Here is a 228,114-nt window from a genome sequence, read left to right as displayed (position 1 = left end):
GTCACCACCGAGGTCACGTTCAGCGCCACATGCCGCAGCGCCTCCAGCCAATGCAGCTGGGTGGTCCACCAGTACCAGGTGCCAAGCACCAGCCAGGTCACCAGTAACATACCGAGCAAGCCTTGAACCTGCTGATCCTTGATCAATGCCCTGCGGTTACCGCGCAAGGTCGCTACATACAGGGTGAACGGCAGGCTGCCGAGGATCATGATGACGATCGCCACCCAGTGCACCGCGGGTTGCGTCCACTTGGCCAGAGACTGGTCGGACGTTGAGAAACCGCCGGTGGAAATCGCCGACATCGCGTGGTTGATCGCATCGAACGGGCTCATCCCGGCCCACCAGAACGCCAGGCTGCCGATAATGGTGATGCCGACGTAGGCCGCAACGATCAAACGCGCCACCATGTGCGAACGGGGCATGACTTTTTCGGAACGGTCCGACGACTCGGTCTGAAACAGCCGCATGCCACCGATGCGCAGTAGTGGAAGAATCGCTACCGCCATGCCGATAAAGCCAATGCCGCCGAGCCAGTGCAGCAACGAGCGCCACATCAGGATGCCGGGGGACATGGTGTCCAGGCCGCTGAGCACCGTCGAGCCGGTGGCGGTGATGCCGGACATGCTTTCGAAGAACGAATCGGTGTAGCTGATGCGCTGGGTCAGCAGGAACGGCAGCGCGGCGAAGATGCACACCACCACCCAGCTGCTGACTGTCAGCAGGTACATGTCTCGCGGACGCAGGTGTACGTGTTCGGGGCGACCGGGGATGATCAGCGCGAGGCCGGCGACAAAGGTAATCATGCTGGCCCAGAGGAACGACGGCAGGTCGCTGGTGCGGTCGAAAATCACCAGCGTGGCCATGGGCACGACCATGGAGATGGCCAGTGTGATCAGGAAGATGCCGATGATGAAACCAATAGTCCGTAAGGTCGGCAACGCCATGAAGTCCGCTCGGGCTGAAATAGGGAAGGGCGCCATTCTACCTGTGGGGCCTGCTATGTAAACCGGCACTCCCGAGGTGGTTGCAGGGCCTGCCAACAATTATTGCCTGTGCGGCGCAGGCAATAATTGATGGCAGGCCCTAGAATGGCTTCACATTTTTTTCAGGAGGTGGCCGATGCAGGCTCTCGACGCTTTGCTCAACCGTGTTTCCGTTCCACGACTGCTCGAACCGGCACCGACCGCAGAACAACGCGAAGTGTTGTTTGGCGCTGCGATGCGTGCGCCAGACCATGGCCACTTGCAGCCTTGGCGCTTCCTGACAGTCGAAGGCGCGGCGCGCGAGCAAATGGGCGAGTTGCTGGCCGAAGCGGCGAAGCTGCAGGACAGTGAAGTGTCCGAGGCGGCGCTGGACAAGGCGCGTAACGGCCCGCTGCGTGCGCCGCTGGTGGTTGTGGTGATCGCGCGGTTGCAGGATCACGTCAAATATCCGAAGTCCGAACAACTGCTGGCGGCGGGCTGTACGGCTCACGGGATTTTGCTGGCGGCTTATGCGCAAGGGATTGGCGCGGTGTGGCGCACGGGTGAACTGGCGTATTCGACGCATGTGGCCAAGGGATTGGGTTTGGCGGAAGGGGAAGAGGTGATTGCGTTTCTTTATCTGGGGACGCCGCAGAAAGAGCCGCGCGTGGCGGAGAAAGTCGATCTGGCTGAATTCGTCAGCGCCTGGCCTGGCGAGATCTGAAGATCAAGAGATCGCAGCCTCGTTTCACTCGACAGCTCCTACAGGTGTACGCATAACCCTTGTAGGAGCTGTCGAGTGAAACGAGGCTGCGATCTTTTCGCATCACCACTGCACTACGGCTGAACAACAGCCCCCGGCACCAGAGGCAATTCCAGGCTGGCGATAAACCCGCCATCGGGATGATTGGCCAGCACCAGACTCCCGCCATGCCGTTCCGCCGCACGGCGCGCAATGGCCAATCCCAAACCATGTCCAGCCGCCGTCTGCCCCGGCGCCCGATAGAACGGCTCACCCAACTGGCTCAAATGCGTGGCCTCTACGCCTGGCCCGTGGTCACGCACACTGACCACAATCCGCTCACCCTGACGCACCGCCTGCATTTCAATCGCTTGCCCCACCGGGTTGAACCGCTGAGCGTTGCGCAGCAGGTTGTCGACGGCGCGCTCGATCATCGTCGGCCAGCCTTTAAGGTTCAGCTGCGGCTCGGCCTCAAGGTGCACGTTCTGCTCCGGCGAACCCAATTGAGCATCCTTTTGCAGGGTGTTGAGCAGCGCATTGAGATCAACCTCTTCAGCGCTGGCGTTGTCGGCATCGACCCGGGCCAGTACCAGGATTTCGCTGATCAGCGCTTCCAGCCGGTCGCACTCCCGAGTGAGGCGCGGCCAGAGTTTTTCCCGTTCTTCAGGGTTGGCTCGCTCGGCCAGTGCCAGCGCAATGCGCAGCCGGGCAAGCGGTGAACGCAGCTCATGGGACACATCCCGCAGCAACTGCCGTTGGCTGCCGATCAAACTTTGCAGGCGCGCGCCCATGCGGTTGAAGTCGTTGGCCAGCACGCCGAACTCATCGCGCCGGTTGGCCAGTTTTACCAGGCTGTTTTGTTGGTAGGTGGTTTGCCCCAGATCATGCACCGCGCCGCGCAAGCGGTTGAGTGGGCGAGTAATGGACATCGTCACGAACAGGCTGAACAAGGTCAGCACCACCAGCGCAATGCCCAGCGCACTCAACGGCCAGAGCAGGCTTTCGCGGTGCCAGGAGTCCAGTTCCGGGTGCGGAATGCGATAGATCAGCAGGTAGGTGTCGCCGGTTTTTTCGCTGGTGTACTCCGCGGTCAGACGTCGCCATGGCAGGCGGCGATCATCGTTGTTCTGCCGCGCTTCGAAGGCAGCCGCCCTGCGTGGGAAGGTGCCGCGCACCACCGGATCGCCGCTCTCGTTGAGCACTTGAACGTCAATGTGATATTGGCGTTTGCGCTGTTCCAGAATGTCCTGGGCCGCGTCTTCACCCTGTGACTCGTAGGTTTGCGTCCACTGTTCGGCCAAGGTATTGAGGCCCGGATGGCGGCTGAGAATCCACGCGTCCTGGTTGAGCATGTGCCCCAGCAGAATGGAGAGCCCTGCAACCAGAGCGATGGCCAACCAGAAGCTGGCCAGAATACGCCAGAACAATGAGCGCACAGAAAATCCTCAAACAAACACAAATCCAATGTGGGAGCGGGCTTGCTCGCGAAGGCGGTGTATCAGTAAACATCTCTGTATCTGACACACCGCCTTCGCGAGCAAGCCCGCTCCCACATTAAACTGAGTGGCATCAGACCCGACGGTGTTAGCCGTCGGGTCCGGGGGTTAGCGCATTATTGCGCCTTTTGCGGCTGTTGCGCTTTCCAGGCCTTGAACTCGGCCCATTCGGCGCGACGCTCAGCCTGTTTTTTCTGGATCTCGTCGAATTGCTTCTGTTGATCCGGTTTCAGCAGGGCACGCACGTCGGCTTCGGCTTTCTTGTGGTTGGCCGCCATTTCATCTTTCATGGCTTTCTGGTCGGCTGGCGAGAGTTTTTCCAGGTACTTGTCGACCACTTGCTTACGCTCATGCATCTGCTCGCCCATGATTTTGCGGATCTGTTCGCGCTGTTCGCGGCTCAGGTCCAGCTGGCTGTACGGGCCTTTGCCGTGCATGCCGTGCATCTGACCGCCATAGCGTGAGCCGTCCATCGGGCCACCCATCGGGCCGGCACCTTCAGGCATGGCCATGGCAACGGTTGGCAGGGCGGCAGCGAACATCAGAGCGATAAGAGTCTTGCGCATGGTGAATCTCCTTGTCTCGTTCCCGGTACGTTCCGGATGAGTACAGATTACGGAGATCAAGGTCAGCGGCGGTCAGCGGAGCGTAAAGCTTGGGTAAAGACGATTTCAGATTGACCTGACAAATCCAACACTTTGCCTACTTCTCTCTGAAAGAACTGACCTATGTAGCAGCTGCCGAGCCTGCGAGGCTGCGTTCGGCTGCGCAGCAGTCGTAAATCCTGCGCGCTCGGTTCACCTGAAAGTCCGCGGCGTCTGGCTTCGCAGCCGAACGCAGCCTCGCGGGCTCGGCAGCTGCTACAAAAAACGGATCGCATGGTTTCAGAGGCTGTAGTAATAGCCGCGGCTGCGCAGGGCCACGATGCGCGGGCGGCCGTCGGGGTGCGGGCCGATCTTTTTGCGCAGGTTGCTGACGTGCATGTCCAGGCTACGGTCGTACAGCGTCAGCTTGCGGCCGAGGGCGATTTGCGCCAGTTCCTGTTTATCCAGCGGCTCGCCGGGTTGCTTGAGCAGGGCTTCGAGCAAACGGCTTTCGGAGACGGTGAGGGTGAATTCCTGTTCATCGATGCTGACCACGCCGCGCACCGGACTGAAACACAGATCGCCCAGTTCCAGCTGGCTGGACACCGCCGCCGGATGACTGCGGCGCAACACGGCACGCAGCCGGGCTGTCAGTTCCCGTGGGTCGCATGGTTTGGCCAGGTAATCGTCGGCGCCGAGTTCCAGGCCGAGGATACGGTCCAGCGGCTCGCCGCGGGCCGAGAGCATCAGCACCGGCAAGTCCGGGTGATCGCTGCGCAATTGCTTGAGCAATTCCAGGCCGCTGCCGTCAGGCAGCATCACGTCGAGCACGACGGCAGCCGGGGAGGTTTCGGCCAGTGCGCGACGGGCGCTCTGACCATCGTGGCAGGCGCGGACCTGGAAGCCTTCCTGGCTCAACCAACTGCTCAGGAGCTCACACAGCTCCTGGTCATCATCAATTAATAACAGCTCGCTCATGACTCACTCAATTTAGCCATTGCCTACGTTTTCTGGTGGCACCACTGGCGAAGATACCGCAGAGCAGCGCCAATAGCGCTACTGCGGCGCCGATGACGAACCACTGTTGCTGATCGGTCAATAGACGCGGCAGCGGGCTGCTGGCCTGGGCTTCCTTGAGTTGCAGCTTGAGGCGCTGATTCTCTTGACGCAACCGGCTCAGCTGAGCGCTTTCGCGTTCGGCATCGGTATTTTTCAGTTGTTTGCTCAGTACTTCTCGTTGCTGTTCGCTTACCTTCAAGCGCTGTTGCAACTCGGTGATCTGGCTGCCGGCGCTTAGGGACAATGGCGTGGAATTACCGCCCTCGGCGCTTTCTTCACCGTGGGCGGGGGCCACGATCGACAACGTCACCAACATCAGACACAACGGACCCTTGCGCATCGCGACTCCTGATTCCAATCGAGTTATTGGGCAAGTTGTCGGCAGGCAAACGAGAATAATGAGCGATTGAGAGCACGATGAACCGACAAGGTTCATCGTGCGGGGGCATTTGTAGGGGAAAGTTACGGCAGGACTTGCTTGAACGGCTTGACCGAAACGTTGGCGTAGACGCCTGCGGCGATATACGGATCAGCGTCGGCCCAAGCCTGGGCGGCGCTCAGGGAATCGAATTCGGCGACGATCAGGCTGCCGGTGAAACCCGCAGCGCCCGGATCATTGCTGTCGACAGCCGGGTGTGGGCCGGCCAAAACGATGCGACCTTCACCTTTGAGCACTTGCAGGCGCTCAAGGTGTGCAGGCCGTGCGGCCAGGCGGGCTTCCAGGGAGTTGGCGACGTCTGTGGCAATGATTGCGTAAAGCATGTCAGTCCTCGGTTTTTGGCGTTGTGGTATCGGCGTCGTGCAGGTGGCGGGACAAATAAATGCCCTGGGCGACCAGGAACAGCAGCGTCATGCCCAGGCTGCCGAAGACTTTGAAGTCGACCCAGTAGTCCTGAAAGGTGAACGCGACGAACAGGTTGGCGGCACCGCAAAACAGGAAAAACCCGATCCAGGCAATGTTCAGGCGGGTCCAGACCGGCTCCGGCAGGGTCAGCGCGTGGCCCATGATGCGTTTGATCAGCAGTTGCTCACCGACGAAGTGGCTGCCAATGAACGCCAGGGCGAACAGCCAGTTCACCACCGGGGCTTTCCATTTCAGGAAGGTTTCGCTGTGGAACGCAAGGGTCAGGCTACCGAAGACCAGGCAGGCGATGAGGGTCAGCCACTGGCTCTTCTCGAGCTTGCGCTGCTTGATGAACAGCGTGCCGTAAACCACCAGGGAGCTGATGATCAGCATGGCGGTGGCGCTGTAGATACCGCCTACAGTTACCTCGTGGCCGGCAATGTCGACGACCCGGGGATCGAGTTTGAAGACGATGAAGAACAGCAGAAGCGGGATGAAATCGATGAATTGTTTCACAGTGGCAGCCAGAAGCAGGATGTGGCGGCATAATAACAAACATATGGGCGCGCGATAGCGCCAGCTGATTTGAGGTAAAAAAGTCCTGTGAATGTTGATTTGCACTGCCATAGCACGGCCTCCGATGGCGCTCTCGCGCCTGCAGTACTGGTTGCGCGTGCATTCGAGAAAGGCGTGCGAGTCCTGGCCTTGACCGATCACGACACCCTCGAGGGCCTCGACGAGGCTCGCAGTGCGGCGACTGCGCTGGGGATGCAACTGGTCAACGGCGTCGAATTGTCCTGCACCTGGGGCGGCGCGACCATTCACGTGCTGGGCTATGGTTTCGACGTCAACGCTGCACCGTTGGTCGAGGCCATCGCAAAATTGCACGATGGCCGCTGGTTACGGTCCGAAGAAATTAGCCGCAAGTTGGCGCTTAAAGGCATGCCGGGTGCGCTGGAAGGGGCTCGGGCCGTCCAGCAGGAACTGGGCGACAGTGGCAACGCGCCGGCCCGCCCGCATTTCGCCGACTGGATGGTGCGTGAAGGTTTCGTCAAGGACCGCGCCGAAGCGTTCCGCAAATGGCTGGGCGCCGGCAAGCTGGGGGACGTCAAGCAACATTGGCCGACCCTGGAAGACACGGTCGAAACCCTGCGCGCCGCCAAGGCCTGGATCAGCCTGGCGCATCCGTGGCACTACGATTTCACTCGCAGCAAACGTCGCCGGCTGATTGCCGACTATATTCAAGCAGGGGGCCACGCTATCGAAGTGGTCAATGGCCATCAGCCCGCCGAGCAAGTGGGCAGCCTGGCGATTCTCGCCCGAGAATTCGGTCTGCTGGTCAGCGCCGGCAGTGATTTTCATGGCCCTGGAGGCTGGTCCGAGATCGGTGAGTACCGCCCGCTCCCGGAGGATCTGCCACCACTGTGGTGTCGATTCAAACATGACCCAATTATTGCCGCCGTCTGAACAGGTAGAGAATGTGAGTCAATTTTTCCAGATTCATCCGGAAAACCCACAAGCGCGCCTGATCAAACAGGCTGTCGAGATCATCCGCAGCGGCGGGGTGGTGATTTATCCCACAGACTCGTCCTACGCCATTGGTTGCCAGATCGGCGACAAGAATGCCGTGGAGCGCGTGCGCCGGTTGAGACAGCTGGACGAAAAGCATAACTTCGCGCTGATTTGCAGCGACCTGTCGCAACTGGGGCTGTTTGCAAAGATCGATACCGGCACCTTCCGCCTGCTTAAAGCTCATCTGCCGGGACCTTACACCTTCATTCTGAACGCCACCCGCGAAGTCCCGCGGCTGTTGTTGCACCCGAAAAAACGCACCATCGGCCTGCGCGTGCCGAGCCATCCGATTGCCCTGGCGCTGTTGGAGGAACTCGGCGAACCGCTGATGAGCGTGACCCTGATCATGCCCGGCGACACCGACCCGATGACCGATCCTTACGAAATGCGCCAGTTGCTCGAGCATCAGGTCGACCTGATCATCGACGGCGGTTTTGGGGGGATCAAGGCGTCCACCGTGATCAACCTCGCCGACGGCGAGCCGGAAGTGATCCGCGTTGGTTGCGGCGACCCGACGCCGTTCATGGCCGAGGCGTAGATGTCTGCAGTAGAACCCGTTGTCGACAGTCAGGCCGGAGCGCAGCAAGAGCTGCCCTTCGCGATGGTCTATGGCCAGGCGGTCATGGAAATGCCGCTGGACTTGTACATTCCGCCGGACGCGTTGGAAGTCTTCCTTGAAGCCTTCGAAGGTCCCCTCGACCTGCTGCTGTACCTGATCCGCAAACAGAACATCAATATCCTCGACATCCCGGTGGCGGAAATCACCCGGCAATACATGGGCTATGTCGAGTTGATGCAATCGGTGCGTCTGGAACTGGCCGCCGAGTACCTGGTCATGGCCGCGATGCTGGCCGAGATCAAATCGCGGATGCTGCTGCCGCGTGCCGAAACGATCGAAGCCGAAGAAGACGACCCTCGCGCCGAACTGATCCGCCGCTTGCAAGAGTACGAACGCTTCAAGGCCGCCGCCGAAGGCATCGATGGCCTGAGCCGTGTGGGTCGTGACGTGGTCGTCCCCAAGCTCGACGCCCCGGAAGCCCGGGCACGCAAGCTGTTGCCAGACGTGCGTCTTTCAGAGCTGTTGTTGTCCATGGCAGAAGTGTTGCGCCGTGGTGACATGTTCGAAAGTCACCAGGTCAGCCGCGAGGCACTGTCCACCCGCGAACGCATGAGCGATGTGCTGGAGCGCCTCAAGGGCGGCGGTTTCGTGCCCTTTGCCGAGCTGTTCACCGCTGAGGAAGGACGTCTGGGGGTGGTGGTAACCTTTATGGCGATTCTCGAACTGGTCAAGGAATCCTTGGTCGAGCTGGTGCAGAATGAGCCGTTCGCAGCGATCCACGTGCGGGCCCGAGCCGAATAACGAGTTGAATCATGAACCTGACTGAACCCCGCGAGCTGGCGCCATTGCTTGAAGCCTTTCTGTTGGCCTCGGGAAAACCGCAATCGCTTGAACGCCTGTTCGAACTCTTCGAAGAGGGCGAGCGACCGGAGCCGCCGGTCTTCAAGAAAGCCCTGACGATTCTCGCCAAGTCCTGCGACGGTCGGGCCTTCGAGCTGAAGGAAGTGGCTTCCGGTTATCGTCTGCAGATCCGCGAAAAGTTCTCGCCGTGGGTAGGACGTTTGTGGGAAGAGCGGCCGCAGCGCTATTCCCGCGCCATGCTCGAAACCATTGCGCTGATCGCTTATCGCCAGCCAATCACCCGGGGCGAGATCGAAGATGTGCGTGGCGTGGCGGTCAACAGTCACATCGTCAAAACCTTGCTGGAGCGCGAGTGGATCCGCATCGTCGGCTACCGCGACGTGCCGGGTAAGCCGGCGATGTTTGCGACCACCAAGGCGTTTCTCGATCACTTCAACTTGAAAAACCTCGACGATTTGCCACCGCTGGCCGAATTGCGCGAGCTTGAGCCTGATCCGGTGCTCGATTTCGACGACGCGCCGGTGCCTGCCGGACTGCAAGAGTTGGCCGACGCCAGCGCCGAGCCGGAAGAGCCGAAGGAAGAAACCAGTTTCCACACGTTGTTGCTGGAGCTGGACACCATGGAGGAGGGGCTCAAGACCGACTTTGATGATCTGTTGCGTGATGACGCGGTGACTGAGACCGAGGAGATTCTGGATCAGCCCGAGCTTGAGCCTGAAATCGAAGTTGAACTTCAGGTCGAGCCCGAAGCTACAGTCGAAGAAGAGCAGGAACAAGAAGATGATGTGCTGGGTGTTGCCGAAGCTCGCGAAAAACTCCTGGCCGCTGTCGCCGCCCTTGAACAACACAAGCCCGAGCCCGAGTTGACCGACGAAGAAGCCGAAGCCCGGGCCCTCGCCGAAGCGATCGAGGCCGAACGCCGCGCATTCGAAGACGATTAACCTGACTTCAAAAACTGTAGGAGCCGAGCTTGCTCGCGATAGCAGTCTTCCAGTCACTTTGATGTTGTATGTGCCGACGTCATCGCGAGCAAGCTCGGCTCCTACACAAAGCCGGTCGGCGGAAAAACAAGTAAGTCTCCATTGATCAGCTAGTCTCTGATGCGCGAACGCTCCCATGAGCGTATGATTCGCGACCCTTCGGCGATCCCTTCGCCCAAGTACCAGCTTTTAACTCTTCAGGCCAGGCCTGAACAGACCACACCGGGAGGTGCCCAGATGAGTATCAACGACCAGAAAGACGACCAGGAAATCGGCCCAGCAGGCGAGAAACTGCAGAAAGTCCTCGCCCGTATCGGCGTCGGCTCGCGCCGTGACGTAGAAGCCTGGATCAGTCACGGCCGCATCAAGGTCAATGGCAAAGACGCCACCCTCGGGCAGCGCGTCGACATGCACGACGCCATCACCATTGATGGCAAGGTGATCAAGCGCGAAGAAGCCGCCGAGTCGGTACGCCGCGTGATCATGTACAACAAGCCGGATGGCGAAATCTGCACCCGCCTTGATCCGGAAGGCCGTCCGACCGTTTTCGACAAGATGCCGCGCCCGAAAGAAGGTCGCTGGATCAACATCGGTCGTCTGGACATCAACACCACCGGCCTGCTGATGTTCACCACCGACGGTGAGCTGGCCAACCGCCTGATGCACCCTTCCTACGAAATGGACCGTGAGTACGCGGTACGTGTGCGTGGTGAAGTCGATGACGAGATGATCGAGCGTCTGAAAGCTGGCGTCGTCCTCGAAGACGGCCCGGCCAAGTTCACCGATATCAAGCAAGCGCCGGGTGGCGAAGGTTTTAACCACTGGTATCACTGCGTGGTGATGGAAGGTCGCAACCGCGAAGTCCGTCGTCTGTGGGAATCCCAGGGCCTGGTGGTCAGCCGTCTGAAGCGCGTGCGTTTCGGCCCGGTGTTCCTCAACTCTGACCTGCCGATGGGTCGCTGGCGCGAAATGAGCCAGTACGAAGTCGACATTCTGAGTGCTGAAGTTGGCCTGACGCCTGTGGCCATGCCGCAGATGAACGCCAAGAGCAAAGACAAGCTCGACCGCATGCAGCGTAAATCGTCGCGTCCAATGGGCAAGACCGAGCGCGTGCGTACGTTGCGTCCAGCGGTCGGCAACCAGACAGCGGCTACTCCACGTGATACTCGTGAACCGCATATCGAAGGCGAGCGTCCAGCCCGCAAACCAGCAGCACCTCGTGCTGACGGCGAGCGCGGTCCACGCACGCCACGTCCGGCCAATGGTCGCACCGAGCGCGGCGAAGGCCGTGGAGCACCAAGCGGTGGTCGTAGTGATCGCGGTGCTCCAGCCGGTCGTGGCGAGTCTCGTGGTGAGTCGGGTCGCGGTACGCCGGTGGCAGACCGTCCTTCCGACACCAAGCGCCCGGCCAAGGCACCGGCGAAGAAGCGTCCAGGCATCGTTCTGGTCGACAAGGACGCTCCATCGGGCAAACGCCGTGGTGCGCCAGCCGGTTCGGGCCAGCGTCCAGGCTTCGGTCGTCGCAAGCCTGAGTAATTGGTAAGCGCCACATGAAAACGCCAACCTTCGGGTTGGCGTTTTTTTTCGTCTGGCTAATCAGAAGACAAACCGCCCATCAAACACAGGCTCATCATCCAGCGCCAACACGCCACTGGAGAAGATCAGGTCCAGATGATGGCTACCCTTCGCGCCACCCCCCAATCCCAGATGCAGCCCGCAATGGCGCTCCTCAAACCCTGCATTGCGTGCATACAGCGTCTTCACGCCTTCGTTGGTGCCGATCCCCAACTCCTCAATGCGCCGATTGGATGGATTGGCCTCCAGGTACTTGTTGAAGTCATGTTCCAGTCCCGGCACCTCGGTGGCGATTTTGCTGATGGTCGAGTTTTCGATCCACAACTCTAGCGGCGACTCCAGCACCCCGTATTTGCGGGCAAATGGAATGGTGCTGAGAAAAGTCCCCATGAATTTGACCCGGCCGTTAATGGCCTCGCTGTGCGTGGCAATTTCACCAGGCGCCAGATCGAAGTTGCCGACACCGTTGATGTCGGTCCACTTCTTGATACTACTCAACGGTGTTTCGAACCACGAGCCGTGATCATCTTTGAAACTTAACGTGGTGGCATGGGACATGCGCTGGATCAAGTGGCTGTTCAACCCGGCAATGCGCTGCGGGGTGACACTGAACGTGTCGTAGAAGTAATCGCCGTAATCCTTGAACAGCAGCGACTTCTTCCAGTTTTCGGCCATGACGCCTTGCAGCGCGCGGACAAATTCCGGGCCGTCGGGGCGTGGGTTGGGCAGGGTGGAAGAATCGTAGAAAAAAATGTACAGATCGCTGTCGGCAATCGCCTGGGCCAGCAATTCCGTGGGTTCCAGATCCAGTCGCATCGCGCTGAAACTGAAGCGTGGGCTGGCACCGGCCTGTTCGGCGATGGCGCTCGTCAGTGCCTGGTAATCAGCCGTGTGGCCGAGCAAGACCTTCGCCGGGTTGATGCCGGCAACGGCAGGGTGATGTTCGAGGTAGTAAAGGAAATGCGAAATGGCGCGTTGCTTATCCATGTAGTCCTCCCTGACAAACCGAGAAAAAGTGGCAGGCACAACCGGCCGGATCGTGCCTGCCGGGATGTCTTACAGAGGCCACATCGCTGTGCCGAACGGAACAACCGCATCGGCTTGCATCATTTCAACGGCGGCGTCATGGGTCGGTGCTTCAAACCAATCGTCCAGTTGCAGTTCAGTTTCCAAGTCTTTTTCAAGTGCTTGCATTGTGAATCTCCTAGATGACTTTTTCGGTAAGTGCTGCGGCGCGTTTTCAGTCATTGAATAACCCGCCAACTTGCTGATGGATGCGTCTCGGCAAGTCGCTGAAAACCTAGTTCACAGGTTTTTAAAATGCAAAAAAATAATCAAATAAGATTTGTTTGAACTTTTTATTCTGTTTTTTATTGAGCAATTTGTTAATAAAAAACAAAAAACTAACTCGACCTTTCCCTAAGGATACGTCCTACCGTCAATTTGCAGTCAACCTACAGCCAGATCTGATTCGGCAAATTTACGTTACGGCATGTAAAGAAATACTGACGAAATCAAGCCTCAAAGCCCTTGGTTTCACGCTTGCGGAAGGGATGTAAGGAAAACCTTCCGCCTAACAGCCAATTGACCCTTCCGCAGGGCTCTGGCCCGCTTGTTTCAGGCGCGGTTGAAGGGTGAGATGCGCCCCATGCCTGTCGTGCAGGTGCATAACAAGAAGGAGGCGCAATGTACGCCGTGACTGATCTCCATCTCCCCCCGTGGAGCGATTTTTCCGTCGCTCCCGTCGATGACCCGCAAAGGTCTGACTCTAATTTTGCAGCCGCCCGAGACCCTCGAGGCGGACACAGGCAATCCCGGCAAATGACACGCTGATCCAGCAGTGTCTGGCAGCAGGGGGTTACAGGTGTACAATGCGCCGCGTTTTAACTGTGACCTCCTGCGCATCTGCGCAAACCTCAAGGCTATCCGCCTTGTTCACTCCGCCGCGCCACAAGCGTGTCGGGTTCGATTTCGTCACAGATAAAAACAAACAGGTGACGCATGACCGTTGCAAAAACGCTGAACTCCTTTTGCCTTCGCTGGGGTTTGATCGGCGCTGCTTGAAATCGCAACCGAGCAGCAACGTCTAACGAACATCATCAAACCTTGCGTGAGACCCTTTTCATGAGTGGACAAAACTCGCATTCAGGCGAGCTGAAACGCGGCCTGAAAAATCGCCACATTCAACTGATCGCCCTCGGTGGCGCGATCGGTACCGGGCTGTTCCTCGGCTCGGCCGGCGTACTGAAATCCGCCGGCCCGTCGATGATTCTCGGCTACGCCATCTGCGGCTTCATTGCTTTCATGATCATGCGCCAGCTCGGCGAAATGATCGTCGAAGAGCCAGTCGCCGGTTCCTTCAGCCACTTCGCCCATAAATACTGGGGCGGTTTCGCCGGCTTCCTGTCGGGCTGGAACTGCTGGATTCTGTACATTCTGGTGGGCATGTCGGAGCTGACCGCGGTCGGTAAATACATCCACTACTGGGCGCCACACATCCCGACGTGGGTCTCGGCAGCCGGCTTCTTCGTCCTGATCAATCTGATCAACCTGGCCAACGTCAAAGTCTTTGGTGAGGCCGAGTTCTGGTTCGCGATCATCAAGGTCGTGGCCATCGTCGGCATGATTGCGCTCGGCAGCTACCTGCTGGTCAGCGGCGACGGCGGCCCGCAAGCGTCGGTGACCAACCTGTGGGTCCACGGCGGTTTCTTCCCGAATGGTGTCAGCGGCCTGGTGATGGCCATGGCGATCATCATGTTCTCCTTCGGCGGCCTGGAAATGCTCGGTTTCACCGCAGCTGAAGCCGACAAGCCGAAAACCGTGATCCCGAAAGCCATCAACCAGGTGATCTACCGGATCCTGATTTTCTACATCGGTGCGTTGGTTATCCTGCTTTCGCTGACGCCATGGGACAGCCTGTTGGCGACCCTGAACGCGTCGGGTGATTCCTACAGCGGCAGCCCGTTCGTTCAAGTGTTCTCGATGCTCGGCAGTGACACCGCTGCGCACATCCTCAATTTCGTGGTCCTGACCGCGGCGCTGTCGGTGTACAACAGCGGCACCTACTGCAACAGCCGCATGCTGCTGGGCATGGCCGAGCAGGGCGATGCGCCGAAAGCCTTGTCGAAGATCGACAAGCGCGGCGTGCCAGTGCGTTCGATCCTTGCTTCGGCGGCGGTGACATTGATTGCCGTATTGCTGAACTACCTGATCCCGCAAAACGCGCTGGAACTGTTGATGTCGCTGGTGGTTGCCACCCTGGTGATCAACTGGGCGATGATAAGCTTCTCGCACTTCAAGTTCCGCCAGCACATGAACAAAACCAAGCAGACGCCGCTGTTCAAGGCCTTGTGGTACCCGTACGGGAACTACATCTGCCTGGCGTTCGTGGTGTTCATTCTGGGCGTAATGCTGCTGATTCCGGGGATTCAGATCTCGGTGTATGCGATTCCAGTGTGGGTCGCGTTCATGTGGATTTGCTACGGCATCAAGAATAAGCGTCGTGACCGGCATGCGTTGCACGCGGCAAACGCGAAGTAAGCGCAGTCTGCAGAAACAACAAACCCGGCCAATGTGCCGGGTTTTTTGTGCGCGCTGCAAAACCTGTGAACTTGCGCTGATCCCTGTGGGAGCGGGCTTGCTCGCGAAAGCGGTGGATCAGTCAGCATAAATATTGCCTGTCCCACCGCTTTCGCGAGCAAGCCCGCTCCCACAAGGGACGCGTTACGCCGATCCAATCGCGGTATCCTGCGTGTTCTGAATACGGACGCTTTTCCATGCTGGTGATTTCCAACAACGTGCATCTGCCGGATGCCGAGATCGAGTTGACCGCCATCCGTGCCCAGGGCGCTGGTGGGCAGAACGTCAACAAGGTCTCCAGCGCGGTGCACCTGCGTTTCGACATTCCGGCCTCGTCCTTGCCCGAGTTCTACAAGGAACGGCTGCTGGCGCTGCGCGACAGTCGCATCACCAGCGAAGGGGTGTTGATCATCAAGGCCCAGCAATACCGCACGCAGGAAGCCAATCGTGCGGATGCGCTGGAACGGCTGACCGAGTTGATCCTCAGTGCCACCAAGGTCGAAAAGAAACGTCGTCCGACCAAGCCGACCCTCGGTTCGAAGAAGCGTCGGCTCGAATCCAAGACCAAGCGCGGCAGCATCAAGGCTGGACGCGGTAAGGTCGACTTCTAACGCGCGTCTCTTTTTTCGCGATACTTTGGCGCTTGCCGGTACAGATAAACGCTAAGCATCAACCCGCTTAAAGCGGCAAGGGCGGCGAACAGGAAGATCGAGGCAAAGCCAAAGCCTGCTGCAACGGCACCCGCCACTGGCCCGGTGATCCCCAGCGACAAATCGATAAACAACGAATAAGCCCCGACTGCCGCACCACGACTTGAGGCCGGCACCAGGTTGACCGCTTCCACGCCCAGTGCCGGGAACACCAGCGAGAAGCCGAACCCGCTCAATGCCGCACCCGCCAGTGCCCAATGGGCGTCCGGTGCCAGCCATAGCAGCAACAACCCAAGCGTTTCCACCGACAGGCAGGCAATCGCTACGCGAAAGCCGCCGAGGCGGTTGATCAGGTTGCCGAACAGCAGCCGCGCACCAATAAAACTGGCACCGAACAAGCTCAAGCACAGCACCGCATTGGACCAATGCTGAGTCGCGTAATAGAGGGTGATGAAGGTGGCGATGGTGCCGAAGCCGATCGAGCCCAGCGCCAGACCGCACCCATGTGGCAGCACTCGCCCCAGCACATGCATGAACGGCAAGCGTTCACCGACAACGATTGGCGCGGCGGTTTTCGGCCAGGCCAGCACGAGGCCGAGGACGGCCAGCAGCACGATGCTCACGCCCATGCTCCACAAACCCAATTCACCGACCAGCCACACCCCCAGCGGGGCGCCAATGGCGATGGCGCCATAGCTGGCGATGCCGTTCCAAGAGATGACTTTGGCGGTGTTGGCCGCACCGACCCGGCCAATGCCCCAGCCGATCGAACCCGAACCCACCAGGCTTTCCGCGCTGCCAAGCACTAATCGGCCGATCAACAGGCTGATCAGGCTGAGCATCGGCAGGCTCTGGGTCCAGGCCGAAATCAGCATGAACACTCCACTCAAACCGCAGCCGGCGAGGCCGTACATTACGGCGAGTTTGCTGCCCTTGTTGTCGATGATTTTCCCGGCATAAGGACGGCTGAGCAGGGTGGCCAGGTATTGCACGCTGATCACCAGGCCGGCGATTACGGCGCCGAAGCCCAGATCGCTGTGGACGTAGCCCGGCAACACGGCCAGGGGAATGCCGATATTCAGGTAGCCGATGAAGGTGAACAGGACGATGGAAACGACTTGCAGCGTGACCGCCAGGGGGCGCTGGTTTTCAGACATGGGTAAAGATCCACGGGGAAGCAGGATAGATAGGCTGCTTATGATAGCGGTGCGAGCGGCTGCGGGTCGTGGAAAAAGTAAAACTATTTGTCGGGCGGGGATGAATCAGGGCTTTGCGGGGGCAACCAGTTGTGTCGTGACCAGGGCGGCCAGGGCGTTTTCTTCGCTACCGAAACGGGCGAGCAGCGCGGCTTGTTTCTCGGGGGAAAGGCGATTCCAGATCTCGATCATCTTCTCGGCGGTGCCGATCAGGACGCTGGCTTGGGTTTCGCTAAAGTCATCGGTCATGGTGGGGCTCAAGGGTTCAGGCGGTGTGGAAAGCGCATGTTAGCGCTTTCCACACGGTCTGGCATTGCAGGTGAATCAGTCTTCGCTGTCGGCCTTGCGGCGTTCAGTGGCTTCTTTTGGCTCGGGCTGTTGGGCACCGGCTTGTTGCGTGGGCGTCTGCTCAGTTTCGTGCAGGCTTGGGAAGGGGAGATTAGGGATCTCGTGCATATCGCGCTCCTCGCAAAGTCTGTTGATAGATCTGGTAGATCCGCGCTTTAAAAAAAAAGCCTGGGAAGGATACAGCAGGAGAAATGACAAATAGACTTTTATATCCAATTGTTGCGACGGATGGGATTGTCTAGACAGGTCTGGAAGAGGGGGCAGCACAAAGCATTGTGGGAGCGAGCTTGCTCGCGATGGGGTCGTGTCAGTCGACATTAACATTGAAGGACACACCGCTATCGCGAGCAAGCTCGCTCCCACAGGGATTGCAGGTGCTTGATGGTTATTTGCAGACTTCGGCGATTGCCTCGGCCAGCAAATTAAGGCGTGTGGCATCGATTCCGGCGACGTTCGCCCGGCCAGTGCCCACCATGTAAACGCTGTGGTGATCACGCAGTTGTTTGACCTGGTCCGGCGTCAAACCGGTGTAGGAAAACATCCCGCGCTGCACGCCGATGTGCGCAAAGCGTTCGCGCAAACCATGAGGTTCAAGCGCTTCAACCAAACCGCTACGCAGTTGGGCGATACGCAAACGCATGGCTTCCACTTCGTCGGCCCAGAGGCTTTTCAGCTCTGGATCACTGAGGATGGTCGCTACCACAGCAGCGCCATGATCCGGTGGTGTCGACCACAGATTGCGAGCGATGTTGGCCAGTTGGCTGCGGATATCCATCAGCTTGTCAGCGGTTTTCGCGCAGACAATCAGCGCGCCGGTGCGGTCGCGGTACAGGCCGAAGTTCTTCGAGCAGGAACTGGTGATCAGCACTTCCGGCAACGCGGCAGCGAACAACCGCGTCGACCAGGCATCCTGTTCCAGGCCATCGCCGAAGCCCTGGTAGGCGAAGTCGATCAGTGGCACCAAATCGCGACTGCGCACCACGTCCAGCACCCGGCGCCAATCGTCATGGGACAGATCGAACCCGGTCGGGTTGTGGCAGCAGGCGTGCAGCAGTACCACATCGCCCTTCGGCGCTTCATTGAGTACCGCGAGCATCGCCTCGACGTCGAGGCGGTTATCGCTGCCGACGTACGGGTAATGACTGACCTTGACCCCGGCTGCCGCGAAGATGGTTTCGTGAATCGGCCAGGTCGGGTTGCTCAGCCACACGCCACGGCCCGGCAGGCACTGGGCGATGAAGTCGGCACTCAAGCGCAGCGCGCCGGTGCCGCCCGGCGTTTGCGTTGCGCCGGCCCGTTGTTCGGCGATTAGCGGGGAATCGGCACCTAGCACCAATTCAACGATGGCCTTGCCGAACGCCGGTTCACCGTGGCCACCGATGTAGGTTTTGGTGGTCTGACGATCCACCAGGCGTTGCTCGGCGAGCTTCACGGACTGGGGAATCGGTGTCAGGCCCTGGGCGTCTTTATAGACACCCACGCCGAGGTCGAATTTGCGCGGGTTGGGGTCCTGCGCATAGGCCTCCATCAGGCCGAGAATCGGGTCGCCGGGTACTCGACCGATGGCGTCGAAATGCATTATTTGCGGCCCTCGGCGTCCTTGGCCACTTCGTCAGTGCGCGCGGCCATGATGAAATCGTTGCGATGCAGGCCCTTGATGGAGTGGCTCCACCAGGTCACGGTGACTTTGCCCCACTCGGTCAGCAGGCCCGGGTGGTGACCTTCAGCCTCGGAGATTTCACCGACGGCGTTGGTGAACGCCAGTGCGTGCTTGAAGTTCTTGAACAGGAAAACTTTTTCCAGCTGCATTACGCTGTCGCGCACTTCAATGTTCCAGTCAGGAATCTGCTTGATCAGTACCGGCAGTTCTTCGTCGCTGACCTGAGGAGCGCCGGCTTGGCAGGCTTCGCAGTGGGCTTGGTTCAATGTGGACATGATGGGTTCCTGAAATCGAATTATTGGAAATCGGCCGTCAGTGTCACCACGCTAAACCAAAGCGTCGGTTACTGACAGGCTCACTTGATTCTAAAAGCAGCGGATCACGCAGCCTTTGGCGGAAATTTTGGTGTGTGCAATCCCAGCTGCATGCCTTGCTTGACCATGCCCATGATGTCTTCGTGGGCCAAGTCGAACAGGCGCTTGAGGTTCGGCAGGACAAAGTACAGCGGTTGCAGGATGTCGATGCGGTACGGCGTGCGCATGCATTCCAGCGGATCGAAGGCCTGATGCTCAGGTTCGTTCGACAGGCAGTAAACGGTTTCTTTTGGCGAGGAGAGAATGCCGCCGCCGTAGATGCGCTGGCCTTCTGGCGTATCGACCAGGCCAAACTCGATGGTCATCCAGTACAAACGCGCCAGGTACACGCGTTCTTCCTTGGAAGCCTGTAGGCCAAGTTTGCCGTAGGTGTGGGTAAATTCGGCGAACCAAGGGTTGGTCAGCAGCGGGCAGTGGCCAAAAATCTCGTGGAAAATGTCCGGCTCTTGCAGGTAATCCAGTTCTTCGCGGGTACGAATAAACGTCGCTACCGGGAACTGCTTGTTGGCGAGCAATTCGAAAAAGGTCTGGAATGGGATCAGTGCGGGAACCCGGGCAACCTGCCACCCGGTGGTTTCACCGAGGACCTTGTTGATCTCACCGAGTTGCGGAATGCGGTCGTGGGGCAGACCGAGTTTTTCGATACCGTCCAGGTATTCCTGGCACGCACGACCCTCGATCACTTTCAGTTGGCGAGTAATCAGCGTGTTCCACACCGCGTGTTCTTCGGCGGGGTAGTCGATAAAACCTTGCGCATCGGGCTCGCGAGCCACGTATTGCGTCTGCTTCATGCTGCTCTCCTGCTAGGGGATTTCGTTCTTGTTATGTCCTGCTATGGACCTAGAAATACCTCAAGAAATGCAGCGTTGCAGCACGTGAGTCGCGCTGTGCGTAGGAAAATTCGTCGATTTTTGTAAAGTATTCGTTACGGATCGGCCGCTATGGCGTAGGGATTGAGATTTGCGGGTTTGAAATGGCGTGCAGGTGTCACATAATCTTGACGACTAATTGAGCCACTCAGTAAAAAAAATATGTCCGAGGCACTGCGAATACCCCTGAGGGAGCGGGCTTGCTCGCGAAAGCGTCGGCACATCCGACATTGATGTATCAGACAGTCCGCTTTCGCGAGCAAGCCCGCTCCCACAGGTTATGCGCTCGGCATTAACCTCACTCACCGCTTTTTCGGGCCTTTATATGCGTATCAAAGTCCATTGCCAGAACCGTATCGGCATTCTGCGCGACATTCTCAACCTGTTGGTGGAGTACGGGATCAACGTCGCTCGCGGCGAGGTCGGCGGTGAGCATGGCAATGCGATCTACCTGCATTGCCCAAACCTGATCAACATTCAATTTCAGGCGTTGCGTCCCAAGTTCGAATCGATAGCCGGGGTTTTTGGCGTCAAGCGTGTAGGGCTGATGCCCAGCGAACGTCGGCACATGGAGCTCAATGCGTTGCTCGGCGCCCTGGAGTTTCCGGTGCTGTCGATCGACATGGGCGGTTCGATCGTCGCGGCCAACCGCGCGGCGGCGCAGTTGCTCGGCGTGCGGGTGGATGAGGTGCCGGGGATTCCGCTGTCGCGTTACGCCGAGGATTTTGACTTGCCAGAACTGGTGCGCGCCAACAAGTCGCGGATCAACGGCTTGCGGGTGAAGGTCAAGGGCGACGTGTTTCTCGCCGACATTGCGCCACTGCAATCAGAGCATGACGACAGCGAAGCCATGGCCGGCGCGGTACTCACGCTGCACCGCGCCGACCGGGTCGGTGAACGTATCTATAACGTGCGCAAGCAGGAGCTGCGCGGTTTCGACAGCATTTTCCAAAGCTCGAAGGTGATGGCCGCGGTGGTGCGCGAAGCTCGACGCATGGCTCCGCTGGATGCGCCGCTATTAATAGAAGGTGAAACCGGTACGGGTAAAGAGTTGTTGGCGCGAGCCTGCCACCTGGCGAGTCCGCGGGGGCAGTCACCGTTAATGGCGCTTAACTGCGCGGGTCTGCCGGAATCCATGGCTGAGACGGAGCTGTTCGGCTACGGCCCCGGCGCTTTCGAAGGGGCGCGGGCCGAAGGCAAGCTCGGACTGCTGGAACTGACGGCGGGCGGTACGCTGTTTCTCGATGGCGTCGGGGAAATGAGCCCGCGTTTACAGGTGAAATTGCTGCGTTTCCTACAGGACGGTTGCTTCCGTCGTGTGGGCAGCGATGAAGAGGTTTATCTGGATGTGCGGGTGATCTGCGCGACGCAGGTCGACCTGTCCGAGTTGTGTGCACGCGGCGAGTTTCGCCAGGATTTGTATCACCGCTTGAACGTGCTTTCACTGCACATCCCGCCACTGCGCGAATGCCTCGATGGTTTGACGCCGCTGGTGGAACACTTCCTCGATCAGGCCAGTCGGCAGATCGGTTGCCCACTGCCGAAACTGGCGCCGGCGGCGATGGAGCGGCTCAGTCACTACCATTGGCCGGGCAATGTTCGGCAATTGGAGAACGTGTTGTTCCAGGCGGTTTCCTTGTGCGAGGGCGGGACCGTCAAGGCCGAACATATTCGCCTGCCGGACTACGGCGTGCGTCAGCCACTTGGCGATTTCTCGCTCGAGGGCGGGCTGGACGAGATCGTCGGGCGCTTCGAGAAAGCGGTGCTTGAGCGCTTGTACTCCGAGCACCCGAGCAGTCGGCAGTTGGGCAAGCGTCTGGGGGTTTCCCATACCACCATTGCCAACAAGTTGCGTGAGTATGAGGTTGGCAAGACTGAGTCTTAGCCGATAGCTGTTTTGCCTGTGATGGCCCCTTCGCGAGCAAGCCCGCTCCCACACTTGACCGCATTTTTTCTGGAGGAACTCGATCAAGTGTGGGAGCGGGCTTGCTCGCGAAGGCGGTAGCGGCCGTTGCCCAAGGTCAAGCCTTGCCGCGAAGCGGCATAACACCGCCGGTTTTTCGTCTTTGACACAATCCCCCGTTTCCCCTCTGAACCCCTCAAGTCCTTTGTTTGCCGGGCCCTGCGCCGCCAGAAAAAAGTTGGTCTGCAAATTGCTTATGGCTCAGCAGTACAGCAGTGGGCGGCAAACGTCCGGCATGCAGAGGAAAGAGTGTGGACAAGTACCTTTATGTGGCAATGACCGGCGCCAGCCAGAATGCACTGGCGCAGAAGGCTCATGCGAACAACCTGGCGAACATCTCCACCAACGGTTTCCAGAAAGACCTGGAGCAGGCTCGTTCGATGCCGGTGTTCGGTGACAGCTTTCCGGCGCGTGCGTTTGCCCTGTCCGAACGTCCCGCCACTGATTTCTCCCCGGGCGCATTGGTGGAAACCGGTCGTGACCTCGATGTCGCCGTGCAAGGCAATGGCTGGATCGCCGTGCAAAACCCTGACGGTGGCGAAAGCTACGTGCGCACCGGCAGCCTGAACGTCGACGCCCTGGGCGTGCTGCGGGCCGGCAACGGTATGCCGGTGATGGGCAATGGCGGGCCGATTGCCGTGCCGCCCGAGCAGCAAATCGAAGTGGGCGAGGACGGCACCATCAGCATTCGTGCGATGGGCGAAGGTCCTCGCGTGATGGCGGAAGTCGACCGCATCAAGCTGGTTAATCCTGACTTCAAGAACATGACCAAAGGCCTGGACGGTTCGATCCACACCAAGGACGGCAAGCCGGCGCAAGCCGATGCTGGCGTCAAACTGGTGTCCGGTTTCCTTGAGTCGAGCAACGTCAATGCCGTGGAAGAGATGACCTCGGTGCTGGCGCTGGCCAAGCAGTTCGAGCTGCACATCAAGATGATGAACACCGCCAAAGACGATGACCAGGCCATGGCTCGGGTCTTGCAGATCAGCTAATTATCAGAACGTCGCGCCGTAAAACAGGCGCACGAGGAGAATCGAATGCTTCCGGCTCTATGGGTTGCCAAAACAGGTCTGTCCGCCCAGGACACCAACCTGACGACCATTTCCAACAACCTGGCCAACGTGTCGACCACGGGTTTCAAACGTGACCGCGCCGAGTTCCAGGACTTGCTCTACCAGATCAAACGCCAGCCAGGCGCCCAGTCGACCCAGGACAGTGAGCTGCCGTCGGGTCTGCAAGTGGGTACCGGTGTGCGCATTGTCGGCACCCAGAAAAACTTCACCGCCGGCAGCTTGCAAACCACCGAGCAGCCGTTGGACATGGCCATCGACGGTCGCGGTTTCTTCCAGATTCTGCAGCCGGACGGCACGACTTCCTACACCCGTGACGGTACGTTCCACCTGGACTCCAACGGTCAGATCGTGAACTCCAGCGGCTTCGCCCTGGAGCCGGCCATTGTCATCCCCAACGATGCCCAAACCTTCACGGTCGGTCGCGACGGCACCGTGTCCATCACCGTTGCCGGCAACCCGGCCTCCCAAGTGATCGGCAACCTGCAAACCGCCGACTTCATCAACCCGGCCGGTCTGCAGGCAGTGGGCAACAACCTGTTCCTGGAAACCGCGGCCAGCGGCGCGCCGCAAGTCGGTACCCCGGGCCTGGCCGGTTTCGGCACCACGCTGCAGAACACCCTGGAAACGTCCAACGTCAGCACCGTTGAAGAGATGGTCAACATGATCACCACTCAGCGCGCTTACGAGATGAACTCCAAGGTGATCTCCACCGCCGACCAGATGCTCTCGTTCGTAACGCAGAATCTGTAATCAAGTCTATGAGGCGGCCATCAGGTCGCCTGCAATACCGTGAGGTAGGGTCATGAATCGCTTTGTATCTGTTCTGGCACTGAGTGCGGTCGCCGCGCTGGCGGGTTGCGTCGGTCCGACGCCCAAGCCCAATGACCCTTACTACGCCCCGGTGTTGCCGCGCACACCGCTGCCGGCTGCCGCCAATAATGGCTCGATCTACCAGGCCGGTTTCGAACAGAACCTGTACAGCGACCGCAAGGCGTTCCGGGTCGGTGACATCATCACCATCACCTTGAACGAGAAGACCCAGGCCAGCAAAAACGCCAATTCCCAGGTCGGCAAGAACAGCAAGACCAGCATTGGCCTGTCCTCATTGTTCGGCAGTACGCCCAACACGAATAACCCGCTCGGCAGCGGCGACCTGAGTCTGGATGCCAGCTACAGCGGCGACCGCGCGACCAAGGGTGACAGCAAGGCCGGGCAGGGCAACAGCCTCACTGGCTCGATCACCGTGACCGTCGCCGACGTGTTGCCCAACGGCATCATCGCCGTGCGCGGCGAGAAGTGGATGACCCTCAATACCGGTGATGAACTGGTGCGGATTGCCGGGCTCGTTCGCGCCGATGACATCGCCACCGACAACACCGTTTCGTCGACCCGTATCGCCGATGCACGCATCACCTATTCGGGCACCGGTTCGTTTGCCGATGCGAGTCAGCCAGGCTGGTTCGACCGTTTCTTCCTCAGCCCGCTGTTCCCTTTCTAGGTGGCTACGTTGAATTTCAAACACCTCATGGTGGCCGCCCTGATGCTGTCCGCAGCGTTCAACGCTCAAGCCGAACGGCTGAAGGATATCGCCAGTATTTCCGGCGTGCGTTCCAACCAATTGATCGGCTACGGCCTGGTGGTCGGGCTTAACGGCACCGGTGACCAGACGACGCAAACCCCGTTCACCCTGCAGACCTTCAACAACATGCTCTCGCAATTCGGCATCAAGGTGCCGCCGGGTTCGGGCAACGTGCAATTGAAGAACGTCGCAGCGGTGTCGATCAGTGCTGATTTGCCAGCGTTCGCCAAGCCGGGTCAGCAGGTCGACATCACCGTATCGTCCATCGGTAACTCCAAGAGCCTGCGCGGCGGCACCTTGCTGCTGACGCCGCTGAAGGGTATCGACGGTAACGTCTATGCGATCGCCCAGGGTAACCTGGTGGTCGGCGGTTTTGACGCCGAAGGTCGTGACGGTTCGAAGATCACCGTCAACGTTCCGTCGGCCGGTCGTATCCCGGGCGGTGCGTCGGTTGAGCGTTCGGTGCCGAGCGGTTTCAATCAGGGCAACAGCCTGACGCTGAACCTCAATCGTTCGGACTTCACCACGGCCAAGCGCATCGTCGACAAGATCAACAATATGCTCGGCCCTGGCGTTGCCCAGGCCATCGACGGCGGTTCGATTCGTGTCAGTGCGCCACTCGATCCGAGTCAGCGCGTCGACTACTTGTCGATCATCGAGAACCTTGAAGTCGACCCGGGTCAGGCGGTGGCGAAAGTCATCATCAACTCGCGGACCGGCACCATCGTGATCGGCCAGAACGTCAAGGTTTCCCCGGCCGCCGTGACCCACGGCAGCCTGACCGTGACCATCACCGAAGACCCGATCGTCAGCCAGCCCGGCCCTCTGTCCAATGGCCAGACCGCCGTCGTGCCGCGCTCGCGGGTCAACGCCCAGCAGGAAGCCAAACCGATGTTCAAGTTCGGTCCGGGCACCACCCTCGACGAAATCGTGCGTGCGGTGAACCAGGTCGGCGCGGCACCGGGTGACTTGATGGCGATCCTCGAAGCACTGAAACAGGCCGGCGCGTTGCAAGCCGACCTGATCGTGATCTGAGGACGGCGACCATGGATATGCGCAAGGGCGGATTGGGGGTCAGCAGCAACGATTCGGGTTCCTACTCGGACCTGAATCGCTTGAACCAGCTCAAGGTCGGCGACAAGGACAGTGACGCGAACATGCGCAAGGTTGCGCAGGAATTCGAGTCGCTGTTTCTCGGTGAAATGCTCAAGTCCATGCGCTCGGCCACTGAAACGCTGGGCCAGGACAATCCGCTCAACACGCCGGCAGCCAAGCAATACCAGGAAATGTACGACCAGCAGTTGGCCGTTTCCATGTCCCGTGAGGGCGGCGGTATCGGTCTGGCTGACGTGCTGATGCGTCAGATGTCGAAGAACAAGCCGCTGGCCCCGGGCGAGGCTGCTGCAGCGTCAGCCGCCAAGCAAGCTGCCGCGAAAGCCGCCGTGGAAACCCCGATTGGCGCCGGTACGGTCGCCACCAACGGGCCGTTGTCGCGCCTCAATGGCGAGCGTCCGTTGTGGGCTTCGCGCTCGGTGAAGTCGGCAAGTGCGGGCGAGGGTACTCATCGCAATGACATGGCGCTGATCAATCAGCGACGTCTGGCGCTGCCGCCGAAACTGGCCGACCGCTTGCTCGCAGGGCTGGTGCCGTCGGCATCGACCGCTGCCGCGACCGTCACGACGGCGCAGAACAACATCCAAATGCCGCAGAGTACCAAGACCGGTTCCGGCCCCCTGTACAACGGCGATTGGCTGGCTTCGCAAGCGGATACGACATCCAGTGGGCGCCTGCAGGTTTATGGTCGTGCCATGGCGCAAATACCGCTGGCACCGGCGAAGAAAGCGTTCAGTTCCGCCGACGAATTCGTCAACACCATGCTGCCGATGGCCAAAGAGGCCGCCGAACGCATTGGTGTCGATCCGCGTTACCTGGTGGCGCAGGCTGCCCTGGAAACCGGTTGGGGCAAATCGGTCATGCGTGCCCAGGATGGCAGCAGTAGTCACAACCTTTTCGGCATCAAGGCTGGCAGCAGTTGGAAGGGCGAATCGGCGCGGGCAATCACCAGCGAATTTAGGAATGGCGAGATGGTCAAGGAGACGGCTCAGTTCCGTTCCTATGACTCTTACAAGGACAGCTTCCATGACCTTGTGACGCTGCTGCAAACCAACAATCGCTATCAAGATGTTGTGAAGTCGGCCGATAACCCAGAACAGTTTGTACGCGAGTTGCAAAAGGCCGGTTACGCAACCGACCCGGACTACGCAAGCAAGATTTCGCAGATAGCCAAGCAGATGACGAGTTACCAGAACTACGCTGCGGCGGGCGCTACCACCACGCCTCTATAGGCATAAGCTATAAGGTCTGAACCATGAGTTTGCTCAACATCGGGATGTCGGGGCTGTCAGCCAGCCAATCGTCGTTGATGACGACGGGTAACAACATCGCCAACGTCGACACCGCGGGTTACTCGCGTCAGCAGACCGTGCAGGGCACCAAAGCCTCGCAGCAGTTCGGCAATGTCTACATCGGTACCGGCACGACCCTGGCCGATGTTCGTCGGGTGTACAACAGCTACCTTGATGCCCAACTGCAGACCACCACCTCGCTCAACAGTGATTCGGCCGCGTACCTGGGCCAGGTCACGCCGCTGGACAAACTGCTGTCGGACAGCGGCACCGGCCTGAACGGCGCACTGACCAAGTTCTTCGCCTCGGTGCAGAACGTCAACGCCAAACCGGGTGACGACGCTTCACGCCAGTTGCTGCTCAGCGATGCCCAGGCCTTGAGCAATCGTTTCAATTCGGTGTCCAGCCAGTTGAACGCGCAGAACGCGAACATCAATGGCAACCTGACGAACATGGCCGATCAGGTCAACAAACTGGCCGCCACCGTGGCGCAGTTGAACCAGAAGATTACCGAGATTTCCAGCTCCGGCGGCATGCCGAACGAGCTGCTCGACGCCCGTAACGAGACCGTACGCCAGCTCTCGACCTTTACCGGCGCGCAGATCGTCGAACGCGAAGGCAACGTCGATATTTACTTGGGCAGCGGCCAGCCGTTGGTCATGGGCAACACCGTCAACAAACTCGAAGTTGTGCCGGGCAAAGACGACCCGAACCGCTTGGCGCTGCAACTCAATCGTGGTTCGAGCACCATCGATATCACGTCGATCATGACCGGTGGCGAAATCGGCGGTTTGCTGCGCTATCGCAGCACTGTGCTCGACCCGGCCATGAATGAACTGGGCCGTGTGGCGCTGGTCGTCGCCGATCAGATGAACAGTATTCAGGCCCAGGGCATCGACAAGAACGGTGACTTCGGTTCGAACTTGTTCAACAGCATCAACAGTGCCGCGCAGATGGCTCAGCGCAGCATCGCCTCCGGCAATAACAGCGTGGGCTCGGGCAACTTCGATGTCAGCATTGAAGACACCGGCAAGCTGACCATCAACGATTACAAGGTGACGTTCACCAGCGCCACCGACTACACCGTGCAGCGCCTGCCAGACAATACGTCTATGGGCAGCTTCAACACGGCGACCACACCTGCGCCGGTGATCGACGGTTTTTCCTTGAAGCTAACCGGTGGCACCGCGGCTGCAGGCGATACCTTCAAGATCACCCCGACCCGTAACGCGGCCGCCAACATCAAGACCGAGATGACCGACTCCAAACGTCTGGCCATCGCGGCACCGTTGGGTGCGGCAATTGCAGCGAGCGGCAGTGGCAGCGGCACCCTGACGATCCCGGCCAGCGGTCAACCGACCCTGACCACTAAGTTCGATATCTACGACGCGGCGACCACCACCGCGATGCAGAACGGCCTGAAAAACTCCACGCCGACCAAGGTTGTATTTGGTGCGGTGTCCGCCGACGGCACCAGCCAGATCTACCAGTTCCTGGATGCCAAGGGCGGATTGATCAGCAGCGGCACCATCAAGCCAGGTGAGAGCAACACCCTGAACCTGAGCATTCCGCTCAAGGATGCCACGGGCGCGCCAATCCCGCCTGCGCCTGCCACTCAGTACACCGCGACCTTCAGCATGACCTTCGCCGGTGCCCCGAGCAACGGCGCAGCAATTAACGTCTCGCTCAGTCAGCCGGGCAGCCTGGACAACCGTAACGGCACCACACTGGCCGGCTTGCAGACCGCGCAGACCGTGGATACCGGCTCCGCCAGCAAAGGTATTTCCCTGAACGACGCCTACGGCAAACTGGTCGAAGGCGTTGGCTCCAAGGCCGCCCAGGGCAAGCTCGACAGCGCCGCGACCTCAGCCATCCTGGCGAACGCCAAAGGTGCGCGCGACTCGCTTTCGGGTGTCGACCTCGATGAGGAAACCGGCAACCTGGTCAAGTATCAGCAGTACTACACCGCCTCTTCGCAGATCATCAAGGCTGCGCAGGAAATCTTCAGCACACTGATCAACAGTATTTAAGGAGTCGTAGCCCATGCGCATTTCTACCGCCCAGTTTTACGAGTCCTCGGCTGCGAACTATCAGAAGAACTTCGCGAATGTGGTCAAGAGCAGCGAAGAGGCCAGCAGCCTGGTTCGCGTGAACACTGCTGCTGATGATCCGGTTGGCGCTTCGCGCTTGCTGCAGTTGGGGCAGCAGGCTTCGATGCTTGATCAGTTCTCGAACAACATGACAACGATCAAAGCCACGCTTGGCCAGACTGAAGCGGTCATGACCAGCATCGGCAACGTGCTGCAACGTGCCAAGGAACTGGCCCTGGGTGCCGGCAACGCCGGTTATACCGATTCCGACCGTCAGGCCAATGCTTCGGAGCTCAGCCAGATCGAAGAGCAGCTGTTGAGCCTGATGAACACCAAGGACGAAAACGGCAAATACATTTTCGCCGGTTCCAAGGGCGATACCGTTCCGTTCTCGCGCAATACCGACGGCACCTACAGCTATAACGGTGATCAGGTCACGCTGGACCTGCCGATTGGCGATACCCAGTCGATGGCCACCAACAGCACCGGTTGGGCTGTGTTCCAGCAAGCCATCAACACCAGTCGCACGCAGACCACAATGACTTCGCCCTCGGCGCTGGTCGATGGCGGTCGCGTGGTGCTTTCCAATGGTCAGGTAGGTTCCGACGTGACCTACAACGCCAAATTCCGCAGTGGCGAGCCTTACACCGTGAATTTCCTCAGCCCCACACAGCTGGAAATCAGAGACTCGTCGGGTACCGACGTCACGTCCGAAGTCAGCGGGAACGGCGTGTTCAGCTCTACCGGCGGTGCGGCTACCCAGACGATCAGTTTCCGTGGCGTTGATCTGAAGTTGAACATCAACATGCAGCCTGGCGACGTTCCGGCGACCGTGTTCGGCAACGCCTACAGTTTCACCCTGGCGGCCAAGCCGGACAGCTTCAACGCGTCGCGCAGTCCAGGCAACCCGTCTACCGAAGTAGTCACCAATACGAGCATCACCAACAGTGCCGCCTACCACGCCAGCTTTCCGGAAGGCGGGGCGATTCTCAAGTTCACCAGTCCCACGGCTTTCGACTTGTACGCCGCGCCTCTGACCGCGAACAGCAAGCCGGTTTCCAGCGGCGTTCTGGCGGGCAACGTCGCCACCGCATCGGGTGTCGCCTTCACGCTGAGCGGCGTGCCGGCGCCGTCGATGCTTGCCGGTGACCAGTTCTCTGTCACGGTCAATACTCACCAGACGCAGAACGTTCTGGACACCGTCAACCAGCTGAAAACCGCGCTGTCGACGCCGACCAACAACGATCCGCTGGCCATTCAAAAAATCAACGCAGCCATTGGTTCGGGCATCGGCAACCTGGCCAGCGGCATTGACCAGTTGACCTCCGGCATCAGTTCCGTGGGTGGTCGCGGTGCGTCGCTGACGACTCAGACTGATATCAACCAGAGCCTGACGCTGGCCAACACGCAGACCCAGGGGGCGATCCGTGATTCGGACCCGGCCACGGTGATGACCCGCCTGACCTTGCAGCAAACCATGCTGCAGGCCTCGCAACTGGCATTCAGCAAAATCGCTCAGTTGGGGCTGTTCAACAAAGTCTGAGTCGAGGCCTTCGCGCTGTTGGCGCGAAGGTTAAGGCACCGAGTGCAAACCGTCTTTTTTCAGCGGTTCAGGGCTGCTCCACTCGTTCCAGAGTGAGCGCCCGCCGCTCGCGAGTTCCCCTGTCGTGAAACCAACTCCTCTTGTCAGCATCGCCATTCCCGCCTACAACCCGCTGTACTTTCAGGCAGCGCTGCAAAGCGCTCTGAATCAGACCTATGCGTCGCTTGAAGTGATCGTGTGTGACGACAGCGACAGCGACGAAATCCATGAGCTGGTCCAGGCCTGCACGGTGCCGCAAACCGTGACATTGCGTTATGTGCGCAATGAACAACGCCTGGGGTTCAAGGGGAATCTGATGGCCTGCGCCGAGCAGGCAACCGGGGAGTACCTCAAGCTTCTCTGTGATGACGATCAGTTGCTGCCTGAGAGCATTGCCCGTCAGGTGCAGGGTTTCATTGACCATGACGACGTGAATCTGGTGATTGCTCAGCGTCAGTATTGCGACGGCGATTACCTTCTGCTTCCCGAGCGTCTGGAGAACTCCAGCTTTGCCTCGGGAGATACGCTGTTCAAGGGTGAAGACTTGCTGGATGTGCTGGAAAGCACGGCCATGAACTTCCTCAGCAATTTGAGTGGCGCGCTGATGCGTACTCATCAGGTGCTGGAGTATCTGCCCGCATTGACCCAGGTCGGCGAAGGGTTTGTCGCCCGTCTCGATTTCGCCTTGTTTGTCTGCCTGTTGCGTCGTGGCAATCTGGCGGTCATGGGACAGGTGCTCAGCTTCGAACGCTTGCACCCGGCGCGCATGAGCAATCAATTGGAGGTCCAACAGGCCGTGGCGGTCGAGCTCGGTTGGCTGACCCAAATGCTGGCGGTGCGCAGTGGCGAACCGGCGCCAGCGCCGGGGCATGTTCGCTACATCGATCTGGCCAGCGCCGCCCTCGGTGAACCGTATGACTGGGAGGAAATGGCGCTGAGTCGTTCTCTGGGCTTTTCCGCGACCTTGATACGTTCGCGGGTGGGTGAAAACTGTGACAGCTTCGCTGATGTGTACCAGCAATGGCTGGCCTGTCGCACCCTGAATCCGGCCCAGCAGCGCCTGTTGCCCACGCGCCTTGCGTCGTGGGCATGGCAGCCGCGAATTGTGCTGGTGGTGATTGATGCCGACGCGGATGAAGCGGCACTCGGCGTCACCCTGGACAGCATCGATCGGCAGGTTTATGCCGCCGAAACGGTGTTGGTGCTCTCCGGTGAGAATCGTGCCAGCGCCCTCGCTGGCAACGTGATTCGTGTGACCTTGCAAGGCGACGGATTTGAGCAACTCAATGGCCTGCTGATGCAGACGGACAGTGCAGACTGGTTCTATCTTCTGCGGGCCGGTGATCGCCTGAATGAACTGGCCTTGCTGCTTTTGGCCGAGCGGATGGTCGAGAGTGCCGACGCGCTGTGTATCTACAGCGATGAAGGCGGCTTGCGCAACGACGTGTCGGTCGAGCCGATCTTCAAGTCCGATTTCAATCTGGACCTGTTGCGCAGTTATCCCTATATCGGGTGGACACTGGCCATTCAGCGCCAGCGCTTTGTGGCCGCCGGTGGGTTCAACCCGGAATTCACCGAGCTCAGTCCTCATGACCTGGTCTGGCGCCTCGTCGAAAACCACGGCGCGCATGTCGTGGAGCATGTCGCCCAAGTGCTGGTCGAGTCCTCGTTCGGCCTGTCGCAATGGCTCGCTCTGCCGCAGGTTATCGAACAAAACGCTCGCGTGCTGACTGCGCACCTTGATCGCATCGGCGCTGCACACGAGGTCCGCGAAGGCAGCGTGCCGCTGATCAATCGAATTGACTACCACCATGGCGTTCAGCCGCTGGTGTCCATTGTTGTGGTGATGCGTGACCGGCTCGGCCCGCTTCAGCGCTGCATCGAAAGTGTGCTGGAGCACACGGCGTATGCTCACTACGAATTGTTGATCGTGGACAACGCAAGCACCTCGCCCGAGGCGCAGGACTGGCTGGCCGCCATGTCGCAAATGGGCGGCGAAAAACTGCGCGTGCTGCACTGTGATTACGCTGATAACCCGGCCGCGGCGCAGAACTTCGCTGTTACTCAGGTTCGTGGCGAGTATGTGCTGTTGCTCAGCCCTGACAGCCTGATCGTCAACCGCGACTGGCTTGGCGAACTGCTGAATCACGGCTTGCGTCCGGAAGTGGGCATCGTTGGTGGTCGAATGGTCAGCCCTCAGGGGCGTATTGAAGGTTCGGCCTTGGTGCTGGGGGTGCGCGGCCCTGTCGGCGTGCCTTGGCGCGGGGAAGTGATGACTGCCTCGGGGTATATGCAGCGCCAGCAGGCGGTGCAGAATTTGAGCGCTGTGAGCACCGAGTGCCTGCTGGTCCGCAAGCAGGTGTTCGATGAGCTTCAGGGGTTTGACGAGCAGGCTTTTTCCCAAAGGCTCGGCGGCCCTGACTTCTGTCTACGTGTCAGGCAGAAGGGGTATCTGGTGGTCTGGACGCCGTATGCCGAATCGGTCCACGTGGCTGCCGAGACGGAGAGCGGGCCGGTGGTGTCAACGCTGGTGGCTGAGCACAAGCTGTTTTATCAGCGCTGGCTGCCGATCATCGCCAGAGATCCGGCGTACAACGTCAACCTGAGCCTCAACACCAATAATTTCAGTCTTGAACCTGGTTTCAAGAACGATTGGAATCCGTTCGCCCGTCACATGCTGCCACGGGTTCTGGCGATCCCGATCAACGAGACCGCAGTAGGGCATTACCGTGTCACCCAGCCATTTCTCGAGCTGGAGGCTGCGGGGCAAGTGCTCGGTAATCTTTCGTTCCATACGCCTTCGGACATTGAGCTGGAACGCCAGTCGCCCGACGTCATCATTCTGCAAGGGCGCTACAGTGAGGGCGCGGTGAATGAAGTGGAGCGGGTCAAAAACAGCTCCCGGGCGTTCCGGATCTTTGAGCTCGATGACTATGTCATCGACGTTCCGAAGAAAAACGCTCACGTGCGCAAGGCCATCGTTGGCGTTGAGCAAATCGTGCGGCGTGCAATAGGGCTGTGTGACCGGGTGGTGGTGTCGACCCAGCCGCTGGCCGATGCTCTCAACGGCATGCATGACGATATTCGCGTGGTGCCGAACATGCTCGCTCCGCATCTGTGGACCGGTCTGAGCAGCCAGCGACGTACGTCACGCAAGCCGAGAGTAGGTTGGGGTGGGGGGACCAGTCATGATGGGGATCTGGCGATCATTGCCGATATCGTTCGCCTGCTGGCGGATGAAGTGGAATGGGTGTTCTTCGGTATGTGCCCACCGGCACTCAAGCCTTTCGTACATGAATTCCATCCCGCCGTTGGCCTGCAGGCTTACCCCGCCAAACTGGCGAGCCTGAACCTTGATCTGGCTTTGGCGCCGTTGGAGTTTCACATCTTCAACGACTGCAAGAGCAACTTGCGCCTGTTGGAATATGGCGCATGCGGTTACCCGGTGATCTGCACCGACACCGAGGCCTATCGCGGTTACTTGCCGTGTACCAAGGTGGTGAGCAACAGTACCGAAGAATGGCTTGAGGCAATCCGTATGCACCTGGCTGACCCGGACGCGAGTTACCGCATGGGTGACGCGCTGCGCGAGGAAGTGCTGCGCGACTATATGCTGCGGGGTAATAACCTGAATTATTGGGCTGAGGCTTGGTTGCCGGGCTGATCCAGGGATATGACCTGTATTTTGTGATTGGGGGCGTATCCGTTTTTTCGGTTGTGGCCGCAGAAACGGATATGTACCCCAACCTCGAACCGCCAGCCAGGTGAACAACATCAGGCCTTCAATACCTGGTTCTTTCGTCTCAGCGCTCGCCCACCGTACTGAAAGAGCTGGCGCGTTTCCTGCAAGTCCCCCCGATATCGCCATAAAACGAGCACTTCCGGTGAATCCAGAAGCGCCCTGAGCGGCATTGAAGGTTTTATCCAGAAGGCCTGCAAAAGCTTGATACAGCTTGGCTGAGCCCTGTGACGAACAAGAGGGGAGACGATGAAGGCAGTTATTTTGGCGGGCGGCCTGGGCACGCGCATCAGTGAGGAGTCGCACCTCAAACCCAAGCCGATGATTGAAATCGGCGGCAAGCCAATTCTCTGGCACATCATGAAGCAGTACTCCGCTCACGGGATTCATGACTTCGTGATTTGCCTGGGTTACAAGGGCTATGCAATCAAGGACTTCTTCGCCAACTACTTCCTGCACACCTCTGACGTCACCTTCGACATGTGCAACAACCGCATGGACGTCCACCAGAACTACAGCGAGCCGTGGCGCGTCACGCTCATCGATACTGGTGAGGAAACCATGACCGGTGGCCGTTTGCGTCGCGCCAGCCGCTATCTGGAAAACGAAGAAGCGTTCTGCTTCACCTACGGCGACGGGGTGTCCGATTTGAACATCGGCGCTCTGGTGGATTTTCACCTGACTCATGGCAAGCAGGCCACGGTCACGGCGGTGCAGCCACCCGGCCGCTACGGTGCGCTGGATCGTGAGGGCGATCGGGTGTTGGGGTTCACTGAAAAACCGCGCGGTGATGGTGGCTGGATCAACGGAGGCTTCTTTGTTTTGTCACCCAAGGTTCTGTCACTGATTAATGGCGATGAAACCTCGTGGGAGTCAGGCCCTCTCGACGTCCTTGCCGAGCGGGGTGAGTTGATGGCCTTCCAGCACGATGGCTTCTGGCAGCCGATGGATACTCTGCGCGACAAAAACCATCTCGAGGCGTTGTGGCAGACAGGGGAGGCCCCATGGAAGCAATGGGACTGAGCCCGGAATTTTGGCGCGGCAAGCGAGTTTTGTTGACCGGTCATACCGGTTTCAAAGGCAGTTGGCTGACGTTGTGGCTGCAAAGTCTGGGCGCGAAGGTCAGCGGGTTTTCGCTTGATCCATCCACCGAGCCGAATCTGTTCGGCCTGGCAAAGGTGGCCGAAGGCATAAATGATCAGCGCGGCGACCTGCGTGACTTGGGCGCCCTGCTGGAACTGATCGCCGATACCCAACCAGAAATCGTCCTGCACCTGGCGGCTCAGCCCTTGGTACGCGAAGGTTATCGAGACCCGCTGGGGACGTACTCCAGCAACGTCATGGGTACCCTCAATCTGCTCGAAGCGATCCGTCAGGTCGGCGGCGTGCGTGCGTGCGTGCTGGTGACCACCGACAAGGTTTACGCGAACAAAGAATGGCTGTGGCCGTACCGCGAAGACGAAGCCCTCGGCGGACACGATCCTTACAGCAGCAGCAAGGCCTGCTGCGAGTTGCTGGCGCAGTCTTACGCCGCTTCGTTCTTCCCGGCCGAAAAGTATGCCGAGCACGGTTTGGCCCTGGCCACAGCCCGGGCCGGCAACGTATTGGGTGGTGGCGACTTCGCGCCGGAACGGTTGATTCCCGACGTACTCAAGGCTTGGTCCGCAAACGAGCCCGTGACCCTGCGCTACCCGCAAGCCGTGCGCCCCTGGCAGCACGCGCTGGAACCACTGGCGGGTTACTTGCAACTGGCCGCCGGCCTCTATGAAAAAGGTCCCGAGTTTGCTGGCGCCTGGAACTTCGGCCCGAGCGAAGCGGACATGTGCAGCGTCGGCGAAGTCGTCGAACTGCTCGCCAACCGCTGGCCACAAGCGCGCGGATTGCGCATCGAACCGAGTGATTTGCACGAAGCAGGCTTGTTGCGCCTGGACAGCAGCCGCGCCCGTCAACTGTTGGGCTGGCAACCGCGCTGGTCGTTGCAGCAATGCCTGACCCAGACCCTCGATTGGCACCTGGCGTGGCAAAACGGCGATGACATGCGCACTATCACGCTGGGCCAGTTGAACCTGTACCGAGGCGCGCTGTGAGCGAGTTTCTGTTGAAGTCATTGCCGCTGGCCGGACTTTTCAGCGTGCAGCACAAACGCTTCGAAGACGATCGCGGGCACTTCGCCCGGTTGTTCTGCGAGGGCAGCCTGAGTGCCTTCGGCCAAGCGTTTTCCATTCGCCAGATCAACCATTCCTGCACCCGCGCACGCGGGAGTGTGCGTGGCTTGCATTACCAGAGTGCCAACGCACCGGAAGCCAAGCTGATCACCTGCCTGCGCGGTGAAGTCTGGGATGTGGCGGTGGACTTGCGGCCCGACTCCGCAACGTTCCTGCACTGGCACGCCGAACACCTGCGCGCCGGCGACGGTCGCAGCCTGCTCATTCCTGCCGGATTTGCCCACGGCTTCCAGACCCTGACCGACGACGCCGAATTGCTTTATCTGCACAGCGCCGACTATGCGCCGGAGCACGAAGGCGGTTTGTCGGTGAACGATCCACGGCTGGCGATTGCCTGGCCGTTGCCTGTCAATAATCTGTCAGCCAGGGACGCCAGCCATCCCTTGCTCGATGAACGCTTCGCTGGAGTGCGTCTATGAACTGTCGTGGTTGCGGTACTCCTTTGGCCTTGCCGCTGATCGACCTCGGCACGTCGCCGCCGTCGAACGCCTACGTACGTGCCGATCAGCTGGAACAGGCCGAACAATGGGTGCCACTGAAGGTTGCGGTGTGTCAGCAGTGCTGGTTGGTGCAAACCGAGGATTACACCAGTGCCGACAGCCTGTTCGACGCTGAGTATGCTTATTTCAGTTCGTTTTCCAGCACCTGGCTGGTGCATGCCGATCGCTACGTTGCCGAGATGGTCGAGCGCTTCGGCCTGACCGCCGACAGCCGTGTGGTGGAAATCGCTGCCAACGACGGTTACCTGTTGCAGTACGTCGCCGGTCGCGGCATCCCTTGCCTTGGCGTTGAACCGACCCGCAGCACCGCGCAAGCGGCGCGCGAAAAGGGCCTGGAAATCCGCGAGTTGTTCTTCGGACGTCACACCGCTGCGCAATTGATCGGCGAAGGCTGGTCTGCGGACCTGATGGCTGCCAACAACGTGTTGGCCCACGTGCCGGACATCAATGATTTCCTCGGCGGCTTTGCGACCTTGCTCAAGCCGACTGGCGTGGCGACGTTCGAGTTTCCGCAACTGCTGACGCTGATGGCCGGGCAACAGTTCGACACGCTGTATCACGAGCACTATTCCTACCTGTCCCTGACCGCCGTGCATGCATTGTGCGAACGTAGCGGTCTGGAAGTGTTCGACGTCAGTCAGCTGTCGACCCATGGCGGTTCGTTGCGGGTATTCGTGCAGCGTGCTGACGGGCTTCGTCGCGAAGTGCAGCCCGCGGTTGCGCTTCAATTGCAGGCCGAAATCGTCGCCGGCGTGAAAACCCCCGAGTACTACGCGACCCTTGCGCCAGCCGCCGAGGGCATCAAGCACCAATTGCTGCGCTTTCTGTTGCAGGCGAAAGCCGATGGCAAACGAGTGGTCGGTTACGGCGCCGCCGCCAAGGGCAACACGTTGCTCAACTACGCCGGGGTCAAGCCTGATCTGTTGGCCTGGGTCGCCGACGCCAATCCGCATAAACAGGGCAAATTTTTGCCTGGTAGCCGGATTCCGGTGGTTTCACCCGAGCGTATTGCCCTCGAACAACCCGACTACATCCTGGTTCTGCCATGGAACCTGTTGACGGAAATCACCCAGCAATTCGCCTCGGTCAAAGAGTGGGGCGCACAGTTTGTTGTTGCCGTTCCGGAGTTGAGCATTCAATGAGCAGAATTCACTACACCAAACCGAGTGTCGGCGAACTGGAAGCCCGGTATGCCCTGGATGCCGTGCAGAATGGTTGGGGCGCGCGTTGCTACGAATACCTGACGCGTTTCGAGCACGGGTTTGCCGAGCACCTTGGTGCGACCTACGCCATCGCGACTTCAAGCTGCACCGGCGCGCTGCACATGGGCATGGCGGCGCTGGGCATCGGCGCGGGTGATGAAGTGATCCTGGCCAACACCAACTGGATCGCTTCGGCGGCACCGATCACGTATCTGGGCGCTACGCCGGTGTTTGTCGATGTTCTGCCAGATAGCTGGTGCCTGGATCCGCAACTCGTCAGGCGTGCAATTACCCCGAAGACCAAAGCCATTCTCGCGGTTCACCTTTACGGCAACCTGTGTGACATGGATGCATTGTTGGCGATTGGTCGCGAACACGGTATTGCGGTCATCGAAGACGCTGCCGAAGCCATCGGTTCGCAGTGGCGCGGCAAGGCTGCCGGTTCGATGGGGGCGTTCGGTGCGTTTTCATTCCATGGCACCAAAACCATGACCACCGGCGAAGGCGGCATTTTCGTCACGTCGGATAAAGCCTTGTACGAGCGTGTCCTGACCTTGTCCAACCATGGTCGTGTCGCGGGCAGCACCAAACAATTCTGGCCGGAGTTCATTGGCTTCAAATACAAGATGAGCAACTTACAGGCTGCCGTCGGCTGCGCCCAGGTCGAGCGAATCGAGGAGCTGATCGAACGCAAGCGGACGATTTTTGCCAACTACGCCCGTGCGCTGGCCTCGCTGCCGGGTGTTTCACTGAACCCCGAACCTGCACACGCCCGTAACGGTTACTGGATGCCGACCGTGGTGTTCGATGCCGAGACCAGGATTCATCGCGACGAAATGATCGCCGCCTTCCAGGCCGCCGATATCGACGCCCGTGTGTTCTTCTGGCCACTGTCGTCGTTGCCCATGTTCAGCGAGCACGTGGTCGACACACCGGTTTCATTTGCCTTGCCGGAGCGTGCGTTCAACCTGCCGAGCTATCACGACATGACCGACGCCGATCAGGCTCGGGTGGTGGATGTTGTGCGCGGCTTGCTCGCCCAAAGGCAATCGCTATGAAGATGTACTTGCTGGGCGCGGCCAACCCGGAAGCGGTGCGCATGCTGCACGCGGTGAAACGCAGCACACCGAACGTCCAGTTCGCGTTTCTGGACAATGACCCGAACAAACACGGCACACCGTTTTTTGGTGTGCCGGTCATTGGCGGTTCGGCGCTGGTCAGTGAACTCAAAGGGCCGGACGCACGTTTCGTCAACCTGATCACCGGCAGCACTCGACTGCGCTACGAGACCACCCGCCAATTGGTCGAGGCCGGTGCCACGCTGGGCCAGTTCGTCCACCCCGGCATTGACCTGACCATGATTCGCATGGGGCAGGGCAGTTATCTGCAGGAAGGCGTACTCATGCAGGCCGAAGTGACGCTGGGCGACAACACGAGCATCAGCGCCGGCAGTGTGGTGGGGCATGAAGGCCAGATCGGCCACTCGGTGTTCATGGCGCCCGGCGTGTGCATCGCCGGTTGCGTGGAGATCGGCGACGGAACATTTGTCGGCACCAACGCCACCATTCTTCCGCGGTTGCGCATCGGTCGCTGGGTGACCATCGGCGCCGGCGCCGTCGTCACCAAAGATGTCCCGGATTATTCAGTCGTGGCGGGCAATCCCGCCAGGATTATCAAGACCAACGTGGTGCCTTACCCCGACGGTAGGGTTTTCAAGTAACCCGTTTCCCTATTTTTTTGGAGCGTTGCAATGAATCCCCATGAGCAGTTTCGCGAAGAAGTAAAAGACAACATCGAAGGCCTGAAAAAGGACAAGGCGTTGCAAGCCGAGTCGCTGGACTGGGTCGGCACAACGGCCCGGCACAAGTACACTTACAACTTCAGCTGGATGGGGCGGCCGATCATTCAGTTCCCGCAGGACATGGTCGCCATGCAGGAAATCATCTGGAACCTGCGTCCGGACGTGATCGTTGAAACCGGCATCGCCCACGGCGGGTCGTTGGTGTTTTACGCCTCGATCCTGGAACTGATGGGCCATGGCGAAGTGCTGGGTGTCGACATCGATATCCGCCAGCACAACCGCGAAGCGATCGAAGCTCACCCGATGAGCAAACGCATCCGGATGATTCAGGGTTCGAGCATCGATACTGCCATTGTCGACCAGGTGCGCGAGCGCATCCAGGGCAAGAAAGTGCTGGTGGTACTCGACTCCAATCACACCCACGAACACGTGCTCGAAGAGCTGCGCCTGTATGCACCGATGGTCTCGGTGGGCAGCTATTGCGTGGTCATGGACACCGTGGTCGAAGACATGCCGGAAGATGCGTTTCCGGACCGTCCGTGGGGCAAGGGTGACAACCCGAAAACCGCGGTCTGGGCCTACCTGGAAGAGAACCGTGATTTCGAGATCGACCAGGCAATTCACAGCAAGCTGCTGATCACTGTCGCGCCAGATGGCTACCTGCGCCGAGTGCGCTAAGCGGCAACTTCATTCGAGTTTTCATCAGGCAATCAGTCAGTGGTGGGGAAGGTTATGCAAGGCATTTACGGTTCAGAAAACACGTCGTCCCTGAGTGAGCTGTTCACTCTGGTGCTGATTACGCACAATCGTCCGGCGTTCTTGCGCCGGGCATTGCAGTTCTACAGCACGCTGCCTTGCAAGATCCTGGTCCTCGATTCATCGGCCATCGCGCTGGAAGGCGCGGCTACGGTTGCGGACACCATCGACTATCGGCACTTGCCGCAATTTGGCTACTGGGGAATCCAGGCCAAACTGGCGTACGGCGTGGAGCAGGTCACCACGCCATACATGGTCTTCGCCTCCGACGATGATTTTCTGTTGCACGGTGCCCTCACCGAGTCGGTGAGCTTCCTTGAAGCCAACCCCGACTACGGTCTGTGCCATGGCTATTGCCTGATGTACCTGACCCACTCCAACTATGTGCAGTACTACCGTCGTGACAAGAAAGTACACGAGGACTACAACGCCGAGCGCGGTCAGGATCGTGTCCTGGATTTCATGAGTCAGTACATTCCGCCGTTCTACGCGGTCCACCGCACCTCGCTGCTGCGTGACTGGTATGAAGCGATGCCTGAAGGCACGATCTTCCAATGGCAGGAAATCGGTCATGCCTACTACATGCTGGCACGGGCCAAGGCGCGGATTCTCCCGACGCCGTACGTTGTGCGAGAGGTCAACTACGGTCGCTCGGATCACAACACCGAAATCATGACGACCTTGAGCTTCAAGGACGCCCGCTCTGTCGCCGACCGCGAGCGCTTTGCCGGGTTTCTGGCGTCGCTACCGACTGGCATCAGCGGTCTGGACGAAAAGCAGACCGCTGAGGTTGCCCTGCAAAGCTTTGCCACCCTGGCCGAGAGCCTGACAACCCGTAACGGGTTGACCATAGAGCCGATTTTCGAGTCCTACTGGACAGATCCGACGGTGGGGCCGAAGCGGGTCTTTGGCGCTGAGCAATACGTCGAAATGCCGTTCTACAACAGCGCTTTCTTCGAACAACTCACGCAGTGCGAATTTTTGCTGCATGCGATGCCGGCCGGGCGCTTGCAACTCGAAGAAATGGAAGGCGCATTGCTCAAGCAAGAGGCCTTGCAGCGCACCTACTCCAATGACAGTTCGGCGACGATCCAGAACCGTCTGCTTGAAGCCGTTCGGCTGGGGGCCTTCAACCGTCGGGTGCTGCAAAAGCTTGCGCAGCAGCTCCAGCAGATGGATGAGCCCGCTGATGCCCAGGTGCTGACCGACTGGGTTCAGCGTCTGGACAGCGTGCCGATCTTCGACAGTCGCCAGTTACTCGACACGATGCCATCGGGACGTCTGCGCAACTGGCTGCAAGCCCGGCAGCCGAACGACACCGTGGTGAGGAAAATCAACCAGCACCTGGCGGCCAACGAAGGGGGGCCTCAGTTCGGTATTCTGCTGCTCGATCTGGACGCAAACATGGACAAACTCCAGGTCACTCTGGATAGCCTCATGGAGAGTGCGTTCCGGGCGTTCAAAGTGGTGGTCTTCACCACGGGCGACTTGCCGGCGGTCACCACGGCACAAAACACGCTGCATTTCGTCAAGGTTACGGCGGCCAATTACGTCGACAAGCTGAACCAGATCGCTCGCCAGTCGACGTCGGACTGGTTGCTGCTGGCCGAGGCGGGCGACGAGTTCACCGCTGCCGGTTTCTTGCGTGCCAGTCTCGAGTTGCAGAACGCCGAGGGTTGCCGTGCGGTGGCGATGGACGAAATTCATCGCCAGGCCAATGGCACGCTGGTCGATGTGTTCCGGCCAGCCTTCAACCTCGACCTGTTGCAGAGCCTGCCGGCACTTGTCGCGCGGCACTGGTTGATCCGCCGCGAAGCGCTGGTGGAGGTCGGCGGTTTTGCCCGCGAACTCACCTCGGCACTCGAGTTCGACCTACTGCTGCGCTTGATCGAAACCGGTGGCCTGGCCGGTCTTGCCCATTTGGCCGAGCCGTTGCTGATCACCGCCGCACCCGAGCTGGCAGGCAATGACCACGAGCGTCAGACGTTGGTTCGTCATATGGCGACGCGCGGTTATCAGGCCCAGGTCAGCACCGAAGTGTCGGGTGGTTACCGTATCGACTACCGTCATGCCGGTCGCCCGAAGGTGTCGATCATCATCCATAGCCAGGACAACCTCGAGCACTTGCAGCGCTGCCTGGTCAGCGTTTTGCAGCGCACACGCTATCAACATAATGAAATCGTCATTGCCGATAACCACAGCCAGTCCACCGAGCTGCTCGCCTGGCTCGACAGCCTGGAGAAAAACGGCGCAGGCCGGATTCGTCTGGTCAAGACAACGCAACGCCTGAGCACGTCGGCCCTGATCAACCTGGCCGCCGAGCAGGCGCAGGGTGAATACCTGGTGCTGCTGGCGGCGGACGCCGAAGTGGTCAACGCGAACTGGATCGAGGCGTTACTCAATCAGGCCCAGCGTCCCGAAGTCGGGGTGGTCGGCGCCAAACTGCTGGACCGCGAAGGCAGTGTCACCGGTGCCGGCCTGATTCTGGGGCTCAACGGCGAGATCGCTTCGCCCTTCATCGGCGAGAAAAAGGAGGCGCCGGGCTACATGCGCCGACTGCTCGTCGAACAGAATTACTCGGCCGTCTCCGGTGCGTGCCTGATGATTCGCAAGGAGGTTTTCGTTGCCCTCGGCGGACTGGATCGTGAGCATTTCGATGAGGTGTACGCCGATGTCGATCTCTGCCTGAAAGTTGCCGATGCCGGTTTGCTCACGGTGTGGACGCCGCAGGTTCAGATTGCCCATCCGGGCGTTTTGCCGAACGAACCTCAGGCACTGGCAGCCTTGCGCGACAAGTGGCAGGCGCGCTTTGCGCACGACGAGGCTTACAACAACAATCTGGCCTTGACCGGCAAGGGCTTTGCCCTGGGTGAACCCGCCCCGGTGAACTGGGCGCAGTTGCTCGCATAAGCCTGACTGACAGGTACAAGGACTCAAGGCATGTTCAACGGTAAATCAATTTTCATCTCTGGCGGCACCGGCTCGTTCGGGCGCAATTTCATCCGCCGGTTGCTGGAGCAATATCAGCCCAAGCGTGTGGTGGTGTTCTCCCGCGATGAGCTCAAACAGTACGAGATGCAGCAGACGTTCAACGCGCCGTGCATGCGTTATTTCCTCGGTGATGTGCGCGACGCTGACCGTTTGCGTCAGGCCATGCGCGGTATCGATTACGTGGTGCATGCCGCGGCGCTGAAGCAAGTGCCGGCGGCGGAATACAACCCCACTGAATGCATTCGCACCAACGTCAACGGTGCGGAAAACATCATTGCCGCGGCCATCGATAACGGCGTGAAAAAGGTCGTCGCGCTGTCCACCGACAAGGCTGCCAGCCCGATCAACCTGTACGGCGCGACCAAGCTACTGTCGGACAAATTGTTCGTCGCCGCGAACAACATTGCCGGGGATCAGAACACACGTTTTTCAGTGGTCCGCTACGGTAACGTGGCCGGCTCGCGGGGGTCGGTGGTGCCGTTTTTCAGCAAGCTGATTGCCGAGGGCGCGGCAGAGTTACCGATCACCGATGAGCGCATGACACGCTTCTGGATCACCCTCGATCACGGCGTGCAGTTTGTGCTCGACAGCTTTGCCCGCATGCACGGCGGTGAAGTGTTCGTGCCGAAGATCCCGTCGATCCGCATCGTCGATCTGGCGTTGGGGATGGCTGAACATTTGCCGCACAAGAACGTCGGCATTCGTCCGGGGGAAAAATTGCATGAGCTGATGGTCCCGCTGGACGACGCGCGCATGACCCTGGAGTTCGATGATCACTACACGATTCAACCGTCGATCCGCTTCACCAGCGTCGACGTGGATTTTGCCGTCGACAAACTGGGTGAGCAGGGCAAGCCTGTGAGCGAGGATTTCGAGTACCGCTCCGACACCAATCCGCACTTCCTGTCGGTAGGCCAGATCGCAGATCTGCACGCGGAGCTGTCGGCATGATTCCCTACGGTCGGCAAAGTCTCGATCAGGCGGACATCGATGCGGTGGTCGCCGTGTTGCAGTCCGACTGGCTGACACAAGGGCCGACCATTGAACGCTTCGAACAGGCCATGGCCGAGCGTTGTCAGGCCGATTTCGCGGTGGCGGTATGCAATGCCACGGCGGCGCTGCACATTGCCTGCCTGGCGGCAGGGCTCGGTCCGGGTGATCGCTTGTGGACGACGCCGAACACTTTTCTGGCCTCGGCCAACTGCGGCCGTTACTGCGGCGCTGACGTCGACTTCGTGGATATCGATCCGCTGACCTGGAACCTCGACGCCTACACCCTGGCGGCGAAGCTCGAAGCTGCCGAGCGCGACGGCACGCTGCCGAAGGTTCTGGTGGCCGTGGCGTTTTCCGGTCAAAGCTGCGACATGCGCATGATCGCCGAATTGGCTGAACGTTATGGCTTCACGGTGATCGAGGATGCATCCCACGCGGTCGGTGCGTCCTATGCCGGGCGTCCGGTGGGCTGCGGCGAATTTGCGGCGATGACGGTGTTCAGTTTTCACCCGGTGAAGATCATCACCAGTGCCGAGGGCGGCATGGTCCTGACCAATCGCCCGGAATTGGCCGAGCGCCTGCGACGTCTGCGCAGCCACGGCATGACCCGCGATCCCCAGCAGATGACCGAATCCAGTCACGGTCCCTGGTACTACCAGCAAGTGGAATTGGGCTTCAATTACCGGATCACCGATCTGCAAGCGGCCCTCGGTCTGTCACAGCTGAATAAGCTCGACGGCTTCATCGAGCGTCGTCGTGAGCTGGCGGCGCGTTATGACCGATTGTTGGCATACCTGCCGCTGACCTTGCCCAGCGCGCAACCTGATGCCGAGTCGGCGTGGCATCTGTACGTGGTGCGGTTGCAACCTGATCGGATCAGCCTCAGCCATCGGCAGGTGTTCGAAGGGTTGCGGGCCGCCGGGATCGGGGTGAACCTGCACTATATTCCGCTGCATTTGCAGCCGTACTATCGTGATCTGGGGTTTGCCGAGGGAGACTTTCCGCAGGCCGAGCGTTATTACGCCGAAGCCATCAGCCTGCCGCTGTTCCCTCTGCTGAGCGATGAACAACAGGACTTCGTAGTCGAGCAACTGCGTCGGTTGGTTCTTGAGGAGTAGTGACACTTGAGCTGCGTTGCAATCATTCCGGCCCGCGGTGGCAGCAAGCGAATCCCGCGCAAGAACCTCAAGCCGTTCGACGGTGTACCGATGATCGTCCGTTCGATCCGTACGGCACTCGATTGCGGGTTGTTCGATCAAGTCGTCGTCAGTACGGATGACGAAGAAATTGCCGACGTCGCCCGGGCTCATGGCGCGCTGGTGCCGTTCGTGCGGCCTGTCGAACTGGCTGATGATTTCACTGGGACAGCTGCGGTGATCGTGCATGCCTTGAGCCAATTGCCGACCTTCGACTACGTCTGCTGCATCTACGCTACCGCGCCGCTGTTGCAGGCACGCTATCTGCGTCAGGGGCATGAATTACTGGTGCAGCATCCGGACAAGTCCTTCGCTTTTTCCGTGGCCGGTTTCGGCTTCCCGGTGCAACGTGCCTTGACCCTCGACGAGCAGGGTGCCTTGACCTCGCTCTATCCGGAGTTTCGCAACACCCGCTCCCAGGATTTGCCTGAAGCCTATCAGGATGCCGGCCAGTTCTATTGGGGGCGCAGAGAGGCCTGGTTGCGCGGCGATGCGCTGTTTTCGCCGGTGAGCCTGCCGGTGATTCTGCCTCGGCATCTAGTGCAGGACATCGACACCCTTGAAGACTGGAAGCGTGCCGAATACCTCTATGCCGCATTGAAAGCTGGCGGAGAGCTGCAATGAGAGTGCTGATCCGCGCCGACGCGTCGCCGACCATTGGCAGCGGTCACATCGCTCGTTGCCTGACCCTGGCCAGAGTTCTGCGCAAGCAGGGCGCGCAGGTGGCTTTCGCTTGTCGCCTGTTGTCGGGTCATCGACTGGATGCACTGCAAGCCGAGGGCTTTGAAGTCTTCGCCCTGGCGGCTCGTTACCCTGATGAAGACCCGCAGCAGGCGATCGAATCCTTGCTGCCTTGGCAGGCGGACATCGCCGCGCTTGGGCAAGCGCTGAGCAATCATCCGGCCTTCGATTGGGTCATCGTCGACCACTACGGCCTCGACCATCATTGGCAGACCGCGGCCCGCCGCTGGGCGCCCAGGATTGCCGCTGTGGACGATCTCGCCACTCGAACCTACAACGTCGATCTGCTGCTCAACCAGAATTTATCGGGTACGCCACAAGCCTATGCCTCGCTGCTGGCGCCTGGTTGCCAGACCTTGCTCGGCCCACGTTTTGCCTTGCTGCGCGATGAATTCTGCTGCCCGGCGATTCCGGTCAAGCCCCAGGCCAGGCGAGTGCTGGTGAATTTCGGTGGCTTCGATGCGGCGATGCAAACCCATCACGCGATGCTGGCAATGGCGGATTTGCATGAGCTCGAAGTCGATTTCGTCGCCGGTGCCGACAACCCGGCCTGGGCACAGATGCAGGCGCTTGCAGCCAGTCGTCCGAACTGGCGCTTGCACAGTTTTGTCAGCGACTTCTATCGTTTGATGACCGAGGCCGACCTGTTTGTCGGTGCCGGTGGCGGCACCAGTTGGGAGCGGGCGGCCATGGGGTTGCCGACGATCTGCATTGCGGTTTCGAACAATCAGCAAGCCAACGGCGAAATAATGGCGACCTCAGGTTCCCATGTGTATCTGGGCCCCCGCGAGAACGTCAGCGTCGAGCAATTGCGTCAGGCCATCGCTTTTCTTGCGGGCAATCAGGGCTTACGCCAAAGTCTGGCCGAACACTCGCGTCAGCTGGTCGATGGACGGGGTGCGCAGCGGGTTGCGGCAGCGCTCGCCGGTGCGGTACTGCAGGTTCGCAAGGCGTCCCTGGACGATGCGCAGCTGCTGTTCGAGGGGCGCAATGCCGAGTCGGTGCGGCGCTGGTCGCTGGATACGCAAGTCATCGATTGGCAACGGCATCAAGGCTGGCTGGCTGCGAGCCTGAGCAACCCCGGGCGATTGCTGTTGATTGCCGAGGCGGACGATGGCCCGGTCGGGGTACTGCGTTATGACCTGGACGGACTGGCAGCCGAAGTCTCGATTTACCTGCTTGAAGGCCGCCTCGGTCTGGGGTGGGGCAGGGCGCTGCTGGCGCGGGGCGAAGCCTTCGTGACCACCCATTGGCCGCAACTGCAGGCCATCACCGCTCAAGTGTTGCCGGAGAATCAGTCGTCGCTGAAGCTGTTTCGCGGGGCAGGATTCACCCAGCGTGCTTGCGCGTTCACGCGCATATTGAAGGATCACCGCAATGACTAGTTTCAAGATCGGCAACCGCTTAATCGGTGCTGACGCGCCGCCGTTCATCATTGCCGAAATGAGTGGCAACCATAACCAGTCGCTGGAGGTGGGGCTGCAGATCGTCGAAGCCGCGGCCAAGGCCGGTGCCCATGCCTTGAAGCTGCAAACCTACACCGCCGAGACCATGACCCTGGACCTGTCCGAAGGTGAGTTTTTCATCAAGGACCCGAACAGCCTCTGGGCCGGTTCTTCGCTGTACGCGTTGTACGAGAAGGCTCATACACCTTGGGAATGGCACGCGCCGATTTTCGCCCGGGCCAAAGAGCTGGGCATGCTCGCGTTCTCCACACCGTTCGATGACACCGCGGTTGACTTCCTCGAAAGCCTCGATGTACCGGCCTACAAGATCGCCAGTTTCGAGAATACCGACCTGCCACTGATTCGGCGGGTCGCCGCCACCGGCAAGCCGCTGATCATTTCGACCGGCATGGCCAGCATCGCTGAACTCGACGAAACCGTGCGTGCCGCCCGTGAGGCCGGTTGCAAGGATCTGGTGTTGCTCAAATGCACCAGCACTTACCCTGCGACGCCCGCCAACAGCAACGTGCGGACGATTCCTCATTTGCGCGAATTGTTTGGCTGTGAAGTTGGCCTGTCCGATCACTCCATGGGTGTTGGAGTGTCTGTCGCCGCGGTGGCACTGGGTGCGACAGTGGTGGAAAAACATTTCACCCTCGACCGTGCCGCGGGTGGCGTGGATGCCAGTTTCTCTCTGGAGCCTGACGAGCTGGCCAGTCTGGTGATCGAAACCGAACGCGCCTGGCAGGCCATGGGCCATGTGCATTACGGCGTGACTGAAGCCGAGCGCAAGTCCGTGGTGTATCGCCGCTCGCTCTATGTGACTCAGGACATGGCTGCCGGCGAACCCTTTACCGTCGCTAATCTGCGGGCCATCCGTCCTGGCCTGGGGCTGGCACCCAAGCACGCTGAATCCCTTCTGGGCCGCCGTGCCCGCCAGGCCATCAAGCGCGGAACGCCGCTGGATTGGTCATTGGTCGAATAACGCCTTATCGGCCCGATTCGGCAAAATAGAGTGACCTGCGAGTCATAACGCGCATCTTCACTGTATTGTATTAATCGGGAAGGTGGCGCCTGGCCTGTTTTTGGCCCAGTGATAGTCTTTTATTCTTCCCGTCCGTCGCTCCCTCGGGGCGACATTTTTCTCTGTTTGTCGGCGCCCCTCGAATCATTACGAGCGGTGGTATTGGGCTGTTTATTATTGGGAAGCCGTAATGATTGGCATAAAAAGCATTGCGAGCTACGTTCCTGTAGCCGGCGTGGACAATTACGCACAAGGTGCAAAATTCGAAAAGGATGAAGAGTTCATCCTGGGCAAGATCGGTTCGGCCTTCCTGCCGCGCAAAGACGCCGGGCAGGAAACCTCGGACCTGTGTGTCGAAGCAGCCAATGCGCTGTTCGCCAACAATCCCGACTTGAAACGTGAAGACATCGACGTGCTGATCGTTGTCACCCAGAACGGCGACGAAGAAGGCCTGCCGCACACCGCAGCTATCGTTCAGGACAAACTGGGCCTGCCGACTACCGTGGCCGCGTTCGATATTTCCCTGGGCTGCTCCGGCTACGTCTACGGCATCTACGCCATCAAGGGTTTCATGGAAGCTGCTGGCTTGAAGAATGGCCTGCTGATCACCGCTGATCCGTACTCGAAGATCGTCGACCCGGAAGACCGCAACACCACCATGCTGTTTGGAGATGCCGCCACCGCGACCTGGATGGGTGAAAACGCGCCATGGCAATTGGGCAAGGCCAAGTTCGGCACCGACGGTTCCGGTGCGCCGCACCTGAAGGTGACCGACGGGGTGTTCTTCATGAACGGCCGTCAGGTGTTCAATTTTGCGCTGCTTAAAGTCCCGGCGCATTTGCACGAGTTGCTGGCCGATTCGCAACTGACCGCTGACGATATCGATGCCTTTTGCATCCATCAGGGCAGTGCAGCGATTGTCGATGCTGTGGCGCGACGCTTCGAAGGCGAGCCGGAGAAGTTCATCAAGGACATGGTCGAGACCGGCAACACGGTGTCATCGAGCATTCCGTTGCTGTTGGAAAAACATGTCCTGGACTCCGGTTGGAAACGCGTTGCGTTGAGCGGTTTCGGCGTTGGTCTGTCGTGGGGTTCGGCGATTATCTATCGCCCTTGATCTTTCAAAAGCCAGGCACAAAAAAAGCGTTCAAGGTGTAACCTTGAGCGCTATTTTTTTGCCCGAATGAGAAGCGAGGCTTCATGAGCGAGTTCTTTGAGCGCAACGGCGAGTTGATACAGCGACGCTGGCCCAACGTCTGGCATCGACTGACGGTGGAGAACAGCGCCGCCTTGCAAACTGATCTGGTGGAAGGCCTGGGCTCGACGTTGAGCATCAATGGCATTCAGTTGACCAGTCGCCATGACCGCACTCGCGAAGCGTTGCTTCAGGCCGACAGCCTGCCCGTCGACAGTCCGGTGGTGCATGTCTATGGCACCGGGCTGGGTGATTTGCAGTTGCAATTGCTGGAGCGTGCCGGGCTTGAACGGTTGTACGTGCACATTCTGAACGGTGCGGTGTTTGCCTTGGTGCTGCAACTGCTCGATCAACAGCCGTGGCTCGGTGATTCGCGAGTGGTGCTGCTGTACGCCGGCGATCTGTCGGAAATCCAGTTGCCGTACTTCGCGCTGCCTTCGGAGCTGGTGCTGGCGGACGACTTCAATGCCAAAATCCGCGACCGGCTGATCAGCGAAACCCACCTGACCTTCAACAATCGCGAATTCGATGCCGACAATCCGGAAATTGCCGAGCGTTTGCAGGCGTGTGTAGAGCGCGTTCGCGCCGATGCCGATGTTGCCGAGCTGTTTGCCACCTGTTCCGGCAGGGAAGTGTTTGTCATTGCCACCGGGCCGAGCCTGGAACAGCACTTCGACACGCTGCGTACGGTACGCGAACAGGCGCAGCGGCCGCTGTTCATTTGCGTCGATACAGCCTACCGACCGCTTGTCGAGCATGGGATCAAACCGGATGTGGTGGTCACGATTGATCAGCGCATCTCGACGCGACATTTGCCGTCCGATGCCGCGAGCGATATTACGCTGGTCTATATGCCTATGGTCGATCCAGCGGTTTTGGGGGGCTGGCAGGGCAAGCGTTACGTGGCCTATTCCGCCAGTCCTGTCTATAAGGACATGCGCCAGCAATTACCCAAGGCCCAACTCTTTGTCGGTGGCAGTGTGATTCACCCGGCGGTGGACCTGGCGGTACACATGGGGGGCAGCCAGATCACTCTGTTCGGCGCCGACTTTGCTTTCCCGAACAACAAGACCCACGCCGGCTGGAATGACGGTGATCTTGGACCGCAAGTGAGCGCTGCCCGGCACTGGGTCCTCGATGGCCACGGTCAGCGAGTCAAGACGCAGCTCAATTTCCGCAGTTACCTGTGCGAGCTGGAGCGGTACATCGCCGGGCATCCTCAGGTGGCTTTCTATAACAGCAGTCGGGCAGGGGCGATGATCGTCGGCACGACGTTTCACCCGGAGCTCACGCGATGACTGAATCCTCCCTGGTTGCCGAGGCGCGGCAGTGTTCCGTTTTGTTCCGTCTGGGACGAGATGTCGAAGCTGCGCTGCTGATGGTCCAGATCTGCAGTGACGTGCAATCCGTGATGGGTCGTGAGAATGTCGAGGTCCAATCCCGCTGGACGGCGTTGCTCACCGACATGCTTGCCTGTCAGGAGGCACAGGATTGGTTGGCCTTGGCTGATTATCTCGATCATGAGTTGCCCCAATTGCTGGAAGCCGCCGCTGCCGGTTAAGGCTTTTTGACAATGGCCGGTACAGGCGAGTCCTCGCTGTCCCGTTACTGGCATTTCCCTGACGTCACTTTTTTGGGTTGGATTGCCGCCAGGCCCTTGTTTCATTGAGGGTGGCAGTGTGATGGCAAATTTTTTTCAAAATCCCCTAAAGCAACCTGCGTTCGCGACGATAACTATTACGAAGGTTCTCTAGGCCATACCCGGCGGTTGCCAGGGCCGGAAGCCGCAGTACCCAACCAACGAGGAATTCGTCATGGCTTTGACAGTAAACACCAACACTACTTCGCTGAACGTTCAGAAGAACCTGAACCGGGCTTCCGACGCTCTGTCGACTTCGATGACTCGCCTGTCTTCCGGCCTGAAAATCAACAGCGCCAAAGACGACGCCGCCGGCCTGCAAATCGCTAGCCGTATGACCTCGCAGATCCGTGGTCAGACCATGGCTATCAAAAACGCCAACGACGGTGTTTCGATCGCTCAGACCGCTGAAGGCGCTCTGCAAGAGTCGAGCAACATTCTGCAGCGTATGCGTGAAATCGCACTGCAATCGCGAAACGATTCCAACGGCACTGCTGACCGTACCGCTCTGGACAAAGAATACCAACAGTCGATCGCTGAGCTGACCCGTATCGCTCAGTCGACCAACCTGAACGGTAAGGCGCTGATCAACGGTACTGCTGGCTCGATGGAATTCCAGGTCGGTGCGGGTACTACTTCCGACAACCAGATCACCCTGACCCTGTCGACCAGCTTCGACGCCAGCGCCCTGGGCATGACCGGTACTACCATCTCCGGTGTTTCCAACGCAGCCAACCACTCGGCAGTACTGTCGGCTATCTCGGCCATCGACCTTGCAATGGCGAACATCAACTCCACTCGTGCTGACCTCGGTGCTGCTCAAAACCGTTTCTCCACCACCATCTCCAACCTGCAGAACATCAACGAAAACGCCAGTGCTGCACTGAGCCGCGTACAAGATACCGACTTCGCTGCTGAAACTGCACAGCTGACCAAGCAACAAACTCTGCAACAAGCCTCCACCGCAGTTCTGGCTCAGGCCAACCAACTGCCATCCGCTGTACTGAAACTGCTTCAGTAATAGCTGGATGAGTTTTGGCGGGGGAGTGCGCACGCGCGCTCTCTCGCTTTTTTAGTTTAAGAGGTGATGGACATGGATATGAGCGTGAAGCTGAACTTGTCTTATCCAGCTGCGAAGCCGGCGACGACTGTTGCTGACAAGCCGGCGGAAAAGCCTCGAGCCGATGCTGCCACAGTGGCAACGGTCAAGGATGAGCCAAAAGACGCGGTAACCGAGCAGGACAAACTGAAGATGGCCGTTCAGGAAATTGAAAAGTTCGTTCAGTCGGTCAAGCGCAACCTGGAGTTCTCGATCGATGAGCCTTCAGGCAAAGTAATTGTCAGAGTGATTGCCAGCGACTCGGGTGAAGTGGTTCGCCAAATCCCCAATGAAGAAGTGCTCAAGCTGGCCAATAGTTTGAATGATGCAAGCAGTCTGTTGTTCAGCGCTAAGGCCTGACAGCTGGCACGAATTTTGTTGCTATGTTCTTTTGGGCGTTTAATGGTCAAAAGGCCGGCGACACACTGAAGGGAGTCCCACATGGCAAGTCCAATTCTACCGGGTCTGGGGTTAGGCTCCGGCCTTGACACCACTGCTATCGTCAAAGCCTTGGTTGATGCTGACAAAGCGGCCAAGCAGAGTCAGATCAACCGACAGACGACCAGCAATACCTCGCAGATTTCCGGTGTCGGGACCCTCAAGAGTGTCCTGGCGAATTTCCAGACCGCGATCAAAAACCTCGGTGATACGAAGACCCAGCAGTTCCTGGGTTACAGCGCCACGAGTTCCGATCCCAAAGTGCTGACTTCTGTCGCCAGCAACTCGGCGGTCAACGGCACTTATGTCATCAAGGTCAACAATCTCGCGACCTCGTCGAAAGTGGCGACTGCCGCGTTTGCCGGCGGCCCTAGCAGTGCCATTCCGAGTGGTACGCTCAATATCACTCAAAATGGCATTTCCCGTCCTGTCGACATTCCCGCCGGCGCAACGCTGCAATCGGTACGGGATGCGATCAACACCCAGCAAGGCGCCAATGGCTTCAGTGCCAACATTGTCACTGACTCCTTCGGCTCTCGTTTGGTGATGGGGTCCACTGCTACTGGTGCAGGTTCCGATATCACGCTCAGTGGTATTGCCGGCCTGGAAATCACCGCGGGCCAGAAAATGGGTGTCACGCCTACAGCGACCTCGGCCGGTGCGATCGGCGAACTCGCTGTGGACGCCAGCTTCACGGTTGACGGATTGGCGATCACCAGCAAATCCAACACTGTGGATAGCGCCATTTCCGGCCTGACACTGAATCTGGTGGCGGGTGGTGGGGTAACATCCACTGTGACGGTCGGGCCGAACAATGACGGTTTGAAAAAATCGATCCAAGCCTTCGTCGACGCTTACAACCAGGTTGTCACCAGCGTCAATACGCTGACCAAGCCCTCCCTGGATAAAGATGGCAAGCCAACCATTGCCGCGGCGTTGACCGGTGACCCGCTGGCTCGGGGCATCCTGGCGTCGATCCGTGAACCGTTGGCCAGTACTGGTGCAGGCGACAAGCTGACCGTACTTTCACAGTTGGGTATTACCACCAACCAGAAAACCGGTGCGCTCGATTTTGACAGCACCAAGTTCTCTGCAGCTATGGATACGCAGAAGCTGGGTGGTGAGGTTCAGAAGCTGTTCCTGGGTGATCCAACGGCGACCGGTGATGCGGCCATGGGGCTGCTGGAACGAATGAATACGGTGATTACGCCTTATACCGTCACTGGCAGCGAAGGCATCCTTGATGCGCGTTCGACCAACCTGGCGAAGGTCAAAACCAACCTGGCCAGCCAGCAGGAGGCACTGGATCGTCGGATCGCGACGCTGACCGACGTGCTGACCAAGAAGTACAACGCTATGGACACCCTGGTCGGTAAGCTAAAGGCTACTGCCAGCAACATTACCTCGATGTTCGAGGCAATGAACGCACAGAAAAACGCCTCATAGCGCGTAAGCGCCAAAAGCCCGGCAGCGGATTCCGCTTGTCGGGCTTTTTTTGTTTCGATCTAAAGATTTTTGACGCCGTGTCGATACACTGGCTATACGAATCACAAAGTTTTAATGAGGTAGAACATGAACCCGATGTTAGCCCTTCGGCAGTACCAGAAGATTGGCGCTCAGGCCCAGACTTCCGAAGCCAGCCCCCATCGCCTGGTGCAAATGCTCATGGAGGGTGGTCTGGATCGCATCGCTCAGGCCAAGGGTGCCATGGAGCGCAAGGATATCCCCAACAAAGGCATTTTCATCGGCAAGGCGATCGGGATCATCGGCGGCTTGCGTGAGGGCCTGGACCTGGAAAACTCTGTTGAGTCTGTGGGTGAGCTGGACAAGCTATACACCTACATGATGAAGCGTCTGACAGAAGCCAACGTCAAAACCGATCCAAAGATTCTCGACGAAGTCGCTGATTTGCTTCGCACTGTCAAAGACGGCTGGGATGCTATCGCCGCGCCGGGTCCGCAGTTTTAAGGAGATCACCATGAGTCTTGTATTGCAGCGAATCGAACAAACCCGTGAAGGCCTGGTCGGTGCTTTGGCTGAGCGTAACTGGGAAGCCATTGGTGAATTGGACCTGGCTTGCCGTTCCTGCATGGAAGACGTCTTGAGTGAAGCTTCGGTGGACGAGGCCGCGTTACGCGATAATCTTGAGGAGTTGCTGGGGGTGTATAAACAGCTTCTGGAGGCGGCGACAGGGGAGAGGCAAGCGATAGTGGATGAGATGTCGCAGATCCACCAAGCACAGAGCGCGGCAAAGGTTTACCATCTGTTTGGTTGATTAACCGTCAGTTAATACAAACATAGTGCGCCATAAATTTGACTGTGCACGGTTTTTTGACTTAACTAGTGGCTGGTTGAACATTTCAGGCGTCTACAGGCATCAACGTGTCTGCAAGCGTCTAGCTTGCCCCCTCATTTCGGGCATTGAGTTGACTAGGGAAGTTGCTATTGCATGTGGCGTGAAACCAAAATTCTGCTGATTGATGACGATAGCGTCCGCCGCCGCGACTTGGCGGTGATATTAAATTTTCTTGGCGAAGAAAATTTACCCTGCGGTAGCCATGACTGGCAGCAGGCTGTCGGCTCATTGTCGTCAAGTCGTGAAGTGATCTGTGTCCTCATCGGGACAGTCAATGCTCCTGGCGCACTTACGGGCTTGTTAAAGACACTCTCCACCTGGGATGAGTTCCTTCCGGTTTTGTTAATGGGCGATAATTCTTCCGTTGACTTGCCAGAAGACCAGCGTCGCCGAGTGCTTTCGACCCTCGAAATGCCACCCAGCTACAGCAAGTTGCTCGACTCCCTGCACCGTGCCCAGGTCTATCGCGAGATGTACGACCAGGCCCGCGAGCGCGGTCGTCATCGCGAACCCAATCTTTTCCGTAGTCTTGTCGGCACCAGCCGGGCGATTCAACACGTCCGTCAGATGATGCAGCAAGTCGCCGACACCGACGCCAGCGTACTGATTCTCGGCGAGTCCGGGACTGGCAAGGAAGTGGTTGCGCGCAACCTGCACTATCACTCCAAGCGTCGTGACGCGCCGTTCGTACCGGTCAACTGCGGGGCGATCCCGGCCGAGTTGCTGGAAAGCGAACTGTTTGGCCACGAGAAGGGCGCCTTCACCGGGGCAATCACCAGCCGCGCCGGGCGTTTCGAACTGGCCAATGGTGGCACGCTGTTCCTCGATGAAATCGGCGACATGCCGCTGCCGATGCAGGTCAAGCTGCTGCGCGTGCTGCAGGAACGCACCTTCGAGCGCGTGGGCAGCAACAAGACCCAAAGCGTCGATGTGCGGATCATCGCGGCGACCCACAAGAACCTCGAAAGCATGATCGAGGTCGGCACCTTCCGCGAAGACTTGTACTACCGCCTGAACGTATTCCCGATCGAGATGGCGCCGCTGCGCGAACGTGTCGAAGACATCCCGTTGCTGATGAACGAGTTGATCTCGCGCATGGAGCACGAGAAGCGTGGTTCGATCCGTTTCAACTCGGCGGCGATCATGTCGCTGTGCCGCCACGGCTGGCCGGGCAACGTCCGCGAGCTCGCCAACCTGGTGGAACGCATGGCGATCATGCATCCGTACGGGGTGATCGGCGTGGTCGAGCTGCCGAAGAAATTCCGTTACGTCGACGATGAGGACGAGCAACTGGTCGACAGCCTGCGCAGCGATCTTGAAGAGCGGGTGGCCATCAACGGTCATACTCCGGACTTCTCGGCCGGCGCCATGCTGCCACCGGAAGGTCTGGACCTGAAGGACTACCTCGGTGGTCTGGAACAAGGGCTGATTCAGCAGGCGCTGGATGATGCCAATGGCATCGTTGCGCGCGCCGCCGAACGCCTGCGCATTCGTCGCACCACACTGGTAGAAAAGATGCGCAAGTACGGCATGAGCCGTCGTGACGGTGATGAACAGGCGGATGATTGACGCCTGTTTTTCAAGTCCTTCATTTGTAGGCGGTTTTTTTTAGGCACGGGTATTGCTACATCCCTCGCAACGTTCCGTTTAACTGACGGTCAGCCAAGCGAGAGAGCACAATGCCCCAAGCCGCCCAGATGTCTCCTGTCCCTGACGCTTCGGGACAACCGTCGTCCGTAGAGCAGGCGAGCCGGCTTGGCCTTGAGCAGGCGTTTGCACTGTTCAACCAGATGTCGAGCCAATTGACCGATTCCTACAGTATGCTCGAAGCCCGAGTCACCGAGCTCAAGGGTGAGCTGGCGGTGGTCAGCGCTCAGCGCATGCAGGAGTTGGCGGAAAAAGAACGCTTGGCCAACCGGCTGCAAAACCTCCTCGATCTGTTGCCCGGCGGCGTCATCGTCATCGACGCCCAAGGCATCGTGCGCGAAGCCAACCCCGCTGCCTGCGAGCTGCTCGGTCTGCCCCTTGAAGGCGAGCTGTGGCGTCATGTCATTGCCCGCTGCTTTGCGCCCCGTGAAGACGACGGTCACGAAATCTCGCTCAAGGACGGTCGGCGTTTGTCGATCTCTACTCGCTCGCTGGATGCCGAGCCCGGTCAGTTGGTGTTGCTCAACGACCTGACTGAAACCCGTCATCTGCAAGATCAGTTGGCCCGCCACGAACGTCTGTCGTCCCTCGGCCGAATGGTCGCTTCGCTGGCTCATCAGATTCGTACCCCCTTGTCCGCCGCCTTGCTCTATGCCAGTCATTTGACTGAGCAAGCGTTGCCGGTCGAGACCCAGCAGCGTTTTGCCGGGCGCCTGAAAGAGCGTCTGCATGAGTTGGAGCATCAGGTTCGCGACATGCTGGTGTTTGCGCGCGGCGAGCTGCCGCTGACCGATCGCGTCACGCCAAAAATGTTGATGCAGTCGCTGCAGGCGGCAGCACTGACCCATGTGCAGGACCTGCCGATTCGCTGGCAGTGCGACAGTCATTCGGGCGAGTTGTTGTGCAATCGCGACACGCTGGTCGGGGCGATCCTGAACCTGATCGAGAACGCCATCCAGGCCGGCGCCGGCGATGTGCGTTTGAAAGTTCATTTCTATACCCGTGACAACAACCTGCGTGTAGCGGTCAGCGACAGCGGTAGCGGCATCGATACGAAAGTACTGGCGCGTCTGGGTGAACCCTTCTTTACCACTAAAACCACCGGAACCGGCCTCGGCCTGACCGTGGTCAAGGCGGTGACGCGTGCTCATCAAGGAGAATTGCAGCTGCGCTCGCGGCTCGGTCGCGGCACGTGTGCGCAGGTGATCCTGCCACTTTTTTCTGGTGAAAAACCCAGCGCTCAGGGAGCGGAGTGAAGGACATGGCAATCAAGGTTTTACTGGTCGAGGACGACCGCGCGCTACGCGAAGCACTGGCGGATACGCTGCTGCTCGCGGGGCACGACTACACGGCAGTAGGTTCGGCAGAAGAAGCGCTGGCGGCGGTCGGTAATGAGGCGTTCAACCTGGTGCTGAGTGACGTCAACATGCCTGGCATGGACGGTCATCAACTGCTCGGATTGCTGCGCACTCGTCAGCCGCAGCTGCCGGTGTTGCTGATGACGGCTCACGGCGCCGTGGAGCGGGCAGTCGACGCGATGCGCCAGGGCGCGGCGGATTACCTGGTCAAACCGTTCGAGCCCAAGGCATTGCTCGATCTGGTGGCACGTCATGCGCTGGGCAGTCTCGGTGCGACCGAGGGCGAGGGGCCTGTAGCGTTCGAGCCGGCCAGTGCGCAATTGCTGGAATTGGCTGCACGGGTAGCGCGCAGTGATTCCACGGTATTGATTTCCGGCGAGTCCGGGACCGGTAAAGAAGTGCTGGCGCGTTACATCCATCAGCACTCTCACCGCGCCAGTCAGCCGTTCATTGCGATCAACTGCGCAGCCATTCCCGACAACATGCTCGAAGCTACGTTATTCGGTCACGAAAAGGGCTCGTTCACCGGCGCCATCGCGGCGCAGGCCGGCAAGTTCGAACAGGCTGATGGCGGGACCATCCTGCTCGACGAAATTTCCGAAATGCCCCTCGGGCTCCAGGCCAAGTTGCTGCGAGTTTTGCAGGAGCGCGAAGTTGAGCGAGTCGGCGCACGCAAGCCGATCACGCTGGACATTCGAGTGGTCGCCACCACCAACCGTGACCTGGCCGGTGAAGTGGCGGCGGGGCGTTTTCGCGAAGACCTTTACTATCGCCTGTCGGTGTTTCCGCTGGCCTGGCGTCCGTTGCGCGAACGTACCGCCGACATCCTGCCATTGGCCGAGCGTCTTCTGGCCAAGTACGTCAATAAAATGAAGCATGCCGCAGCGAGGCTGTCGCCCGAGGCGCAGGCGTGCCTGATTGGTTATCCGTGGCCGGGCAACGTGCGTGAACTGGATAACGCGATTCAGCGGGCGCTGATCCTGCAGCAGGGCGGATTGATACAGCCTGAGGATTTCTGTCTGGCCGGGCCGGTCGCCTGTGCGCCGTTGCCGGCACTGGCTGCGACGCCAGTGCGGGCGGTTGAGATCGAATCCGAGTCGGCCGGGGCGCTGGGCGATGACCTGCGTCGCCGTGAATTCCAGATGATCATCGACACCTTGCGCTCCGAACGCGGCCGTCGCAAAGAGGCCGCCGAGCGTTTGGGCATCAGCCCGCGCACCCTGCGTTACAAGCTGGCGCAGATGCGTGATGCCGGAATGGACGTGGAAGCTTATTTGTTCGCCACCTGAAAGTTGACGCAAGCAACACCGATCTAAATGTGGGAGCGGCGGTGCGACGATTCGACTTGCTCGCGAAAGCTGTAGACCAGCCAGCATCTCTGTTGAATGGAAAACCGTATTCGCGAGCAAGTCGAATCGTCGCACCGCCGCTCCCACATTTGTTTTGCGGTGGTTCACGGTTGAGCAAAGCCCGGAATTGGCTTTTGTTTGGAGCGGCCACGGAGCTGGCACCCTTGTTGCTAACACCTCACTACCCGCCGAGTGAGTGTCAAAAAATTGCGGGTCGCCAAAGACGTAGCTCGTCAAAGAGAGAGACCATGAGCCAAGGTATTGAATTCAATCGATTGATGCTGGACATGCGTTCCATGCAAATGGATGCCATGTCTGCGTCGAAATCGACTGCCGCTGTTCCTGAAGTGGGTGGCAGCAGCTTTTCCGACATGCTCGGTCAGGCCGTCAATAAAGTGAACGAGACGCAGCAGGCGTCCAGTCAGTTGGCCAGTGCCTTCGAGATCGGCAAGAGTGGCGTCGACCTGACGGACGTGATGATTTCCTCGCAGAAGGCCAGCGTGTCTTTTCAAGCGTTGACCCAAGTACGCAACAAGCTGGTTCAGGCATACCAAGACATCATGCAGATGCCGGTTTAAGGACGAATTGAGTCATGGCAGAAGCAGTCGCCGATAATGTTCCGGCCAAGGCCACTCCAATAGACGGCAAGCCGCCGCTGTTCGGGTTGTCCTTCCTGGAAAACCTCTCCGAGATGACCATGTTGCGTCAGGTAGGCCTGTTGGTCGGCCTGGCTGCGAGCGTGGCGATTGGCTTTGCCGTGGTGTTGTGGTCCCAGCAGCCGGACTACCGGCCTCTGTACGGCAGCCTTGCCGGTATGGACGCCAAACAGGTCATGGATACCCTGGCCGCAGCCGACATTCCCTATACCGTTGAACCGAACTCCGGTGCCTTGCTGGTCAAGGCCGATGACCTGTCCCGTGCGCGAATCAAACTCGCGGGCGCTGGTGTCACTCCCAGCGATGGCAACATCGGTTTTGAAATTCTCGACAAGGACCAGGGCCTGGGCACCAGCCAGTTCATGGAAGCGACCCGTTATCGTCGCGGTCTCGAAGGCGAACTGGCCCGCACCATTTCCAGCCTGAACAACGTCAAGGGTGCCCGCGTGCACCTGGCGATTCCGAAAAGTTCGGTGTTCGTGCGCGACGAGCGCAAGCCGAGCGCTTCGATTCTGGTGGAGCTGTACTCCGGCCGCTCGCTGGAGCCTGGTCAAGTGCTGGCGATCATCAACCTGGTGGCCACCAGCGTTCCCGAACTCAGCAAATCCCAGATCACTGTCGTCGACCAGAAGGGCAACCTGCTGTCGGATCAGGCGGAAAATTCCGAACTGACCATGGCCGGCAAGCAATTCGATTACAGCCGTCGCATGGAAAGCATGCTGACTCAGCGCGTGCACAACATTCTGCAACCGGTGCTGGGCAACGATCGCTATAAAGCCGAAGTCTCGGCCGATGTGGATTTCAGTGCCGTCGAGTCGACCTCCGAGCAGTTCAATCCGGACCAGCCGGCGTTGCGCAGCGAGCAGTCGGTCAACGAACAACGTACCGCCAGCAATGGTCCGCAAGGTGTGCCGGGTGCTTTGAGCAACCAGCCGCCGTCGCCTGCCTCCGCACCGCAAACCACCGGTGGCGCTACCGCGTCGGCCGGCATGGTGCAGCCAGGCCAGCCACTGCTGGATGCCAACGGTCAGCAAATCATGGACCCGGCCACCGGCCAGCCTATGCTTGCACCGTACCCGGCGGACAAGCGTCAACAATCCACCAAGAACTTCGAGCTTGACCGTTCCATCAGCCACACCAAACAACAGCAGGGCCGTTTGAATCGCCTCTCGGTGTCGGTGGTGGTGGACGACCAGGTCAAGATCAACGCGGCCAACGGTGAAACCACTCGTGCGCCGTGGACGGCCGATGAATTGGCGCGCTTCACTCGCCTCGTACAGGACGCCGTCGGCTTCGACGCCAGCCGTGGCGACAGTGTCAGCGTGATCAACATGCCGTTCTCCGCCGAGCGCGGTGAAGTGATTGCCGATATTCCGTTCTACTCCCAGCCGTGGTTCTGGGACATCGTCAAGCAAGTGCTGGGTGTCTTGTTCATCCTGGTGCTGGTGTTCGGTGTGCTGCGTCCGGTGCTCAACAACATCACCGGTGGCGGCAAAGGCAAGCAGTTTGCAGGCTTGGGTAGTGACGTCGAGTTGGGTGGCATGGGTGGCCTGGACGGCGAACTTGCCAACGACCGCGTCAGTCTCGGTGGCCCGACCAGCATTCTGTTGCCGAGCCCGAGCGAAGGTTATGACGCACAGTTGAATGCAATCAAGAGTCTGGTGGCAGAAGATCCGGGTCGCGTGGCCCAGGTCGTGAAAGAGTGGATTAACGCAGATGAGTGATAACCGAGCCGTTGCCGCCAAACTGACCAAGGTCGACAAAGCCGCGATTCTGCTGCTGTCCTTGGGTTCTACCGACGCCGCCCAAGTGCTGCGCCACATGGGGCCCAAAGAGGTCCAGCGTGTGGGTGTGGCCATGGCCCAAATGGGTAACGTGCACCGCGAGCAGGTCGAGCAGGTGATGAGTGAGTTCGTCGATATCGTCGGCGACCAGACCAGCCTCGGCGTCGGCTCCGATGACTACGTGCGCAAAATGCTCACGCAGGCCCTGGGCGAAGACAAGGCCAACGGCCTGATCGACCGCATCCTGCTGGGCGGCAACACCAGTGGCCTCGACAGCCTGAAGTGGATGGAGCCGCGCGCCGTCGCCGACGTGATCCGTTACGAGCACCCGCAGATCCAGGCGATCGTGGTGGCGTATCTCGATCCGGACCAGGCGGGTGAAGTGCTCGGCAACTTCGACCACAAGGTGCGTCTGGACATTATTCTGCGGGTCTCCTCGCTGAATACCGTGCAGCCTGCGGCCCTGAAAGAACTCAACCAGATTCTCGAGAAGCAGTTCTCCGGCAACTCGAATGCCTCGCGCACCACCCTGGGTGGCATCAAGCGTGCGGCGGATATCATGAACTTCCTCGACAGCTCGATCGAAGGTCAGTTGATGGACTCGATCCGCGAAGTCGACGAAGACCTGTCCGGTCAGATCGAAGACCTCATGTTCGTGTTCAACAACCTGTCCGATGTCGATGATCGCGGCATTCAGGCGCTGCTGCGCGAAGTGTCCTCCGACGTGTTGGTGCTGGCCCTCAAGGGTTCGGACGAAGGCGTCAAAGAGAAAATCTTCAAGAACATGTCCAAACGGGCGGCCGAACTGTTGCGCGACGACCTCGAGGCCAAAGGCCCGGTGCGCGTCAGCGACGTGGAAACCGCGCAGAAAGAAATCCTCACCATTGCCCGCCGTATGGCCGAAGCCGGAGAAATCGTTCTCGGCGGGAAGGGCGGCGAAGAGATGATCTAAGGTCACTATGTCGTCCAAACATGATGAGTCCAACACCGACCTGATCCGTGGCAAGGACGTCAGTGGTTTCGACGTCTGGTCGCTGCCCAGTTTCGATCCGTTCGTGCCGGAACCCGAGCCTGCGCCGGAACCCGAGCCGCCGGAAATGGAAGAAGTGCCGCTGGATGAAGTCCAGCCACTGACCCTCGAAGAACTCGAAAGCATTCGCCAGGAGGCCTACAACGAAGGCTTCGCCACGGGCGAAAAAGAAGGTTTCCACAGCACCACGCTCAAGGTCCGTCAGGAAGCCGAGGTGGCCCTGGCCGCCAAGATTGCCGCTCTGGAGCAACTGATGGGCCATCTGTTCGAGCCTATCGCCGAGCAGGACACCTTGATCGAAAAGTCCCTGGTCGACCTGGTGCAGCACATCACCAAACAGGTGATTCAGCGCGAACTCGCCATCGACTCGACGCAGATCGAACACGTCATGCGCGAGGCCCTCAAGCTCTTGCCGCTGGGCGTGGGCAATGTGCGGCTGTACATCAATCCGCAAGATTTCGAACAGGTCAAAGCCCTGCGCGAGCGCCATGAAGAAACCTGGCGCATCGTCGAGGACGAGGCGTTGTTGCCCGGCGGTTGCCGGGTCGAGACTGAACACAGTCGCATCGATGCCACGGTCGAAACCCGCGTTGCGCGGGTCATGGACAAGCTCTTCGATCAGTTGCACGAACAGGCCTTGCACCCGGCCGAACCGGATCTGAGCCTGGAGCTGCCGATCAGCGACAAGCCAGCGGTCTCGCCGGTCGAACCCGAACTGGACGTTCCCGATGCGCCTTGATCGCACCAGCTTCGCCAAGCGCCTCGGCAGCTACGCCGAGGCCACGGAGTTGGAAGGCGCGCCGATCCTTGAAGGCCGCTTGCTGCGCATGGTCGGCCTGACCCTCGAGGCTGAGGGCTTGCGCGCCGCCATGGGCAGCCGCTGCATGGTCATCAATGACGATAGTTATCACCCGGTGCAGGTCGAAGCCGAAGTCATGGGCTTCTCCGGCAGCAAGGTGTTTCTCATGCCCGTCGGCAGCGTTGCCGGCATCGCTCCCGGTGCCCGTGTGGTTCCTCTGGCTGATACCGGCCGCTTGCCGATGGGCATGAGCATGCTCGGGCGGGTACTTGATGGCGCCGGTCGCGCGCTGGACGGCAAGGGTGGGATGAAGGCCGAAGATTGGGTGCCGATGGACGGCCCGACCATCAACCCGCTCAAGCGCGAACCGATCAGCGAGCCGCTGGACGTGGGCATTCGCAGCATCAACGGTTTGTTGACGGTCGGTCGCGGCCAGCGTCTGGGCCTGTTCGCCGGTACTGGTGTGGGCAAGAGTGTGCTGCTGGGCATGATGACCCGCTTCACCGAGGCCGACATCATCGTCGTCGGGCTGATCGGTGAGCGGGGTCGTGAAGTTAAAGAATTCATCGAGCACATCCTCGGTGAAGAAGGCCTCAAGCGTTCGGTCGTCGTGGCGTCCCCGGCGGACGATGCTCCGTTGATGCGTCTGCGCGCGGCGATGTACTGCACGCGAATCGCCGAGTATTTCCGCGACAAGGGCAAGAACGTCCTGTTGCTCATGGACTCCCTGACCCGTTTCGCCCAGGCCCAGCGGGAAATCGCCCTGGCCATCGGCGAACCGCCAGCGACCAAGGGTTATCCGCCATCGGTGTTCGCCAAACTGCCGAAACTGGTGGAGCGGGCCGGTAACGCGGAGAAGGGCGGCGGTTCGATCACCGCGTTCTACACCGTACTCTCCGAAGGCGATGATCAGCAGGATCCGATTGCCGACGCCGCACGAGGCGTGCTCGACGGGCACATCGTGCTGTCCCGGCGCCTCGCCGAGGAAGGTCATTACCCGGCCATCGATATCGAAGCGTCCATCAGCCGGGTCATGCCGTCAGTGGTTACGCCGGAACACATGATGCGCGCCCAGTATTTCAAGCAACTGTGGTCGCGGTATCAGCAGAGTCGCGACTTGATCAGCGTTGGCGCCTATGTCGCGGGTGGTGATCGGGAAACCGACCTGGCGATCTCCCTGCAACCGCAGCTGGTGAAATACCTGCGCCAGGGCCTGAACGACAGCATCAGCCTGGGCGAAAGCGAAGCCTATCTCGGCACAATTTTCGCTCCCGCGGCCGGCGGCTAACCGGCCATGGCCCAGAGCCGAGCCTCGCGCCTGGCCCCCGTGGTCGAAATGGCCGAAAAGGCCGAGAAAACCGCGGTCCTGCGTCTGGGGCATTTTCAGGGGCAAGTCCGTCTGGCCGAAAGCAAGCTCGCCGACCTCGAAGCCTTTCGTCTCGATTATCAAGAGCAATGGATCGTGCGCGGCAGCAGTGGCGTGTCTGGCCAATGGCTGCTGGGTTATCAAGGCTTCCTGGCGCAACTGGGGACCGCCATCGACCAGCAGCGACAAAGCCTGGTATGGCATCAAAACAACCTGAACAAGGCGCGGGAATCCTGGCAGCAGGCGTTTGCCCGGGTCGAAGGCTTGCGCAAACTGGTGTTGCGCTACATGGATGAGGCACGGCGACTGGAAGACCGGCGCGAGCAAAAGCTGCTGGATGAGTTGTCCCAGCGGTTGCCGCGTCAGGATCCGTATTGAGCGGTGGTTTCGAAAAGATCGCAGCCTTCGGCAGCTCCTACATTGACTGCGTGCAAACCCGGTTCTGTAGGCGCTGCCGCAGGCTGCGATCTTTTGATCTTGCTCCAGCCCCAGCCAAGTGCTAAACCTTGTACACGTACGTTCACCAATGACAAGGAAGCCGTTAAATGCCAGTTGTTACAGAAGTCTCCCAAGATGGGCAAAAGCTGACGATATCGGTCAAGGGACGATTCGATTTCGCCAAGCATCAGGAATTTCGCGAGTCCTACGAAAATCTTCAGCCAAAACCCGAGTCCTTTGAGGTGGATCTGAAAGACGCCACCTACCTCGACAGCTCAGCGCTCGGCATGCTGTTGCTATTGCGTGATCACGCCGGCGGCGAGAATGCCGAGATCACGTTGACCAACGCTAATGCAGATGTGCGCAAGATCCTCGCCATCTCCAACTTCGAACAAATCTTCGACGTGGCGTGACCGCCATGCAGTCCTTGTTCGAACCGCTGACGATCCTGATCGCCGAAGACAGTGCGGCCGATCGCATGCTGCTGTCGACCATCGTTCGTCGCCAGGGGCATGAGGTGCTGACAGCCGCCAACGGTGCCGAAGCCGTTAAAGCGTTTCGCCAGCAACGACCGCAACTGGTGCTCATGGACGCGATGATGCCGGTGATGGACGGTTTCGAGGCGGCGCGGCAGATCAAGGTGTTGGCAGGGGAAACCCTGGTGCCGATCATCTTCCTCACCTCGCTGACCGAAAGCGAAGCGCTGGCCCGCTGTCTGGAGGCCGGGGGCGACGACTTTCTGGCAAAACCCTACAACCAGGTGATCCTCGCCGCCAAGATCAAGGCGATGGACCGCTTGCGGCGGTTGCAGGCCACGGTGTTGCAGCAGCGCGACCAGATCGCCAGGCACCACGAGTACCTGCTCAACGAGCAGCGGGTGGCCAAAGCCGTGTTCGACAAGGTGGCCCACTCCGGCTGCCTGAGTGCACCGAATATTCGCTACCTGCAATCGCCCTATGCGTTGTTCAACGGCGATCTGCTGCTGGCCGCGTTTACCCCGGCCGGCGACATGCACGTGCTGCTTGGCGACTTTACCGGTCATGGTTTGCCGGCCGCGGTCGGTGCCATGCCCCTGGCCGAAGTTTTCTATGGGATGACCGCCAAGGGTTACGGCCTGTCCGAAACCCTGCGCGAGATGAATGCCAAGCTCAAGCGCATCCTGCCGGTGGACATGTTCTGTTGTGCAACGCTGCTGTGCCTGAGTTTTCAGCGACGCTCGGTGGAGGTCTGGAACGGCGGAATGCCGGACGGTTACCTGCACAGCATCGCCAGCGGTGAGCGCACGCCGTTGACGGCTCGGCATTTGCCGCTTGGCGTGCTGAGCCCGCAATCCTTTGATGACCGCACCGAGGTGTTTCCGATGGCGGTCGGGGATCGGGTCTTCCTGTTGTCCGACGGGGTGATCGATACCTGCGATGCCAACGAACAGTTATTTGGCGTGGAGCGATTGCAGCAGGTGTTTGCGGCCAATCGTCAGCCTGATGAGTTGTTCGAAGAGATCGAGCAGGCGTTGCGGGACTTTCGCGGCGAGGCCCGTGATGACGTGAGCATGGTCGAGGTCAGTCTGCTGGAGGCCGCACAACTGAGCCCGCCGGCGCTGGTGTATTCCGACAGTGGTCAGTCCTGCCCGCTGGACTGGTCAGTGAGTTTCGAATTTCGCGCCGCCACGCTCAAACGCTTCAATCCGCTGCCGTATCTTCTGCAATTGCTGCTTGAGGTCCACGGTCTGCGGGCCCAGAGCGGGGCGCTCTACAGTGTTTTGGCTGAACTGTATTCCAATGCCCTGGAGCATGGAGTGCTGGGGCTGGATTCGAGTCTCAAGCGCGATGCCTCGGGTTTCACCCGCTATTATCAACAGCGCAATACACGCCTGGACGCGTTGCAGGACGGCTTCGTGCGGGTGCATTTGCAGGTGACACCCAAGGGCGAGGGCGGGTGCCTGACTGTTCGGGTTGAAGACAGCGGCAAGGGTTTCGATGTAGCGCGGGTGATGGAGCGGCCCGTCGATGGTGTCCGTCTGTCGGGACGTGGCGTCAGTCTGATCCGTCAACTGGGCCACAATGCGAGTTGGTCCGACAATGGTCGAAGTGCCCGCGTGGAGTTTTTCTGGGAGGCTCTGGCATAATCCACGCATTCTTGATCAAGGAGTGAGCAAGTGGCTGACACACACCTGGACCGCGACGTGCTGAACGCGTTGCAAGAGGTCATGGAGGATGAGTATCCGACGTTGCTGGATACCTTTCTCGCCGATTCCGAAGAGCGTTTACGCATCTTGCGAGAGGCTGAAGATGCTGCGCAACTCATGAATGCAGCCCATAGTTTCAAGGGCAGCAGCAGCAACATGGGCGCCATTCGCCTGGCTGAGTTGTGCCATGAGCTGGAGCAGCGCGCCAAGCAAAAAAACCTCGCTGGCATCGAAAAGCTGATCGGGGAAATTGATGACGAATTTGCCATCGTCCGGCCTCTCTATGAGGCGGAGCGTCAGCGTTCTCTCTCTGCCAATGAGACCGTCCGGCGCTTTTAGCGCCTGTCACTCAAACCTGGCGCGACCTTTGCAATAATCTCCGTCAACTGTACCTACGATCCCAGTGCAGCGGAGACCGTTCCATGCCCGTTACCCCCAATATGCTTCTTCAGGCCGCCGCGCAGGCCAAGACTCAAGCCGCTTGCGCCAATACACCGGCGCTGGCCGCTGAGCCTGGGGACAAGGCATCCAGCTTCGCTCAGGTCTACGCCGATCAAGCCCGGAACAAACCCTCTGCGGTGGGTGATGGATCGGCCAAGCCGATACGCGATAAAGCGTCGGACAGCCCCGACAAAAAGGACGTCAGCAACGACACGTCTGCCGCCCCGGAACCTGCGGTTGCCGATAGCGGCAAATCCTTGCCCGCCGATAAGCCGGCGCAGGCTGACGACGAGGCCGCCAGCGATGACGGGTCGGATACTGCGCAGACGCCGGTTGCCGATGCCGCGCCCGTTGACCCGACGCTGGATCCTGCGTTGATGCAGGCAGTACAACCTGCGGTGCCAGCGCCGGTACCGGCAGCTCCGCCCGTTGTAGTCGCCCCACAACCGCAGGTCGAGGTGGCTGTGACGGCGGCAACGACTCCGGTTGTTGCAAGCACTGACACCGATTTCGATCCCGAAGCCGATCCCCTCGACGCACTGCCCGCCGTGCGCATGGCCATGGAGCAGAGCGGGCACGTTTCCGCTTCCAGTCAGGCCCAGCCCAAAGCGGCACCGACCTCGGCCCAGGCCGACGGCGAGTCAACCTCGGCGCAGACCTTCGCCGCCGGCATGGCGAGCATGCTCGATGTGCAAGCCGACAAGGACAGTACCGGCCAGGGCGGCGACAAGGCCTTTGGTGGTCTTATCGATGACGGTCTCAAGGACCTGAAGTCCGCGAGTAGCGATACCCGGGTCGACGATTTCGCCAACCGTCTGGCGGCACTGACCCAGGCGGCCACGCCGAAAACCGCGAACGCATTGCCGGTGAATCAACCGATCGCCATGCATCAGAGCGGCTGGACCGAAGAAGTCGTGAACCGGGTCATGTACCTGTCCAGTACCAATCTCAAGGCCGCCGACATCCAGTTGCAACCGGCCGAACTGGGGCGCCTGGACATTCGGGTGAACATGGTTCCGGATCAGCAGACCCAAGTGACGTTCATGAGCGCCCATCCAAGTGTTCGCGAAGCGCTGGACGGGCAGATGCATCGCTTGCGTGACATGTTTGCGCAGCAGGGCATGGGCCAGGTCGACGTCAACGTGTTCGACCAGTCCCGTGGCTGGCAAGGTCAGGGGCAGGAACAGGCTCAACAGGGTCAAAGCCAGGGTGGACGCACCAACGCCAGCGGTGGTCGCCTCGATTCGATGGACGATGAGCTTCCGGCCAGCATTGCCGAAGTAGCGGCCAGCGCGACCAGCGTGATTGGCTCCAGCGCCGTCGATTATTACGCCTGATAATTTGCGGCGCCCCCTAAAAGATCGCAGCCTTCGGCAGCTCCTACAGGATGTACACATTCCAATGTAGGAGCTGCCGTGGCTGCGATCTTTTGATTTTCGGCCTCAACCAGCCACAGCCCATTTTCCTTCAGACACTTCTGGCATAACACTTGCTCTTGCCTTGCCGTGCGACTGTGAAAACCCGAATAGTGACGGATTATTGGCATGGCGAAGAGCGAAGCAGCAGTAAAAGACCCCGCAACCAAAGGCAAACTCAAGCTGATCATTGTGATCGTGGTGGCCCTGCTGCTGGCGATCGGTTTGTCCGTGGGAGCGACCTGGTTCTTCATGCACAGCGCCCAGAGCAAGCCTGCCGCCGCGGCTGAAACCGCCCCGGTCGGCAAGCAGCCAGCGATTTTCGAGCCCATGGCTCCGGCCTTCGTGGCCAATTACAACCAGAACGGTCGTCAGCGCTACATGCAGGTGAGCATCACCATGCAGGGTCGCGATCAGGCCGATCTGGAAGCGCTCAAAGTCCACATGCCCGTCATCCGCAATAACCTGGTCATGCTGTTCTCCGGGCAGGACTTCGCTACCTTGGCGTCGCCGGTCGGCCAGGAAATGTTGCGTCAGAAAGCCACGGCCAGCGTCCAGGAAGTGGCGCAGAAAGAACTCGGCAAAGTGGTCATCGAACAGTTGCTTTTCACTAATTTCGTACTGCAGTAGGAACACGACATGGCCGTGCAGGACCTGCTGTCCCAGGATGAGATCGATGCGCTGTTGCATGGCGTCGACGATGGTCTGGTACAGACCGATACCGCTGCTGAACCCGGCAGTGTCAAAAGCTACGACCTGACCAGTCAGGATCGCATCGTCCGTGGACGCATGCCGACCCTGGAGATGATCAACGAGCGTTTCGCCCGATACACCCGCATCAGCATGTTCAACATGCTGCGCCGCTCGGCGGACGTTGCCGTCGGTGGCGTGCAGGTGATGAAGTTCGGCGAATACGTGCACTCGCTGTACGTGCCGACCAGCCTCAACCTGGTCAAGATCAAGCCGTTGCGCGGCACCGCGTTGTTCATCCTCGACGCCAAACTGGTGTTCAAACTGGTGGACAACTTCTTCGGCGGCGACGGCCGTCACGCGAAGATCGAAGGGCGTGAATTCACCCCCACTGAACTGCGTGTAGTGCGCATGGTGCTGGAGCAGGCCTTCGTCGATTTGAAGGAAGCCTGGCAGGCGATCATGGAAGTGAACTTCGAGTACATCAACTCGGAAGTGAACCCGGCCATGGCCAATATCGTCGGCCCGAGCGAAGCGATTGTGGTGTCGACCTTCCACATCGAACTCGATGGCGGTGGCGGCGACCTGCACGTGACCATGCCGTACTCGATGATCGAACCTGTACGCGAAATGCTCGACGCCGGCTTCCAGTCGGACCTCGACGATCAGGACGAACGCTGGGTCAACGCCTTGCGTCAGGACGTGCTGGACGTTGACGTACCGATCGGTGCCACGGTTGCCCGTCGCCAGTTGCGCCTGCGGGACATTCTGCACATGCAGCCGGGGGACATTATCCCGGTCGAGATGCCTGAAGAGATGATCATGCGCGCCAACGGCGTGCCTGCGTTCAAGGTCAAGATGGGGTCGCACAAAGGCAACCTCGCGTTGCAAGTGATCGAGCCGATCGAGCGCCGCTGACCGGCGCTCCAAACCCCCTGTGCTTTTAACTGACGGCTCCTGATTGAATGGATGCCCGCCGAGGAAAAATTGATGGCTAACGATATGAACACCCAGGACGACCAGGCGCTGGCCGATGAATGGGCTGCGGCCCTGGAAGAAACCGGCGACGCCGGGCAGGACGATATCGACGCCTTACTGGCCGCCGACGCCGCCAGTTCGCCGTCCAACCGTCTGCCGATGGAAGAGTTCGGCAGCGTGCCGAAAAACAACGAACCGGTCACCCTCGACGGTCCGAACCTGGACGTGATTCTCGATATCCCGGTGTCGATTTCCATGGAAGTCGGCAGCACTGATATCAACATCCGTAACCTGCTGCAGCTTAACCAGGGTTCGGTGATCGAGCTCGATCGTCTGGCCGGTGAGCCGCTGGACGTGCTGGTCAACGGCACGCTCATCGCTCACGGTGAAGTAGTGGTGGTCAACGAGAAGTTCGGCATCCGCCTGACTGACGTGATCAGCCCAAGCGAACGCATCAAGAAGTTGCGCTGAGTGAAAAAGGTTCTGGGTTCTTTGCTGGGGTTGGCGCTGGCCTTGCCGTTCAGCGTTCTGGCTGCCGAGCCGGTGGCGACTGCTGCCACTGCTGCTGCACCCGCAGTCAGCAGCGGTGTGGCGGGGCAATTAACGCAGTTGGTGTTCGGTTTGCTGCTGGTGCTGGGGTTGATCTTCTTCCTCGCCTGGTTACTGCGTCGGGTGCAACAGGCCGGACCAGCCGGCAAGGGGCAGGTGATCGAGCTGATCGGTTCCCGCGCGCTTGGCCCTCGCGACCGATTGATGCTGGTGCAGGTCGGCAACGAGCAGATTCTGCTTGGCTTGAGCCCCGGCACCATCACCGCGTTGCACGTGCTCAAGGAGCCGGTGCAAGTGCCCAGCGGTACTGAAAAAGCGACCCCCGAGTTTGCCCAGCGCCTGATGGAGCTGATGGGCAAGGATCAGAAGGATAAGAAGTAATGGGTGCGCTACGCATCATCTTGACGCTGGCCCTGATGCTGGCCGCGCCACTGGCGTTCGCCGCCGATCCGTTATCGATCCCGGCAATCACCCTGGGCACCAATGCCGCCGGCGCTCAGGAATACTCAGTCAGTCTGCAAATCCTGCTGATCATGACGGCGCTGAGTTTTATCCCGGCGTTCGTCATGCTGATGACCAGTTTCACCCGGATCATCATCGTCTTTTCGATCCTGCGTCAGGCCCTCGGCCTGCAGCAGACACCGTCTAACCAGATCCTCACGGGCATGGCGCTGTTTTTGACCTTGTTCATCATGGCGCCGGTATTCGACCGCGTTAATCAGGATGCCTTGCAGCCGTATCTGGCGGAAAAACTCACCGCTCAAGATGCCGTGGCCAAGGCGCAGGTGCCGATCAAGGATTTCATGCTCGCCCAGACTCGCAGCAGCGATCTGGAGTTGTTCATGCGCTTGTCCAAACGCACTGATATCGCGTCGCCGGATCAGGCGCCGCTGACGATTCTTGTTCCCGCGTTCGTCACCTCCGAGCTGAAAACCGCGTTCCAGATTGGCTTCATGATCTTCATTCCGTTCCTGATCATCGACCTGGTCGTGGCCAGTGTGCTGATGGCCATGGGTATGATGATGCTCTCGCCGCTGATCATTTCCCTGCCATTCAAGATCATGCTGTTCGTGCTGGTGGATGGCTGGGCGTTGATCATCGGTACGCTGGCGAGCAGCTTCGGCGGTGTATCGCCATGACGCCAGAAGTTGCGGTAGACATCTTCCGGGAAGCGCTGTGGCTGACCACCATGATGGTTGCGGTGCTGGTGATTCCGAGTTTGCTCGTGGGCCTGTTGGTGGCGATGTTCCAGGCCGCTACGCAGATCAACGAACAGACGCTGAGCTTCCTGCCGCGCTTGCTGGTGATGCTGGTGACGTTGATCGTCGCCGGTCCGTGGCTGGTGCAGACCTTTATGGAATACATCCTGCAGTTGTACGGCAGTATTCCTCAGGTCATCGGCTAAACCATGTCGCTGCTCCAGCTGACCGATACCCAGATCAGTACCTGGGTGGCGACGTTCATGCTGCCGCTGTTTCGCGTCGGTTCGATGCTGATGGTCATGCCGGTTTTCGGTACGACGCTGGTGCCCAAGCGAGTGCGCCTTTATTTCGCTCTCGCGATCACGGTAGTGATTGCCCCCGGGTTGCCGCCGATGCCGCCGGTCAACGCGCTGGACTTGAGCGGGCTGCTGCTGATTGCCGAGCAGATCCTCGTCGGTGCAGTGCTCGGTTTCTCTTTGCAGCTATTCTTCCAGGCCTTCGTGGTCGCCGGGCAGATCGTCTCCATTCAGATGGGCATGGGCTTCGCTTCGATGGTCGACCCCACCAACGGCGTTTCGGTGGCGGTGATCGGGCAGTTCTTCACCATGCTGGTGACGCTGTTGTTCCTGTCGATGAATGGCCATCTTGTGGTGTTCGAAATCCTCACCGAAAGCTTCACTACGCTGCCGGTCGGTAGCGGGTTGATGGTCAATCATTTCTGGGAGCTGGCCGGCAAGCTCGGCTGGGTCCTTGGTGCCGCGCTGTTGCTGGTGTTGCCGGCGATCACTGCGTTGCTGGTGGTCAACATTGCGTTTGGCATCATGACCCGGGCGGCGCCACAGCTGAACATCTTCTCCATCGGCTTCCCGCTGACCCTGGTGCTCGGGCTGTTCATTGTCTGGGTCGGGCTGGCGGACATCATCAATCAGTATCAACCGCTGGCCTCCGAGGCCTTGCAGTTGTTACGCGAACTGGCACGGGCGCGCTGAGCCATGGCTGAGAGCGAAAGCGGTCAGGACAAAACAGAAGACCCCACGGAGAAGCGCAAAAGGGAATCTCGCGAGAAAGGCGAAATTGCGCGATCCAAAGAGCTCAACACGCTGGCGATCATGTTGGCGGGTTCCGGTGCGCTGTTGATTTTCGGCGGGGCGCTGGCGCAAGACTTGATGGAATTGATGCGGCAGAGTTTCTCCCTGTCGCGTGAAGTCATTCTCGATCAGCGCTCCATGAGCACTTACCTGTTGAGTTCAGGGTTGACAGCCTTGCTGGCGATTCAGCCGATCATGATCACCCTGGTGCTGGCAGCGTTGATCGGGCCGATCTCCCTGGGTGGATGGCTATTCGCGGCGGGTTCCCTGGCACCGAAATTCAGTCGGATGAACCCTGCCGCCGGCCTCAAGCGAATGTTTTCGTTCAAGGCGGTGGCAGAGCTGCTTAAGGCGTTTGCGAAGTTTTTGATCATCCTGGCTGTGGCCCTGATGGTGTTATCGTCAGACATCGATGACCTGATACGCATCGCCCACGAACCGTTGGAGCTGGCCGTCATTCACTGCCTGCAGGTAGTGGGCTGGAGTACGTTATGGATGTCCTGTGGGCTAATCATCATCGCTGCGGTGGACGTGCCGGTGCAGCTCTGGGAAAGCCACAAGAAACTGCTGATGACCAAGCAGGAAATTCGTGACGAGCATAAGGATCAGGAAGGACGACCGGAGGTTAAACAACGGATTCGCCAGCTGCAGCGCGAAATGTCCCAGCGCCGGATGATGGCGGCAATCCCCGACGCCGATGTGGTGATCACCAACCCGACTCACTACGCCGTAGCGCTCAAGTACGATCCGGACAAGGGTGGGGCGCCGATGCTGATCGCCAAGGGCAGCGACTTCCTGGCCTTGAAGATCCGTGAAATCGCTGTGGCCAACGAAGTGCTGCTGCTTGAGTCGCCGGCACTGGCGCGTTCGATTTACTACTCCACCGAGCTTGACCAGGAAATCCCTGGCGGGCTCTACCTTGCCGTCGCCCAGGTGCTCGCTTACGTCTACCAGATCCGCCAGCACCGCGCCGGCAAGGGCAAACGCCCGGATCCGCTCAAAGACGACCTGCCGATTCCGCCGGATTTGCGGCGCGATTCCTGAGAGATTCACTAGCGGGGCCGGCCTCATCGCGAGCAAGCTCGCTCCCACATTTAACCGCGTGCTCAAGTAAACGCCGATCAATGTGGGAGCGAGCTTGCTCGCGATGAGGCCGAACCAGGCACCGCAAATCCCCCGGATAAAACCCTCTGTTTCAATCCCCCGCAAAAGTTGGAAGGCTTCTTGCAGTACCCGCCCTGCGCCTGCTTTCGGCGTCAAAAGTTTGCTTCAAGGGACGGGGAATACCGGTGGATCGCTCTCAGTTACTCAACAGTGCTCGCACAAACGTTGCCGACTTAAGTCGAGGCAATCTGGGTGTGCCATTGTTGCTGCTGGTCATGCTGGCGATGATGATGTTGCCGGTGCCGCCGTTCCTGCTGGACGTGTTCTTCACGTTCAACATCGCGTTGTCGATTGTCGTCTTGCTGGTCTGTGTTTACGCGTTGCGGCCACTGGACTTTGCGGTGTTCCCGACCATTCTGCTGGTGGCGACCCTGTTGCGACTGGCGCTGAACGTGGCCTCCACGCGGGTGGTGATGCTCCACGGCCAGGACGGTCATGCCGCCGCCGGTAAGGTGATCCAGGCCTTCGGCGAGGTGGTGATCGGCGGTAACTACGTGGTCGGTATCGTCGTCTTCGCGATTTTGATGATCATCAACTTTGTCGTGGTGACCAAGGGTGCCGGGCGGATTTCCGAGGTGAGCGCGCGTTTCACCCTCGATGCGATGCCCGGTAAACAAATGGCCATCGACGCTGACTTGAACGCCGGCCTGATCGATCAGAACCAGGCCAAGCTGCGCCGGATGGAAGTGGCACAGGAAGCCGAGTTCTACGGTTCCATGGACGGTGCCAGCAAGTTCGTTCGCGGTGACGCCATTGCCGGTCTGCTGATTCTGTTCATCAACCTGATCGGCGGCATGGCGGTCGGTATCTTCCAGCACGGCATGACCTTCGGCGATGCCGGTCGGGTGTACGCCTTGTTGACCATCGGTGACGGTTTGGTGGCGCAATTGCCATCACTGCTTTTATCTACAGCTGCAGCGATTATGGTGACCCGTGCTTCCGGTTCGGAAGACATGGGCAAGCAGATCAATCGTCAGATGTTCGCCTCGCCCAAAGCATTGGCCGTGGCGGCGGGTTTGATGGCAGTGATGGGCCTCGTGCCGGGCATGCCGCACTTTTCCTTTCTCAGCATGGCAGCCCTGGCGGCCGGCGGCGCGTACCTGTTCTGGAAGAAGCAGAACGTGGTCAAGGTTCAGGCCCTGCAAGAGGTCAAGCGTCAACAGGAGCTGCTGCCATCGCCGGCCCGCGCTCAGGAAACCAAGGAGCTTGGCTGGGATGACGTCACTCCGATCGACATGATCGGCCTGGAAGTCGGCTACCGGCTGATTCCGCTGGTGGACCGCAATCAGGGTGGTCAGTTGCTGGCGCGGATCAAAGGTGTGCGCAAGAAGTTGTCCCAGGACCTGGGCTTCCTGATGCCGACCGTGCATATCCGTGACAACCTCGACCTGGCGCCGAGTGCCTATCGCCTGACCCTGATGGGGGTGATCCTCGCTGAGGCGGAGATTTACCCGGACCGCGAACTGGCGATCAACCCGGGGCAGGTCTACGGTACGCTCAATGGCATTACCGCCAAAGATCCGGCTTTCGGTCTGGAGGCGGTCTGGATCGAAATCAGCCAGCGTGCCCAGGCACAATCCCTCGGTTACACCGTGGTCGATGCCAGTACGGTAGTGGCAACCCACTTGAACCAGATTTTGTACAAGCACTCGAGCGAGTTGATCGGTCACGAAGAAGTGCAGCAACTCATGCAATTGTTGGCCAAAAGCTCACCAAAACTGGCCGAAGAGCTGGTGCCTGGTGTGGTGTCTCTGTCTCAGTTGCTCAAAGTATTGCAGGCATTGCTAGCCGAACAGGTGCCAGTACGGGACATTCGCAGCATTGCCGAAGCCATCGCAAACAATGCCAGCAAGAGTCAAGATACTGCCGCGCTGGTGGCCGCGGTGCGCGTCGGCGTATCCCGCGCAATCGTCCAAAGCATTGTAGGGACTGACTCCGAGCTACCAGTGATCACCCTGGAGCCAAGGTTGGAACAAATATTGCTCAATAGTCTTCAGAAGGCAGGACAAGGCTCGGAAGAGGGTGTTCTGCTGGAGCCAAGCATGGCTGAGAAACTGCAACGCTCGTTGATCGATGCGGCGCAGCGTCAGGAAATGCAAGGTCAACCGGTGATTCTGCTGGTAGCCGGTCCGGTTCGCGCGATGCTGTCGCGATTCGGCCGATTGGCAGTCCCGGGTTTGCATGTGTTGGCTTACCAGGAAATTCCTGACAACAAGCAAGTGACCATCGTTGCGACAGTAGGGCCCAACGGCTGAGGTAGTGGTTTATGCAAGTTAAGCGTTTTTTCGCCGCCGATATGCGTCAGGCCATGAAGCTGGTTCGTGATGAGCTGGGCGCTGATGCCGCTATCATTGGCAACCGCCGGATCGCCGGTGGTGTCGAGCTGACGGCTGCCCTGGATTACAAGTTGTCGGCGCTAGCTCCGCGCGTTCCGAACATGGAACTCGAAGACGAGCTGCGCAAGACCCAGTCGCGGATCGTCACCGCCCAGGCCGAACTGAGCCTGCGCAGCGATGGCGAGAGCGAAAAGTCCACCAATCGCCAATTGTTCGCCGGCCTGCCACTGACCGCCGCCGAGCCGCTGATCGAGCCGACCTACACCGAACCCCGTCGTCCTGCGCCGGCTGCGGCACCTGCCTCCGGTGGCGTCGACCCACGGGCGTTCGACTCGATGCGTTTTGAACTCAACAGCCTGCGCGAACTGATGGAAGTGCAACTCGGCTCCCTGGCCTGGAATCAGTTGCAAGGCAGCCGTCCGGCCCAGGCCAATCTTTGGCGTCGCCTGCAACGCATTGGCCTGTCCGGCCCGTTGTCGCGCGATTTGCTGGCGCTGATTACCGATATTGAAGAACCTCGTCAGGCCTGGCGCATGTTGCTGGCACACTTGGCGCGGATGATCGCCACACCGGAAGTCGAGCCTCTGGAAGAGGGCGGCGTGATTGCCATGGTCGGCCCTGCCGGCATGGGCAAGACCACCACCCTGGCCAAGCTCGCGGCCCGTTACGTGCTCAAGTACGGCGCGCAGAATATCGCGCTGGTCAGCATGGACAGCTACCGTATTGGTGCTCAGGAACAACTCAAGACGTTGGGCCGGATCCTCAATGTGTCGGTGACGCATGTCGATCCGGGCCAATCGCTGGTGCAGGCTCTGGAGCCTTTGCTGCGCAAACGCGTGGTGCTGATCGATACCGCGGGCCTACAGGCCAGCGATCCGGCACTGCGCATGCAGCTCGAAAGCCTGGCCGGTCGTGGCATCAAATCGAAAAATTATCTGGTCCTGGCAACCACCAGCCAGAAACAGGTTCTAACGGCCGCTTATCACAGTTACAAGCGTTGTGGGCTCGCTGGCTGCATCCTGACTAAACTGGATGAAACGGCAAGTCTGGGCGAGGTGTTGAGCCTGGCCATCAGTCATGAATTGCCGGTGGCTTACCTCACCGATGGCCCGCGGATTCCGGATGATTTGCATCTACCGCGTCGTCATCAGTTGGTCAGTCGCGCCGTCAGCGTGCAAATGCAAGAAGAACCCAGCGAAGAAGCCATGGCTGACATGTTCGCTGATATTTACCACAGCCCGACCAAGCAGGTCGGCTGAGGTATTAATGAACAGTTTTTGTACCTACATCGATGGTCTGCCATGCATTGTTCAGTTAGTGAACGCGCAGCCAGTAATGTGGCCTCCGTCTAAGTAAGACAAGGTAAAGAAAATTCATGGGCAGCATGCATCCCGTACAGGTGATCGCGGTGACCGGCGGCAAAGGTGGCGTCGGGAAGACTAACGTGTCAGTGAACTTGTCCCTGGCTCTAGCTGAGCTCGGTCGGCGCGTCATGCTGTTGGACGCCGATCTGGGGCTGGCGAACGTCGACGTCCTGCTGGGACTGACACCCAAACGTACTTTGGCCGACGTGATCGAAGGCCGCTGCGAGCTGCGCGACGTACTGTTGCAGGGCCCTGGCGGCATTCGCATCGTCCCGGCCGCGTCCGGCACACAGAGCATGGTTCATTTGAGCCCGGCCCAACACGCCGGCCTGATCCAGGCGTTCAGCGATATCGGCGACAACCTCGACGTGCTGGTGATCGACACCGCGGCGGGCATTGGTGACTCGGTAGTCAGTTTCGTTCGCGCAGCGCAAGAAGTCTTGCTGGTGGTCTGCGACGAACCGACCTCGATCACAGATGCCTACGCACTGATCAAACTGCTGAACCGCGATTACGGCATGAACCGCTTCCGCGTCCTGGCCAACATGGCCCAGAGCCCGCAGGAAGGTCGCAACCTGTTCGCCAAGTTGACCAAGGTCACGGATCGCTTCCTTGACGTCGCCTTACAATACGTCGGCGCGGTGCCTTACGACGAAAGTGTGCGCAAGGCTGTGCAGAAGCAGCGCGCCGTCTACGAAGCCTTCCCACGGTCCAAGTGCTCACTGGCGTTCAAGGCCATTGCACAGAAGGTCGATACCTGGCCGCTACCTGCCAACCCGCGTGGGCACCTGGAGTTTTTCGTCGAGCGCCTCGTGCAACAAACCGCAGGACCGGTGCTATGACATCCAGTGGCTACAACCTCTACAAGAAGTCGGCACGTGACGCGCAGTACGAGCTGATCGAGCGTTACGCGCCACTGGTTAAACGCATTGCCTACCACTTGCTGGCGCGTCTGCCAGCCAGTGTTCAGGTGGAAGACCTGATCCAGGCCGGGATGATCGGCCTGCTTGAAGTGTCGACCAAATACGACGCCAGTAAAGGCGCGAGTTTCGAGACGTACGCGGGCATTCGAATCCGTGGCGCGATGCTCGATGAAGTACGCAAGGGGGACTGGGCGCCACGTTCGGTCCACCGCAATACCCGGATGGTCAGCGACGCCATTCGCTCGATTGAAGCTAAAACTGGCCGTGACGCTAAAGATCACGAGGTTGCGGCCGAACTCCAATTGAGTCTCGACGATTATTACGGGATTTTGAACGACACCCTGGGCAGCCGGCTATTCAGTTTCGACGATCTGTTGCAGGACGGCGAACACGAAGGGCTGCACGAGGATGGCGCGAGTGCTCATCTCGAGCCGTCACGCGATCTGGAAGATGAACGCTTCCAGGCAGCGCTGGCGGACGCGATTGCCAATTTGCCGGAGCGTGAGCGACTGGTGTTGGCGCTGTACTACGACGAAGAGTTGAATCTCAAGGAAATCGGTGAGGTCCTGGGGGTCAGCGAATCTCGGGTCAGCCAGTTACACAGCCAGTGCGCGGCCCGTTTGCGGGGGCGTTTGGGGGAGTGGCGAGCGCGCTGAAGGCAGTGTGGGGGCACTGCGAACGCGGCGGGTGGGGTGTTGAACCTTACCGGTCCCGATCTGTTGTGCTCCAGACAGTCATTGAGTGCTTTGCCGGATTGATTGAAATGGCGCGTCCAGGTGCTGGGCGCGTTTAAGACTGCTTGGAGGTCGAATTGGACAAGAACATGAAAATCCTCATCGTTGATGACTTCTCAACGATGCGGCGGATCATTAAAAACCTGTTGCGTGACCTTGGGTTCACCAACACGGTCGAGGCCGACGATGGCACCACTGCCATTCCGGTTCTCAACAGCGGCAGCATCGACTTTCTGGTAACAGACTGGAACATGCCTGGCATGACCGGTATCGAGCTGCTGCGCCATGTGCGCGCCGATGAAAAGCTCAAGAGCCTGCCAGTGCTGATGGTGACCGCTGAAGCCAAGCGCGAGCAGATCATCGAAGCGGCCCAGGCCGGTGTTAACGGCTATGTGGTCAAGCCCTTCACGGCCCAGGCGTTGAAAGACAAGATTGAAAAGATCTTCGAACGCATCGGTTGATGTGCGAAGCCACTGCGCCACGGGGGAGCTATGGAGCATAACGAGTCTTCACAGGGCGATTTCGAATCGACTCTGAAAAAACACGCGGTCGAACTGGTCGAAAGCCTTGAAAAAGGCAGGTTCGGCGACGCTGTGCAACTGATCCATGAGCTCAATCAGACCCGTGACCGTGGCCTGTATCAAGAAGTGGGCAAGCTCACTCGCGAGCTGCATAGCGCGATCGTCAATTTCCAGATTGACCCGCACATGCCGCAAGCCGAGGAAGTCTCGCAGATCACGGATGCCACCGAGCGTCTGGGTTATGTGGTCAAGCTGACCGAGGCCGCTGCCAACCGCACCATGGACCTGGTGGAAAACGCCACGCCACTGGTCAACGGCCTGAGCAACGAAGCCCAGGCCCTGAGCACCGACTGGGGACGGTTCATGCGTCGCGAAGTCGGGGCTGAAGAGTTCCGTGAGCTGGCCCGGCGAGTCGACGGTTTCCTGACACGCAGCAGCGAAGACAATCGCGTTGTGTCGAGCAACCTCAACGACATTCTGCTCGCTCAGGATTACCAGGACCTCACCGGTCAGGTGATCAAGCGCGTGACCCAATTGGTCACCGAAGTTGAAAGCAACCTGCTCAAGCTCGTGCTTATGGCCAGTCAGGTGGACCGCTTTGCGGGCATCGAACATGACCGTGAAGCGATGCTGGCAGAAAAAGATCCGCAAAAACATCTCTCTCAGGGTGAAGGTCCGCAGATTCATGCCGATAAAAGAGAAGACGTTGTGTCCGGTCAGGACGATGTGGACGATTTGCTATCCAGTCTTGGATTTTAGGTTTTTAGGTTTTTAGACCTTTAGGAGCACCCCCTTAATGAGCTTCGGCGCCGATGAAGAGATCCTTCAGGATTTCCTGGTTGAGGCCGGCGAGATTCTAGAGCAACTGTCCGAACAGCTGGTCGAGCTTGAAAGCCGACCCGATGATGCGGACTTGCTCAATGCAATTTTTCGCGGTTTTCACACTGTAAAAGGAGGCGCCGGCTTCCTCCAGCTCAACGAGCTGGTGGAGTGCTGTCACATCGCCGAGAACGTGTTCGACATCCTGCGCAAGGGTGAACGTCGCGTCGACTCGGAACTGATGGACGTGGTTCTCGAGGCGCTGGATGCGGTGAACGGCATGTTTACCGAAGTCCGCGAGCGCAGCCCGATCACGGCTGCCACGCCTGAATTGCTGGCAGCGCTGGCCCGTCTGGCCGAGCCGCAAACCGCCGATGAAACGGCTCCGGTCGCCGAAGTGGTGGAAGAACCTGCCACCGAGAACGAATCGGGTGACATCACCGATAACGAATTCGAACAACTGCTGGACTCGCTGAACGCCGTCAAGGCTCAGGCAGAAGCCCCGGCAGCTGTGCCAGCGCCGAGCAGCAATGCGGCGGGCAGCGACGAAATCACCGATGCCGAGTTCGAGTCGTTGCTCGATCAACTGCACGGTAAAGGCCAGTTCGCCGTCGATGCGGTAGCCCCGGCGCCAGCCGCACCGGCTGCCCCGAAAGCGGCAGGCGACAGCTCCGATATCACCGACGACGAGTTCGAAGCATTGCTCGATCAGCTGCACGGCAAGGGCAACTTTGCTGTCGACGCGCTGGAATCGGCCATTGCTGCGGTCCCGGCCCCGGCTGCACCCACCGCTAAAGCGGCTGGCGGCGATCTGATCTCCGATCACGAGTTCGAATCACTGCTCGACGAATTGCACGGCAAAGGCAAGTTCACTGAAGTCGGTACCGCGTCGGGCGCCAGCGCTTCGGTTGTGGCGCCAATTGCCAAGGCTGTTGCACCGAAACCCGTTGCCAAAGCGCCCGAGCCTAAAGCCGAAGCGCCGAAGCCTGCCGCTGCTGCTGCCCCGGCTCCGGCCCGTGCCCCGGCCGCGCCGCCACCGGAAAAACCGGCCAGCGAAGCCGAGACTACCGTGCGGGTCGATACCGCGCGTCTCGACGAAATCATGAACATGGTCGGCGAGTTGGTACTGGTGCGTAACCGCTTGGTCCGTCTGGGCCTCAACAGCGGCGACGAAGCCATGTCCAAGGCCGTGTCGAACCTCGACGTGGTCACGGCCGATCTGCAAACCGCGGTCATGAAGACCCGGATGCAACCGATCAAGAAGGTCTTCGGGCGTTTCCCGCGCCTGGTTCGCGACCTGGCTCGCCAGCTCAAGAAAGAGATCAACCTGGAATTGGTCGGCGAAGAAACCGACCTCGACAAGAACCTCGTCGAGGCCCTGGCCGACCCGCTGGTCCACTTGGTTCGCAACTCGGTCGACCACGGTATTGAAGAGCCGGCCGAGCGTGAAGCGATGGGCAAGCCTCGCAGCGGCAAGGTGATCCTGTCCGCTGAACAGGAAGGCGACCACATCCTGCTGTCGATCTCCGATGACGGCAAGGGCATGGACGCCGATGTTCTGCGCGGCATTGCCGTGAAGAAAGGCTTGATGGACAAGGATGCAGCGGATCGCCTCAGCGAATCCGATTGCTTCAACCTGATCTTCGCGCCGGGTTTCTCGACCAAGACCGAAATTTCCGATGTCTCCGGACGCGGCGTGGGCATGGACGTGGTGAAAACCAAGATCGCCCAGCTCAACGGCACCATCAACATCTACTCGACCAAGGGCAAGGGCTCGAAGATCGTCATCAAGGTCCCGTTGACCCTGGCGATCATGCCGACGCTGATGGTCATGCTCGGCAACCAGGCGTTTGCGTTCCCGCTGGTGAACGTCAACGAGATCTTCCACCTCGACCTGTCGCGCACCAACGTGGTGGACGGCCAGGAAGTGGTGATCGTGCGGGACAAGGCACTGCCATTGTTCTACCTCAAACGCTGGCTCGTCGCTTCCGCCGCTCACGAAGAGCAGCGCGAGGGCCATGTGGTGATCCTTTCGGTGGGCACTCAGCGGATCGGCTTCGTCGTCGATCAACTGGTGGGCCAGGAAGAAGTGGTCATCAAGCCATTGGGCAAAATGCTCCAGGGAACCCCGGGCATGTCCGGCGCCACCATCACCGGTGACGGCCGCATTGCGCTGATTCTCGATGTTCCGAGCATGCTCAAGCGTTACGCCGCACGGCGTATTTGATTCTGGTGGGGCGGGGCGACTGAGCCTCGCTCCGTCTAACGGAGTGTTTATGGCAGTTAAAGTCCTGGTGGTGGACGATTCGGGGTTTTTCCGCCGCCGCGTCTCGGAAATTCTTTCAGCGGATCCGAATATCCAGGTCGTCGGCACGGCGACCAACGGAAAAGAGGCGATCGATCAGGCGCTGGCCCTCAAGCCAGACGTGATCACCATGGATTACGAGATGCCGATGATGGATGGCATCACGGCGGTGCGGCACATCATGCAGCGCTGCCCGACCCCGGTATTGATGTTCTCCTCGCTGACCCACGAAGGCGCTCGGGTAACCCTCGACGCGCTGGACGCCGGCGCGGTGGATTTCCTGCCGAAGAATTTCGAAGACATCTCCCGCAATCCGGAGAAGGTCAAGCAACTGCTGTGCGAGAAGATTCTCAGCATCTCGCGCAGTAACCGTCGCGCCAACACCTACAGCGCTCCGGCACCTGTCGCCGCACCCGCCCCGACGCCTGCACCTTCGAGCGTCAGCAGCTACGGCAGCAGCGCGCCTGCGCGTCCGGCACCGGCTCCGATTGCGCCGCGTACCCACGCGCCAGCCTCGTCGTCGCCAACGCCGAAACGCAAAGCCTACAAACTGGTCGCCATCGGTACATCCACTGGCGGCCCTGTTGCCCTGCAGCGGGTGCTGACCCAATTGCCGGCGAACTTCCCTGCACCGATCGTATTGATTCAGCACATGCCGGCCGCCTTTACCAAGGCCTTTGCCGAGCGTCTGGACAAGCTCTGCCGCATCAGCGTCAAGGAAGCCGAGGATGGCGACATACTGCGTCCGGGCCTGGCGTTGCTGGCGCCGGGTGGCAAGCAAATGATGATCGACGGCCGTGGCGCGGTGAAGATCCTCCCGGGCGACGAACGTCTGAACTACAAGCCGTGCGTGGACATCACCTTTGGTTCCGCGGCCAAGTCTTACGGTGACAAAGTTCTGGCGGTCGTGTTGACCGGCATGGGCGCCGATGGTCGCGAAGGCGCGCGTCTGCTCAAGCAGGGCGGCAGTGCAATCTGGGCTCAGGATGAAGCCAGCTGCGTGATCTACGGCATGCCGATGGCCATTGTCAAAGCCGAACTCGCCGATGCGGTGTACGGCCTGGACGATATTGGCAAGCATCTGGTCGAGGCTTGTATCTGATGGATGTTTTAAGCCTCATCGGGATCATCATGGCGTTCGTCGCCATCATTGGCGGCAACTACCTTGAAGGCGGCCACCTCGGCGCTCTGGCCAACGGCCCGGCGGCGTTGATCGTACTCGGTGGGACCATCGGTGCGGCGCTGTTGCAAGCACCGATGAGCGCTTTCAAGCGTGCCATGCAGATCCTGGCCTGGATCCTGTTTCCTCCACGCATCGACCTCGTCGGTGGCGTCGATCGCGTCGTCAACTGGAGCCTGACCGCACGCAAGGAAGGCTTGCTCGGTCTGGAAGGGGTGGCCGACGCCGAACCTGACAACTACGCGCGCAAAGGCCTGCAACTGCTGGTGGACGGCGCCGAGCCGGAAGCGATTCGCAGCATTCTGGAAGTGGATTTCTACACTCAGGAAAGCCGCGACATCGAAGCCGCCAAAGTCTTCGAAAGCATGGGCGGCTACGCGCCGACCATCGGCATCATCGGTGCGGTGATGGGCCTGATCCACGTGATGGGCAACCTGGCCGATCCGTCGCAACTGGGTAGCGGCATTGCCGTGGCCTTCGTCGCGACCATCTACGGCGTGGCCAGTGCCAACCTGGTGCTGCTGCCGATTGCCGCCAAACTCAAGTCCGTCGCTTTGCGGCAGTCGCGTTATCGCGAAATGTTGTTGGAAGGCATTCTGTCGATCGCCGAAGGTGAAAACCCTCGCTCTATTGAGTTGAAGCTTCAGGGCTTCATGGATTGATGGGGGTAATGGATTATGGCTCGTCGTCGGCAACCTGAAGAACATGTAAACCATGAACGTTGGCTGGTTTCGTACGCCGACTTCATTACGTTGCTGTTTGCTTTCTTCGTGGTGATGTACTCGATCTCTTCGATCAACGAAGGCAAGTACAAGGTTATTTCCGAAGCGTTGATCGGGGTCTTTACCGACTCCGACCGCGCCCTCAAGCCGATCCCGATCGGCGACGAGCGACCGAAGACCGTGACCCCGGCCAAGCCGCTGGTTAAAGACGCCGAGCAGGTCGACGCCGGTATCGCGGGTGCCAGCGATCCGCTCAAAAGCATCGCCGACGACATCAGCGCCGCGTTCGGCGACTTGATCAGCTCCAACCAGATGACCATTCGCGGCAACGAGCTTTGGGTCGAGATCGAACTCAATTCCAGCCTGTTGTTCGGCAGCGGCGACGCCATGCCCAGCGACATCGCGTTCAACATCATCGACAAGGTTGCCGCGATTCTGAAACCGTTCGACAACCCGATTCACGTTGAAGGCTTCACTGACGATCAACCTATTCGCACCTCGCAATACCCGACCAACTGGGAGCTGTCCTCGGCCCGGTCGGCGAGCATCGTGCGCATGCTGGCGATGCAGGGTGTGAACCCCGGTCGCCTGGCGTCGGTGGGTTACGGCGAGTTCCAGCCAGTGGCCAACAACGCGACGGCCGAGGGTCGGGCGCGTAACCGTCGCGTGGTGCTGGTGGTGTCACGAAATCTCGATGTACGCCGCAGCCTCACGGGTACCGGAACCGCCAATGCGAAACCGGATGCCGCGTTGAAGCGTGCTGGCACACAAACTGCACCGACCCCGGTCAAGTCGCCGGGACGAGAGAGTGCCGTCAATTCTCCGTCACCCGCATTAATACGTTGAGCTTTTCCTCGGTCGACCATTTCGACCGGGAGGAACAATCCGAATGAGAGTCTGGGCAGTCGCCAATCAAAAGGGTGGTGTCGGTAAAACCACTTCCTCTATCGCTTTAGCCGGTTTACTGGCCGAGGCGGGCAAGCGCGTGGTCGTGGTCGATCTCGACCCCCACGGCTCCATGACCAGCTACTTCGGTTACGACCCCGACAGCCTGGAACACAGCAGCTACGACCTGTTCCTGCACAAGGGCAGTGTGCCGCAAGGCTTGCCCGGTCAGTTGCTGTTGCCCACCAGCCACGAGAGTATTTCCCTGCTGCCATCAAGCACCGCACTCGCGACCCTCGAGCGCCAGTCGCCGGGGCAGAGTGGTTTGGGCCTGGTGATTGCCAAGAGCCTGGCGCAACTTTGGCAGGACTTCGATTATGCCGTGATCGACAGCCCGCCGTTGCTCGGCGTGCTGATGGTCAATGCCTTGGCGGCGAGCCAGCAATTGGTGATTCCGGTGCAGACCGAACACCTGGCGGTCAAAGGCCTGGAGCGCATGGTCAACACCCTGGCGATGATCAACCGTTCGCGTAAACAGGCGCTGCCGTTCAGCATCGTTCCGACCCTGTTCGACCGCCGCACGCAGGCTTCCCTCGGAACGCTGCGGGTGTTGCGCGACAAGTACCCGGAAGAAATCTGGCAGGGCTACATCCCGGTCGATACTCGCTTGCGTGACGCCAGCCGTGCCGGCGTGACGCCTTCGCAGTTCGACGGCAAGAGCCGTGGAGTGCTGGCTTATCGCGCGTTGCTCAAGCATCTGCTGGCAGCACAACTTGTTCCGCAGGTGGCGTGAGATGAACCCAATTCCTGTAGGAGCTGCCGCAGGCTGCGATCTTTTGATCTTGCTTTGTGACGTCCTTGAAATCGCCAAAAGATCGCAGCCTGCGGCAGCTCCTACGGTGGTGCGCGCATGAACCGGCCGGTGAAGGTTACCTCGCGTCCGCAACTGGCGCTGCAGTCTTATCTGGACAGCTTGCTGATGGAGGCGACCGAAGAGTTGCCGTTGGAAGTCGAAGCGCTGGTTGAAGTCGTCGAGGTTGTTGAAGCGCTCGAGGTTGAAGCCGCGCTGGACGAGTTCCAGGCTGCTGTGCTCGAAGAGCAGGCCCGTGATGCGCAGAAACCTGCCGTCGCTGCCGCGCCAGTAGTAGCGGCAGTCGTTGAGAAAGCACCGGTAGCCGTGATCGAAGCACTAGCGCCGGTTCTCGCACCGGTCTCGACCATCGCCCCGCTGCTGCAGGCCTTGGTACCACCGGTGGTCGAAGTCCACCTGCCACCGAGCAACACGCCACCACCCGTGGAAACCGATGGTCGCCCGTCCTGGGCCGCCGAGCCATTCGAATGCCTGTTGTTCGATGTCGCCGGACTGACCCTGGCCGTGCCGCTGGTGTGTCTGGGCTCGATTTATTCTTTGGCCGGTCACGAGCTGACACCGCTGTTCGGTCAGCCGGAATGGTTCCTCGGGATCCTGCCGAGCCAGGCCGGCAACCTGAAAGTATTGGACACCGCGCGTTGGGTCATGCCCGACCGCTACCGCGACGATTTCCGCCAGGGCCTGCAATACGTTATTTCGGTTCAGGGCTACGAATGGGGGCTGGCGGTGCATCATGTCAGCCGCTCGTTGCGCCTGGACCCGAACGAAATCAAATGGAGAAGTCATCGAGGTCAGCGGCCATGGCTAGCCGGCACGGTGATTGAGCACATGTGTGCGCTGCTGGACGTTTCCGCCCTGGCCGAGTTGATCGCCAGCGGTGGGGCAAAGCACATGAGCGGCAGCAAGCCGCTACACAAACCGACATAGCTGCCGACATAACAAGTATGCGACGGCATTGTTGAATGCCGCCAACAGAACACACACCGCCAGAAGCGGTTTTTCGAGGGGTCAGGGTATGAGTAGTCAAGCGACGAATGCAAAAGGTTCTGAAGATCCGATCCTGCAATGGGTGACCTTCAAACTGGACAACGAAACCTACGGCATCAACGTGATGCGCGTTCAGGAAGTCCTGCGCTACACCGAAATCGCCCCGGTCCCGGGTGCCCCGAGCTACGTGCTGGGCATCATCAACCTGCGCGGTAACGTGGTCACCGTGATCGACACCCGTCAGCGCTTCGGCCTGATGAATGCCGAGATCAGCGATAACACCCGTATTGTCATCATTGAAGCCGACAAGCAAGTCGTCGGGATCATGGTCGACAGCGTGGCCGAAGTGGTTTACCTGCGTCAGTCGGAAATCGAGACCGCGCCGAACGTCGGTAACGAAGAATCCGCCAAGTTCATTCAAGGCGTGTGCAACAAGAACAACGAACTGCTGATCCTGGTCGAGCTGGACAAGATGATGAGCGAAGAAGAATGGTCGGACCTGGAGAACATCTGATTGATTCTTGAGGTAGCGGTCATTGTCCTGTTCCTCTTCTGGGCAGGCACGCTGGCGATGTTTCTGGCGTACATACGAGGCCAACGACTGATCGCCGCGCAACAGGCCCAGGGCGATGCGCTGCGCGATCAGCGCATCAAGGACCTGGGCAAGCGCGTTGACGACTACCAGAGCGGCAACGTGCGCATGGGTGAAGACCTGCACGAACTGCGCGCGGTGGTGGGCCCGTTACCGGACAAACTGGCTCAGCTGGAACAGCGCGATCCGTCGAGCCTGTCGTTTGCCCAGGCGGCAAAACTGGTCGGTATGGGCGCGAGCGTCGATGAACTGACTCAATCCTGCGGCTTGACCCAGGCTGAGGCGGAGTTGATGAGTAAGTTGCACAAGAACTGACAGATCAAAAGATCGCAGCCTCGTTTCACTCGACAGCTCCTACATTGGGATGGCGTACCCCGTGTAGGAGCTGTCGAGTGAAATGAGGCTGCGATCTTTTTGCATTCAACACAGAATCAATAGTCATCCCCACGCTCGGTAATGTCCTTCTCGACCATCGGCGCATCCGGATCTTGCCCCTTGGGGAACTTGCCCTTCAAATTCCACGCAAACGCAATAATCTCGGCAATCGTGCGATACAACTCCTCCGGAATACTCTCCCCCAATTCCATCCGCGCCAGCAGTTTCACCAGCTCGGCGTTTTCGTAGATGGGCACTTCATAATCGCGGGCAATCTTCAGAATGGCTTCGGCCAGTGCTTCGTCACCTTTGGCCGTGAGGGTAGGGGCGTGGGTGCCGTCGTACTTGAGCGCGATGGCCTGGCGCGGGGTGTTGGGGTTTTTCATGCGGTTTCGTCGACCCAGCGTTGTTCGAGACGGGTTTGAGGGCCTTGTGGCGGTGTGCCAAGGTGGCAATCGAGATCGCCGACATTCAGGCCGGAGGCCAGCAGGCGCTGACGCAGTTCGGCCAGGTTACTTTCGATCAGGCTGGCGGTGTACGGGCGTTCGGCCCACAGCTGGCTGGACAGGCTGCCTTTGATCAGTTGTGCCTGAATCTGCAGCGGGCCCAAAGGCTCCATGTCGAATGCCAGGTCCACTCGCCACAATTGTTGTTTGGGTTCGCGCTCGTCGCGGCGTTCGTTTTGTTGTTCTTTTTCGGGCGCGTCTTCGCGCTGGAACTTGACCTGCAACGGCACGATGTCCTGCAGATTGCGCATCGGGATTTCCAGTTGCCAGGTGCTCATCAACCGTCCGTCGTCAGTAACGCCGGTCTGTTCCAGGCTCGACAGTTGATGGCTTTGCAGGCGCGAAACAGCCGCTGCGGCCAAACGCAGCAAGTGCTCGAGATCGCCTTCGCCGTCCATGCTTTGTAACAGGCGCTCGGGCAGCGGGAAGCGGGTTGGCTGCGGTTTGGCGCTGACCTGACCGAGCATGCCGAGAGCGCTGCGCACGAAGTTCGGCATGGCCTGGGCCAAAGTGTTGGCGGCAATGATCGCGTTGAGATTGGTGTTGGCCGGCAGGCCTGGCGTCAATTGTGCGATCAACTTGAGCAGATCACCTTTCATGTCCGGGGCCAGCGTCGGGTTCTGACCGCTGAGCAGTTTGGCTTCAAGGAACAGCCCGCTATTGGCCAGTGCCTGGGCCAGCCCCTTTGGCGTGCTGAGTTGTTGAACATCCGGCAGGCCGGCGAGCAACTTGTCGACGGCGGCACGCAGATCACTGGAGGTCTGATTCGAAGACGGCAGGTTTTGCAGGAGCTTGAGCAGGCCATCCAACGAACCCTGGCGACTCTGTTGACTGACCAGTTGTTGGGTCACCGCCAATTGCTCCTGACGACTGCTCAATGGCACGAACTTCAGCGTCTGGGTGTCCTGCACCAGCGCGCTCAGCAAGGTACCGATGCGCAGCGGCGTCGGGCTGTCGATGCTCAGGGTGCTGCCGCTCAACGCGGTGTTGAGCAAGCTCACCATCGAGCGAAACACCGTCGGCTGGCCCGGCACCTGCGGCAACACCTGAGAGGACAGCACTTTGCCTTGCAGCAGGGTGCCGACGGGCAGTTGCGCCGTGTCGATACGGGTGAGGGTGGCGATGCTGGAGGCGATGGCCTGTTGCACGGTGACGGCCAGATTACCCGCCGACGGCTGGGTGATCGCCAGGCTGGTGCCCTGAGGCAACGGTTGGGTGCTGGTGGCCTGGACCGTGGTCTGACGGCCGCTGTCGAGGGTGACCTTGAGCAACAGTTGAAAGGTCTGATCCGCCTGCTTGAGTGACAGCACTTCGGCCTTGGCGGTCTGGCCCGCAGTGATCAGGCCCTCCATCGGCGTCAGTAACTTCAGCAGGTCGCCACTTACCACCAGCGGCCGCGAAGTCGCGGGCGTGGTCTGCGGTAGCGGGAGGATGTTCATTTCGCCTGTCATACGCGGTCACAACCTGAGGAAATTGCCCTCTTGAACAGGGCGTGTTGACGTTAAATGATGGATCGCGTTGGTGTTGTGAGCGTGCCAGGCAAGGCGCAAGACGCCGGTAAGGGTCGTTTCCTTACCAAGTCTTGCAACGCTGCATGGCTCGCTCACAACGCCAACCCGAAGGGCCGCTACCCCGGAAGGCGCAATACGTCGTTATTCGTTACTCATTTGGAATACCAAACTTCGCTCCTCATGCCTAGTCTTGTGCCTTCCGGGGTGGCGGCGCGACCATCATTTAACGTCAACACGCCCTGTTGGGGCATGGCATGTATAATGCCGCCCCGTTGTATCCGGGGCGCTGAAAACATTTCAAATACTTGATCCAGCTCCTTAGAACGGGCCGCCAATGCATTTATCCTGCATATCTTTAACGGCCGCTCCACTGCCGACTTGAACCCAAAAGGCCCGTGATCTCTTGACCAGTCCTGTCCTGCAAACCGTTGCCCTCGCCTGTGAGCGAGACCTTCGGCTGCTCTTCGAAAATCTCGAATTGAGACTGGCCAGTGGCGAAATGTTGCAAATCAGCGGCCCCAACGGCAGTGGTAAAACCAGCCTTTTACGTCTGCTTTGCGGTCTGATGCAGCCGACTGCCGGTCAGGTGCTGCTCAACGGCCAGCCATTGAACGAGCAACGCTTTGAGCTGGCGCGCAACCTGCTGTGGATCGGTCATGCCGCCGGGATCAAGGATCTGCTGACGCCGGAAGAGAATTTGAGCTGGCTCTGCGCCTTGCATCAACCGGCCTCCCATGAGGCGATCTGGCAAGCGCTGACGGCCGTCGGACTGCGCGGTTTCGAGGATGTTCCTTGCCACACGTTGTCTGCCGGGCAGCAACGCCGGGTCGCGTTAGCGCGGCTGTACCTGGAAAGTCCGCCGCTATGGATCCTCGATGAGCCATTCACCGCGCTCGACAAACAAGGCGTGGCGCAACTCGAAGAACACCTGGCCGCACACTGCGAGCGCGGTGGCATGGTGGTCTTGACCACTCACCACACGCTGACCCGGATGCCGGCCGGCTATCGCGACATTGATCTGGGGAACTGGGCCGTATGAGTGTTTTCGGCTTGTTGGTCGCCCGTGAAGCCCGATTGTTGTTCCGCCGTCCTGCGGAACTGGCCAATCCGCTCGTATTCTTCGCGATCGTCGTTTCCCTGTTCCCGTTGGCGGTCGGACCCGAGTCTCAATTGTTGCAAACCTTGTCTCCGGGACTGGTCTGGGTAGCGGCCCTTTTATCGGTCTTGCTCTCGCTGGACGGGCTTTTCCGCAGTGATTTCGAAGACGGATCGCTTGAACAGTGGGTCCTTTCGTCGCACCCCCTGCCTCTTCTGGTTTTGGCCAAGGTACTGGCACACTGGTCCTTCTCTGGCCTGGCACTGGTTTTGCTCGCTCCATTACTGGCATTGATGCTCGGTTTGCCAACCGCCTGTCTGCCGGTGTTGCTGCTTTCTTTGTTGCTGGGTACACCGGTGCTGAGCCTGCTCGGTGCGGTGGGCGCAGCCCTGACGGTGGGATTGAAGCGCGGTGGCCTGTTGCTGGCGCTGCTGATTCTGCCGTTGTACATCCCGGTGTTGATTCTTGGTAGTGGCGCCTTGCAGGCGGCATTGCAGGGAATGCCGGCGACCGGTTATCTCTTGTGGCTTGGTAGCCTGACCGCCCTGGCGATAACCCTGACACCTTTTGCAATAGCTGCTGGCCTGAAGATCAGCGTCGGCGAATAATGAGGTCTGGTCAAAATTTGATCAGCAAAGACCCTGGCTCTTCATAGCGAAGAGCAACCGTGATGGAAACAGTAATGAACTGGACTTGGTTTCATAAGCTCGGCTCGCCCAAATGGTTTTACGGCATCAGTGGCAAACTGCTGCCGTGGCTGAGCGTCGCGGCGTTGCTGCTGATCAGCGTTGGTGTAGTGTGGGGCCTGGCCTTCGCGCCGCCGGACTACCAGCAAGGCAACAGCTTTCGCATCATTTATATCCACGTTCCGGCCGCCATGCTGGCCCAGTCCATCTACGTGATGCTGGCGGTGTGCGGCATCGTCGGGCTGGTGTGGAAGATGAAGCTGGCCGACGTCGCCCTGCAATGCGCGGCGCCCATCGGCGCGTGGATGACCGCCGTGGCGCTGGTCACCGGCGCGATCTGGGGCAAACCGACCTGGGGCTCGTGGTGGGTCTGGGATGCACGACTTACGTCCATGCTTATTCTGCTGTTTCTGTACTTCGGTCTTATTGCGCTGGGCAATGCGATCAGCAATCGTGACAGTGCCGCCAAGGCCTGCGCGGTCTTGGCGATTGTCGGCGTGATCAACATCCCGATCATCAAATACTCGGTGGAGTGGTGGAACACCCTGCACCAGGGCGCAACGTTCACCCTCACTGAAAAACCGGCGATGCCCGCCGAGATGTGGCTGCCACTGCTGCTGACGGTGCTGGGTTTCTACTGTTTCTTCGGCGCGGTGTTGCTGCTGCGCATGCGCCTTGAAGTGCTCAAGCGCGAAGCCCGCGCCAGTTGGGTCAAGGCCGAAGTGCAGAACAGTCTGGAGGCCGCTCGATGAGTTTTGCTTCATTCGGCGACTTCCTCGCCATGGGCCATCATGCCCTGTATGTCTGGTCAGCCTATGGCATCTGCCTGGCGGTGCTGGCCCTCAACGTGGCGGCGCCGATCCTGGCCCGCAAGCGGTATCTGCAACAAGAGGCGCGTCGTCTGCGCCGGGAGAACGGCAAGTGAATCCGCTGCGCAAAAAGCGTCTTATCATCATTCTCGCGATTCTGGTCGGTGTCGGCGCTGCTGTCGGCCTGGCCCTGAGCGCCCTGCAGCAGAACATCAATCTGTTTTACACCCCGACCCAGATCGCCAACGGCGAAGCCCCGCAAGACACGCGCATCCGCGCTGGCGGCATGGTCGAGAAGGGTTCGCTGCAACGTTCCGGTGATTCGCTGGACGTGAAATTCATCGTCACCGACTTCAATAAATCCGTGACCATCACTTATCGCGGCATTCTTCCGGACCTGTTCCGCGAAGGGCAGGGCATCGTTGCCCTGGGCAAGATCAACGCCGACGGCGTGGTGGTGGCCGACGAAGTGCTGGCCAAGCACGACGAGAAGTACATGCCGCCGGAAGTGACCAAGGCTTTGAAAGACAGCGGTCAATCTGCTCCAACGCCCGCGAAGGAGGGTTGATCGATGACGTCCGGACTCTTTATTCCTGAACTCGGCCATTTGGCCATGATTCTGGCGCTGTGTTTCGCGCTGGTCCAGGCCGTGGTGCCGTTGCTCGGTGCCTGGCGCGGTGACCGCTTGTGGATGAGCCTCGCCCAACCGGCCGCCTGGGGGCAATTTGCGTTTCTGCTGTTCGCCTTCGGTTGCCTGACTTACGCCTTCATGGCCGACGATTTCTCTGTCGCCTACGTCGCCAGCAACTCCAACAGCGCATTGCCGTGGTACTACAAGTTCAGCGCGGTATGGGGCGCTCACGAAGGGTCGTTGCTGCTCTGGGCGTTGATCCTCGGCGGCTGGACCTTCGCGGTTTCGGTGTTCTCCCGACAATTGCCGCAAGTGATGCTGGCTCGCGTTCTGGCAGTGATGGGCATGATCAGCACGGGTTTCCTGCTGTTCCTGATCCTCACCTCGAACCCTTTCGCCCGGATCCTGCCGCAGATTCCTGCGGACGGTCGTGATCTCAACCCACTGCTGCAAGACATCGGCCTGATCGTTCATCCGCCGATGCTGTACATGGGCTATGTCGGTTTCTCCGTGGCCTTCGCTTTCGCCATCGCTGCACTGCTGGGCGGTCGTCTTGATGCGGCGTGGGCTCGCTGGTCCCGTCCGTGGACCATCGTCGCCTGGGCCTTCCTCGGTATCGGCATCACCCTCGGTTCATGGTGGGCGTACTACGAACTCGGCTGGGGCGGCTGGTGGTTCTGGGATCCGGTGGAAAACGCCTCCTTCATGCCATGGCTGGTGGGTACGGCGCTGATTCACTCCTTGGCGGTCACGGAAAAACGTGGCGTGTTCAAGAGCTGGACCGTGTTGCTGGCCATCGCTGCCTTCTCGTTGAGCTTGCTGGGGACCTTCCTCGTACGTTCCGGCGTGCTGACCTCGGTGCACGCCTTTGCGTCCGACCCTGAACGCGGCGTGTTCATCCTGATCTTCTTGCTGTTCGTGGTCGGTGGTTCGCTGACGCTGTTTGCCCTGCGCGCTCCCGTGGTGAAAAGCCACGTCGGCTTCAACCTCTGGTCCCGGGAAACCCTGCTACTGGGTAACAACCTGGTGCTGGTGGTGGCGGCGTCGATGATTCTGCTCGGCACGTTGTATCCGCTGATTCTCGATGCGATGACCGGCGCCAAGCTGTCGGTCGGCCCGCCGTACTTCAACGCACTGTTCATCCCGTTGATGGCCTTGCTGATGATGGTGATGGCGGTCGGCATGCTGGTGCGCTGGAAAGACACCCCGGTCAAATGGCTGTTGAGCATGCTGACCCCGGTGTTGCTCGGCAGCGCCGCGCTGGCGGTGGTGGCTGGCGTCGCTTACGGCGATTTCAACTGGGCGGTGATTGCGACGTTCATGCTCGCGGCCTGGGTGTTGCTGGCCGGTGTGCGTGACATCTTCGACAAGACTCGCCACAAAGGCCTGATCAAAGGTCTGCCGACCCTCACCCGCAGTTATTGGGGCATGCAGGTCGCTCACCTCGGCATCGCCGTGTGTGCCCTCGGCGTCGTGCTGTCGAGCCAGAACAGTGCCGAGCGCGATTTGCGTCTGGCGCCGGGCGAGTCCATGGACCTGGCCGGTTACCACTTCGTGTTCGAAGGCGCCAAGCACTTCGAAGGTCCGAACTTTACGTCCGACAAGGGCACCGTACGGGTGATCCGCAACGGCAAGGAAGTCAGCGTGCTGCACCCGGAAAAACGCCTCTACACCGTGCAGAACTCGGTGATGACCGAAGCCGGGATCGACGCCGGTTTCACCCGTGACCTCTATGTTGCACTCGGCGAACCGTTGGGCGACGGCGCTTGGGCCGTTCGCGTCCACGTCAAACCGTTCGTGCGCTGGATCTGGTTCGGTGGGCTGCTCACTGGTTTGGGCGGGTTGCTGGCGGCGCTGGATCGCCGTTACCGGGTCAAAGTGAACAGCCGTGTGCGTGAAGCACTGGGCATGACAGGAGCCACGGCATGAGACGTTGGTTGATGCTGTTGCCGTTGGTGATTTTTCTGGTGGTGGCTGTTTTCCTTTACCGCGGGCTCTATCTGGACCCGGCCGAGCTGCCTTCGGCGATGATCAACAAGCCGTTCCCGGAGTTTTCCCTGCCGGCAGTGCAGGGCGACAAGACCCTGACCAAGGCCGACATTCTGGGTAAACCGGCACTGGTCAACGTCTGGGGCACCTGGTGCATTTCCTGCCGGGTCGAGCACCCGGTGCTGAATAAACTGGCCGAGAAGGGCGTGGTGATCTACGGCATCAACTACAAGGACGTCAACGCTGACGCCTTGAAGTGGCTGGTGGAATTCCACAATCCGTACCAGTTGGACATCCGTGACGACGCAGGCACATTGGGTCTGAACCTGGGTGTGTATGGCGCTCCGGAAACCTTCTTCATCGACGCCAAGGGCATCATCCGCGACAAGTTCGTTGGTGTGATCGATGAACAGGTCTGGCGCGAAAAACTGGCGGCCAAATATCAGGCGCTGGTCGATGAGGCCAAGCCATGAAGCGCTGGATAGCTGCCGCAGTATTGGGTTTGAGCATGGCCGGCGTGGCGCACGCGGCCATCGACACGTATGAGTTCGCCAAAGAAGGCGACCGTGAGCGTTTCCGCGAGCTGACCAAAGAGCTGCGCTGCCCCAAGTGCCAGAATCAGGACATTGCCGATTCCAACGCACCGATCGCCGCCGACCTGCGCAAAGAGATTTTCCGCATGCTCGGCGAGGGCAAGGACAACCAGCAGATCATCGACTTCATGGTCGACCGCTACGGTGATTTCGTCCGCTACAAACCCGCTCTGAACGCCAAGACTGCTTTGCTCTGGTTCGGCCCGGCCGGCCTGCTGCTGGGCGGTTTTGTGATCATCGCCGTGATCGTCCGCCGTCGTCGCGTGCAACGCGCTGACACCAAGGATGAGCTCTCTGCCGAGGAGCGTGAGCGCCTCGACCACCTGTTGGATAAAACCAAGAATGATTGATTTCTGGCTCGCTGCAGGTCTGCTACTTCTGGTTGCCCTGAGTTTTCTGTTGATTCCCGTTCTGCGTGGTCGTCGCGCCCAGCTTGAAGAGGATCGTACGGCCCTGAACGTCGCGCTGTATCAGGAGCGTGTGGCCGAGTTGCAGACTCAGCAGGAAGAGGGCGTTCTCGACGCCGCGCAAATGGACACCGGTCGCGCCGAAGCCGCCCGTGAGTTGCTCGCCGACACCGAAGGCGTCGAGGTGCCGCGTGTGTCCCGCCTGGGCAAACCGTGGCCCTTGCTGGCGGCGATTCTGGTGCCGGTGTTGGGTCTTGGCTTGTACCTGCATTTCGGGGCGAGCGACAAGGTCGAACTGACCCTTGAATTCTCCCAGGCGCCGCAGTCGATGGAAGAGATGACCCGTCGCCTGGAGCGTGCAGTCGCGGCTCAGCCGGATTCGGCCGAAGGTTTGTACTTCCTTGGTCGCACGTACATGGCTCAGGATCGCCCTGGCGATGCGGCGAAGATCTTCGAACGCACGGTGAACCTGGCTGGGCGTCAGCCGGAACTGTTGGGTCAATGGGCGCAGGCCCAGTACTTCGCCGACGGCAAGAAGTGGTCGGACAAGGTTCAGGCCCTGACCGACGAAGCACTCAAAGCCGATCCGAAAGAAGTCACCAGCCTTGGGTTGCTCGGTATTGCTGCCTTTGAAAGCCAGCGTTATCAGGACGCCATCGACTACTGGAATCGCCTGCTGGTGCAACTGCCACCGGAGGACAGTTCCCGCGCCGCGCTGCAAGGCGGCATCACTCGGGCCACCGAGAAACTCGAAGCCAGCGGCGGCAAGGTGGCCCAGGCGCCCGCCGCCAAGGTGGCGGCACTGCTCAAGGTGCGCGTGGATCTGGCACCAGAGCTCAAAGCCAAGGTTCAGCCGGGCGACAGCGTATTCATCTTCGCCCGCGCCACCGCAGGGCCTCCTGCGCCATTGGCCGCCAAGCGCCTGACCGTGGCCGACTTGCCGGCGACCGTCGAGCTGGGCGATGCCGACGCAATGATGCCGCAGTTGAAACTGTCGAACTTCCCTGAAGTCCAACTGGTTGCGCGCATCTCCCGCGCCGGCAAACCGACTGCCGGCGAATGGATCGGTCGCAGCCAGCCTCTGGCCAGCAGCACCATTGCGCAGCAAACACTGACCATCGACAGCCCGGACAAATGACAGGAAACACCACTATGACCGCCATCGCTCGTATCACCCTGCTCAGTATGGTTTTGGGGTTAAGTGCTTGTGTGGTCCAACCGCAGCAGCCTGAACGGCTGCCACCGATCCCGCCGTCGCAGCCGCGTCCGACGCCGTCCCCGACACCGACACCGGGCAAGCCGAGCATTCCGGCCAAGCCCGCCAAACCGCTGCCACGCACCTCCGCGAGCTTCGCGCCGCCACCGGGTGGCAACAGCCATTGGGATGCCAAGCTCGGCGTGTACGTACTCGATGATCAGACCAACACCTTCTACCGCCAGCGCACGTACTATCGCTGGGACAACGGCTGGAGCCGGTCGATCAGTCCGAACGGGCCATGGGAAGAGACAGACATCCATGGTGTGCCGGGCGGGTTGGGGCGGCAATTCGGGCAGTAAACAGAAACGGCGATACTTGGATCGCCGTTTTGCTTTTTGGCGTCTGAGAAAGTCGTTTAGAGAATGGCGCGGTATTCGGTCAATGCCTTGCTCGACCGAACCAGACCTTGGCGTAATAGAAGATCAAGATAGCTGCTGACATTCATCGGTGGCATTTTCAGTTGCCTGCGTTGGCGTTGCGCCGCCGCGACCACTGCCGTCGGATCGAGGTTGAAGAGGTTGTCGACGAACTCGTCAGGATGCTGAGCCTCGATACCGAAAGGGCCCAATGCTTCACCGGGGAAGTCTTTCTGATTGAACGTGACGATGACGCTGGCGTTGCAGCGAATGGCGGCTGCCAGCACATGTCGATCATCGATATCTGGCAGTGTCAGCCCTTCGACCAAGTCTTCGTATCCTGTGACACACGCGTCGGGTAAGGCCTGATCCATCAGCTCGGACGTGCGATCCAGTTGCTCGGCGGTTAGATCCGGGCGGTTTTTGAGCAGGTTGCGTTTCCATTCGTTGTGTATCTCCAAGGACCATTTCGCTCTGAAACGCCCGGAGAGCGCGAGCCACATCAGAAAATCTCTCAAGGGCGCGGGGTGCAGAACACATGCGTCATATACAGCGGTAAAAGAGGATTGCCTCACTCGTATCCTGTCCTTAACGCTTGTGCCTGCTCGGCGAGAAGCGTCATTGCTTGCTCGCTGGCAGAGTCGCGCCGGTTTTTATAGTCCATCAAATCGGCAAAGCGCACACGTCGGTGCTTGCCGGTTTTGTGGTAGGACAACTCGCCGGATTCCAGCAGCTTGATCATGTGAGGGCGTGAGACGTTAAGCAGGTCGGCGGCTTCCTGAGTGGTCAACTCAGCGTGAACCGGGACCACTTTGACGGCGTTGCCCGCAGCAAGCTCTGCCAGGATGTCAACTAGAAGTCGGAGGGCCGAAGTGGGCAATTCGACGCAATGAGCTTCATTCTGTTCGTCGAAAATCTGGATGTGCTGAGTTTCGAATTGAGTGGCGAGATAGGCAGCCAGAGCGCGTTGGCCTTCGATAGCAGCCAGAACTTCGCGCTCCATGGGTAGATTGATCGGTGGATGGATGACTGGCGACATGCTGGTTTCCGACATTCTGAAAAAACAATGCTGGAAGGCTATTCGAATCAAACGAAAATCGCAATAAACTAGACGAGTGGGTTTCAGGCCCCCTTTGCCAACACCTCCTGAACATAATCCACAAACGCTCGGGCCTTCGCACTGGCCATCCTGCCCGTAGGAAACACCGCCCAAAGATCCTGATTCGGCAGCGCCCACTCCGTCATAACCTCCCTCACCAAACCACTGGCCAGCTCTGGCGCAAACATCCATTGCGATGCCATGGTCAACCCTTGGTGAGCGAGTACCGCCTCACGTAAACCTTCGGCGGCGTTGACGCGGATTCGGCCGTTGATGATCACTGCCTGTTCTTCCGACGCCTTGCGGAACTGCCAATTGGCACCCCCACCCAAGGTGTAGACGACTGCTTGATGTTTGCTCAGATCGGCAGGGCAGGTGGGGTCGCCATGTTTTTCGAAATAGGCGGGCGTGCCCAACACCACGCGCCGACACTCGGCGATCTTGCGGGCGGTGAGGCCGGAGTCGCTCAAGGCGCCCATGCGCAGGGCGATGTCAACGCCTTCTTCCACCAGATTGACGTTGCGATCGTCCAGCATCAAATCGATGTTCAGGTCCGGGTTCTGATCGAGGAAAGGCCCGAGGTGCGGAACGATGTGCAGCCGGCCGAAGGTCACGGCGGCACAGATGCGCAGGTTGCCGCTCAGGCCGCTGGCGGCACCGCGAGCGGCATTGTCAGCCTCATCGGCTTCTTCGATGGCGCGCTTGGAGCGCTCGAAAAACGCCAGGCCCGCCTCGGTCGGCGTCAGACCTCGGGTCGAACGCAACAGCAGCCTGACCGCAAGGCGCGCTTCCAATTGCGCGATGGCTTTCGAGACGGCGGGCTGGCCGATGTTCAGGCGCCGGGCGGCGGCGGAAAACGAACCGGTTTCCACCACGTAGACGAAGGTTTCCATTGCGCCGAGGCGGTCCATCTCAGGTCCTTGTGCAAGTCTGAATAATGTTGAGATCCCCTCGCGAAAGCGGACTGTCAGCCACAACAGTGTTGGATGTGCCGCCCCTTTCGCGAGCAAGCTCGCTCCCTTAGGGGTTGGTGTTGTTGGTTAAAACGCGGCTTTACCTATCGAGGACCCGCCGTCGACAAACAGAGTTTGCCCGGTGATAAACCCGCTCTGCTCGGACAACAAAAACGCAATCGCCGCAGCGATCTCCTGCGGTTGCCCCAGCCGACCCATCGGCACGCCGGCCAGATACCGCGCCTCACCTTCGCTGCCCGGCGGATTGTTGGCGCGAAACAGTTCGGTTTCAGTCGGCCCCGGGGCCACGGCGTTCACTGTTACGCCGGTTTGCGCCAGTTCCAGCGCCCAGGATCGTGTGAAGCTGATCAGCGCCGCTTTGGCCGCCGCATAGGCGGTGCGCTGCGTAATACCCAGCACAGTCAGGCTGGAAATGTTCACCACCCGACCCCAGGCCTTGGCGCGCATGTTCGGCAGCAGTGCCTGAGTAGCCTGCAACGCCGAATGCAGGTTGACCCGCATTACGTCGTCGAAAGTATCGAGGTCGATTTCGCCCAGCACCTGCGGGCGCACCAGACCGACGTTATTCACCAGCCCGTCGAACTCATAAGTCCTGGCCAGATCCGCCAGCACTTCCTGAGTCAGTGCCCTGTCGCTCAGATCCAGCGGAAACAGGATGCCGGGAAAGCTCAGGTCGGGCGATCGGGCGATTCCGACCACCCGATGACCCGCGCGGTCCAGGTGCTCGGCGACCGCACGGCCGATGCCTTTGCTGGCACCGGTGATGAGAAAGGTACGTCGGGTCATTGCACACTCCTTGAAAGAACATGCCGCGGGTCAGGCGGCATTTGATCGGTTCAGCCGCGAATCGCATCCAGCATCGCGTCAGGCTCAGGACGCTGAGTGTAATCCGGGTTGACCTCGGCGTAACGAACCAGGCTGAGCCAAAGTATTCATTCCTGGGAAGAATGCCGCCGCCCGCAATCACACTCTGTAAAACAACCGAGCGTCGCGTTCCGGATTTTTGTGCTTGAGTAAAGATAACTCTAGGGTTACTTTTGTTTGGGCCTGAGCAAGGAGGCGAGTGGTGCAGAGCAGGCTATTGATCAAGGAGTTGGAGGAGGCCGGCTGGATACTGGATCGGATTGCCGGCAGTCATCACCTCTTCAAACACCGATACAACCCGTACACGATACCCGTCCCTCATCCGAAAAAGGATTTGCCGATCGGGACGGTCAAAAGCATCAGGAGGCGAGCCGGGTTGTATTGCCCGGGAGCCAGTTACGCAGGAGATCCATAATGCAATATCCAATCTGTATCGAGTGGGGCGACGAGAACACCGCCATCGGTATTCAGATCCCCGATATTCCAGGCGCCGTAACGGCCGGGGATACGTTTGAAGACGCCTACAACGCGGCGGTCGAGATTGCCCACATCATGCTTCAGGAGATTGCGGCTGATGGGGAGTCGATTCCCATGCCTACATCTGCTGCCGCCCACCGTGGCAATCCGGACTTTGCCGACATGGGCTGGGGAATGCTGGAGCTGGACATCGCGCCGTACATGGGCAAAACCGAGAAGGTCAATGTGACGCTGCCCGGCTATGTGATCCAGCGTATCGATCGTTATGTGCGTGAGCACAATGTCAAAAGCCGCTCTTCATTTCTGGCAGATGCGGCGATGGAGAAGTTGGTTCGGCACTGAATGGTGTCAGTCACACAGCAATTGCAGATCAACCTCGCTCCCGTAGGAGCGAGCGGTGCGGCGGTCCGACTTGCCCGCGATGCTTTTAAAGCTTTACGCGGTCGCCAACGAACGCTTCTCCGAAACACTCAAAAACCGTAATAACGCCAACAGCGGAAACGCGCTACCCACCATCACGATCCACAACCAGCCGCCGTGTTCATACACAGCACTGGCCACCGAAGAACCAAATGCGCCGCCGATGAAGATGCTGGTCATGTACAGCGCATTCAGGCGACTGCGGCTTTTGGCGTCGAGGGCGTAGACCGCGCGTTGGCCGAGGACCATGTTCATCTGCACGCAGAAGTCGAGCACCACGCCGGTGACGGCGAGGCCGATAACGCTGTAGACCGGATGGATGAACGCGGGCAGGAAGCTCAGGCTGGCGAACAGCAGGGCCAGCAGTGAAGCAATGCGAGTGTGGCCGGCATCGGCCAGTCGACCGGCAATGGGGGCGGCGATGGCGCCAATGGCCCCGACCAGGGCGAAGATCGCGATCTGGGTTTGCGACAAGCCATGATTGCGCACCAGTTCCAGTGGCACGGCGGTCCAGAACAGGCTGAAGGTGGCGAACATGCACCCCTGGTAAAACGCGCGCTGACGCAACACCGGTTGTTGGCGCAACAGGGTCCACAGAGAGCCCAGCAACTGACCATAAGAAGCGCTGTGATCAGGCTGACGCTTGGGAATGGTCAGCGCCAGCACGATGCTGATCGCCGCCATTAACACTGCCGCAATCACAAACATCGCGCGCCAGCCGAAGTGGTCAGCCACCACGCTGGACACCGGTCGCGCCAACAGAATCCCCAGCAGCAAACCGCCCATGATCCCGCCGACCACACGCCCGCGAGACTCTTCCGGTGCCAGATGCGCGGCCAGCGGAATCAGGATTTGCACCGACACCGAACTGAACCCCACCAGCAACGAGATCAGCAAAAACACGTTTGGCTGATCGGTGAACGCAGCGCCTAACAGACTGGCAATTGCCACCACCGTGGTAATGATCATCAAGCGGCGGTTTTCCAGCAGATCGCCCAGCGGCACCAGGAAGAACAGGCCCAACGCGTAACCGATCTGGGTCAGTGAAACGATCAGGCTGGCCATGGTGCTGGTCAGGCCAATGTCCGGCGCGATCAGGCCGATGATCGGTTGGGCGTAGTAAATGTTGGCAACGATGGCGCCGCAGCAGAAGGCAAACAGCAGCACCATGCCTCGGGTCATTGTTGCGGTGCCGTGGGGCACCTGGGTCGCTGGGTTCATAACGGGTCTCGCTGAGCAAAAGAGAATGCGCGCAGGCTAAAGGGCTATCGGAATGGGCAGAAGAGGGTTTGGAGTGATAGCAATCATTCCGTTGCGGAATGAGTGACGGACGTGTGTGATGTCCATCGAGGAGCCTTGCGTCAAAATATCGAGGTCCGATGATACATTCACTTACATCCTGTTCGATAGCGTGCTTATGTTCTCTCCTCACGTTTCATAACCGGAAGGCACTTCCATGAATGCGATGTTTCGTCACTTGGTTCGCGGCGCTTCAGTTGTTACTTTGATCGGCTTGTTCACGGCAGGTCTCGCCCAGGCTGCTGACGCGCCAGGCATGCGCATCGGGGTTCGCGGCGAGATCACCGGGGTCAGCCCCGACGTGCTGAAAGTGCACGTCAATAGTGGTGAAAACGTAGTGATCAACCTGACCAAGGACACCAAAGTCCGCGCCGTCACCCTGGCCAACATCGAAGACATCAAACCCGGAAGTTACATCGGTTCGGCGGCCGTGCCTCAGGAAGACGGCACGCTCAAGGCGCTGGAAGTCCATGTCTTCCCACCGGAACTGGCCGGCAGCGGCGACGGTCATCGGCCGTTTGATTTGGCGAAGGGCAGTAGCATGACAAATGGCAGCGTGGGCGATCTCGTTGTCAGCAATGGCCGGGTTTTGACCGTCAATTACAAGGGCGGGCAACAGAAGATTCTGGTGCCGGAGGATGTGCCGATCGTCAATCTGATGCCGGGGGATCGCAGCCTGCTGAAGGTGGGGGTGAAGATCGTGACGTTTGTGACCCAGAGTGCAGACGGGACGCTCACCGCCCAATCCATCTCGGCCGGCAAGGATGGTGTTACACCGCCGATGTAATGGCTGGTGATAACCCCTGTGGGAGCGGGCTTGCTCGCGAAGGCGGTGTGACAGTCAACATCCATGCTGAAGGTTATGACCTCTTCGCGAGCAAGCTCGCTCCCACAGGGGATCTTCATTGGATACAAGTCTTGTGTCTAACCGCGGCCACAAAAAAGGCGACCTTCTCAGGTCGCCTTTTTCATTGGACTCAGGAATTACTGACCGCTGTAGATCTGATCAAAGATCCCGCCATCATTGAAGTGGGTCTTCTGCACAGTTCGCCAGTCACCAAAGGTCTTCTCCACTGACAGGAAATCCACTTTCGGGAAACGATCGGTGTACTTGGCCAACACCGCCGGATCACGCGGACGCAGGTAGTTCGCCGCCGCAATTTCCTGACCTTCCGGCGACCACAGGTACTTCAGGTATTCCTCGGCCGCAGCGCGGGTGCCTTTCTTGTCGACGGTTTTGTCGACCACCGACACTGGCGGCTCGGCTTCGGCGGAAACACTTGGGTAGATCACTTCGAACTGATCACGACCAAACTCACGGGCAATCATTTCCGCTTCGTTTTCGAAGGTCACCAGCACATCACCAATCTGGTTGGTCATGAAGGTCGTAGTGGCGGCGCGGCCACCGGTATCCAGCACCGGCGCTTGTTTGAACAGCTTGCCGACGAAGTCTTTGGCTTTACTTTCGTCGCCACCGTTTTTCAGCACATAACCCCAGGCCGAGAGGTAGGTGTAGCGGCCGTTACCCGACGTTTTCGGGTTTGGCACGATCACCTGCACGCCGTCCTTGAGCAGGTCGGGCCAGTCTTTCAGGGCTTTCGGGTTGCCTTTGCGGACGATGAACACGGTGGCCGAGGTGAACGGCGCGCTGTTGTTCGGCAGGCGGGTGACCCAGTTGTCCGGGACCAGTTTGCCGTTGTCCGCCAGGGCGTTGATGTCGGTAGCCATGTTCATGGTGATGACGTCAGCCGGCAGGCCATCGATCACCGAACGCGCCTGTTTGCTGGAGCCACCAAAGGACATCTGCAGGGTGATGTTTTCGTTGTGCTCGGCTTGCCAGTGTTTCTGGAAGGCAGTGTTGTAGTCCTTGTAGAAATCGCGCATCACGTCGTAGGAAACGTTAAGCAGGGTCGGTGCAGCCTGAGCCATGCTGGTCAGTGCCAGGCCAGCGGCCAGAAGTGAGGCGCCAAAGAGTTTTTTCACTGCGCAGTCCTTGTTCTTTGTAGGAGCTGCCGCAGGCTGCGATCTTTTGATGTTGATTCTTCAAGATCAAAAGATCGCAGCCTGCGGCAACTCCTACGGGTTAGTTGTCAGTTATCTAAGAGATGTTGCCACCGTTTTGCCAGCGACTATAACGGGGCTCGCATAGTCCTTTAAAGATTAAAAAGTACTTTGCTTATTCCATTTTCTTAAACAACGCATTCCCGCATCGGGAGCAGAACGCCGCCCCATGTTCGTGGTTGTTTTTCTTGCACACAGGGCAGTCATGTTCCAGTTGTTCGCCGCGCATCGCGCTGGCCAGTTCGGCGGTAAAAATCCCCGTAGGTACGGCGATGATCGAGTAACCGGTGATCATCACCAGCGACGAAATCACCTGACCCAGCGGCGTTTTAGGCACGATGTCGCCGAAGCCCACGGTGGTCAGCGTGACGATAGCCCAATAGATGCCTTTGGGAATGCTGGTGAAGCCGTGCTCCGGGCCTTCGATCACGTACATCAGCGTACCGAACACCGTCACCAAGGTGCAGACGCTGACCAGAAACACCACGATCTTCTGCTTGCTGCCGCGCAATGCGGACATCAGATAGTTGGCTTGCTTCAGATACGGGCTGAGCTTGAGCACGCGGAAAATCCGCAGCATCCGAATGATCCGGATGATCAGCAGGTACTGCGCATCGGCGTAGTACAACGCAAGAACGCCGGGCACGATCGCCAGCAAATCCACCAGCCCATAAAAGCTGAACGCATAGCGCAACGGCTTGGGCGAGCAGTACAGCCGCAGGCCGTATTCGATGGCGAAGATGACGGTGAAGCCCCACTCGATGTACGCCAGCACGTTGGCGTAGTTCTGGTGAATCGCATCGATGCTGTCGAGCATCACGATCACAATGCTGGCGAGGATGATCAACAGCAGGGTGCCGTCGAAGCGCCGCCCAGCCACGGTGTCGCTCTGGAAAATCATGACGTAGAGGCGTTGGCGCCAGTTGTTGTTGCATTCCATAAGGTCTTGCCCAAGCCGAAAATGAGAGAAGCCTGGGGGATTGGCCGGGATTGCGCAAGCTGGACGCCAGGTGCGCCGTGTTCAGCCGGTTTTAGTCGTTCATGGCTTAAGAAATTGATTATCTCGTCGATATATCGACTTCCCACAGAACAAGAACCTTTGTTTCGATGTGCTGCCCAGATTTCAGGCGATGGGTTTCAAAACCACACGGAAGCGATATGGATAGTCAGTTTTTCAAGAAAAGCCTGCTGGCAATGGTTGTCAGCACTTCGACCGCTCAGGTATTTGCCAGCGAGTACGACCTGAGCCAGGGTTACGGGCTCACTCATTAACCGGGGCGACTTCACTTTCGACGCACAAGGCGCGACGGTGACCGGGATCGGACTGGATGTCAGTTTCCGCAACTCCAGCGGCAGCAACATTCAGGGTGACTTCATCAATGCCGGCAAGCTTTCTCTTTCCAACGTGAATAGCGCTGAGGGAATCGAGATCGCCAATACCACTATCACCGGTAATGTCATCAACGCCGGGACTGTCTCCATCACCCAGGCATCGGGAGCCAATTTCTATGGCTCGCCTGAGGGTATCTACCTGCACGGGACCACTATTGGCGGCGATCTGATCAACAGCGGTGTTGTCGATGTGCAAGGCAACTCTGCCACGGGGCTGATTCTGGACTCCCATGCCACGGACCCCGTGAGCATCGCCGGCAGGCTTCTCAACTCAGGGACGATTCGTGCCACGGGTCCGCGTGCGTCCGCTTTTCACGTCGAGACCCAAACCAGCGCATTGAGGATCGAGAACAGCGGCTCGATCATAAGCGTTGGCAAGAACTCCGAGGCTATCTGGTTTTTGGAGGGTTCAGTCGATTATTTGCTCAACACCGGGACTATTGAGGCATCGGGTGAAGACGCCGTGGGCATCAAGCTCGGCGGTGCCACTTTCACGCAGAATGCTGTGTCTGGCGCTCGGGGCATTATCAACTCCGGCAATATCACTGCAGACGGTGTTGCGATCCAGGTCGATGCAGGCCAGACATCAGCGTTCGAGATCAACCAGCAAGGTGGCGAAATTCGCAGCAATCATGCGGCGGCCATCGATGGCGCAGGGTTGGCGCAACTGAACTGGACCGGCGGTGCGATCAAGGGAGATCTGCTCAACCTCAATGGGGTGAATGTCGCTGGTCAGGCCAATTACACCGGTAGCAAAATCGACAGCAGGGTTTCCATCGTTTCGGGCTCTCTGAATCTACAAAATCAGGGGGTCGTGATTACCGGTGACCTGAACGTCGGTGCCAACAGTGGCATCGATATGTTGCTTTCGGATCGCGTCACACCCGATACGCCTTATTTGACGGTGGACGGCAAGGCCACCTTCGCCCAGTCCTCCAAAGTGACATTGAGTGCCAAACCAGGTGATTTCACACCGACCGCTGCCGGCACTCAATACACCCTGGTCAAGGCCAGCAGCCTGCAGAACAACGGGTGAGCGTCACCAGTTCGTCCTCGTTGTTGAACGTCGCCAGCTATACAACCGATGCTCAGACCGTCAACGCACTGGTCACACTGAAAAGTGACAGTCAGGTGGATGAAGAGCAGGGGAGCATCGGCACCTCCAGCGGCACCCGCGAGATCCTCAATCGCTTCAAGAATGGCCCGCTGGGACAATTGAACAGTGATGATGCGGTCTTCAAAGCCTTTGCCAACGCCTCCTCTCAAAAGGAACTGGCAAAGCTCGGTGAGCAACTGGCTCCGGAAGTCAGCGGTGGGGCGGTCAATGCGGCTGTGTCGGGTCAGGCGATGATGAATGGAGCGATCAGCAACCGCGTGTCCGGTCTGCGCTCGGGGCTCTCATCAGGGGATTCGCTGGCAGATACTGGCGTATGGATTCAAGGTTTGAGCAGCAATCAGGATCAGGACAGCCGTGATGCGGTCGCCGGTTTTTCGGCCAACAGCAGTGGTGTTGCTGTCGGGGCGGATGGCAAGCTGAATGCCAATTCCACCGTGGGCTTGGCCTATTCGTATCTGAACACCAACGTCACCTCCGATACCGGAAATAAAACCGATGTACAGGGCAACGCGTTGACGCTGTACGGTAGCTGGGATCTGCGCAACTGGTTTGTCGATGGCAGCCTCAGTTACGGGCGCAATGACAATGACAGCAAACGTTATGTCGCCGACAGCGTGGCCAAGGCCAGCTACAACAGTGACGCATGGGCACTAAGCGTCTTGAGCGGTTATACCTTCAAACTCACTGACCAACTGATTGTCGAACCGCGCGTCGCCGCACGTTACACCAATATTCAGCTGGACAGCTTTAATGAGCATGGCTCTTCGGCCGCGCTGCACTCCAATGCCCAGCGCTTCGAAATTGGCGAGCTGGGTGCCGGGTTGCGAATGGCCGCTGACGTGCCATTGCTCAATGGCACCCTTACACCTGAAGCGAGCATGATGGCTTACCATGACTTCATCGGTGACCAGATCAATCAGACCTCCAGTTTCACCTTGGGGGGCTCGCCTTTCATTGTCGCGGGAGCCAGTCCGGTGCGTGATAGTTATGAAGGTCGCGTAGGGGCGAAGTATCAAATTGATGCTCTAACTTTGGGGACCCATTACAGCTATCAAGCGAAGACCGGTTTTAACGCCGACACCTTTACCCTTGAAGCGCGCTACGCTTTTTGATCGACTGGATTGCAACGGTTCGCGCTGGCGGACCGTTGCGTCTGATCAACAGATTAAAACCATGTTTAAAGCACTGGCCGCCATCGGCTTCGCGCTCCTCGGGCTCAGCGGATGCGCGGGTAAAGTCGATTTGCAGGCGGTCAGCCAAGGCTCTTCGCTTACTCCTGGCACGCTCGATAGTTCACCTTACACACTCATGGCCTTGCTACCGCCACCAGGGGGCTACAAGCATCTACGTGTTTACATCGAAGGCGATGGTCGGGCGTGGGCGACACGGTCTCAACCGAGTATCGATCCGACCCCTCGCGTGTCCTTGATGGCGAGATTGGCCGCTGGAGATCGGGGCCCCAGCGCCTATCTGGCGCGCCCTTGTCAGTTCGTGAGATCACCGGGTTGCAACACTGATTTGTGGACTTCCGGTCGTTTCAATTCATTGGTCATAGAGACCATGAACGCGGCCCTTGATCGTCTGAAAAGTCGCTTTGCAGTGGAGCAGTTCGAACTGGTCGGATACTCGGGCGGCGCGGCGATTGCCTTGATCCTTGGGGGTTCTCGTAACGACGTGACTCAGGTGCAAACGATTGCCGGGAATCTCGACCCTGTAGAGTGGGCGAAGCTGATGCAGCTCGCGCCATTCTCGAAGCCGGTGACACCTCTGGAGTTTCGCGACAAGTTGCGTGCGCTCCCGCAACGTCATTTCATCGGTTTGAATGACAAGGTCGTGCCGCCTCAAATGCTCCAGGTCTACACCACGCAGCTACAGGGCAAATGCCTGGAAGTCGTCGAAACCCTCGCCACCCACGATCAGGGATACGATGAAAGTTGGGGTTCGCGGTCGGATCTGCCATTGGCTTGCGAGACTGACCCATTGCGCTGAATGCAGACTCAGCCCTTTCAGGCGCCACCCTTGGTTTGGCGCTCAATAGCGCAAGGCGCACTGTCGACAGCGGTCTGGCGCAGCACCCGAATGCCGGCACGGATCAGCCAGCAAGCGAGGATAAACGGAGCGGTCAGCGTAGGCAGACCGATGGCGGTAAACACCGGCGTCAGCAACAGCGCTGATGCAATACCGACCAGTGGCAGCCAAGGCTTCTGGCGCTGCGAGCTGAAGGCGAGGGCGGCGAGTACGGCGTTATAGCCACCGAGGCCGATCAATGCGGTATAGAAGTCGTGATGCAGCATGCTCCAGCCCATGCCCGCGACAGACGCCAACAACGCCCAGCAGAATGCGCGGCGATCAGCGATCAGCAAACCCAGGGCAATCATCGCTCCGGCCAGCGGATGAGCGAGGAACATCACCTGGCCGAGGCCTTTCAGTGGTGCGGCGAGCATGTTCAGCGTATTCATTTCGATCAAGTGCGCATTTGTCGAAGGCGTGGCGAAGCACAGCAGCAACCAGCCCAGCCCCACGAAGGGCGCCGTATAGGCAGGCAGGTATTGGCTGACTCGAACGCGTTTGAGCCACTGTTGAGTGAACATCGCGCTCAGGCCGCCCGCGGCAATGATCAGCGGCGGCAACATCGCTGACCACGGGAAGTAGAGGCTCAGCAGCAAACCGAGCAAGACACCGTTGTAACTGAACAGCCCGGCTTGACGATCGGCCTTGGCATAACCGCGTCGTTGCGCGGTGAGCAGCCCGGCGACACCGCCCAGCAGTGCACCGCCGAGCAGGGTGGGCGCGGTGAAAAGAATGGCCAGCAGGCACAGCAGACCGCACAGCGGGTTGCGCTGGAGGAAGATCTGGCTGAATCCGTTGAGCAGGGCAGTCGCCCAGTCGGGGCAGTGGGTGTTGAAGTGGTTGGCAGGCATGATGGGATCTGTGGTGTTTCAGGTGAATCGTGGCGCCCGCATCGCGAGCAAGCTCGCTCCCACAATGAATCTCTGTTCAGTCGATGGATTTGTGAACACCACAAATCCACTGTGGGAGCGAGCTTGCTCGCGATGAGGCCGGTGCAGGCGCTAAATCAATGTTTCTATACGCAGTGAGTTAGTCGACCCAGGCTGCCCAAACGGCACACCCGCCGTGATCAACAACGTGTCGCCACGCTTGGCCATTCCCTGCGCCTGGGCAATCTCCAGCGCCGTCGAGCACACTTCATCCACCTGCCGCAGCCGATCATTGACCACCGAATGCACGCCCCACGCCACCGTCAACCGGCGCGCAGTCTGCAGGTTCGGCGTCAGGTTGAGGATCGGCACCGTCGGCCGTTCCCGCGCCGCACGCAAACTCGACGTGCCGGACTCGCTGTAATTCACCAGTACCGCCACCGGCAGCACATTGCTGATACGGCGAATCGCGCAGCTGATGGCATCGGAAACAGTCGCCTCAGCCTTAGGCCGGCTCACGTCCAGTTGCGCCTGATAGTCCGGACCATTTTCCACCTGGCGGATGATTTTGCTCATCATCTGCACGGCTTCCAGCGGGTACTCGCCAGAGGCAGTTTCTGCCGACAACATCACCGCATCCGCACCTTCGGCCACGGCGTTGGCAACGTCGGTCACCTCGGCACGGGTCGGGGCAGGGGAGAAGCGCATCGACTCGAGCATCTGCGTCGCCACCACCACCGGTTTGCCGAGCTGACGGCAGATGCTGATGATGTTTTTCTGAATCTGCGGCACGCTTTCGGCCGGCACTTCCACGCCCAGGTCACCGCGAGCAACCATGATCGCATCGCTCAACTCAGCGATCTCGCGCAGTTGCGTCACCGCCGATGGCTTCTCGATCTTGGCCATCAAAAACGCTTTGTCGCCGATCAGTTCACGCGCCTCGCGAATGTCTTCCGGACGCTGCACAAACGACAGCGCGACCCAGTCCACACCCAGCTCCAGACCGAAGCTCAAATCGCGACGATCCTTGGCGGTCAGCGGGCTCAGTTCCAGCACCGCTTGTGGCACGTTTACGCCTTTGCGATCCGAGAGTTCGCCGCCATTGAGCACCGTGGTGTCGATGGCGTCGGAGTACTTTGTCACCACGCGAAGACGCAGCTTGCCGTCGTCCAGCAGCAGGTCCATGCCCGGTTCGAGCGCCTCGATGATTTCCGGGTGAGGCAAGTTGACCCGGCGTTCATCGCCCGGCGTCGGATCAAGATCCAGACGCAGCGCCTGACCGCGATGCAGTTGCACCTTGCCCTCGGCGAACTTGCCGACCCGCAGTTTCGGGCCTTGCAGGTCCATCAGAATGCCCAGCGGATAATTCAGCTGGCGCTCGACTTCACGAATCCACTGATAGCGCTGAGCGTGGTCGGCGTGATCGCCGTGGCTGAAGTTCAGGCGAAAGATGTTGACCCCGGCTTGCACCAGCTCACGGATGTCGTCGATCCCGTTGGTGGCAGGGCCGAGGGTGGCGAGGATTTTGACCTTTTTATCAGGCGTCATTTTTTGTGCTCTCGAGAATCAGGATGGCGCGGAAGTCGTTGACGTTGGTGCGGGTCGGCTCGGTGACGATCAGTGCGTCCAGCGCCTCGAAATAGCCGTAGCCATTGTTGTTGTCCAACTCGTCGCTGGCGCTCAGGCCGAGGGCGGCGGCGCGGGCGTAGCTGTCCGGGGTCATGATCGCGCCGGCGTTGTCTTCGGAGCCATCGATGCCATCGGTGTCGCCGGCCAGCGCGTAGACGCCGGGCAGGCCTTTGAGGCTGTCGGTCAGGCTCAGCAGGAATTCGGCGTTGCGTCCGCCACGGCCATTGCCGCGTACGGTGACCGTGGTTTCACCGCCCGAGAGGATCACGCAGGGCGCTGCCAACGGCTGACCGTGCAGCACGACCTGACGGGCGATGCCGGCGTGAACCTTGGCCACTTCGCGGGACTCGCCTTCCAGGTCGCCGAGGATCAGCGGGCTGAAACCGGCCTGACGTGCTTTCACCGCAGCAGCTTCAAGCGACTGTTGTGGACGAGCGATCAGCTGGAAGTGACTGCGCTCAAGGCTCGGGTCGCCGGGTTTGACCGTCTCTGATTCCGGGCTCTGTAGCCAGTTGCGCACCGAGGCCGGGACTTCGATGTTGTAGCGCTTGAGGATCGCCAGGGCTTCGGCGGAGGTGCTCGGGTCGGCCACGGTGGGGCCGGAGGCGATGACCGTTGCGAGGTCGCCCGGTACATCGGAAATCGCGTAGGTATAAACAGTGGCAGGCCAGCAGGCTTTGCCGAGTCGGCCGCCCTTGATCGCCGAGAGGTGCTTGCGTACGCAATTCATCTCGCCAATTGTGGCGCCGGATTTGAGCAGGGCTTTGTTGATCGACTGCTTGTCGGCCAGGGTGATGCCGGCCGCGGGCAACGCCAGCAGGGCAGAGCCACCGCCCGAGAGCAGGAAGATCACGCGGTCGTCTTCAGTCAGATTGCTGACCAGTTCCAACACGCGTTTGGCGACCGCCAGACCGGCAGCGTCAGGCACCGGGTGAGCGGCTTCGACCACTTCGATTTTTTCACACGGGGCGCCGTGCCCGTAACGCGTCACCACTAAACCTGATACTTCACCCTGCCAGCAACGCTCCACCACTTGGGCCATGGCCGCGGCGGCTTTGCCGGCGCCGATGACGATCACCCGACCACTGCGGTCTTTGGGCAAATGGGCTTCGAGGACTTGCTGCGGATGGGCCGCGTCGATGGCTGTGGCAAACAGCTCGCGCAGGAATTGTTGCGGATTGACCGACATGGCGGGCTCCCGGGAATTTCTTGTTATTGGAGAACGACTCGGTTCCCTGTGGGAGCGGGCTTGCTCGCGAAGGCGGTATGTCAGTCAACATCTCTGTTGAATATGAAATCGCCTTCGCGAGCAAGCCCGCTCCCACAGGGTTTTGGTGCAGGGCTTACTAATCGCGAATCGAGAAATTCGCCATGTGTTCCAGGCCCTTGATCAGCGCCGAGTGGTCCCAGTTGCTGCCACCGATCGCTGCGCAGGTGCTGAACACTTGCTGGGTGTTGGCGGTGTTCGGCAGGTTGATGCCCAACTCGCGCGCGCCGGCCAGGGCCAGGTTCAGGTCCTTCTGGTGCAGGCTGATGCGGAAGCCTGGGTCGAAGGTGCCTTTGATCATGCGCTCGCCGTGCACTTCGAGGATCTTCGAGGATGCGAAACCGCCCATCAGTGCTTCACGGACCTTGGCGGGATCGGCACCGTTTTTCGAAGCAAACAGCAGGGCTTCGGCCACAGCCTGGATGTTCAGCGCCACGATGATCTGGTTCGCCACTTTGGCGGTTTGACCGTCGCCGTTGCCGCCCACCAACGTGATGTTCTTGCCCATTGCCTGGAACAGCGGCAGAGCGCGTTCGAAGGCATCGGCATCGCCGCCGACCATGATGCTCAGGGTCGCGGCCTTGGCGCCGACTTCACCGCCGGACACTGGCGCATCGAGGTACTGAGCGCCTTTTTCGTTGATTTTGGCAGCGAAGGCTTTGGTGGCGGTTGGCGAGATCGAGCTCATGTCGATCACGACTTTGCCTTTGCCTACACCGGCCGCAACACCGTCGGCGCGGAACAGCACGTCATCGACCTGCGGGGTATCCGGCACCATGACGATGATGAATTCGGCTTCTTGCGCGACTTCTTTCGGGTTCGCCAGGGCGACGGCGCCACCGGCAATCAGGTCGGCAGGCGCGGGGTCGTGGTGCGCCGACAGGAACAGGCTGTGACCGGCTTTCTGCAGGTTCAACGCCATTGGGTGGCCCATGATGCCGGTGCCGATAAATCCGATTTTAGCCATGAGAAATTCCTCTTTTTTTATGTGGCCCCCTGTAGGAGCTGCCGAAGGCTGCGATCTTTTGATCTTGATCTTGATCTTGATCTTGATCTTGATCTTGATCTTGATCTTGATCTTGATCTTGATCTTGATCTTGATCTTGATCTTGATCTTGATCTTGATCTTGATCTTGAAAGGCAAAGTCAAAAGATCGCAGCCTTCGGCAGCTCCTACAGGGATGTCATGTTCGGTTAGATTGCGTTATGGGTTTTCAACCAACCCAGGCCTGCTTCAGTAGTGGTCAGCGGCTTGTATTCACAGCCAACCCAACCCTGATAACCAATGCGGTCCAGGTGTTCGAACAGGAAGCGGTAGTTGATTTCACCGGTGCCCGGTTCGTTGCGCCCAGGGTTATCGGCCAACTGGATGTGGTTGATCTCGCCCAGGTGCGCGGCCATGGTGCGGGCCAGGTCGCCCTCCATGATTTGCATGTGGTAGATGTCGTATTGCAGGAACAGGTTGGCGCTGCCGACCTGTTCGCGAATCGACAGGGCTTGCGCCGTGTTGTTCAGGTAGAAACCCGGGATGTCGCGGGTGTTGATCGCTTCCATCACCAGTTTGATGCCCGCCGCTTGCAGCTTGTCGGCGGCGTACTTGAGGTTGCTGACGAAGGTTTTTTCCACGGTGGCATCGTCGATGCCTTGTGGACGAATACCGGCCAGGCAGTTGACTTGGGTGTTGCCCAGCACTTTCGCGTAGGCAATCGCCAGGTTGACACCGGCGCGGAATTCTTCGACCCGATCCGGCAGGCACGCGATACCGCGTTCGCCCTTGGCCCAGTCACCGGCCGGCAGGTTGAACAGCACCTGGGTCAGGCCGTTGGCGTCGAGCTTGGCTTTGATGTCGGCGGAGCTGAAGTCGTAAGGGAACAGGTATTCGACACCACTGAAGCCGGCCTTGGCGGCAGCTTCAAAACGGGCAAGAAAATCCTGCTCGGTGAACAGCATGGACAGGTTGGCTGCGAAACGCGGCATGGTGGTCTCCCGTATGAATGTGGTGGGCGTTCCCGGATCTCTGTGGGAGCGAGCTTGCTCGCGATAGCGGAGTGCCATTCAGCATCCATGTTGACTGACACACCGCTATCGCGAGCAAGCTCGCTCCCACAGGATGTGGGAACGATCCTACAAGTTAATCGAGCAACGAAATTGCGGTTGGCGCATCGTTGCCGACCAGCGCCAGGTCTTCGAACTCGTTGACGGCGTTGATCTCGGTGCCCATGGAAATGTTGGTCACGCGCTCCAGAATAATCTCGACGATGACCGGCACCCTGAACTCTTCAATCATTTCCTGAGCCTTGCGCAGGGCAGGCTGGATCTGACCCGGTTCGAACACACGCAGCGCCTTGCAGCCGAGGCCTTCAGCAACCGCGACGTGGTCGACACCGTAACCGTTGAGTTCCGGGGCGTTCAGGTTGTCGAAGGCCAGCTGTACGCAGTAATCCATGTCGAAACCGCGCTGAGCCTGACGAATCAGCCCCAAATACGAGTTGTTGACCACCACGTGGATGTACGGCAGCTTGAACTGCGCGCCCACCGCCAACTCTTCGATCATGAACTGGAAGTCATAGTCGCCCGACAGCGCCACGACCTTGCGGGTCGGATCAGCCTTGACCACGCCCAGCGCTGCCGGAATGGTCCAGCCCAGAGGACCTGCCTGACCGCAGTTGATCCAGTGACGCGGTTTGTAGACGTGCAGGAACTGCGCGCCGGCAATCTGCGACAGACCGATGGTGCTGACGTAGCACGTGTCTTTGCCGAACACCTGGTTCATCTCTTCGTAAACGCGCTGCGGCTTGACCGGCACATTGTCGAAGTGAGTCTTGCGTTGCAGGCTGGACTTGCGCTGCTGGCAGTCTTGCAGCCAGGCACTGCGGTTTTTCAGCTTGCCGGCGGCTTGCCATTCGCGAGCGACTTCGATGAACACGGTCAGCGCGGCAGCGGCGTCGGAAACGATGCCCAGGTCCGGGGTGAACACGCGGCCGATCTGGGTCGGTTCGATGTCAACGTGAATGAACTTGCGGCCTTCGGTGTAAACGTCGATCGAACCGGTGTGACGGTTAGCCCAGCGGTTACCGACACCGAGCACCAGGTCGGATTTGAGCATCGTGGCGTTGCCGTAACGGTGCGAGGTTTGCAGACCGACCATGCCGACCATCAACGGGTGATCGTCCGGAATGGTGCCCCAGCCCATCAGGGTCGGGACCACCGGAATACCGGTCAACTCGGCGAATTCCACCAGCAACTCGCTGGCGTCGGCATTGATGATGCCGCCACCGGCTACCAGCAACGGACGCTCGGCCTGATCGAGCATGGCCAGGGCCTTCTCGATTTGCACGCGGTTAGCGGTTGGCTTGGCCAGCGGCAGTGGTTCGTAGGCGTCGATGTCGAATTCGATTTCAGCCATCTGCACGTCGAACGGCAGATCGATCAGCACCGGGCCTGGACGGCCGGAGCGCATTTCGTAGAAGGCTTTCTGGAAAGCGTAAGGCACCTGGCCCGGTTCCATGACGGTGGTTGCCCACTTGGTCACTGGCTTGACGATCGAGGTGATGTCGACAGCCTGGAAGTCTTCCTTGTGCATACGGGCGCGGGGGGCCTGGCCGGTAATGCAAAGAATCGGGATCGAGTCGGCCGAGGCACTGTAGAGCCCGGTGACCATGTCGGTACCGGCAGGTCCCGAAGTGCCGATGCACACGCCGATGTTGCCGGCCTTAGTGCGGGTGTAACCCTCGGCCATGTGCGAGGCGCCTTCAACGTGGCGAGCGAGGACGTGATCGATGCCACCGACCTTCTGCAAGGCGGAGTACAGCGGGTTGATCGCGGCGCCCGGGATGCCAAAAGCGGTATCAACCCCTTCACGGCGCATCACCAGAACGGCGGCTTCGATTGCTCTCATTTTGCTCATGGTTTTGGTGCCTCTTACGTTTTGTAATTGTATACAAGTGGCTTTGCGCAGAGTGTATTCACGGCGGACGGCGCAGGTCAATCCATTTTCTCAAGCGGCCGTTTCATTCGTCGGAAGCCAGATCTACTGTGGCTTTTCGTCGCGTGTGGCGCTTTTCGAAAATTATTGTATACAAAAAAATAACTCATTGTGTTCTATTTGTTGCATCGGACTTCTGAACAAAAAGCAGTCCAGCAGCTTTCCCTATAACAAAATGAGGACGGCACCATGAGCGCTTTAACCTTGAAAGTCGCAGTCAACCTGGCCAATCAGGCTATCTCCGCAGGGCGTGCAATCTCGGCGGCTCCATTGACCATCGCCGTACTGGATGCGGGTGGACACTTGGTCACCCTGCAGCGTGAAGACGGTGCCAGCCTGCTGCGCCCGCAGATCGCCATCGGCAAAGCCTGGGGCGCCATCGCCTTGGGCAAAGGCTCACGCCTGCTGGCGCTGGACGCACAACAACGACCGGCGTTTATCGCCGCTTTGAATAGTCTGGGGCAGGGCAGCGTCGTCCCGGCACCGGGCGGTGTATTGATTCGGGATCAGGACGGGAACGTGCTGGGGGCTGTTGGTATCAGCGGCGATCTTTCTGATGTTGATGAGCAATGTGCGATCAACGCGATTGAGGCGTTGGGGTTGCGGGCGGATGCGGGGGTGACGGCTTGATTATGTGGTGACTGATCTACTGCTTTCGCGAGCAAGCCCGCTCCCACACTGGTTCGTCGGTGGACACAAATTGTGTGAACACTGTAGATCAACTGTGGGAGCGGGCTTGCTCGCGAAGGCGGCCTCCCAGACACATCCAGCTAAAAGTCTGCCGCACCCTCAAGCATTCGCAGGTCTAGCCTTCTCATGAATTCATCATGAGAGAAGGCAAAGGAATGCCTGAACTGTCAGCTTCACATCGCCTGCGAATCGGCCGCTATGCCGAGCAAAACAGGGTCTATCTCCTGACTGCTAATACCCTGACGCGGGAGCCGGTTTTCATGGATTTCAGCTTGGGAAGATTGGTCGTACACCAATTCAAACAAGCACAGGACCAAGGGTTTGCCGACTCTTTGGCCTTTGTCGTCATGCCTGATCATTTTCATTGGCTTGTCCAGTTGCAAAAAGGGTCGCTGGGCCAGTTGATGTGCCAGACCAAATCGTTAAGTACTCGCACAATCAATGCCGCCACAGGCAGAACAGGCAGCCTGTGGCAGCCTGTGGCAGCAGAGTTTTCATGATCATGCGGTGCGACGAGAGGAGGATTTGGTGAAGCTTGCTCGATATGTTGTAGCCAACCCATTGCGGGCGGGGCTGGTTGAGAAGCTTGGCGACTATCCGTTGTGGGATGCGATATGGGTTTGACGGGATACCGAGTTGCCTTCTTCGCGAGCAAGCCCGCTCCCACAGGGGATCTTCGGTGTGGTGGAGATCGAGTGTGGGAGCGGGCTTGCTCGCGAATGGCCGCACCACAGTTTAACGGTCAGGCTCACACCCCTTCAGCACCAACCGGATAATCGTCTGCGCCGCCGCTTCATAGTCGGCCTCATCGAGCTTGACCTTTCCGGTCACCGCGGAAATCTGCCAGTCGAAGTCGGCATAGGTCTGGGTCGCGGCCCAGATGCTGAACATCAGGTGGTTGGGGTCGATCGGGGCGATCTGGCCGCGGTCGATCCAGGTCTGGATGCAGTCGATGTTGTGCTTGGCCTGGCCGTTGAGCCGTTCAACCAGATCAGCGCTCAGGTGCGGCGCGCCATGCATGATTTCGCTGGCGAATACCTTGGAGGCGAAGGGCAGGTCGCGGGAGATGCGGATTTTCGAGCGAATGTAGCCGCTCAGCACTTCACTGGGCACGCCGTCGGCATTGAACGGTGTCGAGGCCTGCAGAATCGGTTCGATGATGCTTTCCAGGACCTCGCGGTAGAGGTTTTCCTTGGATTTGAAATAGTAATAGACGTTGGGCTTGGGCAATCCCGCCTTGGCTGCGATGTCACTGGTTTTGGTCGCAGCGAAGCCCTTGTCGGCAAATTCTTCACTGGCGGCACGCAGGATCAGTTCTTTGTTGCGCTCGCGGATGGTGCTCATAAACCAGGGGGTTCCTTGCCTGTTCTGGCGGTTGCGCATGGTAGCACCGGCCTCGCGCGGCGCTCAAGAATGCCCCGTGCGGCACCCGGCCGCGCTATGCTGCGCGGCATTCATTCAAGAAGGAAACCTGATTCATGGCAGGAAGCAGTTTGCTGGTGCTGATCGATGACATCGCCGCGGTACTCGACGATGTGGCGTTGATGACCAAAATGGCCGCCAAGAAAACCGCTGGCGTGCTCGGCGACGATCTGGCACTCAATGCCCAGCAGGTTTCCGGTGTGCGTGCCGAGCGGGAAATCCCGGTGGTGTGGGCGGTGGCCAAGGGGTCGTTTCTCAACAAGCTGATCCTGGTGCCCTCGGCGTTGGCTATCAGCGCGTTCATTCCCTGGCTGGTCACACCGTTGTTGATGATCGGCGGCGCGTACCTGTGTTTCGAAGGTTTCGAAAAGCTGGCCCATAAATTCCTGCACAGCAAGGCTGAAGACCAGGCCGAGCATGCAGAGCTGGTCGAGGCCGTGGCTGATCCGGCGGTCGATCTGGTGGCGTTCGAGCAGGACAAGATCAAAGGCGCCATCCGCACCGACTTCATTCTCTCTGCAGAAATCATCGCAATCACCCTGGGCATCGTGGCGGATGCCTCGCTGACTCAACAAGTCATCGTGCTTTCGGGCATTGCCATCGTCATGACCATCGGCGTGTATGGCCTGGTGGCCGGCATCGTCAAACTCGACGACCTCGGCTTGTGGCTGACTCAGAAGCCAGGACAGATGGCCAAAAGCATTGGCGGCGGGATCCTGCGTGCGGCGCCGTACATGATGAAAAGCCTGTCGGTGATCGGCACGGCGGCGATGTTTCTGGTGGGTGGCGGAATTCTCACCCATGGCGTGCCGGTGGTTCATCACTGGATTGAAAGCGTCAGCGCAGGGGCGGGCGGTGCCGGGTTTGTCGTGCCAACGTTGCTGAATGCGGTGGCGGGGATTGTGGCGGGTGCCATTGTGTTGGCCTGTGTCATGGTCGTCAGCAAAATCTACAAGGCGCTGAAAGGCTAAAACCTGGCACTGACCAAAAATGTGGGAGCGGGCTTGCTCCGGGCGGCGTTCCGACGAAAGCGGCGGAACATTCAACATCGATGTGACTGACAGACCGCTTTCGTCGGAACGCCGCCCGGAGCAAGCCCGCACACAGTTGATTTGTGGTGTTTGAGATTCCGCGCATGAAAAAGGCCATTCGATTCGCATCGAATGGCCTTTTTTTGTTGCCGATGAATTACTCGGCGATCTGCAACTTGCGCGACTCGGTGTACACGTAGCGCACTTTCTCGTACTCGAATGGCGAGTTCAGCTGGCCATAGCGGAAGCTGTTCTGGTAGCGCTTGTCGATACCACGCAGGACCCAGATTTCCGGATGGTTTTCGCTGACTTCGGAGACGTTCAGGAAGTTGATCGCCGACTCTGCGGTGAAATCGACCGCCAGGCCCCCGGTGTCGCGGATGTTGGAAGGTCCGAGGATCGGCAACACGAAGTAGGCGCCGCCCGGTACACCGTAGAAGCCCAGCGTCTGGCCGAAATCTTCGCTCTGGCGCGGCAGGCCCATGGCGGTGGCCGGGTCCCACAGGCCGGCGATGCCGACGGTGGTATTGAGCAGCAGGCGCGCGGTGGTTTCCATCGAGCGCTGCCCCTTGAACTGCAGCAGGCTGTTCAACAGGTTCGGCACGTCACCGAGGTTGTTGAAGAAGTTGCTGACACCGGTGCGCAGGAAACTCGGCGTGATGTAGCGATAGCCATCGACCACTGGCAGGAACACCCATTGGTCGAAGCGGTAGTTGAAGTGGTAGACGCGGCGGTTCCACTCTTCCAGCGGGTCGTAGACGGCCAGCGCGCTAAGCGTCGAGCGTTCGAACTCGCGCTGATCCAGCCCAGGGTTGAATTTGAGTTTGCTCAGCGGCTCCTTGAAGCCGTCATTGTCAATCACAACCGGTGCGTTGGCTTTGCTGTTATCGGCATTGGCGACGCCTGCACAGAGTAACGCTGCGATAAGCAGGAGATATTTAGCCACGGAAGAACTCCAGCATGGCGTCGCTGTTGACGCGGTAATTAAGGTTGCCGCAATGGCCGCCCAGTGGATAAACGGTCAAACGATCGCCAAAGGTCTTGCGCAGGAAACCAAGGTCGCCAGGGCCGAGGATCACGTCGTCGGCGTTGTGCATGACGGCGATTTTCGGGCTGTCGTGCAGGTAATCCTTGAGTGCATACAAGCTGACCTGGTCGATCAGTTGCAGCAGGCTGCCGCCGTCGGTGCGGGCGCGCCACATAGGGATGAGCTGTTCGGTGATGTAACAGTCGAAGTCGCACTGCAGCGCACGCTTGAGGTACGGCGTGAGGCTGGTGCCTTCGGTAATCGGGTACTTCGGCGGGGTGATGAGGCCGCGGCGGTTGATCAGGTCCGAGGTGAAGGCAATGTCGGCGGCCGAGAAGCGGAATGAGGTGCCGATCAGCATGGCCATCTGTTCGTTGCTCAGGTGCTGCTTGGACTGCTGGAAGTCGTAGAGCAGGGCATCGTTGAGGTCGATGTAGCCCTTCTGCTGGAAGTAGCGGGTCAGTTTGTTCAGCACCAGCTCATAGAAGGTGGTGGTGTTGTTAATGCCCTTGACCTCGGTCTGGACCAACTTGTCCAGGTTGGTGATCGAGGTGTAGAGGTTGACCGGCGGGTTGAGCAGCAAGACTTTCTTGAAGTTGAAGCTGCGACGGGTTTCGTCCAGGTGCGCGACAAATGCCGCGTCCAGGGCACCCAGGCTGTAGCCGGTCAAGTAGTAATCGGTGACGGGGACTTTCGGGTTTTGTGCCCGCACGGCCTGCATTACCCGGTACATGTCTTCGGCATCGTCCTCGGTGATACCCGGGGTGGCGAAGCGTGAGGCGGCGCTCATGAAGTCGAAGCTGGTAGGCGACGACAGTTGCACCACATGGTAGCCGGCCTTGTAGTACAGCTTTTTCAGGTATTCGTTAAGGCTGCTGTCGTAGCGCGCGCCGGTGCCGGAGATCAGGAAAATCAGCGGTGCGGCTTTATCCTGAGTGGCGATGCGATAGGTGAGCTTCTTCACCGGCCAGAAGTTGTCCGGCAGGTCGAACTCACGCTCCGGGCGCAAGGTAACGCTGCGTGTCTGCTGATCGATGTCGTCGTCCAGCGGCAACTCCGGACGCAGGTTCGGCGGTGTCGTGGCAATGGTCGCCTCGAACGGGTTGGTCAAGGGGTAGCCATAGCTGGCAGCGTCGATATCGACGGCCAGTGCGGACGCACTCAAAATAAGGCCGCCAAACAGGGCGGCGAAGCGCAAGGAACGGAGCATGACTAGATCCCTTAGAGAAAGGTGCCGAATGAAGTTCGCAGGCTATGACCACGGGGTTTGCGCCAAAGTGCCATGGATCGGCACCAATCAGGCCTAATTTCGGAGTAATGGTAGCTGGACGATACACTCTGCAGCGATTTCGTGACCAATTATCTCTTGCACGCGTTTGCTTACCGCTGGCGGGGGATTAAGCTGGCCGCCGTTTTCGTTTATTGGAGTGCTTCATGTCCCGCCGTCTGCCTGTGATTCTGCTGCTCGTTCTCCTGCCATTATGGCTGGCCGCCAGTTATGGCGCGCGTTATGGCTTCATGGAGGATGCTCAATGGGTCGGCATCTGCGTGGACGAAGCGAGTCGCTGGGAATGCCAGGTTCGTTCAAGCCTGGGCTTGATGATTCACTTCAATGTCTTGGGCTTCGCGGCATTGGCGGCAGCCGTTATCGGTTTTGTGCTGCCGGGCCGGGCCGGGTGGTGGTTGGCGGTGCTGGCGCTGGTGTTCGGGTTTCCGGCGTTGGCGTTGTACAACACAACTTTGGCTGTTTTTGCGGTGGTGATTGCTGGGTTGCGTCTGGTCAGGGCTTCCCGCAGCGCCTGACAGTCAGTCTTCGCGAGCAAGCCTGCTCCCACATTCGAACGCATCTATCATGAGAACGCGGTCAAATGTGGGAGCGGGCTTGCTCGCGAAGGGGCCAGCAGATGCACCGAAGATTTACCCCTTGCGAACCCGCAAACTGCGCCACAACGCTGCAACCATCAACACACTCACCAGCGCCCAACCCCAGGCCTGCTGATTCTGCAACCCTTCACGGTAAAGCTGCGGCGCAATGCCAGCACCGATGAAGGTCAGCAGGGCAATCTCCCGACGCGGCACGCTCACCGGGCGGCACAGATAGACCAGCGCCGGCAGGATGAATGCAACACTCGGGAAGCTGCGATAACGCGGATCGAACACCAGCTCCAGCATCGTCACCGCAGCGGCAAAACCGGCCGCGGCGAGCAACCAGCCCGCCCGACGTTCCAGCGCATTGAACGCCCGTCCGCGCCAGCCAGTGCGAGCGCTCAGAGTCAGTGCCGCATGGGCCAGCACCAACACGTTCAGCGCCGTCAGCAAAGCGACCCACAACCACTCACTGCCAAACCGCGTAGTGACACGGGCCAGGTCGCCCCAGGCGCCAATCGAGCAGGCGGCCAGCGCACCGAGCAGCGGTAGAACCAGCGCTGCGCGAGTGCTGCGTACACGTCCACCGAGGATGAGTGTGCCGAGGAAGATCAAACCACCCACCACCAGCCACTGCGTCCAGTAAGGCACGTTCGACACCGGACCGGCGAGCACGCCCTTGTCCTGGCGATCGGCATCGAACAGCCCCCAGTAACCACCGACCGCACCTTCGCTGGCGCGTTTCCACGGCTGGTCGAAGGCTTCGATCAGGTTGTAATGCCAGCCTTGCTGCTCCGCCATGATGACAAAACCACGAATGAACTTGGCTTCATTGACCCGGCTCGGCAGGGCGGTTTCACGCTGACGGCCTTCGCTGGGCCAGCCGGTTTCGCCAATCATCACGTCCTTGGGTGCGAACTTGTTGCCGAACACCTGACGTACTTCGGCCACATGCTGCAGGGCGGCGTCGATGTTCGACGGGTCATCTTCCCAGTACGGCAACAAATGGATGGTCAGGAAATCCACCGCCGGGGCGATTTCCGGGTGCTTGAGCCAGAACTCCCAGACGTCGGCGTAAGTGACAGGTTGTTTGACCTGGCTTTTGACTTTATTAATGAGCTTGGCCAGCTGCGCGCCAGTGACTTCCTTGCGCAACAGGGTTTCATTGCCGACGATCACTGAGGTCACCACGTCCGCGTTGGCGTTGGCCGAGGCGATCAGCAGGTCGACTTCCTTGGCGGTGTCCACCGGGTTGCTGTTGACCCAGGCGCCGATCATCAGTTTCAGCCCGTGCTTGCGCGCCAGGTCGGGCAGGGCCTCGAGGCCGGTCATGGAATAGGTGCGGATGCATTCGAAGCTTTTGGCCAGCAGCGCGAGGTCGGCGTCCATGCGCTCGGGGCGCAGCTTGAACGGCTGATCGAACGGCGATTGGTCCTTGTCGAACGGGGTGTAGGAGGCGCATTGCAACTTGTGCGTCGCGCTGGCCACGTCCGGCAGCACCACCGGTTTACCGAGGCCGTACCAGAAGCCACCAAGGGCAAAAAGCCCCAGCAGGCAGGCGAATAGGTAAGCAAAGAAAGGAAAGCGGGATGTCGCGGGCATGGTCAGGCCGTCTGGGAGCAAAGCCGCGCATGTTACCTTCATTTGCCGCGTGCTTGGTGGCCTGCATACTTTTGACATGCAAAGTTTGGGCGGATTGGCCGGCGGACTTCCGGTGGTCTAGATTAATGGCGTTCTGATGTCGTTTCTCGATGCCTTGAGGTCGCTGGCAGAGCAGGTCGCCATTGTCTTGAGGTTGATTATCGACGCATCAGTGCTCTCATAGATAAATCGCGCTGATGTTCGGACGAGTTTGCGGTGGGCGTGATGGGGGCGCTGTGCACCATAACAATACGTTGACGCGACTCGGCATCCGTCGAGCGCAGCACTTTCGGGGAAGTAACGATGAAGATGCGACGACTCTTGGGCGCCGGTGCCGCTTTGGTGCTGGCGATCAGTTCTACTGTAGCCAGCGCCGAAGGCAAGGCAGTGACTATCGGTTATGTCGACGGCTGGTCGGACAGTGTTGCCACGACCAACGTGGCCGCTGAAGTGATCAGGCAGAAACTCGGTTATGACGTGAAACTGCAAGCAGTCGCCACCGGGATCATGTGGCAGGGTGTGGCTACTGGCAAACTCGATGCCATGATGTCTGCGTGGCTGCCTGTGACTCATGGTGAATACTGGACCAAGAACAAGGATCAAGTCGTCGATTACGGTCCGAACTTCAAGGACGCGAGAATTGGCCTGATCGTGCCGGAGTACGTCAAAGCTAAAAGTATTGCCGATCTGAAAACCGACGACAGCTTCAAAGGTCGCATCGTCGGCATCGACGCCGGTTCGGGCGTGATGCTCAAGTCCGAGCAGGCAATCAAGGACTACGATCTGACCGGCTATCAACTCAAGGCCAGTTCCGGCGCCGGCATGATTGCCGAGCTGACCCGTGCCGAGAAGAAAAACGAATCCATTGCCGTCACCGGTTGGGTGCCGCACTGGATGTTCGCCAAGTGGAAACTTCGCTTCCTGGACGACCCGAAAGGCGTTTATGGCGCGGCTGAAACTGTAAACAACATCGGCAGCAAAGAACTGGCAACCAAGGCTCCGGAAGTTGCCAAGTTCATGAAGAACTTCCAGTGGGCGTCGAAAGACGAAATCGGCGAAGTCATGTTGGCCATTCAGGATGGTGCCAAACCTGAAGTCGCCGCGAAGGATTGGGTGGCTAAACACCCGGAACGCGTTGCAGACTGGACCAAATGATTTGAGCTGACGCGTCTGGTCAGCACTTCTCAAGGCCCCTTGGCAGTCATGCCAAGGGGCCTTTTGCTTTTCCCCTGTGGGAGCGGGCTTGCTCCGGGCGGCGTTCCGACGAAGGCGTCGTGTCAGTCAACATAGATATCGACTGACACGACGCCTTCGTCGGAACGCCGCCCGGAGCAAGCCCGCTCCCACATTGTTTAGTGGATGCTGGGAAATGGCGATTCTGTCATGTCGTTCTAATACTAAGGTCGTCTGGAACCAGTTCCGTAGCCGCATAGAGTGGATAACGTTCCAACTTCATCTGTGCTGCGAGGATAAAAACAATGAACGACAGCATTTACCTCTCGATTCAAAACAGCCCGCGCTTCAAGGAGCTGGTTAGTAAGCGAGAAAAGTTCGCCTGGATTCTTTCGGCGATCATGCTTGGGCTTTACTCCGGATTCATCCTTTTGATTGCTTACGGGCCGCATATTCTGGGGGCGAAAATCAGCCCCGAGTCTTCGATTACCTGGGGGATACCGATTGGTGTCGGGCTGATTCTCTCGGCCTTTATCCTGACTGCAATCTACGTACGACGCGCCAATGGCGAATTCGACGACCTGAACAATGCGATTCTCAAGGAGGCTCAGCAATGATCCGGCGTCTAATGGCTCTATTGAGCATCGCAGCCTTTGCACCTGGCGCCTGGGCAGGTGAAGCCCTGACCGGCGAAGTGCACAAACAACCGCTCAACGTTTCCGCGATCCTGATGTTCGTCGCGTTCGTGGGTCTGACCCTGTGCATCACCTACTGGGCCTCCAAGCGCAACAATTCGGCGGCTGACTACTATGCGGCGGGTGGCAAAATCACCGGCTTCCAGAACGGTCTGGCAATTGCTGGCGACTACATGTCGGCGGCGTCCTTTCTGGGTATTTCCGCCCTGGTGTTCACCTCTGGCTACGACGGCCTGATCTACTCGATCGGCTTCCTGGTGGGCTGGCCGATCATTCTGTTCCTGATCGCCGAGCGCTTGCGTAACCTGGGTAAATACACCTTTGCCGACGTGGCGTCCTATCGCCTTGGGCAAACCCAGATCCGCACGCTGTCCGCTTGCGGCTCGCTGGTGGTGGTGGCGTTCTACCTGATCGCGCAAATGGTCGGTGCCGGCAAGCTGATTCAGCTGCTGTTCGGTCTCGACTACTACGTCGCGGTGATCCTGGTCGGTATCCTGATGTGCATGTACGTATTGTTCGGCGGCATGCTGGCGACCACTTGGGTGCAGATCATCAAGGCCGTGTTGCTGCTGTCGGGTGCTACGTTCATGGCACTGATGGTCATGAAGCACGTCAACTTCGACTTCAGCTTGCTGTTTTCCGAGGCGATCAAGGTTCACCCTAAAGGTGAAGCGATCATGAGCCCGGGCGGCCTGGTGAAAGATCCGGTCTCGGCATTCTCCCTTGGCCTGGCACTGATGTTCGGTACCGCTGGCCTGCCGCACATTCTGATGCGCTTCTTCACCGTGAGTGACGCGAAAGAAGCTCGCAAGAGCGTGCTGTATGCAACCGGCTTCATTGGCTACTTCTACATCCTGACGTTCATCATCGGCTTTGGCGCGATCCTGCTGGTCAGCACCAACCCTGCCTTTAAAGATGCGGCTGGCGCGCTGTTGGGCGGCAACAACATGGCGGCGGTGCACCTGGCTAATGCGGTCGGTGGCAGCATCTTCCTGGGCTTCATCTCGGCGGTGGCGTTCGCGACCATTCTGGCTGTAGTGGCTGGTTTGACGCTGGCCGGCGCTACGGCGGTATCTCACGACCTTTATGCCAGTGTGATCAAGAAGGGCAAAGCCAACGACAAGGATGAGATCCGCGTCTCGAAAATCACCACCATCTGTCTGGGTGTGTTGGCGATCGGTCTGGGCATTCTGTTCGAAAGCCAGAACATCGCGTTCATGGTGGGCCTGGCGTTCTCCATCGCGGCGAGCTGTAACTTCCCGGTGCTGCTGCTTTCCATGTACTGGAAGAAGCTGACCACACGTGGTGCGATGATCGGCGGCTGGTTGGGTCTGATCAGTGCGGTTGGTTTGATGGTCCTTGGGCCAACCATTTGGGTGCAGATTCTGCATCACGAGAAGGCTATCTTCCCGTATGAGTACCCGGCGCTGTTCTCCATGGCCATTGCGTTTATCGGGATCTGGTTCTTCTCGATCACTGACAAGTCGACTGCGGCTGACAATGAGCGGGCGCTGTTCTTCCCTCAGTTTGTTCGTTCGCAGACTGGTTTGGGGGCGAGTGGGGCGGTTGCTCACTAAGGCTTCAGGCTTGTATATATAAGCTGCGTTAAACAAAAATGCCCCGGTCGAGAGATTGGGGCATTTTTTGTTGGGCGGTTTGGCGGGCGGTTTGATTGTGTACATATCCGTTACTGCGGTAACGGCTGATTATGGTTTCGCTCTTACAGCCAGCCCCTTCAAGGTCTTTTGACTTTCGCGGCTTTGAGCACCCGATCCGTCGACACGTGGGCATTCACTGCCTTACCCTCCAGCCACTCTTTGGACTTGAGCTTCGGACCTCGTTTGCTTTTGGCGACCGCTTTGGGCTGGACGTTTCGGGCTAGCGTCAGCAGGTACTGAGCCAGCCCTCCTGCGGGGATGGGGAGGGATAAGTGCTCTGGCGGCAAGGCTATTTGCATACCCTCATAACCGCTGCGAACCTGTACCGTCAGGTGAAAGATCGACGCTTCCCAGCCCTCGGGTTGGGTCTGGCAATGAGCCTGTTCGACACTGCGTTTAAGCACGGACAAAACGTTGTAAGCCAACACGGCGGACGCGAACCCCAGCAGGGCGGCTTTGGGGTTGCCCAAGGTTTCGATTTCACTGTCCAGCACCGATTCCAGACGCTGGAACATCCCTTCAATACTCCAGCGACGTCGGTACAAATCGGCGATCTGCTCTGCGCTGATGGTGTCGGGCAAGTTGCTCCAGAAGGACAGCGTGGTGTCGCCGGATTCGGTGGGGTTTTGCAGGTTCAGTTCGACACGCCGCCACTGGCGTCCGCCTTTTACTTCGATGGTTTGCTCGCGCACGCTGCCGGTTGCGACCGGGACAGGCTCCTGCCAGTCGCTTTCTTTAAGCAGGCGTGGATGCTTGCTTTGTTCGCGAATGATGAATGAAGCGCCGGCATCTTCGCAGGCCTCCATGACCGGGAGCGTGCAGTAGAGCCGATCAGCCATCCATAGCTGGCCCGCCGTGGCCTTTTCCAGCAACGGCAGCACGCTGACGCGCTCGCTGGCATAGGCATCTTCACAGGGCTGAAGGTCGACGACTTGGTCGAGATCAGGGTCGTAAACCACGACCGAAAAACCAGGGCGGGCGGCACCTCGTTCGCGGCGCAAAGCGCCCAGACGTTTTTCGCTGGAAGGCAGATGGTTGCCGTCGACGACGCGTAATTGCCAGCCAGGCAAAATGGCCGAGCAACCCAATTCTTGAATCGTCGGAGCCAGGCGCTGCGCGCTACCAGTTACCAACGCGCGCAACAGCGCAGGTTCGGTTCGGCTGACCTTGTCATAAAGCGCCGCCAGGCTGACGGGAAGATCCTCCATCTGCCGCGCGGCGGCGTGTAGGGAGGGCCGCAAACCCAGAGAAACAAGGGACATCAGCTCAATAATGGTCGAAAACAAAAGCTCGCGCGGGTACTGGCGCTGACGATGTTCTTCGAACACCTGATCAACCCACTCTGCCGCAACGGCCTGCTCCAAAACCAATTTGGCCATGACACTGGCCGGTGCTTTTTTCTCGAACCGCGCTAAAACTTCTGCCCACATCGTCTCGCCGTCCTGACTGGAGTTTTGAGGATTTTATCAAAGACCTTGAAAGGGCTGGCTCTTACAGCGAGTCCCTTTTTCAGACGCCAAAAAGGAACCAAAAGGCTTCGCCCCGGCGTACGGCACTTCGCTAAAGCTCAGTGTTCCCTCGCTCCGGTGTCCATCAGGGGACATCGCCTACGGTCTGCTTCGCGACGACCTCCTCTCGATGTGTTCGGCTTCGCCGAACGGCGCTACGCGCCTAACCCCCTGATGAACACCTCCACTCGGCCTGCCGAAGGGGCGAAAGATCAAAAGCAGGATCAACATCAAAAGCCAAAGCCAAAGCCAAAGCCAGATCAACAGCCCGCCGCTCACTGATCGTTCCCACGCGTGGAACGATCAGGTTCATCGCACAAACAAAAACGGCCTCTATCTACATAGAGGCCGTTCCCGGTGCAACTCAAGACGTTATCGCAAGACAGGTCTTATTTGCGGTCTTCCAACTTGGTGATGTCACGCGACTCGTAGCCGGTGTACAGCTGGCGCGGACGGCCAATCTTGTACGGGCTGGAGAGCATTTCTTTCCAGTGGGAGATCCAGCCGACAGTCCGCGCCAGGGCGAAGATCACGGTGAACATGCTGGTTGGAATGCCGATCGCCTTGAGGATGATCCCCGAGTAGAAGTCGACGTTCGGGTACAGCGAGCGTTCGATGAAGTACGGGTCGGTCAGGGCGATCTCTTCCAGGCGCATGGCCAGTTCGAGTTGCGGATCGTTGGTAATGCCCAGTTCCTTCAGCACTTCGTCGCAGGTCTGCTTCATGACTGTTGCGCGTGGGTCGCGGTTTTTGTAAACCCGGTGACCGAAGCCCATCAGCTTGAACGGATCGTTCTTGTCCTTGGCCTTGGCAATGTACTTGTCGATGTTCGACACATCGCCAATTTCATCGAGCATGGTCAGAACAGCTTCGTTCGCGCCGCCGTGGGCAGGGCCCCACAGTGCAGCGATGCCGGCGGCGATACAGGCGAACGGGTTGGCACCCGAAGAGCCGGCCAGGCGTACGGTGGAAGTCGATGCGTTCTGCTCGTGGTCGGCATGGAGGATGAAGATCTTGTCCATGGCGTTGGCGAGCACCGGGCTGATCGGTTTGATCTCGCACGGGGTGTTGAACATCATGTGCAGGAAGTTTTCCGCGTACGTCAGGTCGTTGCGCGGGTACATCATGGGTTGCCCCATCGAGTACTTGTAAACCATCGCTGCCAGGGTCGGCATCTTGGCAACCAGGCGGATCGCGGAGATTTCGCGATGCTGCGGGTTATTGATGTCCAGGGAGTCGTGGTAGAAGGCCGAGAGGGCGCCGACTACGCCGCACATGACGGCCATCGGGTGGGCGTCGCGACGGAAACCGTTGAAGAACGTCTTCAGCTGCTCGTGAACCATGGTGTGGTTCTTCACGGTGCTGACGAACTGGGCCTTCTGTTCTGCGGTCGGCAATTCGCCGTTGAGCAGCAGATAGCAGGTTTCCAGGTAGTCCGACTTTTCAGCCAGCTGTTCGATCGGGTAGCCGCGGTGCAGCAGGATGCCGTTGTCGCCGTCGATATAGGTGATCTTCGACTCGCAGGAAGCTGTCGACATGAAACCAGGGTCAAAGGTGAAACGGCCCGTGGCCGTCAGGCCCCGAACATCGATAACATCGGGACCAACGGTGCCGGTTAAAATGGGCAGCTCGACGGGGGCTGCGCCCTCGATGATCAACTGCGCTTTTTTGTCAGCCATGTGGCCTCCTATTTATGCTTGAAATCATCAGACAGACCCCCCACGCAGGGCCCGCACCACTATAGTGAGATAAATTCGAATGTCAATTTGCCTAAAGTCTTGCTCCAGAAGGCTTTAACCGGACTTTTTCCTCGAAATTGACTGCCATTTACGCCTTTTATACGACTTGTGCAATGAGCTATTAGGGGAAGGCGATTGCGTTGTCATTAGTAGCCTAACTGTCTATACTCGGCCTCCGACCGCCAGGGGCTTTTGGGCCTGCTTTACTGGGGGTCGCACTCCCTGGGTGGTGGGTACCTGACCAGTGCACTCCCCAACAACTTTGCCCTGATTGTTAGGGGCTCTTCAGTGTGAAAAAAAGCCGTGAATAGCCAACGACCTGTAAACCTAGACCTAAGGACCATCAAACTCCCAGTCACTGCTTACACGTCCATTCTTCACCGAATCTCCGGAATCATCCTCTTTGTCAGCCTGGCCATCATGCTTTATGCATTGGACAAGTCGCTCGACTCGGAAGAAGGCTTCGGTCAGGTGAAAGCGTGTCTGACTAGTCCGCTAGCCAAGCTAGTGACATGGGGCATCCTGTCCGCCTTGCTGTATCACTTGGTTGCCGGTGTGCGCCACTTGATGATGGACATGGGCATCGGCGAGTCGCTTGAGGGCGGCAAACTGGGCTCGAAAATCGTTATCGCCGTTTCCGTGGTGGTAATCGTTCTGGCAGGAGTTTGGATATGGTAACTAACGTCACGAACCTGTCGCGTTCGGGCCTCTATGACTGGATGGCACAGCGTGTGTCTGCGGTCGTTCTCGCGGCTTATTTCATATTCCTGATCGGATACGTCATTGCCCATCCTGGCATCGGCTACGCCCAATGGCATGAACTGTTCGCAAGCAACTGGATGCGTATTTTCAGTCTCCTGGCCCTCGTTGCCCTCGGCGCTCACGCCTGGGTCGGCATGTGGACCATCGCGACCGACTACCTGACGCCAATGGCGTTCGGCAAGTCCGCGACTGCAATACGTTTCCTCTTCCAGGCAGTATGCGGCGTCGCGATGTTCGCGTACTTCGTCTGGGGTGTGCAGATTCTTTGGGGTATCTGATTCATGTCTACTACAGTTAATACGCTTTCGTTCGACGCCATCATTATTGGCGGCGGCGGTGCCGGCATGCGCGCTGCGCTGCAGCTGGCACAAGGTGGTCACAAGACTGCCGTAGTTACCAAGGTTTTCCCGACTCGTTCGCACACTGTATCCGCCCAGGGCGGCATCACCTGCGCCATCGCCTCGGCAGATCCGAACGATGACTGGCGCTGGCACATGTACGATACCGTCAAGGGTTCCGACTATATCGGTGACCAGGACGCTATCGAATACATGTGTTCCGTAGGTCCGGAAGCGGTCTTCGAACTCGAGCACATGGGTTTGCCGTTCTCCCGTACCGAACAAGGCCGCATCTATCAGCGTCCGTTCGGCGGTCAGTCGAAAGACTTCGGTAAAGGTGGCCAGGCTGCACGTACTTGCGCCGCTGCCGACCGTACCGGTCACGCACTGCTGCACACCCTGTACCAGGCCAACCTGAAGGCCGGCACCGTATTCCTCAACGAATACTACGGCGTCGACCTGGTGAAGAACGAAGACGGTGCCTTTGTCGGCATGATCGTCATCTGCATCGAAACCGGCGAAACTTCCTACGTCCGTGCTAACGCCACCGTATTGGCGACCGGCGGTGCAGGTCGTATCTACTCGTCCACCACCAACGCCCTGATCAACACCGGTGACGGCGTCGGCATGGCTCTGCGTGCTGGCGTGCCGGTACAAGACATTGAAATGTGGCAGTTCCACCCAACCGGCATCGCCGGCGCCGGTGTACTGGTGACTGAAGGCTGCCGCGGTGAAGGCGGTTACCTGATCAACAAGCACGGCGAGCGTTTCATGGAGCGTTATGCTCCGAACGCCAAAGACCTGGCTGGTCGTGACGTGGTTGCTCGCTCGATGGTTAAAGAAATCATCGCCGGCAACGGTTGTGGTCCGGATGGCGACCACGTAATGCTGAAACTCGATCACCTCGGTGAAGAAGTTCTGCACAGCCGTCTGCCAGGCATCATGGAACTGTCCAAGACCTTCGCTCACGTCGATCCAGCCGTGGCGCCGATTCCGGTCGTTCCAACCTGCCACTATATGATGGGCGGCGTGCCGACCAACATTCACGGTCAGGCAATCACTCAGGACGCCGACGGCGTTGACCAGATCATCCCGGGCTTGTTCGCAGTAGGCGAAGTGGCCTGCGTATCGGTCCACGGTGCCAACCGTCTGGGCGGCAACTCGTTGCTCGACCTGGTGGTATTCGGTCGTGCAGCCGGCCTGTTCCTGGAACAGACCCTCAAAGAAGGCGTCGACTACACCCGCGCTCGCCAGTCCGACATCGACGCTGCCCTGGCACGTCTCGATGGCCTGAACTCGCGTACCGAAGGCGAAGACGTCGCCACCCTGCGTAAAGAACTGCAAAGCTGCATGCAGAACTACTTCGGTGTATTCCGTACCGGCGAATACATGCAGAAGGGTATTGCCCAGCTGGCTGATCTGCGTGGCCGTATCGCCAACGTCAAGATCAACGACAAGAGCCAGGCGTTCAACACTGCTCGTATCGAAGCGCTGGAATTGCAGAACCTGCTGGAAGTGGCCGAAGCTACCGCCATCGCCGCAGAGATCCGCAAAGAGTCCCGCGGCGCTCACGCCCGTGAAGACTACGAAGATCGCGACGACGAAAACTGGCTGTGCCACACCCTGTACTTCCCGGGTGACAAGCGCGTAACCAAGCGTGCTGTGAACTTCTCGCCGAAGACTGTTCCGACTTTTGAACCTAAGATTCGGACTTATTAAGGGTGGCCGCCATGTTGCAAGTCAGTGTTTATCGCTACAACCCTGATCAGGACGCTGCGCCGTTCATGCAGGAATTTTCGGTCGATACCGGTGGTAAAGACCTGATGGTGCTGGACGTGCTGGCCCTGATCAAAGAGCAGGACGAAGGTTTCTCCTATCGTCGCTCTTGCCGTGAAGGTGTTTGCGGTTCCGACGGCATGAACATCAACGGCAAAAACGGTCTGGCGTGCGTCACGCCGCTGTCCGCTGTCGTAAAAGGTAACAAGCTGATCGTTCGTCCTCTGCCAGGTTTGCCGGTAATCCGTGACCTGGTCGTCGATATGAGCATCTTCTACAAGCAATACGAAAAGGTTAAGCCATACCTGCAGAACGACACGCCGGCTCCGGCCATCGAACGTCTGCAGACCCCTGAAGAGCGGGAAAAGCTCGACGGTCTGTACGAGTGCATCCTGTGCGCTTGCTGCTCGACCTCTTGCCCGTCCTTCTGGTGGAACCCGGACAAGTTCCTGGGTCCAGCTGCTCTGCTGCAAGCGTATCGCTTCCTGGCAGACAGCCGCGACACCAAGACTGCCGAGCGTCTGGCTTCGCTGGATGACCCGTTCAGCGTATTCCGCTGCCGCGGGATCATGAACTGCGTCAACGTCTGCCCGAAAGGCCTGAACCCGACTAAGGCCATCGGTCACGTACGTAACATGCTGCTGCAAAGCGGCGTGTGATTCAGCTGCTGTAACCGGCTGTTGTAAATGTAGTACCGCTGTACCCGTAGATGCTACGGCGCAGGCTTCAACCGGCGCCGTAGTCTTAACCTGAGCAGCAGCTTATAAGGCTGCGGCTCTTATTTTGAAGAAATGAGACAAGCAGGGGCATCCGGGCTGGTACCCGGACTATCAGCGTGATCCTAAGTGGCTTGTTTTAGTCGCTGCATTCGGACTTCTGCAAGCGTGCTCGGTGTCGACGCCGGTGGTGTTCCCCTAACCGAGGGTGACCAAGCATGCAAGAAAGCGTGATGCAGCGCATGTGGAACAGCGCCTACCTATCCGGTAGTAACGCTGCCTATGTGGAAGAGCTCTATGAGCTCTACCTGCACGACCCTAACGCTGTGCCAGAAGAGTGGCGCACCTACTTTCAGAAGTTGCCTGCTGACGGCAACACTGCCACCGATGTTTCGCACTCCACAATTCGCGATCATTTCGTCTTGCTGGCAAAGAACCAGCGCCGCGCCCAACCGGTTTCCGCCGGCAGCGTGAGCAGTGAGCACGAGAAGAAGCAAGTTGAAGTGCTGCGATTGATCCAGGCCTACCGTATGCGTGGCCACCAGGCAGCCCAGCTTGACCCGCTGGGGCTGTGGCAGCGTCCTGCACCTGCAGACCTGTCGATCAATCATTACGGCTTGACCAATGCCGATCTTGATACGACCTTCCGTGCCGGCGACCTGTTCATCGGCAAAGAGGAGGCGAGCCTACGCGAAATTCACGAAGCGTTGCAGCAGACATATTGCCGCACCATCGGCGCTGAATTTACGCATATCACCGATTCCGAGCAGCGCCAGTGGTTCCAGCAGCGTCTGGAAAGCGTGCGCGGCCGTCCGACGTACTCCGCCGACATCAAGAGCCACCTGCTCGAGCGCGTCACGGCCGGCGAGGGTCTGGAAAAATACCTGGGTACCAAATACCCGGGTACCAAGCGTTTCGGTCTGGAAGGCGGCGAGAGCCTGATTCCGATGCTCGACGAGCTGATCCAGCGTTCCGGTTCCTACGGCACCAAGGAAATCGTCATCGGCATGGCCCACCGTGGCCGTCTCAACGTGCTGGTCAACACCTTCGGCAAGAACCCGCGCGAGCTGTTCGACGAGTTCGAAGGCAAGAAGAAGGTCGAGCTGGGTTCCGGTGACGTTAAATATCACCAGGGCTTCTCGTCCAACGTCATGACCACCGGCGGTGAAGTTCACCTGGCCATGGCCTTCAACCCGTCCCACCTGGAAATCGTATCTCCAGTGGTCGAGGGTTCGGTTCGCGCCCGTCAGGATCGTCGTAACGACCCTACCGGCGAGAAGGTTCTGCCGATCTCCATCCACGGTGACGCGGCATTCGCCGGTCAAGGCGTGGTCATGGAAACCTTCCAGATGTCGCAGACCCGCGGTTTCAAGACCGGCGGCACTGTGCACATCGTGATCAACAACCAGGTCGGTTTCACCATCAGCAACCCACTGGACTCGCGTTCCACCGAGTACGCGACCGACGTTGCGAAGATGATCCAGGCGCCGATCCTCCATGTGAATGGTGATGATCCGGAAGCCGTGTTGTTCGTGACCCAGCTGGCCATCGACTACCGCATGCAGTTCAAGCGTGACGTGGTGATCGACCTGGTCTGCTACCGTCGTCGTGGCCACAACGAGGCCGACGAGCCAAGCGGCACCCAGCCAATCATGTATCAGCAGATCACCAAGCAGCGCACCACCCGTGAGCTGTATGCCGATCGTCTGACTCAAGGCGGTGTGCTGGACGCAGAGCGTGTTCAGGCGAAAGTCGACGAATACCGCAATGCGCTGGACAACGGCCTGCATGTTGTAAAAAGCCTGGTCAAAGAGCCGAACAAAGAGTTGTTCGTGGACTGGCGTCCGTATCTGGGCCACGCCTGGACCGCGCGTCACGACACTCGCTTCGATCTGAAAACCTTGCAGGAACTGTCCGCCAAGCTGCTGGAAATCCCGGAAGGCTTCGTGGTTCAGCGCCAGGTCTCGAAAATCTACGAAGACCGTCAGAAAATGCAAGCCGGCGGCCTGCCAATCAACTGGGGTTACGCCGAAACCATGGCGTACGCGACCCTGGCGTTCGAAGGTCACCCGATTCGCATGACGGGTCAGGACATCGGTCGCGGTACGTTCTCGCACCGTCACGCTGTCTTGCACAACCAGAAAGACGCGGGTACCTACGTCCCGCTGCAAAACCTGTACAAGGGCCAGCCACGTTTCGATCTGTACGATTCGTTCTTGTCCGAAGAAGCCGTGCTGGCGTTCGAATACGGTTACTCGACCACTACGCCTGAGGCGCTGGTGATCTGGGAAGCCCAGTTCGGCGACTTCGCCAACGGTGCCCAAGTGGTTATCGACCAGTTCATCACCAGTGGCGAGCACAAGTGGGGCCGTCTCTGCGGTCTGACCATGCTGCTGCCGCACGGTTATGAAGGTCAGGGTCCGGAGCACTCTTCGGCTCGTCTGGAGCGTTACCTGCAACTGTGCGCCGAGCACAACATTCAGGTAGCCGTACCGACTACGCCGGCTCAGATCTACCACTTGCTGCGTCGTCAGGTGATTCGCCCGCTGCGCAAGCCGTTGATCGTTCTGACTCCGAAGTCGCTGTTGCGTCACAAACTGGCCATCTCGACGCTGGAAGATCTGGCCGAAGGTTCGTTCCAGACCGTTATCCCGGAAATCGATACCCTGGACCCGAAAAAGGTCGAGCGCGTTGTTCTGTGTAGCGGCAAGGTCTACTACGACCTGCTGGAAAAACGCCGTGCCGAAGGTCGTGACGACATCGCCGTCGTGCGTATCGAGCAGCTGTACCCATTCCCTGAGGACGACTTGAACGAAGTCCTGGCTCCGTACACCAACCTCAAACATATCGTTTGGTGTCAGGAAGAGCCGATGAACCAGGGTGCCTGGTACTGCAGCCAACACCATATGCGCCGCATCGTTGGCAATCACAACAAAGCACTCTTTCTCGAGTACGCCGGTCGTGATGCTTCCGCTGCACCTGCTTGTGGTTATGCATCGATGCACGCTGAGCAGCAGGAAAAACTGCTGCAAGACGCCTTTACTGTTTAACGCCTTCGCGCACCTGAAACCGAATTTAAGGACCCACAGATAATGGCTATCGAAATCAAAGCCCCCACTTTCCCGGAATCGGTTGCCGATGGCACCGTTGCCACCTGGCACAAAAAGCCGGGCGACGCCGTCAAGCGCGACGACCTGATCGTCGACATCGAAACTGACAAAGTCGTACTGGAAGTGTTGGCCACCGCTGATGGTGTGCTGGGCGCTATCGTCAAGAACGAAGGCGACGTCGTTCTGTCCGACGAAGTCCTGGGCTCCATCGAAGCGGGCGGCGCTGCTGCCGCTCCAGCTGCTGCCGCTGCTCCGGCCGCTGCACAAGCTGCTGCTCCAGCCGCTGAAGGCGAAGATGATCCTGTTGCTGCACCGGCTGCTCGCAAGCTGGCTGAAGAAAACGGTATCAACATCGCTTCCGTTGCCGGCACTGGCAAAGGCGGTCGTGTGACCAAGGAAGACGTTGTTGCCGCTGTAGCTGCCAAGAAAGCCGCTCCGGCTGCCGCACCTGCCAAGGCTGCTGCTCCTGCCGCTGCTGCTCCAGTGTTCGCTGCCGGCGATCGCATCGAGAAGCGCGTACCGATGACCCGCGTACGGGCCACCGTCGCCAAGCGTCTGGTTGAAGCTCAATCGAACATGGCAATGCTGACCACTTTCAACGAAGTCGACATGACCGAAGTCATGGCCCTGCGTTCGAAGTACAAGGACCTGTTCGAGAAGTCCCACAACGGCGTGCGCCTGGGCTTCATGTCGTTCTTCGTCAAGGCTGCCACCGAAGCGCTGAAACGCTTCCCGGCTGTCAACGCGTCGATCGACGGTGCTGACATCGTTTACCACGGCTATGCCGACGTCGGTGTCGCTGTTTCCAGCGACCGCGGCCTGGTTGTTCCGGTTCTGCGTAACGCCGAACTGATGAGCCTGGCTGAAATCGAAGGCGGCATCGCCACCTTCGGCAAGAAGGCTCGTGACGGCAAACTGTCGATGGACGAGATGACCGGCGGTACTTTCACCATCACTAACGGTGGTACTTTCGGTTCGATGATGTCGACCCCGATCGTCAACCCGCCGCAAGCGGCCATCCTGGGCATGCACAACATTCTGCAGCGTCCTATGGCGATCAACGGTCAGGTTGTTATCCGTCCGATGATGTACCTCGCTCTGTCCTACGATCACCGTCTGATCGATGGCAAAGAAGCTGTGACCTTCCTGGTTACCATCAAGAACCTGCTGGAAGACCCGGCTCGTTTGCTGCTGGATATCTGATTTCGTTGCACGGGCCGCCCAGTGATGGACGGCCCTTCTGTAATGACCAGCTTCGTCCCACGACGGTCCTCAAAAGGGCCCGTCCGGTTTGATTCGAGAAGGAATGACACATGACTCAGAAATTCGACGTGGTAGTGATTGGCGCGGGCCCTGGCGGCTACGTGGCTGCCATTAAAGCAGCGCAACTGGGCCTCTCCACTGCCTGCATCGAGAAATACACCGACAAGGAAGGCAAACTGGCCCTCGGCGGTACTTGCCTGAACGTCGGCTGCATTCCATCCAAGGCGCTGCTGGACAGCTCCTGGAAATACAAGGAAGCCAAAGAAGGCTTCGCGATCCACGGTATCAATCACGCTGGCGTGACCATGGACGTGGCTGCAATGGTTGGCCGTAAAGCCAACATCGTCAAAGGCCTGACCTCTGGCGTTGCCACCCTGTTCAAGGCTAACGGCGTCACTTCCCTGCAAGGCCACGGCAAACTGCTAGCCGGCAAGAAAGTCGAACTGACCAAGGCAGACGGCACCGTCGAAATCATCGAAGCCGAGAACGTGATTCTGGCTTCGGGCTCGCGTCCGATCGACATTCCACCGGCTCCGGTTGACCAGAACGTGATCGTCGATTCGACCGGCGCACTGGAATTCCAATCGGTACCCAAGCGCCTGGGCGTGATCGGCGCTGGCGTGATCGGCCTGGAACTGGGTTCGGTCTGGTCCCGTCTGGGTTCCGAAGTGGTTGTTCTGGAAGCGCTGGAGAAGTTCCTGCCAGCGGCTGACGACGCCGTTTCCAAAGAAGCCTACAAGACCCTGACCAAACAAGGTCTGGACATCAAGCTGGGCGCTCGCGTCACCGGTTCCAAAGTGAACGGCAACGAAGTTGTCGTGAACTACACCGATGCCAATGGCGAACAGAACATCACGTTCGACAAGCTGATCGTTGCCGTTGGTCGCCGTCCAGTGACCACCGAACTGCTGGCATCTGACAGCGGTGTGAACATCGACGAGCGCGGTTTCGTTTTCGTTGACGACCAGTGCGCGACCAGCGTGCCGGGCGTTTACGCGATCGGCGACGTGGTTCGCGGCATGATGCTGGCGCACAAGGCGTCCGAAGAAGGCATCATGGTGGTTGAGCGCATCAAGGGCCACAAAGCCCAAATCAACTATGACCTGATCCCGTCTGTTATTTATACTCACCCGGAAATCGCGTGGGTCGGTAAAACCGAGCAGACCTTGAAAGCTGAAGGCGTTGAAGTTAACGTCGGCACTTTCCCGTTCGCAGCCAGTGGCCGTGCCATGGCAGCCAACGATACCGGCGGTTTCGTGAAAGTCATTGCTGATGCCAAGACTGACCGCGTATTGGGCGTCCACGTGATTGGCCCGAGCGCTGCAGAACTGGTTCAGCAGGGCGCGATCGGCATGGAATTCGGCACCAGCGCTGAAGACCTGGGCATGATGGTTTTCTCCCATCCGACCCTGTCCGAAGCCTTGCACGAAGCAGCTTTGGCTGTGAATGGCGGCGCCATCCACATTGCCAACCGCAAGAAGCGTTAAGACAAGACAATAAGAAACCACGGCGGAAGGCCCGTCGTGAGCCTTGCGTGCAAGACTCACCGCGGAATGTCCGCCGGACGCAGCCTTGCGTAGTCTCACCGGTTATCCGGAACACCTACGCAAGCAGCAGTCACAGGTGGTGCGGCACTTGAAAAAGTGCAGCACCGAATGCGCAGTACCTAACGAAGACGGTAATAAGCATGAATCTTCATGAGTATCAGGGTAAGCAGCTGTTCGCTGAATACGGCCTGCCAGTATCCCAGGGTTTCGCCGTAGACACCCCGGAAGCAGCAGCAGAAGCGTGCGACAAGATCGGCGGGACCGAATGGGTTGTCAAAGCCCAGGTTCACGCAGGTGGTCGCGGTAAAGCGGGCGGCGTTAAGCTGGTTCGCAGCAAAGAAGACGCCAAAGCATTCGCTCAACAGTGGTTGGGCAAGCGTCTGGTGACTTACCAGACTGATGCCAATGGTCAGCCAGTCACCAAGATCCTGGTTGAATCGTGCACTGATATCGCTAAAGAGCTGTACCTGGGCGCTGTCGTTGACCGTTCGAGCCGTCGCATCGTGTTCATGGCTTCCACCGAAGGTGGCGTGGACATCGAGAAAATCGCTCACGACACCCCTGAGAAAATCCTCAAGGCTACTATCGATCCACTGGTTGGCGCTCAGCCATTCCAGGGTCGCGAGCTGGCATTCCAGTTGGGTCTGGAAGGCAAGCAAGTTGCTCAGTTCGCCAAGATCTTCGTAGGTCTGGCCAAGCTGTTCAAGGATCACGACCTGGCTCTGCTGGAAGTGAACCCGCTGGTGATCAAGGCTGACGGCGATCTGCATTGCCTCGACGCCAAGATCAACATCGACGCCAACGCCATGTACCGTCAGCCTAAGCTGAAGACTTTCCACGATCCGTCGCAAGACGATCCGCGCGAAGCGCACGCTGCCAAGTTCGAACTGAACTACGTAGCGCTGGAAGGCAACATCGGTTGCATGGTCAACGGTGCTGGCCTGGCCATGGGTACCATGGACATCGTCAACCTGCATGGCGGCAAACCAGCCAACTTCCTCGACGTGGGCGGCGGTGCTACCAAAGAACGCGTTACCGAAGCGTTCAAGATCATCCTGTCCGACACTAACGTCGCTGCAGTATTGGTCAACATCTTCGGCGGCATCGTTCGTTGCGACATGATTGCCGAAGGCATCATCGGTGCAGTGAAAGAAGTCGGCGTGAAAATCCCGGTTGTTGTTCGCCTTGAAGGCAACAACGCTGAGCTGGGCGCTAAAGTACTGGCAGAAAGCGGTTTGAACATCATCGCTGCTACCAGCCTGACCGACGCTGCTCAACAAGTTGTCAAAGCTGCGGAGGGCAAATAATGAGCGTCCTGATCAATAAAGACACCAAAGTTATCTGCCAGGGTATTACCGGTTCGCAAGGTAGTTTCCACACCCAGCAAGCCATCGAGTACGGCACCAAGATGGTTGGCGGCGTGACTCCTGGTAAAGGCGGCACCGAACACCTGGGTCTGCCAGTGTTCAACACCGTGAAAGACGCTGTAGCTGCCACTGGCGCCACCGCCAGCGTGATCTACGTTCCAGCTCCTTTCTGCAAGGATTCCATCCTGGAAGCAGCATTCGGCGGCATCAAGCTGATCGTTTGCATCACTGAAGGCATTCCTACCCTGGACATGCTGGATGCCAAGGTCAAGTGCGACGAGCTGGGCGTAGTCCTGATCGGTCCTAACTGCCCAGGCGTGATCACTCCAGGCGAATGCAAGATCGGCATCATGCCAGGTCACATTCACTTGCCAGGCAAGGTCGGTATCGTTTCCCGTTCCGGCACCCTGACCTACGAAGCTGTGAAGCAGACTACTGACGCCGGTTTCGGTCAGTCGACTTGCGTCGGCATCGGCGGTGACCCGATCCCGGGCTCGAACTTCATCGACATCCTGAAGCTGTTCCAGGAAGACCCGAAGACCGAAGCGATCGTGATGATCGGTGAGATCGGCGGTTCGGCTGAAGAAGAAGCGGCTGCCTACATCAAGGCACACGTGACCAAGCCGGTTGTTTCCTACATCGCTGGTGTGACTGCCCCTGCGGGCAAGCGCATGGGCCATGCTGGCGCAATCATCTCTGGCGGCAAAGGCACTGCAGACGAGAAGTTTGCTGCCCTGGAAGACGCAGGCGTTAAAACCGTGCGTTCGCTGGCAGACATCGGCAAGGCTTTGTCCGAGCTGACCGGTTGGGCGATCAAGTAAGCCTCGCGCTTATCTGACGCTTCACCAAACAAAGGCCACCTTCGGGTGGCCTTTGTCATTTGCGAAGATCAAAAGATCGCAGCCTCGTTGCACTCGACAGCTCCTACAGGGGATACGAAACCTTGTAGGAGCTGTCGAGTGCAACGAGGCTGCGATCTTTTGATCTTTTTATATGTAAACGCGACACAGAAATGTCGTGTATCGGATACTTCGCACCCTAACAGTGCGTTTGTCGGGCAAATTCGTTAGGCTAGCAGCCATTTTTGCGTCCGCGGCCCACAAGGTTGTTACGCGCTAAACGGGTCAGTCCTATTCGGACCGACAGCATTTCCCTCACCCCTCAGGGAAATCCCTCTCTAAATTCCGATTCAGTAGTGTGGTATTTCCTTAATGAAAGTGTTGAAAGGCCAGGACATCCTGGCACTTGGTTTTATGACGTTTGCCCTGTTTGTCGGGGCTGGCAACATCATCTTCCCGCCTATCGTCGGTCTGCAGTCCGGTCCAAATGTCTGGATGGCGGCGCTGGGCTTTCTGATCACCGCAGTCGGTCTGCCGGTGATCACCGTTGTCGCCCTGGCCAAGGTCGGTGGCGCCATGGATGCCTTGAGCAGCCCGATCGGGAAAGTCGCCGGTGGCCTGCTGGCTGCCGCGTGCTACCTCGCTGTCGGCCCGCTGTTCGCGACACCGCGCACCGCCACCGTGTCGTTTGAAGTCGGCTTGGCGCCGCTGACCGGCGAGAGCCCGCTGGCACTGTTCCTCTATAGCTCGGTGTACTTCCTGCTGGTGTTCTTCATCTCGCTCTATCCGGGCCGGCTGCTGGATACCGTAGGACGTTTCCTCGCACCGCTGAAGATCATCGCCCTGGCCGCGCTCGGCATCGCCGCGTTTGCATTGCCGGCCGGTGATGTCGGCGTGGCCACCCCGGAATACGTGGCGGCACCGTTCTCCCAAGGCTTCATCAATGGTTACCTGACCATGGATACCCTGGGTGCGCTGGTGTTTGGCATTGTCATCGTCAACGCAATCCGCTCCCGTGGCGTCGAGTCGCCGGTGCTGATTACCCGTTACGCGATCATCGCCGGGCTGATTGCCGGCGTGGGTCTGGCGCTGGTTTACGTCAGCCTGTTCCGTCTCGGTTCGGGCAGCCATGAAGTGGCCGCGGGTGCCACCAACGGCGCGGCGGTGTTGCACGCTTACGTGCAACACACCTTCGGCTCTCTGGGCAGCGGTTTTCTGGCGGTGCTGATCTCCCTGGCCTGCCTGGTGACGGCGGTGGGTCTGACCTGCGCTTGCGCCGAATACTTCAGCCGTGTGCTGCCGCTGTCCTACAAGACATTGGTCATCATCCTGGCTGCGTTCTCCCTGCTGGTGTCCAACCTGGGCCTCACCAAGCTGATTGCGTTCTCGATCCCGGTGCTGACCGCGATCTACCCGCCGTGCATTGCCCTGGTCGCCCTGAGCTTCTGCAAGGACTTCTGGCATGAGCAGGGCCGAATCGTCGGTCCGGTGATGCTGGTGTCGTTCATCTTCGGTTTGATCGACGCCCTCAAGGGCGCGGGTCTGGCGGACTGGATGCCGACTCAGTTGTCTCACCTGCCGCTGAGCGAGCAAGGCCTGGCCTGGCTGGTGCCGTCGGTCATGACCCTGGTCGTCGCGGTCGTTTGCGATCGCCTGCTGGGCAAGCGCGAAGAAGCACTGGCTTAAGCCGCTTCATGGTCCGCCACAAGCGGGTCGTGAACACACATGGAAATGCCCCGTATCAATCGATACGGGGCATTTTTTTATGGGCTTGTACAAATCTAATGTGGGAGCGAGCTTGCTCGCGATGAGGGCATAACATTCAATAGTGATGCCGACTGATAGTCCGCCATCGTCGGAACGCCGCCCGGAGCAAGCTCGCTCCCACAAGAATTTCGCTACTCCACAAACACATCACAAGGACCTGCATGTCGTTCATCCACGCCAACATGATCCACATCCTCGCCGCGCTCTGGTTCGCCATCTGCTGGGGCGGTTACACCCGTTATGCGACGTGGAAGGGCCGCGACACCGCGTGCCTGGCCAGCGTGCTGCACCTTTATCGCGAAGACTGGATGCGCCGCATGCTGTTGCGCGACAACCGCATCGCTGACGCCAGCGTAATCGGTAACCTGGAGCGCAACGCCTCGTTCTTCGCCTCCAGCACACTGATTATCCTGGCCGGCATTCTCACGGTGCTCGGAGCCTCCGAACGGGCAGTGTCGTTGTTGGCGGATATCCCGATGGTGCAACAGGCATCCCAGGGGATGTCGGAGATCAAGTTGCTGTGCCTGGCGCTGGTCTTTGTCTATGCGTTCTTTACGTTCAGCTGGTGCATGCGCCAGTACAACTTTGCGGCCATTCTGGTGGGCTCGGCGCCTATGGTCGGTGAGCGTCACGTTTCCGAACAAGAGCGCAAAGCCTTTGCTGCCCGGGCGGCCCGCGTCATTTCCATGGCCGCCAACCAGTTCAACTTCGGACTGCGCTCCTACTACTTCGGCATGACCATGCTGGCCTGGTTCGTCAGCCCGTGGTTGTTCATGTTGATGAGTGCCGGGGTGGTGCTGGTGTTGTATCGCCGGGAATTTCATTCCGACGTTCTCGACGTGATGGTCTATACACCTACAGAGGCGCCATTGCCTGAGGCGATTAAAGAGGCTGTTTGATGAGTATTCCGTTCTGGTGTGTGTTTATCAGTGCCTTGCTGATTTTTGTAGCAAAAATTCCTGTGGCCAAGGCGATGAATGACCAGGGCGGTTATGACAACCATCTGCCGCGTCAGCAACAGGCGCAACTGACTGGCTTTGGTGCCCGTGCGTTGGCGGCTCATCAAAACTGTTTTGAGGCGTTCATTCTTTTCGCGGTGGGGGTATTGATGGCTCACACCACGCAGACAGCGGGGTGGCTGATCGACTTGCTGGCAATCATCTTCGTGATTTCGCGAATCATTTATTTGCTGTGCTATTGGGTTGATCTGGCCTGGCAGCGGAGCCTGGTATGGTCCGTTGGACTAGTGTGTTCGTTGCTGTTGATGATTAGTCCGACTTTTAGAACTATTTTGCTGTAGCGCCTGCTTCGCAAACAAAAAACCAGGCAAAAGAAAACCCGCACTTGGCGGGTTTTCTTTATCACGCTAAAAACTGTTTTAGTTTTTAGGTGCTTCTTTTTTGGCTGCTTCGTTCGATTCAGCCTGAGCTTTTGCGGCTTCGGCGTTTTCTTTCGCCGCGTCGTTCACTTTATCCTGAGCTTTACTCATATCTTGCTGAGCTTGCTCGGCATGTTTGTTAGCATCTTGAGCTTTGTCCTCGGATTTTTTATCGCAGGCTGCGAGACCGAGGGAAGCGGTCAACATCAAGGCAATAGCTAAAGTCTTACGCATGGGGTGTTTCTCCTTATGGAAAATATCTACTGGTCTTTCGAGCACTGCCCATAGCGTTAAGTTCCTCAATTCATACAGATATATAAGATTATTCCGACGGGAACTTTTACTAAAAACGCCTAGTGCGTTGCCTGAACACTAAGAAGAGTTTTATCAAAATGGCCGAAAACCCCGTTTTTGAGCGCGCTACACGATTTCTATCGGCGCTGCGACATTGTCAGGTACTTGGGCTGCGGGTTCACAACGCCAGCAGCGAAGGCCTGACGGTCATCCTGCCGTACAGTCCGCAAATAGTTGGCAACCCGCTAACCGGCGTGATTCATGGCGGGGCGCTGACCTCGCTGATGGACACGGCCTGCGGCATGTCCACCCTCTGCGTGCTGCCCGAGTTCGAAGTTTGCCCGACCCTCGACCTGCGCATCGACTACATGCACGCCGCCGAGCCGCATAAAGATGTCTACGGTTTTGCCCAGTGCTACCGGGTGACCACTGATGTGATCTTTGCTCGCGGTTTCGCCTACCAGGACGATCCCGAGCAGCCCATTGCCCATGTAGTGGGCACCTTCATGCGCATGGGCAAAGCCATCAAGGGCACCAAAGGCTTTGGCGGCGTCATCGCCGGGGGTGCGAAATGACCGATTCCTTCAAGGAACAACTTCAGCAGGCACATGAGCAGGGCGACTACGCCTCGCTGCTGCACCTGATTCCCTACGCCAAACTGATCGGCGTCGAATGTTCGCGGGTGGGGGATGATCTGCTGTTTCGCTTGCCGGCCAACAAGGACAACATTGGTAACCCTTTATTGCCGGCGATTCATGGTGGCGTGATTGCCGGGTTCATGGAGTTGTCCGCAGCGCTGCACCTGCTGATTTTCACCGGTTCGCCGGGTGTGCCGAAGATCATCGATTTCTCCCTCGACTATCTGCGCGCCGGGCAGTTTCGCGACACTTGGGCCAGATGCCAGGTTTGCCGGCAGGGTCGCCGGGTCGCCAACGTTGCGATTACGGCCTGGCAAAGCACTGAAGCCGAACCGATTGCCACTGCCCGCGCCCATTTCAAAATTGAAGAGCCCTTGAAATCCTGAACTCAGCCCCCAACTTTGATGACAACCCGCCGCCGACCCTTCAGGTCGCGGCCACTGCCATCTGATTGGAGTTTGATGACCATGAGTGTGGAAACTCAAAAGGAAACCCTGGGCTTCCAGACCGAGGTGAAGCAACTGCTGCACCTCATGATCCATTCGCTGTATTCCAACAAGGAAATTTTCCTTCGCGAATTGATCTCGAACGCCTCTGACGCTGTCGACAAATTACGTTTCGAAGCCCTGTCCAAGCCTGAGTTGCTGGAAGGTGGCGCCGAGCTGAAAATCCGTGTGAGCTTCGACAAGGACGCTAAAACCGTCACCCTCGAAGACAACGGCATCGGCATGAGCCGCGAAGAAGCGATCACCCACCTGGGGACCATCGCCAAATCCGGCACCGCCGATTTCATGAAACATCTCTCTGGCGATCAGAAAAAAGACTCGCACCTGATCGGTCAGTTCGGTGTGGGTTTCTACTCTGCATTCATCGTCGCCGATAAAGTTGACGTTTTCAGCCGTCGTGCCGGTGATGCTGCCAGCGAAGGCGTGCACTGGGCATCCAAGGGCGAAGGCGAATTTGAAGTTGCCACCGTTGAGAAGGCCGAACGCGGCACTCGCATTGTCCTGCACCTGAAGTCCGGTGAAGACGAGTTCGCCGATGGCTGGCGTCTGCGCAACATCATCAAGAAGTACTCCGACCACATCGCTCTGCCGATCGAGTTGCCGAAAGAAGTGGCCGCCGCTGAAGGCGAAGAGCAACCGGTCGTTGAATGGGAAACCGTCAACCGCGCCAGCGCCCTGTGGACTCGCCCTCGCACTGAAGTGAAAGACGAGGAATACCAGGAGTTCTACAAACACGTCGCTCACGACTTCGAGAACCCGCTGAGCTGGAGCCACAACAAGGTCGAAGGCAAGCTCGAATACAGCTCGCTGCTCTACGTGCCGGCCCGTGCTCCATTCGATCTGTACCAGCGTGAAGCGCCGAAAGGCCTGAAGCTGTACGTGCAGCGCGTGTTTGTGATGGATCAGGCGGAGTCGTTCCTGCCGCTGTACCTGCGCTTCATCAAAGGCGTGGTCGATTCCAACGACCTGTCGCTGAACGTGTCGCGGGAAATCCTGCAGAAAGACCCGATCATCGATTCCATGAAGTCGGCGCTGACCAAGCGCGTTCTCGACATGCTGGAAAAGCTGGCGAAGAACGAGCCTGAGCAATACAAGAGCTTCTGGAAAAACTTTGGCCAGGTCATGAAAGAAGGCCCGGCAGAAGACTTCGCCAATAAAGAGAAAATCGCTGGCCTGCTGCGTTTCGCATCGACCAGTGGTGATGAAGGCGAGCAAGTGGTGGGTCTGGCCGAATACCTGGCTCGCGCCAAGGAAGGTCAGGACAAGATCTACTACCTGACCGGCGAAACCTACGCGCAAGTCAAGAACAGCCCCCACCTGGAAGTCTTCCGCAAGAAAGGCATCGAAGTGCTGCTGTTGACCGACCGCATCGACGAGTGGCTGATGAGCTACCTCAGCGACTTCGACGGCAAGAGCTTTGTCGACGTGGCGCGTGGTGACCTGGACCTGGGCAATCTGGATTCGGAAGAAGACAAGAAAGCCGCGGAAGAAGTCGCCAAGTCCAAAGAAGGTCTGGTTGAGCGTCTGAAAACTGCACTGGGCGATTCCGTCGCTGAAGTGCGGGTTTCCCATCGTCTCACCGATTCCCCGGCGATTCTGGCCATCGGCGAGCAGGACCTGGGGATGCAGATGCGTCAGATCCTGGAAGCCAGCGGTCAGAAGGTTCCTGAATCGAAGCCGATCTTCGAATTCAACCCGGCTCACCCGCTGATCGAGAAGCTCGACAACGAGCAGAGCGACGAACGCTTCGGCGATCTGTCGCACATTCTCTTCGATCAGGCGGCCCTGGCCGCCGGCGACAGCTTGAAAGACCCGGCCGCCTACGTGCGCCGTCTCAACAAGCTGCTGGTTGAACTGTCGGTTTAACTGCGTTGTACAAAAACCCGCTTCGGCGGGTTTTTTTATTCTGGTGTCTTTTACTGGGAGTTAGTCATGAGCCAGATCATTGTTCGTTCCGTCGCTTATCAGATTGATGGCCAGTCGTATGAAAGCCGTCTGGCGTTCGATGCCGACCACAAAGGCCCACGTCCCGGCCTGTTGATGGCGCCGAACTGGATGGGTGTCAGCGCCGGTGCCGAGGAGATCGCCAAGTCCGTGGCGTCCAAGGGTTATGTGGTGCTGATCGGGGACCTCTACGGCCAGTCGGTCCGTCCGCAGAACGGCGACGAGGCGGGTGCGGCGATGATGCCGCTGAAGAACGACCGCGCATTGCTGCGCAAACGTATGGCGGCGGCCTTCGAGCAATTGCAGGCCCAGGGCGAGGCGGCAGTCGATACCGCGAAGCTGGCGACGTTCGGTTTCTGCTTTGGCGGTTGCTGTGCGCTGGAGTTGGCCCGCACTGGTGCGCCAGTGAAAGCGGCGGTGTCGTTCCATGGCTCGCTCGATACGCCGAACCCGGCGGATGCCAAAAACATCAAAGGCTCGGTACTGGTGCTGCACGGCGCATCCGATCCATTGGTGCCGAAAGACCAACTGCCGGCGTTTGAAGAAGAAATGAATGCGGCGGGCGTGGATTGGCAACTGCTGAGCTACGGCGGCGCGGTGCATTCCTTCACCGATCCGCACGCCAATGTGCCGGGCATGATGATGTATGACGCGAAGACGGCGGGGCGTGCGTTTGCGTCGATGTACAACTTGCTGGATGAAGTGTTTAAAGGCTGATAGTTTTTTTGATCTGACATCGTTGGTGTTAGTGCCGGCCTCTTCGCGAGCAAGCCCGCTCCCACATTAGATCGCGGTCAACTGTGGGAGCGGGCTTGCTCGCGAAAGCGGAGTCACTGGCGCTAAATATTTCAGGGTAGTTCGATCCGCTCACTTTCCCCCGGCACCGTCGGCCAATCCCCGGCCGCCCAGCGCCGGCGCGCTTCATCGATCAACGCCGGATCACTCGCCACGAAGTTCCAGTTGATTCGCCGCGGCCCATCCAGAGGCGCACCCCCAAACAGCACGGCATGACAATCGCTCTCAGCGAACAGCGTCATCTCTTCCCCGACCGGCAACACCACCAGCGAATGCGGTTCTATCAGCTCGCCATCCAGTTGCACCTCGCCGTCCAGCACATACAACGCCCGCTCTTCATGCTCGGTTGGAATCAGCAATGTGGTCGCCGTTTGCAGGTTCAATTCGGCATACAGCGTGGGAGAAAGCACCGGGACCGGTGATTCCAGGCAAAAGCCTGACCCGGCAATCATCCGGATCTTCACTCCCAGGTTATCGCTGACCGGCAGCGTGGCCGCCGGGTGGTGACTGTAGTGTCCGGGACCGTGCTCTTTATCTTTTGGTGAGGCCAGCCAAATCTGCAAACCATGCATCGTGAAGCCGCTGTCCTTCAACGCCTCAGGCGTGCGCTCGACGTGGGCAATCGCGCTGCCCGCCGTCATCCAGCTAACATCACCGGCCTCCACCACCTGATCGGAGCCGAGGCTGTCCTTGTGCTGGATTTTTCCTTCGAACAAGTACGTGAGGGTCGACAGACCAATGTGCGGATGCTGACGGATGTTCATGCCTTTTCCCGCCTCATAACGGGTTTCGAGCATATGGTCGAAAAACACGAAAGGCCCGACGCTGCGGCATTTGGCTGACGGCAGCGGGCGAAGAATCGGTTGACCCTCGACATCTTCGGCGCGGGGACGAATCACGAGCGGAGTGTTCATGCTGCATTCCAGGCTGAGCGGGTAATGCGTGGAGCATAACCCGCTTGCGCAGCCCTTGCCGCTATTGGCTGAAGGCACCTTCAGACAGGTGCGTTTCGATGCTGACGTCGGTAGTGGTCATCAACTTGTGTACCGGGCAACGGTCGGCCACGCGGTGCAGTTCATCGCGCTGAGCGTCGGTGAGCACACCTTTGAGGGTCAGTTTGACGTGCAGGGCATATTTACCTTTCTGCTCTTCGCTGTTGTCACGTTTGACTTCGACCGTGACACCGGTCAGCGGGATGTCTTTTTTCTTCGCGTACATCTTCAGGGTCAGGGCCTTGCAGGCGCCGAGGGCCGCGTCGAAGTAATCGTGTGGCTCGGGCGCCGAGCCTTCGCCGCCGGCGAGTGTCGGTACGTCGGCAAAGAGTTCATGGTCATCGATCTGTACGCTGTGACGAAAACCTTCGGCGGAAACGGTATTGACGGTGACAGTCATGGGAAACCTCGTAGGCAACAGGAAAAGTCATTCGATCAAAAAAGACCTTGAAGGTATAGAGCACTCCTCTTGTTACGCGTTCCACTTTTTCGCTCGCCCATTGCCGTGCGCTGAATCGTTACCGCCCGACGATCGAAGTAGTAAGGCGTTTTGATATCACTTTTTCGTCTTACGCAAAATCTCTCAGGGCCGATACCTTCTAAGGCAACCCGCTGCAGGGTTGATGCGGCACTTTTGGAAGGAACCAGAGCAATGAGTATCAGAAGTCTCAATATTGCGCCGCGCGCGGGCCTGGGTTTTGGCCTGCTGGCGTTGATGGTGTTTGGATTGGGGGCGTTCGCCCTGCTGCAAATGTCGAACATGCGCGCGCAGTCCGATCAGGTCGATGACAACTGGCTGCCCAGCGTGATGGCGGTCGGGGAGATGAATCAGGACATGCTGCGGCTGCGGGCATTGACTATGCGTCTGCTGCTCAATCGGGACGCGCAGGCGCTGATGCAAAACGTCAGTAAACTCAACGAACTCAAAGGCACCCTGGGTGAGCCTCAGCAGCGTTATGACGTGCTTATCGTGCTGCCCGAAGTGCGTGTGCTGTTCGACCGCTTCAAAGCCTCGGAGCAACAATACCTGCAGTTCCAGACTCAGGTGATGACGCTCTCAGCCCAGGGACGGGTGGAAGAGGCGGCCGCTATCCTCAATGGCGAGATGAGTCCGTTGGCCGATGAAATCACCGTCACCCTCAAGGCATTGGTCGAACTGAACAAGCACAACGCCAACCTGGCGACGGAGGCGGGGCGCCAGGTGTTCAGCCGTTCGCGGGTCTGGGTCGGGGTGATGATCGGCCTGACGGCGCTGATGACCATCGGCCTGGCGCTGCTGCTGACCCGCAGCATCGTCGTGCCGCTTTCCCAATCGTTGAAGGTGGCTGAAGGGGTGGCTGGCGGCGATCTCACCGGTGATATCAGCATCACCGGCAAGGACGAGCCAGCGCGGCTGTTGCACGCGCTCAAGAGCATGCAGGGGAGTTTGCGCGAAACCCTTCGGCGTATTTCCGACTCATCCAGCCAATTGGCCTCGGCTTCGGAAGAACTCAGCTGTGTGACCGAAGAGGCCACCCGGGGGCTGCATCAGCAGAGCCTGGAAATCGACCAGGCCGCCACGGCGGTGAATCAGATGACCGCTGCGGTGGAGGAGGTTGCGAGCAATGCGGTGGCCACGTCCGAAGCGTCTCGGGAATCCGACCGGATCGCCCAGCACGGTCGCGAGCAGGTGCATCAGACCGTGTTGTCCATCGAATCCCTGGCCGACGATGTCACGGCCAATGCGACCCAGGTCGAGGACCTAGCGCAGAAAGTTTATGGCATCAGCAAAGTCCTGGACGTGATTCGCTCGATTGCCGAGCAAACGAACTTGCTGGCCCTGAACGCGGCCATCGAAGCGGCGCGGGCCGGGAGTGCCGGGCGCGGCTTTGCGGTGGTGGCCGATGAAGTGCGGGCGCTGGCGCACCGGACTCAGCAATCGACCCAGGAAATCGAGCAGATGATCGCTGGCATCCAGCAAGGCACCGATGCTGCGGTCAGCTCGATGCAGCAGAGCAACACTCGGGCGCGTTCGACCCTGGAAGTGGCGAAAGCCGCCGGTACGGCGCTGGAAGAAATCGCCACGGCGTTTACCCTGATTAATGAGCGCAACCTGGTGATCGCCAGCGCCTCGGAGGAGCAAGCGGCTGTCGCGCGTGAGGTGGATCGCAACCTGATGAATATTCGCGATCTTGCGTTGCAGACGTCGGCCGGGGCGAATCAAACCAGTGCGGCGAGCCAGGAGCTGTCTCGGTTGGCGGTCGATCTGAATACGATGGTGGCGCGCTTCTCGGTCTGAACGCCGAGCGGATTTGTCGTTCCGGCGACGCTACCGGCTGGCTGTGCAAGGTTGCGGGTGGCGCCATCCCGGCCTATGGTCCAAGCGATACTTTGCCTGCGACTGGCGCGCAATGATTCGTCGCCGGTTGCTGTCCATCCAGTGCTAATTTTCGTAGCGAGGTGACGACATGCCCACCGACTCCCGACCCGCCGTGCTCGAACTGATCGGCAATACGCCGCTGGTGCGCGTCAGCCGTTTCGATACCGGCCCGTGCACGCTGTTCCTCAAGCTCGAATCGCAGAACCCCGGCGGCTCGATCAAGGATCGCATAGGCCTGGCGATGATCGACGCCGCCGAGCGCGATGGCAGCCTGCGCCCCGGCGGCACCATCGTCGAGGCCACCGCTGGCAACACCGGCCTTGGCCTGGCCCTGGTCGGCCGTGCCAAGGGTTACCGAGTGGTGTTGGTGGTGCCGGACAAGATGTCCACCGAGAAGGTCTTGCACCTCAAGGCGATGGGCGCCGAGGTGCACATCACCCGCTCCGACGTCGGCAAGGGCCACCCCGATTACTACCAGGACGTTGCGGCGCGGCTGGCGCAGGAAATTCCCGACGCCTTCTTCGCCGATCAATTCAACAACCCGGCCAACCCGCTGGCCCACGAGTGCAGCACCGCGCCGGAAATCTGGGCGCAGACTCAGCATGACCTGGACGCCATCGTCGTCGGCGTCGGCTCGGCCGGCACGCTGACCGGGTTGACCCGTTTCTTTCGCCGCGTGCAACCGGACCTGGTCATGGTGCTGGCCGATCCGGTCGGCTCGGTGATGGCCGAATACAGCCGCAGCGGCACCATGAACACGCCCGGCTCCTGGGCGGTGGAGGGCATCGGCGAGGACTTCATTCCGTCGATTGCCGACCTGTCCAGCGTCCGCCACGCCTACTCGATCAGCGACGAGGAAAGCTTCGACCATGCCCGCCAACTGCTGCGTGCCGAAGGCATACTCGGCGGCTCTTCGACCGGCACACTGCTGGCGGCGGCGCTGCGTTACTGCCGCGAGCAGACCGAGCCGAAGCGGGTCGTCAGCTTCGTCTGCGACACCGGCACGCGCTACCTGTCGAAGGTCTACAACGACCAGTGGATGAACGATCAGGGCCTGTTGCAGTACAAACATTACGGCGATCTGCGCGACCTGATCTCACGGCGCTTCGAGGATGGCCGGGTGATCAGCGTGGGCCCGGACGACACGCTGCTCACCGCGTTCCAGCGCATGCGCCTGGCGGATGTGTCGCAACTGCCGGTACTGGAGGGCGGGCAGCGGCTGGTCGGCGTGATCGACGAGTCCGACATTCTGCTGGGCATGCAAGAAGAGGCTTCGCACTTTCGCGCGAGCGTGGCCAGCGCGATGACCGATAAGCTGCAAACCCTGCCTCCAGGCGCCAGTCTGGCTGAACTACGGGCGGAGCTCGACCGTGGGCTGGTGGCGATCATCGCCGACGCTTCGGGCTTCTACGGCTTGATTACTCGAGTCGACATGCTCATTCACCTACGGAGATCCCTTACATGAGTCAACACGATGAAAACGCTGTGCCACGCGCCTTCGCCACCCGTGTGATCCATGCCGGGCAAACGCCCGACCCTACCACCGGGGCGCTGATGCCGCCGATTTACGCCAACTCCACCTATTTGCAGCAGAGCCCAGGAGTGCACAAGGGCTTCGACTACGGGCGCTCGCACAACCCGACGCGCTTTGCGCTGGAACGTTGCGTTGCAGACCTCGAAGGCGGCTCCCAGGCCTTCGCGTTCGCCTCCGGGCTGGCGACGATTTCCACCGTGCTCGAATTGCTCGATGCTGATTCGCACATCGTCTCCGGCAACGACCTGTACGGCGGTACTTTTCGCCTGTTCGACAAAGTGCGTCGGCGCAGCGCGGGGCATCGCTTCAGCTTCGTCGACCTGACTGATTTGTCGGCCTTCGAAGCGGCGTTGCAGGACGACACGCGGATGGTCATGGTCGAGACGCCGAGCAATCCTTTGCTGCGCCTCACCGACCTCGTTGCCATCGCGCGCATCTGCCGCCAGCGAGGCATCATTTGTGTGGCCGACAACACCTTTGCCAGCCCCTGGATACAGCGCCCGCTGGAGCTTGGCTTCGACATCGTGCTGCACTCGACCACCAAGTACCTGAACGGCCACTCCGACGTGATCGGCGGCATTGCGGTGGTCGGACAAAACGCAGACCTGGCGGAGCGTCTGGGCTTCCTGCAGAACTCGGTAGGCGCGATTGCCGGGCCGTTTGACGCTTTCCTCACCCTGCGCGGCGTGAAGACCCTGGCGCTGCGCATGGAACGCCACTGCAATAACGCGCTGGACCTGGCGCAATGGCTGGAACGTCAGCCGCAGGTGGCGCGCGTCTATTATCCGGGCCTGCCGTCGCACCCGCAGCACGAACTGGCGCAGCGGCAGATGCGCGGTTTCGGCGGGATGATATCCCTCGACCTGAACAGCGACCTGGCCGGCGCCACGCGTTTCCTCGAAAGTGTGCGGATCTTTGCCTTGGCCGAGAGCCTGGGCGGGGTGGAAAGCCTGATCGAGCACCCGGCGATCATGACCCACGCCAGCATCCCCGCGGATACTCGTGCGCAACTCGGCATCGGCGATGCGCTGGTGCGGTTGTCCGTGGGGGTCGAGGATGTCGAAGACCTGCGCGCCGACCTGGCACAGGCGCTGGCGCGGATCTGAATTTCAGCAGGCAAAAAAAATCCGGAACCCTTATCGGATTCCGGATTTTTGTGTCGAGCCGGATCAGCTGCCTTTGACAGCCTTGCCGTTGACCGTACCGTCGAGGAGCATGATGTTGTACTCCTTGCCGTCGGTTTCAACCTGTTGCAAACGAACCAACAGGTAATCCCAGTCCTTGGCGAACCACAGGACGGTGATGCGCTTGCTTTGTGTCGGGTCGCGCACGCGCTCGACCTTGATCGCATCGATCTGGCCAGCCTTGGTGTCGACCTTTTCCGAACCCAGCACGCGGAAGTCATAGGTATCGACTTCGCCAGCGTCGACGACCTGGTAGCTCATGCTTTTCTTGCCAGCGGCCACGTCGTGCTGCAGGGCCAGCTGATAAGTGGATTTGTCGACCATGCCACGGTTGAGCGGGATCTTGACCGGGTCACCGCGATCGGTGCCGGTGACCATTTTGTTGGTCCAGTCGAAATCCAGGTCAGCCTTCTTGGCTTTACCCAAGCCGCCACGTTCGAAGTGGTAGGACTGCGGCAGCAAGGTGTCCTTGTCCAGCGTCAGGATGCTTTCTTCGGTCAGGCTGGCGATCATCATCGAGGCCTTGAAGCTGAGCTTCCAGGCGCCGTTGGCTTGCTTGGTCAGGCTTCGTTCAGCGGTGCCGCTCATGGGCAACTGCTTCCAGTCAGCGGTGTAGCTGGCGGAGAAAGGTTGAAGTTCTGCAGCCTGCGCAAATGGCAGTGCGAGCAGAGCGCAAGCGAAGAGCAGGGCGCGACGCATAAAATCTCCTAGGTTCGAATCAAGTGGCCGCTGGCCGCGAGTAACTTTCCATCCAGTAAAGCACCTTGCTCGCCGAGTGATACACGACCTTCGGCAAACCAGCGTACAGCCAGCGGGTAAATCAGGTGTTCCTGGGTATGAACTCGCTGCGCCAGACTCTGCGGCGAATCGTGCAACTCTACCGGTATTACTGCCTGTACGACCAGTGGTCCGCCATCGAGTTCCTCGGTGACGAAGTGCACGGAGCAGCCGTGCTCGGTGTCGCCGGCCTCCAGCGCGCGCTGATGCGTGTGTAACCCTTTGTATTTGGGTAGCAGCGAAGGATGGATATTGAGCAGGCGACCCTGGTAGTGGCGCACGAAGCCTGCGCTGAGAATGCGCATGAAGCCGGCCAGTACCACGAGTTTGGGGTTGAACGCGTCGATCAGTTCGATCAGCGCGGCATCGAAGGCCTCGCGGCCTTCGAAAGCCTTGTGATCCAGGGTGCGGGTGTCGATACCCGCGTCCCTGGCGCGTTGCAGGCCGTAGGCGTCGGCGCGGTTGGAAATCACCGCAGCGATGCGGGCCGGGCTGTCGCCGGTCCGCGTGCTGTCGATCAAGGCCTGCAAGTTACTGCCGGTGCCGGACAACAGCACCACCACATCACAGGTCTGGGACATCGGCACTTGCATCAGTGTGCCTTGAGGTTCTTCAGTTCAACCGAGGCCGCGCCTTCGGCAGCGGTGGAGATCTGACCGATGACCCAAGGCTGCTCGCCGGCTTCACGCAGCACGTTCAACGCGGTTTCAACGTGCTCTTGAGCAACGCAGATGACCATGCCCACGCCGCAGTTCAGCACGCGGTGCATTTCGTTTTCGTCAACGTTGCCTTTCTCTTGCAGCCAGTCGAACACGGCAGGACGGGTCCAGCTCGCAACGTCAACCACGGCTTGTGCGCCTTTTGGCAGAACGCGCGGGATGTTGTCCAGCAGGCCACCGCCGGTGATGTGGGCCATGGCTTTCACGGCGCCGGTTTCCTTGATCAGCTTGAGCAGCGGCTTCACGTAGATGCGGGTCGGGGCCATAAGCAGGTCGGTCAGCGGTTTGCCGTCGAGCTGGATGTTTTCGATGTCGGCACCGGACACTTCGATGATCTTGCGGATCAGCGAGTAGCCGTTGGAGTGCGGGCCGGAAGACGGCAGGGCGAGCAGGGCATCGCCGGCAGCGACTTTGGAACCGTCGATGATTTCGGATTTTTCCACGACGCCGACGCAGAAGCCGGCCAGGTCGTAGTCTTCGCCTTCGTACATGCCTGGCATTTCAGCGGTTTCGCCGCCAACCAGGGAGCAGCCGGACAATTCACAGCCAGCGCCGATGCCGGTCACGACCTGGGTCGCGGTTTCGACGTTGAGTTTGCCGGTGGCGTAGTAGTCGAGGAAGAACAGCGGCTCAGCGCCGCAAACCACCAGGTCGTTCACACACATGGCAACCAGGTCGATGCCGATGCTGTCGTGCTTGTTCAGGTTCAGTGCCAGGCGCAGCTTGGTGCCGACGCCGTCGGTGCCGGAAACCAGCACGGGCTGTTTGTAGCCGGCCGGGATTTCGCAGAGGGCGCCGAAACCGCCCAGGCCGCCCATGACTTCCGGGCGCGCAGTGCGCTTGGCGACGCTCTTGATGCGTTCGACCAATGCTTCACCGGCGTCGATGTCTACACCGGCGTCCTTGTAGCTCAGGGAGGGTTGCTTGCTCATGATCCAGGCCTTTAGGGGGGATTCAGGGGTAACGACCGAGTCCAGTGGGACCACCGAAACTGACGAAGGCGATTGCCATCCGCGAATTTCAGGGTGCCCGGCTGTTGCCGGTCTGCGAAGGCGCGCGATTTTATCAGGCTTGAAGGGCAGCGGCCATCCTCAGGCCGACGGCAGGGGCATATCAGCTTAAAAAAACCTTCATTGCCCGTGTTGGTCGCCTCCTTCATGGCTGTATAAGGTATCGCTATTAACCGTCTATCGTTAGGACAGTGCAAAAACTTACCAGGGTCAGGTGAATGTTTTGCTTGGGGGCGTGGTCACAGCCTTGCTCAATCCGGTTCACGCGGCCTGTTCCAGCCGCTCTTGTCGTCAGGAATCCTCCATGCGTTTTTTTTCTAGATTTTTGTTTGCGGGCTGTATGTCATTGGTCAGCCTGGCGAGTCATGCCGAAACCGTCAAAAATCTGTATCAGGTGCGTCAGCCTGTCAGTGGTCAAACCCCTGAAGTGCGCGAGCAGGCGACCCAGCAAGCGCTGGATACGTTGGTGTTGCGTCTGACCGGTGATCCCAAGGCTGCGCAAAGTCCGGGGTTGGCGGCACTGCGCAAGGACCCGCAGCAAATCATCAGTCAGTACGGCTTTGACGCCGGCCCGCCGGAAGTGCTGAAGGTCGATTTCGACCCGGCCACCACCGAGCAAGCGTTGCGCCGTGCCGGGCTGTCGTTGTGGGGGGCGAACCGGCCTTCGATCCTCGGCTGGTGGTTGAACGATTCCACCGAGGGTTCGAGCCTCGTCGGTGATGGCCAGGCCAGTGCGGCGCCGCTGCGCCGAGCAGCGCAACACCGTGGTTTGCCGCTGCGCCTGCCGCTGGCCGATCTGAGTGAGCAGATCGTCGCCACGGCACCGAATCTGGAAGGTGCGGACGCGACGCCACTGCGCGGTGCATCGGAGCGTTACAACGCTGACGCCTTGCTCGCGGTGCATGCCCGTGAAGAGGGCGGACAGTGGCAGGCCAAGTGGCATTTGTGGCTCGGTGACAAGAAAGAGGCGGGCAGCGTAGAAGGTGCGGATCAGGCTGCGGTGGCCGATGCGGTGATGCTGGCGGTCAGTGAGCGGCTGGCGCCTCGCTTTGTCGTCAAACCGGGTGCTTCGGGCGAACAATTGCTCGAAGTACAGGGCATGAATCTGGAGCACTACGCGGCGCTTGGGCGTTTGCTGGAACCGTTTGGTGCGCGTCTGCAAAGTGTCGACGGCGACCGGATTGTCTATCGGGTCAATGGCAGCGCCGAACAGTTGAGGTCGCAATTGTCGCTGGCGAAGTTGCAGGAAGTTCCGCCCGGTGAAGCGCCGGCGCCAGTCGCACCGGCTCAGCCGGCCGAGGGTTCGGCACCGGTAGTAGCGCCGACTCCGGCACCTGTGCCGCAGTTGCGATTCCGTTGGTAAGGTTTTCTTTCTTTATATAGATGCATATGGAGTTGTACATGGCCGATACGCGGCGTTGGTTCTGGTTGGGTGGGGTTGTCCTGCTCTGCGCGTTTGTCTGGCTGTTGCATCCGATCCTGACGCCGTTTCTGGTGGCACTACTGTTGGCCTATCTGTTCGACCCGTTGGTGGATCGGCTGGAGAAGGCCGGTCTGTCTCGGACCTGGGGCGTGGTGGCGGTGTTTGCGCTGTTCACCCTGATTTTCACGACCTTGCTACTGGTGTTGGTGCCGATGCTCGCCAAGCAGCTGTTTCGCTTGTACGAATTGGCACCGCAGATGCTCGACTGGTTGCAGCACACCGCACTGCCGTGGGCGCAATCGAAATTCGGACTCTCGGATAATTTCTGGAAATTCGACAAGCTCAAGGCTGCAATCAGTGAGCACATGGGCCAGACCACTGACATTGTCGGGGTCGTGCTGAGTCAGGCGACGGCTTCCGGGCTGGCGCTGATCGGTTGGTTGGCGAATCTGGTGCTGATCCCGGTGGTGAGTTTCTATCTGCTGCGGGACTGGGACCTGATGATGGCCAAGATCCGCGGTCTGCTGCCCCGTGACCGCGAAGAGCGCGTTGTGATCCTGGCGGGTGAATGCCATGAAGTGCTGGGTGCATTCGTGCGCGGACAGCTGCTGGTGATGGTGGCGCTGGGCGTGATCTACGCGGCGGGCCTGATGTTGGTAGGGCTGGAGCTGGGGCTGTTGATTGGGTTGATTGCCGGTCTGGCGGCGATCGTGCCGTACATGGGGTTCGTTATCGGGATCGGTGCGGCTTTGATTGCCGGGCTGTTCCAGTTCGGTGGCGATCTGTATCCCATGATCGGAATCGTCGCGGTGTTCATGGTGGGACAGGCGCTGGAAGGTATGGTGCTGACGCCATTGCTGGTGGGGGACCGGATCGGTCTGCACCCGGTGGCGGTGATCTTCGCGATTCTGGCAGGGGGTGAGCTGTTCGGTTTCACCGGTGTGTTGCTGGCGCTGCCGGTGGCGGCGGTGATCATGGTGCTGGTGCGGCATGTGCATGATTTATATAAAGATTCTGATATCTACAGTGGTGTCGACGAGCCTGAGCGCTAAGGTTCGTTGATGGTGGGTAACGGGCGGCCTGGTTCCATGCCGGGTTGGCCCACATCCCTCGTGCGGCTGTCACATGCGCCGCCAAAGAAACTGTCATAAAACCAGGGTGTTAACGCAAACCTTTGATTTTGCTTGTGGTCTGTCGCATTGTGCGACCCGCCTCACGGGTATAAACTTCGCAAACTTTACACAGAGGCCACTAACGGTTCCTTTGGAACTGTTCAGTCAGCATGAAACCGATTCAGCTGCCCCTAGGTGTGCGTCTGCGTGATGACGCTACCTTTATCAATTACTATCCAGGCGCCAATGCCGCTGCACTCGGCTATGTCGAGCGGCTATGCGAAGCCGACGCCGGCTGGACCGAAAGCCTGATTTATCTCTGGGGCAAGGACGGGGTAGGGCGTACGCACTTGTTGCAGGCGGCCTGCCTGCGCTTCGAGCAACTGGGGGAGCCTGCGGTGTATTTGCCGTTGGCCGAGCTGCTTGATCGCGGCATCGCCATCCTCGACAACCTCGAACAGTACGAACTGGTCTGCCTGGATGATTTGCAGGCGGTGGCCGGTCGGGCGGATTGGGAAGAGGCGCTGTTCCATCTGTTCAATCGTCTGCGTGACAGCGGTCGACGCCTGTTGATCGCCGCGTCGACATCCCCGCGTGAACTGCCGGTGAAGCTGGCGGACCTCAAATCCCGTCTGACGTTGGCGCTGATCTTTCAGATGCGTCCGCTCTCCGACGAAGACAAATTGCGTGCCTTGCAACTGCGCGCATCTCGTCGTGGTCTGCACCTGACCGATGAAGTCGGGCATTTTATTTTGACCCGCGGTACGCGCAGCATGAGTGCACTTTTCGAGCTGCTTGAGCGTCTCGATCAGGCCTCCCTCCAGGCTCAGCGCAAGCTGACGATTCCCTTTCTGAAAGAAACGCTTGGCTGGTAACAAACGCCTGGTAAAGCCAAGGCCCTAGCGGGTTTCGGCATATTTCAGGCGTCAAGAAATCCGCTTTCCTACAGGGTTGCAGGCTGCGCGAACGTCTAAAACGGGCTTAAGCGCTTAGATGTAAACGAGAAACCGATAAGTCACATCAAGATCGATTGAATTTGCAAATGAGGTTGATAGCGGGCATAGTCTCGCCTTCTTTACAACTATCAGCCACGGTCGTGCCCATGCTAAATCGCTTTGCACCCCTCGTGCCCCTCGCACTCGTCACCCTGTTGTTCGGTTGCGCTGCCCACTCTCCAGTGTCCCAGCAAGAGCAACAACAGCAGGTTAAAAATTCTGCAACCGCCCAGTCTTCTGCTCTTTATCAGCAAGCTCTTTTTCAAGAAGAAGCGGCCACCGAAAAAGAACTGGCAGACTTCGCCGGCGGCAAGTCCTACCAGCTTCCGGTTCTGGCCGACAGCATCCTCGAACGCGGCATGTCCCTGATCGGTACCCGTTACCGTTTCGGCGGCACCTCCGAAGCTGGCTTTGATTGCAGCGGCTTCATCGGTTACCTGTTTCGTGAAGAAGCCGGCCTGAACCTGCCACGCTCCACTCGAGAAATGATCAACGTCGACGCTCCGCTGGTTTCTCGCAGCAAACTGGAGCCGGGCGATTTGCTGTTTTTCGCCACCAATGGCCGTCGCGGCCGCGTCAGTCACGCCGGGATCTACCTGGGTGACAACCAGTTCATCCATTCCAGCAGCCGCAAAAGCGGTGGTGTCCGGATCGATAGCCTGGGCGACAGCTACTGGAGCAAGACCTTCATCGAAGCCAAGCGCGCACTGGCGATGGCGCCGACTGCAGCCCCGACGATCGTCACGGCTCGCAAGTAAGCGGACATTTTGTAAGGTGAACTTAAAGTCTTACTTGAAGTTTGCCGCGTAGCCGCTAGAATCCTGATCTATTATTGATGGCAAACCGCCTGCGTCCTGCGCAGGCGGTTTTCTTTTCTGCGCCCCCTGCAGAAAAAGCCGCAGCCAGATCAGGATGCTCTGCATATGTCGACGTCGGCCCGCCTCGCAATCATGTTCTTCGCCGCGCTGCTCAGCGCCTGCGCCAGCCGTACACCGCCTCCTGCGCCGGTGGTTCGCGCTCCCATTATTTTCAGTTCCTCCCAAGCATTCTCCCCTGAGGCAGAAGACGTATTGTTCCGCGCGCTCGGCCTGGTGGGCACACCGTATCGCTGGGGTGGCAACACGCCGGATTCGGGTTTCGATTGCAGCGGGCTGATCGGTTATGTCTACCGTGACGTCGCCGGCATTTCCCTGCCGCGTACCACGCGCGAGATGATCAGCATGCAGGCGGCCAGCGTGGGCAAGGAAGGTCTGCAAACCGGTGACCTGATCTTCTTCGCCACCAATGGCGGTTCTCAGGTCAGCCACGCCGGGATCTACGTCGGCGAAGGTCGCTTCGTCCATGCGCCCGCCACCGGCGGCACGGTGAAGCTCGACAGCTTGTCCAAAGCTTACTGGCAGAAAGCCTATCTGAGTGCCAAGCGCGTCTTGCAACCTGAGCACTTGGCACGCAACCCCTAAATGGCAGAGGTTGTCATGACCGCTCGCACACTCAATCTCGACGATTCCCTGTATCAATACGTGCTCGACGTTTCCCTGCGCGAAACGCCGCTGCTCAAGCGTTTGCGTGACGAAACCCAGGCGCTGCCCATGGCTCGCTGGCAGGTGGCGCCCGAGCAAGGTCAGTTCCTCGCGCTATTGGTGAAGCTCACCGGCGCCAAGCGTCTGCTGGAAGTGGGCACCTTTACCGGTTACAGCGCGTTGTGCATGGCGGCTGCATTGCCGGATGACGGTTCGCTGATCTGCTGTGACATTCCCGGCGACTACAACGCCATCGCGCGCCGTTACTGGCAGGAGGCGGGGCTTGCCGAGCGGATCGATCTGCGTCTGGCGCCCGCGCTGGAAACCCTGGCTCAGCTGGATCAGCAAGTGCCATTCGACCTGATCTTCATCGATGCCGACAAAGCCAACTACCCACGCTATCTGGAGCACGCATTACGTCTGCTGCGCGTCGGCGGTCTGGCGGTGTTTGATAACACGCTGTGGAGTGGCCGGGTGCTTGAGGACAATCCCGAGAGCGAAGACACCCGAGCCATCCAGGCACTCAATCGTGCCTTGAAGGATGACTCGCGTGTTGACCTGTCGTTGTTGCCAATAGGCGATGGTTTAACGCTGTGCCGCAAAAGGTAGGCGCTGAACCGATCTAATGTGGGAGCGGGCTTGCTCGCGAAGACGGTGTAACAGACAAAAGAGATGCTGAATGTTATGGCCTCTTCGCGAGCAAGCCCGCTCCCACAGGGTTATGCGTTTTGTAGTAATAACGTTATTTAGCCGCTGACACGCGCCACACCTTGTTGCCCACGTCATCCGCCACCAACAAATCACCCTGCTGGTCAATCACCACGCCCACTGGCCGGCCCATGGCTTTCTCATCTGCGTTGAGGAAACCTGTGAGCACATCGACCGGTTGCCCAGTCGGTTTGCCTCCCGCGAACGGTACGAAAATCACTTTATAGCCACTGTGCGGTTTACGGTTCCACGAACCGTGCTGGCCGACGAACGCCCCTTCCTTGAACTGCGCCGGCAGTCTGTTGCCTTCAGCGAACGTCAGGCCCAACGAGGCGGTATGCGGGCCGACCGCGTAGTCCGGAGCAATGGCCGTGGCCACCAGGTCGGGGTTTTGCGGTTCGACGCGGATGTCGACGTGCTGACCGTAATAACTGTAAGGCCAGCCATAGAACCCGCCGTCCTTCACTGACGTGATGTAGTCCGGCACCAGATCGCTGCCGATCTCGTCACGTTCGTTGACCGCTGTCCACAATGCGCCGCTCCGAGGTTCCCAGGCTAGCCCGTTTGGATTACGAATCCCCGAGGCAAAGATCCGATGGTTGCCGGTGGCGCGATCCACTTCCCAGATCGCTGCCCGACCTTCTTCCTTGTCCATGCCGTTTTCGGCCACGTTGCTGTTGGAGCCTACGGTGACGTACAGCTTGCTGCCGTCCTTGCTGGCGATGACGTTTTTGGTCCAGTGGTGATTCAGCGTACCGCCCGGCAGGTCGATCACCTTCATAGGCTGCGACTTGATCGCCGTCTCGCCGTTTTCATAGTGGAAACGCAGCAAGCGGTCCGTGTCGGCGACGTAGAGGTCATTGCCGACCAGGGTCATACCGAAGGGCGAGTTGAGGTTTTCCAGGAACACCGTACGGGTTTCGGCGATGCCGTCGTGGTCCTTGTCCCGCAGCAGCGTGATGCGATTCGGGCTCGGTACTTTGGCGCCGGCACGGTCCATGACTTTGCCCATGACCCAGCCACGAATGCCTTTGCCGTCATCGGGTTTGGGGGGTGCGTTGGTTTCGGCCACCAGCACGTCGCCGTTAGGCAATACGTAAAGCCAGCGCGGGTGATCGAGACCTTCGGCAAACGCCGCCACCTGAGTCCCTGTCGCGGCGATAGGCTTCGCGCCGTTCGGCCAGCCAATCGCCGGGGCGATGTTCACTGTCGGGATCAGGGTTTTGTTTGGTTCTGGCAGCTTGGGTGACGGGCCGGTGCCGTCGGAGACTTGCAGCCTGGAGGTTTCACCACAGGCGGCAAGCCCTCCGGCGAGCACGATGACGAGAACGAGCGGGGGCTTGCGCATGCTGATCTTCCCTATGAATGCATTGACCTAATCAATAGAGAAGCGCAAATGCGCGATGGTTCAACCGGTCAGCCGCGGGCTTCCTTGAACAGCACGGCAATGCCGGGGTGATAGTTGCCGGCATCGTTGCGCAACTTGCGATAGGCATAGGGGAAGTACCAGGCCACCGCGCAGGTGTGTTCCTTTTGCAGGTCGTCGACCATGTCCTGGAGCTCTTCCGGGGTGGCGCTTTGTTGGGCTTTTTGCGGCGCAACGAACAGGCAGCCGAGTTTCAGGTCGCTGGCGTAGCTGATGCGTTTGGCGTCACTGGTGATGTCTTGCAACGCTTGAGTCAGGTTCAGGCTGTTGACGCGTGGCCAGCGCTGGGTCGCCTGAAGGTAAGCGCGTTCTTCGCTGGTCGCGATAAACAGGTCGGCGCGGCCATTGCGTTCGCCTTCTTCGGTCTGTTTACGGGTCGGTGTTTGTTGCAGCGTGACCATTTCCGCCATCCAGGCCGCGGCGGACAGCAGGCTCAGGTTGGCTTTTTCGTCGAACCAGTAAGGCGTGTCGTTATCGCCGCGCACGGCGTTGTAGCGGTCGATACAGTCAAACCAGCGTTCCAGCACCGGGCGCAGGAATTCCAGCTTCGGATTGCTGATGATCATGCCTTGCATGTGGCTCACCCTTGTTATTGTGTTGTGAGATTGTGGCTCTTTGATATCACTGCTGAGAGTGTGGCACAAGATTGGCGCCAGATAATTGATCGACGGCAGTTATTCGCTCGCAGGCCGCCCGTCTTCAATTGACGCTCCATCCCCAACCCTCTAACCTTCGCGGCTTGTTTCAGGTGCTCTGTGACCTTGGTCGACAGAGTGAAACAGGGAAGCCGGTGAGTGACTCTCTTCACGCGACGAAGAGCCATGATCCCGGCGCTGCCCCCGCAACGGTAAATGAGTGAAGGCTGCGCCTTGAGCCACTGTGTCGTATGACATGGGAAGGCGCGCAGTCAGGCAAAAAATGCCGCTCATGAGCCCGGAGACCGGCCTGATCCATCCAGCGGCATCACGGTGGGCGATGCCAGGCTTCTTGCCGTCTATTCTTGTGCCTGCCCGCCGTTATCCAGCCTCAACGGAGAGCTCCCCCATGACTGATACCCCCGATCGTGACGAACGTCATCTGGCGCGCATGCTGCGCAAAAAAGCCGTGATCGACGAACGCATCGCCAATTCCCCGAATGAATGTGGCCTGCTGCTGGTGCTGACCGGCAACGGCAAAGGCAAAAGCAGCTCGGCCTTCGGCATGCTCGCCCGGTCCATGGGCCACGGCATGCAGTGTGGCGTGGTGCAGTTCATCAAGGGGCGCAGCAGCACCGGCGAAGAACTGTTCTTTCGGCGCTTTCCGGAACAGGTGCGTTTTCATGTGATGGGCGAGGGCTTCACCTGGGAAACCCAGGATCGCCAGCGAGACATCGCCGCCGCCGAAGCCGCGTGGGCGGTGTCGCGCGAATTGCTGCGTGACCCGTCGATCGGCCTGGTGGTGCTGGATGAATTGAACATCGCGCTCAAGCACGGTTATCTGGACCTCGATCAAGTGCTCAGCGACTTGCAGGCCCGTCCGCCGATGCAGCATGTGGTGGTGACCGGTCGCGGCGCCAAGCCGGAGATGATCGAACTGGCCGACACCGTCACCGAAATGGGCGTGATCAAGCACGCATTCCAGGCCGGGATCAAAGCGCAAAAAGGCGTCGAATTGTGAGTCAACCACGTCATTGCCCGGCGGTATTGATTGCCGCGCCGGCCTCCGGTCAGGGCAAGACCACCGTCACCGCCGCGCTGGCCCGTTTGCATCGCAATCAGGGGCGCAAGGTGCGCGTATTCAAATGCGGCCCGGACTTTCTGGACCCGATGATTCTCGAGCGCGCCAGCGGTGCGCCGGTGTATCAACTGGACATGTGGATGGTCGGCGAGCAGGAAAGTCGTCGACTATTGTGGGAGGCCGCCGGCGAAGCCGATCTGATCCTCATCGAAGGCGTCATGGGACTGTTCGACGGTACGCCGTCCAGCGCTGATCTGGCGCGACACTTCGGTGTGCCGGTGCTCGGTGTGATCGATGGCACTGCCATGGCCCAGACCTTTGGCGCACTGGCCTTGGGGCTGGCGCGTTATCAGCCGGACCTGCCGTTTGCCGGTGTGTTGGCCAATCGTGTTGGCACGTTGCGGCACGCGCAATTGCTCGAAGGCAGCCTGACTGAAGGCTTGCGCTGGTACGGCGCCTTGTCCCGGGAAACGGGGATCGAATTGCCGAGTCGCCATTTGGGTCTGGTTCAGGCCAGTGAGTTGAACGATCTCGACCTGCGCCTCGATGCGGCGGCCGATGCACTGGCCAGCAGCTGCGAGGTCGCGCTGCCACCAGCAGTGGAATTCGCCGCTCCTGATGTGATCGCTGTCGAGCCTCTGTTGGCCGGCGTTCGAATTGCCGTGGCCCGTGACGAAGCGTTTGCCTTCACCTACGGCGCGAGCCTGGATTTGCTGCGAGCCATGGGCGCCGAGCTGCTGTTTTTCTCGCCGATCCGCGACGCCGGTTTGCCGGAGGTAGATAGCCTCTATCTGCCGGGCGGTTATCCCGAATTGCACCATGTGGCGCTGTCACAGAACACCACGATGCTGGCCGCAATCCGCGCTCACCATGCGGCGGGGAAACCGATGTTGGCCGAGTGTGGTGGCATGCTCTATCTGCTCGATTCGCTGACCGATGTCGAGGGCACTCGCGCTGAATTAGTCGGCTTGCTGGCCGGTGATGCGGTGATGCAAAAGCGTCTGGCCGCGTTGGCGTTGCAGGCAGTCGAGTTGCCGGAAGGTTCGCTGCGCGGGCACACCTATCACCACTCGCTGACCAGTACCGAGCTTGAACCTATTGCTCGTGGCTTGAGCCCAAACGGTGGGCGCGGGGCAGAGGCGGTTTACCGCGAAGGGCGGATGACGGCTTCTTATGTGCATTTCTATTTCCCGTCCAATCCATCGGCGATTGCCGCGCTGTTTGTGCCTGACCTTCAAGCCGCCTTCGCGAGCAAGTCGAATCGTCGCACCGCCGCTCCCACATTGGACCGCGTTTCTTCAGGCAACACACTTTCTAATGTGGGAGCGGGCTTGCTCGCGAAGAGGCCATGACTGACAACGCCTTCTCCGAAGCTGAGCGCGCGGCGGTCTACCGAGCCATCGGCGAACGCCGTGACATGCGTCATTTCAGCGGTGGCACGGTCGAGCCCGAGTTACTGCGGCGCCTGCTCGAAGCCGCGCATCAGGCGCCGAGTGTCGGCCTGATGCAGCCTTGGCGGTTCATCCGCATCAGTGATCGAGCCCTGCGCGGCAAGATCCAGTCACTGGTGGAAGAAGAACGCATCCGCACCGCCGAAGCCCTCGGCGAGCGCACCGACGAATTCATGAAGCTGAAAGTCGAAGGCATCAACGACTGCGCCGAAGTGCTGGTTGCTGCGCTGATGGATGATCGCGAGCGTCACATCTTCGGCCGTCGCACGATGCCGGAAATGGACATGGCCTCGTTGTCCTGCGCGATCCAGAACCTCTGGCTGGCCTCCCGCGCTGAAGGATTGGGCATGGGCTGGGTCTCGCTGTTCGAGCCGCAAGCGCTGGCGGACTTGCTGGGGTTGCCCGCCGGAGCCAAGCCGTTGGCCGTTCTTTGTCTCGGCCCGGTCAAGGAATTCTATCCGGCGCCGATGCTGGTACTCGAAGGCTGGGCGCAGGCGCGTCCGCTCAGTGAGCTGCTGTATGAAAATTATTGGGGAGTGAGTCAATGAGTGTGGCGTTGTTGAGTGTTGCCGCGGTTGCGCTGGATGCGCTGCTGGGTGAACCCAAACGCTGGCATCCGCTGGTGGCTTTCGGCCGTTTTGCCGACCGCATCGAGCAACGTTTCAATGGTGAAGGTCGCGGCTGGCGCAGTCATGGCGTCACTGCCTGGGTGATCGCGGTGTTGCCGCTGACCTTGCTGGCCACGGCGTTTTCCTGGGCGCCCTATGTCGGCTGGATCGTCGAAATTCTCGTGCTCTATTGCGCCCTCGGCATGCGCAGCCTCGGTGAACATGTCGAGCCGGTGGCCAAGGCGCTGCGCAGTAATGATCTGGACGAGGCGCGCAAACGGGTCAGTTATCTGGTCAGCCGCCAGACCAGCGAACTGGATAAAACCGAAGTCGCCCGCGCCGCCACAGAATCGGTGCTGGAGAACGGCAGCGATGCGGTATTCGCTGCGCTGTTCTGGTTTGCCGTGGCCGGCGCGCCTGGTGTGGTGCTCTACCGTTTGAGCAACACGCTGGATGCGATGTGGGGTTACCGCAATGTACGATTCGAGCGTTTCGGCTGGGCCGCGGCAAAGATCGACGATGTCCTCAACTATATTCCTGCACGCCTGGTGGCGCTGACCTACGCGCTGCTGGGTAAAACCCGACTGGCGCTGAAATGCTGGCGCACCCAGGGCCCGACCTGGGACAGCCCGAATGCCGGTCCGGTGATGGCGGCCGGTGCCGGTGCGCTCGGAGTCGAGTTGGGCGGGGCGGCGATTTATCACGGTGAACTGCATCAGCGTCCACCACTGGGCGAAGGCGTGCCGGCAGACGCCGACTCCATCGACCGCGGCTGGCAATTGGTCCAGCGCGGGGTATGGTTATGGTTGCTGATCCTCTGCGTGGGGGCTGAATTTTATGCTTGAGCACGGTGGTCGGTTACGCAAGGCGGCGCTCGATTACGGCATCGCCGAAGCCGATTGGCTCGACCTGTCCAGCGGCCTCGCGCCCTGGCCGTTTCCGGTTCCGGAGATTCCGTTGCGGGCCTGGGCGCGTTTGCCGGAAACCGATGACGGTCTGGAGCAGGCGGCCTGTGATTATTACGGCGCTGCTCAGGTGCTGCCGGTGGCCGGCTCGCAAATGGCGATCCAGTTGCTGCCGCGTTTGCGCCGGGTCGGCAAGGTCGGCGTGCTCTCGCCGTGTTACGCCGAACACGCCGAAGCGTGGCGCCGTAATGGCTACATCGTGCGTGAAGTGCTGGAGCAGGAAGTCGACTTCTTTCTCGACAGTCTCGACGTGTTGGTGGTGGTCAACCCGAACAACCCAACCGGCCTGAGCCTGACGCCGAGTCGGCTGCTCGACTGGCATTCGCGGCTGGCGCAGCGCGGTGGCTGGCTGGTGGTGGACGAGGCGTTTATGGACAACACGCCGCCGCTGAGCCTGGCACCTTTTGCCAATCAGGTCGGGTTGATCGTGCTGCGTTCCTTCGGCAAGTTTTTCGGCCTGGCCGGTGTGCGCCTGGGTTTCGTACTGGCCGAGCGCAAGTTGCTCAAGTTGCTGGCCGAGCAAGTGGGACCGTGGGCGGTCAGTGGGCCGACGCGGGTACTGGGTCAGGCCTGTCTGCTGGATACCGAAGGGCATGCCCGGCAACGGGTTCGCGCTGAAGAGGCCAGCGAGCGTCTGGCGCTGCTGCTTGAACACCACGGTTTCAAACCACAGGGCGGCTGCGCCTTGTTTCAATGGTTGATCACCGATCACGCCGAAGCGTTGCACGAATTCATGGCCCGGCGCGGCATTCTGCTGCGGTTGTTCACGCACAACAGCAGCCTGCGTTTCGGCTTGCCCGCTGATGAAACCGACTGGACACGTCTCGCGCAAGCGCTCGAAGCCTACGCCAAGGAAACCCAATGACTACGTTGATGGTGCAAGGCACCACTTCCGACGCTGGTAAAAGTACGCTGGTGACGGCGTTGTGCCGCTGGGTCACGCGTCAGGGCGTCAGCGTCGTGCCGTTCAAGCCGCAGAACATGGCACTTAACAGTGCGGTGACCGCCGACGGTGGCGAGATCGGTCGCGCGCAAGCGGTGCAGGCTCAGGCCGCCAACCTTGAGCCGCACACCGACATGAACCCGGTGCTGCTCAAGCCCAACAGCGATACCGGCGCTCAAGTGATCATCCATGGCCGCGCGGTCACGACGATGAACGCGGTCGCGTATCACGACTACAAAGCCATCGCCATGCAAGCAGTGCTGGCCTCCCATGAACGGCTGAGCGCAGCGTATCCAGTGGTCATGGTCGAAGGCGCGGGTTCGCCGGCCGAGATCAATCTGCGTGCTGGCGACATCGCCAACATGGGCTTTGCCGAGGCCGTGGATTGTCCGGTCGTGCTGATCGCCGACATCAATCGCGGCGGGGTTTTCGCGCATCTGGTGGGCACACTGGAACTGCTGTCGCCCAGCGAGCAGGCGCGGGTCAAAGGCTTCATCATCAACCGGTTTCGCGGCGATATCGCTTTGCTGCAACCGGGTCTCGACTGGCTGGAAGCGCGCACCGGAAAACCGGTGATCGGCGTTCTGCCTTACGTGATGGACCTGCACCTGGAAGCCGAGGACGGCATCGATCAGCGTCAGACCGACAAGGCCGACCAGGTGCTGAAAGTGCTGGTGCCGGTGCTGCCGCGCATCAGCAACCACACCGATTTCGATCCACTGCGCTTGCATCCGCAGGTGGATCTGCAATTTGTCGGCCCCGGTCAGGCGATTCCGCCGGCGGACCTGATTATTCTCCCCGGATCGAAGAGCGTGCGTAGCGACCTCGCGTATCTGCGGGCCAATGGCTGGGACACCGCTATTAATCGTCATCTTCGTTATGGCGGTAAAGTGCTGGGGATTTGCGGCGGTCTGCAAATGCTCGGCGAGCAGGTACACGACCCGCTAGGCCTCGAAGGCGCACCGGGTTCCAGCGCCGGTTTGGGCTTGTTGGCGTTTGAAACGCAGCTCGAAGAAGAGAAGCAGCTGCGCAATGTGCGCGGACGTCTGGCGCTCGAAGACGCGCCGGTCAGCGGTTACGAAATTCATGCCGGCGTCACCACCGGGCCGGCATTGGAAAACGCCGCGGTGCAGCTGGACGACGGTCGCTGCGACGGTGCGCAAAGCGTGGACGGGCAGATTTTCGGCACCTATCTGCATGGGCTGTTTGAATCGCCCGCGGCGTGCAGTGCGTTGTTGCGCTGGGCAGGTTTGCAGGCGGTGCAGGAAGTGGATTATCACGCGTTGCGTGAGCGCGATATCGAGCGGCTGGCGGATCTGGTGGAGAAGCATCTGGATACCCGGCTGTTGCGTGAGCTCTGCGGGTTTTAGGGTGAATTTGATGGCCTCTTCGCGACCAAGTCGAATCGTCGCACCGCCGCTCCCACATTGGAATGCGGTCAACTGTGGGAGCGAGCTTGCTTGCGATGAGGCCCGTCGCCACACCGCCAATTTGAAGGAATGAACCATGCTGCAACTGATCCTCGGCGGCGCCCGTTCCGGTAAAAGCCGCCTGGCCGAAAAACTCGCCTCCGACAGCAATCTGGCGGTGACCTACATTGCCACCAGCCAACCCCTCGACGGTGAAATGAACGAGCGGGTCGCCCATCACCGCGCCCGTCGTCCAGCCGAATGGGCGTTGATCGAAGAGCCTGTGGAACTCGCCCGCATCCTGCGCGAAACCGCCAGTGCCGAACGTTGCCTGCTGGTGGATTGCCTGACGTTGTGGATGACCAATCTGCTGATGCTCGACGACGCCGAGCGACTGTCTGCCGAACGTGATGCATTGCTGGAGTGCCTGGCGTCGTTGCCGGGTGAAATCATTTTTGTCAGCAACGAGACCGGAATGGGTGTCGTGCCGCTGGGCGAATTGACTCGCCGCTATGTCGATGAAGCCGGTTGGCTGCATCAAGCGTTGGCCGAGCGCTGTCAACGCGTCGTCCTGACCGTCGCCGGTCTGCCCCTGACTTTGAAAGGAACTGCGTTATGACTCAATCCTGGTGGCTTAACCCGTGCAAACCGATCGATGCTCAAGCGGTCGAGCAGGCGCAGGCCCGTCAACAGCAGCTGACCAAACCGGCCGGCTCCCTCGGTCGGCTGGAGTCGGTGGCCGTCCAATTGGCCGGGTTACAAGGGCAGGTCAAGCCGAGACTGGATCAGCTGTGGATCGCGATTTTTGCCGGTGACCATGGCGTGGTCGCTGAAGGGGTATCGGCATTTCCCCAGGAAGTTACCGGGCAGATGCTGCACAACTTCGTCAGCGGCGGGGCGGCGATCAGCGTGTTGGCGCGGCAACTCGGGGCATCCCTTGAAGTCGTCGACCTCGGCACGGTCACGCCGTCGTTGAATTTGCCGGGTGTGCGTCACTTGAACATCGGCCCGGGCACGGCGAATTTCGTTGAGGGTTCGGCGATGACACCGGCTCAAGGCGAACTCGCTTTGCAGGCTGGCCGCGACAGCGTGCAGCGCGCCATCTCGGCGGGTGCGCAGTTGTTTATCGGTGGCGAGATGGGCATCGGCAACACCACCGCGGCCAGCGCATTGGCCTGTGCCTTGCTCGATTGCCCGGTGGTGCATCTGGCCGGGCCGGGCACGGGTTTGAACGCGGCGGGCGTCAGTCATAAAGCCCAGGTTATCGAGCGCGCTTTGGCGTTGCACAGCGCTCAACGTGGCGATGCACTGCAAACCCTGTTCAACCTCGGCGGTTTTGAAATCGCGGCACTGGTCGGCGCGTATCTGGCGTGTGCCCAGGAAGGCGTCGCGGTGCTGGTGGACGGTTTCATCTGCAGCGTCGCGGCATTGGTGGCGGTGCGCTTGAATCCTGAATGCCGTCAGTGGCTGTTGTTCGGTCATCGCGGCGCCGAGCCGGGTCATCATCATGTATTGGAAACCCTGAACGCCGAACCGCTGCTGGACCTCGGCCTGCGTCTGGGCGAGGGCAGCGGCGCCGCATTGGCCGTGCCATTGCTGCGTCTGGCGTGCGACCTTCACGGGCAAATGGCGACTTTCGCCGAGGCCGCTGTGGCGGATCGTCCGGCATGACCTTGCGCCTGGACCTGTTGCGCCACGGTGAAACCGAGCTCGGCGGCGGTTTGCGCGGCAGCCTCGACGATGCTCTGACCGACAAGGGCTGGGCGCAGATGCGCGCGGCGGTAATCGAGCAGGGGCCTTGGGATCGTTTGGTCAGCTCGCCGTTGCAGCGGTGCGCGCGGTTCGCCGAAGAACTCGGCGCACAACTGGGGTTGCCAGTGCAGTTGGATAAAGACCTGCAAGAGCTGCACTTCGGCGCCTGGGAAGGGCAGAGCGCTGCGGCGCTGATGGAAACCGACGCCGAGGCGTTGGGATTGTTCTGGGCCGACCCTTACTCGTTTACGCCGCCACAGGGTGAGCCGGTGGTGGATTTTTCGTCGCGGGTGTTGGCAGCCGTTGAGCGCTTGCAGGCTACCTGCGCAGGCGAGCGGGTGTTGCTGATCAGTCACGGCGGGGTCATGCGCTTGTTGCTGGCTCAGGCGCGGGGATTGCCTCGTGAGCATTTGCTCAACGTCGAAGTCGGGCATGGCGCGTTGTTTTCGCTGACGGTCGAATCCGGCGTGTTGTTAAGGGAAGCGATCTGACCATGTTGCCGTTCTGGATCGCCCTGCAATTTTTGAGCAGTCTGCCGATTCGTCTGCCGGGCATGCCGGAACCACAGGATTTAGGGCGGTCGTTGCTGTTTTATCCGCTGGTCGGCCTGCTGTTCGGCGGGATTTTGTGGGCGTTCAACTGGCTGCTGCTCGGCATCCCGTTGTTGCTTCACGCAGCGCTGTTGCTGACGGTTTGGGTATTGCTCAGCGGCGCTTTGCACCTGGACGGCCTGGCCGACAGCGCCGATGCGTGGCTCGGTGGGTTCGGCGATCGAGAGCGCACGTTGACGATCATGAAGGACCCGCGCAGCGGGCCGATCGCGGTGGTGACGGTGGTGCTGGTGTTGCTGCTCAAGTTCGCTGCGTTGCTGGCATTGATCGAGCAGCAACACGCCGTTGTCCTGATCATTGTCCCGTTGATCGGGCGCAGCGCGATGCTGGGCTTGTTCCTGACCACGCCTTATGTGCGTGCCGGCGGTTTGGGGCAAGCCCTGGCCGATCATCTGCCGCGTTTGGCGGGTAAACGGGTGTTGGCGGTGAGTGCGTTGGCGTGTGTATTGATCGCGGGTCTCAGCGGCGTGTTGGCTGTGGCGCTGGCGGCGCTGGTGTTTGTCTGGCTGCGGCAAGTGATGCTGCGCCGATTGGGCGGCACGACGGGCGATACGGCGGGGGCGTTGTTGGAATTGCTGGAGGTTGCGGTGCTGGTGGGGTTGGCGTTGGTCTGATGAGTGATGGGGCGGATGTGCTGGACCTTTCGCGAGCAAGTCGAATCGTCGCACCGCCGCTCCCACGTTAGATCTCCTGCGGACACAGACTTTGTATTCGACGCCGATCAACTGTGGGAGCGGCGGTGCGACGATTCGACTTGCTCGCGAAGGCGGTCTGCCAGACACTCTCAATAACACTGTACGAACTCATCTGTAACTTGATTTAAAACAACCGCGGGTATATACACGCACCATGCTCGACTCCCAATGTTTATGCATCAACCTGCGTCGCGCCGCCCGAGGCGTCAGCAGGCACTACGACGGCGCGCTCGACGGCTTCGGGATCAACGTTGCCCAGTATTCTCTGCTGTGTAATCTGCAGCGTCTGGATAAACCGAGTATTTCCACGTTGGCCGAGGCCATGGGGCTGGATCGCAGTACCTTGGGGCGCAATCTGCGGGTGCTGGAAGGCGAAGGCCTGCTGATGCTGGTCGAGGGCGAAGACATGCGTAACCGCATTGTCATGCTCACCGAGGCCGGTGTTGAGCGCCTGAAAGCGGCCTTGCCCGCGTGGGAAGCGGCGCAACAGCGATTGATTGACCGCCTGGGTGCCGAGAAACGCGAAACCTTGCTGCGACTGCTGGACGAACTGGCGTGATGCCGGTTTTTCCGATCTTAAGCGGGTATATACCCGCTACCGGAGAATAAGAATGACATCGATGTGGCGTACGTGCGGTTGGGTTTTATTGGGGAGTGCGCTGATTCTCGCATTGTCCTTGGGTGTAAGACACGGCTTCGGGCTGTTTCTGGCGCCGATGAGTGCCGAGTTCGGCTGGGGGCGTGAGACGTTTGCCTTCGCCATTGCCTTGCAGAACCTGATCTGGGGCCTGGCGCAGCCATTCACCGGCGCGCTGGCCGACCGCTTTGGCGCCGCGAAAGTGGTGCTGGTCGGCGGTGTCTTGTATGCATTGGGCCTGATGTTCATGGGCCTGTCGGATTCGGCCGTGACCTTGTCCCTGAGTGCCGGCCTGTTGATCGGCATCGGTCTGTCCGGCACCTCCTTCTCGGTGATCCTCGGCGTGGTCGGCCGCGCAGTGCCGCCGGAGAAACGCAGCATGGGCATGGGCATTGCCAGCGCAGCCGGTTCTTTCGGCCAGTTCGCCATGTTGCCCGGCACGCTGGGATTGATCGGCTGGCTCGGCTGGTCCGCGGCATTGCTGGTGTTGGGCCTGTTGGTGGCGCTGATCGTGCCGCTGGTGAGCATGCTCAAGGACAAGCCGCTACCGGTGTTCGGTCATGAACAAACACTGTCCGAGGCACTGCGCGAGGCCTGTTCCCATTCGGGATTCTGGCTGCTGGCGTTCGGCTTTTTTGTTTGCGGTTTTCAGGTGGTATTCATCGGCGTGCACTTGCCGGCTTATCTGGTGGATCAGCACCTTCCGGCGAGCGTCGGTACGACGGTGCTGGCGTTGATCGGGCTGTTCAATATATTCGGAACCTACACGGCGGGCTGGCTCGGCGGGCGGATGTCCAAGCCGCGCTTGCTCACCGGCCTGTATCTGCTGCGGGCAGTGGTGATCGGGTTGTTCCTGTGGGCGCCGGTCACGACGACCACCGCGTACCTGTTTGGCATGGCGATGGGCTTCCTGTGGCTGTCGACCGTGCCCTTGACCAACGGCACCGTCGCAACCTTGTTCGGCGTGCGAAACCTGTCCATGCTCGGTGGGATTGTTTTCCTGTTTCACCAGCTCGGATCGTTCCTCGGCGGCTGGTTGGGCGGGGTGGTGTACGACCGAACCGGGAGCTATGACTTGATCTGGCAGGTAGCGATTCTCTTGAGCCTGTTGGCCGCCGCCCTGAACTGGCCGGTGCGTGAGCGGCCGGTGGCGCGTCTGCAAACACAGATGAGTGCGATATGAACAGTCTCTGGCCGCGGATCGCTGTCGTCGCTGTCTGCGCCTTGCTGCTGGCCCTGTCGTGGTGGGGCTGGCATCAGGGTGGGCTCGCGTTGATGCAGCTGGGCATGGGTGCTTGCTAGCAGGATAGGAGGGCGAGTAACTTCGTTGTTGACGACTTCTCAAGGATGCACCGACATGCTGATGCGCTGGCTCGCTGTTCCCGCGTTACTGGTAGCGTTTAGTGGATGGGCTCAAGCGGCAGAGTGCCCGGACCTTTTGCAAGGCTCGTTGCCCAAGCTGCGCGCCAAGGAATCCATCGACCTGTGCCAGCGCTTCGCCGGAAAACCGCTAGTGGTGGTCAATACCGCGAGCTTCTGTGGTTTTGCCCCGCAGTTCAAAAGCCTTGAGGCACTGAATCAGCGCTACAAGGATCAGGGGCTGGAGGTGGTCGGCGTTCCGTCCAACGACTTCAAGCAAGAGTCCAAGGATGGCGAAGAGACCGCCAAGGTCTGCTATGTGAACTACGGCGTGACGTTCACCATGACTGAACCGCAGAAAGTCCGCGGTGATGATGCGACTCATTTGTTCAAAATCATCGCCAAGCAGAGCACCGCGCCGAAGTGGAATTTCTACAAATATGTGGTCGATCGCAAGGGCAAGGTGATCGCCAATTTCTCCAGCCTGACCACGCCTGACGATCCCGAGTTCATCGCTGCGGTGGAGAAAGCCCTGGCCTCGCAACCCTGATCGACACCCGTTAAAAAGCCCCGCCTCTGTACAAGAGAGCGGGGCTTTTTCAATTCAGGCGGCGAGTGAGGAACCGTCAGAAACGGTAGGTCGCACCGACACCGAAACCGTTCGCACTGTTTTCGTACTTGGCGTTGTAGGACTGACCCAAAGCGTTAGCGCGGTTGACAGTGACAGCTTCTTCCTTGAGGTAGGAGTAAGCCACATCAATGGTCCAGTCGTCGGTTGGGTTGAAGCCCGCACCGACACTGAAGATGGTCCGGTCGCCGGTAGGAATGCGTGGCGAACGATCAGTGTTGTTGGTGGGCGACTGGTCAAAGGTGAGACCGGTACGCAGTACCCACTGCTTGTTCAACTGGTAGGAAGTACCCACGGCGTAGGCCCAAGTGTCATGCCAGTTCTGGTCTTCCTTGATGGTACCAACGATTTGTGGGGCGAGGGCACCACCGCTGAGTCGGGTTACGCCTTCGTTGTTGACCGTGATGTCTTTCAGGCGGCTCCAGCGAGTCCAGGTAGCACCGGCATAGAGCTTCCAGGCATCATTCATATCTTGAGTCACGGAAAGGTCATAGGACTCAGGTGTTTCGATCTTCAGCGAGGCATCGTAACGGTTGGTTTTGAGTAACTGAGGTGGCACGCCAGCGCCGGCAGTCACATCGGTGTGGCCGTCGAGCTTGTAGTTCACTTTCGAGTGATAAGTCAGGCCCACGCGAGTGGTGTCGGTGGCTTGCACCAGGACGCCGGCGTTAAAGCCCAAGGCCGTATCGTCGCCCTTGATCTGCACATTGTTGTCGCCAGTCCTGGGGATAGGGAGAGCAATGTCCGATTCCAGGGTGCCGGAAATCCGGTTGATGGTAGGGCCAAAACCGATCGATACTTTATCGTTGAAAGCGTAGCTGACGGTTGGCTGCAGAGTGACGATTTTGACTTCGCTCTTGCTGCCGAAAGCGCGGCCCTGAAAGCCGTTTTCGTAGTTGGTGACTAGCCCGAACGGAGCGTAGACACCGAAACCAATAGCCCATTCATCGTTGAGTTTATTTGTATAGAAACCCATCGGTACTGCAGTGAACGGAACCATATCGCCTTTGTTGGTCCCGCTTGAACGGCCGCTGGTATCGCTGATATCGGTCGAGGCGTCGATCGCTGCGATACCTCCAGTGATTTGCTGGCCTTTGAGGCGGGCCATACCGGCAGGGTTGCCAAAAACTGTACTTGCATCATCGGCAGAAGAAGATCGCCCGGCAAAACCTGTCCCCATCCCGCTGATGCTTTGTTCGTTAAGGGCGAAGCCACTTGCGAAGATTTGGGTGGATGCCAAGGTAACGGCGAGGCTAAGGGTGGTTTTGAGCATTACTTTTTTCATTATTAGAACTCCTGGTGATCACCGGGGCGAAAATTACCAACATTTTCGTCCCAGCGCTATAGGCTGTATCGCTTGATTTAGAGCGGTTTTGTAGGACAATCCGACCAAAATCGCAGCAGTTGCGCGATCTTGTGGAAGCAGCAGATCAGCAGGCGACCTGATTCAGCGGTGAAACACAGGTTTGCCAGGCGCAGGTGAAGTCTCTCAGGCGCCCTTGAGGCTGGAAGGTCTGGCGCCAGATGCGGGCCATTCCCAGTAGGTCGTCTGCTTCGGGGAGGGGGGTGTTCTGTTCTTCTACCAGAAGCCAGGCGATGGCTGTGGCGTAACGCAGGTTGACGGTCAATTCGAGGTGCGGACCACTCAGGAAAGCATGTTGGCTGGCCAGGCCGCGAACCAGGCTTGCGCGTTCCGGGTCAAGTGCCAAGTAGTGGTCCCAAATTGCTTGATGGCGGGGTTCGGCGATTCGGTACAGGCCGTGTCCGCGGCGGTCATGCAGGGCAGTACCAAGGGCTGACTGGCTGGCGGCGACGCCCAGCAGCAGGGATTCGGCAGTTGCGCTATGGCGCCCGAGGTAAATCAATGTCGGGCGGATCACATAACGGCACAGTTCGCTGGCAGCGATACCCATAAAGCCCTCGAAACGTGAAATGGTCGGCGATACCTGAAGGGGCCTTGGCAGCGGGTGAATCGACTCAGGCTCGCCGGAAGCGGCTCAAGCCGCTTGAGTTGAAGTGTAGTGTCATATTCGCGCCGTAAAGGCCTGTTTTTAAAATATTATCGGCTGCGAGTTATAACCGTTATATCGGTTTGTGCTTAGGCGGCAGCGGCGAAAAGTGAAATTTCGGGCAATAAAAAGCCCCGCTTTTTGAGCGAGGCTTTTGAGGTTTTCAGTCTTTCTGGCGTATCAGGCAACCAGTGCCTGACGGGTACGCTCGATCACGGCCTGCAGCGGCTCGGCGCTGGAGTATTGATCGGGGTACAGGCGTTCGCTGTGACGAGCGATGCCGTGTTCGTTGACCAGAGTGAAGCTGAAGCAGCCTTTGCGAGCAGCCATGATCAGGCAGTTCATTGGTGCAAAAGCGTTGGTTAGGGTGCGAATGGCATCCTGGGTGTGGATTTGAGTAGACATAGTCATTGGGTGTTCCTACAAGCGACACGGATAAGAACCGTGCAAAGTTAAAACGTTCCAGTGACGACGACCACCATTGGTCGAACGAAGAACCCGACTGGAACAAAGCAGCCAGTTTGAAGCGCTGATAAATTGGCGCGCTTGGGCTGGCAGGTAGGTACTTAGGAGGGCAGGCAACACATCAAGGGCAAAGGTTCTGGGCCCGGGGTGAAGATCCTGATCAATTTGCAGGTTGGTTCGGTCAGAGTAAGTGAGCTTCGCAACACCCTTTGCTTTCGATTCAAAGGCTGTGTTGACGCAAGGTTTACCTGGAAACCATCGAGGTGGTCGATCCCGCTTTGTCGGTGGAGGCTTCCTTTGGGAAGGCTGACCGGGGGGATTTGTTCGACCAGAATTGACTTTCAGCTTGGTACTAACGCCGCGGATACTAACGGATTGAATTGCTGAAGGGAAGTGTGTTGGCAAAAAAGTTCTCTGAACGCCCTCATTCAACGTCCGGATTGGCGCTCGGAAAAAGCCGTTAGCCGCAGACTTGCCCTGTAATAGCACAAATTCCGACTATTGGTAGTCACGGCTCATCGGGCCAGGACCAGCCTGGATCATGGGTTTGCCAAGGTTTATCCCCAGGTGCAGGCGAAAAATGCGCCGTAAAAGCGCATCGATATAACTGCCTCGAAGGTACTTGTGCACATAAGTCACGCGGGGTGTCACGCCGCTGTCATCTTCCCTTCAAACGCAGTGGGTGCCTGTAACCAAAATTTAAGTCAATGAAAAACATCGCTTTTTTTTGCTGGTGAAAAAATCGTCAGTTTGACTGCGGGCCCCATTCCATAGGGCTTTGCGAGAGTTCAAAGGCGGTTGTCCACTGAGTTATCCACAGCTTCTGTGGATTGTCCCGAGCGCTTGCTCTAGGACGGGCGTGCCGGGTTTTTTTAGGCTTTACCTGTAAGAAAAAAAGAGTAGAGTGGCGCGCCTTCCGATCTGCCCCACAGTGCTTTATGAAGTTTCGCTGCGTATCAGTCCCTGCAATCTCCACACCTCCCAACGTTACCCCGCCCAAGCGCTTTTCGATGCGTGTGGCCGAGTGGCTGCTGGACAGCCCGCGTCTGGGCGAAAACCCCAACGTCAAACACTTCGCCGGACATTTGCTCAAGCAGCCAGCCCGTGAAGGGGTCGTGGCCGCGCAAAGCCGTCTCGGTCAGCTGATGTGCCGTGAATGCGGGAATGCCCGGGATCGCCGTATCGGCCAGGACCTTTTGCGTTCGGCTGCGCGGGCAGGGGATCGGCGCGCCCAGCAGGAACTGGGTCTGATCGAAGACTGAGCTGTCCAAGACCTGACGCCTTGGTTAACCTTCAAGCTTTATTTCATTGGCAGGAGTGGCTATGGCTATGGACTTGACCAGCGCATTGCTTGGTCTGGCGGGCGCTGCGCTGCCGTTACTGGTACTGGCCTGGCAACTTCAGCGCCGAGCGAGCGCCACGCAGTCAGACGTTGCACTGTTGGAAGAGCGTCTGGCCACCGCCCAGTTGACCCAGGACGGATTGAACGCCCAACTCGAAGCCTGTCGCGATGAAATAGGTGATCTGGGCCAGGCCAACGCCGCCAAACAGGCAGACCTGGCCGCCGTACGCCGTGAAGTCGAACTGCTGCAGATCGAGCGTGACGACGCACGCGATGCCGCCCACGTCTGGAATCTGGAACGCGCCGGCAAAGAGGCTGAGTTGCGTCGTCTGGACGCCCAGGCCGCCTCGCTCAACGCCGAGCTGCGTGAGCAGCAGGAAAGCCATCAGCAGCGCCTCAACGACCTGCAGGGCTCGCGAGACGAACTGCGTGCACAGTTCGCGGAGCTGGCTGGCAAGATCTTCGATGAGCGCGAGCAGCGCTTTGCCGAAACCAGCCAACAACGCCTCGGTCAGTTGCTCGATCCGTTGAAGGAACGCATCCAGTCCTTCGAAAAACGCGTCGAAGAAAGTTATCAGGCAGAAGCCCGCGAACGTTTTTCCCTGGCCAAGGAACTGGAGCGGCTGCAACAGCTGAACCTGCGCCTGAGCGACGAAGCCACGAACCTGACCCGCGCCTTGAAAGGGCAGAAAACCCAAGGTAACTGGGGCGAGCTGATTCTTGAGCGAGTGCTTGAACACGCGGGCCTGGAAAAGGGGCGCGAGTACCAGACCCAGGTCAACCTCAAGGGTCCGGACGGTGAGCGTTTCCAGCCGGACGTGATCATTTATCTGCCGGGCGACAAGCAGGTGGTGGTCGACTCCAAGGTCAGCCTCACGGCCTATCAGCAATACGTCGCGGCCGAAGACGATGCCATCGGCCAGATTGCCATCAAGCAGCACGTGCTGTCCTTGCGCACTCACGTCAAAGGGCTGGCCGGCAAGGATTACAAGCGTCTCGACGGTTTGCACAGCCTGGATTTCGTCTTGCTCTTCGTACCGATCGAAGCGGCGTTTTCCGCCGCATTGCAGGCTGAGCCGACGCTGTTCCAAGAGGCCTTCGACCGCAACATCGTGATCGTCAGCCCGACCACGTTGCTGGCGACCCTGCGCGTCATCGACAGCCTGTGGAAGCAGGAACGCCAGAGTCAGAACGCCCGGGAAATCGCCGAGCGGGCCGGGTGGCTGTACGACAAGTTCGTGTTGTTCATCCAGGATCTGGATGAAGTCGGCAATCGCCTACAACAATTGGATAAAGCCTACAGCTCTGCGCGCAATAAGCTGACAGAAGGTCGGGGCAATCTGGTCAGTCGTAGCGAGCAGCTCAAGTTGCTTGGCGCGCGGGCGAGCAAGAGCCTGCCGGCTGACTTGCTGGAGCGGGCGATGACCGATGTCGATGGTTTGGCCGAGTTGCCTGAATAAGATCAAAAGATCGCAGCCTGCGGCAGCTCCTACAGGTGTACGTAATTCCGTGTAGGAGCTGCCGCAGGCTGCGATCTTTTTTGTTGCCGCGCTACAGCGGCAAATGCCGGCTCAGCAACGCCCGCAACGCCGCCGGTTTCACCGGTTTAGCCAGGTAATCCAGCCCCGCCGCATGCACTTGGGCCACCGTCTCCGGTCGCCCATCGGCGCTGATCACAACCCCTGGCACTGGCTCACCCAGTCGGGTTCGCAGCCATGCCATCAGCTCGGTCCCGGTCTCGCCATCGTCCAGGTGGTAATCCACCAGCGCCAATTGCGGTCGCATCCCGTCGCTGAGCAGCGCCGCGCATTCATCGCGGTTGCGCGCGGTCCAGACCTGACAACCCCAGCGCGTGAGCAAGCTGTTCATGCCGATCAGGATGCTGTCTTCGTTGTCGATGCACAGTACCTGCGCGCCGCTCAGCAATTTGCCATTGAGCTCGGCGACCTTGGTCGGGATCGCGGATTGCGCCCGAGCCAACGGCACACTGACGCTGAACACGCTGCCGCGCCCCGGCCAGGAGCGCACGCGCAAGGTATGACCCAGCACGCGACACAACCCGTCGGCGATCGCCAGGCCCAGCCCCAGGCCTTTCTCAGCACGGGTCTGGTGGCTGTCGAGGCGTTTGAATTCTTCGAAAATGACCTGCTGTTTATCCACAGGAATGCCCGGCCCCCGGTCCCAGACTTCCAGGCACAGCTCGCCCTTGCGTCGGCGAACCCCCAGCAGTACCGGGCCTTTGGCGTAGCGGAAGGCATTGGTCAGGAAGTTCTGCAGGATTCGCCGCAATAGTTTGATGTCGCTGTCGATGCGCAACGTGCTGCCCCTGACGCGGAATTTCAGTCCCTGATCGCGGGCCAGTGCGTTGAACTCGGCGCCGAGGACGTCGAACATCTCATTGAGCACGAACGGTTTTGGATCAGGGTTGATCTTGCCGTTTTCCAGGCGGGAAATGTCCAGCAGGTCGCTGATCAAGTCCTCGGCCGAGCGCAGTGACGTGTCCAGATGATGGACCAGTTTCTGCGCCTCACCGCAGAGGCCGTCTTCCTGGTGGGAAAGGGCGGCCGAGAACAGTCGCGCAGCATTCAGCGGTTGCATCAAGTCGTGGCTGACCGCCGCCAGGAAACGGGTTTTCGACTGGTTGGCCGACTCCGCGGTGCCCTTGGCTTCGGTCAGGGCGACGTTGAGTTGCGACAGTTCGTGGGTCCGCTCGGTGACCCGTCGCTCAAGGCCCTCGTTGGCTTCGGTCAGCGCCTGCTCAGCCTCACGGAACGCGGTGATGTCGGTGAAACTCATGACAAAACCGCCGCCCGGCATCGGGTTGCCGATCAGCTCGATCACACGGCCATTGGGGAAAAGTCTTTCAGAGGTATGGGCGCGGCCCTGACGCATCCAGTGCAAGCGGCGGGCGACGTGCACTTCGGCTTCGCCGGGACCGCACAGGCCGCGTTCGGCGTTGTAGCGAATAATGTCGGCAATCGGGCGGCCAAGCCTGATCAGTCCATCCGGGTAGTTGAACAGCTCCAGATAGCGCCGGTTCCAGGCCACCAGTTTCAGCGACTGGTCGACCACACTGATGCCTTGGGTGATGTTCTCGATCGCGCCTTGCAGCAGCGCGCGGTTGAACTGCAGCACTTCCGAGGCTTCGTCGGCGATTCGGACGACGTCCTCGAGTTGCATTTCCCTACCTTCGATGGCGGCTTTTACCACCGCCCGGGTCGAAGAAGCACCCAGCACACCGGCCAGCAAACGTTCGGTATGGGCGATCCATTCACCATCGGCGTTCTGGTTCGGGTTGAAGCCTTTGCCCTGACGGTAGGCGAAGCGGATAAAACTCTGACGGGCGCGTTCTTCGCCGACGAAGCGTGCGGCCAGCTGCAACAAATCGTCGATCTGCACCGACAGCATCGAACGGGCGCTAGGGCGGGCACTGATTTCCTGACCGATGAAGCGACCCGCCTGCCAATGTTCCGAAACCCTCGTACGTGACAGCATCGACACCCAGGCGAACAGCGTGAAGTTGGCTGCAAGCGACAACACCACGCCTTGTGTCAGCGGGGTGAGTGGCAGTTTCATCGGGTTGCTGTGCAACCAGGCCAGGCCGGGGAAACTGCTCAACGACAAACCAAGGCTGTTGGCGGCAATCGGCAGAATCAAGGTGTAGAACCACAGGAACGTCCCGGCAGCCAGACCGGCGAACACACCGCGACGATTGGCCTGTTTCCAATACAGCGCGCCGAGCATGGCCGGGGCCAGTTGGGTCACGGCGGCGAAGGCGATCTGGCCGATGGTCGCGAGGCTCGCCGTCGAACCGAGCAGGCGATAACTGACGTAGGCCAGCAGCAGAATCACCACAATGCTCACTCGGCGTACCGAGAGCATCCACTGGCGGAACACTTCGAACGGCCGCTCGGCGTTATTGCGCCGCAGCAACCATGGCAACAGCATGTCGTTGGAGACCATGGTCGACAGCGCCACGCTGGCGACAATCACCATGCCGGTCGCCGCTGAGGCGCCACCGATAAACGCCAGCATCGCCAGGGCAGGGTGGGATTGGGCCAGCGGCAGGCTGATGACAAACGAGTCCGGCAGTACCGAACTCGGCAGCAGCATCTGACCGGCGAGGGCGATAGGAACGACGAACAACGCCGCCAGCGCCAGATAGGCCGGAAACACCCATTTGGCCAGGCGCAGATCCTGCGGGTCGATGTTTTCCACCACGGTTACGTGGAACTGCCGGGGCAGGCAGATGATTGCCATCATTGCCACGCCAGTTTGCACCACCATCGACGGCCAGTTGATGGTTTCCTTCCAGTATTCTTCCAGACGCGGGGCGAGCATTGCCTGGTCGAACAGGTCGTCGAAACCGTCGTACAGGCCGTAGGTCACGAACGCACCGACCGCGAGAAAAGCGAACAGCTTGACCAGTGATTCGAACGCAATCGCCAGCACCATGCCGCGGTGGTGTTCCGTGGCGTCGAGGTTGCGGGTACCGAAGACGATGGTGAACAGCGCCAGTACCAGCGACACGATCAGCGCCGTGTCCTGGGCGCGCGTGCCCATGGCGTCGGCACCGGCGCCGATCAACAAGTTCACCCCGAGCACGATGCCCTTGAGTTGCAGCGCGATGTAGGGCAACACGCCGACCAGGCAGATCAGCGCCACCACCACCGCCAGCGACTGGGATTTGCCATAACGCGCAGCGATGAAGTCGGCAATGGAGGTGATGTTCTCCTGCTTGCTGATCATCACCATTTTTTGCAGGACCCACGGCGCGCACACCAGCAGCAGGATCGGCCCGAGGTAGATCGGCAGGAAAGACCAGAGTTGTTCGGCAGCCTGGCCCACGGCGCCAAAGAAGGTCCAGCTGGTGCAATAGACGGCCAGCGACAGGCTGTACACCCAGGCGCGCACTCGCGGCGGCAACGGTGTGCTGCGACGGTCGCCGTAGAAGGCGATGGCGAACATGATGGCCATATAGGCCAGGGCGACGGCGGCGATCAGCCCGCTGGACAGCGACATGGGAACTCCAGACAAAAGACACCCGGGATTCGCGCCCGGACAGACAGTCTCGCACGATGGCAGGGGTTAGTCAGTGTCGACCAAGGTCGCGGCGCGGCGGGGTGTCGCAGGGTGTTTGTCAGTTGGATCTTTGGTGTTTGTGCAGGCCTCATCGTCGGAACGCCGCCCGGAGCAAGCTCGCTCCGGGCGGCGTTCCGACGATGAGGCCTCACTGACTCAACGCAATCTCGATCAACCGATGCAATTCCTCAACCTCCAGCGGCGCCGCTGAAAACAGGATCCGAAACACCGTCGGCGCGGCCACCATGTTAATCAGCCGATCAACGTTCGGCTTCGACTGATCGGGGTAACGATCCAGAATCGTCTGCAACTGCCCGCCAATGATCGTCGCGCAAAGGGCCGGTGTGGTGCTGCATTGCACGTCGCGCAAGATGTTGCGGCCGGGCTCGGAACTCATCTCGTCCAGATACTGCTCGGCCCAGGCGCGCACGTCACCGCGCAGGCTGCCGGTATTGGCCGGCTCGCTCTCGGGGCGCATGCGGGCGAGGGCGACATCCGCCAACAACACCGACAGATCGCCCCAGCGCCGGTAGATGGTCGACGGCGTGACGCCGGCACGCGCAGCGATTTGCGGAACGGTCACGGTGGTGCGGTCCTGCTCTTCGAGGAGATCGCGGACTGCCGAATGAACCGACTCTTGCACCCGGGCACTGCGGCCGCCCGGGCGTAAACCTTCTTTAATAGCCATGCATCGGACCTTAACACAAAGAATTTGCTTTAAGCGCTAGCCGGTAGCACACTCCGCAAAAGCAAAAAGTTAGCTTTAGCGGAGTGTGCCCATGTCCAGTTCAACGTCTAATCGTTCAAGCCTGTGGTTCCTGGCGATCACCTTACTCAGTTTTCTTGCCGCTTCCACCGCGCCGACGCCGTTGTATCACTTGTACCAGGAGCACCTGCAATTCTCGGCAGCGACCCTGACCCTGATTTTCGGCGTGTACGCCATCAGCTTGCTGGCAGCGTTGCTCACGGTTGGTTCGCTCTCGGATTACCTGGGGCGCAAACCGGTGATCTTCACCGCTGTGATGTTGAACATGCTGGCGATGCTGCTGTTTATCAATGCAGACAGTGTCGCCTGGTTGATCAGTGCGCGAGTGCTTCAAGGTTTTGCTACAGGGATGGCCACTGCCGTATTGAGCGCGGCGCTGTTGGACGCCGATCGCCAGCAAGGGCCGCTGGTCAACAGTGTTGCGCCGTTGCTGGGCATGGCGTTGGGCGCCATGGGCTGCGGCTTATTGGCCGAGTTTGCGCCGTTGCCATTGCAGTTGACCTATTGGGTGCTGTTCGCGCTGTTTGTGATGCAAGCGCTGTACGTCTGGCGCTTGCCGGAAAGCGTCAGCCCCCAACCGGGAGTCTGGGCTTCGCTGCGTCCGACACTGCATGTGCCGATCCAGGCGCGGCGCGCGTTGTGGCTGGTGCTGCCGATCAATATCGCGGTGTGGGCGCTCGGTGGTTTTTACGCTTCTTTGGCCCCGTCGTTGGTGCGCACGGCCACGGGATCGACCTCAAATCTGATTGGCGGTGCGACGGTGGCCGTGTTGACGGTGACCGGTGCGTTGATGATCTACACCCTGCGCAATCGGCCGGCCGACAAGGTGTTGTGCTTGGGCGGCAGTCTGCTGCCTGTCGGCGTCGCGCTGATTCTGATGGCGGTGCACAGCGCCAGCCTGACTCTGTTTTTCGTCGGCACGCTGGTGGCCGGATGCGGTTTCGGTGCCGGTTTCCTCGGTGCGTTGCGCAGTGTCGTGCCGCTGGCCCTGGCCCATCAGCGGGCAGGGTTAATGTCGGCTTACTACGTGCTCAGTTATCTGGCGTTCTGCTTGCCATCGTTGCTGGCCGGGAACTTGACCCGGACCTTCGGGCTGGTGGCCACCACCGATGGTTACGGCGCGGTGTTGATTACTCTCTCGGTCGGCGCTCTGTTTGCGTTGATGCGTCAGCAGTCCATGAAAGTCTGTGGCGCCGATGTTCGATGACCGTTAGCCTTGGCTCCGCCATACCTTTCGACGGACCGACACATGAAAATCATCCGCAGCAAATCCTTCACCGCTGACCGAGCCTGGGGCGCTTTGGATATCGCCAACATGAACGGCATCACCACGCGTTTGCACTGGACCGATCAGCCCTATAAATGGCACATCAATGATGGGCAAGAAGTGTTCGTGGTGCTGGATGGCGTCGTGCAGATGCGTTATCGCGAAGAAGGGCAGGAGAAAGAAGTGATGTTGGGTGTAGGAGATATCTTCTATGCCGACGTCGGCACCGAACACGTTGCCCATCCGCAGGGTGCGGCAAGAATCCTGGTGATCGAAACTGAAGGCAGCGTTTGACGCCATATCTGCAAAGCAGATAACGGTTAGAGATATTACCCGTTATATCGATATTCGATTCGGATCTACCATGAGCTCCACCTCAACAGAGGACAGGAGTTCACCATGACATGCCCCAACACCGCCCCAGCCGGTTTCAAACCTTTCAGTCATTTGCAGCATCCGCGTGAAGTCATCCGCCAGTTCACGCCGAACTGGTTCGCCGCCACCATGGGTACCGGTGTGCTGGCGTTGGCGCTGGCGCAGCTGCCTGGCGCAAATGCCGGTTTACACGCGATTGCCGAAGCCCTTTGGCTGTTCAATATTGTGCTGTTCGTTTTATTCACGGTTATGTATGCGGCGCGTTGGGCGCTGTTTTTCGATGAGGCGCGGCGGATTTTCGGTCACTCCACGGTTTCGATGTTTTTTGGCACCATCCCCATGGGCCTGGCGACCATCATCAATGGTTTTCTGGTGTTCGGTCTGCCGCGTTGGGGCGAGGGCGTGATTCATCTCGTTGAGGTGCTGTGGTGGCTGGATGTGGCGATGTCTGTGGCGTGCGGCGTGCTGATTCCCTACCTGATGTTCACCCGTCAGGAGCACAGCATCGATCAGATGACCGCCGTCTGGCTGTTGCCGGTGGTGGCGGCAGAAGTGGCGGCCGCCAGCGGTGGTCTGCTGGCGCCACACCTGGCCGATGCCCATTCGCAACTGGTGGTGCTGGTGACCAGCTACGTGCTCTGGGCCTTTTCCCTACCGGTGGCGTTCAGCATTCTGACCATTCTGTTGCTGCGCATGGCACTGCATAAATTGCCCCACCAAAACATGGCCGCCTCCAGCTGGCTAGCGCTCGGCCCAATCGGCACCGGGGCGCTGGGCATGTTGCTGCTGGGCGCGGACGCACCGGCGATCTTCTCTGCCAACGGTCTGCCGGGCATCGGTGAAATCGCCGCAGGGCTGGGGTTGGTGGCCGGAATCACCCTGTGGGGCTTTGGTCTGTGGTGGATGCTGATCGCGGTGCTCATCACCCTGCGTTACCTGCGCGTCGGCATCCCTTTCAATCTCGGCTGGTGGGGTTTCACCTTCCCGCTGGGCGTCTATTCCCTGGCGACGTTGAAACTGGCCAGCACCTTGAACCTGACGTTTTTCAGTGCCTTCGGCGGTGTGCTGGTGATGTTGCTGGCGGTGATGTGGCTGATCGTCGCTAAACGGACGGTGCAGGGCGCCTGGCGGGGCGAGTTGTTTGTCTCGCCGTGCATTGCAGGATTAAAGAAATAACCTGCAAGTTTTAGGTAATGTGTGGCCTGGATCGTCGTTCGATATTCCAATAACTGCATCCACGCCACTCTCTACCCAACATCAGGGACACATGGAAGATGAGTCACCCCTCACAGTTCACCTTGCTTCGCACCCGGCGCTTCCTGCCGTTCTTCGTCACGCAGTCGCTCGGGGCGTTCAACGACAACATCTTCAAGCAGTCGCTGATCCTCGCCATTCTCTACAAGTTGACTATCGAGGGTGATCGCTCGATCTGGGTCAACCTGTGTGCGCTGCTGTTCATTCTGCCGTTCTTCCTGTTCTCGGCGCTGGCCGGGCAGTTCGGGGAGAAGTTCGCCAAGGACGCGTTGATTCGTCTGATCAAGCTCGGGGAAATCGCCATCATGGCGGTAGGCGCGGTCGGTTTCATGTTCGATCACCTGTCGCTGATGCTGGTGGCGCTGTTCGCCATGGGCACTCACTCGGCGCTGTTCGGGCCGGTGAAATATTCGATCCTGCCGCAGGCCTTGCGTGACGAAGAGCTGGTGGGTGGCAACGGCCTGGTGGAAATGGGCACCTTCCTGGCGATCCTCGCCGGGACCATCGGCGCCGGGATCATGATGTCGTCCAGTCATTACGCGCCGATCGTCTCCACGGCGATCATCGGTGTTGCGGTGCTCGGCTATCTGGCCAGCCGCAGCATTCCACGGGCCGCAGCCGCCTCCCCGAAAATGCGTCTGAACTGGAACATTTTCAGCCAGTCCTGGGCCACGTTGAAGCTGGGCTTGGGGCAGACGCCAGCGGTGTCACGCTCGATTGTCGGCAACTCGTGGTTCTGGTTTGTCGGGGCGATTTATCTGACGCAGATCCCGGCCTATGCCAAGGAGTGGATGCACGGCGACGAAACCGTGGTGACGCTGATTCTTACCGTGTTCTCGGTCGGTATCGCGTTGGGTTCGATGCTTTGCGAGAAACTGTCCGGCCGCAAAGTCGAGATCGGTCTGGTGCCGTTCGGCTCGTTCGGTCTGACCGTGTTTGGTTTGCTGCTGTGGTGGCATTCCGGTGGAATTCCGGACAGCGTTACAGGCCATGGCTGGATCGAAGTCCTGGGTTTTGGCCACGCCTGGCTGGTGTTGATCGACATTCTGGGGCTTGGGGTGTTCGGCGGTTTCTATATCGTGCCGCTGTACGCGCTGATTCAGTCTCGTACCCCCGAGAACGAGCGGGCGCGGGTGATTGCCGCCAACAATATTCTCAATGCGCTGTTCATGGTGGTCTCGGCGATTGTCTCGATCGTCTTGCTGAGCCTGGTCAAACTGTCGATCCCGCAGCTGTTCCTGGTGGTGTCGCTGCTGAACATCGGCGTCAACGCCTACATCTTCAGCATCGTCCCCGAGTTCAGCATGCGTTTCATGATCTGGCTGCTCAGCCATTCCATGTACCGCGTGGAGCATCGCAATCTGCAACTGATTCCCGATGAAGGCGCGGCGTTGCTGGTGTGCAATCACGTGTCCTTCGTCGACGCCTTGCTGATTGGCGGCGCGGTGCGTCGACCGATTCGCTTTGTGATGTATTACAAGATCTACAACTTGCCAGTGCTGAACTTCATCTTCCGCACGGCCGGGACCATTCCGATCGCGGGGCGTCAGGAAGACATTCAGATCTACGAAAAAGCCTTCACGCGCATTGCTCAGTATCTGAAGGACGGCGAGTTGGTGTGCATCTTCCCTGAGGGCAAATTGACCGCCGATGGCGAGATCAACGAGTTCAAGGGCGGGCTGACGCGGACTCTCGAAGAAACGCCGGTGCCGGTGATTCCGTTGGCATTGCAGGGCTTGTGGGGGAGTTTCTTCAGCCGCGATCCGCAAAAGGGCGTGTTTCGCCGGTTGTGGTCACGGGTGACGCTGGTGGCAGGGCCTGCGGTGTCGGTTGAAGTGGCAGAACCAGCCCGGTTGCAAGGGTTGGTGGGGGAATTGCGCGGCGCTGTGCGCTAATTCCTTTCGTTGCGTGCCGCTAACCAAGCGTGCCCGCTCTGGGCATTCAACCCGCCATCGCCAACCGGTTACGTCCCTCGCGCTTGGCCACATACAACGCACTGTCGGCCCGTCGCAACAGGCTTTCGGCAGACTCGCCGGGCAATAGCGTCGAGCAGCCAAGGCTGACCGTCAGCTCGATCGCATGGCCGTCGGCCGAATATTCCTCTGCCTGCACTGCAAATCGTAGCCGTTCGCCAACCATGGCTGCCGCCTCACGACTCGTGTTGGAAAGCAGGATCAGGAACTCTTCGCCCCCAAAGCGGAAGACCATGTCCACGTTGCGCAACTGGTTTTTGATCGAGGCTGCAACGGCCTTGAGCACGTCATCGCCGGCGCTGTGTCCGTGGTTGTCGTTGATGCGTTTGAAGTAATCGATGTCCAGCATCAGCAGCGACAAGGGTTGCAGATGCCGAAGCGACATCTCGATTTCCCGTTGCAGGGTCTGATCCATGGCAATGCGGTTGCCGGTATCCGTGAGCGGATCGCGCAAGGCGCTTTGGGTGGCAGCGCGGTAGAGCAAGGCATTGCGCATCGGATACAGCAATGCGGACAGCAGTGACTCGAGGTTGCCTTGTTCCTGCTCACTGAAACGCTGATTGCGGCGGAATACCAGTTCACCCAGATCCTCGCCTTCATGGCTGAGGCTGTAGCTGATCGAATGATGGCCGCGCAGGCCGAATTCCAGGCGCAAGTCGCTGGACGTGTGCTCGTACGTCAAGGCGTCAAGCGGTACAAGTCGCTGAATCTCACGGAAGAAGAGCCCGAGAATGCGTTGCGGCTCAAGACTGGTTTGCAGCTGCAGGCTCAGTTGCTGGCGCAGTTGCGAAAGGCTGACGGGCCTCTCGATGAGGGTAGGCTGCTGACCAAAGCCCAGGCGTTGCAATTTGGCGCTATCGAAGTCAATTGCGTTGGTCTGGGAAGGTGATTTCATATGGCGTGCGCCCCTAAGCAGTAAGGCTGTCTTACAGGCTGGGTGAGAGCGGCTTTGGGCTGCGCGTCATACTGGTCCATCAGTCCCGTAGGACATTTGGCCCAAGTTTAGTCCGCTTTGCCGACGATAAGTAACCTGTCGGCTGAGGCGTCCGCCCGTTTGCTTTCACACTGCGTGTCTGAGCAAATTTAGAGCGAAACTCGTGCCATTCAGTTCAGTCGGATAAAAAGCGTTCTAAATCAAAGTATTGAGCTGTGTTTGAAAGATGTCGCCGGTTTCTATGACAGTTGTTTGACGTGTAATGGGTTGGTTACGACGCACTTTGAATGCCGCGACGGGAAGTCGTCGCGGCACAAAAGCGACGCGCGGGCGTTACTGAGCGTTGAACGCCTGGCCGTTGATGCCGGTGCTGTCCGAACCCATCAGGTAGAGGTAGACCGGCATGATCTCCTCGGGCGTCGGGTTGTTCAGCGGGTTTTCACCCGGGTAAGCCTGGGCGCGCATGCTGGTGCGGGTGGCACCCGGGTTGATGCTGTTGGAGCGCACCGGTGCCACGGTGTCGACTTCGTCGGCCAGGGTTTGCATCAAGCCTTCGGTGGCGAACTTGGACACGCCGTATGCGCCCCAATACGCACGACCCTTGCGGCCGACGCTGCTGGAGGTGAACACCACCGAAGCGTCCTGAGACAGCTTGAGCAGCGGCAACAGGGTGCTGGTGAGCATGAACATGGCGTTGACGTTGACGTGCATGACACGCATGAAGTTTTCGCCGGACAGCTGCTCGATCGGCGTACGCGGGCCAATGATCGACGCGTTGTGCAGCAAACCGTCGAGATGGCCGAATTCGGTTTCGATCATCGCTGCCAGCTCATCGTATTGATGGGGCAGGGCGGTTTCCAGGTTGAACGGGATTACGGCCGGTTGTGGATGGCCGGCGGCTTCGATTTCGTCGTAGACCTGAGTCAGGTTGGCCTCGGTCTTGCCCAGCAGCAGCACGGTGGCGCCATGTGCAGCGAAGGTTTTTGCGGCGGCAGCGCCGATGCCACGGCCAGCGCCGGTGACCAGGATGACCCGGTCCTTGAGCAATTCTGGGCGGGCGGAATAATCAAACATAAGAAACCTCAACATAATCCGTTAACAGGGCCGAAAAAGATCGCAGCTTTCGGCAGCTCCTACACCGATCGCGGTCCTCTGTAGGAGCTGCCGCAGGCTGCGATCTTTTGATTTGAATCAGCAGCTGCACAAAGCGCTATCCAGCACTTTTCGCAACTCCAGCGGATGATCGACCACCACATCCGCGCCCCAATGCCGCGGGTTATCGTCCGGATGAATGTAGCCATAGGTCACGGCGGCCGTCTTGGTGCCGGCATCGCGACCGGATTCGATATCGCGCAAGTCATCACCCACGAACAAAACGCTGGCCGGGTCCAGGTCGAGCATCTTGCACGCCAGGATCAACGGCTCGGGGTCCGGTTTGCTGTTCTTCACATGGTCCGGGCAGATCAACAGCGCCGAGCGCTCGGCCAGGCCAAGTTGCTGCATGATCGGCTCGGCGAACCGCAGCGGCTTGTTGGTAACCACGCCCCAGATCAGGTTGGCCTTTTCGATGTCGGCCAGCAGTTCGCCCATGCCGTCGAAGAGTTTGCTGTGAACCGCGCAACCGGCGAGGTAACGCTCCAGAAACTCCAGGCGTAATTCCTCGAAACCCGGTGATTCCGGGTCCATGGAGAAGGTCACGGCGACCATCGCCTTGGCGCCGCCGGAGATCTCGTCGCGAATGTGTTTGTCGTTCATCGGCGGCAAGCCGCGATCGGCGCGCATCGCCTGACAAATCGCAATGAAGTCCGGCGCGGTGTCGAGCAGGGTGCCGTCCATGTCGAAAAGAACTGCTCTGATACGCATCGGCTTACTCCTCGCGAAGGGTCTGGATCATGTAGTTGACGTCCACGTCGGAGGCCAGTTTGTAGTGCTTGGTCAGCGGGTTGTAGGTCAGGCCGATGATGTCCTTGACGGTCAGGCCGGCCATGCGGCTCCAGGCACCCAGCTCTGAAGGGCGGATGAATTTCTTGAAATCGTGGGTGCCGCGCGGCAGCAGCTTCATGATGTATTCCGCGCCGACGATGGCGAACAGGTACGCCTTCGGGTTGCGGTTGATGGTGGAGAAGAACACCTGGCCGCCGGGTTTGACCATGCGGAAACAGGCGCGGATCACCGAGGATGGGTCCGGCACGTGCTCGAGCATTTCCAGGCAGGTGACCACGTCGAACTGCTCAGGCATTTCTTCAGCCAGCGCTTCGGCGGTGATCTGCCGGTATTCGACGCTCACCCCGGATTCCAGTTGATGCAGTTGCGCGACCGCTAGCGGCGCTTCGCCCATGTCGATGCCCATGACGGTAGCGCCGCGCTGGGCCATGGCTTCGCTGAGAATGCCACCGCCGCAACCGACGTCGAGGACTTTTTTGCCGGCCAGGTTGACCCGTTCGTCAATCCAGTTGACCCGCAGCGGGTTGATGTCGTGCAGCGGTTTGAACTCGCTTTCGCGGTCCCACCAGCGATGAGCCAGGGCTTCGAATTTGGCGATTTCGGCGTAGTCGACGTTGCTCATGATTAAGTCCTCTGAAACTTGAAAAATCCTGTTGCCCCGTTGGTGAGTCCGGGGGGCTTACGATTCGGTATGGCCGCTGATGCGCTGGCCCCAGGCCTTGGCCGTGGCGCAGAGCTGTTCTTCATCCAAGCGGGTCAAGCGGCGGTCGTCGAGCAGTTGCTTGCCGGCGACCCAAAGGTGTTTCACGCAGTCACGGCCGGTGGCATAAATAAGCTGCGAAACCGGGTCGTAGACCGGTTGCTGCGCCAGGCCGGAGAGGTCGAACGCGACGATGTCTGCCGCTTTGCCGACTTCCAGCGATCCCACTTCGGACTCAATGCCCAGCGCGCGGGCACCGTTGAGCGTGGCCATGCGCAGGGCGCGATGGGCATCCAGCGCAGTGGCCGAGCCGGCAACAGCTTTGGCCAATAAAGCGGCGGTGCGGGTTTCGCCGAGCAGGTCCAGGTCATTGTTGCTGGCCGCGCCATCGGTGCCGATCGCCACATTGACGCCAGCCTGCCACAAGCGCTCCACCGGGCAGAACCCGCTGGCCAGCTTCAGGTTGGATTCCGGGCAATGAATCACGTTGGTGTTACTTTCTACCAGCAACACCAGGTCTTCATCGCTGATCTGAGTCATGTGGACGGCCTGGAAGCGCGGCCCCAATAAACCCAGGCGCCCGAGGCGGGCCAATGGGCGCTCGCCGTGTTGCTCGACGGACTGCTGCACTTCGAAGGCGGTTTCGTGGACGTGCATGTGGATCGAGGCGTCCAGTTCCTCTGTGATCACCCGGATTTTCTCCAGGTTCTCGTCGCCCACCGTGTAGGGTGCATGGGGGCCGAAGGTGACTTTGATGCGCTCGTGATGCTTGAGATCGCCAAATAATTCGACGCCCTGACGAATGGCTTCGTCCGCCGTGCTGGCGCCCGGGATCGGGAAATCGAGGATCGGAATCGCGATTTGTGCGCGAATGCCGCTGTTATGGACGCGCTCGCTGGCAACCTTCGGGAAGAAATACATGTCAGAGAAACAGGTGATGCCACCTTTGATCTGCTCGGCGATCGCCAGGTCAGTGCCGTCACGTACGAAAGCTTCATCGACCCACTTGGCTTCGGCCGGCCAAATGTGGTCTTCCAGCCAGGTCATCAGGGGCAGATCATCGGCCAGACCACGGAACAGCGTCATCGCCGCATGCCCGTGGGTATTGATCAAACCGGGGCAGAGCAACATGTCCGGCAATTCGCGGACTTCGGTTGCGTCAAGCTTCAGCGCAGCCGAGCGCGGGCCGATGAATACGATGCGTCCGTCGCGGATGCCCAGGGCGTGCTCTTTGAGGACAACGCCAGCGGGTTCGACGGGTACCAGCCAGGTCGGCAGCAATAGCAAGTCGAGCGCAGCGGCAGTGTTCGGCATCGAGAATCGGTTCCAGAGCTTTTGTAAAGGATGGCGAAGTATACCCGAGCGTCTTCGCAGGGGGATCGCTATAATCGACGGCTTTTGTTCATGAGTACGGGGTGACGGATGCGCGATCGACTGTTGGCTGCGGAGAAGGTGAAGGCCATCGATTGGCGTGATGGCGCCCTTTACCTGCTGGATCAGCGTATTTTGCCGTTCGAGGAAACCTGGATCGCCTACACCAGCGCTGCTGGCGTGGCCGAGGCCATTCGCTCGATGGTGGTGCGCGGCGCGCCGGCAATTGGCATCAGTGCCGCCTATGGAGTTGTGCTGGCGGCCCGCGCGCGGTTTGCCAAGGGCGGTGACTGGCAGGCGGCGCTGGAAGAGGATTTCGCGCTGCTGGCCGATTCCCGTCCGACCGCGGTCAACCTGTTCTGGGCCCTGGGCCGCATGCGCGACCGGCTTGAACGTCTGAAGCATCACGCCGATCCGCTGGCGGTGCTGGAGGCGGAGGCTATCGCCATTCACGAGAGTGATCGCGAAGCCAACCTGACCATGGCGCAACTCGGTGTGGATCTGATCCGCAAGCACCAGGGCAATGCCCAGGCGATTTTGACCCACTGCAACACCGGCGCTCTGGCCACCGGCGGCTTTGGCACGGCGCTCGGCGTGATTCGTGGCGCTTTCATTGAAGGCATGGTCGAGCGCGTCTATGCCGACGAAACCCGTCCATGGCTGCAAGGTTCGCGGCTGACCGCATGGGAACTGGCAAACGAAGGCATTCCCGTCACGCTCAATGCCGACTCCGCCGCCGCCCACATCATGAAGACCAAAGGCATTACCTGGGTGATTGTCGGCGCTGACCGGATCACCGCCAATGGCGACGTGGCCAACAAGATCGGCACTTATCAGCTGGCGGTGAACGCCATGCACCACGGCGTGCGTTTCATGGTGGTGGCGCCGAGTTCGACCATCGACATGAACCTGGCCAGCGGTGATGACATCCCGATTGAAGAGCGCGATGGTCGCGAGTTGCTGGAAGTCGGCGGCAAGCGGGTCGGGGCCGATGTCGATGCGTTCAACCCGGTGTTCGACGTGACCCCGGCTGACTTGATCGATGCGATCGTCACCGAAAAAGGCATCGTCGAACGCCCGGATACCGCGAAAATGGCGCAGTTGATGTGCCGCAAGCGTCTGCATTAAAGATATCTGGTGCCTGATGAGACGCTATCGCGAGCAAGCTCGCTCCCACATTTGACCGAGATCTTCAGTTAGATACGGTCAGTGTGGGAGCTTGCTCGCGATAGGGCCCGCAAAGTCAACAAATCAGCTTGAATTCTGTATTCGGCAACCCTCTAAGCCTCTCTCGTCCCCTTCAAGCCTGTCACCGGTCAACTAACTATGCTCCATGCGCATCAGGGGGATAGGTGCGTGGCGGCTCTTGTGATAACATCCGGCGGTTTCCAAGGTAGCCCGATGTGGCTGCCTTTACTGCGCAGATCCATGGCATAACTCGTTGATTTGTCGTAAGTCGGTGCATGGCACTCAGCCTGCAGCGGCGAGCTTCGTTCGTCCCATATGGATGTGACGAAGTTTCACCAGAAAAAGGAATCAGGCTTCTCATGGGCGAACTGGCCAAAGAAATCCTCCCGGTCAATATCGAAGACGAGCTGAAGCAGTCCTACCTCGACTACGCGATGAGCGTAATTGTCGGGCGGGCACTGCCGGATGCGCGCGATGGCTTGAAGCCCGTGCACCGGCGTGTGCTGTTCGCGATGAGCGAGCTGGGCAACGACTTCAACAAGCCGTACAAGAAATCTGCCCGTGTTGTCGGTGACGTGATCGGTAAGTATCACCCTCACGGTGATACCGCGGTGTACGACACCATCGTTCGGATGGCGCAGCCATTCTCGCTGCGCTACCTGCTGGTAGACGGTCAGGGCAACTTCGGTTCCGTGGACGGCGACAACGCCGCGGCCATGCGATACACCGAAGTGCGCATGACCAAGCTGGCGCACGAGCTGCTGGCTGACCTGCACAAAGAAACCGTGGACTGGGTGCCGAACTACGACGGCACCGAAATGATCCCGGCGGTCATGCCGACCCGTATTCCCAACCTGTTGGTCAACGGCTCCAGCGGTATCGCCGTGGGCATGGCGACCAACATCCCGCCGCACAACCTCGGTGAAGTCATCGACGGTTGCCTGGCACTCATCGACAACCCTGAGTTGACCATCGATGAGCTGATGCAATACATCCCCGGTCCGGACTTCCCGACCGCCGCGATCATCAACGGTCGCGCCGGTATCATCGAAGCCTACCGCACCGGTCGTGGCCGCATTTACATGCGCGCCCGCTCGATGATCGAAGACATCGACAAGGTCGGTGGCCGTCAGCAGATCGTCATCACCGAACTCCCTTACCAGTTGAACAAGGCCCGTCTGATCGAGAAGATCGCCGAGCTGGTAAAAGAGAAGAAGCTCGAAGGCATCACCGAGCTGCGCGACGAGTCCGACAAGGACGGTATGCGCGTCGTGATCGAACTGCGTCGCGGCGAAGTGCCTGAGGTGATTCTCAACAACCTCTACGCCCAGACCCAGCTGCAAGCGGTGTTCGGTATCAACATCGTCGCGCTGATCGACGGCCGTCCGCGGATCCTGAACCTCAAGGACCTGCTGGAAGCCTTCGTTCGTCACCGTCGCGAAGTCGTTACCCGCCGTACCGTGTTCGAACTGCGTAAAGCCCGCGAACGGGGTCACATTCTGGAAGGCCAAGCGGTTGCCCTGTCGAACATCGACCCGGTCATCGCCCTGATCAAGGCCTCGCCAACCCCGTCGGAAGCCAAGGAAGCGCTGATCAAGACTGCGTGGGAATCTTCCGCCGTGGTCGCGATGGTTGAACGTGCCGGTGCCGATTCGTGCCGTCCAGAGACTCTGGACCCGCAATACGGTCTGCGCGAAGGCAAGTACTTCCTGTCGCCAGAACAGGCGCAAGCCATTCTGGAACTGCGTTTGCACCGCCTGACCGGCCTGGAACACGAAAAGCTGCTGGCCGAGTATCAAGAGATCCTCAACCAGATCGGCGAGCTGATCCGCATCCTCAGCAGCGCCACGCGCCTGATGGAAGTGATCCGCGAAGAGCTGGAAGTGATCCGCGCCGAATACGGCGACGTGCGTCGCACCGAGATTCTCGATGCCCGTCTCGACCTGACCCTGGGTGACATGATCCCGGAAGAAGAGCGCGTCGTGACCATTTCCCACGGTGGCTACGCCAAGACCCAGCCATTGGCTGCGTACCAGGCTCAGCGTCGTGGCGGTAAAGGCAAATCGGCTACCGGCGTCAAGGATGAGGACTACATCGCTCACCTGCTGGTCGCCAACAGTCACACCACGCTGCTGCTGTTCTCCAGCAAAGGCAAGGTGTACTGGCTGAAAACCTACGAAATCCCGGAAGCCTCCCGCGCTGCCCGTGGTCGTCCGCTGGTCAACCTGCTGCCGCTGGACAGTGATGAATACATCACCACCATGCTGCCGGTCGACGAATACACCGAAGGTCACTTCATCTTCATGGCCACTGCCAAAGGCACCGTGAAGAAGACCCCGCTGGAATCCTTCAGCCGTCAACGCAGCGTCGGTCTGATCGCGCTGGAGCTGGACGAAGGTGACGTACTGATCTCTGCCGCCATTACCGATGGCGAGCGCGAAGTCATGCTGTTCTCCGACGGCGGCAAGGTGACTCGCTTCAAGGAAACCGACGTTCGCGCCATGGGCCGTACCGCTCGCGGTGTCCGCGGCATGCGTCTGCCGGAAGGCCAGAAGCTGATTTCCATGCTGATCCCGGAAGAAGGCAGCCAGATCCTGACCGCTTCGGCCCGTGGTTTCGGCAAGCGCACGGCGATCACCGAGTTCCCTGAGTACAAACGTGGCGGTCAGGGCGTTATCGCCATGGTCAGCAACGACCGTAACGGTCGTCTGGTCGGTGCAGTCCAGGTGCTCGACGGCGAGGAAATCATGCTGATTTCCGACCAGGGCACTTTGGTTCGTACCCGTGTTGACGAAGTCTCCAGTCTGGGTCGTAACACCCAGGGCGTGACCCTGATCAAACTGGCCAGCGATGAAACGCTGGTAGGTCTGGAGCGGGTTCAGGAGCCGTCGGAAGTCGAAGGCGAAGAGCTGGAAGAAGGTGAAGAGGGTGCAGTGTTCGACGGCGAAGTCGTGATCGACGACGTTGTTGAAGATCAGCAACTCGACGCCGCCGCTGACGAAGAACCGCAGGAGTAAGCGGACAGACAGGGGGCGGATGAGAATTCGCCCCCTTGTTGTTTGTCTGCAATGAAATTATCGACGCCCATGGAGATCGAGTGTGGGAGCGGGCTTGCTCGCGAAGACGGACTGACATTCAACATCGATGTCGCCTGTTACACCGCTTTCGCGAGCAAGCCCGCACCCACATTGGATCTGCGTCGACTGATATGTTTGCGTGATACCACCAAATCAGAGCGAGATTGGATGTGAGCAAGAGAGCCTATAACTTCTGTGCCGGTCCTGCGGCACTTCCCGAAGCTGTCCTGCAGCGCGCCCAGGGTGAACTCCTTGATTGGCACGGCAAGGGCTTGTCGGTCATGGAAATGAGCCATCGCAGCGATGAGTTCGTGTCCATCGCCACCAAGGCCGAGCAGGATCTGCGTGATCTGCTGAATATCCCCTCGAACTATAAAGTGCTGTTTCTGCAAGGTGGCGCCAGCCAGCAATTCGCTCAGATTCCTCTGAACCTGTTGCCGGAAAGCGGCACCGCCGACTATATCGACACCGGTATCTGGTCGCAGAAAGCCATCGAAGAAGCTTCGCGCTACGGTCACGTCAATGTCGCCGCCACCGCCAAGCCTTACGACTATTTCGCTATTCCCGGTCAGAACGAATGGAACCTGTCGAAAGATGCGGCTTACGTTCACTACGCGCCGAACGAAACCATCGGTGGTCTGGAATTTCAGTGGATCCCGGAAACCGGCGATGTTCCGCTGGTCGCCGACATGTCCTCGGACATCCTGTCGCGTCCGATCGATGTTTCGCGCTTTGGCATGATCTACGCCGGTGCCCAGAAAAACATCGGCCCGAGCGGCGTCGTCGTCAACATCGTTCGCGAAGACCTGCTGGGTCATGCCCGTTCCCTGTGCCCGACCATGCTCAACTACAAGGTCGCGGCCGACAACGGCTCGATGTACAACACCCCGCCAACCCTGGCCTGGTACCTCTCGGGTCTGGTATTCGAGTGGCTGAAAGAGCAGGGTGGTGTTGAAGTCATCGGCAAGCTCAACGAAGTGAAGCAGCGCACGCTGTACGACTTCATCGACGCCAGCGGCTTGTACAGCAACCCGATCAACAAATCGGATCGCTCGTGGATGAACGTGCCGTTCCGCCTGGCGGACGATCGTCTCGACAAGCCATTCCTGGTCGGTGCCGAAGAGCGTGGCCTGTTGAACCTCAAGGGTCACCGTTCCGTGGGTGGCATGCGTGCCTCCATCTATAACGCCGTCGACATCGTTGCGGTCAACGCACTGATTTCGTACATGGCAGAGTTCGAGAAGGAACACGGTTAATGTCTGAGCAAGAACTCAAGGCACTGCGCCTGCGCATTGATGCCCTGGACGAGAAAGTCCTGGAGCTGATCAGTGAGCGCGCACGCTGCGCCCAGGAAGTTGCGCGAGTAAAGATGGCCTCGCTGGCCGAAGGCGAAGTGCCGGTGTTCTATCGTCCTGAGCGTGAAGCTCAGGTGCTCAAGCGCGTCATGGAGCGTAACCAGGGGCCGTTGGGCAACGAAGAGATGGCGCGGCTGTTCCGCGAAATCATGTCCTCGTGCCTGGCCCTCGAGCAGCCGCTGAAAGTGGCTTACCTCGGCCCTGAAGGCACCTTCACCCAAGCCGCAGCCATGAAGCACTTCGGTCACGCCGTGATCAGCAAGCCAATGGCAGCGATCGACGAAGTGTTCCGTGAAGTGGCGGCCGGTGCGGTGAACTTTGGCGTCGTTCCGGTGGAAAACTCCACCGAAGGCGCGGTCAACCACACCCTCGACAGCTTCCTGGAACACGACATGGTGATCTGTGGCGAAGTCGAGCTGCGGATTCACCACCACCTGTTGGTCGGTGAAAACACCAAGACCGACAGCATCAGTCGCATCTATTCCCACGCCCAGTCCCTGGCCCAGTGCCGCAAGTGGCTGGACGCCCATTACCCGAATGTCGAGCGCGTGGCGGTGTCCAGCAACGCCGAAGCGGCCAAGCGGGTCAAGGGTGAGTGGAACTCGGCGGCGATTGCCGGCGATATGGCCGCAGGCTTGTACGGGCTGACCCGTCTGGCCGAGAAAATCGAGGATCGCCCGGACAACTCCACGCGATTCCTGATGATCGGCAGCCAGGAAGTGCCGCCGACCGGCGACGACAAGACTTCGATCATCGTCTCCATGAGCAACAAGCCTGGCGCACTTCACGAGTTGCTGGTGCCGTTCCACGACAACGGCATCGACCTGACGCGAATCGAGACGCGTCCTTCGCGCAGCGGTAAATGGACCTACGTGTTCTTCATCGACTTCGTCGGCCACCACCGCGACCCACTGGTCAAAGGTGTGCTGGAAAAGATCAGTCAGGAAGCAGTGGCACTCAAAGTGCTGGGTTCCTACCCGAAAGCAGTTCTCTAAGGGCGGTAGCAAATGAGTGGTGACTTCCTCGCTCTGGCACAGCCGGGCGTGCAACAACTTTCGCCTTACGTTCCGGGCAAACCCGTGGACGAACTGGCGCGCGAGCTGAACATCGATCCGGCCAGCATCGTCAAACTGGCCAGCAACGAAAACCCGTTGGGCGCCAGTCCCAAGGCTCTGGCGGCGATTCGCGAAGCATTGGCCGAGCTGACCCGCTATCCGGACGGCAACGGTTTTGCGCTCAAGACCCTGCTGGCCGATCAGTGCCGCGTCGAGCTGAATCAGGTGACGCTGGGCAACGGTTCCAACGACATTCTGGAACTGGTCGCCCGTGCCTATCTGGCGCCGGGCCTGAACGCGGTATTCAGCGAGCACGCGTTTGCGGTCTATCCGATCGTGACCCAAGCCGTTGGCGCTACGGCAAAAGTGATCCCGGCCAAAGACTGGGGTCTTGATCTGTCGGGCATGCTGGCCGCGATCGATGCCGATACCCGCGTAGTGTTCATCGCCAACCCGAACAACCCGACCGGGACCTGGTTTGGCGCCGAAGCGCTGGACGAATTCCTGCAGGATGTACCGGAACACGTGCTGGTGGTGCTGGACGAGGCCTACATCGAATACGCCGAAGGCAGCGACTTGCCAGACGGCCTGGACTATCTGGCGGCCTACCCGAACCTGCTGGTTTCGCGCACGTTCTCCAAAGCCTACGGCTTGGCGGCATTGCGGGTCGGTTATGGCTTGTCCACGGCGGTGGTCGCGGATGTGCTGAACCGTGTGCGTCAACCGTTCAACGTTAACAGCCTGGCTCTGGCCGCTGCATGCGCTGCGCTGCAAGACGCTGAGTACCTGGCTGAAAGCCGTCGCCTGAACGAGTCCGGCATGCAGCAACTGGAAGCGGGTTTCCGCGAGTTGGGGTTGAGCTGGATTCCGTCCAAGGGCAACTTCATCTGCGTCGATCTGGGCCGTGTTGCGGCACCGGTCTTCCAGGGTTTGCTGCGCGAAGGCGTGATTGTGCGTCCGGTGGCCAATTACGGCATGCCGAATCACTTGCGCATCACCATCGGTTTGCCGGCGGAAAACAGCCGCTTCCTTGAGGCGCTGACCAAGGTTCTGGCTCGTGGTTGATGTCACTGCACTGCAATCTGCTGAACCTATGATCGGTCGCCTGGTGGTGGTCGGTCTGGGGTTGATCGGCGGTTCGTTTGCCAAGGGTTTGCGTGAAAGCGGCCTGTGCCGCGAAGTGGTCGGGGTCGATCTCGACCCGCAGTCGCGCAAACTGGCGGTTGAGTTGGGTGTGGTGGATCGCTGCGAAGAAGACCTGGCCGTTGCTTGCCAGGGCGCCGACGTGATTCAGCTGGCTGTGCCGATCCTGGCTATGGAAAAAATGCTCGGTCGGTTGGCCGGTATGGACTTGGGCCAAGCAATTCTTACCGACGTCGGCAGCGCCAAAGGCAATGTGGTGCGCGCGGCAACCGAAGCGTTTGGCGGCATGCCGGCGCGTTTCGTGCCGGGGCATCCGATTGCCGGTTCCGAGCAGAGCGGGGTGGAAGCCTCCAATGCCGAACTGTTCCGTCGCCATAAAGTGATTTTGACGCCGCTGGATCAGACTGATCCGGCAGCGCTGGCAGTGGTCGACCGTTTGTGGCGCGAATTGGGCGCCGATGTCGAGCACATGCAGGTCGAGCGTCATGACGAAGTGTTGGCGGCGACCAGCCATTTGCCGCACTTGTTGGCGTTCGGTTTGGTCGATTCGTTGGCCAAGCGCAATGAAAACCTTGAGATCTTCCGTTACGCTGCCGGCGGTTTCCGCGATTTCACAAGAATTGCGGGTAGCGACCCGGTCATGTGGCACGACATCTTCCTCGCCAACCGCGAAGCTGTCCTGCGCACACTCGATACATTTCGCAGCGACCTCGACGCCTTGCGCGACGCGGTCGATGCAGGGGATGGGCACCAATTGTTGGGCGTTTTCACTCGCGCCCGGGTTGCCCGCGAACATTTCAGTAAAATCCTGGCCCGCCGGGCTTATGTGGACGCTATGAATTCCAACGACCTGATTTTCCTGGCACAACCTGGTGGCCGCCTGACTGGGCGGATTCGAGTACCGGGCGACAAATCGATTTCCCACCGTTCGATCATGCTCGGCTCCCTGGCTGAAGGCGTTACCGAAGTGGAAGGTTTCCTCGAGGGCGAAGACGCCCTGGCAACCTTGCAAGCCTTCCGCGACATGGGCGTCGTGATCGAAGGTCCGCACCACGGTCGCGTGACCATTCACGGCGTCGGCCTGCATGGCTTGAAACCTGCGCCGGGCCCGATCTATCTGGGCAACTCCGGCACTTCGATGCGTCTGCTGTCTGGCCTGTTGGCTGCGCAGAACTTCGACAGCACGTTGACGGGCGATGCTTCGCTGTCCAAGCGTCCGATGAATCGCGTGGCCAATCCGCTGCGTGAAATGGGCGCCGTGATTGAGACTGCTGCTGAAGGTCGTCCGCCGATGACCATTCGCGGCGGCAACAAGCTCAAAGGCCTGACCTACACCATGCCGATGGCCAGTGCCCAGGTTAAATCCTGCCTGCTGCTGGCGGGTTTGTACGCCGAAGGCAAGACCACCGTCACCGAGCCGGCTCCAACCCGCGACCACACCGAGCGCATGCTGCGTGGCTTCGGCTACCCGGTTTCCGTCAACGGGGCGACCGCTTCGGTCGAGTCGGGTAACAAGCTGACTGCGACCCACATTGAAGTGCCGGGCGACATCTCGTCTTCCGCGTTCTTCCTGGTGGCCGCGTCGATCGCCGAAGGCTCGGAGCTGGTGCTTGAGCACGTCGGCATCAACCCGACCCGTACCGGCGTGATCGACATCCTGCGTCTGATGGGCGCTGATATCACCCTGGAAAACCAGCGTGAAGTCGGCGGTGAGCCGGTTGCGGATCTGCGCGTACGTGCAGCTAAACTCAAAGGTATCGAGATTCCTGAAGCGCTGGTTCCGCTGGCCATCGACGAATTCCCGGTGCTGTTCGTAGCCGCCGCCTGTGCCGAAGGGCGCACCATCCTGCGTGGCGCCGAAGAGCTGCGGGTTAAAGAGTCGGACCGGATTCAGGTCATGGCGGATGGCTTGCTGGCGCTTGGCGTCAAGTGCGAGCCGACCCCGGACGGCATCATCATCGACGGCGGCCAGATCGGCGGCGGCGAAGTGCACGGACACGGCGATCACCGGATTGCCATGGCCTTCAGCGTGGCTTCGCTGCGCGCCACTGCACCGATCCGCATTCATGACTGTGCCAACGTCGCGACGTCGTTCCCGAACTTCCTCGCGCTGTGCGCGCAGGTCGGTATCCGTGTTGCACAAGAGGCTCAGTCGTGATTATCAAGCCACCGGTCATCACCATCGACGGGCCTAGCGGTTCGGGCAAGGGCACTATTGCCGGGATTCTGGCCAAGCGTCTGGGCTGGTGCCTGCTGGATTCCGGTGCGCTGTACCGTCTGCTGGCATTCGCCGCGCGTAATCATGGCGTCGATCTGACCAATGAGGAGTCGCTTAAGCTGCTGGCCGCTCATCTGGACGTGCAATTCGTCGGCGCGACCGAAGGTCATCCGCAGCGGATCATTCTCGAAGGTGACGATGTCACTGATGATTTGCGCAACGAACAAGTCGGCGCCTGGGCTTCCCAGGTCGCTGCGCTGCCGGCCGTGCGTGATGCGCTGCTCCAGCGCCAGCGGGCGTTTCAGGAGGCTCCGGGTTTGGTGGCCGATGGTCGCGACATGGGCACGGTGGTTTTCCCCGATGCACCGCTGAAGATATTCCTGACTGCCAGTGCCGAGGAGCGTGCGCGCCGTCGATACTTGCAGTTGAAGGGCAAAGTCGATGGTGTTAGTCTGTCGAGTCTGCTAGATGAGATACGTGTCCGCGATGAGCGTGACACCCAGCGAGCGGTAGCCCCGCTCAAACCGGCGGCTGACGCCATACAGCTGGATTCCACGGAATTATCCATCGATCAGGTGCTGGAACGCATCATGAGTGAAATCGCCATTCGCGATATCGCCGGGTGACCAAGAAGCGACTCAGGGGACCAGTCATAGTCCTGCGTCGTTTCTTCAAATGAACATAACCCACGTCGTCTGGGATGTGGAGATGGGCGTATCCTTCGCCCTTATTCAACAGGAATTAAAATGAGCGAAAGCTTTGCGGAACTCTTTGAAGAAAGCCTAAAAACCCTGAACCTTCAGGCAGGCTCCATCATCACCGGTGTTATCGTTGATATCGATTACCAAGCTCGCTGGGTAACCGTTCACGCTGGCCTGAAGTCTGAAGCACTCATCCCGCTTGAGCAGTTCTACAACGATGCTGGCGAACTGACTATCAACGTCGGTGACGAAGTTCACGTTGCTCTGGACTCGGTTGAAGACGGCTTTGGTGAAACCAAGCTGTCCCGTGAAAAAGCCAAGCGCGCTGAATGCTGGATTGTTCTGGAAGCAGCCTTCGCAGCCGAAGAAGTGGTCAAGGGCGTTATCAACGGTAAGGTTAAAGGCGGCTTCACTGTCGACGTTAACGGCATCCGTGCGTTCCTGCCAGGTTCTCTGGTTGACGTCCGTCCTGTGCGCGACACCACGCACCTGGAAGGCAAAGAGCTGGAATTCAAGGTCATCAAGCTTGACCAGAAACGCAACAACGTTGTCGTTTCCCGTCGTAGCGTCCTCGAAGCCGAGAACTCCGCTGAGCGTGAAGCTCTGCTGGAATCCCTGCAGGAAGGCCAACAAGTCAAAGGTATCGTCAAAAACCTCACCGATTACGGCGCCTTCGTCGATCTGGGTGGCGTCGATGGCCTGCTGCACATTACCGACATGGCTTGGAAGCGTATCAAGCATCCTTCCGAAATCGTCAACGTTGGCGACGAGATCGATGTCAAGGTTCTGAAGTACGATCGCGAACGCAATCGTGTTTCCCTGGGCCTCAAGCAACTGGGCGAAGATCCATGGGTTGCTATCAAAGCCCGTTACCCAGAAAGCACTCGCGTTACCGCTCGTGTAACCAACCTGACCGACTACGGCTGCTTCGCTGAGCTGGAAGAAGGCGTTGAAGGCCTGGTACACGTTTCCGAAATGGACTGGACCAACAAGAACATCCACCCTTCGAAAGTCGTACAAGTCGGCGACGAAGTGGAAGTTATGGTTCTGGACATCGACGAAGAGCGTCGTCGTATCTCCCTCGGCATCAAACAGTGCAAATCTAACCCATGGGAAGATTTCTCTGGCCAGTTCAACAAGGGCGATAAAATCTCCGGCACCATCAAGTCGATCACCGATTTCGGTATCTTCATTGGTCTGGACGGCGGCATCGACGGTCTGGTTCACCTGTCCGACATCTCCTGGAACGAAGTGGGCGAAGAAGCCGTTCGCCGCTTCAAGAAGGGCGACGAGCTGGACACCGTTATCCTGTCGGTTGACCCAGAGCGCGAGCGCATCTCCCTGGGTATCAAGCAACTGGAAAGCGATCCGTTCTCCGAGTACGTTCAAGAGAACGACAAAGGCGCAATCGTTAAAGGCATCGTGAAAGAAGTTGACGCCAAAGGCGCCATCATCACTCTGGCCGACGATATCGAAGCGACTCTGAAAGCCTCCGAAATCAGCCGTGACCGCGTTGAAGACGCGCGCAACGTTCTGAAAGAAGGCCAGGAAGTAGAAGCCAAGATCATCAGCGTTGACCGCAAGAGCCGTGTAATCCAGCTCTCCATCAAGTCGAAAGACGATGCTGAAGAGAAAGAAGCAATCCAGAGCTTGAAAGACAAGCCTGCTGCTGACATCGCTGCTGGTCCTACCACTCTGGGCGACCTGTTGCGTGCACAAATGGAAAAACAGAACTAAGTTCTGTCAGACCATAGAAAAAGGGCGACTTCGGTCGCCCTTTTTTGCGCCTGTGATTTGGTGATTTTGATGGTTTCGCGGCGCTGCGATTGTTTGCCGTGAAACCAATCCTCCCGACAAGTTGTCTCTTTCTTTAATAGGATCAATCGTTTATTTACAGCTAGTCTTTAGCTTGCAGCGAACGACCGTCGGGCGGTGTGTCCGGCCTAAGGAAGTGAATGAACAAGCTCATTGTCGTAATAGCATTGCTGACACTGGCGGGCTGTACCACTAATGCCAAGACTCATGCAGTGCGTGGGGTAAGTGGCATCGAGATCGATTGTTCAGGATTGGGGTCGGGGTGGGAGAAGTGTCGCAAGCGAGCTAACAAGGAGTGCAAGGCGGCGGGCTACAAAGTTGTAGCCAGGTCCGATGATGCCAAAGACGAGGATGAGTACCCCTTTGGCTTTAATCCTGCGGGCTATCTGACGCGCACCATGCTGGTCATCTGTCGATGAGTGTGTGAGTGCACGATCAGTGATTCGTTACTCTGGAATAGGTCATCTCATTGCTGGTGAGGTATGTCAAAACTCGGGCTGTTCAAATTCACCCGGGCGTGCTAAAACCTTTGAAGCGCTGATCTAGCTGCTTGAAAAAGAAGGGAAAAATATGACGAAGTCGGAGTTGATCGAACGAATTGTCACCCATCAAGGGCTGCTCTCATCCAAGGATGTGGAGCTGGCCATCAAGACCATGCTCGAACAAATGTCCCAATGTCTGGCCACCGGTGATCGCATCGAGATCCGTGGGTTTGGCAGCTTCTCCTTGCACTACCGCGCACCGCGCGTAGGTCGCAATCCAAAAACCGGTCAGTCCGTCAGCCTCGACGGCAAGTTCGTGCCGCATTTCAAACCAGGCAAAGAATTGCGCGATCGTGTGAACGAGGACGAGGAGGAAGGGCTTTGACGGCCTCCGTTATTCAAGGAACCGCTCATGCGTAACCTCAAGCGTGTACTGCTCGCCGTATTCGTCCTGTTGCTGATTTTGGCGATCCTGGCGTTCGTTCTCGAGAATCAGCAATCGGTTTCCCTGTTGTTCCTGGGTTGGGCGGGACCGCAACTGCCGGTATCGCTGGTCATGGTTGTTGCGCTGCTGATCGGGATGGTGATCGGGCCGATCCTGGGCTGGTTTCTGGGGCGAACTTCCAGAGTTTCACGCAAGCGCCTTGTCTGATTGCGACATGGCGCGGAAGGTGCACTAAACTTTAGCCACACTTTGTCTATATCCATTAGTAAAACCGTCATTAAGCTGTAAAATGCTGCGCTTGTCCGATAGTGGCATATTCCCACATCGGTTCAGACTGACTCTGTCAGAGGCCTCAGCTGACTTGATGGCTTCTGCGTTCATGGATTTGACAGTGCTCGGTTGGCGGTCCTGTCAGTAACTCAAGGGTATGGTTTCGCGTGAAAATTCTAGTAACCGGCGGCGCCGGGTTTATCGGCTCGGCAGTCATCCGTCATATCATCTCCAACACTACCGACGCTGTCGTTAACGTCGATAAGCTTACTTACGCCGGTAACCTTGAGTCATTGGCCGAAGTTAGCCACAACTCGCGTTACGTATTCGAGCGCGTCGACATCTGCGACCGTGATCAGGTAGACCGCGTCCTGCGTGAACACCAGCCGGATGCGATCATGCACCTGGCCGCAGAGTCCCACGTTGACCGCTCGATCTCTGGTCCGTCTGAATTCATCCAGACCAACATCATCGGTACTTACACTCTGCTGGAAGCTGCACGCCACTATTGGGCGGCGCTGGATGATGCGCGTAAAACCAACTTCCGCTTTCACCATATTTCGACTGACGAAGTTTACGGAGACCTCGAAGGTCCGGAAGACCTCTTCACCGAAACCACACCGTATCAGCCAAGCTCGCCATACTCCGCCAGCAAGGCCAGTTCCGATCACCTGGTTCGTGCCTGGAGCCGTACTTACGGCTTGCCGACCCTGGTCACCAACTGCTCGAACAACTACGGCCCATGCCATTTCCCTGAGAAGTTGATCCCACTGATCATTCTCAATGCACTGGAAGGCAAGCCGCTGCCGGTCTACGGCAAAGGCAACCAAGTCCGCGACTGGCTCTACGTCGAAGACCACGCCCGCGCACTGTACAAAGTCGTGACCGAAGGCGTTATCGGCGAGACGTACAACATCGGCGGCCATAACGAAAAGCAAAACATCGAAGTGGTGCATACCCTGTGCGCTCTGCTCGACGAATTGCGTCCCGATTCTGCTCACCGTCCACATGCCAGCCTGATCACTTACGTTCAGGACCGCCCGGGCCACGATCAGCGTTACGCAATCGATGCCAGCAAAATCCAGCGTGAGCTGGGTTGGACGCCGGAAGAGACCTTTGAAACCGGCATCCGCAAAACGGTCGAGTGGTACCTCAACAACACTGAATGGGTCGCTCACGTGAAGAGCGGTAGCTACCAACAGTGGATCGATCAAAACTACGCAGATCGTTCGAACAAAGCATGAAAATCCTCCTGCTGGGAAAAAACGGCCAGGTAGGATGGGAGCTGCAGCGCTCCCTCGCGCCGCTGGGTGAGTTGATCGCCCTGGAGCGCCATGTGGTCGATGGTTTGTGTGGTGATCTGTCCGATCTCGACGCTTTGCGCACAACGATCCGTCAGGTCAACCCGAACGTTATCGTCAACGCTGCCGCCTACACCGCTGTCGATAAAGCCGAGTCCGAGACCGAGCTGGCCGACCGTGTGAACGGTCAGGCAAGCCAGGTCATGGCCGAAGAGGCCGCGACTCTGGGTGCCTGGCTGATTCATTACTCGACTGATTACGTCTTCAGCGGCCAGGGTTCTGCTCCGTGGCAAGAGTCAGATGCAGTCGCCCCGGTGAATCACTACGGCGCCAGTAAACTGGCCGGTGAACAGGCAATTACCGCGTCGGGCTGCAAACACCTGATCTTTCGCACCAGCTGGGTCTATGGCGCTCGCGGCAACAACTTCGCCAAGACCATGCTGCGTCTGGCCAAGGATCGCGAAACCTTGAGCGTCATCGCCGACCAGATTGGAGCCCCGACGGGTGCAGACCTGATTGCCGACGTGACTGCGTTGGCCATTCAACAAGTTCTGCAACGTCCCGAGCTGTCGGGCTTGTATCACTTGGCGGCCAGTGGCGAAGTGTCCTGGCACGGCTATGCTAGCCATGTGATCGGCTTCGCCCAAGACAACGGCGAGCAGCTCGCCGTAACGGCGATCAATCCGATTGAAACGACGGCTTACCCAACACCTGCGCGCCGCCCTCTGAATTCGCGTTTGAATACTCAGAAGCTGCGTGACAACTTTTCTCTACACTTGCCGGATTGGCAAAGTGGCGTAACCCGAATGCTTAGGGAAGTTCTGAATAAATGAGCACGACAAATCGTAAAGGCATCATCCTCGCTGGCGGCTCGGGCACGCGTCTGCATCCGTTGACCCTCGGCGTGTCCAAGCAGATGCTGCCGATCTACGACAAGCCGATGATCTTCTATCCGCTGTCGGTGCTGATGCTCGCGGGCATGCGTGAAGTCCTGATTATCTCCACGCCTGAAGACTTGCCATGTTTCCGCAAGCTGCTGGGTGACGGCAGCCTGTACGGCATCAAACTGACCTACGCCGAGCAACCTAGTCCTGACGGTCTGGCACAAGCCTTCATCATTGGCGAAGAGTTCATCGGCGAAGATCCTTGCTGTCTGATCCTGGGCGACAACATCTTTTACGGTCAGCACTTCTCGGACAACCTGCGTTCTGCCAGCTCTCAAGAACATGGCGCTACCGTATTCGGCTACCACGTCTCCGATCCGGAGCGCTTCGGTGTTGTCGAGTTCGACAAAACCGGTCGCGCTCTTAGCATTGAAGAGAAACCGCTGAAGCCAAAATCCAACTATGCAGTGACCGGCCTGTACTTCTACGACAACGATGTTGTCGAGATCGCCAAGAACATTAAGCCGTCCGAGCGTGGCGAGCTGGAAATTACCGACGTTAACCGCGCCTACCTCGAGCAGAACACCCTCAATGTAGAAATGCTCGGACGCGGTTTTGCCTGGCTGGACACGGGGACTCACGACTCGTTGCTCGAGGCCAGTCACTTCGTGCACACGATCGAGCAGCGTCAAGGCTTGAAAGTGGCCTGCCTGGAGGAGATCGCCTACAACAACGGTTGGATTACCGCTGAACAGTTGAGCGCTCAGGCCGATAAGCTGAAAAAGACTGGCTATGGTCAGTACCTGCAAAAACTGCTGGATTTGGGTTCCCTCTGAGTCGAGAGGGTTTACTTTCAAACCTAGCGTTTAATCCGTGCAAGCAGGAATAGCATGCCAGTAAAACATCCCAAGGTTGCAGTTTTGCTGGCTGCGTACAACGGAATGCAGTGGATTGAGGAGCAACTGGTCTCGATTCTCGGCCAGTTATCGGTCGACGTTACCCTGCACATTAGCATCGACCCCTCTACTGACGGCACCGAGGCGTGGTGTAAAGCTTATGCGGCTGAGCATCCAGCAGTTGTAGTGCTTCCGGATGCCAATCGCTTCGGCGGAGCGTCGCGCAACTTCTTTCGGTTGATCCGGGACGTTGACTTCAATGGCTACGACTTCGTCGCCTTTGCCGACCAGGACGACATCTGGTATCCCGACAAGCTGCACAGAGCAACCCAGGCGCTGCAGGCACGAGGAGTAGATGCCTACTCCAGTAACGTGACGGCGTTCTGGCCAAGCGGCAGAACCCAGCTGTTGGACAAGGCGCAGCCTCAGGTCGCCTGGGATTTTTTGTTCGAGGCAGCCGGGCCCGGCTGCACCTACGTCTTTAGAAAAAGCCTGGTAGAAGCCTTGAAAGGCTCGATGCTCGCCAACTGGCAGCAACTGCAAGGGGTAACTTTGCATGACTGGTATTGCTACGCCTTTGCGCGCAGTCATGGTTACCGTTGGTATATCGACCCGTTACCCAGCATGGATTACCGGCAGCACGAGCGTAATCAGGTCGGTGCCAACACAGGCCTGAGTCCGTTGATCGCTCGTTACAAAACCATTCATGACGGTTGGTGGTTCGGTCAGGTTCGTCTGATTGCAGATCTGGTGGGGCAGGGGGCGAAACCCTTTGAAGGCGTCTTGCTGCAATTACGGCGTACGGAACTGATGAAGCTGTCCTTCAGTGCCTGGCAATGCAGGCGCCGGGTACGGGACAAGATTTTCTTCTTTTTTATCTGTTGGGTCACCGCGTTGATAGGAAACAAAGCTCAATGACAGCCCCAAAGGTATTGGTCACGGGGGCAGGCGGTTTCGTGGGTGAGGCGCTGGTTTTCAGGATGTTGGTGGACAAACAGTTCGCTCCGATCGCAGCCGCTCGCAGTCCCACCCGGTTACAGGGTTTATGCCCGGTTGTACCCTTTGATCTGAATGATCCTGAAGCCTTGTCTGAGTTGAAGGATGTAAGTGCGGTCGTCCACGCGGCGGCCAGAGTTCATGTGATGAACGAAGTCGCTTCTGATGCCTTGGCCGAATTTCGCAAGGTCAATGTGGAGGGCACTCTTCGGTTGGCAAAGCGCGCCGCTGAATCGGGAGTCAAACGCTTCATCTTCATCAGTTCGATCAAGGTCAATGGCGAAAGCACCCTGCCAGGCAAGCCGTTCAAGGCTGACGATACTCCGGCCCCGGTGGATCCTTATGGCGTGTCCAAGCACGAGGCTGAACAAGCGCTGAGACAACTTGCTCGTGAAACCGGAATGGAAGTGGTGATTATTCGCCCGCCATTGATCTATGGGGCGGGGGTTAAAGCCAATTTTCTGAGTATGCTGCGCTGGCTTAACAAAGGTATTCCGTTACCGTTGGGAGCGGTCCGGAATCAGCGTAGCCTTGTGGCGATCGGAAACCTGGTGGACCTTATAATCACCTGTATTGATCATCCTGCCGCAGCGAACCAAACCTTTCTGGTCAGTGATGGCCAGGACTTGTCCACAACTCAAATGCTACGTCGCCTGGGCAATGCGCTCGGGACGAAGGCCTGGCTCTTGCCACTGCCAGAGTGGTTGCTGGTAGTGGCGGCTTCGGCATTGAGAAAGCAATCCGTTGCTCAACGGATCTGCGGGTCATTGCAGGTCGACATCAGCAAAAATCGTGAATTATTGGGGTGGACACCACCCATCAACATGGATGAAGCCATGCGCCAAACCGCAGGTCACTATCTGGACGCGCAGACGAAATGACTTTTTTGTGGCTGCTACTTGCAGTATTCGTTGTTTCCTGGGGGCTGACGCTTGTTTTACGTCGTTATGCTTTGGCCAAGAGCTTGATGGACATACCAAACGAGCGCAGCTCTCACTCGGTGCCTACTCCTCGGGGTGGAGGTGTAGCTATTGTTGTCTCCTTTCTGTTGGCGCTTCTGATCCTTCGTGGTCTTGATTTGATGAGCCTGGCGACGCTCTTTGGTTTGCTGGGGAGCGGCTTGTTGGTCGCGCTTATCGGTTTTGCCGATGATCACGGGCATATCGCTGCAAGGTGGCGCCTATTAGGCCATTTTGCTGCCTCGATATGGGCGTTATATTGGCTGGGAGGCTCTCCTTGCGTCACGCTCTTTGGCGCTACCCTTGATCCAGGGTGGATTGGGAATATTTTGTTTGTGCTGTATTTGGTCTGGATGCTGAATCTTTACAATTTCATGGATGGCATTGACGGCTTGGCCAGTGCTGAAGCGATCAGTGTCTGCCTCGGAATGTTGCTGGTCTATTGGTTTGGTGCAAACCTCGAACTGGCGTGGGGGCCTCTGGCTCTGGTGGCAGCGGTCGCGGGTTTTCTCTGTTGGAACTATCCGCCGGCGAAAATTTTCATGGGAGACGCAGGCAGTGGTTTTTTGGGGGTTGTATTGGCAGGGATGTCCATTGAGGCAGCCTCCAAGTCGCCCGAGTTGCTTTGGAGCTGGTTGATCATGCTTGGTGTTTTCATTGTTGATGCGACGTGGACCCTGATGCGCAGGCTTTTGCGAGGTGAAAAAGTATATGAAGCCCACCGCAGTCATGGTTACCAATATGCCTCTCGCAAGCACCGTAGCCATAAAACAGTAGTGCTGGCATCGATCACTATTAATTTTGTATGGCTCATGCCGTTATCGATCGCTGTAGCAAGTGGGTGGATTTCCGGATTTTTTGGTATGGTCGTAGCTTATGCTCCACTGCTATTTATCGCATGCACCTACAAAGCTGGAGAGTCGGAGCAAGTAGTGTAATTAAAAAGCGTCAGAAACACATATCAACACAGGTTTGCATGGTCGCCTCTCTTGTGGAGCGTCTTGGGATGTACCTGCCGCTGATGTTGTGATATTTGCAGGTCGCTAAGTTGCATTGGTTAGGGGATTCGATTTAATGAGTGGTTTATTCAGTATGGTTGCTTCAAAAATTTGGCAAGTCGTAACGCGTTTTTTTCGAGGGCTGAGCTCTTTTTTGGCCAAGTCTAAAGCGTTCATTCGGCCCTTTTACCAAAAGTTTCCTTTCCTTGTGTGGGTTCGTGTTCGTATACATTTGTTTTTCAAGCGTTTGCGCGAAAACATAATGTTGGTAATTTATTCGCGAAATAATATCAAGGCTATACAGGCTATATTGAATCGTCGTTTTTCACGGTTCCAGAGCTCGTCGGTCGCCCAGGCGCAACCTGTTATTGATGTGTCGGTGGTGACGTTCAATAGTGGCAAGTGGATTGATGGTTTTTTTGAATCGTTAAGGGCGCAGAGTTACCCGCTCAGCAAATTGAATATGTTCTTTGTTGATAACGGGTCTTCGGACAGCACCCTCGAAGCATTGCAGCGTTGGCAGGCATTGCTTGGTCAGGAAGTGGCTGGTTTCGACATTCTGGAAGGCGACAATGTCGGGTTTGGTGCCGGGCATGAAAAAGCAATCCATAAAGGAAGCTCTGAGTATTTTCTTGTTAGTAATGTGGATATCGTTTTTGCCAAAGACGCTATAACCAGAGTGGTGACCGCTGCTTTGGCTGATGCCAAGGCTGAGGTGGCCTCCTGGGAGTTGAGGCAGGCACCTTATGAGCATCCTAAATATTACGATCCGGTAACGTTGGAAACCAACTGGTCGTCCCATGCTTGCGTACTCGTAAGAAGGTCGGCTTACGTTAAAGTCGGTGGATACGAGCGCGAGATCTTCATGTATGGCGAAGACGTCGAGCTTTCCTATCGCTTCAGGTCCTATGGATACCAACTCAAGTATTGCCCGTCTGCCGTCGTCTATCATTATACCTATGAGCATGAGCATCATATAAAACCGATTCAGTATACCGGCAGCACGCTGGCCAATGCTTATATCAGGCTACGCTATGGGAATTTGAGCGATAGAGTGGGTGGCTTTATCTTGCAGTGCCTGCTTTTACTCCGTCCAGAACCCTATGCTGGCGCCCGTCGCGATGTGTTCAGAAACTTCGGTGTGATATTCAAGAAGGCTCGGTATTTTATGCGGGGCAAGGGGCCGAGTGAAAACTGCTATTTCCCTTTCAGGGGCTTTGATTATGAAATGATCAGGGATGGGGCGTTCTGGGAGGTGGGTGAGCCATTGACCGATTACCCTCTTGTTACTGTGGTAACTCGAACGTACAAGAATCGAGGAGAGTTTCTCAGGCAGTCCATGATGTCAGTGCTTAATCAAACGTATCCGAATATCGAGTTGATAGTCGTCGAGGATGGCGGTTCTACGATGAGCTCGGTTGTGGCTGATTTTGAATTTCCGGAGGGAATGAGTGTCAGTTACTACTCCCTCGATAAAGTCGGTCGTTCGGTTACCGGTAATTATGGTCTCGAAAAGGCAGCCGGAAAATATTGCATGTTTCTCGATGATGATGATTTGCTTTTTGCGGATCATGTCGAGGTGCTTGTTGGTGCGTTGGCGAAAAATTCTGATGCGGTAGCGGCCTACTCATTGGCACTGGAAGTCGGTACTGTTGCCGGTGGCGTGGAAGAGCAATATTTTGAGGTTAGCCATGATGTACCTCCCATTCTCAAGCAAGAATATGACTATGATGTTCTGTTGGATCACAACTTTATAGCGATCCAGTCTCTCCTTTTTCAAAAGGATCTCTACTTGCAACGAGGTGGATTTCAAACCGATATGAGCAGTCTCGAAGACTGGAATCTTTGGTTGCGCTATGGTTATGGCAATAAGTTTGTTTATGTGCCAAAAACAACGTCTTTGTTTAGAACACCTGGGGACCCCACTGTACGGGTGGAACGGCATATGCAGTTGCATGAAGCTTATTATATTGCCAAGAATCACGCAGTGAAAACGTGTAAGAGTTATACCTGAGTTCGTGCTTTAGCGGTTTTTGGCATTGAGTTTTGTGAATTGAGTCATTCCGTGTGAGTGGCTCTTTTTTTGTATTTCTCTACTGATGTAGCTCTGGCTCGTTAGTCGAAGTGGTTGGTTTTGTATACGGTTTGTTGACTCGTTATTGGTTTTTTGCTCCCAATATTCTGGCTTTTTGTCCAGATGGATGGGGGCAGCCCTTTAAATAAGCAAATCAGGCTGTTTCGGGAGGGGTGCAGGCCTGGGCCAGGATGGTTTCGAGCGGTGCCCCGTCCTGTGCGCCGTCAACGATTCAGTCCACCGTCTACGTGCCTGGGTTTGAGGTGTTTTTCGCTCTTGGCGGTAGGGGCTTGAGCCTTTTTTGTTGGGCGCTGCGGCTAGGCCATAGGTAAGGAACCCAGTATTTCTGAGCTATTTTGAATGTTAAGACCAAAAAATGTTATAAATCAGTTTTGGTTGGTTTCGCGCTTGTTTGCTCCGGGTCAGTGACCGCGCTTGTGGTTTGCTCGGCCCCAGGGGGCTAACGTCGTCGACGTATAGTCGTCGCTGGAACCAGGGAGTGGTCATCTGCAAGTGTTACCCTTTTATGTAGGGCTATGGTTGTAGCCGTCTTACAGGGTGTTCGTATTAGTGCAGGTAATTTACTCGTTTGGAAGTGCGTTGCTGAGAGTCAGCATGCCCATAGGATTTTTTGACGCATATGCTAAATATTAGTGATTTGTCATCAGTGGACAAACAAAAAGTCTTCGACTATCTCAAGTGGAACAGTTTCCGTTCCGAGAAGTACAAGGTTTTATACGTTAGTACCTCCAAGGTTGCGAGTACGTCCCTGAAGTGGTGGTTTGCAACACTGGAAGGTTGTTCGCAGGCCTTGCGTGGAGTCGGTGAGGCTGCGGGAAGTAATTCTGATCAAATTGTTCACGAGTTTCACAAGGTTGCGCCCCATGTCAGCGGGCTGGAAATAGAAGACCTTTTGGAATCCCTTCTTTCTGATACATATTTTCGATTTGCCGCCGTACGAAACCCTTACAAGCGTATCTTCTCTGCATGGCAGTCGAAAATACTGTTGCAAGATCCACAGCAGGTCGCATTGTATCCAAAGTTTGAGTTGCTACAGCAGCCGGTAAAAAGCGTAGCGGATGTTGCTTCGGCTTTTGAGGCGTTTCTGGAGTATCTCGCAAGCAATCGCGGATCTTCACCTGAGAAGAATTTTTGGGCGCCTCAAGCCACGCTATTGCGTCCGGATTTGATCAATTATTCCTTGTTGGTTAAAATTGAAAACTCCTCTGGACTCCATAAAGCATTATCGGAGCACTTCGGTGAGCAGGCCACCGATCCTTTCGCAGAGCCTTCGCCAAGTGAAAATGTCATTCCCTTCCTTTCTGCTTTTATAACGGAACGAAGTGCGAGTTTGATTAAAGAGCTGTATGCCGAAGATTTTGATGTCTTCGAATATGACAGGCAGATACCAGAACCTACAGAAGCGTTTTCGGCAGAGCAGTTGGATCTCGCGTTTGACGCGGCCAGGCTGATTCGGGAAAGTCGTCAACAAATAGATGCGCGCGCCCTTCAAATCCAGGACTTGACTCAACAGATCGAGGATTTGAATCAGCGGATTGCGTCATTGAATCCGACCCTGTTTGAACGTGAATCGCAGTTAAAAGAGCTCATGGGTTCTTTGGTTAAGCGCGACCGACATATTGCCAGTCTTGAGCAATCTGTGGGTGTGCTCAACAGGCAGCTAGTCGACCTCAAAGCCGTCTTGGTTGATCACGAAAAAGAGGGTGTCAGTCTGAAGGCTGATCTGCTCAAGACGCAGCAGGAACTCAATGCGTTACTCTTTTCGCATTCCTGGCGTTTAACCTTGCCTGTGCGAATAGTTACAGGGTTTGTGCGAGAGTCCGTCCATAACGTCAGGACGCTGACATGGAGTAAAGTACTCGACTCGTTAAGACGTCGTCGAGAGCTGTATAACGAAAATACTCTTCGTGAGATTCACGAAAGCGGGTTGTTTGACCCGGATTATTACCTGGCCAGTAATGCAGATGTGCGTGCAAAAGGCACTGATCCACTCAAGCACTACATGCTCAAGGGCTGGATAGAAAATCGCAATCCCTGCGCCGCTTTCAGTCCTTCGGATTATCTGTTGGCCAACCCTGATGTTGCCGAGGCTCAGGTACATCCGCTGCTTCACTACATTCAATGTGGCCAGCTCGAAGGTCGTCCAGTCAGATTGCCAGCTCGCATTTGCGAAATGACGGCGGTCAAGCGTCGTCCCGTCGGGCGTAATGCGGTTTTCAAGCCGTATGGTGAATATACACCGATACCGGTACTCAAGGCTGTGCTCGAGGCACAGATCGAAGCCGTCAAAAAGTCAGGTTTGTTCGACGAGAAGTACTACCTTGCGATGTACAGCGATGTAGAGCAGGTCTCGGTAGATCCACTCAGGCACTACTGTGAACAGGGCTGGCGCGAAGGTAGAAATCCGTCCATGGATTTTGATACGCGCGCCTACCTCGCACTTTACAAAGACATTCAACACATTGGTCTTAACCCGCTTTGGCATTACATTGTCACTGGCGCGGCGGAGCATAGAATAGCGGTACCGGACGCACTCATTAATCACGAAAATGACATCCGTTTTGGTGAAGTTAACAGCGACATCAAGTTACTCGCGTTCTATGTATCGCCTGACTGGGAGGCGTTGCGTAGTGCCAGATTCGCTTCCAAGGGCAATCCGCAGCGATCGCGCCCTGATAAGACGCTTGGGTTGTATGATTCGTTGGACGGGCGTGTGTTCACCCAGCAGGTACTCAGTGCCAAGAGTCATGGCTTTTTCGGCTTTTGTTTCAAGCTGAGCGCAGATTCGGTTGCGCAAGCGTCGCCACAGCCTCTGGATACCTTTCTTGCCCATACGGAAATCGACTTTAATTTCTGTATTCAAATAGATTTGCATCAGGACGGTCTGTCGAACAACTTGATTACGCCTGTTGTTGCAGTTCTAGCTGATAAGCGATGTGTGCAGGTTGATGAGCGCCCCGTCATCGTGGTTAAGCTCAATGAATATGACGAAGACATAGTTGATTCAATTCGCAAGCTCCGTGAGCGATTGAATGAACTGTGTGATGGCGTGTACTTGATTGCTCAGTTTGGTTTCGCGGGTTCGGAAGAGTTAGCGCAGGACCTGGATGGTTTGTGTGACGCCGCGCTTGATCTTTCTGCAGATCCTGTGCCGGGCGAAACTGGCGTATTTCCACCGCAAAACAAGAATGGAATAGATACCGTTCCGTATAACCTTATTGCTTCGCAAGGGATCGTGCGAGCACAGAAAGCACATCTTCGTGCTACTCCGGTTTTCCACGCTATTTCATTAGGGCGTGATGAAACTGCGCTTAAGCAATATTCTCCTCTGGTTTATTCGCGCTTTCACATTCGTGACTATGGGCGTTGGCTTGACGCGGCGATCAGGGGCGCGAGAAAGGCTCTCCCCGAGGATCGCCGTCTACTGTTCGTGAATGCCTGGAACAATTGGCAGGAAGGACTCTACGTTGAGCCAGACAGTATCACCGGTTTTGGTCGGTTGAACGAAACAACACGCGCTCTGCTGGATATTGACTCCAGTGTCGTTATGCCAAAAATTTCGGTAATTGTTCCAAATTATAATCATGAGAGCTATCTTGCTCGTCGGCTGGATAGTATTTATGGGCAGACTTACAAGAATATAGAAGTCATCCTGATGGATGACTGTTCGACTGATGATAGCCGTTCGGTGTTAACTGGTTATGCGGAAAAGTACCCTGATATAACACGCTTGTTGTTCAATGAGACGAATTCGGGTGGCGTTTTTCATCAGTGGGCTAAGGGGATCAAGGCGGCCACAGGTGACCTGGTATGGGTCGCTGAAAGCGATGACTACTGTGATGAGCGTTTCCTGGAGGCGCTTGTTAGCTGTTTTGATGATGAAGCGGTCATGCTTGCGTACTCGAAGTGTGAGTTCGTAACCACGGACGAAGTCGTTATGCCGGACCAGTTCCTTAACTATGTAAGTGATCTGGAGTGTGCGAATAAATGGGCTGGTTCCTATGTAAGCACGGCGCATAACGAAGTGCGTTCGGCGTTGGGTATCAAAAATACAATACCTAATGCCAGTGGCGTGATTTTCAAGCGTCCCGTTGATATGCCGCTGTTGGATGATCAGTCGTGGCTATCAATGAAAGTTGCTGGTGACTGGGTCTTCTATTTGCACATCCTGCGCGGCGGGAAGATTGCTTACTCCACTGAGGGTACAAACTTTTTCCGTCGACATTATGCAAGTACTGCCAACACCACTTATCGCAAAGAGGTCTTTTATCGCGAGCTCGGGGTGGCGAACAGAACGATCCAGTCCCTCTACAATGTTCCGATGTCGGTGCTTGAGGCTTGCGAGGCATCCAGCAAGAAGCTGTATGACCACTATGTCGGGGGCTCCGCAGAAGAGTTTTTACGCTGGTACGACCATGATTCGATTGTTCGTGCCAGGGCTGATCGCCTGCCGAACGTGATGGTTTCCACGATCGGCTTCTATCCGGGTGGTGCCGAAATTCTTCCGATTCGACTGGCAAACGAGTTTAAGCGCCAAGGTATTTCCGTTTCCTTGTTTAGCGCCGGGATACCAAAACGCGAAGACGGTGTTCGCAAAATGCTGAGAAGCGACGTGCCGGTGATCGAGACGTCGAATATCGAATCAGTGAAAGAGATCATTCATGATTTCGG

The 228,114-nt window shown here is 58.9% G+C and carries 213 protein-coding genes, 2 pseudogenes and 1 riboswitch (2 of these 216 cut by a window edge); of the genes and pseudogenes, 161 read left to right on the top strand and 54 right to left on the bottom strand.

Annotation, left to right across the window (positions count from 1 at the left end; all coding sequences use genetic code 11):
• Nucleotides 1-944 carry the 5' portion of a TrkH family potassium uptake protein gene (locus ACMXYH_RS24435; RefSeq protein ID WP_415765218.1) on the bottom strand. 511 nt of this gene lie to the left of the window's left edge, so 944 of the gene's 1,455 nt are visible here — the first part of the coding sequence; it begins with the start codon at nt 942-944; its stop codon lies off the left edge, out of view.
• Between the two features lie 175 nt (nt 945-1,119).
• On the opposite strand from ACMXYH_RS24435, the gene ACMXYH_RS24430 reads away from it, so the two are divergent.
• A complete protein-coding gene (locus ACMXYH_RS24430; RefSeq protein ID WP_415765217.1) occupies nt 1,120-1,686 on the top strand; it encodes a nitroreductase family protein in 567 nt (188 codons plus the stop codon).
• A gap of 113 nt (nt 1,687-1,799) precedes the next feature.
• Here the strand turns inward: ACMXYH_RS24430 and ACMXYH_RS24425 are convergent, their stop codons facing one another.
• The 6 genes from ACMXYH_RS24425 to ACMXYH_RS24400 form a co-directional block, all read right to left on the bottom strand.
• Nucleotides 1,800-3,140, bottom strand: a complete 1,341-nt coding sequence (locus ACMXYH_RS24425; protein WP_415765216.1) for a sensor histidine kinase — start codon at nt 3,138-3,140, stop codon at nt 1,800-1,802.
• Between the two features lie 176 nt (nt 3,141-3,316).
• The gene (locus ACMXYH_RS24420) at nt 3,317-3,766 is read right to left on the bottom strand and encodes a Spy/CpxP family protein refolding chaperone (RefSeq protein ID WP_415765215.1); all 450 of its coding nucleotides are present in this window, start codon (nt 3,764-3,766) and stop codon (nt 3,317-3,319) included.
• Between the two features lie 318 nt (nt 3,767-4,084).
• A complete protein-coding gene (locus tag ACMXYH_RS24415; RefSeq protein WP_027922300.1) occupies nt 4,085-4,762 on the bottom strand; it encodes a response regulator transcription factor in 678 nt (225 codons plus the stop codon).
• Nucleotides 4,763-4,769: 7 nt separating this feature from the next.
• Nucleotides 4,770-5,183 (bottom strand): translation initiation factor 2, encoded by a 414-nt coding sequence (locus ACMXYH_RS24410; RefSeq protein WP_415765214.1) that lies wholly within the window; start codon nt 5,181-5,183, stop codon nt 4,770-4,772.
• Nucleotides 5,184-5,305: 122 nt separating this feature from the next.
• Nucleotides 5,306-5,605 (bottom strand): YciI family protein, encoded by a 300-nt coding sequence (locus ACMXYH_RS24405; RefSeq protein ID WP_008156126.1) that lies wholly within the window; start codon nt 5,603-5,605, stop codon nt 5,306-5,308.
• 1 nt (nt 5,606) lies between these two features.
• Nucleotides 5,607-6,203: a septation protein A gene (locus tag ACMXYH_RS24400; protein ID WP_283183537.1), complete on the bottom strand. Its 597-nt coding sequence runs from the start codon at nt 6,201-6,203 to the stop codon at nt 5,607-5,609.
• Between the two features lie 87 nt (nt 6,204-6,290).
• Here ACMXYH_RS24400 and ACMXYH_RS24395 point away from each other — a divergent pair, with 87 nt between their 5' ends.
• The 5 genes from ACMXYH_RS24395 (at nt 6,291) to rluB (ending at nt 11,195) form a co-directional block, all read left to right on the top strand.
• Complete coding sequence (locus tag ACMXYH_RS24395; protein ID WP_347803917.1) at nt 6,291-7,154, top strand: PHP domain-containing protein; 864 nt, start codon at nt 6,291-6,293, stop codon at nt 7,152-7,154.
• Between the two features lie 13 nt (nt 7,155-7,167).
• Complete coding sequence (locus ACMXYH_RS24390) at nt 7,168-7,797, top strand: L-threonylcarbamoyladenylate synthase (protein ID WP_033056081.1); 630 nt, start codon at nt 7,168-7,170, stop codon at nt 7,795-7,797.
• Nucleotides 7,798-7,920: 123 nt separating this feature from the next.
• Nucleotides 7,921-8,619 (top strand): segregation and condensation protein A, encoded by a 699-nt coding sequence (locus ACMXYH_RS24385; protein ID WP_176471533.1) that lies wholly within the window; start codon nt 7,921-7,923, stop codon nt 8,617-8,619.
• Nucleotides 8,620-8,630: 11 nt separating this feature from the next.
• Nucleotides 8,631-9,620: an SMC-Scp complex subunit ScpB gene (scpB, locus tag ACMXYH_RS24380; RefSeq protein WP_415765213.1), complete on the top strand. Its 990-nt coding sequence runs from the start codon at nt 8,631-8,633 to the stop codon at nt 9,618-9,620.
• Between the two features lie 276 nt (nt 9,621-9,896).
• The gene (rluB, locus tag ACMXYH_RS24375; RefSeq protein WP_347803919.1) at nt 9,897-11,195 is read left to right on the top strand and encodes a 23S rRNA pseudouridine(2605) synthase RluB; all 1,299 of its coding nucleotides are present in this window, start codon (nt 9,897-9,899) and stop codon (nt 11,193-11,195) included.
• Nucleotides 11,196-11,255: 60 nt separating this feature from the next.
• Here the strand turns inward: rluB and ACMXYH_RS24370 are convergent, their stop codons facing one another.
• Nucleotides 11,256-12,221, bottom strand: a complete 966-nt coding sequence (locus ACMXYH_RS24370) for a leucyl aminopeptidase (protein WP_403140287.1) — start codon at nt 12,219-12,221, stop codon at nt 11,256-11,258.
• 69 nt (nt 12,222-12,290) lie between these two features.
• Nucleotides 12,291-12,428, bottom strand: coding sequence for a hypothetical protein (locus tag ACMXYH_RS24365; RefSeq protein WP_008156111.1), 138 nt, complete (start codon nt 12,426-12,428; stop codon nt 12,291-12,293).
• A 930-nt stretch (nt 12,429-13,358) separates the two neighbouring features.
• Here ACMXYH_RS24365 and ACMXYH_RS24360 point away from each other — a divergent pair.
• Both ACMXYH_RS24360 and arfB read left to right on the top strand, forming a co-directional pair.
• On the top strand, nt 13,359-14,774 hold the full coding sequence (locus ACMXYH_RS24360; RefSeq protein ID WP_415765212.1) for an amino acid permease: 1,416 nt from the start codon (nt 13,359-13,361) through the stop codon (nt 14,772-14,774).
• Nucleotides 14,775-15,010: 236 nt separating this feature from the next.
• A complete protein-coding gene (gene arfB / locus ACMXYH_RS24355; RefSeq protein ID WP_008010994.1) occupies nt 15,011-15,424 on the top strand; it encodes an alternative ribosome rescue aminoacyl-tRNA hydrolase ArfB in 414 nt (137 codons plus the stop codon).
• Here arfB and ACMXYH_RS24350 read toward each other — a convergent pair.
• The 6 genes from ACMXYH_RS24350 to phhA all read right to left on the bottom strand — a co-directional run bounded on the left by ACMXYH_RS24350 (nt 15,421) and on the right by phhA (nt 19,832).
• On the bottom strand, nt 15,421-16,620 hold the full coding sequence (locus ACMXYH_RS24350) for an MFS transporter (RefSeq protein ID WP_415765210.1): 1,200 nt from the start codon (nt 16,618-16,620) through the stop codon (nt 15,421-15,423). The genes arfB and ACMXYH_RS24350 overlap by 4 nt on opposite strands.
• Before the next feature lie 105 nt (nt 16,621-16,725).
• On the bottom strand, nt 16,726-16,908 hold the full coding sequence (locus tag ACMXYH_RS24345) for a hypothetical protein (RefSeq protein ID WP_008030471.1): 183 nt from the start codon (nt 16,906-16,908) through the stop codon (nt 16,726-16,728).
• Nucleotides 16,909-16,983: 75 nt separating this feature from the next.
• Nucleotides 16,984-17,115, bottom strand: coding sequence for a hypothetical protein (locus tag ACMXYH_RS24340; protein WP_008156098.1), 132 nt, complete (start codon nt 17,113-17,115; stop codon nt 16,984-16,986).
• 277 nt (nt 17,116-17,392) lie between these two features.
• Nucleotides 17,393-18,586 carry an amino acid aminotransferase gene (locus ACMXYH_RS24335; RefSeq protein ID WP_415765209.1) on the bottom strand — a complete coding sequence of 398 codons (1,194 nt, stop codon included), beginning with the start codon at nt 18,584-18,586 and terminating at the stop codon, nt 17,393-17,395.
• The gene (locus ACMXYH_RS24330; RefSeq protein WP_129442142.1) at nt 18,586-18,942 is read right to left on the bottom strand and encodes a 4a-hydroxytetrahydrobiopterin dehydratase; all 357 of its coding nucleotides are present in this window, start codon (nt 18,940-18,942) and stop codon (nt 18,586-18,588) included. Before ACMXYH_RS24330 ends, ACMXYH_RS24335 begins: the two co-directional genes overlap by 1 nt.
• 104 nt (nt 18,943-19,046) lie before the next feature.
• Entirely contained in the window at nt 19,047-19,832 is a 786-nt protein-coding gene (gene phhA, locus ACMXYH_RS24325; RefSeq protein WP_046055995.1) for a phenylalanine 4-monooxygenase, read from the bottom strand.
• Nucleotides 19,833-20,235: 403 nt separating this feature from the next.
• On the opposite strand from phhA, the gene ACMXYH_RS24320 reads away from it, so the two are divergent.
• The 65 genes from ACMXYH_RS24320 to ACMXYH_RS24000 all read left to right on the top strand — a co-directional run bounded on the left by ACMXYH_RS24320 (nt 20,236) and on the right by ACMXYH_RS24000 (nt 90,635).
• Nucleotides 20,236-21,795 (top strand): sigma-54-dependent transcriptional regulator, encoded by a 1,560-nt coding sequence (locus ACMXYH_RS24320; protein ID WP_111451850.1) that lies wholly within the window; start codon nt 20,236-20,238, stop codon nt 21,793-21,795.
• Between the two features lie 329 nt (nt 21,796-22,124).
• Nucleotides 22,125-22,865, top strand: a complete 741-nt coding sequence (locus tag ACMXYH_RS24315; protein ID WP_415765206.1) for a flagellar basal body rod protein FlgF — start codon at nt 22,125-22,127, stop codon at nt 22,863-22,865.
• 45 nt (nt 22,866-22,910) lie between these two features.
• Nucleotides 22,911-23,696: a flagellar basal-body rod protein FlgG gene (gene flgG / locus ACMXYH_RS24310; RefSeq protein WP_415765205.1), complete on the top strand. Its 786-nt coding sequence runs from the start codon at nt 22,911-22,913 to the stop codon at nt 23,694-23,696.
• 52 nt (nt 23,697-23,748) lie between these two features.
• Nucleotides 23,749-24,444 carry a flagellar basal body L-ring protein FlgH gene (flgH, locus tag ACMXYH_RS24305; RefSeq protein WP_415765203.1) on the top strand — a complete coding sequence of 232 codons (696 nt, stop codon included), beginning with the start codon at nt 23,749-23,751 and terminating at the stop codon, nt 24,442-24,444.
• A gap of 27 nt (nt 24,445-24,471) precedes the next feature.
• Nucleotides 24,472-25,560 (top strand): flagellar basal body P-ring protein FlgI, encoded by a 1,089-nt coding sequence (locus ACMXYH_RS24300; RefSeq protein ID WP_056742131.1) that lies wholly within the window; start codon nt 24,472-24,474, stop codon nt 25,558-25,560.
• An 11-nt stretch (nt 25,561-25,571) separates the two neighbouring features.
• Nucleotides 25,572-26,870, top strand: coding sequence for a flagellar assembly peptidoglycan hydrolase FlgJ (gene flgJ / locus ACMXYH_RS24295; RefSeq protein ID WP_415765202.1), 1,299 nt, complete (start codon nt 25,572-25,574; stop codon nt 26,868-26,870).
• 23 nt (nt 26,871-26,893) lie between these two features.
• Nucleotides 26,894-28,960: a flagellar hook-associated protein FlgK gene (gene flgK / locus ACMXYH_RS24290; RefSeq protein ID WP_415765201.1), complete on the top strand. Its 2,067-nt coding sequence runs from the start codon at nt 26,894-26,896 to the stop codon at nt 28,958-28,960.
• 13 nt (nt 28,961-28,973) lie between these two features.
• Nucleotides 28,974-30,563, top strand: coding sequence for a flagellar hook-associated protein 3 (locus tag ACMXYH_RS24285; protein WP_415765200.1), 1,590 nt, complete (start codon nt 28,974-28,976; stop codon nt 30,561-30,563).
• 124 nt (nt 30,564-30,687) lie between these two features.
• The gene (locus ACMXYH_RS24280; protein WP_415765199.1) at nt 30,688-34,266 is read left to right on the top strand and encodes a glycosyltransferase; all 3,579 of its coding nucleotides are present in this window, start codon (nt 30,688-30,690) and stop codon (nt 34,264-34,266) included.
• Nucleotides 34,267-34,590: 324 nt separating this feature from the next.
• Nucleotides 34,591-35,364, top strand: a complete 774-nt coding sequence (rfbF, locus tag ACMXYH_RS24275; RefSeq protein ID WP_415765198.1) for a glucose-1-phosphate cytidylyltransferase — start codon at nt 34,591-34,593, stop codon at nt 35,362-35,364.
• Entirely contained in the window at nt 35,346-36,428 is a 1,083-nt protein-coding gene (gene rfbG, locus ACMXYH_RS24270) for a CDP-glucose 4,6-dehydratase (protein WP_415765197.1), read from the top strand. Before rfbF ends, rfbG begins: the two co-directional genes overlap by 19 nt.
• Entirely contained in the window at nt 36,425-36,985 is a 561-nt protein-coding gene (locus ACMXYH_RS24265; protein ID WP_415765196.1) for a dTDP-4-dehydrorhamnose 3,5-epimerase family protein, read from the top strand. The genes rfbG and ACMXYH_RS24265 overlap by 4 nt, the downstream gene beginning before the upstream one ends.
• Nucleotides 36,982-38,208, top strand: a complete 1,227-nt coding sequence (locus ACMXYH_RS24260) for a methyltransferase domain-containing protein (protein ID WP_415765195.1) — start codon at nt 36,982-36,984, stop codon at nt 38,206-38,208. Before ACMXYH_RS24265 ends, ACMXYH_RS24260 begins: the two co-directional genes overlap by 4 nt.
• Nucleotides 38,205-39,326 carry a DegT/DnrJ/EryC1/StrS family aminotransferase gene (locus ACMXYH_RS24255; RefSeq protein ID WP_415765194.1) on the top strand — a complete coding sequence of 374 codons (1,122 nt, stop codon included), beginning with the start codon at nt 38,205-38,207 and terminating at the stop codon, nt 39,324-39,326. Before ACMXYH_RS24260 ends, ACMXYH_RS24255 begins: the two co-directional genes overlap by 4 nt.
• Nucleotides 39,323-39,988: an acetyltransferase gene (locus ACMXYH_RS24250; RefSeq protein WP_415765193.1), complete on the top strand. Its 666-nt coding sequence runs from the start codon at nt 39,323-39,325 to the stop codon at nt 39,986-39,988. The genes ACMXYH_RS24255 and ACMXYH_RS24250 overlap by 4 nt, the downstream gene beginning before the upstream one ends.
• A 30-nt stretch (nt 39,989-40,018) precedes the next feature.
• Nucleotides 40,019-40,747: a cephalosporin hydroxylase family protein gene (locus tag ACMXYH_RS24245; RefSeq protein ID WP_415765192.1), complete on the top strand. Its 729-nt coding sequence runs from the start codon at nt 40,019-40,021 to the stop codon at nt 40,745-40,747.
• 54 nt (nt 40,748-40,801) lie between these two features.
• Nucleotides 40,802-43,735: a glycosyltransferase family 2 protein gene (locus ACMXYH_RS24240; protein ID WP_415765191.1), complete on the top strand. Its 2,934-nt coding sequence runs from the start codon at nt 40,802-40,804 to the stop codon at nt 43,733-43,735.
• Nucleotides 43,736-43,765: 30 nt separating this feature from the next.
• Nucleotides 43,766-44,767, top strand: coding sequence for a UDP-N-acetylglucosamine 4,6-dehydratase (inverting) (gene pseB, locus ACMXYH_RS24235; RefSeq protein WP_415765190.1), 1,002 nt, complete (start codon nt 43,766-43,768; stop codon nt 44,765-44,767).
• A complete protein-coding gene (pseC, locus tag ACMXYH_RS24230; RefSeq protein WP_415765189.1) occupies nt 44,764-45,927 on the top strand; it encodes a UDP-4-amino-4,6-dideoxy-N-acetyl-beta-L-altrosamine transaminase in 1,164 nt (387 codons plus the stop codon). The genes pseB and pseC overlap by 4 nt, the downstream gene beginning before the upstream one ends.
• 6 nt (nt 45,928-45,933) lie before the next feature.
• Nucleotides 45,934-46,629 (top strand): pseudaminic acid cytidylyltransferase, encoded by a 696-nt coding sequence (pseF, locus tag ACMXYH_RS24225; protein ID WP_415765188.1) that lies wholly within the window; start codon nt 45,934-45,936, stop codon nt 46,627-46,629.
• Complete coding sequence (gene pseG / locus ACMXYH_RS24220; protein ID WP_415765187.1) at nt 46,626-48,131, top strand: UDP-2,4-diacetamido-2,4,6-trideoxy-beta-L-altropyranose hydrolase; 1,506 nt, start codon at nt 46,626-46,628, stop codon at nt 48,129-48,131. The genes pseF and pseG overlap by 4 nt, the downstream gene beginning before the upstream one ends.
• Complete coding sequence (pseI, locus tag ACMXYH_RS24215) at nt 48,124-49,176, top strand: pseudaminic acid synthase (RefSeq protein WP_415765186.1); 1,053 nt, start codon at nt 48,124-48,126, stop codon at nt 49,174-49,176. The genes pseG and pseI overlap by 8 nt, the downstream gene beginning before the upstream one ends.
• A gap of 229 nt (nt 49,177-49,405) precedes the next feature.
• Entirely contained in the window at nt 49,406-50,332 is a 927-nt protein-coding gene (locus ACMXYH_RS24210; protein WP_415765185.1) for a ketoacyl-ACP synthase III, read from the top strand.
• Between the two features lie 83 nt (nt 50,333-50,415).
• Nucleotides 50,416-51,708 (top strand): motility associated factor glycosyltransferase family protein, encoded by a 1,293-nt coding sequence (locus tag ACMXYH_RS24205; protein WP_415765184.1) that lies wholly within the window; start codon nt 50,416-50,418, stop codon nt 51,706-51,708.
• Nucleotides 51,705-51,971, top strand: coding sequence for a hypothetical protein (locus tag ACMXYH_RS24200; protein WP_415765182.1), 267 nt, complete (start codon nt 51,705-51,707; stop codon nt 51,969-51,971). Before ACMXYH_RS24205 ends, ACMXYH_RS24200 begins: the two co-directional genes overlap by 4 nt.
• Before the next feature lie 253 nt (nt 51,972-52,224).
• A complete protein-coding gene (locus ACMXYH_RS24195) occupies nt 52,225-53,070 on the top strand; it encodes a flagellin domain-containing protein (RefSeq protein WP_415765181.1) in 846 nt (281 codons plus the stop codon).
• Between the two features lie 72 nt (nt 53,071-53,142).
• Complete coding sequence (locus ACMXYH_RS24190; RefSeq protein ID WP_046046393.1) at nt 53,143-53,508, top strand: flagellar protein FlaG; 366 nt, start codon at nt 53,143-53,145, stop codon at nt 53,506-53,508.
• Nucleotides 53,509-53,589: 81 nt separating this feature from the next.
• Nucleotides 53,590-55,032 carry a flagellar filament capping protein FliD gene (fliD, locus tag ACMXYH_RS24185; protein ID WP_415765180.1) on the top strand — a complete coding sequence of 481 codons (1,443 nt, stop codon included), beginning with the start codon at nt 53,590-53,592 and terminating at the stop codon, nt 55,030-55,032.
• A 126-nt stretch (nt 55,033-55,158) separates the two neighbouring features.
• The gene (gene fliS / locus ACMXYH_RS24180) at nt 55,159-55,554 is read left to right on the top strand and encodes a flagellar export chaperone FliS (protein ID WP_008035229.1); all 396 of its coding nucleotides are present in this window, start codon (nt 55,159-55,161) and stop codon (nt 55,552-55,554) included.
• A gap of 10 nt (nt 55,555-55,564) precedes the next feature.
• Nucleotides 55,565-55,861 (top strand): hypothetical protein, encoded by a 297-nt coding sequence (locus tag ACMXYH_RS24175; protein ID WP_008151048.1) that lies wholly within the window; start codon nt 55,565-55,567, stop codon nt 55,859-55,861.
• Nucleotides 55,862-56,035: 174 nt separating this feature from the next.
• On the top strand, nt 56,036-57,511 hold the full coding sequence (locus ACMXYH_RS24170; RefSeq protein WP_129442165.1) for a sigma-54 dependent transcriptional regulator: 1,476 nt from the start codon (nt 56,036-56,038) through the stop codon (nt 57,509-57,511).
• Nucleotides 57,512-57,639: 128 nt separating this feature from the next.
• On the top strand, nt 57,640-58,845 hold the full coding sequence (locus ACMXYH_RS24165) for a sensor histidine kinase (RefSeq protein ID WP_415765179.1): 1,206 nt from the start codon (nt 57,640-57,642) through the stop codon (nt 58,843-58,845).
• Nucleotides 58,846-58,850: 5 nt separating this feature from the next.
• Nucleotides 58,851-60,236: a sigma-54-dependent response regulator transcription factor FleR gene (gene fleR, locus ACMXYH_RS24160; protein ID WP_415765178.1), complete on the top strand. Its 1,386-nt coding sequence runs from the start codon at nt 58,851-58,853 to the stop codon at nt 60,234-60,236.
• A 308-nt stretch (nt 60,237-60,544) separates the two neighbouring features.
• The gene (gene fliE / locus ACMXYH_RS24155) at nt 60,545-60,874 is read left to right on the top strand and encodes a flagellar hook-basal body complex protein FliE (RefSeq protein ID WP_415765177.1); all 330 of its coding nucleotides are present in this window, start codon (nt 60,545-60,547) and stop codon (nt 60,872-60,874) included.
• A gap of 14 nt (nt 60,875-60,888) precedes the next feature.
• Complete coding sequence (gene fliF, locus ACMXYH_RS24150) at nt 60,889-62,676, top strand: flagellar basal-body MS-ring/collar protein FliF (protein ID WP_046054277.1); 1,788 nt, start codon at nt 60,889-60,891, stop codon at nt 62,674-62,676.
• Nucleotides 62,669-63,688 (top strand): flagellar motor switch protein FliG, encoded by a 1,020-nt coding sequence (gene fliG, locus ACMXYH_RS24145; protein WP_007894195.1) that lies wholly within the window; start codon nt 62,669-62,671, stop codon nt 63,686-63,688. The genes fliF and fliG overlap by 8 nt, the downstream gene beginning before the upstream one ends.
• A gap of 7 nt (nt 63,689-63,695) precedes the next feature.
• Nucleotides 63,696-64,505: a flagellar assembly protein FliH gene (fliH, locus tag ACMXYH_RS24140; protein ID WP_415765176.1), complete on the top strand. Its 810-nt coding sequence runs from the start codon at nt 63,696-63,698 to the stop codon at nt 64,503-64,505.
• Entirely contained in the window at nt 64,495-65,853 is a 1,359-nt protein-coding gene (fliI, locus tag ACMXYH_RS24135) for a flagellar protein export ATPase FliI (RefSeq protein ID WP_046046383.1), read from the top strand. The genes fliH and fliI overlap by 11 nt, the downstream gene beginning before the upstream one ends.
• Before the next feature lie 6 nt (nt 65,854-65,859).
• Entirely contained in the window at nt 65,860-66,309 is a 450-nt protein-coding gene (gene fliJ / locus ACMXYH_RS24130) for a flagellar export protein FliJ (protein WP_033055981.1), read from the top strand.
• A gap of 167 nt (nt 66,310-66,476) precedes the next feature.
• Entirely contained in the window at nt 66,477-66,782 is a 306-nt protein-coding gene (locus tag ACMXYH_RS24125; protein WP_008151067.1) for an STAS domain-containing protein, read from the top strand.
• A gap of 5 nt (nt 66,783-66,787) precedes the next feature.
• Entirely contained in the window at nt 66,788-68,494 is a 1,707-nt protein-coding gene (locus ACMXYH_RS24120) for an ATP-binding SpoIIE family protein phosphatase (RefSeq protein ID WP_415765175.1), read from the top strand.
• 30 nt (nt 68,495-68,524) lie between these two features.
• A complete protein-coding gene (locus ACMXYH_RS24115) occupies nt 68,525-68,893 on the top strand; it encodes an Hpt domain-containing protein (RefSeq protein ID WP_129442181.1) in 369 nt (122 codons plus the stop codon).
• Nucleotides 68,894-68,976: 83 nt separating this feature from the next.
• A complete protein-coding gene (locus ACMXYH_RS24110; protein ID WP_415765174.1) occupies nt 68,977-70,332 on the top strand; it encodes a flagellar hook-length control protein FliK in 1,356 nt (451 codons plus the stop codon).
• Between the two features lie 207 nt (nt 70,333-70,539).
• Nucleotides 70,540-71,040 (top strand): flagellar basal body-associated protein FliL, encoded by a 501-nt coding sequence (fliL, locus tag ACMXYH_RS24105; protein WP_129442185.1) that lies wholly within the window; start codon nt 70,540-70,542, stop codon nt 71,038-71,040.
• A gap of 9 nt (nt 71,041-71,049) precedes the next feature.
• Nucleotides 71,050-72,018, top strand: a complete 969-nt coding sequence (fliM, locus tag ACMXYH_RS24100; RefSeq protein WP_008024584.1) for a flagellar motor switch protein FliM — start codon at nt 71,050-71,052, stop codon at nt 72,016-72,018.
• Between the two features lie 51 nt (nt 72,019-72,069).
• Complete coding sequence (gene fliN / locus ACMXYH_RS24095; RefSeq protein ID WP_371927111.1) at nt 72,070-72,549, top strand: flagellar motor switch protein FliN; 480 nt, start codon at nt 72,070-72,072, stop codon at nt 72,547-72,549.
• On the top strand, nt 72,550-73,008 hold the full coding sequence (fliO, locus tag ACMXYH_RS24090; RefSeq protein WP_415765173.1) for a flagellar biosynthetic protein FliO: 459 nt from the start codon (nt 72,550-72,552) through the stop codon (nt 73,006-73,008). It abuts the gene before it with no gap.
• Nucleotides 73,008-73,766 (top strand): flagellar type III secretion system pore protein FliP, encoded by a 759-nt coding sequence (gene fliP, locus ACMXYH_RS24085; RefSeq protein ID WP_134421387.1) that lies wholly within the window; start codon nt 73,008-73,010, stop codon nt 73,764-73,766. The genes fliO and fliP overlap by 1 nt, the downstream gene beginning before the upstream one ends.
• Nucleotides 73,763-74,032 carry a flagellar biosynthesis protein FliQ gene (fliQ, locus tag ACMXYH_RS24080; RefSeq protein ID WP_007948918.1) on the top strand — a complete coding sequence of 90 codons (270 nt, stop codon included), beginning with the start codon at nt 73,763-73,765 and terminating at the stop codon, nt 74,030-74,032. Before fliP ends, fliQ begins: the two co-directional genes overlap by 4 nt.
• Nucleotides 74,033-74,035: 3 nt before the next feature.
• The gene (gene fliR / locus ACMXYH_RS24075) at nt 74,036-74,818 is read left to right on the top strand and encodes a flagellar biosynthetic protein FliR (protein WP_129442193.1); all 783 of its coding nucleotides are present in this window, start codon (nt 74,036-74,038) and stop codon (nt 74,816-74,818) included.
• A 3-nt stretch (nt 74,819-74,821) separates the two neighbouring features.
• Entirely contained in the window at nt 74,822-75,961 is a 1,140-nt protein-coding gene (flhB, locus tag ACMXYH_RS24070; RefSeq protein ID WP_415765172.1) for a flagellar biosynthesis protein FlhB, read from the top strand.
• 245 nt (nt 75,962-76,206) lie between these two features.
• Complete coding sequence (gene flhA, locus ACMXYH_RS24065) at nt 76,207-78,336, top strand: flagellar biosynthesis protein FlhA (RefSeq protein WP_033053491.1); 2,130 nt, start codon at nt 76,207-76,209, stop codon at nt 78,334-78,336.
• Between the two features lie 11 nt (nt 78,337-78,347).
• The gene (gene flhF, locus ACMXYH_RS24060; RefSeq protein ID WP_415765171.1) at nt 78,348-79,676 is read left to right on the top strand and encodes a flagellar biosynthesis protein FlhF; all 1,329 of its coding nucleotides are present in this window, start codon (nt 78,348-78,350) and stop codon (nt 79,674-79,676) included.
• Nucleotides 79,677-79,792: 116 nt separating this feature from the next.
• The gene (gene fleN / locus ACMXYH_RS24055; protein WP_008001746.1) at nt 79,793-80,623 is read left to right on the top strand and encodes a flagellar synthesis regulator FleN; all 831 of its coding nucleotides are present in this window, start codon (nt 79,793-79,795) and stop codon (nt 80,621-80,623) included.
• Nucleotides 80,620-81,360, top strand: a complete 741-nt coding sequence (fliA, locus tag ACMXYH_RS24050; RefSeq protein WP_415765170.1) for an RNA polymerase sigma factor FliA — start codon at nt 80,620-80,622, stop codon at nt 81,358-81,360. The genes fleN and fliA overlap by 4 nt, the downstream gene beginning before the upstream one ends.
• 167 nt (nt 81,361-81,527) lie before the next feature.
• On the top strand, nt 81,528-81,899 hold the full coding sequence (locus tag ACMXYH_RS24045) for a chemotaxis response regulator CheY (protein ID WP_185752709.1): 372 nt from the start codon (nt 81,528-81,530) through the stop codon (nt 81,897-81,899).
• Between the two features lie 30 nt (nt 81,900-81,929).
• Nucleotides 81,930-82,718: a protein phosphatase CheZ gene (locus ACMXYH_RS24040; RefSeq protein WP_046046370.1), complete on the top strand. Its 789-nt coding sequence runs from the start codon at nt 81,930-81,932 to the stop codon at nt 82,716-82,718.
• A 37-nt stretch (nt 82,719-82,755) separates the two neighbouring features.
• Entirely contained in the window at nt 82,756-85,005 is a 2,250-nt protein-coding gene (locus tag ACMXYH_RS24035; RefSeq protein ID WP_415765169.1) for a chemotaxis protein CheA, read from the top strand.
• A 49-nt stretch (nt 85,006-85,054) separates the two neighbouring features.
• Entirely contained in the window at nt 85,055-86,185 is a 1,131-nt protein-coding gene (locus ACMXYH_RS24030; protein ID WP_347803267.1) for a protein-glutamate methylesterase/protein-glutamine glutaminase, read from the top strand.
• Nucleotides 86,185-86,925 carry a flagellar motor protein gene (locus tag ACMXYH_RS24025; protein WP_415765168.1) on the top strand — a complete coding sequence of 247 codons (741 nt, stop codon included), beginning with the start codon at nt 86,185-86,187 and terminating at the stop codon, nt 86,923-86,925. The genes ACMXYH_RS24030 and ACMXYH_RS24025 overlap by 1 nt, the downstream gene beginning before the upstream one ends.
• Nucleotides 86,926-86,940: 15 nt before the next feature.
• Nucleotides 86,941-87,831 (top strand): flagellar motor protein MotD, encoded by an 891-nt coding sequence (motD, locus tag ACMXYH_RS24020; protein ID WP_415765167.1) that lies wholly within the window; start codon nt 86,941-86,943, stop codon nt 87,829-87,831.
• A 43-nt stretch (nt 87,832-87,874) separates the two neighbouring features.
• Nucleotides 87,875-88,663, top strand: a complete 789-nt coding sequence (locus ACMXYH_RS24015; RefSeq protein WP_046046365.1) for a ParA family protein — start codon at nt 87,875-87,877, stop codon at nt 88,661-88,663.
• Nucleotides 88,664-88,780: 117 nt separating this feature from the next.
• Entirely contained in the window at nt 88,781-89,668 is an 888-nt protein-coding gene (locus ACMXYH_RS24010) for a CheW domain-containing protein (RefSeq protein WP_415765166.1), read from the top strand.
• 88 nt (nt 89,669-89,756) lie between these two features.
• Nucleotides 89,757-90,242: a chemotaxis protein CheW gene (locus ACMXYH_RS24005; RefSeq protein WP_010456928.1), complete on the top strand. Its 486-nt coding sequence runs from the start codon at nt 89,757-89,759 to the stop codon at nt 90,240-90,242.
• Nucleotides 90,243-90,635 carry a DUF2802 domain-containing protein gene (locus ACMXYH_RS24000; RefSeq protein ID WP_134422236.1) on the top strand — a complete coding sequence of 131 codons (393 nt, stop codon included), beginning with the start codon at nt 90,243-90,245 and terminating at the stop codon, nt 90,633-90,635.
• A 116-nt stretch (nt 90,636-90,751) separates the two neighbouring features.
• On the opposite strand, the gene ACMXYH_RS23995 is transcribed toward ACMXYH_RS24000, so the two are convergent.
• On the bottom strand, nt 90,752-91,081 hold the full coding sequence (locus ACMXYH_RS23995) for an EscU/YscU/HrcU family type III secretion system export apparatus switch protein (protein WP_415765165.1): 330 nt from the start codon (nt 91,079-91,081) through the stop codon (nt 90,752-90,754).
• On the bottom strand, nt 91,078-92,652 hold the full coding sequence (locus ACMXYH_RS23990; protein WP_415765164.1) for a flagellar hook-length control protein FliK: 1,575 nt from the start codon (nt 92,650-92,652) through the stop codon (nt 91,078-91,080). Before ACMXYH_RS23990 ends, ACMXYH_RS23995 begins: the two co-directional genes overlap by 4 nt.
• 463 nt (nt 92,653-93,115) lie before the next feature.
• Here ACMXYH_RS23990 and ccmA point away from each other — a divergent pair, with 463 nt between their 5' ends.
• From ccmA to ACMXYH_RS23940, 10 genes are all read left to right on the top strand, one after another.
• A complete protein-coding gene (gene ccmA / locus ACMXYH_RS23985) occupies nt 93,116-93,751 on the top strand; it encodes a cytochrome c biogenesis heme-transporting ATPase CcmA (RefSeq protein ID WP_007894233.1) in 636 nt (211 codons plus the stop codon).
• Nucleotides 93,748-94,416 carry a heme exporter protein CcmB gene (ccmB, locus tag ACMXYH_RS23980; RefSeq protein ID WP_008155797.1) on the top strand — a complete coding sequence of 223 codons (669 nt, stop codon included), beginning with the start codon at nt 93,748-93,750 and terminating at the stop codon, nt 94,414-94,416. Before ccmA ends, ccmB begins: the two co-directional genes overlap by 4 nt.
• A gap of 74 nt (nt 94,417-94,490) precedes the next feature.
• Entirely contained in the window at nt 94,491-95,246 is a 756-nt protein-coding gene (locus ACMXYH_RS23975; RefSeq protein ID WP_111451896.1) for a heme ABC transporter permease, read from the top strand.
• Nucleotides 95,243-95,419 (top strand): heme exporter protein CcmD, encoded by a 177-nt coding sequence (gene ccmD / locus ACMXYH_RS23970; protein WP_008145547.1) that lies wholly within the window; start codon nt 95,243-95,245, stop codon nt 95,417-95,419. Before ACMXYH_RS23975 ends, ccmD begins: the two co-directional genes overlap by 4 nt.
• Entirely contained in the window at nt 95,416-95,871 is a 456-nt protein-coding gene (gene ccmE, locus ACMXYH_RS23965) for a cytochrome c maturation protein CcmE (protein WP_149629143.1), read from the top strand. Before ccmD ends, ccmE begins: the two co-directional genes overlap by 4 nt.
• A 3-nt stretch (nt 95,872-95,874) precedes the next feature.
• Entirely contained in the window at nt 95,875-97,863 is a 1,989-nt protein-coding gene (locus tag ACMXYH_RS23960) for a heme lyase CcmF/NrfE family subunit (RefSeq protein WP_415765163.1), read from the top strand.
• Nucleotides 97,860-98,396, top strand: coding sequence for a DsbE family thiol:disulfide interchange protein (locus tag ACMXYH_RS23955; RefSeq protein ID WP_123364573.1), 537 nt, complete (start codon nt 97,860-97,862; stop codon nt 98,394-98,396). Before ACMXYH_RS23960 ends, ACMXYH_RS23955 begins: the two co-directional genes overlap by 4 nt.
• On the top strand, nt 98,393-98,866 hold the full coding sequence (locus ACMXYH_RS23950) for a cytochrome c-type biogenesis protein (RefSeq protein ID WP_129442231.1): 474 nt from the start codon (nt 98,393-98,395) through the stop codon (nt 98,864-98,866). The genes ACMXYH_RS23955 and ACMXYH_RS23950 overlap by 4 nt, the downstream gene beginning before the upstream one ends.
• Nucleotides 98,859-100,061 carry a c-type cytochrome biogenesis protein CcmI gene (gene ccmI, locus ACMXYH_RS23945; RefSeq protein ID WP_415765161.1) on the top strand — a complete coding sequence of 401 codons (1,203 nt, stop codon included), beginning with the start codon at nt 98,859-98,861 and terminating at the stop codon, nt 100,059-100,061. The genes ACMXYH_RS23950 and ccmI overlap by 8 nt, the downstream gene beginning before the upstream one ends.
• A gap of 14 nt (nt 100,062-100,075) precedes the next feature.
• The gene (locus ACMXYH_RS23940) at nt 100,076-100,480 is read left to right on the top strand and encodes a hypothetical protein (RefSeq protein WP_129442235.1); all 405 of its coding nucleotides are present in this window, start codon (nt 100,076-100,078) and stop codon (nt 100,478-100,480) included.
• A gap of 56 nt (nt 100,481-100,536) precedes the next feature.
• On the opposite strand, the gene ACMXYH_RS23935 is transcribed toward ACMXYH_RS23940, so the two are convergent.
• The 4 genes from ACMXYH_RS23935 to ACMXYH_RS23920 all read right to left on the bottom strand — a co-directional run bounded on the left by ACMXYH_RS23935 (nt 100,537) and on the right by ACMXYH_RS23920 (nt 103,396).
• Entirely contained in the window at nt 100,537-101,112 is a 576-nt protein-coding gene (locus ACMXYH_RS23935; protein WP_415765160.1) for a PIN domain-containing protein, read from the bottom strand.
• Nucleotides 101,109-101,576 carry a helix-turn-helix domain-containing protein gene (locus tag ACMXYH_RS23930; RefSeq protein WP_415767747.1) on the bottom strand — a complete coding sequence of 156 codons (468 nt, stop codon included), beginning with the start codon at nt 101,574-101,576 and terminating at the stop codon, nt 101,109-101,111. The genes ACMXYH_RS23935 and ACMXYH_RS23930 overlap by 4 nt, the downstream gene beginning before the upstream one ends.
• Before the next feature lie 83 nt (nt 101,577-101,659).
• Nucleotides 101,660-102,547 (bottom strand): LysR family transcriptional regulator, encoded by an 888-nt coding sequence (locus ACMXYH_RS23925; protein ID WP_415765159.1) that lies wholly within the window; start codon nt 102,545-102,547, stop codon nt 101,660-101,662.
• 129 nt (nt 102,548-102,676) lie between these two features.
• Entirely contained in the window at nt 102,677-103,396 is a 720-nt protein-coding gene (locus ACMXYH_RS23920; protein ID WP_046054308.1) for an SDR family oxidoreductase, read from the bottom strand.
• A gap of 280 nt (nt 103,397-103,676) precedes the next feature.
• Here ACMXYH_RS23920 and ACMXYH_RS23915 point away from each other — a divergent pair, with 280 nt between their 5' ends.
• A complete protein-coding gene (locus tag ACMXYH_RS23915; protein ID WP_129442243.1) occupies nt 103,677-103,889 on the top strand; it encodes a type II toxin-antitoxin system HicA family toxin in 213 nt (70 codons plus the stop codon).
• Nucleotides 103,889-104,293 (top strand): type II toxin-antitoxin system HicB family antitoxin, encoded by a 405-nt coding sequence (locus ACMXYH_RS23910; RefSeq protein WP_056742059.1) that lies wholly within the window; start codon nt 103,889-103,891, stop codon nt 104,291-104,293. The genes ACMXYH_RS23915 and ACMXYH_RS23910 overlap by 1 nt, the downstream gene beginning before the upstream one ends.
• Nucleotides 104,294-104,386: 93 nt before the next feature.
• Here the strand turns inward: ACMXYH_RS23910 and ACMXYH_RS23905 are convergent, their stop codons facing one another.
• The gene (locus ACMXYH_RS23905) at nt 104,387-105,592 is read right to left on the bottom strand and encodes an MFS transporter (protein WP_415765158.1); all 1,206 of its coding nucleotides are present in this window, start codon (nt 105,590-105,592) and stop codon (nt 104,387-104,389) included.
• 235 nt (nt 105,593-105,827) lie between these two features.
• On the opposite strand from ACMXYH_RS23905, the gene ACMXYH_RS23900 reads away from it, so the two are divergent.
• The gene (locus ACMXYH_RS23900) at nt 105,828-106,457 is read left to right on the top strand and encodes a hypothetical protein (RefSeq protein ID WP_415765157.1); all 630 of its coding nucleotides are present in this window, start codon (nt 105,828-105,830) and stop codon (nt 106,455-106,457) included.
• Nucleotides 106,458-106,654: 197 nt separating this feature from the next.
• Here ACMXYH_RS23900 and ACMXYH_RS23895 read toward each other — a convergent pair whose 3' ends face one another.
• Nucleotides 106,655-107,653 carry a sulfate ABC transporter substrate-binding protein gene (locus ACMXYH_RS23895; protein WP_033056035.1) on the bottom strand — a complete coding sequence of 333 codons (999 nt, stop codon included), beginning with the start codon at nt 107,651-107,653 and terminating at the stop codon, nt 106,655-106,657.
• Between the two features lie 193 nt (nt 107,654-107,846).
• Nucleotides 107,847-108,671, bottom strand: a complete 825-nt coding sequence (locus tag ACMXYH_RS23890) for an ion transporter (RefSeq protein WP_415765156.1) — start codon at nt 108,669-108,671, stop codon at nt 107,847-107,849.
• 369 nt (nt 108,672-109,040) lie between these two features.
• On the opposite strand from ACMXYH_RS23890, the gene ACMXYH_RS23885 reads away from it, so the two are divergent.
• The 3 genes from ACMXYH_RS23885 (at nt 109,041) to ACMXYH_RS23875 (ending at nt 112,229) form a co-directional block, all read left to right on the top strand.
• Nucleotides 109,041-110,159: a hypothetical protein gene (locus ACMXYH_RS23885; protein WP_415765155.1), complete on the top strand. Its 1,119-nt coding sequence runs from the start codon at nt 109,041-109,043 to the stop codon at nt 110,157-110,159.
• The gene (locus tag ACMXYH_RS23880) at nt 110,156-111,352 is read left to right on the top strand and encodes an autotransporter outer membrane beta-barrel domain-containing protein (protein WP_415765154.1); all 1,197 of its coding nucleotides are present in this window, start codon (nt 110,156-110,158) and stop codon (nt 111,350-111,352) included. Before ACMXYH_RS23885 ends, ACMXYH_RS23880 begins: the two co-directional genes overlap by 4 nt.
• Nucleotides 111,353-111,800: 448 nt before the next feature.
• Nucleotides 111,801-112,229: a hypothetical protein gene (locus ACMXYH_RS23875; protein ID WP_415765153.1), complete on the top strand. Its 429-nt coding sequence runs from the start codon at nt 111,801-111,803 to the stop codon at nt 112,227-112,229.
• A gap of 17 nt (nt 112,230-112,246) precedes the next feature.
• Here ACMXYH_RS23875 and ACMXYH_RS23870 read toward each other — a convergent pair whose 3' ends face one another.
• The 6 genes from ACMXYH_RS23870 to gcl form a co-directional block, all read right to left on the bottom strand.
• Nucleotides 112,247-113,161, bottom strand: coding sequence for an urea transporter (locus ACMXYH_RS23870; protein ID WP_134422226.1), 915 nt, complete (start codon nt 113,159-113,161; stop codon nt 112,247-112,249).
• A 150-nt stretch (nt 113,162-113,311) separates the two neighbouring features.
• Nucleotides 113,312-114,727, bottom strand: a complete 1,416-nt coding sequence (gene pyk / locus ACMXYH_RS23865; RefSeq protein WP_129442255.1) for a pyruvate kinase — start codon at nt 114,725-114,727, stop codon at nt 113,312-113,314.
• Nucleotides 114,717-115,997, bottom strand: a complete 1,281-nt coding sequence (locus ACMXYH_RS23860; protein WP_415765152.1) for a glycerate kinase type-2 family protein — start codon at nt 115,995-115,997, stop codon at nt 114,717-114,719. The genes pyk and ACMXYH_RS23860 overlap by 11 nt, the downstream gene beginning before the upstream one ends.
• 157 nt (nt 115,998-116,154) lie before the next feature.
• Complete coding sequence (locus ACMXYH_RS23855; protein ID WP_415767746.1) at nt 116,155-117,042, bottom strand: 2-hydroxy-3-oxopropionate reductase; 888 nt, start codon at nt 117,040-117,042, stop codon at nt 116,155-116,157.
• A gap of 227 nt (nt 117,043-117,269) precedes the next feature.
• On the bottom strand, nt 117,270-118,052 hold the full coding sequence (gene hyi / locus ACMXYH_RS23850) for a hydroxypyruvate isomerase (protein ID WP_415765150.1): 783 nt from the start codon (nt 118,050-118,052) through the stop codon (nt 117,270-117,272).
• 154 nt (nt 118,053-118,206) lie between these two features.
• Nucleotides 118,207-119,982, bottom strand: a complete 1,776-nt coding sequence (gcl, locus tag ACMXYH_RS23845) for a glyoxylate carboligase (RefSeq protein ID WP_134422222.1) — start codon at nt 119,980-119,982, stop codon at nt 118,207-118,209.
• A 267-nt stretch (nt 119,983-120,249) separates the two neighbouring features.
• Between gcl and ACMXYH_RS23840 the strand changes: the two genes are divergently transcribed.
• Together ACMXYH_RS23840 and ACMXYH_RS23835 are read left to right on the top strand one after the other, a co-directional pair.
• A complete protein-coding gene (locus ACMXYH_RS23840; protein ID WP_008145573.1) occupies nt 120,250-120,690 on the top strand; it encodes a GlcG/HbpS family heme-binding protein in 441 nt (146 codons plus the stop codon).
• A 215-nt stretch (nt 120,691-120,905) separates the two neighbouring features.
• Nucleotides 120,906-121,374 (top strand): annotated as a pseudogene (locus ACMXYH_RS23835) (REP-associated tyrosine transposase).
• Nucleotides 121,375-121,485: 111 nt separating this feature from the next.
• Here ACMXYH_RS23835 and ACMXYH_RS23830 read toward each other — a convergent pair.
• Nucleotides 121,486-122,094, bottom strand: coding sequence for a TetR/AcrR family transcriptional regulator (locus ACMXYH_RS23830; RefSeq protein ID WP_129442265.1), 609 nt, complete (start codon nt 122,092-122,094; stop codon nt 121,486-121,488).
• Nucleotides 122,095-122,228: 134 nt separating this feature from the next.
• On the opposite strand from ACMXYH_RS23830, the gene ACMXYH_RS23825 reads away from it, so the two are divergent.
• A complete protein-coding gene (locus ACMXYH_RS23825; RefSeq protein WP_134422221.1) occupies nt 122,229-123,143 on the top strand; it encodes a DUF808 domain-containing protein in 915 nt (304 codons plus the stop codon).
• 217 nt (nt 123,144-123,360) lie between these two features.
• Here the strand turns inward: ACMXYH_RS23825 and ACMXYH_RS23820 are convergent, their stop codons facing one another.
• Both ACMXYH_RS23820 and ACMXYH_RS23815 read right to left on the bottom strand, forming a co-directional pair.
• The gene (locus ACMXYH_RS23820; protein WP_134422220.1) at nt 123,361-124,149 is read right to left on the bottom strand and encodes an MlaA family lipoprotein; all 789 of its coding nucleotides are present in this window, start codon (nt 124,147-124,149) and stop codon (nt 123,361-123,363) included.
• Nucleotides 124,142-125,440 (bottom strand): serine/threonine protein kinase, encoded by a 1,299-nt coding sequence (locus tag ACMXYH_RS23815; protein ID WP_415765149.1) that lies wholly within the window; start codon nt 125,438-125,440, stop codon nt 124,142-124,144. Before ACMXYH_RS23815 ends, ACMXYH_RS23820 begins: the two co-directional genes overlap by 8 nt.
• A gap of 224 nt (nt 125,441-125,664) precedes the next feature.
• On the opposite strand from ACMXYH_RS23815, the gene ACMXYH_RS23810 reads away from it, so the two are divergent.
• Nucleotides 125,665-126,033 carry a hypothetical protein gene (locus ACMXYH_RS23810; protein ID WP_095127736.1) on the top strand — a complete coding sequence of 123 codons (369 nt, stop codon included), beginning with the start codon at nt 125,665-125,667 and terminating at the stop codon, nt 126,031-126,033.
• A gap of 114 nt (nt 126,034-126,147) precedes the next feature.
• On the opposite strand, the gene ACMXYH_RS23805 is transcribed toward ACMXYH_RS23810, so the two are convergent.
• On the bottom strand, nt 126,148-127,740 hold the full coding sequence (locus ACMXYH_RS23805; RefSeq protein ID WP_415765148.1) for a beta (1-6) glucans synthase: 1,593 nt from the start codon (nt 127,738-127,740) through the stop codon (nt 126,148-126,150).
• Nucleotides 127,741-128,040: 300 nt separating this feature from the next.
• Between ACMXYH_RS23805 and ACMXYH_RS23800 the strand changes: the two genes are divergently transcribed.
• The 3 genes from ACMXYH_RS23800 to ACMXYH_RS23790 all read left to right on the top strand — a co-directional run bounded on the left by ACMXYH_RS23800 (nt 128,041) and on the right by ACMXYH_RS23790 (nt 131,182).
• Nucleotides 128,041-128,892, top strand: a complete 852-nt coding sequence (locus tag ACMXYH_RS23800) for a glycine betaine ABC transporter substrate-binding protein (protein WP_129442276.1) — start codon at nt 128,041-128,043, stop codon at nt 128,890-128,892.
• A 323-nt stretch (nt 128,893-129,215) separates the two neighbouring features.
• Nucleotides 129,216-129,527 (top strand): DUF485 domain-containing protein, encoded by a 312-nt coding sequence (locus ACMXYH_RS23795; RefSeq protein WP_008148580.1) that lies wholly within the window; start codon nt 129,216-129,218, stop codon nt 129,525-129,527.
• Nucleotides 129,524-131,182: a cation acetate symporter gene (locus tag ACMXYH_RS23790; protein WP_046046329.1), complete on the top strand. Its 1,659-nt coding sequence runs from the start codon at nt 129,524-129,526 to the stop codon at nt 131,180-131,182. The genes ACMXYH_RS23795 and ACMXYH_RS23790 overlap by 4 nt, the downstream gene beginning before the upstream one ends.
• Nucleotides 131,183-131,340: 158 nt before the next feature.
• On the opposite strand, the gene ACMXYH_RS23785 is transcribed toward ACMXYH_RS23790, so the two are convergent.
• Entirely contained in the window at nt 131,341-132,642 is a 1,302-nt protein-coding gene (locus ACMXYH_RS23785; RefSeq protein WP_415765147.1) for an IS4 family transposase, read from the bottom strand.
• A 518-nt stretch (nt 132,643-133,160) separates the two neighbouring features.
• On the bottom strand, nt 133,161-134,450 hold the full coding sequence (gene gltA / locus ACMXYH_RS23780; RefSeq protein WP_008148584.1) for a citrate synthase: 1,290 nt from the start codon (nt 134,448-134,450) through the stop codon (nt 133,161-133,163).
• Between the two features lie 363 nt (nt 134,451-134,813).
• Between gltA and sdhC the strand changes: the two genes are divergently transcribed.
• The 12 genes from sdhC to ACMXYH_RS23720 all read left to right on the top strand — a co-directional run bounded on the left by sdhC (nt 134,814) and on the right by ACMXYH_RS23720 (nt 149,295).
• On the top strand, nt 134,814-135,188 hold the full coding sequence (sdhC, locus tag ACMXYH_RS23775; RefSeq protein ID WP_033053500.1) for a succinate dehydrogenase, cytochrome b556 subunit: 375 nt from the start codon (nt 134,814-134,816) through the stop codon (nt 135,186-135,188).
• Nucleotides 135,182-135,550 carry a succinate dehydrogenase, hydrophobic membrane anchor protein gene (gene sdhD / locus ACMXYH_RS23770; RefSeq protein WP_129442282.1) on the top strand — a complete coding sequence of 123 codons (369 nt, stop codon included), beginning with the start codon at nt 135,182-135,184 and terminating at the stop codon, nt 135,548-135,550. The genes sdhC and sdhD overlap by 7 nt, the downstream gene beginning before the upstream one ends.
• A 3-nt stretch (nt 135,551-135,553) precedes the next feature.
• A complete protein-coding gene (gene sdhA, locus ACMXYH_RS23765) occupies nt 135,554-137,329 on the top strand; it encodes a succinate dehydrogenase flavoprotein subunit (RefSeq protein WP_129442284.1) in 1,776 nt (591 codons plus the stop codon).
• 11 nt (nt 137,330-137,340) lie between these two features.
• Entirely contained in the window at nt 137,341-138,045 is a 705-nt protein-coding gene (locus ACMXYH_RS23760) for a succinate dehydrogenase iron-sulfur subunit (protein WP_008148594.1), read from the top strand.
• A 275-nt stretch (nt 138,046-138,320) separates the two neighbouring features.
• Complete coding sequence (locus ACMXYH_RS23755; protein WP_129442286.1) at nt 138,321-141,152, top strand: 2-oxoglutarate dehydrogenase E1 component; 2,832 nt, start codon at nt 138,321-138,323, stop codon at nt 141,150-141,152.
• A 42-nt stretch (nt 141,153-141,194) separates the two neighbouring features.
• Nucleotides 141,195-142,415 carry a 2-oxoglutarate dehydrogenase complex dihydrolipoyllysine-residue succinyltransferase gene (odhB, locus tag ACMXYH_RS23750; RefSeq protein WP_129442288.1) on the top strand — a complete coding sequence of 407 codons (1,221 nt, stop codon included), beginning with the start codon at nt 141,195-141,197 and terminating at the stop codon, nt 142,413-142,415.
• Between the two features lie 110 nt (nt 142,416-142,525).
• Nucleotides 142,526-143,962 (top strand): dihydrolipoyl dehydrogenase, encoded by a 1,437-nt coding sequence (lpdA, locus tag ACMXYH_RS23745; RefSeq protein WP_129442290.1) that lies wholly within the window; start codon nt 142,526-142,528, stop codon nt 143,960-143,962.
• Nucleotides 143,963-144,162: 200 nt separating this feature from the next.
• On the top strand, nt 144,163-145,329 hold the full coding sequence (gene sucC / locus ACMXYH_RS23740; RefSeq protein ID WP_008148602.1) for an ADP-forming succinate--CoA ligase subunit beta: 1,167 nt from the start codon (nt 144,163-144,165) through the stop codon (nt 145,327-145,329).
• Nucleotides 145,329-146,210: a succinate--CoA ligase subunit alpha gene (gene sucD, locus ACMXYH_RS23735; protein WP_008148605.1), complete on the top strand. Its 882-nt coding sequence runs from the start codon at nt 145,329-145,331 to the stop codon at nt 146,208-146,210. The genes sucC and sucD overlap by 1 nt, the downstream gene beginning before the upstream one ends.
• Before the next feature lie 390 nt (nt 146,211-146,600).
• Complete coding sequence (gene brnQ / locus ACMXYH_RS23730) at nt 146,601-147,914, top strand: branched-chain amino acid transport system II carrier protein (protein ID WP_129442292.1); 1,314 nt, start codon at nt 146,601-146,603, stop codon at nt 147,912-147,914.
• A 242-nt stretch (nt 147,915-148,156) separates the two neighbouring features.
• Nucleotides 148,157-148,894 carry a DUF599 domain-containing protein gene (locus tag ACMXYH_RS23725; protein ID WP_008148609.1) on the top strand — a complete coding sequence of 246 codons (738 nt, stop codon included), beginning with the start codon at nt 148,157-148,159 and terminating at the stop codon, nt 148,892-148,894.
• On the top strand, nt 148,894-149,295 hold the full coding sequence (locus tag ACMXYH_RS23720) for an MAPEG family protein (RefSeq protein ID WP_415765146.1): 402 nt from the start codon (nt 148,894-148,896) through the stop codon (nt 149,293-149,295). The genes ACMXYH_RS23725 and ACMXYH_RS23720 overlap by 1 nt, the downstream gene beginning before the upstream one ends.
• 78 nt (nt 149,296-149,373) lie before the next feature.
• Here the strand turns inward: ACMXYH_RS23720 and ACMXYH_RS23715 are convergent, their stop codons facing one another.
• Complete coding sequence (locus tag ACMXYH_RS23715) at nt 149,374-149,607, bottom strand: hypothetical protein (RefSeq protein ID WP_129442298.1); 234 nt, start codon at nt 149,605-149,607, stop codon at nt 149,374-149,376.
• 158 nt (nt 149,608-149,765) lie between these two features.
• On the opposite strand from ACMXYH_RS23715, the gene ACMXYH_RS23710 reads away from it, so the two are divergent.
• The 4 genes from ACMXYH_RS23710 to ACMXYH_RS23695 all read left to right on the top strand — a co-directional run bounded on the left by ACMXYH_RS23710 (nt 149,766) and on the right by ACMXYH_RS23695 (nt 153,472).
• Nucleotides 149,766-150,242: a PaaI family thioesterase gene (locus tag ACMXYH_RS23710; RefSeq protein WP_129442300.1), complete on the top strand. Its 477-nt coding sequence runs from the start codon at nt 149,766-149,768 to the stop codon at nt 150,240-150,242.
• Nucleotides 150,239-150,691, top strand: coding sequence for a PaaI family thioesterase (locus tag ACMXYH_RS23705; protein ID WP_046048032.1), 453 nt, complete (start codon nt 150,239-150,241; stop codon nt 150,689-150,691). The genes ACMXYH_RS23710 and ACMXYH_RS23705 overlap by 4 nt, the downstream gene beginning before the upstream one ends.
• An 81-nt stretch (nt 150,692-150,772) precedes the next feature.
• Nucleotides 150,773-152,677: a molecular chaperone HtpG gene (htpG, locus tag ACMXYH_RS23700; protein ID WP_415765145.1), complete on the top strand. Its 1,905-nt coding sequence runs from the start codon at nt 150,773-150,775 to the stop codon at nt 152,675-152,677.
• Between the two features lie 66 nt (nt 152,678-152,743).
• The gene (locus ACMXYH_RS23695; protein WP_415765144.1) at nt 152,744-153,472 is read left to right on the top strand and encodes a dienelactone hydrolase family protein; all 729 of its coding nucleotides are present in this window, start codon (nt 152,744-152,746) and stop codon (nt 153,470-153,472) included.
• Between the two features lie 131 nt (nt 153,473-153,603).
• On the opposite strand, the gene ACMXYH_RS23690 is transcribed toward ACMXYH_RS23695, so the two are convergent.
• Together ACMXYH_RS23690 and ACMXYH_RS23685 are read right to left on the bottom strand one after the other, a co-directional pair.
• The gene (locus ACMXYH_RS23690; RefSeq protein ID WP_415765143.1) at nt 153,604-154,464 is read right to left on the bottom strand and encodes a pirin family protein; all 861 of its coding nucleotides are present in this window, start codon (nt 154,462-154,464) and stop codon (nt 153,604-153,606) included.
• A gap of 61 nt (nt 154,465-154,525) precedes the next feature.
• Nucleotides 154,526-154,942 carry an OsmC family protein gene (locus tag ACMXYH_RS23685; RefSeq protein WP_129442309.1) on the bottom strand — a complete coding sequence of 139 codons (417 nt, stop codon included), beginning with the start codon at nt 154,940-154,942 and terminating at the stop codon, nt 154,526-154,528.
• A 252-nt stretch (nt 154,943-155,194) separates the two neighbouring features.
• On the opposite strand from ACMXYH_RS23685, the pseudogene ACMXYH_RS23680 reads away from it, so the two are divergent.
• From ACMXYH_RS23680 to ACMXYH_RS23665, 4 genes and pseudogenes are all read left to right on the top strand, one after another.
• A pseudogene (locus ACMXYH_RS23680) lies at nt 155,195-155,680 on the top strand (MCP four helix bundle domain-containing protein); the annotation flags it as partial.
• Nucleotides 155,681-155,776: 96 nt separating this feature from the next.
• Nucleotides 155,777-156,820, top strand: a complete 1,044-nt coding sequence (locus ACMXYH_RS23675; protein WP_415767745.1) for a methyl-accepting chemotaxis protein — start codon at nt 155,777-155,779, stop codon at nt 156,818-156,820.
• A 169-nt stretch (nt 156,821-156,989) separates the two neighbouring features.
• The gene (locus ACMXYH_RS23670; RefSeq protein ID WP_129442313.1) at nt 156,990-158,366 is read left to right on the top strand and encodes a pyridoxal-phosphate dependent enzyme; all 1,377 of its coding nucleotides are present in this window, start codon (nt 156,990-156,992) and stop codon (nt 158,364-158,366) included.
• Nucleotides 158,363-159,541 carry a trans-sulfuration enzyme family protein gene (locus ACMXYH_RS23665; RefSeq protein ID WP_415765142.1) on the top strand — a complete coding sequence of 393 codons (1,179 nt, stop codon included), beginning with the start codon at nt 158,363-158,365 and terminating at the stop codon, nt 159,539-159,541. The genes ACMXYH_RS23670 and ACMXYH_RS23665 overlap by 4 nt, the downstream gene beginning before the upstream one ends.
• Nucleotides 159,542-159,604: 63 nt before the next feature.
• Here ACMXYH_RS23665 and ACMXYH_RS23660 read toward each other — a convergent pair whose 3' ends face one another.
• Genes ACMXYH_RS23660 through purM form a run of 3 tightly spaced genes read right to left on the bottom strand, consistent with a single transcriptional unit; the run spans nt 159,605 to nt 162,047 of the window.
• The gene (locus ACMXYH_RS23660; RefSeq protein ID WP_134422206.1) at nt 159,605-160,318 is read right to left on the bottom strand and encodes a DUF3108 domain-containing protein; all 714 of its coding nucleotides are present in this window, start codon (nt 160,316-160,318) and stop codon (nt 159,605-159,607) included.
• A gap of 8 nt (nt 160,319-160,326) precedes the next feature.
• Complete coding sequence (gene purN, locus ACMXYH_RS23655) at nt 160,327-160,977, bottom strand: phosphoribosylglycinamide formyltransferase (protein WP_129445131.1); 651 nt, start codon at nt 160,975-160,977, stop codon at nt 160,327-160,329.
• Nucleotides 160,978-160,988: 11 nt separating this feature from the next.
• Nucleotides 160,989-162,047 carry a phosphoribosylformylglycinamidine cyclo-ligase gene (gene purM, locus ACMXYH_RS23650; protein WP_076030216.1) on the bottom strand — a complete coding sequence of 353 codons (1,059 nt, stop codon included), beginning with the start codon at nt 162,045-162,047 and terminating at the stop codon, nt 160,989-160,991.
• A gap of 382 nt (nt 162,048-162,429) precedes the next feature.
• On the opposite strand from purM, the gene ACMXYH_RS23645 reads away from it, so the two are divergent.
• The 6 genes from ACMXYH_RS23645 (at nt 162,430) to ACMXYH_RS23620 (ending at nt 167,784) form a co-directional block, all read left to right on the top strand.
• Entirely contained in the window at nt 162,430-163,488 is a 1,059-nt protein-coding gene (locus ACMXYH_RS23645; RefSeq protein ID WP_415765140.1) for a DUF2066 domain-containing protein, read from the top strand.
• A 38-nt stretch (nt 163,489-163,526) separates the two neighbouring features.
• Nucleotides 163,527-164,600 (top strand): AI-2E family transporter, encoded by a 1,074-nt coding sequence (locus tag ACMXYH_RS23640; protein ID WP_129442320.1) that lies wholly within the window; start codon nt 163,527-163,529, stop codon nt 164,598-164,600.
• 230 nt (nt 164,601-164,830) lie between these two features.
• Nucleotides 164,831-165,535, top strand: coding sequence for a DnaA regulatory inactivator Hda (gene hda, locus ACMXYH_RS23635; RefSeq protein WP_008148645.1), 705 nt, complete (start codon nt 164,831-164,833; stop codon nt 165,533-165,535).
• A 227-nt stretch (nt 165,536-165,762) separates the two neighbouring features.
• Entirely contained in the window at nt 165,763-166,413 is a 651-nt protein-coding gene (locus ACMXYH_RS23630; RefSeq protein WP_129442322.1) for a C40 family peptidase, read from the top strand.
• A gap of 165 nt (nt 166,414-166,578) precedes the next feature.
• Entirely contained in the window at nt 166,579-167,115 is a 537-nt protein-coding gene (locus tag ACMXYH_RS23625) for a C40 family peptidase (RefSeq protein WP_129442324.1), read from the top strand.
• Between the two features lie 15 nt (nt 167,116-167,130).
• Nucleotides 167,131-167,784 carry an O-methyltransferase gene (locus ACMXYH_RS23620; RefSeq protein WP_415765139.1) on the top strand — a complete coding sequence of 218 codons (654 nt, stop codon included), beginning with the start codon at nt 167,131-167,133 and terminating at the stop codon, nt 167,782-167,784.
• A 133-nt stretch (nt 167,785-167,917) separates the two neighbouring features.
• Here the strand turns inward: ACMXYH_RS23620 and ACMXYH_RS23615 are convergent, their stop codons facing one another.
• A complete protein-coding gene (locus ACMXYH_RS23615; protein WP_129442328.1) occupies nt 167,918-169,231 on the bottom strand; it encodes a PQQ-dependent sugar dehydrogenase in 1,314 nt (437 codons plus the stop codon).
• A gap of 68 nt (nt 169,232-169,299) precedes the next feature.
• Entirely contained in the window at nt 169,300-169,884 is a 585-nt protein-coding gene (locus tag ACMXYH_RS23610) for a hypothetical protein (protein WP_415765138.1), read from the bottom strand.
• 154 nt (nt 169,885-170,038) lie between these two features.
• Nucleotides 170,039-170,272: riboswitch (cobalamin riboswitch) on the top strand.
• Between the two features lie 81 nt (nt 170,273-170,353).
• Here ACMXYH_RS23610 and cobO point away from each other — a divergent pair.
• The 14 genes from cobO to ACMXYH_RS23540 all read left to right on the top strand — a co-directional run bounded on the left by cobO (nt 170,354) and on the right by ACMXYH_RS23540 (nt 182,005).
• Nucleotides 170,354-170,965 carry a cob(I)yrinic acid a,c-diamide adenosyltransferase gene (cobO, locus tag ACMXYH_RS23605; protein ID WP_046048017.1) on the top strand — a complete coding sequence of 204 codons (612 nt, stop codon included), beginning with the start codon at nt 170,354-170,356 and terminating at the stop codon, nt 170,963-170,965.
• Entirely contained in the window at nt 170,962-172,377 is a 1,416-nt protein-coding gene (locus tag ACMXYH_RS23600; RefSeq protein WP_415765137.1) for a cobyrinate a,c-diamide synthase, read from the top strand. The genes cobO and ACMXYH_RS23600 overlap by 4 nt, the downstream gene beginning before the upstream one ends.
• Nucleotides 172,374-173,024, top strand: coding sequence for a 5,6-dimethylbenzimidazole synthase (bluB, locus tag ACMXYH_RS23595; protein ID WP_134098072.1), 651 nt, complete (start codon nt 172,374-172,376; stop codon nt 173,022-173,024). Before ACMXYH_RS23600 ends, bluB begins: the two co-directional genes overlap by 4 nt.
• Nucleotides 173,021-173,929 (top strand): adenosylcobinamide-phosphate synthase CbiB, encoded by a 909-nt coding sequence (gene cbiB, locus ACMXYH_RS23590; protein ID WP_415765136.1) that lies wholly within the window; start codon nt 173,021-173,023, stop codon nt 173,927-173,929. The genes bluB and cbiB overlap by 4 nt, the downstream gene beginning before the upstream one ends.
• The gene (cobD, locus tag ACMXYH_RS23585) at nt 173,922-174,914 is read left to right on the top strand and encodes a threonine-phosphate decarboxylase CobD (protein WP_415765135.1); all 993 of its coding nucleotides are present in this window, start codon (nt 173,922-173,924) and stop codon (nt 174,912-174,914) included. Before cbiB ends, cobD begins: the two co-directional genes overlap by 8 nt.
• Nucleotides 174,911-176,362, top strand: a complete 1,452-nt coding sequence (locus ACMXYH_RS23580) for a cobyric acid synthase (protein ID WP_415765134.1) — start codon at nt 174,911-174,913, stop codon at nt 176,360-176,362. The genes cobD and ACMXYH_RS23580 overlap by 4 nt, the downstream gene beginning before the upstream one ends.
• Before the next feature lie 136 nt (nt 176,363-176,498).
• Complete coding sequence (gene cobU / locus ACMXYH_RS23575) at nt 176,499-177,020, top strand: bifunctional adenosylcobinamide kinase/adenosylcobinamide-phosphate guanylyltransferase (RefSeq protein WP_129442343.1); 522 nt, start codon at nt 176,499-176,501, stop codon at nt 177,018-177,020.
• Entirely contained in the window at nt 177,017-178,072 is a 1,056-nt protein-coding gene (gene cobT, locus ACMXYH_RS23570) for a nicotinate-nucleotide--dimethylbenzimidazole phosphoribosyltransferase (protein WP_415765133.1), read from the top strand. The genes cobU and cobT overlap by 4 nt, the downstream gene beginning before the upstream one ends.
• The gene (gene cobC / locus ACMXYH_RS23565) at nt 178,069-178,644 is read left to right on the top strand and encodes an alpha-ribazole phosphatase family protein (RefSeq protein WP_415765132.1); all 576 of its coding nucleotides are present in this window, start codon (nt 178,069-178,071) and stop codon (nt 178,642-178,644) included. The genes cobT and cobC overlap by 4 nt, the downstream gene beginning before the upstream one ends.
• Nucleotides 178,645-178,646: 2 nt before the next feature.
• Nucleotides 178,647-179,378, top strand: coding sequence for an adenosylcobinamide-GDP ribazoletransferase (locus ACMXYH_RS23560; protein ID WP_415765131.1), 732 nt, complete (start codon nt 178,647-178,649; stop codon nt 179,376-179,378).
• A 235-nt stretch (nt 179,379-179,613) separates the two neighbouring features.
• Complete coding sequence (locus ACMXYH_RS23555) at nt 179,614-180,018, top strand: MarR family winged helix-turn-helix transcriptional regulator (protein WP_033055842.1); 405 nt, start codon at nt 179,614-179,616, stop codon at nt 180,016-180,018.
• A 52-nt stretch (nt 180,019-180,070) separates the two neighbouring features.
• Nucleotides 180,071-181,279 (top strand): MFS transporter, encoded by a 1,209-nt coding sequence (locus tag ACMXYH_RS23550; RefSeq protein ID WP_134422192.1) that lies wholly within the window; start codon nt 180,071-180,073, stop codon nt 181,277-181,279.
• Nucleotides 181,276-181,398 carry a hypothetical protein gene (locus tag ACMXYH_RS23545; RefSeq protein ID WP_008148682.1) on the top strand — a complete coding sequence of 41 codons (123 nt, stop codon included), beginning with the start codon at nt 181,276-181,278 and terminating at the stop codon, nt 181,396-181,398. Before ACMXYH_RS23550 ends, ACMXYH_RS23545 begins: the two co-directional genes overlap by 4 nt.
• 55 nt (nt 181,399-181,453) lie before the next feature.
• Nucleotides 181,454-182,005 carry a glutathione peroxidase gene (locus ACMXYH_RS23540; RefSeq protein ID WP_415765130.1) on the top strand — a complete coding sequence of 184 codons (552 nt, stop codon included), beginning with the start codon at nt 181,454-181,456 and terminating at the stop codon, nt 182,003-182,005.
• 76 nt (nt 182,006-182,081) lie between these two features.
• Here ACMXYH_RS23540 and ACMXYH_RS23535 read toward each other — a convergent pair whose 3' ends face one another.
• The 3 genes from ACMXYH_RS23535 to ACMXYH_RS23525 all read right to left on the bottom strand — a co-directional run bounded on the left by ACMXYH_RS23535 (nt 182,082) and on the right by ACMXYH_RS23525 (nt 184,497).
• Complete coding sequence (locus ACMXYH_RS23535) at nt 182,082-183,368, bottom strand: OmpP1/FadL family transporter (protein ID WP_415765129.1); 1,287 nt, start codon at nt 183,366-183,368, stop codon at nt 182,082-182,084.
• Between the two features lie 145 nt (nt 183,369-183,513).
• The gene (locus ACMXYH_RS23530; protein ID WP_415765128.1) at nt 183,514-183,996 is read right to left on the bottom strand and encodes a hypothetical protein; all 483 of its coding nucleotides are present in this window, start codon (nt 183,994-183,996) and stop codon (nt 183,514-183,516) included.
• Between the two features lie 276 nt (nt 183,997-184,272).
• On the bottom strand, nt 184,273-184,497 hold the full coding sequence (locus ACMXYH_RS23525; protein ID WP_007898912.1) for a hypothetical protein: 225 nt from the start codon (nt 184,495-184,497) through the stop codon (nt 184,273-184,275).
• A gap of 998 nt (nt 184,498-185,495) precedes the next feature.
• Here ACMXYH_RS23525 and ACMXYH_RS23520 point away from each other — a divergent pair.
• The gene (locus tag ACMXYH_RS23520) at nt 185,496-185,819 is read left to right on the top strand and encodes a sel1 repeat family protein (protein WP_129442364.1); all 324 of its coding nucleotides are present in this window, start codon (nt 185,496-185,498) and stop codon (nt 185,817-185,819) included.
• 175 nt (nt 185,820-185,994) lie between these two features.
• Nucleotides 185,995-187,359: a DNA recombination protein RmuC gene (rmuC, locus tag ACMXYH_RS23515; protein WP_415767744.1), complete on the top strand. Its 1,365-nt coding sequence runs from the start codon at nt 185,995-185,997 to the stop codon at nt 187,357-187,359.
• A 91-nt stretch (nt 187,360-187,450) separates the two neighbouring features.
• Here the strand turns inward: rmuC and ACMXYH_RS23510 are convergent, their stop codons facing one another.
• Nucleotides 187,451-190,921: a hybrid sensor histidine kinase/response regulator gene (locus ACMXYH_RS23510; RefSeq protein ID WP_415765127.1), complete on the bottom strand. Its 3,471-nt coding sequence runs from the start codon at nt 190,919-190,921 to the stop codon at nt 187,451-187,453.
• 208 nt (nt 190,922-191,129) lie between these two features.
• Complete coding sequence (locus ACMXYH_RS23505) at nt 191,130-191,669, bottom strand: TetR/AcrR family transcriptional regulator (protein ID WP_415765126.1); 540 nt, start codon at nt 191,667-191,669, stop codon at nt 191,130-191,132.
• Between the two features lie 91 nt (nt 191,670-191,760).
• Here ACMXYH_RS23505 and ACMXYH_RS23500 point away from each other — a divergent pair, with 91 nt between their 5' ends.
• The 4 genes from ACMXYH_RS23500 (at nt 191,761) to ACMXYH_RS23485 (ending at nt 196,538) form a co-directional block, all read left to right on the top strand.
• Nucleotides 191,761-192,954, top strand: a complete 1,194-nt coding sequence (locus ACMXYH_RS23500) for an MFS transporter (protein WP_415765125.1) — start codon at nt 191,761-191,763, stop codon at nt 192,952-192,954.
• A 42-nt stretch (nt 192,955-192,996) separates the two neighbouring features.
• Nucleotides 192,997-193,308: a cupin domain-containing protein gene (locus ACMXYH_RS23495; protein WP_415765124.1), complete on the top strand. Its 312-nt coding sequence runs from the start codon at nt 192,997-192,999 to the stop codon at nt 193,306-193,308.
• A 105-nt stretch (nt 193,309-193,413) separates the two neighbouring features.
• The gene (locus ACMXYH_RS23490) at nt 193,414-194,565 is read left to right on the top strand and encodes a TDT family transporter (RefSeq protein WP_415765123.1); all 1,152 of its coding nucleotides are present in this window, start codon (nt 193,414-193,416) and stop codon (nt 194,563-194,565) included.
• 98 nt (nt 194,566-194,663) lie between these two features.
• On the top strand, nt 194,664-196,538 hold the full coding sequence (locus ACMXYH_RS23485; protein ID WP_415765121.1) for an MFS transporter: 1,875 nt from the start codon (nt 194,664-194,666) through the stop codon (nt 196,536-196,538).
• Between the two features lie 46 nt (nt 196,539-196,584).
• On the opposite strand, the gene ACMXYH_RS23480 is transcribed toward ACMXYH_RS23485, so the two are convergent.
• The 5 genes from ACMXYH_RS23480 to ACMXYH_RS23460 form a co-directional block, all read right to left on the bottom strand.
• Nucleotides 196,585-197,511 carry a GGDEF domain-containing protein gene (locus ACMXYH_RS23480; RefSeq protein WP_415765120.1) on the bottom strand — a complete coding sequence of 309 codons (927 nt, stop codon included), beginning with the start codon at nt 197,509-197,511 and terminating at the stop codon, nt 196,585-196,587.
• A gap of 372 nt (nt 197,512-197,883) precedes the next feature.
• The gene (locus ACMXYH_RS23475) at nt 197,884-198,624 is read right to left on the bottom strand and encodes a YciK family oxidoreductase (RefSeq protein ID WP_415765119.1); all 741 of its coding nucleotides are present in this window, start codon (nt 198,622-198,624) and stop codon (nt 197,884-197,886) included.
• 117 nt (nt 198,625-198,741) lie between these two features.
• The gene (mupP, locus tag ACMXYH_RS23470) at nt 198,742-199,413 is read right to left on the bottom strand and encodes an N-acetylmuramic acid 6-phosphate phosphatase MupP (protein ID WP_056744070.1); all 672 of its coding nucleotides are present in this window, start codon (nt 199,411-199,413) and stop codon (nt 198,742-198,744) included.
• A 4-nt stretch (nt 199,414-199,417) separates the two neighbouring features.
• Entirely contained in the window at nt 199,418-200,116 is a 699-nt protein-coding gene (ubiG, locus tag ACMXYH_RS23465; RefSeq protein ID WP_033055822.1) for a bifunctional 2-polyprenyl-6-hydroxyphenol methylase/3-demethylubiquinol 3-O-methyltransferase UbiG, read from the bottom strand.
• Between the two features lie 57 nt (nt 200,117-200,173).
• Nucleotides 200,174-201,508, bottom strand: a complete 1,335-nt coding sequence (locus ACMXYH_RS23460; RefSeq protein ID WP_415765118.1) for a TRZ/ATZ family hydrolase — start codon at nt 201,506-201,508, stop codon at nt 200,174-200,176.
• A gap of 108 nt (nt 201,509-201,616) precedes the next feature.
• On the opposite strand from ACMXYH_RS23460, the gene mtnA reads away from it, so the two are divergent.
• From mtnA to ACMXYH_RS23365, 19 genes are all read left to right on the top strand, one after another.
• The gene (gene mtnA, locus ACMXYH_RS23455; RefSeq protein WP_129442395.1) at nt 201,617-202,693 is read left to right on the top strand and encodes an S-methyl-5-thioribose-1-phosphate isomerase; all 1,077 of its coding nucleotides are present in this window, start codon (nt 201,617-201,619) and stop codon (nt 202,691-202,693) included.
• Nucleotides 202,694-203,112: 419 nt separating this feature from the next.
• Nucleotides 203,113-205,770 carry a DNA gyrase subunit A gene (gene gyrA / locus ACMXYH_RS23450; protein WP_008148713.1) on the top strand — a complete coding sequence of 886 codons (2,658 nt, stop codon included), beginning with the start codon at nt 203,113-203,115 and terminating at the stop codon, nt 205,768-205,770.
• Between the two features lie 230 nt (nt 205,771-206,000).
• On the top strand, nt 206,001-207,086 hold the full coding sequence (gene serC / locus ACMXYH_RS23445) for a 3-phosphoserine/phosphohydroxythreonine transaminase (RefSeq protein WP_415765116.1): 1,086 nt from the start codon (nt 206,001-206,003) through the stop codon (nt 207,084-207,086).
• Nucleotides 207,086-208,180: a prephenate dehydratase gene (pheA, locus tag ACMXYH_RS23440; RefSeq protein WP_007899727.1), complete on the top strand. Its 1,095-nt coding sequence runs from the start codon at nt 207,086-207,088 to the stop codon at nt 208,178-208,180. The genes serC and pheA overlap by 1 nt, the downstream gene beginning before the upstream one ends.
• Before the next feature lie 12 nt (nt 208,181-208,192).
• Nucleotides 208,193-209,305: a histidinol-phosphate transaminase gene (gene hisC, locus ACMXYH_RS23435; protein WP_415765115.1), complete on the top strand. Its 1,113-nt coding sequence runs from the start codon at nt 208,193-208,195 to the stop codon at nt 209,303-209,305.
• Between the two features lie 28 nt (nt 209,306-209,333).
• Entirely contained in the window at nt 209,334-211,541 is a 2,208-nt protein-coding gene (locus ACMXYH_RS23430; protein WP_415767743.1) for a bifunctional prephenate dehydrogenase/3-phosphoshikimate 1-carboxyvinyltransferase, read from the top strand.
• Nucleotides 211,538-212,227, top strand: coding sequence for a (d)CMP kinase (cmk, locus tag ACMXYH_RS23425; protein ID WP_008148720.1), 690 nt, complete (start codon nt 211,538-211,540; stop codon nt 212,225-212,227). The genes ACMXYH_RS23430 and cmk overlap by 4 nt, the downstream gene beginning before the upstream one ends.
• 120 nt (nt 212,228-212,347) lie before the next feature.
• Complete coding sequence (gene rpsA / locus ACMXYH_RS23420) at nt 212,348-214,039, top strand: 30S ribosomal protein S1 (protein WP_033055812.1); 1,692 nt, start codon at nt 212,348-212,350, stop codon at nt 214,037-214,039.
• A 218-nt stretch (nt 214,040-214,257) separates the two neighbouring features.
• Nucleotides 214,258-214,536, top strand: coding sequence for a hypothetical protein (locus ACMXYH_RS23415; RefSeq protein WP_415765114.1), 279 nt, complete (start codon nt 214,258-214,260; stop codon nt 214,534-214,536).
• 151 nt (nt 214,537-214,687) lie between these two features.
• Nucleotides 214,688-214,984: an integration host factor subunit beta gene (ihfB, locus tag ACMXYH_RS23410; protein WP_003369729.1), complete on the top strand. Its 297-nt coding sequence runs from the start codon at nt 214,688-214,690 to the stop codon at nt 214,982-214,984.
• 27 nt (nt 214,985-215,011) lie between these two features.
• Nucleotides 215,012-215,251 (top strand): LapA family protein, encoded by a 240-nt coding sequence (locus ACMXYH_RS23405; protein WP_056744083.1) that lies wholly within the window; start codon nt 215,012-215,014, stop codon nt 215,249-215,251.
• 230 nt (nt 215,252-215,481) lie between these two features.
• Nucleotides 215,482-216,558, top strand: coding sequence for a dTDP-glucose 4,6-dehydratase (gene rfbB / locus ACMXYH_RS23400; RefSeq protein WP_415765113.1), 1,077 nt, complete (start codon nt 215,482-215,484; stop codon nt 216,556-216,558).
• Entirely contained in the window at nt 216,555-217,448 is an 894-nt protein-coding gene (rfbD, locus tag ACMXYH_RS23395; RefSeq protein ID WP_415765112.1) for a dTDP-4-dehydrorhamnose reductase, read from the top strand. The genes rfbB and rfbD overlap by 4 nt, the downstream gene beginning before the upstream one ends.
• Nucleotides 217,445-218,335 (top strand): glucose-1-phosphate thymidylyltransferase RfbA, encoded by an 891-nt coding sequence (rfbA, locus tag ACMXYH_RS23390; protein ID WP_140893341.1) that lies wholly within the window; start codon nt 217,445-217,447, stop codon nt 218,333-218,335. The genes rfbD and rfbA overlap by 4 nt, the downstream gene beginning before the upstream one ends.
• 54 nt (nt 218,336-218,389) lie before the next feature.
• Nucleotides 218,390-219,313 (top strand): glycosyltransferase, encoded by a 924-nt coding sequence (locus ACMXYH_RS23385; protein ID WP_415765111.1) that lies wholly within the window; start codon nt 218,390-218,392, stop codon nt 219,311-219,313.
• Complete coding sequence (locus tag ACMXYH_RS23380) at nt 219,310-220,272, top strand: UDP-glucose 4-epimerase family protein (protein WP_415765110.1); 963 nt, start codon at nt 219,310-219,312, stop codon at nt 220,270-220,272. Before ACMXYH_RS23385 ends, ACMXYH_RS23380 begins: the two co-directional genes overlap by 4 nt.
• Nucleotides 220,269-221,288 carry an MraY family glycosyltransferase gene (locus ACMXYH_RS23375; protein ID WP_008148731.1) on the top strand — a complete coding sequence of 340 codons (1,020 nt, stop codon included), beginning with the start codon at nt 220,269-220,271 and terminating at the stop codon, nt 221,286-221,288. Before ACMXYH_RS23380 ends, ACMXYH_RS23375 begins: the two co-directional genes overlap by 4 nt.
• A gap of 136 nt (nt 221,289-221,424) precedes the next feature.
• The gene (locus ACMXYH_RS23370; RefSeq protein ID WP_415765109.1) at nt 221,425-223,362 is read left to right on the top strand and encodes a glycosyltransferase family 2 protein; all 1,938 of its coding nucleotides are present in this window, start codon (nt 221,425-221,427) and stop codon (nt 223,360-223,362) included.
• Nucleotides 223,363-224,089: 727 nt separating this feature from the next.
• Nucleotides 224,090-228,114: the 5' portion of a glycosyltransferase gene (locus ACMXYH_RS23365; protein WP_415765108.1), read on the top strand. It continues 925 nt past the right edge of the window; the window shows 4,025 of its 4,950 coding nt (coding positions 1-4,025); it begins with the start codon at nt 224,090-224,092; the stop codon falls past the right edge of the window.

Source organism: Pseudomonas frigoris (assembly GCF_047758635.1).
Lineage (GTDB): Bacteria > Pseudomonadota > Gammaproteobacteria > Pseudomonadales > Pseudomonadaceae > Aquipseudomonas > Aquipseudomonas frigoris.
This window is presented reverse-complemented; position numbering and strand designations above follow the sequence as displayed.

Bases quoted from the DNA above. Each gene is read 5' to 3' on its own strand.
- ACMXYH_RS23370 (WP_415765109.1), top strand. From the start codon at position 221,425: ATGAGTGGTTTATTCAGTATGGTTGCTTCAAAAATTTGGCAAGTCGTA.
- fliN (WP_371927111.1), top strand. From the start codon at position 72,070: ATGCCCGCCGAGGAAAAATTGATGGCTAACGATATGAACACCCAGGAC.
- odhB (WP_129442288.1), top strand. From the start codon at position 141,195: ATGGCTATCGAAATCAAAGCCCCCACTTTCCCGGAATCGGTTGCCGAT.
- ACMXYH_RS23830 (WP_129442265.1), bottom strand. From the start codon at position 122,094: ATGAGCACCATCCGCGAGCGCAACAAAGAACTGATCCTGCGTGCCGCC.
- ACMXYH_RS23860 (WP_415765152.1), bottom strand. From the start codon at position 115,997: ATGTCGGTCAATCCGCAACAATTCCTGCGCGAGCTGTTTGCCACAGCC.
- ACMXYH_RS23385 (WP_415765111.1), top strand. From the start codon at position 218,390: ATGCCAGTAAAACATCCCAAGGTTGCAGTTTTGCTGGCTGCGTACAAC.
- ACMXYH_RS23490 (WP_415765123.1), top strand. From the start codon at position 193,414: ATGACATGCCCCAACACCGCCCCAGCCGGTTTCAAACCTTTCAGTCAT.
- rpsA (WP_033055812.1), top strand. From the start codon at position 212,348: ATGAGCGAAAGCTTTGCGGAACTCTTTGAAGAAAGCCTAAAAACCCTG.
- fliS (WP_008035229.1), top strand. From the start codon at position 55,159: ATGAACCCGATGTTAGCCCTTCGGCAGTACCAGAAGATTGGCGCTCAG.
- ACMXYH_RS23415 (WP_415765114.1), top strand. From the start codon at position 214,258: ATGAACAAGCTCATTGTCGTAATAGCATTGCTGACACTGGCGGGCTGT.
- ACMXYH_RS23815 (WP_415765149.1), bottom strand. From the start codon at position 125,440: ATGCTCCGTTCCTTGCGCTTCGCCGCCCTGTTTGGCGGCCTTATTTTG.
- ACMXYH_RS23475 (WP_415765119.1), bottom strand. From the start codon at position 198,624: ATGTTTGATTATTCCGCCCGCCCAGAATTGCTCAAGGACCGGGTCATC.
- ACMXYH_RS23960 (WP_415765163.1), top strand. From the start codon at position 95,875: ATGACGTCCGGACTCTTTATTCCTGAACTCGGCCATTTGGCCATGATT.
- ACMXYH_RS24245 (WP_415765192.1), top strand. From the start codon at position 40,019: ATGAATCCCCATGAGCAGTTTCGCGAAGAAGTAAAAGACAACATCGAA.
- ACMXYH_RS23810 (WP_095127736.1), top strand. From the start codon at position 125,665: ATGTCCCGCCGTCTGCCTGTGATTCTGCTGCTCGTTCTCCTGCCATTA.
- ACMXYH_RS23670 (WP_129442313.1), top strand. From the start codon at position 156,990: ATGCCCACCGACTCCCGACCCGCCGTGCTCGAACTGATCGGCAATACG.
- pseB (WP_415765190.1), top strand. From the start codon at position 43,766: ATGTTCAACGGTAAATCAATTTTCATCTCTGGCGGCACCGGCTCGTTC.
- ACMXYH_RS24205 (WP_415765184.1), top strand. From the start codon at position 50,416: ATGAGCGAGTTCTTTGAGCGCAACGGCGAGTTGATACAGCGACGCTGG.
- ACMXYH_RS23925 (WP_415765159.1), bottom strand. From the start codon at position 102,547: ATGGACCGCCTCGGCGCAATGGAAACCTTCGTCTACGTGGTGGAAACC.
- phhA (WP_046055995.1), bottom strand. From the start codon at position 19,832: ATGAAGCAGACGCAATACGTGGCTCGCGAGCCCGATGCGCAAGGTTTT.
- ACMXYH_RS24320 (WP_111451850.1), top strand. From the start codon at position 20,236: ATGCGTATCAAAGTCCATTGCCAGAACCGTATCGGCATTCTGCGCGAC.
- ACMXYH_RS24410 (WP_415765214.1), bottom strand. From the start codon at position 5,183: ATGCGCAAGGGTCCGTTGTGTCTGATGTTGGTGACGTTGTCGATCGTG.
- fliI (WP_046046383.1), top strand. From the start codon at position 64,495: ATGCGCCTTGATCGCACCAGCTTCGCCAAGCGCCTCGGCAGCTACGCC.
- fliJ (WP_033055981.1), top strand. From the start codon at position 65,860: ATGGCCCAGAGCCGAGCCTCGCGCCTGGCCCCCGTGGTCGAAATGGCC.
- ACMXYH_RS24340 (WP_008156098.1), bottom strand. From the start codon at position 17,115: ATGCACGAGATCCCTAATCTCCCCTTCCCAAGCCTGCACGAAACTGAG.
- ACMXYH_RS23825 (WP_134422221.1), top strand. From the start codon at position 122,229: ATGGCAGGAAGCAGTTTGCTGGTGCTGATCGATGACATCGCCGCGGTA.
- rfbA (WP_140893341.1), top strand. From the start codon at position 217,445: ATGAGCACGACAAATCGTAAAGGCATCATCCTCGCTGGCGGCTCGGGC.
- ACMXYH_RS23890 (WP_415765156.1), bottom strand. From the start codon at position 108,671: ATGGAATGCAACAACAACTGGCGCCAACGCCTCTACGTCATGATTTTC.
- ACMXYH_RS23640 (WP_129442320.1), top strand. From the start codon at position 163,527: ATGGCCGATACGCGGCGTTGGTTCTGGTTGGGTGGGGTTGTCCTGCTC.
- purN (WP_129445131.1), bottom strand. From the start codon at position 160,977: ATGTCCCAGACCTGTGATGTGGTGGTGCTGTTGTCCGGCACCGGCAGT.
- fliA (WP_415765170.1), top strand. From the start codon at position 80,620: ATGACATCCAGTGGCTACAACCTCTACAAGAAGTCGGCACGTGACGCG.
- cobU (WP_129442343.1), top strand. From the start codon at position 176,499: ATGCTGCAACTGATCCTCGGCGGCGCCCGTTCCGGTAAAAGCCGCCTG.
- mupP (WP_056744070.1), bottom strand. From the start codon at position 199,413: ATGCGTATCAGAGCAGTTCTTTTCGACATGGACGGCACCCTGCTCGAC.
- ACMXYH_RS23610 (WP_415765138.1), bottom strand. From the start codon at position 169,884: ATGCAAGGCATGATCATCAGCAATCCGAAGCTGGAATTCCTGCGCCCG.
- ACMXYH_RS23790 (WP_046046329.1), top strand. From the start codon at position 129,524: ATGATCCGGCGTCTAATGGCTCTATTGAGCATCGCAGCCTTTGCACCT.
- ACMXYH_RS24170 (WP_129442165.1), top strand. From the start codon at position 56,036: ATGTGGCGTGAAACCAAAATTCTGCTGATTGATGACGATAGCGTCCGC.
- gltA (WP_008148584.1), bottom strand. From the start codon at position 134,450: ATGGCTGACAAAAAAGCGCAGTTGATCATCGAGGGCGCAGCCCCCGTC.
- cbiB (WP_415765136.1), top strand. From the start codon at position 173,021: ATGAGTGTGGCGTTGTTGAGTGTTGCCGCGGTTGCGCTGGATGCGCTG.
- ACMXYH_RS23940 (WP_129442235.1), top strand. From the start codon at position 100,076: ATGACCGCCATCGCTCGTATCACCCTGCTCAGTATGGTTTTGGGGTTA.
- ACMXYH_RS24190 (WP_046046393.1), top strand. From the start codon at position 53,143: ATGGATATGAGCGTGAAGCTGAACTTGTCTTATCCAGCTGCGAAGCCG.
- rfbG (WP_415765197.1), top strand. From the start codon at position 35,346: ATGGAAGCAATGGGACTGAGCCCGGAATTTTGGCGCGGCAAGCGAGTT.
- ccmB (WP_008155797.1), top strand. From the start codon at position 93,748: ATGAGTGTTTTCGGCTTGTTGGTCGCCCGTGAAGCCCGATTGTTGTTC.
- hisC (WP_415765115.1), top strand. From the start codon at position 208,193: ATGAGTGGTGACTTCCTCGCTCTGGCACAGCCGGGCGTGCAACAACTT.
- rfbF (WP_415765198.1), top strand. From the start codon at position 34,591: ATGAAGGCAGTTATTTTGGCGGGCGGCCTGGGCACGCGCATCAGTGAG.
- fleN (WP_008001746.1), top strand. From the start codon at position 79,793: ATGGGCAGCATGCATCCCGTACAGGTGATCGCGGTGACCGGCGGCAAA.
- ACMXYH_RS24260 (WP_415765195.1), top strand. From the start codon at position 36,982: ATGAACTGTCGTGGTTGCGGTACTCCTTTGGCCTTGCCGCTGATCGAC.
- ACMXYH_RS24165 (WP_415765179.1), top strand. From the start codon at position 57,640: ATGTCTCCTGTCCCTGACGCTTCGGGACAACCGTCGTCCGTAGAGCAG.
- ACMXYH_RS23795 (WP_008148580.1), top strand. From the start codon at position 129,216: ATGAACGACAGCATTTACCTCTCGATTCAAAACAGCCCGCGCTTCAAG.
- sdhA (WP_129442284.1), top strand. From the start codon at position 135,554: ATGTCTACTACAGTTAATACGCTTTCGTTCGACGCCATCATTATTGGC.
- ACMXYH_RS23805 (WP_415765148.1), bottom strand. From the start codon at position 127,740: ATGAAGGTAACATGCGCGGCTTTGCTCCCAGACGGCCTGACCATGCCC.
- ACMXYH_RS24125 (WP_008151067.1), top strand. From the start codon at position 66,477: ATGCCAGTTGTTACAGAAGTCTCCCAAGATGGGCAAAAGCTGACGATA.
- ACMXYH_RS23535 (WP_415765129.1), bottom strand. From the start codon at position 183,368: ATGAAAAAAGTAATGCTCAAAACCACCCTTAGCCTCGCCGTTACCTTG.
- ACMXYH_RS23705 (WP_046048032.1), top strand. From the start codon at position 150,239: ATGACCGATTCCTTCAAGGAACAACTTCAGCAGGCACATGAGCAGGGC.
- cobT (WP_415765133.1), top strand. From the start codon at position 177,017: ATGACTCAATCCTGGTGGCTTAACCCGTGCAAACCGATCGATGCTCAA.
- ACMXYH_RS23800 (WP_129442276.1), top strand. From the start codon at position 128,041: ATGAAGATGCGACGACTCTTGGGCGCCGGTGCCGCTTTGGTGCTGGCG.
- brnQ (WP_129442292.1), top strand. From the start codon at position 146,601: ATGAAAGTGTTGAAAGGCCAGGACATCCTGGCACTTGGTTTTATGACG.
- motD (WP_415765167.1), top strand. From the start codon at position 86,941: ATGGCTCGTCGTCGGCAACCTGAAGAACATGTAAACCATGAACGTTGG.
- ACMXYH_RS23910 (WP_056742059.1), top strand. From the start codon at position 103,889: ATGCAATATCCAATCTGTATCGAGTGGGGCGACGAGAACACCGCCATC.
- hyi (WP_415765150.1), bottom strand. From the start codon at position 118,052: ATGCCGCGTTTCGCAGCCAACCTGTCCATGCTGTTCACCGAGCAGGAT.
- ACMXYH_RS23545 (WP_008148682.1), top strand. From the start codon at position 181,276: ATGAACAGTCTCTGGCCGCGGATCGCTGTCGTCGCTGTCTGCGCCTTG.
- ACMXYH_RS24360 (WP_415765212.1), top strand. From the start codon at position 13,359: ATGAGTGGACAAAACTCGCATTCAGGCGAGCTGAAACGCGGCCTGAAA.
- ACMXYH_RS24035 (WP_415765169.1), top strand. From the start codon at position 82,756: ATGAGCTTCGGCGCCGATGAAGAGATCCTTCAGGATTTCCTGGTTGAG.
- ccmD (WP_008145547.1), top strand. From the start codon at position 95,243: ATGAGTTTTGCTTCATTCGGCGACTTCCTCGCCATGGGCCATCATGCC.
- fleR (WP_415765178.1), top strand. From the start codon at position 58,851: ATGGCAATCAAGGTTTTACTGGTCGAGGACGACCGCGCGCTACGCGAA.
- ACMXYH_RS23785 (WP_415765147.1), bottom strand. From the start codon at position 132,642: ATGGCCAAATTGGTTTTGGAGCAGGCCGTTGCGGCAGAGTGGGTTGAT.
- ACMXYH_RS24010 (WP_415765166.1), top strand. From the start codon at position 88,781: ATGAACCGGCCGGTGAAGGTTACCTCGCGTCCGCAACTGGCGCTGCAG.
- htpG (WP_415765145.1), top strand. From the start codon at position 150,773: ATGAGTGTGGAAACTCAAAAGGAAACCCTGGGCTTCCAGACCGAGGTG.
- ACMXYH_RS24330 (WP_129442142.1), bottom strand. From the start codon at position 18,942: ATGTCCACATTGAACCAAGCCCACTGCGAAGCCTGCCAAGCCGGCGCT.
- sucC (WP_008148602.1), top strand. From the start codon at position 144,163: ATGAATCTTCATGAGTATCAGGGTAAGCAGCTGTTCGCTGAATACGGC.
- ACMXYH_RS24250 (WP_415765193.1), top strand. From the start codon at position 39,323: ATGAAGATGTACTTGCTGGGCGCGGCCAACCCGGAAGCGGTGCGCATG.
- rfbD (WP_415765112.1), top strand. From the start codon at position 216,555: ATGAAAATCCTCCTGCTGGGAAAAAACGGCCAGGTAGGATGGGAGCTG.
- ACMXYH_RS23675 (WP_415767745.1), top strand. From the start codon at position 155,777: ATGATCGGCCTGACGGCGCTGATGACCATCGGCCTGGCGCTGCTGCTG.
- ACMXYH_RS24040 (WP_046046370.1), top strand. From the start codon at position 81,930: ATGGAGCATAACGAGTCTTCACAGGGCGATTTCGAATCGACTCTGAAA.
- cobD (WP_415765135.1), top strand. From the start codon at position 173,922: ATGCTTGAGCACGGTGGTCGGTTACGCAAGGCGGCGCTCGATTACGGC.
- fliF (WP_046054277.1), top strand. From the start codon at position 60,889: ATGGCAGAAGCAGTCGCCGATAATGTTCCGGCCAAGGCCACTCCAATA.
- hda (WP_008148645.1), top strand. From the start codon at position 164,831: ATGAAACCGATTCAGCTGCCCCTAGGTGTGCGTCTGCGTGATGACGCT.
- ACMXYH_RS24210 (WP_415765185.1), top strand. From the start codon at position 49,406: ATGATTGGCATAAAAAGCATTGCGAGCTACGTTCCTGTAGCCGGCGTG.
- pyk (WP_129442255.1), bottom strand. From the start codon at position 114,727: ATGACGCCTGATAAAAAGGTCAAAATCCTCGCCACCCTCGGCCCTGCC.
- ACMXYH_RS24405 (WP_008156126.1), bottom strand. From the start codon at position 5,605: ATGCTTTACGCAATCATTGCCACAGACGTCGCCAACTCCCTGGAAGCC.
- ACMXYH_RS23900 (WP_415765157.1), top strand. From the start codon at position 105,828: ATGAATGCGATGTTTCGTCACTTGGTTCGCGGCGCTTCAGTTGTTACT.
- ACMXYH_RS24110 (WP_415765174.1), top strand. From the start codon at position 68,977: ATGCCCGTTACCCCCAATATGCTTCTTCAGGCCGCCGCGCAGGCCAAG.
- ACMXYH_RS23550 (WP_134422192.1), top strand. From the start codon at position 180,071: ATGACATCGATGTGGCGTACGTGCGGTTGGGTTTTATTGGGGAGTGCG.
- ACMXYH_RS23930 (WP_415767747.1), bottom strand. From the start codon at position 101,576: ATGTCGCCAGTCATCCATCCACCGATCAATCTACCCATGGAGCGCGAA.
- ACMXYH_RS23690 (WP_415765143.1), bottom strand. From the start codon at position 154,464: ATGAACACTCCGCTCGTGATTCGTCCCCGCGCCGAAGATGTCGAGGGT.
- arfB (WP_008010994.1), top strand. From the start codon at position 15,011: ATGCTGGTGATTTCCAACAACGTGCATCTGCCGGATGCCGAGATCGAG.
- ACMXYH_RS23760 (WP_008148594.1), top strand. From the start codon at position 137,341: ATGTTGCAAGTCAGTGTTTATCGCTACAACCCTGATCAGGACGCTGCG.
- flhF (WP_415765171.1), top strand. From the start codon at position 78,348: ATGCAAGTTAAGCGTTTTTTCGCCGCCGATATGCGTCAGGCCATGAAG.
- ACMXYH_RS24240 (WP_415765191.1), top strand. From the start codon at position 40,802: ATGCAAGGCATTTACGGTTCAGAAAACACGTCGTCCCTGAGTGAGCTG.
- ACMXYH_RS23580 (WP_415765134.1), top strand. From the start codon at position 174,911: ATGACTACGTTGATGGTGCAAGGCACCACTTCCGACGCTGGTAAAAGT.
- cobC (WP_415765132.1), top strand. From the start codon at position 178,069: ATGACCTTGCGCCTGGACCTGTTGCGCCACGGTGAAACCGAGCTCGGC.
- ACMXYH_RS23540 (WP_415765130.1), top strand. From the start codon at position 181,454: ATGCTGATGCGCTGGCTCGCTGTTCCCGCGTTACTGGTAGCGTTTAGT.
- flgJ (WP_415765202.1), top strand. From the start codon at position 25,572: ATGGATATGCGCAAGGGCGGATTGGGGGTCAGCAGCAACGATTCGGGT.
- ACMXYH_RS23755 (WP_129442286.1), top strand. From the start codon at position 138,321: ATGCAAGAAAGCGTGATGCAGCGCATGTGGAACAGCGCCTACCTATCC.
- cobO (WP_046048017.1), top strand. From the start codon at position 170,354: ATGACTGATACCCCCGATCGTGACGAACGTCATCTGGCGCGCATGCTG.
- ACMXYH_RS24300 (WP_056742131.1), top strand. From the start codon at position 24,472: ATGGTGGCCGCCCTGATGCTGTCCGCAGCGTTCAACGCTCAAGCCGAA.
- flgG (WP_415765205.1), top strand. From the start codon at position 22,911: ATGCTTCCGGCTCTATGGGTTGCCAAAACAGGTCTGTCCGCCCAGGAC.
- ACMXYH_RS24025 (WP_415765168.1), top strand. From the start codon at position 86,185: ATGGATGTTTTAAGCCTCATCGGGATCATCATGGCGTTCGTCGCCATC.
- ACMXYH_RS23905 (WP_415765158.1), bottom strand. From the start codon at position 105,592: ATGAACCCAGCGACCCAGGTGCCCCACGGCACCGCAACAATGACCCGA.
- ACMXYH_RS23725 (WP_008148609.1), top strand. From the start codon at position 148,157: ATGTCGTTCATCCACGCCAACATGATCCACATCCTCGCCGCGCTCTGG.
- ACMXYH_RS23500 (WP_415765125.1), top strand. From the start codon at position 191,761: ATGTCCAGTTCAACGTCTAATCGTTCAAGCCTGTGGTTCCTGGCGATC.
- flhB (WP_415765172.1), top strand. From the start codon at position 74,822: ATGGCTGAGAGCGAAAGCGGTCAGGACAAAACAGAAGACCCCACGGAG.
- ACMXYH_RS23555 (WP_033055842.1), top strand. From the start codon at position 179,614: ATGCTCGACTCCCAATGTTTATGCATCAACCTGCGTCGCGCCGCCCGA.
- ccmI (WP_415765161.1), top strand. From the start codon at position 98,859: ATGATTGATTTCTGGCTCGCTGCAGGTCTGCTACTTCTGGTTGCCCTG.
- ACMXYH_RS23955 (WP_123364573.1), top strand. From the start codon at position 97,860: ATGAGACGTTGGTTGATGCTGTTGCCGTTGGTGATTTTTCTGGTGGTG.
- ACMXYH_RS24430 (WP_415765217.1), top strand. From the start codon at position 1,120: ATGCAGGCTCTCGACGCTTTGCTCAACCGTGTTTCCGTTCCACGACTG.
- ACMXYH_RS23950 (WP_129442231.1), top strand. From the start codon at position 98,393: ATGAAGCGCTGGATAGCTGCCGCAGTATTGGGTTTGAGCATGGCCGGC.
- ACMXYH_RS23720 (WP_415765146.1), top strand. From the start codon at position 148,894: ATGAGTATTCCGTTCTGGTGTGTGTTTATCAGTGCCTTGCTGATTTTT.
- fliP (WP_134421387.1), top strand. From the start codon at position 73,008: ATGGGTGCGCTACGCATCATCTTGACGCTGGCCCTGATGCTGGCCGCG.
- ACMXYH_RS23715 (WP_129442298.1), bottom strand. From the start codon at position 149,607: ATGCGTAAGACTTTAGCTATTGCCTTGATGTTGACCGCTTCCCTCGGT.
- gyrA (WP_008148713.1), top strand. From the start codon at position 203,113: ATGGGCGAACTGGCCAAAGAAATCCTCCCGGTCAATATCGAAGACGAG.
- ACMXYH_RS24345 (WP_008030471.1), bottom strand. From the start codon at position 16,908: ATGACCGATGACTTTAGCGAAACCCAAGCCAGCGTCCTGATCGGCACC.
- purM (WP_076030216.1), bottom strand. From the start codon at position 162,047: ATGAGCAAGCAACCCTCCCTGAGCTACAAGGACGCCGGTGTAGACATC.
- sdhD (WP_129442282.1), top strand. From the start codon at position 135,182: ATGGTAACTAACGTCACGAACCTGTCGCGTTCGGGCCTCTATGACTGG.
- pseC (WP_415765189.1), top strand. From the start codon at position 44,764: ATGATTCCCTACGGTCGGCAAAGTCTCGATCAGGCGGACATCGATGCG.
- ACMXYH_RS23630 (WP_129442322.1), top strand. From the start codon at position 165,763: ATGCTAAATCGCTTTGCACCCCTCGTGCCCCTCGCACTCGTCACCCTG.
- fliG (WP_007894195.1), top strand. From the start codon at position 62,669: ATGAGTGATAACCGAGCCGTTGCCGCCAAACTGACCAAGGTCGACAAA.
- ACMXYH_RS23520 (WP_129442364.1), top strand. From the start codon at position 185,496: ATGAAGTTTCGCTGCGTATCAGTCCCTGCAATCTCCACACCTCCCAAC.
- ACMXYH_RS23375 (WP_008148731.1), top strand. From the start codon at position 220,269: ATGACTTTTTTGTGGCTGCTACTTGCAGTATTCGTTGTTTCCTGGGGG.
- ACMXYH_RS23990 (WP_415765164.1), bottom strand. From the start codon at position 92,652: ATGACAGGCGAAATGAACATCCTCCCGCTACCGCAGACCACGCCCGCG.
- ACMXYH_RS23560 (WP_415765131.1), top strand. From the start codon at position 178,647: ATGTTGCCGTTCTGGATCGCCCTGCAATTTTTGAGCAGTCTGCCGATT.
- ACMXYH_RS23695 (WP_415765144.1), top strand. From the start codon at position 152,744: ATGAGCCAGATCATTGTTCGTTCCGTCGCTTATCAGATTGATGGCCAG.
- fliH (WP_415765176.1), top strand. From the start codon at position 63,696: ATGTCGTCCAAACATGATGAGTCCAACACCGACCTGATCCGTGGCAAG.
- ACMXYH_RS24195 (WP_415765181.1), top strand. From the start codon at position 52,225: ATGGCTTTGACAGTAAACACCAACACTACTTCGCTGAACGTTCAGAAG.
- ACMXYH_RS23380 (WP_415765110.1), top strand. From the start codon at position 219,310: ATGACAGCCCCAAAGGTATTGGTCACGGGGGCAGGCGGTTTCGTGGGT.
- ACMXYH_RS24350 (WP_415765210.1), bottom strand. From the start codon at position 16,620: ATGTCTGAAAACCAGCGCCCCCTGGCGGTCACGCTGCAAGTCGTTTCC.
- flgK (WP_415765201.1), top strand. From the start codon at position 26,894: ATGAGTTTGCTCAACATCGGGATGTCGGGGCTGTCAGCCAGCCAATCG.
- ACMXYH_RS24200 (WP_415765182.1), top strand. From the start codon at position 51,705: ATGACTGAATCCTCCCTGGTTGCCGAGGCGCGGCAGTGTTCCGTTTTG.
- scpB (WP_415765213.1), top strand. From the start codon at position 8,631: ATGAACCTGACTGAACCCCGCGAGCTGGCGCCATTGCTTGAAGCCTTT.
- gcl (WP_134422222.1), bottom strand. From the start codon at position 119,982: ATGAGCAAAATGAGAGCAATCGAAGCCGCCGTTCTGGTGATGCGCCGT.
- ACMXYH_RS23480 (WP_415765120.1), bottom strand. From the start codon at position 197,511: ATGAAATCACCTTCCCAGACCAACGCAATTGACTTCGATAGCGCCAAA.
- ACMXYH_RS23505 (WP_415765126.1), bottom strand. From the start codon at position 191,669: ATGGCTATTAAAGAAGGTTTACGCCCGGGCGGCCGCAGTGCCCGGGTG.
- ACMXYH_RS23460 (WP_415765118.1), bottom strand. From the start codon at position 201,508: ATGCCGAACACTGCCGCTGCGCTCGACTTGCTATTGCTGCCGACCTGG.
- fliQ (WP_007948918.1), top strand. From the start codon at position 73,763: ATGACGCCAGAAGTTGCGGTAGACATCTTCCGGGAAGCGCTGTGGCTG.
- bluB (WP_134098072.1), top strand. From the start codon at position 172,374: ATGACTGACAACGCCTTCTCCGAAGCTGAGCGCGCGGCGGTCTACCGA.
- ACMXYH_RS23620 (WP_415765139.1), top strand. From the start codon at position 167,131: ATGACCGCTCGCACACTCAATCTCGACGATTCCCTGTATCAATACGTG.
- ACMXYH_RS23405 (WP_056744083.1), top strand. From the start codon at position 215,012: ATGCGTAACCTCAAGCGTGTACTGCTCGCCGTATTCGTCCTGTTGCTG.
- ACMXYH_RS23430 (WP_415767743.1), top strand. From the start codon at position 209,334: ATGATCGGTCGCCTGGTGGTGGTCGGTCTGGGGTTGATCGGCGGTTCG.
- lpdA (WP_129442290.1), top strand. From the start codon at position 142,526: ATGACTCAGAAATTCGACGTGGTAGTGATTGGCGCGGGCCCTGGCGGC.
- flgH (WP_415765203.1), top strand. From the start codon at position 23,749: ATGAATCGCTTTGTATCTGTTCTGGCACTGAGTGCGGTCGCCGCGCTG.
- pheA (WP_007899727.1), top strand. From the start codon at position 207,086: ATGTCTGAGCAAGAACTCAAGGCACTGCGCCTGCGCATTGATGCCCTG.
- ACMXYH_RS23995 (WP_415765165.1), bottom strand. From the start codon at position 91,081: ATGAAAAACCCCAACACCCCGCGCCAGGCCATCGCGCTCAAGTACGAC.
- ACMXYH_RS24420 (WP_415765215.1), bottom strand. From the start codon at position 3,766: ATGCGCAAGACTCTTATCGCTCTGATGTTCGCTGCCGCCCTGCCAACC.
- ACMXYH_RS24365 (WP_008156111.1), bottom strand. From the start codon at position 12,428: ATGCAAGCACTTGAAAAAGACTTGGAAACTGAACTGCAACTGGACGAT.
- ubiG (WP_033055822.1), bottom strand. From the start codon at position 200,116: ATGAGCAACGTCGACTACGCCGAAATCGCCAAATTCGAAGCCCTGGCT.
- ACMXYH_RS24175 (WP_008151048.1), top strand. From the start codon at position 55,565: ATGAGTCTTGTATTGCAGCGAATCGAACAAACCCGTGAAGGCCTGGTC.
- ACMXYH_RS23920 (WP_046054308.1), bottom strand. From the start codon at position 103,396: ATGACCCGACGTACCTTTCTCATCACCGGTGCCAGCAAAGGCATCGGC.
- ACMXYH_RS23615 (WP_129442328.1), bottom strand. From the start codon at position 169,231: ATGCGCAAGCCCCCGCTCGTTCTCGTCATCGTGCTCGCCGGAGGGCTT.
- fliD (WP_415765180.1), top strand. From the start codon at position 53,590: ATGGCAAGTCCAATTCTACCGGGTCTGGGGTTAGGCTCCGGCCTTGAC.
- ACMXYH_RS24030 (WP_347803267.1), top strand. From the start codon at position 85,055: ATGGCAGTTAAAGTCCTGGTGGTGGACGATTCGGGGTTTTTCCGCCGC.
- sucD (WP_008148605.1), top strand. From the start codon at position 145,329: ATGAGCGTCCTGATCAATAAAGACACCAAAGTTATCTGCCAGGGTATT.
- mtnA (WP_129442395.1), top strand. From the start codon at position 201,617: ATGCGCGATCGACTGTTGGCTGCGGAGAAGGTGAAGGCCATCGATTGG.
- ACMXYH_RS24335 (WP_415765209.1), bottom strand. From the start codon at position 18,586: ATGCATTTCGACGCCATCGGTCGAGTACCCGGCGACCCGATTCTCGGC.
- pseI (WP_415765186.1), top strand. From the start codon at position 48,124: ATGACTAGTTTCAAGATCGGCAACCGCTTAATCGGTGCTGACGCGCCG.
- rluB (WP_347803919.1), top strand. From the start codon at position 9,897: ATGAGTATCAACGACCAGAAAGACGACCAGGAAATCGGCCCAGCAGGC.
- ACMXYH_RS23660 (WP_134422206.1), bottom strand. From the start codon at position 160,318: ATGCGTCGCGCCCTGCTCTTCGCTTGCGCTCTGCTCGCACTGCCATTT.
- ACMXYH_RS23625 (WP_129442324.1), top strand. From the start codon at position 166,579: ATGTCGACGTCGGCCCGCCTCGCAATCATGTTCTTCGCCGCGCTGCTC.
- ACMXYH_RS24255 (WP_415765194.1), top strand. From the start codon at position 38,205: ATGAGCAGAATTCACTACACCAAACCGAGTGTCGGCGAACTGGAAGCC.
- ACMXYH_RS24120 (WP_415765175.1), top strand. From the start codon at position 66,788: ATGCAGTCCTTGTTCGAACCGCTGACGATCCTGATCGCCGAAGACAGT.
- ihfB (WP_003369729.1), top strand. From the start codon at position 214,688: ATGACGAAGTCGGAGTTGATCGAACGAATTGTCACCCATCAAGGGCTG.
- fliE (WP_415765177.1), top strand. From the start codon at position 60,545: ATGAGCCAAGGTATTGAATTCAATCGATTGATGCTGGACATGCGTTCC.
- ACMXYH_RS23975 (WP_111451896.1), top strand. From the start codon at position 94,491: ATGAACTGGACTTGGTTTCATAAGCTCGGCTCGCCCAAATGGTTTTAC.
- ACMXYH_RS23710 (WP_129442300.1), top strand. From the start codon at position 149,766: ATGGCCGAAAACCCCGTTTTTGAGCGCGCTACACGATTTCTATCGGCG.
- ACMXYH_RS23870 (WP_134422226.1), bottom strand. From the start codon at position 113,161: ATGCCTGCCAACCACTTCAACACCCACTGCCCCGACTGGGCGACTGCC.
- ACMXYH_RS23875 (WP_415765153.1), top strand. From the start codon at position 111,801: ATGAACGCGGCCCTTGATCGTCTGAAAAGTCGCTTTGCAGTGGAGCAG.
- ACMXYH_RS23510 (WP_415765127.1), bottom strand. From the start codon at position 190,921: ATGTCGCTGTCCAGCGGGCTGATCGCCGCCGTCGCCCTGGCCTATATG.
- ACMXYH_RS24005 (WP_010456928.1), top strand. From the start codon at position 89,757: ATGAGTAGTCAAGCGACGAATGCAAAAGGTTCTGAAGATCCGATCCTG.
- ACMXYH_RS23840 (WP_008145573.1), top strand. From the start codon at position 120,250: ATGAGCGCTTTAACCTTGAAAGTCGCAGTCAACCTGGCCAATCAGGCT.
- pseG (WP_415765187.1), top strand. From the start codon at position 46,626: ATGAGAGTGCTGATCCGCGCCGACGCGTCGCCGACCATTGGCAGCGGT.
- ACMXYH_RS23645 (WP_415765140.1), top strand. From the start codon at position 162,430: ATGCGTTTTTTTTCTAGATTTTTGTTTGCGGGCTGTATGTCATTGGTC.
- ACMXYH_RS23525 (WP_007898912.1), bottom strand. From the start codon at position 184,497: ATGTCTACTCAAATCCACACCCAGGATGCCATTCGCACCCTAACCAAC.
- fliR (WP_129442193.1), top strand. From the start codon at position 74,036: ATGTCGCTGCTCCAGCTGACCGATACCCAGATCAGTACCTGGGTGGCG.
- fliL (WP_129442185.1), top strand. From the start codon at position 70,540: ATGGCGAAGAGCGAAGCAGCAGTAAAAGACCCCGCAACCAAAGGCAAA.
- ACMXYH_RS23855 (WP_415767746.1), bottom strand. From the start codon at position 117,042: ATGGCTAAAATCGGATTTATCGGCACCGGCATCATGGGCCACCCAATG.
- ACMXYH_RS23665 (WP_415765142.1), top strand. From the start codon at position 158,363: ATGAGTCAACACGATGAAAACGCTGTGCCACGCGCCTTCGCCACCCGT.
- ACMXYH_RS24015 (WP_046046365.1), top strand. From the start codon at position 87,875: ATGAGAGTCTGGGCAGTCGCCAATCAAAAGGGTGGTGTCGGTAAAACC.
- ACMXYH_RS24045 (WP_185752709.1), top strand. From the start codon at position 81,528: ATGAAAATCCTCATCGTTGATGACTTCTCAACGATGCGGCGGATCATT.
- ACMXYH_RS23530 (WP_415765128.1), bottom strand. From the start codon at position 183,996: ATGGGTATCGCTGCCAGCGAACTGTGCCGTTATGTGATCCGCCCGACA.
- ACMXYH_RS24285 (WP_415765200.1), top strand. From the start codon at position 28,974: ATGCGCATTTCTACCGCCCAGTTTTACGAGTCCTCGGCTGCGAACTAT.
- fliM (WP_008024584.1), top strand. From the start codon at position 71,050: ATGGCCGTGCAGGACCTGCTGTCCCAGGATGAGATCGATGCGCTGTTG.
- ACMXYH_RS23495 (WP_415765124.1), top strand. From the start codon at position 192,997: ATGAAAATCATCCGCAGCAAATCCTTCACCGCTGACCGAGCCTGGGGC.
- ACMXYH_RS24370 (WP_403140287.1), bottom strand. From the start codon at position 12,221: ATGGATAAGCAACGCGCCATTTCGCATTTCCTTTACTACCTCGAACAT.
- ACMXYH_RS23485 (WP_415765121.1), top strand. From the start codon at position 194,664: ATGAGTCACCCCTCACAGTTCACCTTGCTTCGCACCCGGCGCTTCCTG.
- ACMXYH_RS24415 (WP_027922300.1), bottom strand. From the start codon at position 4,762: ATGAGCGAGCTGTTATTAATTGATGATGACCAGGAGCTGTGTGAGCTC.
- ACMXYH_RS23685 (WP_129442309.1), bottom strand. From the start codon at position 154,942: ATGACTGTCACCGTCAATACCGTTTCCGCCGAAGGTTTTCGTCACAGC.